This is a genomic window from Pandoraea sp. 64-18 (assembly GCF_001899225.1).
Taxonomy (GTDB): Bacteria; Pseudomonadota; Gammaproteobacteria; order Burkholderiales; family Burkholderiaceae; genus Pandoraea; species Pandoraea cepalis.
Genome location: NZ_MKVU01000020.1, coordinates 245,568 through 427,219, shown reverse-complemented (window position 1 = coordinate 427,219; position 181,652 = coordinate 245,568). Strand labels below are relative to the sequence as shown.

The 181,652-nt window shown below is 64.4% G+C and carries 165 protein-coding genes, 5 tRNA genes and 2 pseudogenes; 95 read left to right on the top strand and 77 right to left on the bottom strand.

From position 1 onward, the window contains the following. The 3 genes from BGP02_RS19015 to mmsB form a co-directional block, all read left to right on the top strand. A partial coding sequence (locus tag BGP02_RS19015) for an ABC transporter substrate-binding protein (RefSeq protein WP_286798994.1) occupies window positions 1–301 on the top strand: 301 nt, incomplete at its 5' end. A gap of 179 nt (window positions 302–480) precedes the next feature. Beyond that, a complete protein-coding gene (locus BGP02_RS19010; protein ID WP_017234829.1) occupies window positions 481–1,980 on the top strand; it encodes a CoA-acylating methylmalonate-semialdehyde dehydrogenase in 1,500 nt (499 codons plus the stop codon). A 35-nt stretch (window positions 1,981–2,015) separates the two neighbouring features. After that, a complete protein-coding gene (gene mmsB / locus BGP02_RS19005) occupies window positions 2,016–2,945 on the top strand; it encodes a 3-hydroxyisobutyrate dehydrogenase (RefSeq protein WP_268566892.1) in 930 nt (309 codons plus the stop codon). A gap of 86 nt (window positions 2,946–3,031) precedes the next feature. On the opposite strand, the gene BGP02_RS19000 is transcribed toward mmsB, so the two are convergent. Next, the gene (locus BGP02_RS19000) at window positions 3,032–3,454 is read right to left on the bottom strand and encodes a hypothetical protein (RefSeq protein ID WP_268566891.1); all 423 of its coding nucleotides are present in this window, start codon (window positions 3,452–3,454) and stop codon (window positions 3,032–3,034) included. Window positions 3,455–3,642: 188 nt separating this feature from the next. Here BGP02_RS19000 and BGP02_RS18995 point away from each other — a divergent pair, with 188 nt between their 5' ends. From BGP02_RS18995 to BGP02_RS18980, 4 genes are all read left to right on the top strand, one after another. After that, entirely contained in the window at window positions 3,643–4,557 is a 915-nt protein-coding gene (locus BGP02_RS18995; protein ID WP_017234832.1) for a bestrophin family protein, read from the top strand. A gap of 55 nt (window positions 4,558–4,612) precedes the next feature. After that, window positions 4,613–4,969, top strand: coding sequence for an ArsR/SmtB family transcription factor (locus BGP02_RS18990; RefSeq protein ID WP_017234833.1), 357 nt, complete (start codon window positions 4,613–4,615; stop codon window positions 4,967–4,969). Beyond that, window positions 4,953–5,900 carry an SRPBCC family protein gene (locus BGP02_RS18985; RefSeq protein WP_017234834.1) on the top strand — a complete coding sequence of 316 codons (948 nt, stop codon included), beginning with the start codon at window positions 4,953–4,955 and terminating at the stop codon, window positions 5,898–5,900. Before BGP02_RS18990 ends, BGP02_RS18985 begins: the two co-directional genes overlap by 17 nt. A gap of 235 nt (window positions 5,901–6,135) precedes the next feature. Next, window positions 6,136–6,543 carry a DUF4148 domain-containing protein gene (locus BGP02_RS18980; RefSeq protein WP_017234835.1) on the top strand — a complete coding sequence of 136 codons (408 nt, stop codon included), beginning with the start codon at window positions 6,136–6,138 and terminating at the stop codon, window positions 6,541–6,543. A 94-nt stretch (window positions 6,544–6,637) separates the two neighbouring features. Here BGP02_RS18980 and kefC read toward each other — a convergent pair whose 3' ends face one another. Both kefC and kefF read right to left on the bottom strand, forming a co-directional pair. Then, on the bottom strand, window positions 6,638–8,557 hold the full coding sequence (gene kefC, locus BGP02_RS18975) for a glutathione-regulated potassium-efflux system protein KefC (RefSeq protein WP_017234836.1): 1,920 nt from the start codon (window positions 8,555–8,557) through the stop codon (window positions 6,638–6,640). After that, window positions 8,557–9,303 (bottom strand): glutathione-regulated potassium-efflux system oxidoreductase KefF, encoded by a 747-nt coding sequence (gene kefF, locus BGP02_RS18970; protein WP_286798990.1) that lies wholly within the window; start codon window positions 9,301–9,303, stop codon window positions 8,557–8,559. The genes kefC and kefF overlap by 1 nt, the downstream gene beginning before the upstream one ends. A 272-nt stretch (window positions 9,304–9,575) precedes the next feature. Here kefF and BGP02_RS18965 point away from each other — a divergent pair, with 272 nt between their 5' ends. Continuing rightward, the gene (locus BGP02_RS18965) at window positions 9,576–9,869 is read left to right on the top strand and encodes a hypothetical protein (RefSeq protein WP_017234838.1); all 294 of its coding nucleotides are present in this window, start codon (window positions 9,576–9,578) and stop codon (window positions 9,867–9,869) included. A gap of 57 nt (window positions 9,870–9,926) precedes the next feature. Here the strand turns inward: BGP02_RS18965 and bcaP are convergent, their stop codons facing one another. The 4 genes from bcaP to BGP02_RS18945 all read right to left on the bottom strand — a co-directional run bounded on the left by bcaP (window position 9,927) and on the right by BGP02_RS18945 (window position 15,777). Continuing rightward, window positions 9,927–11,342, bottom strand: coding sequence for a branched-chain amino acid transporter BcaP (bcaP, locus tag BGP02_RS18960; protein WP_286798989.1), 1,416 nt, complete (start codon window positions 11,340–11,342; stop codon window positions 9,927–9,929). Between the two features lie 612 nt (window positions 11,343–11,954). Then, window positions 11,955–12,725, bottom strand: coding sequence for an SH3 domain-containing protein (locus BGP02_RS18955; protein WP_286798988.1), 771 nt, complete (start codon window positions 12,723–12,725; stop codon window positions 11,955–11,957). A gap of 78 nt (window positions 12,726–12,803) precedes the next feature. Beyond that, entirely contained in the window at window positions 12,804–13,910 is a 1,107-nt protein-coding gene (locus BGP02_RS18950) for an S-(hydroxymethyl)glutathione dehydrogenase/class III alcohol dehydrogenase (protein WP_017231523.1), read from the bottom strand. 145 nt (window positions 13,911–14,055) lie between these two features. Continuing rightward, window positions 14,056–15,777: a putative bifunctional diguanylate cyclase/phosphodiesterase gene (locus tag BGP02_RS18945; RefSeq protein ID WP_286798987.1), complete on the bottom strand. Its 1,722-nt coding sequence runs from the start codon at window positions 15,775–15,777 to the stop codon at window positions 14,056–14,058. Between the two features lie 496 nt (window positions 15,778–16,273). Here BGP02_RS18945 and yfiR point away from each other — a divergent pair, with 496 nt between their 5' ends. From yfiR to BGP02_RS18925, 4 genes are all read left to right on the top strand, one after another. Then, complete coding sequence (yfiR, locus tag BGP02_RS18940) at window positions 16,274–16,828, top strand: regulatory sequestration protein YfiR (protein ID WP_268566886.1); 555 nt, start codon at window positions 16,274–16,276, stop codon at window positions 16,826–16,828. 134 nt (window positions 16,829–16,962) lie between these two features. Then, window positions 16,963–18,195, top strand: a complete 1,233-nt coding sequence (gene dgcN / locus BGP02_RS18935) for a diguanylate cyclase DgcN/YfiN (protein WP_150563706.1) — start codon at window positions 16,963–16,965, stop codon at window positions 18,193–18,195. A gap of 186 nt (window positions 18,196–18,381) precedes the next feature. Further along, a complete protein-coding gene (gene yfiB, locus BGP02_RS18930; RefSeq protein WP_232424479.1) occupies window positions 18,382–18,867 on the top strand; it encodes an outer membrane lipoprotein YfiB in 486 nt (161 codons plus the stop codon). Window positions 18,868–19,056: 189 nt separating this feature from the next. Beyond that, entirely contained in the window at window positions 19,057–20,331 is a 1,275-nt protein-coding gene (locus BGP02_RS18925; RefSeq protein WP_017231528.1) for an SGNH/GDSL hydrolase family protein, read from the top strand. 18 nt (window positions 20,332–20,349) lie between these two features. Here the strand turns inward: BGP02_RS18925 and BGP02_RS18920 are convergent, their stop codons facing one another. Continuing rightward, entirely contained in the window at window positions 20,350–21,012 is a 663-nt protein-coding gene (locus BGP02_RS18920; protein WP_017231529.1) for a 2-hydroxychromene-2-carboxylate isomerase, read from the bottom strand. Window positions 21,013–21,269: 257 nt separating this feature from the next. Between BGP02_RS18920 and BGP02_RS18915 the strand changes: the two genes are divergently transcribed. Next, on the top strand, window positions 21,270–22,322 hold the full coding sequence (locus BGP02_RS18915; protein WP_017231530.1) for a YeiH family protein: 1,053 nt from the start codon (window positions 21,270–21,272) through the stop codon (window positions 22,320–22,322). A gap of 122 nt (window positions 22,323–22,444) precedes the next feature. Further along, on the top strand, window positions 22,445–22,615 hold the full coding sequence (locus BGP02_RS18910; RefSeq protein ID WP_157211307.1) for a hypothetical protein: 171 nt from the start codon (window positions 22,445–22,447) through the stop codon (window positions 22,613–22,615). A 93-nt stretch (window positions 22,616–22,708) separates the two neighbouring features. On the opposite strand, the gene BGP02_RS18905 is transcribed toward BGP02_RS18910, so the two are convergent. The 4 genes from BGP02_RS18905 to BGP02_RS18890 form a co-directional block, all read right to left on the bottom strand. Next, window positions 22,709–23,602, bottom strand: coding sequence for a glycosyltransferase family 2 protein (locus tag BGP02_RS18905; RefSeq protein ID WP_261939758.1), 894 nt, complete (start codon window positions 23,600–23,602; stop codon window positions 22,709–22,711). A gap of 16 nt (window positions 23,603–23,618) precedes the next feature. Beyond that, the gene (locus BGP02_RS18900) at window positions 23,619–24,812 is read right to left on the bottom strand and encodes an O-antigen ligase family protein (protein ID WP_286798984.1); all 1,194 of its coding nucleotides are present in this window, start codon (window positions 24,810–24,812) and stop codon (window positions 23,619–23,621) included. A gap of 242 nt (window positions 24,813–25,054) precedes the next feature. Continuing rightward, window positions 25,055–25,402 carry a hypothetical protein gene (locus BGP02_RS18895; RefSeq protein ID WP_017231533.1) on the bottom strand — a complete coding sequence of 116 codons (348 nt, stop codon included), beginning with the start codon at window positions 25,400–25,402 and terminating at the stop codon, window positions 25,055–25,057. 62 nt (window positions 25,403–25,464) lie between these two features. Next, window positions 25,465–25,677 carry a hypothetical protein gene (locus BGP02_RS18890; RefSeq protein ID WP_017231534.1) on the bottom strand — a complete coding sequence of 71 codons (213 nt, stop codon included), beginning with the start codon at window positions 25,675–25,677 and terminating at the stop codon, window positions 25,465–25,467. A gap of 285 nt (window positions 25,678–25,962) precedes the next feature. Here BGP02_RS18890 and BGP02_RS18885 point away from each other — a divergent pair, with 285 nt between their 5' ends. The 3 genes from BGP02_RS18885 (at window position 25,963) to BGP02_RS18875 (ending at window position 29,199) form a co-directional block, all read left to right on the top strand. Beyond that, complete coding sequence (locus BGP02_RS18885; RefSeq protein WP_017231535.1) at window positions 25,963–26,916, top strand: LysR family transcriptional regulator; 954 nt, start codon at window positions 25,963–25,965, stop codon at window positions 26,914–26,916. A gap of 214 nt (window positions 26,917–27,130) precedes the next feature. Further along, window positions 27,131–27,784, top strand: a complete 654-nt coding sequence (locus tag BGP02_RS18880) for a DUF4286 family protein (protein WP_150563671.1) — start codon at window positions 27,131–27,133, stop codon at window positions 27,782–27,784. Window positions 27,785–27,849: 65 nt separating this feature from the next. Next, window positions 27,850–29,199 (top strand): MFS transporter, encoded by a 1,350-nt coding sequence (locus BGP02_RS18875; protein WP_150563672.1) that lies wholly within the window; start codon window positions 27,850–27,852, stop codon window positions 29,197–29,199. A gap of 67 nt (window positions 29,200–29,266) precedes the next feature. Here the strand turns inward: BGP02_RS18875 and BGP02_RS18870 are convergent, their stop codons facing one another. From BGP02_RS18870 to BGP02_RS18855, 4 genes are all read right to left on the bottom strand, one after another. Next, complete coding sequence (locus BGP02_RS18870; protein ID WP_286798983.1) at window positions 29,267–32,029, bottom strand: hybrid sensor histidine kinase/response regulator; 2,763 nt, start codon at window positions 32,027–32,029, stop codon at window positions 29,267–29,269. Next, window positions 32,026–32,931, bottom strand: coding sequence for a response regulator transcription factor (locus tag BGP02_RS18865; protein ID WP_286798982.1), 906 nt, complete (start codon window positions 32,929–32,931; stop codon window positions 32,026–32,028). The genes BGP02_RS18870 and BGP02_RS18865 overlap by 4 nt, the downstream gene beginning before the upstream one ends. Before the next feature lie 285 nt (window positions 32,932–33,216). After that, window positions 33,217–34,518: a UDP-N-acetylglucosamine 1-carboxyvinyltransferase gene (locus tag BGP02_RS18860; protein WP_017231540.1), complete on the bottom strand. Its 1,302-nt coding sequence runs from the start codon at window positions 34,516–34,518 to the stop codon at window positions 33,217–33,219. Between the two features lie 207 nt (window positions 34,519–34,725). Continuing rightward, a complete protein-coding gene (locus tag BGP02_RS18855) occupies window positions 34,726–35,526 on the bottom strand; it encodes a GntR family transcriptional regulator (RefSeq protein WP_261939762.1) in 801 nt (266 codons plus the stop codon). A 314-nt stretch (window positions 35,527–35,840) separates the two neighbouring features. On the opposite strand from BGP02_RS18855, the gene BGP02_RS18850 reads away from it, so the two are divergent. From BGP02_RS18850 to mdoH, 7 genes are all read left to right on the top strand, one after another. Beyond that, window positions 35,841–36,065 carry a DUF3311 domain-containing protein gene (locus BGP02_RS18850; RefSeq protein WP_017234774.1) on the top strand — a complete coding sequence of 75 codons (225 nt, stop codon included), beginning with the start codon at window positions 35,841–35,843 and terminating at the stop codon, window positions 36,063–36,065. Then, window positions 36,062–37,537, top strand: a complete 1,476-nt coding sequence (locus BGP02_RS18845; protein ID WP_017234773.1) for a sodium:solute symporter family protein — start codon at window positions 36,062–36,064, stop codon at window positions 37,535–37,537. The genes BGP02_RS18850 and BGP02_RS18845 overlap by 4 nt, the downstream gene beginning before the upstream one ends. A gap of 20 nt (window positions 37,538–37,557) precedes the next feature. Continuing rightward, complete coding sequence (locus tag BGP02_RS18840; RefSeq protein ID WP_286798981.1) at window positions 37,558–38,748, top strand: amidohydrolase family protein; 1,191 nt, start codon at window positions 37,558–37,560, stop codon at window positions 38,746–38,748. Beyond that, window positions 38,745–40,016, top strand: coding sequence for an MFS transporter (locus BGP02_RS18835; RefSeq protein ID WP_268566879.1), 1,272 nt, complete (start codon window positions 38,745–38,747; stop codon window positions 40,014–40,016). The genes BGP02_RS18840 and BGP02_RS18835 overlap by 4 nt, the downstream gene beginning before the upstream one ends. Window positions 40,017–40,200: 184 nt before the next feature. Next, complete coding sequence (locus BGP02_RS18830; protein ID WP_261939765.1) at window positions 40,201–41,250, top strand: alpha/beta hydrolase family protein; 1,050 nt, start codon at window positions 40,201–40,203, stop codon at window positions 41,248–41,250. A 325-nt stretch (window positions 41,251–41,575) separates the two neighbouring features. Then, the gene (locus BGP02_RS18825) at window positions 41,576–43,135 is read left to right on the top strand and encodes a glucan biosynthesis protein G (RefSeq protein WP_502688495.1); all 1,560 of its coding nucleotides are present in this window, start codon (window positions 41,576–41,578) and stop codon (window positions 43,133–43,135) included. Continuing rightward, on the top strand, window positions 43,132–45,774 hold the full coding sequence (mdoH, locus tag BGP02_RS18820; protein WP_286798978.1) for a glucans biosynthesis glucosyltransferase MdoH: 2,643 nt from the start codon (window positions 43,132–43,134) through the stop codon (window positions 45,772–45,774). Before BGP02_RS18825 ends, mdoH begins: the two co-directional genes overlap by 4 nt. A gap of 112 nt (window positions 45,775–45,886) precedes the next feature. On the opposite strand, the gene BGP02_RS18815 is transcribed toward mdoH, so the two are convergent. Further along, on the bottom strand, window positions 45,887–46,651 hold the full coding sequence (locus BGP02_RS18815; RefSeq protein ID WP_017232469.1) for a peptidoglycan DD-metalloendopeptidase family protein: 765 nt from the start codon (window positions 46,649–46,651) through the stop codon (window positions 45,887–45,889). A gap of 338 nt (window positions 46,652–46,989) precedes the next feature. On the opposite strand from BGP02_RS18815, the gene BGP02_RS18810 reads away from it, so the two are divergent. From BGP02_RS18810 to BGP02_RS18800, 3 genes are all read left to right on the top strand, one after another. Next, complete coding sequence (locus BGP02_RS18810) at window positions 46,990–47,193, top strand: cold-shock protein (RefSeq protein ID WP_010805153.1); 204 nt, start codon at window positions 46,990–46,992, stop codon at window positions 47,191–47,193. Window positions 47,194–47,415: 222 nt separating this feature from the next. Next, window positions 47,416–48,051, top strand: coding sequence for a LysE family translocator (locus BGP02_RS18805; protein ID WP_017232470.1), 636 nt, complete (start codon window positions 47,416–47,418; stop codon window positions 48,049–48,051). Window positions 48,052–48,320: 269 nt separating this feature from the next. After that, window positions 48,321–49,088, top strand: coding sequence for a flagellar brake protein (locus BGP02_RS18800; RefSeq protein ID WP_017232471.1), 768 nt, complete (start codon window positions 48,321–48,323; stop codon window positions 49,086–49,088). Window positions 49,089–49,166: 78 nt separating this feature from the next. Here BGP02_RS18800 and BGP02_RS18795 read toward each other — a convergent pair whose 3' ends face one another. The 7 genes from BGP02_RS18795 to BGP02_RS18765 form a co-directional block, all read right to left on the bottom strand. Then, the gene (locus BGP02_RS18795; protein ID WP_085982673.1) at window positions 49,167–50,516 is read right to left on the bottom strand and encodes a hemolysin family protein; all 1,350 of its coding nucleotides are present in this window, start codon (window positions 50,514–50,516) and stop codon (window positions 49,167–49,169) included. A gap of 144 nt (window positions 50,517–50,660) precedes the next feature. After that, window positions 50,661–51,572 carry a LysR family transcriptional regulator gene (locus BGP02_RS18790; protein WP_017232473.1) on the bottom strand — a complete coding sequence of 304 codons (912 nt, stop codon included), beginning with the start codon at window positions 51,570–51,572 and terminating at the stop codon, window positions 50,661–50,663. 124 nt (window positions 51,573–51,696) lie between these two features. Beyond that, a complete protein-coding gene (locus BGP02_RS18785) occupies window positions 51,697–52,524 on the bottom strand; it encodes a dioxygenase family protein (protein ID WP_268566877.1) in 828 nt (275 codons plus the stop codon). Window positions 52,525–52,571: 47 nt separating this feature from the next. Then, window positions 52,572–52,976 (bottom strand): DoxX family protein, encoded by a 405-nt coding sequence (locus BGP02_RS18780; protein WP_017232475.1) that lies wholly within the window; start codon window positions 52,974–52,976, stop codon window positions 52,572–52,574. A gap of 183 nt (window positions 52,977–53,159) precedes the next feature. Beyond that, entirely contained in the window at window positions 53,160–54,410 is a 1,251-nt protein-coding gene (gene glcF, locus BGP02_RS18775) for a glycolate oxidase subunit GlcF (RefSeq protein ID WP_286798974.1), read from the bottom strand. Window positions 54,411–54,418: 8 nt separating this feature from the next. Then, window positions 54,419–55,543 carry a glycolate oxidase subunit GlcE gene (gene glcE / locus BGP02_RS18770; protein WP_286798972.1) on the bottom strand — a complete coding sequence of 375 codons (1,125 nt, stop codon included), beginning with the start codon at window positions 55,541–55,543 and terminating at the stop codon, window positions 54,419–54,421. Further along, window positions 55,543–57,039: an FAD-linked oxidase C-terminal domain-containing protein gene (locus BGP02_RS18765; protein WP_150563709.1), complete on the bottom strand. Its 1,497-nt coding sequence runs from the start codon at window positions 57,037–57,039 to the stop codon at window positions 55,543–55,545. Before BGP02_RS18765 ends, glcE (BGP02_RS18770) begins: the two co-directional genes overlap by 1 nt. Window positions 57,040–57,407: 368 nt before the next feature. Here BGP02_RS18765 and BGP02_RS18760 point away from each other — a divergent pair, with 368 nt between their 5' ends. Together BGP02_RS18760 and oxlT are read left to right on the top strand one after the other, a co-directional pair. After that, complete coding sequence (locus BGP02_RS18760) at window positions 57,408–58,214, top strand: FadR/GntR family transcriptional regulator (RefSeq protein WP_017232478.1); 807 nt, start codon at window positions 57,408–57,410, stop codon at window positions 58,212–58,214. Window positions 58,215–59,209: 995 nt separating this feature from the next. Beyond that, a complete protein-coding gene (oxlT, locus tag BGP02_RS18755) occupies window positions 59,210–60,535 on the top strand; it encodes an oxalate/formate MFS antiporter (protein ID WP_150563682.1) in 1,326 nt (441 codons plus the stop codon). Window positions 60,536–60,683: 148 nt separating this feature from the next. Here the strand turns inward: oxlT and BGP02_RS18750 are convergent. The 3 genes from BGP02_RS18750 to fdxA form a co-directional block, all read right to left on the bottom strand. Further along, window positions 60,684–60,759: transfer RNA gene (locus tag BGP02_RS18750), tRNA-Asn, on the bottom strand. 86 nt (window positions 60,760–60,845) lie between these two features. Continuing rightward, window positions 60,846–60,921: transfer RNA gene (locus BGP02_RS18745), tRNA-Asn, on the bottom strand. A gap of 103 nt (window positions 60,922–61,024) precedes the next feature. After that, window positions 61,025–61,348 (bottom strand): ferredoxin FdxA, encoded by a 324-nt coding sequence (fdxA, locus tag BGP02_RS18740; protein WP_017232480.1) that lies wholly within the window; start codon window positions 61,346–61,348, stop codon window positions 61,025–61,027. Window positions 61,349–61,610: 262 nt separating this feature from the next. Here fdxA and pncB point away from each other — a divergent pair, with 262 nt between their 5' ends. The 5 genes from pncB to BGP02_RS18715 all read left to right on the top strand — a co-directional run bounded on the left by pncB (window position 61,611) and on the right by BGP02_RS18715 (window position 67,894). Beyond that, window positions 61,611–62,804, top strand: a complete 1,194-nt coding sequence (pncB, locus tag BGP02_RS18735; RefSeq protein ID WP_017232481.1) for a nicotinate phosphoribosyltransferase — start codon at window positions 61,611–61,613, stop codon at window positions 62,802–62,804. A gap of 190 nt (window positions 62,805–62,994) precedes the next feature. After that, window positions 62,995–63,657 carry a LutC/YkgG family protein gene (locus BGP02_RS18730; RefSeq protein ID WP_017232482.1) on the top strand — a complete coding sequence of 221 codons (663 nt, stop codon included), beginning with the start codon at window positions 62,995–62,997 and terminating at the stop codon, window positions 63,655–63,657. Between the two features lie 246 nt (window positions 63,658–63,903). After that, window positions 63,904–65,322, top strand: coding sequence for a sodium:proton antiporter (locus BGP02_RS18725; protein ID WP_286798971.1), 1,419 nt, complete (start codon window positions 63,904–63,906; stop codon window positions 65,320–65,322). A gap of 37 nt (window positions 65,323–65,359) precedes the next feature. Continuing rightward, on the top strand, window positions 65,360–66,352 hold the full coding sequence (locus BGP02_RS18720; RefSeq protein WP_286799096.1) for a 2-hydroxyacid dehydrogenase: 993 nt from the start codon (window positions 65,360–65,362) through the stop codon (window positions 66,350–66,352). 87 nt (window positions 66,353–66,439) lie between these two features. Then, the gene (locus tag BGP02_RS18715; RefSeq protein WP_017232485.1) at window positions 66,440–67,894 is read left to right on the top strand and encodes a DNA recombination protein RmuC; all 1,455 of its coding nucleotides are present in this window, start codon (window positions 66,440–66,442) and stop codon (window positions 67,892–67,894) included. Between the two features lie 120 nt (window positions 67,895–68,014). Here BGP02_RS18715 and BGP02_RS18710 read toward each other — a convergent pair whose 3' ends face one another. From BGP02_RS18710 to BGP02_RS18680, 7 genes are all read right to left on the bottom strand, one after another. Continuing rightward, window positions 68,015–68,521 carry a GNAT family N-acetyltransferase gene (locus BGP02_RS18710; RefSeq protein ID WP_286798970.1) on the bottom strand — a complete coding sequence of 169 codons (507 nt, stop codon included), beginning with the start codon at window positions 68,519–68,521 and terminating at the stop codon, window positions 68,015–68,017. Window positions 68,522–68,545: 24 nt separating this feature from the next. Continuing rightward, the gene (locus tag BGP02_RS18705; RefSeq protein ID WP_017232487.1) at window positions 68,546–68,830 is read right to left on the bottom strand and encodes a hypothetical protein; all 285 of its coding nucleotides are present in this window, start codon (window positions 68,828–68,830) and stop codon (window positions 68,546–68,548) included. Window positions 68,831–68,933: 103 nt separating this feature from the next. Further along, window positions 68,934–70,217 carry a molybdopterin molybdotransferase MoeA gene (gene moeA / locus BGP02_RS18700; RefSeq protein WP_286798969.1) on the bottom strand — a complete coding sequence of 428 codons (1,284 nt, stop codon included), beginning with the start codon at window positions 70,215–70,217 and terminating at the stop codon, window positions 68,934–68,936. Window positions 70,218–70,303: 86 nt separating this feature from the next. Further along, window positions 70,304–70,951, bottom strand: coding sequence for a molybdenum cofactor guanylyltransferase MobA (mobA, locus tag BGP02_RS18695; RefSeq protein ID WP_051060075.1), 648 nt, complete (start codon window positions 70,949–70,951; stop codon window positions 70,304–70,306). 40 nt (window positions 70,952–70,991) lie between these two features. Then, window positions 70,992–71,675 (bottom strand): hypothetical protein, encoded by a 684-nt coding sequence (locus BGP02_RS18690; RefSeq protein ID WP_286798968.1) that lies wholly within the window; start codon window positions 71,673–71,675, stop codon window positions 70,992–70,994. A gap of 268 nt (window positions 71,676–71,943) precedes the next feature. Next, the gene (moaA, locus tag BGP02_RS18685; RefSeq protein ID WP_017232491.1) at window positions 71,944–73,071 is read right to left on the bottom strand and encodes a GTP 3',8-cyclase MoaA; all 1,128 of its coding nucleotides are present in this window, start codon (window positions 73,069–73,071) and stop codon (window positions 71,944–71,946) included. Window positions 73,072–73,368: 297 nt separating this feature from the next. Then, window positions 73,369–76,593 (bottom strand): Rne/Rng family ribonuclease, encoded by a 3,225-nt coding sequence (locus BGP02_RS18680; protein ID WP_286798967.1) that lies wholly within the window; start codon window positions 76,591–76,593, stop codon window positions 73,369–73,371. Between the two features lie 621 nt (window positions 76,594–77,214). Here BGP02_RS18680 and BGP02_RS18675 point away from each other — a divergent pair. The 4 genes from BGP02_RS18675 to BGP02_RS18660 all read left to right on the top strand — a co-directional run bounded on the left by BGP02_RS18675 (window position 77,215) and on the right by BGP02_RS18660 (window position 80,400). Continuing rightward, the gene (locus tag BGP02_RS18675) at window positions 77,215–78,219 is read left to right on the top strand and encodes an RluA family pseudouridine synthase (RefSeq protein ID WP_026131693.1); all 1,005 of its coding nucleotides are present in this window, start codon (window positions 77,215–77,217) and stop codon (window positions 78,217–78,219) included. Then, window positions 78,206–78,868 carry an HAD family hydrolase gene (locus tag BGP02_RS18670; RefSeq protein WP_017232494.1) on the top strand — a complete coding sequence of 221 codons (663 nt, stop codon included), beginning with the start codon at window positions 78,206–78,208 and terminating at the stop codon, window positions 78,866–78,868. The genes BGP02_RS18675 and BGP02_RS18670 overlap by 14 nt, the downstream gene beginning before the upstream one ends. Next, the gene (locus BGP02_RS18665) at window positions 78,865–79,281 is read left to right on the top strand and encodes a Rieske (2Fe-2S) protein (protein ID WP_017232495.1); all 417 of its coding nucleotides are present in this window, start codon (window positions 78,865–78,867) and stop codon (window positions 79,279–79,281) included. Before BGP02_RS18670 ends, BGP02_RS18665 begins: the two co-directional genes overlap by 4 nt. A 63-nt stretch (window positions 79,282–79,344) precedes the next feature. Continuing rightward, the gene (locus BGP02_RS18660) at window positions 79,345–80,400 is read left to right on the top strand and encodes a S49 family peptidase (RefSeq protein WP_286798966.1); all 1,056 of its coding nucleotides are present in this window, start codon (window positions 79,345–79,347) and stop codon (window positions 80,398–80,400) included. 90 nt (window positions 80,401–80,490) lie between these two features. Here the strand turns inward: BGP02_RS18660 and BGP02_RS18655 are convergent, their stop codons facing one another. Beyond that, window positions 80,491–81,207, bottom strand: a complete 717-nt coding sequence (locus tag BGP02_RS18655; RefSeq protein WP_150563692.1) for an SAM-dependent methyltransferase — start codon at window positions 81,205–81,207, stop codon at window positions 80,491–80,493. Beyond that, entirely contained in the window at window positions 81,204–81,830 is a 627-nt protein-coding gene (locus tag BGP02_RS18650; RefSeq protein ID WP_026131694.1) for a Maf-like protein, read from the bottom strand. The genes BGP02_RS18655 and BGP02_RS18650 overlap by 4 nt, the downstream gene beginning before the upstream one ends. Window positions 81,831–82,009: 179 nt before the next feature. Here BGP02_RS18650 and BGP02_RS18645 point away from each other — a divergent pair, with 179 nt between their 5' ends. The 21 genes and pseudogenes from BGP02_RS18645 (at window position 82,010) to nagZ (ending at window position 101,628) form a co-directional block, all read left to right on the top strand. Next, a complete protein-coding gene (locus BGP02_RS18645) occupies window positions 82,010–82,612 on the top strand; it encodes a YceD family protein (protein WP_017232499.1) in 603 nt (200 codons plus the stop codon). A gap of 128 nt (window positions 82,613–82,740) precedes the next feature. Beyond that, window positions 82,741–82,920: a 50S ribosomal protein L32 gene (gene rpmF, locus BGP02_RS18640; protein WP_017232500.1), complete on the top strand. Its 180-nt coding sequence runs from the start codon at window positions 82,741–82,743 to the stop codon at window positions 82,918–82,920. A gap of 118 nt (window positions 82,921–83,038) precedes the next feature. Further along, complete coding sequence (gene plsX, locus BGP02_RS18635; protein WP_051060079.1) at window positions 83,039–84,091, top strand: phosphate acyltransferase PlsX; 1,053 nt, start codon at window positions 83,039–83,041, stop codon at window positions 84,089–84,091. Window positions 84,092–84,130: 39 nt separating this feature from the next. Further along, window positions 84,131–85,120 carry a beta-ketoacyl-ACP synthase III gene (locus BGP02_RS18630; RefSeq protein WP_017232502.1) on the top strand — a complete coding sequence of 330 codons (990 nt, stop codon included), beginning with the start codon at window positions 84,131–84,133 and terminating at the stop codon, window positions 85,118–85,120. Window positions 85,121–85,260: 140 nt separating this feature from the next. Next, window positions 85,261–86,190, top strand: coding sequence for an ACP S-malonyltransferase (gene fabD, locus BGP02_RS18625; RefSeq protein WP_017232503.1), 930 nt, complete (start codon window positions 85,261–85,263; stop codon window positions 86,188–86,190). Between the two features lie 24 nt (window positions 86,191–86,214). Then, window positions 86,215–86,964, top strand: a complete 750-nt coding sequence (gene fabG, locus BGP02_RS18620) for a 3-oxoacyl-ACP reductase FabG (RefSeq protein WP_017232504.1) — start codon at window positions 86,215–86,217, stop codon at window positions 86,962–86,964. 136 nt (window positions 86,965–87,100) lie between these two features. Continuing rightward, the gene (gene acpP, locus BGP02_RS18615; protein WP_017232505.1) at window positions 87,101–87,340 is read left to right on the top strand and encodes an acyl carrier protein; all 240 of its coding nucleotides are present in this window, start codon (window positions 87,101–87,103) and stop codon (window positions 87,338–87,340) included. Between the two features lie 147 nt (window positions 87,341–87,487). Beyond that, complete coding sequence (fabF, locus tag BGP02_RS18610; RefSeq protein WP_017232506.1) at window positions 87,488–88,726, top strand: beta-ketoacyl-ACP synthase II; 1,239 nt, start codon at window positions 87,488–87,490, stop codon at window positions 88,724–88,726. Between the two features lie 167 nt (window positions 88,727–88,893). After that, entirely contained in the window at window positions 88,894–89,493 is a 600-nt protein-coding gene (gene rpoE, locus BGP02_RS18605) for an RNA polymerase sigma factor RpoE (RefSeq protein ID WP_017232507.1), read from the top strand. Between the two features lie 38 nt (window positions 89,494–89,531). Then, complete coding sequence (locus BGP02_RS18600; protein ID WP_017232508.1) at window positions 89,532–90,227, top strand: sigma-E factor negative regulatory protein; 696 nt, start codon at window positions 89,532–89,534, stop codon at window positions 90,225–90,227. Beyond that, the gene (locus tag BGP02_RS18595) at window positions 90,228–91,286 is read left to right on the top strand and encodes a MucB/RseB C-terminal domain-containing protein (RefSeq protein ID WP_017232509.1); all 1,059 of its coding nucleotides are present in this window, start codon (window positions 90,228–90,230) and stop codon (window positions 91,284–91,286) included. A 130-nt stretch (window positions 91,287–91,416) separates the two neighbouring features. Then, window positions 91,417–92,904 (top strand): DegQ family serine endoprotease, encoded by a 1,488-nt coding sequence (locus tag BGP02_RS18590; RefSeq protein ID WP_017232510.1) that lies wholly within the window; start codon window positions 91,417–91,419, stop codon window positions 92,902–92,904. A gap of 12 nt (window positions 92,905–92,916) precedes the next feature. Continuing rightward, complete coding sequence (locus tag BGP02_RS18585; protein ID WP_017232511.1) at window positions 92,917–93,162, top strand: glutaredoxin family protein; 246 nt, start codon at window positions 92,917–92,919, stop codon at window positions 93,160–93,162. Window positions 93,163–93,361: 199 nt separating this feature from the next. Next, window positions 93,362–95,167, top strand: coding sequence for a translation elongation factor 4 (gene lepA / locus BGP02_RS18580; RefSeq protein WP_130026949.1), 1,806 nt, complete (start codon window positions 93,362–93,364; stop codon window positions 95,165–95,167). A gap of 18 nt (window positions 95,168–95,185) precedes the next feature. Continuing rightward, a complete protein-coding gene (gene lepB / locus BGP02_RS18575) occupies window positions 95,186–96,100 on the top strand; it encodes a signal peptidase I (RefSeq protein ID WP_017232513.1) in 915 nt (304 codons plus the stop codon). Window positions 96,101–96,377: 277 nt separating this feature from the next. Further along, window positions 96,378–97,328, top strand: a pseudogene (rnc, locus tag BGP02_RS18570) (ribonuclease III); the annotation flags it as partial. A 59-nt stretch (window positions 97,329–97,387) separates the two neighbouring features. Further along, entirely contained in the window at window positions 97,388–98,281 is an 894-nt protein-coding gene (gene era, locus BGP02_RS18565; RefSeq protein WP_017232515.1) for a GTPase Era, read from the top strand. Further along, window positions 98,268–99,281 carry a DNA repair protein RecO gene (recO, locus tag BGP02_RS18560; RefSeq protein WP_261939773.1) on the top strand — a complete coding sequence of 338 codons (1,014 nt, stop codon included), beginning with the start codon at window positions 98,268–98,270 and terminating at the stop codon, window positions 99,279–99,281. The genes era and recO overlap by 14 nt, the downstream gene beginning before the upstream one ends. Continuing rightward, a complete protein-coding gene (gene pdxJ, locus BGP02_RS18555) occupies window positions 99,278–100,039 on the top strand; it encodes a pyridoxine 5'-phosphate synthase (RefSeq protein WP_286798965.1) in 762 nt (253 codons plus the stop codon). Before recO ends, pdxJ begins: the two co-directional genes overlap by 4 nt. Window positions 100,040–100,078: 39 nt before the next feature. Next, window positions 100,079–100,597 (top strand): holo-ACP synthase, encoded by a 519-nt coding sequence (acpS, locus tag BGP02_RS18550; RefSeq protein ID WP_502688494.1) that lies wholly within the window; start codon window positions 100,079–100,081, stop codon window positions 100,595–100,597. Then, entirely contained in the window at window positions 100,594–101,628 is a 1,035-nt protein-coding gene (gene nagZ, locus BGP02_RS18545; RefSeq protein WP_261939774.1) for a beta-N-acetylhexosaminidase, read from the top strand. The genes acpS and nagZ overlap by 4 nt, the downstream gene beginning before the upstream one ends. Window positions 101,629–101,751: 123 nt before the next feature. Here the strand turns inward: nagZ and efp are convergent, their stop codons facing one another. Both efp and earP read right to left on the bottom strand, forming a co-directional pair. Continuing rightward, entirely contained in the window at window positions 101,752–102,309 is a 558-nt protein-coding gene (gene efp / locus BGP02_RS18540; RefSeq protein WP_017232520.1) for an elongation factor P, read from the bottom strand. Between the two features lie 139 nt (window positions 102,310–102,448). Beyond that, window positions 102,449–103,684, bottom strand: coding sequence for an elongation factor P maturation arginine rhamnosyltransferase EarP (gene earP / locus BGP02_RS18535; RefSeq protein ID WP_502688500.1), 1,236 nt, complete (start codon window positions 103,682–103,684; stop codon window positions 102,449–102,451). A 151-nt stretch (window positions 103,685–103,835) separates the two neighbouring features. On the opposite strand from earP, the gene uvrC reads away from it, so the two are divergent. Beyond that, the gene (uvrC, locus tag BGP02_RS18530) at window positions 103,836–106,073 is read left to right on the top strand and encodes an excinuclease ABC subunit UvrC (protein WP_502688493.1); all 2,238 of its coding nucleotides are present in this window, start codon (window positions 103,836–103,838) and stop codon (window positions 106,071–106,073) included. A 13-nt stretch (window positions 106,074–106,086) separates the two neighbouring features. Here the strand turns inward: uvrC and kch are convergent, their stop codons facing one another. Continuing rightward, window positions 106,087–107,295 carry a voltage-gated potassium channel protein gene (gene kch / locus BGP02_RS18525; RefSeq protein WP_286798962.1) on the bottom strand — a complete coding sequence of 403 codons (1,209 nt, stop codon included), beginning with the start codon at window positions 107,293–107,295 and terminating at the stop codon, window positions 106,087–106,089. 194 nt (window positions 107,296–107,489) lie between these two features. On the opposite strand from kch, the gene pgsA reads away from it, so the two are divergent. The 4 genes from pgsA (at window position 107,490) to BGP02_RS18505 (ending at window position 108,648) form a co-directional block, all read left to right on the top strand. Beyond that, a complete protein-coding gene (gene pgsA, locus BGP02_RS18520) occupies window positions 107,490–108,083 on the top strand; it encodes a CDP-diacylglycerol--glycerol-3-phosphate 3-phosphatidyltransferase (RefSeq protein WP_026131696.1) in 594 nt (197 codons plus the stop codon). A 177-nt stretch (window positions 108,084–108,260) separates the two neighbouring features. Beyond that, window positions 108,261–108,336, top strand: a tRNA-Gly gene (locus BGP02_RS18515). Window positions 108,337–108,385: 49 nt separating this feature from the next. After that, window positions 108,386–108,461 (top strand) — tRNA-Gly (locus BGP02_RS18510). A gap of 113 nt (window positions 108,462–108,574) precedes the next feature. Next, window positions 108,575–108,648: transfer RNA gene (locus BGP02_RS18505), tRNA-Cys, on the top strand. A gap of 268 nt (window positions 108,649–108,916) precedes the next feature. On the opposite strand, the gene BGP02_RS18500 is transcribed toward BGP02_RS18505, so the two are convergent. From BGP02_RS18500 to BGP02_RS18485, 4 genes are read right to left on the bottom strand one after another with little or no spacing between them, the layout of a single operon-like run. Then, window positions 108,917–109,678, bottom strand: coding sequence for an MBL fold metallo-hydrolase (locus tag BGP02_RS18500; protein ID WP_017232525.1), 762 nt, complete (start codon window positions 109,676–109,678; stop codon window positions 108,917–108,919). A 41-nt stretch (window positions 109,679–109,719) separates the two neighbouring features. Further along, a complete protein-coding gene (locus tag BGP02_RS18495) occupies window positions 109,720–110,622 on the bottom strand; it encodes an alpha/beta fold hydrolase (RefSeq protein ID WP_017232526.1) in 903 nt (300 codons plus the stop codon). A 52-nt stretch (window positions 110,623–110,674) separates the two neighbouring features. Continuing rightward, entirely contained in the window at window positions 110,675–111,370 is a 696-nt protein-coding gene (locus BGP02_RS18490; protein ID WP_286798961.1) for an alpha/beta fold hydrolase, read from the bottom strand. Window positions 111,371–111,408: 38 nt separating this feature from the next. Further along, window positions 111,409–112,068, bottom strand: a complete 660-nt coding sequence (locus BGP02_RS18485; RefSeq protein WP_261939777.1) for an HD domain-containing protein — start codon at window positions 112,066–112,068, stop codon at window positions 111,409–111,411. A gap of 273 nt (window positions 112,069–112,341) precedes the next feature. Between BGP02_RS18485 and BGP02_RS18480 the strand changes: the two genes are divergently transcribed. Next, the gene (locus tag BGP02_RS18480) at window positions 112,342–113,307 is read left to right on the top strand and encodes a GlxA family transcriptional regulator (RefSeq protein WP_286798960.1); all 966 of its coding nucleotides are present in this window, start codon (window positions 112,342–112,344) and stop codon (window positions 113,305–113,307) included. Window positions 113,308–113,403: 96 nt separating this feature from the next. On the opposite strand, the pseudogene BGP02_RS18475 reads toward BGP02_RS18480, so the two are convergent. Then, window positions 113,404–113,760: pseudogene (locus BGP02_RS18475) on the bottom strand (LysR substrate-binding domain-containing protein); the annotation flags it as partial. Between the two features lie 89 nt (window positions 113,761–113,849). Further along, window positions 113,850–115,055, bottom strand: a complete 1,206-nt coding sequence (locus tag BGP02_RS18470) for an MFS transporter (protein ID WP_017232532.1) — start codon at window positions 115,053–115,055, stop codon at window positions 113,850–113,852. 316 nt (window positions 115,056–115,371) lie between these two features. Between BGP02_RS18470 and BGP02_RS18465 the strand changes: the two genes are divergently transcribed. Both BGP02_RS18465 and BGP02_RS18460 read left to right on the top strand, forming a co-directional pair. Next, a complete protein-coding gene (locus BGP02_RS18465; protein WP_017232533.1) occupies window positions 115,372–116,640 on the top strand; it encodes a M20 family metallopeptidase in 1,269 nt (422 codons plus the stop codon). Further along, complete coding sequence (locus BGP02_RS18460; protein WP_017232534.1) at window positions 116,637–117,281, top strand: trimeric intracellular cation channel family protein; 645 nt, start codon at window positions 116,637–116,639, stop codon at window positions 117,279–117,281. The genes BGP02_RS18465 and BGP02_RS18460 overlap by 4 nt, the downstream gene beginning before the upstream one ends. A gap of 90 nt (window positions 117,282–117,371) precedes the next feature. Here the strand turns inward: BGP02_RS18460 and BGP02_RS18455 are convergent, their stop codons facing one another. The 3 genes from BGP02_RS18455 to BGP02_RS18445 form a co-directional block, all read right to left on the bottom strand. After that, complete coding sequence (locus BGP02_RS18455) at window positions 117,372–118,118, bottom strand: FadR/GntR family transcriptional regulator (protein ID WP_017232535.1); 747 nt, start codon at window positions 118,116–118,118, stop codon at window positions 117,372–117,374. A gap of 237 nt (window positions 118,119–118,355) precedes the next feature. Then, window positions 118,356–119,531: a porin gene (locus BGP02_RS18450; protein WP_039829947.1), complete on the bottom strand. Its 1,176-nt coding sequence runs from the start codon at window positions 119,529–119,531 to the stop codon at window positions 118,356–118,358. A gap of 66 nt (window positions 119,532–119,597) precedes the next feature. Continuing rightward, window positions 119,598–120,881 (bottom strand): glucarate dehydratase family protein, encoded by a 1,284-nt coding sequence (locus tag BGP02_RS18445; protein WP_017232537.1) that lies wholly within the window; start codon window positions 120,879–120,881, stop codon window positions 119,598–119,600. A 311-nt stretch (window positions 120,882–121,192) separates the two neighbouring features. On the opposite strand from BGP02_RS18445, the gene BGP02_RS18440 reads away from it, so the two are divergent. The 7 genes from BGP02_RS18440 to BGP02_RS18410 all read left to right on the top strand — a co-directional run bounded on the left by BGP02_RS18440 (window position 121,193) and on the right by BGP02_RS18410 (window position 127,645). Then, window positions 121,193–122,368, top strand: coding sequence for an ABC transporter substrate-binding protein (locus BGP02_RS18440; RefSeq protein WP_017232538.1), 1,176 nt, complete (start codon window positions 121,193–121,195; stop codon window positions 122,366–122,368). Window positions 122,369–122,389: 21 nt separating this feature from the next. Next, window positions 122,390–123,472 (top strand): ABC transporter ATP-binding protein, encoded by a 1,083-nt coding sequence (locus BGP02_RS18435; protein WP_017232539.1) that lies wholly within the window; start codon window positions 122,390–122,392, stop codon window positions 123,470–123,472. Continuing rightward, on the top strand, window positions 123,469–124,353 hold the full coding sequence (locus BGP02_RS18430) for an ABC transporter permease (RefSeq protein WP_150562559.1): 885 nt from the start codon (window positions 123,469–123,471) through the stop codon (window positions 124,351–124,353). The genes BGP02_RS18435 and BGP02_RS18430 overlap by 4 nt, the downstream gene beginning before the upstream one ends. A 110-nt stretch (window positions 124,354–124,463) precedes the next feature. Next, window positions 124,464–125,306: an ABC transporter permease gene (locus BGP02_RS18425; protein WP_232424539.1), complete on the top strand. Its 843-nt coding sequence runs from the start codon at window positions 124,464–124,466 to the stop codon at window positions 125,304–125,306. Between the two features lie 217 nt (window positions 125,307–125,523). Beyond that, a complete protein-coding gene (locus BGP02_RS18420) occupies window positions 125,524–125,916 on the top strand; it encodes a COG4315 family predicted lipoprotein (protein WP_286798957.1) in 393 nt (130 codons plus the stop codon). A gap of 176 nt (window positions 125,917–126,092) precedes the next feature. Beyond that, complete coding sequence (locus BGP02_RS18415) at window positions 126,093–126,656, top strand: RNA polymerase sigma factor (protein ID WP_017232543.1); 564 nt, start codon at window positions 126,093–126,095, stop codon at window positions 126,654–126,656. Continuing rightward, window positions 126,656–127,645: an anti-sigma factor gene (locus BGP02_RS18410; RefSeq protein ID WP_286798956.1), complete on the top strand. Its 990-nt coding sequence runs from the start codon at window positions 126,656–126,658 to the stop codon at window positions 127,643–127,645. Before BGP02_RS18415 ends, BGP02_RS18410 begins: the two co-directional genes overlap by 1 nt. Window positions 127,646–127,747: 102 nt before the next feature. Here the strand turns inward: BGP02_RS18410 and BGP02_RS18405 are convergent, their stop codons facing one another. Next, window positions 127,748–129,322 (bottom strand): aldehyde dehydrogenase (NADP(+)), encoded by a 1,575-nt coding sequence (locus tag BGP02_RS18405; protein ID WP_261939781.1) that lies wholly within the window; start codon window positions 129,320–129,322, stop codon window positions 127,748–127,750. 11 nt (window positions 129,323–129,333) lie between these two features. Next, the gene (gene kdgD, locus BGP02_RS18400) at window positions 129,334–130,245 is read right to left on the bottom strand and encodes a 5-dehydro-4-deoxyglucarate dehydratase (protein ID WP_017232956.1); all 912 of its coding nucleotides are present in this window, start codon (window positions 130,243–130,245) and stop codon (window positions 129,334–129,336) included. A 386-nt stretch (window positions 130,246–130,631) separates the two neighbouring features. Here kdgD and garD point away from each other — a divergent pair, with 386 nt between their 5' ends. Then, entirely contained in the window at window positions 130,632–132,239 is a 1,608-nt protein-coding gene (gene garD, locus BGP02_RS18395) for a galactarate dehydratase (RefSeq protein ID WP_286799093.1), read from the top strand. Between the two features lie 14 nt (window positions 132,240–132,253). On the opposite strand, the gene BGP02_RS18390 is transcribed toward garD, so the two are convergent. Next, window positions 132,254–132,730: a nitrate reductase associated protein gene (locus BGP02_RS18390; RefSeq protein WP_017232958.1), complete on the bottom strand. Its 477-nt coding sequence runs from the start codon at window positions 132,728–132,730 to the stop codon at window positions 132,254–132,256. A 579-nt stretch (window positions 132,731–133,309) separates the two neighbouring features. Between BGP02_RS18390 and BGP02_RS18385 the strand changes: the two genes are divergently transcribed. From BGP02_RS18385 to BGP02_RS18375, 3 genes are all read left to right on the top strand, one after another. Further along, window positions 133,310–133,516 carry a hypothetical protein gene (locus tag BGP02_RS18385; protein ID WP_268566863.1) on the top strand — a complete coding sequence of 69 codons (207 nt, stop codon included), beginning with the start codon at window positions 133,310–133,312 and terminating at the stop codon, window positions 133,514–133,516. After that, window positions 133,513–134,493 (top strand): hypothetical protein, encoded by a 981-nt coding sequence (locus BGP02_RS18380; protein WP_286798954.1) that lies wholly within the window; start codon window positions 133,513–133,515, stop codon window positions 134,491–134,493. The genes BGP02_RS18385 and BGP02_RS18380 overlap by 4 nt, the downstream gene beginning before the upstream one ends. Window positions 134,494–134,594: 101 nt before the next feature. Further along, on the top strand, window positions 134,595–135,488 hold the full coding sequence (locus tag BGP02_RS18375) for a DMT family transporter (RefSeq protein WP_261938019.1): 894 nt from the start codon (window positions 134,595–134,597) through the stop codon (window positions 135,486–135,488). Window positions 135,489–135,536: 48 nt separating this feature from the next. On the opposite strand, the gene BGP02_RS18370 is transcribed toward BGP02_RS18375, so the two are convergent. The 9 genes from BGP02_RS18370 to BGP02_RS18330 all read right to left on the bottom strand — a co-directional run bounded on the left by BGP02_RS18370 (window position 135,537) and on the right by BGP02_RS18330 (window position 144,304). Then, window positions 135,537–136,364, bottom strand: a complete 828-nt coding sequence (locus BGP02_RS18370) for a DUF4088 family protein (protein ID WP_017232962.1) — start codon at window positions 136,362–136,364, stop codon at window positions 135,537–135,539. Between the two features lie 432 nt (window positions 136,365–136,796). After that, window positions 136,797–137,780 carry an L-histidine N(alpha)-methyltransferase gene (gene egtD / locus BGP02_RS18365; RefSeq protein WP_017232963.1) on the bottom strand — a complete coding sequence of 328 codons (984 nt, stop codon included), beginning with the start codon at window positions 137,778–137,780 and terminating at the stop codon, window positions 136,797–136,799. Then, complete coding sequence (egtB, locus tag BGP02_RS18360; RefSeq protein WP_017232964.1) at window positions 137,780–139,003, bottom strand: ergothioneine biosynthesis protein EgtB; 1,224 nt, start codon at window positions 139,001–139,003, stop codon at window positions 137,780–137,782. Before egtB ends, egtD begins: the two co-directional genes overlap by 1 nt. An 86-nt stretch (window positions 139,004–139,089) precedes the next feature. Beyond that, window positions 139,090–139,293: a hypothetical protein gene (locus BGP02_RS18355; RefSeq protein WP_017232965.1), complete on the bottom strand. Its 204-nt coding sequence runs from the start codon at window positions 139,291–139,293 to the stop codon at window positions 139,090–139,092. A gap of 477 nt (window positions 139,294–139,770) precedes the next feature. Next, window positions 139,771–140,148 (bottom strand): DUF2274 domain-containing protein, encoded by a 378-nt coding sequence (locus BGP02_RS22445; protein WP_157211400.1) that lies wholly within the window; start codon window positions 140,146–140,148, stop codon window positions 139,771–139,773. A gap of 124 nt (window positions 140,149–140,272) precedes the next feature. Further along, window positions 140,273–141,139 carry an amidohydrolase family protein gene (locus BGP02_RS18345; protein ID WP_017232967.1) on the bottom strand — a complete coding sequence of 289 codons (867 nt, stop codon included), beginning with the start codon at window positions 141,137–141,139 and terminating at the stop codon, window positions 140,273–140,275. A gap of 107 nt (window positions 141,140–141,246) precedes the next feature. Beyond that, window positions 141,247–142,524: an MFS transporter gene (locus BGP02_RS18340; RefSeq protein WP_017232968.1), complete on the bottom strand. Its 1,278-nt coding sequence runs from the start codon at window positions 142,522–142,524 to the stop codon at window positions 141,247–141,249. A 34-nt stretch (window positions 142,525–142,558) separates the two neighbouring features. After that, window positions 142,559–143,281, bottom strand: coding sequence for a GntR family transcriptional regulator (locus BGP02_RS18335; RefSeq protein ID WP_017232969.1), 723 nt, complete (start codon window positions 143,279–143,281; stop codon window positions 142,559–142,561). 393 nt (window positions 143,282–143,674) lie between these two features. Beyond that, entirely contained in the window at window positions 143,675–144,304 is a 630-nt protein-coding gene (locus BGP02_RS18330) for a DUF2239 family protein (RefSeq protein WP_261938021.1), read from the bottom strand. A gap of 487 nt (window positions 144,305–144,791) precedes the next feature. Here BGP02_RS18330 and BGP02_RS18325 point away from each other — a divergent pair, with 487 nt between their 5' ends. Beyond that, complete coding sequence (locus BGP02_RS18325) at window positions 144,792–145,658, top strand: crotonase/enoyl-CoA hydratase family protein (RefSeq protein ID WP_286799091.1); 867 nt, start codon at window positions 144,792–144,794, stop codon at window positions 145,656–145,658. Window positions 145,659–145,698: 40 nt separating this feature from the next. Here the strand turns inward: BGP02_RS18325 and pdeR are convergent, their stop codons facing one another. Then, a complete protein-coding gene (pdeR, locus tag BGP02_RS18320; protein ID WP_017232972.1) occupies window positions 145,699–147,702 on the bottom strand; it encodes a cyclic di-GMP phosphodiesterase in 2,004 nt (667 codons plus the stop codon). A 513-nt stretch (window positions 147,703–148,215) separates the two neighbouring features. Between pdeR and katG the strand changes: the two genes are divergently transcribed. After that, a complete protein-coding gene (gene katG / locus BGP02_RS18315; protein ID WP_017232973.1) occupies window positions 148,216–150,390 on the top strand; it encodes a catalase/peroxidase HPI in 2,175 nt (724 codons plus the stop codon). Between the two features lie 48 nt (window positions 150,391–150,438). Here katG and BGP02_RS18310 read toward each other — a convergent pair whose 3' ends face one another. Together BGP02_RS18310 and BGP02_RS18305 are read right to left on the bottom strand one after the other, a co-directional pair. Further along, entirely contained in the window at window positions 150,439–151,623 is a 1,185-nt protein-coding gene (locus BGP02_RS18310; protein ID WP_017232974.1) for a chromate transporter, read from the bottom strand. Then, on the bottom strand, window positions 151,620–152,600 hold the full coding sequence (locus BGP02_RS18305) for a chromate resistance protein ChrB domain-containing protein (RefSeq protein ID WP_286798953.1): 981 nt from the start codon (window positions 152,598–152,600) through the stop codon (window positions 151,620–151,622). The genes BGP02_RS18310 and BGP02_RS18305 overlap by 4 nt, the downstream gene beginning before the upstream one ends. A 129-nt stretch (window positions 152,601–152,729) precedes the next feature. On the opposite strand from BGP02_RS18305, the gene BGP02_RS18300 reads away from it, so the two are divergent. Both BGP02_RS18300 and BGP02_RS18295 read left to right on the top strand, forming a co-directional pair. Beyond that, window positions 152,730–153,791, top strand: a complete 1,062-nt coding sequence (locus BGP02_RS18300; protein ID WP_026131770.1) for a DMT family transporter — start codon at window positions 152,730–152,732, stop codon at window positions 153,789–153,791. Window positions 153,792–153,911: 120 nt separating this feature from the next. After that, window positions 153,912–154,685 carry a hypothetical protein gene (locus tag BGP02_RS18295; protein ID WP_286799090.1) on the top strand — a complete coding sequence of 258 codons (774 nt, stop codon included), beginning with the start codon at window positions 153,912–153,914 and terminating at the stop codon, window positions 154,683–154,685. 41 nt (window positions 154,686–154,726) lie between these two features. Here BGP02_RS18295 and BGP02_RS18290 read toward each other — a convergent pair whose 3' ends face one another. Together BGP02_RS18290 and BGP02_RS18285 are read right to left on the bottom strand one after the other, a co-directional pair. Continuing rightward, the gene (locus tag BGP02_RS18290) at window positions 154,727–155,119 is read right to left on the bottom strand and encodes a hypothetical protein (RefSeq protein ID WP_286798951.1); all 393 of its coding nucleotides are present in this window, start codon (window positions 155,117–155,119) and stop codon (window positions 154,727–154,729) included. A 127-nt stretch (window positions 155,120–155,246) separates the two neighbouring features. Next, window positions 155,247–156,230, bottom strand: coding sequence for a LacI family DNA-binding transcriptional regulator (locus tag BGP02_RS18285; protein ID WP_353744118.1), 984 nt, complete (start codon window positions 156,228–156,230; stop codon window positions 155,247–155,249). Window positions 156,231–156,452: 222 nt separating this feature from the next. Between BGP02_RS18285 and BGP02_RS18280 the strand changes: the two genes are divergently transcribed. The 4 genes from BGP02_RS18280 (at window position 156,453) to BGP02_RS18265 (ending at window position 161,953) form a co-directional block, all read left to right on the top strand. Next, window positions 156,453–157,874, top strand: a complete 1,422-nt coding sequence (locus BGP02_RS18280) for an MFS transporter (RefSeq protein WP_286798948.1) — start codon at window positions 156,453–156,455, stop codon at window positions 157,872–157,874. A 102-nt stretch (window positions 157,875–157,976) separates the two neighbouring features. Then, entirely contained in the window at window positions 157,977–158,996 is a 1,020-nt protein-coding gene (locus tag BGP02_RS18275) for an SMP-30/gluconolactonase/LRE family protein (RefSeq protein ID WP_051060106.1), read from the top strand. 46 nt (window positions 158,997–159,042) lie between these two features. Beyond that, window positions 159,043–160,392: a glucarate dehydratase gene (gene gudD / locus BGP02_RS18270; RefSeq protein WP_286798946.1), complete on the top strand. Its 1,350-nt coding sequence runs from the start codon at window positions 159,043–159,045 to the stop codon at window positions 160,390–160,392. 73 nt (window positions 160,393–160,465) lie between these two features. Continuing rightward, on the top strand, window positions 160,466–161,953 hold the full coding sequence (locus BGP02_RS18265; protein WP_286798945.1) for a SulP family inorganic anion transporter: 1,488 nt from the start codon (window positions 160,466–160,468) through the stop codon (window positions 161,951–161,953). A gap of 30 nt (window positions 161,954–161,983) precedes the next feature. Here the strand turns inward: BGP02_RS18265 and BGP02_RS18260 are convergent, their stop codons facing one another. From BGP02_RS18260 to BGP02_RS18240, 5 genes are all read right to left on the bottom strand, one after another. After that, window positions 161,984–162,469 (bottom strand): c-type cytochrome, encoded by a 486-nt coding sequence (locus tag BGP02_RS18260; protein WP_353744117.1) that lies wholly within the window; start codon window positions 162,467–162,469, stop codon window positions 161,984–161,986. Window positions 162,470–162,628: 159 nt separating this feature from the next. Beyond that, window positions 162,629–163,426: a transporter substrate-binding domain-containing protein gene (locus BGP02_RS18255; protein ID WP_286798944.1), complete on the bottom strand. Its 798-nt coding sequence runs from the start codon at window positions 163,424–163,426 to the stop codon at window positions 162,629–162,631. A 43-nt stretch (window positions 163,427–163,469) separates the two neighbouring features. Further along, entirely contained in the window at window positions 163,470–164,198 is a 729-nt protein-coding gene (locus BGP02_RS18250) for an amino acid ABC transporter ATP-binding protein (protein ID WP_017232990.1), read from the bottom strand. Further along, a complete protein-coding gene (locus tag BGP02_RS18245; protein WP_017232991.1) occupies window positions 164,182–164,835 on the bottom strand; it encodes an amino acid ABC transporter permease in 654 nt (217 codons plus the stop codon). The genes BGP02_RS18250 and BGP02_RS18245 overlap by 17 nt, the downstream gene beginning before the upstream one ends. After that, on the bottom strand, window positions 164,832–165,647 hold the full coding sequence (locus BGP02_RS18240) for an amino acid ABC transporter permease (protein WP_286798943.1): 816 nt from the start codon (window positions 165,645–165,647) through the stop codon (window positions 164,832–164,834). The genes BGP02_RS18245 and BGP02_RS18240 overlap by 4 nt, the downstream gene beginning before the upstream one ends. Window positions 165,648–166,071: 424 nt before the next feature. Between BGP02_RS18240 and BGP02_RS18235 the strand changes: the two genes are divergently transcribed. From BGP02_RS18235 to ubiA, 6 genes are all read left to right on the top strand, one after another. Continuing rightward, window positions 166,072–166,533, top strand: a complete 462-nt coding sequence (locus BGP02_RS18235; RefSeq protein WP_268566857.1) for an Lrp/AsnC family transcriptional regulator — start codon at window positions 166,072–166,074, stop codon at window positions 166,531–166,533. A 189-nt stretch (window positions 166,534–166,722) separates the two neighbouring features. Continuing rightward, the gene (locus BGP02_RS18230; RefSeq protein WP_017235836.1) at window positions 166,723–167,346 is read left to right on the top strand and encodes an iron transporter; all 624 of its coding nucleotides are present in this window, start codon (window positions 166,723–166,725) and stop codon (window positions 167,344–167,346) included. Between the two features lie 100 nt (window positions 167,347–167,446). Further along, on the top strand, window positions 167,447–167,770 hold the full coding sequence (locus BGP02_RS18225) for a cupredoxin domain-containing protein (RefSeq protein WP_051060359.1): 324 nt from the start codon (window positions 167,447–167,449) through the stop codon (window positions 167,768–167,770). A gap of 58 nt (window positions 167,771–167,828) precedes the next feature. Beyond that, window positions 167,829–168,665, top strand: a complete 837-nt coding sequence (locus BGP02_RS18220) for an FTR1 family iron permease (protein ID WP_017235834.1) — start codon at window positions 167,829–167,831, stop codon at window positions 168,663–168,665. A gap of 196 nt (window positions 168,666–168,861) precedes the next feature. Next, window positions 168,862–170,205 (top strand): 4Fe-4S binding protein, encoded by a 1,344-nt coding sequence (locus BGP02_RS18215; protein ID WP_286799088.1) that lies wholly within the window; start codon window positions 168,862–168,864, stop codon window positions 170,203–170,205. A 76-nt stretch (window positions 170,206–170,281) separates the two neighbouring features. Next, window positions 170,282–171,154 carry a 4-hydroxybenzoate octaprenyltransferase gene (gene ubiA / locus BGP02_RS18210; RefSeq protein WP_017235832.1) on the top strand — a complete coding sequence of 291 codons (873 nt, stop codon included), beginning with the start codon at window positions 170,282–170,284 and terminating at the stop codon, window positions 171,152–171,154. Between the two features lie 113 nt (window positions 171,155–171,267). Here ubiA and proC read toward each other — a convergent pair whose 3' ends face one another. Both proC and BGP02_RS18200 read right to left on the bottom strand, forming a co-directional pair. Then, window positions 171,268–172,080 carry a pyrroline-5-carboxylate reductase gene (gene proC / locus BGP02_RS18205; RefSeq protein ID WP_017235831.1) on the bottom strand — a complete coding sequence of 271 codons (813 nt, stop codon included), beginning with the start codon at window positions 172,078–172,080 and terminating at the stop codon, window positions 171,268–171,270. A 91-nt stretch (window positions 172,081–172,171) separates the two neighbouring features. Beyond that, window positions 172,172–172,885: a YggS family pyridoxal phosphate-dependent enzyme gene (locus BGP02_RS18200; RefSeq protein ID WP_286798941.1), complete on the bottom strand. Its 714-nt coding sequence runs from the start codon at window positions 172,883–172,885 to the stop codon at window positions 172,172–172,174. 227 nt (window positions 172,886–173,112) lie between these two features. Between BGP02_RS18200 and BGP02_RS18195 the strand changes: the two genes are divergently transcribed. Then, a complete protein-coding gene (locus tag BGP02_RS18195) occupies window positions 173,113–173,610 on the top strand; it encodes a glutathione peroxidase (RefSeq protein ID WP_017235829.1) in 498 nt (165 codons plus the stop codon). Between the two features lie 53 nt (window positions 173,611–173,663). Here the strand turns inward: BGP02_RS18195 and BGP02_RS18190 are convergent, their stop codons facing one another. Further along, a complete protein-coding gene (locus tag BGP02_RS18190; protein ID WP_261938030.1) occupies window positions 173,664–174,155 on the bottom strand; it encodes a hypothetical protein in 492 nt (163 codons plus the stop codon). 176 nt (window positions 174,156–174,331) lie between these two features. On the opposite strand from BGP02_RS18190, the gene BGP02_RS18185 reads away from it, so the two are divergent. Then, window positions 174,332–175,870 (top strand): aminotransferase-like domain-containing protein, encoded by a 1,539-nt coding sequence (locus BGP02_RS18185; RefSeq protein WP_502688492.1) that lies wholly within the window; start codon window positions 174,332–174,334, stop codon window positions 175,868–175,870. Window positions 175,871–175,920: 50 nt separating this feature from the next. Here BGP02_RS18185 and glcE (BGP02_RS18180) read toward each other — a convergent pair whose 3' ends face one another. Genes glcE (BGP02_RS18180) through BGP02_RS18165 form a run of 4 tightly spaced genes read right to left on the bottom strand, consistent with a single transcriptional unit; the run spans window position 175,921 to window position 180,838 of the window. Next, entirely contained in the window at window positions 175,921–177,003 is a 1,083-nt protein-coding gene (gene glcE / locus BGP02_RS18180) for a glycolate oxidase subunit GlcE (RefSeq protein ID WP_150550739.1), read from the bottom strand. After that, window positions 177,003–177,872 (bottom strand): ion transporter, encoded by an 870-nt coding sequence (locus BGP02_RS18175; protein WP_017235824.1) that lies wholly within the window; start codon window positions 177,870–177,872, stop codon window positions 177,003–177,005. The genes glcE (BGP02_RS18180) and BGP02_RS18175 overlap by 1 nt, the downstream gene beginning before the upstream one ends. 1 nt (window position 177,873) lies before the next feature. Next, complete coding sequence (locus BGP02_RS18170) at window positions 177,874–179,409, bottom strand: FAD-linked oxidase C-terminal domain-containing protein (RefSeq protein WP_017235823.1); 1,536 nt, start codon at window positions 179,407–179,409, stop codon at window positions 177,874–177,876. Window positions 179,410–179,416: 7 nt separating this feature from the next. Further along, window positions 179,417–180,838 carry an FAD-binding oxidoreductase gene (locus tag BGP02_RS18165; protein ID WP_286798939.1) on the bottom strand — a complete coding sequence of 474 codons (1,422 nt, stop codon included), beginning with the start codon at window positions 180,836–180,838 and terminating at the stop codon, window positions 179,417–179,419. A gap of 333 nt (window positions 180,839–181,171) precedes the next feature. Here BGP02_RS18165 and BGP02_RS18160 point away from each other — a divergent pair. Further along, window positions 181,172–181,652 (top strand): cob(I)yrinic acid a,c-diamide adenosyltransferase (locus BGP02_RS18160; protein ID WP_286798938.1); only part of this gene is annotated, 481 nt, incomplete at its 3' end.

Below are 181,652 nucleotides of genomic sequence, written 5' to 3'. Positions count from 1 at the left end.
GTATTCGAGCGTGTTGCATTACCTGCGCGCGGTGGCGGCGTCTCAGAGCGTGGATGCCAAGGTGGTCGCGCAGAAGATGCGGGAAATGCCGATTCGCGATCCGATCATGCACAACGCCTCGATCCGTCCGGACGGGCGCGTGATCCACGACATGTACCTATTCCGCGTAAAGTCGCCGGCCGAGTCGAAAGGCCCGTGGGACTACTACACCAAGGTCGCCACGGTGCCCGCGACGGAAGCCTTCCAGCCGTTGTCGAAATCGACATGCTCGCTCGTGAAGACGAGCACGGCGGCAAAGTGAGCGACGCTTGATCGTCATGGGATCGTCGCGGCGCAGGCCTCGCTGCGATTGCCTATCTTGTAATTGCCGGCGGCGCTGCGTGGTCATTCACCGTAGCCCGCCTTCCACCGAACCCTGAAGTCATTCGCAGTCTTTTCGCCCCCGAATCCTCGCATTCGTTTCCATCAGGAGAGCATGTCATGTCCCTACCCACCATTCCGCTGCTGATCGACGGCAAGCGCGTCGAGTCGAAGTCCTCGCAGTGGCGCGACGTTGTGAACCCGGCCACGCAGGAAGTCGTCGCACGCGTGCCGTTTGCCACGACGGAGGAACTCGATGCCGCTGTGGCGTCGGCCAAGGCGGCCTACAAGGGCTGGCGCAATACGTCGCAAGCCAACCGCATGCGCGTGATGTTGCGCTTCCAGCAGTTGCTGCGCGAGCACACCGGCGAACTCGCCGAATTGATCACGCGTGAGCACGGCAAGACGCTGCCCGACGCCGAAGGCGAAGTCGGGCGCGGCCTCGAAGTCGTCGAACACGCATGCTCGATTGCCTCGCTGCAGTTGGGCGAGTACGCGCAGAACGCCGCGGGCGGCGTTGACGTCTACACGCTGATCGAGCCGCTGGGGGTGTGCGCCGGGATCACCGCGTTCAACTTCCCGGTGATGCTGCCGTGCTTCATGTTCCCGCTGGCGGTGGCCACCGGCAACACGTTCGTGCTCAAGCCGTCGGAGCAGGATCCGAGCGCGTCGCTGCGCCTGGCCGAACTCGCGCTCGAAGCCGGCCTGCCGCCGGGCGTGCTCAATGTCGTGCATGGCGGGCCGGACATCGCCAACGGCATTTGCGATCACCCGGACATCAAGGCCGTGTCGTTCATCGGTTCGACGCATGTCGGCACGCATATCTATCGTCGCGCCTCGGAGGCGGGCAAGCGTTGCCAGGCGATGATGGGCGCGAAGAACCACTGCGTGATCCTGCCCGACGCGGATCGCGAGCAGGCCATCAACCACCTGCTGGGCGCGGCGTTCGGTGCGGCGGGGCAGCGTTGCATGGCCACGTCCGTGGCGGTGCTCGTGGGCGAAGCGCGCGCGTGGGTGCCTGAGCTGGTGGCGCGTGCGCGCGCACTCAAGGTGGGTCCGGGCTCGGACCGCACGGCGGATCTCGGCCCCGTGGTGTCGAAGCAGGCGCGTGCGCGCGTCGAGAAGCTCATCGGCGCCGGCGTGGAGGAGGGCGCGAAACTGCTGCTCGACGGCCGCGGCCACACCGTCAAGGAAGCGCCCGATGGCAACTTCGTCGGTCCGACGATTTTCGACGATGTCACGGCCGACATGTCGATCTACCGCGACGAGATTTTCGGACCGGTGCTGTGCATGACGGGTGTCGATACGCTCGATGAAGCGATCGCCTTCGTCAACGCCAATCCCAACGGCAACGGCGTGGCGCTGTTCACTCAGGATGGCGGAGCGGCACGCCAGTTCCAGAACGAGATCGACGTTGGGCAGGTCGGGATCAACCTGCCGATTCCGGTGCCGGTCGCCTGGTTCAGCTTCACCGGCTCGCGTGCGTCGAAGCTGGGCGATCTGGGGCCGAACGGCAAACAGGCGATTCTGTTCTGGACGCAGACCAAGACCGTGACGGCACGCTGGCAAGCGCGCGGCACGGGCCCGGCGGGCGTGAACACGACGATCACGTTGAAGTAACGCGCACGACTCTTTCGGAGATTCGGAGACAGACGATGGCTACGGAAACGCAACAAAATGCCTGGCGTGTCGCCTTCATCGGGCTCGGCAACATGGGCGGGCCGATGGCGGCGAATCTGGTGAAGGCGGGGCACGCGGTGCGCGGCTTCGACTTGTCGGACGCGGCGCTCGCGCGACTCACGGCGGCCGGTGGCACGGCGGCCACTTCGATTGCCGACGCCGTGCGCAACGCTCAGGTGGTCATCACGATGCTGCCCGCCGGCGAACATGTGCTCGCGGCGTACGATGGCCCGGACGGTGTGCTCGCGCATGCCGCGCCGGACGCCGTGCTGATCGACAGCAGCACGGTGCCACCGGAAATTCCACGCCAGTTGGCGACGCTCGCGCGTCCGGGCACACCGTTGCTCGACGCGCCGGTGTCCGGCGGCACGGCGGGCGCGGCCGCGGGCACGCTCACGTTCATGGTGGGCGGCGATGCGGCGCTCGTCGAGCGCATGCGGCCGCTGCTCGGCAACATGGGACGGGCGATTCATCACGGCGGGCCGCTGGGCGCGGGGCAGACGCTCAAGCTGTGCAACAACATGCTGCTGGGTATTCTGATGGCGGGCACGAGTGAGGCGCTGCGTCTGGGGATCGCCAACGGACTTGACCCGAAGGTGCTTTCGGCCGTCATGCAGCAAAGCTCCGGGCGCAACTGGACGTTGGAGGTCTACAACCCGTGTCCGGGTGTGATGGAGAATGCGGCGTCGTCGCGCGGTTACACCGGCGGTTTCGCCACCGATCTGATGGCGAAAGACTTGCGTCTCGCCCACGGGGCGGCGGTGGCGGGCGACGTGGCGACCCCGCTCGGCGATCTGGCGCGGCGCATCTTCGAGGTGCATCGGGCCAACGGGCACGGCGCGCTCGACTTTTCGAGCATTTTCCAGGACCCGGTCACGCTGGCGCAGGCATTGGCCGTGAAGTGACGGTTGTCCGGCAAGGCCATTGAAACGCCCGTCGGCTTAACGGCCGACGGGCGTTGTCTTTGCGGATCACGGCAGCCGTGCCGACGTCAGCCAGCGATCATGCGATGCAGCTGATCGAGTTCCTGATTGAGGGCGCGTTGCTCGTCGCCCGACAGGCCGCCGCCGTGTTGCGCGGCCATGTCGCGGGCTTCCTGCGCAATGGCGCCAAGGCGGCGGTGCAAGTCATAGCCGCGCGGCGGCGGGTAATAGCCTTGGTTGACGTGATTGTCGATGTCGCGCGATTCATTGCCGATACGGCGGTCGATCTGCTCGCGACGTTGCACGGCGACGGTATGCGGGTCCGGCGCCACGATGACGCGCGCCGCAGGCGCTTGACGCGGCGGTTCGACCACGCAGCCCGACAGACTGCCGAGCACGCCGGCGAGTCCGGTCAGCAGCGCGATGGCCGCCAGTCCGCGTAGCTTACCGGTCCCCCCGGCGGTGTGAGGCGTGAGGTATGGGACGTTCATGATCGTTATTGAGTCCTGGTGTACGCCAAGGCGGCGTAATGCGATTTTCGCCAGCGGTCCGGGCGGCGCACAGCGATGTTGCAATCGGTTGCAACCATTTCAAACCGGCCGATATGGGCGTATCATCCCGGCGCAACGGCTCCCCCCACAGCCAGTCCTTCCGCGCTTGCGAGCGCCTCCATTCCCCCATGATCGTCCGACCCAATCTGAACTGGCTGCGCATGCTCTTTGTCGTGCGCGGCTCGATCGTTCCCAAGATTGCCCCGCAGCTCATTTTCACCACCCTCATCTCGATCGCCGTCACGTTGGCCCACGGACGCGTCTTCGAATGGAAGATTCCGCTCACGTTCGTGCCGTTCTCGCTGATCGGCATCACGCTCGCGATTTTCCTCGGCTTTCGCAATACCACGAGCTACGCCCGCTACTGGGAAGCCCGGATGCTCTGGGGCAGCGTGCTCAATGAGACGCGCGCGCTGGCCCGTCAGTCGATGACGCTGGTGTCCGATACCTCGGAATCGTCGCGCTTCGTCGCCTATCTCATCGCCTTCGTACACGGCATGCGCCATCAGTTGCGCGGCACGGACCCGCAGGCCGACTTCGAACGGCTGCTCGACAAAACGGACGTGGCCTGCCTCGCCCGCAAGCAGTTCAAGCCCATCGCGATCCTGCTCATGGCGGGCGAATGGCTCCGGGAACGCCGCTCGCGCGGGCAGATCGAAGCGCCGCTCGCGCAGGTCATGGAGATGCATCTGGATCGGCTCGGCGAAGCCATCGGCGGCTGCGAGCGCATCGCCACCACGCCGATCCCGTTCACTTACGGCGTGATCCTGCACCGCGTGACCTATCTCTACAGTCTGCTGCTGCCCTTCGGTCTGGTCGATTCGATCGGCCCGATGACGCCGGTGGTCGTGGCCTTCCTCTCGTACACCTTCTTCGCGCTCGAAGCGGTCAGTGCCGAAATCGAAGAGCCGTTCGGACTGGAGCCGAACGATCTCGCGCTCAACGCCATGTCCGAGACCATCGAGCAATCGCTGCGGGAAATCCTCCATCGCCAGCACACGGCCCGCCTGCGCCCGCGCAACGAGCATCACATTATTACCTGACGATTCTGATACTAAAGTCCTTGCTTTACTTTTCTGAGCGCCTATACTCAAGTACATGCTTGACCATGACATCACCCTCGATCTGACCTTTCAGGCGCTGGCCGACGCGTCACGCCGCGCGATGCTTGCGCGGCTGGCGCAGGGGCCGGCGTCGGTGAGCGCGCTCGCGCAGCCGCTGGCGATGTCGTTGCAGGCGGTCATGCAGCACCTGGCCGTACTTGAGAGTGCGGGGCTGGTGCGAACGGAAAAGGCCGGACGCGTGCGAACGTGCCGGATCGAACCCCAGGCGCTGAGCCTTGCCGAGCGATGGATTCATCAGCGCCGTCACGAGTGGGAGGGCCATCTCGACCGATTGGGCGAGTATCTGGCCAGCCTGCCGCCCGAAGGAGGAGTTCATGAGGACAGCCAGTGAAGCCATACCCGAAACGCAGCCGAGTCCGCTGAGCGTTGGTCGGACTTACGCAACCACGCGCGAAACCGTATTTCTCGCCTGGACCCGCACCGATGCCGTGAAGCGATGGTTTTGCCCGACCGGCTACACCGTGCCCGAAGCGAAGATCGATGCCCGCGTGGGTGGCGTTTTCGACCTGCGCATGCAATCGCCAGAAGGGGAGTCGCATTGGATTCGCGGGCGTTTCATCGAGATCGACGCTCCGGCACGTCTGGTGATCGACATGGAAGTGACCGACGCGAAGGGACAGGCGCTGTTCGGCGCGCGCACGACGGCGCAATTCACGGAAGTGGGGCAAGGCACGCGGTTGGATGTCGAGCAGCGCTACACCGTTCACGATCCCGCGTTCGCCTGGATGCCCGCTGGTGCCGGTCAGGGTTGGGCACAGACGCTCGATAAGCTGGGCCGCGAGGTCATGCGCGACGCGGAGGCGCCAACGCAACGCAGTGTGGTGCATGCGACCTTTCGCATCGAGCGTCAGTACGCCGCGTCGCCTGCGCGCGTGTACCGTGCGCTGACCGAGCGCGACGCCAAGGATCGCTGGTTCGCCAGAAGCGATGGCCTGACGTTGCTCGAGCGCTCCATGGATGTGCGCCCCGGCGGCCGCGAGGTGGCGAAAGGGCAGTGGGCAAGCGGCATGGTGTCCACGTTCGACGCGCTGTACTTCGATGTCGTGCCCGATGCGCGGCTTGTCTACACCTACGAGATGCATCTGGATACGCGCAAGATCTCCGTGTCGCTCGCGACGATCGATCTTCGTGCGCATGATGGCGGCACGCAACTCGTCATGACCGAGCAGGGCGCGTTCCTGGACGGCTACGACGACGCGGGATCGCGCGAACGCGGTACCCAGCAGTTGCTCGATGCCCTCGGCGCCTCGCTCGTCGACTGAGCCCCCACCCGCACGTTTGCCCAACGCTTACGACGCCGCTGCGCCCCGTTTCCCGGGGGCAGCGGTGTTCGTCGCAGCGCGATTGCCCCATTGTGGTGCGTCGATTCTCATCGAAAGCCGCAATAGTTCCTCGACAAATATCGCGTTTTTCATCTCGGCGGCGAGTTCTAGACTTCCTTCCATCGACGGCGCAATTGAAAACAAAGTCGTCGCAAACTAGACAGGAGTTAAGAAAATGAACCGCAAGAACATCGCAATCGCCCTTATCGCCGCCGTGGCTTCGTTCGGTGCTGTGGCCAGCAACGCTGCCGAGAACGGCAACAACTACCCCGAGATCGCCTCGCAAGGTCAGCCGCTCACGCGTGCCGCCGTGCTCGCTGATCTGGCACAAGCCCGCGCTCAAGGGCTGATCCCGAACGGTGACGCCGACTATCCGGTCTATGTCGCTTCGGCCTCGACCAAGAGCCGCGCCGACGTGAAGGCCGAACTGGCCCAGGCACGCGCGCAAGGCCTTGTGCCGCAGAACGACGTCGACTACCCGATCGTCGCCTCGCAAGGCCCGAGCGCCACGCGCGCTGGCGTGAAGCAGGAACTGGCGCGTGCCCGCGCCGCAGGTGAGCTGAACGTCAGCCAAGGCAGCTGATCGCCGGCCGGCTGTCGCCGTAACGTCAAAAGCCGTCCCGAGGGAAAATCCTCGGGACGGCTTTTTGTTCGTCCGACGAATCGAGATCGGGCGATCAGGCGCGGCGGTCTTCGGCCGCGGGCGTGTCCGGGGTTCGTGACGCCAGTGCGTCGGTGGGCGTCGGGGCAGGGGCCGCGTCAGGCGCGCGCTCGCCGTCCCAACCGAACGTGACGTGCCGCCGCGCATGACGCTGCTCGCGCTCGCGTGCCATCTGCTCTTCGAACTGGCGGCGGCCTTCCTTGGCCGCGGCGACCATTGCCTTGCGATCCTGGTAAGCGGGATACATCTCGTCGGTCAGTTGCAAATTGGCGCGCCGGAAGGCCATCGCCGCCTCTCTCGCCTCGGCCGCCGGCCAGCCCAGGGTTTCAAGCACCGACCGCGCACTGCGCAACGACGACTCGAAGACTTCCCGTTCAATGTGTTCGACGCCACGATCGCGAAGCTGGAACAGATGGCCGACGTTGCGCGCCCGCGCCACGATGGGCACGTCGGGGAAGTGTTCGCGCAACAGGTCGACGATTTCCAGGGACTGATCGACGTCGTCTACGGCGACGACCACCGCGCGGGCATGTGCCACGCCCGCGATACGCAGCAGATCGAGCCGTGTCGCGTCGCCGTAGAACACCCGGAAGCCAAACTGGCGCAGGCTCTCGATGGTGTCGGGATCGTGATCGAGCACGGTCACCGAAACGCCCTGCGGCACCAGCGTGCGGCCAACGATTTGCCCGTAGCGTCCAAAGCCGCAGATCACGACGCTGGCAGACTGCGGCTCGTCGATCTCTGCCATGCGGGGCGATCCCGTCACGCTGTAGCGCGGCAGCAGCCACTTGTCGATGCCCACGAGCAGCAGCGGCGAGACCAGCATCGAGAGCGCGACGGCGCCGATGAGGAACGACGACACCGCCGGAGGCAGCACTTGCGGTCCGGCCGACTGGAACACCACGAAGGCGAATTCACCGCCCTGTGCCAGCAGCAGCGTGAAGATCGGCCGTTCTTGATAGGGCAGTTGCATCCAGCGCGACACCCCGTAGATGGCCAGTCCTTTGAGCGCCATGAAGCCGATGACGACGGCGATCATGCGCAGCGGTTGCGCGAGCAGCACACCGAAGTCGATGCTCATGCCGACGGCAATGAAGAACAGCCCGAGCAGAAGCCCCTTGAACGGTTCGATGTCGGTTTCCAGCTCCCGCCGGTATTCGCTCTCGGCAAGCAGCACGCCGGCGAGGAACGCGCCGAGCGCCATCGACAGGCCGACCCATTGCATCAGTGTCGCGATGGCGACGACGAGCAACAGCGACGCCGCCGTGAAAATCTCCGGCGTGCGGCTGTTGGCGATCCAGCGCAGCAGCGGGCGCAACGCCAGCCGCCCGCCAAGGATGATCGCCGCAATCACGCCGACGATTTTCAGGGCTTCGAGCGCGCGCGCCGTCCCGGTCATCACGTGGCTGTCGAACGAATTGGCCAGCAAGGGCAGCAGCGCGAGGATCGGGATCGCGGCAACGTCCTGGAACAGCAGGATCGAAAAGCCCGCCTGACCGCTCGGGGTGCCGAGCAGATTGCGCTCGGCCATCACCTGCAAGGCGATCGCGGTCGACGAGAGCGCGAGGCCCAGGGCCGCGACGAGGGCGATGCGCCACGGCGCGCCGAGTGCGACGCCCGCCGCGAAGAGCAGCACCGCGCACCCGACGACCTGCGCCGAGCCCCATCCGAAGATCGGCCGTCGCAGATTCCACAGGCGTCGTGGTTCCAGTTCGAGGCCGACAAGAAAAAGCATCAGCACCACGCCGAATTCGGCGAAATGCAGCACGTCTTCGACGCGCGCGACAAGACCGAGTCCCCAGGGACCGATGGCGATCCCGGCGGCGAGATAACCGATGATCGCGCCGAGTCCCAGCGCACGCGACAGCGGTACGACAATGACCGCCGCGGCGAGGTAGATCAGGCTGGCAAGCAACCAGGCCGGTACGTGTTCCATCAGGCGGCCCTCCCTGAGCTTGCATTCGTGGTGCCGGCCACGTCGGCGACGCCGGTTGCGCAGCGCGGACGATCCGCGACCGGAATGTCCTGACACTCGGGCGCGTCTGCCATGGAAATCAGCTCGGGCCATTGCGGGTACGTGGCGAGCTTGCCGGCAAACGCGCTCACGTGGGCATCGAGTGCGGCATCGTCGCTGCGTCGCGCGCCAAAGAACACGTGCGGGGGCAGGAAGCGCATGTTGCACAGGCGCGCCATCTGCTCGTAGGGCGGCAGGAACGCCGAGAACTCGTGCTCGTTGTAGCCCTCGGGGCGATAGCTCGCCTGTGGCCCGCCGGCACTCGCCACGAGCCAGAAGTCCTTGTTCGCGAGCGCATGTCCGTCATGGCCGTACGCCCAGCCCCACGACAGCACTTCGTCGAGCCAGAGCTTCTGCAGCGGCGGCATGCTGTACCAGTAGATCGGATGGACGAGCACGACCAGGTCGGCACGCGCCACGCGCCGTTGTTCGGCCGCAATGTCGATGCTGAAGTCGGGATACGTCGAGTACAGGTCGTTGACGTCGACACCTGCGATGCTGCGAGCGGCGTCGAGCAGGCGGTGATTGACGCGAGAGTCGCGCCAGCGCGGGTGCGCCACGATGACATAGACGGCTCGCGTCGGCGCATCGTGACGGGGCGCGCCGTCGATGTCCGGGACGGCGGTGGGGAGAGGGGAAGGCGCGGGGGCAGTCATGCGGGGGAGCATACCGCATTCGTCTGGCGCCCGACATCACGTCGGGCACCGCCGGGCGTTGCCTGCGGCAGTCCATTCGAGATCGCGTCCGATACTGCTGCGTGGCGAACACAGACGCGATGTCAGGCTAAAGACTGCGGTCGCGAAGGCCGTTAAGGCAGGATAAGCGCTGCGCAGATTCTGCAGGCGGCGGCAGGCCGAACGGCATACCGCACGTCACACGACGAATAACCAGAACCCTGGCGCCGGTGGAGCATCCGTGCTCACGCCGGCGCAATACCGACATGTCGCCGCAATCCTTTCGTACTACCGTCAATCTGATCTATCACGGCCGCAACGTCGCGCTGGCGCTTTTGCTCGTCGCGCTGATGTACAACCAGACGTTCTGGATCGTCGTGAGCGTTGCTGCGGCGGCGCTTTGTACCGGTGCGTTGCGCGAAGCGGCGCGGATGCCGGAGGAAGACGATCTGCCGCCGCGTCCGCTGGTCATCCAGGTACTGCGCATCTCGGTGCCGCTGCTGCTCACCATGTTCGCGCTAGGCTACGGCGCCGTGTGGATCAATCGCAATTTCGGCTGAGCCGGGCCTGCCCGCGCGCTCGCGCCTGGGCGCGAGGGGGGACAGCAAGCGGCGCGCTTACGACTGCGCCGGAAGCGCGTCGCGCGACTTGTGCAGCAGCGCGTTGCGGCGCGCATACGTGAAATAGATCCCCAAGCCGATGACGAGCCACACCACGAAGGCGACCCATGTGGTCGCTTGCAGGTGCGCCATCAGGAACAGGCACAGACCGGCGGAGATAAGCGGCACGACCGGGGCGCCGGGCACGCGGAACGCGCGCGGCAGGTCCGGGTGCGTGCGACGCAGTACCAGCACGGCGACCGACACCAGCGCGAACGCCGACAGCGTGCCGATGTTGATCAGCTCGGCGAGCACGCCCAGCGGCACAAAGCCCGCGATGACGGCGAACACCACACCAATGATCCACGTGCCGGCGAATGGCGTTTTGTGCGTCGGATGAATGCGCGAGAGCAGCGGCGGCAGCAGGCCGTCGCGCGACATGGCATACGTAATGCGGGTCTGGCCGTAGGTCATCACCAGGATCACAGTCGTCATGCCGAGAATCGCGCCCAGATCGACGAAGCCCGCGATCCAGTTCTGACCGGCATATTGCAGCGCCAGCGACACCGGGTGGTCCACGCCCGCGAACTTCGCGAACGGCACGATGCCGGTCATGATCGCGGCGACCGCCACATACAGCAGCGTGCAGACGATGAGCGAGCCAATTATGCCGATGGGCAGATCGCGGCCCGGATTGCGGACTTCTTCCGCTGCCGACGTCACGGCGTCGAAGCCGATGAACGCGAAGAACACGAGCGCGGCGGCGTTGAACATGCCGCCGGTGCCGAACGGCATGAACGGTGTCCAGTTGGCCGGTTTGACATGCCATACGCCCACCGCGATGAACAGCAGCACGACGCCGATCTTGATCGCCACCATCAGATTGTTGATGCGGGCGGACTCACGCACGCCGTACGACAGGACCCACGTGATGAGCAGCATGATGACCACGGCGGGCAGGTTGATGAAGGTCGTGACGCCGGGCACGCTGCCGGGTGCTGCCGTGATGGCGGCGGGCAAATGCAGACCGAAGCCTGCCGCGAGCGACTGGAAGTAGCCCGACCACCCGACCGAGACGGCCGACGAGGCCAGCCCATACTCGAGCATCAGATCCCAGCCGATGATCCACGCGACGATCTCGCCGAGCGTGGCGTAGCTGTAGGTGTAGATCGATCCCGAGACGGGAATCGTCGACGCGAATTCCGCGTAGCACAGGGCCGCGAAGCCGCAAGCGGTGGCCGCGATGATGAACGAGAGCGTGAGCGCAGGGCCGGCGGTGAGGGCGCCGGTGCCTGTGAGCACGAAAATGCCGGTGCCGATGATGGCGCCGATGCCCATCAGGACCAGATCGACCGGGCCCAGCACCTTTTTGAGACTGCCGGTACGGCTCGCGACCAGCATGTTCTCGATGTTTTTGGTTCGAAAAAGACTCATGACCTGCAAAAGGTTCCTGCAACGTATGCCCCTGGCGTTCGCGTGGCGCGCCGTCGGGGAATCCACGGGAGAGGTCTCCCGCGACCTGGCTGCAAGGGCACCCCGGGCTTGTGGCCGCTCGTTCCCATGCCTGGCGGAACACCACAGGGTGGGTCGAACCTCCTCGTTGCGCTAACGTCGCCGGTGCGCACGGCACCGATCTGTCGGCCGTCGGTAGCGTGCATGGGGATGCGCGCCGGATGCGGCAAGACGATAGGCAACCACGGCGCGCGCTACGCGCACCGGGGCGGGACGAACACGATCGAGACTTACGGAGGATCCTGCCGGACTGCCGTGTGCGTGGCGACTGTCGCCGTGGCACATCGGAGAAGGGTGGGTCTGCAAGGTGGGTGCCCGTTCGACGCCGTGGCGTCGTTCGGGCGAAGGCTCGCTGTCCTGCGGTCCGGCCATCGGTGCCTGATCGGCGCCTCCGCCTGGCCGGAATTGCTCATATTTTAAGCGATTTTTCCCAAGGTGCGTACAGCGTCTGCTGAATTGGGGGCACATGGATGGAGGAGCCGTGGCGCGAGGGCCGCCGCGTCGCAGACAGGGCGACGCGCGCGGTTGGCGGGGTCAGTGGTTGGAACCGCCGGGGCCACCGCCCCCCGGACCGCCGCCGGGCGGACGTCCACCATGTCCACCGCTCTGTCCGCCTGCGCGTCCCCCGCCTCGCCCACGGTCATTGTCTGCGCGATTCCCCCCACCAGGCGGACGCGGACCCGCACTACCGCCGCCTCCCTGTGGACGCGGCCCTGGGCTGGCGCCGTGCCCCGGAGGGCGCGGCCCGGGCCCCGGGCCCGCACCGTGTCCGGGCGGGCGGTTCCCCGGTCCGGCCCCCGGTCCCGGCGGGCGCGGCCCTGCGCCGGGATAGTGGCCCCCGGGCGGACGCGGTCCGGCACCTGGATAGTAGTGCCCCGGCGGCCGCGGTCGCGGAGGCGGGCGTTGCCAGTAGCGCTGATCGTGATACCACGGCCGGCCACGATAATAGTTGCCCCAGTACGCGCCGATCGAGAACGTCACGATGGGCAGCCCGATCATCGGGCCGTAGTTGAGCACGGGCACCGGGCTGCCCTGATACGGATAGCTGAGCAGCGCCGCGTAGATCCAGCCGCGCGCGCCGGGCAGGCCGATGTCGCACCACGAGTAATCGGACAGACAGCCGTAGACCGTCACGGGCATGCCCGCGCCGGTCTGGGCGACAATCGGGTAATCGACGGCCGGACCGGCGCGCACGTTGGCCGGCGCGTTGATCACCGCCTGCCCGGACTGCGCCGACGCCGCCTCCGGCAGCGCGACCAGCATCATGGCGCCCGCGAGCACGAGCGGCAAAGTCCATGTCTTCATGTCCGTCTCCTTGTCGTGACGGCGGTGCGTCCGGCACCCGTGACGCGCGGGCGGAACAGCGCCTTCGAAACGTGTCGATCAGTACAGCACGACCGAGCGGATCGACTCGCCGCGCTTCATCAGATCGAAGCCTTCGTTGATCTGGTCCAGACGCAGCGTGTGCGTGATCAGGTCGTCGATGTTGATCTTACCCTCCATATACCAGTCGACGATTTTCGGCACGTCGGTGCGACCGCGCGCCCCGCCGAACGCCGACCCCTTCCACTCGCGGCCCGTCACCAGCTGGAACGGACGCGTGCTGATCTCCTGACCCGCGGCGGCCACGCCAATGATGAACGACTGGCCCCACCCCTTGTGGCAGCATTCGAGCGCCTGACGCATGGTCGTCACGTTGCCGATGCACTCGAACGAGTAATCGGCGCCGCCGTCGGTCAATTGCACGATCGTGTCGACGACGTTTTCGACCTCATTCGGATTGATGAAGTGCGTCATGCCGAACTTCTTGGCGAGTGCCACGCGCCCCGGGTTGATATCGACGCCAATGATCTTGTCGGCACCGACCATCTTCGCGCCCTGGATCACGTTCAGGCCAATGCCGCCGAGGCCGAACACCACGACGTTCGCCCCCGCCTCGACCTTCGCCGAATAGACCACGGCGCCCACGCCGGTCGTCACGCCGCAACCGATGTAGCAGACCTTGTCGAACGGTGCGTCCGAGCGGACCTTCGCGACGGCGATTTCCGGCACGACGATGTAGTTAGAGAACGTGGACGTGCCCATGTAATGGAAGATGGGCTTGCCGTCGAGCGAGAAGCGCGACGTGGCATCCGGCATCAGGCCGCGGCCCTGCGTGCTGCGGATCGCCTGGCACAGGTTGGTCTTGCGCGACAGGCAGAACTTGCACTGGCGGCATTCGGGCGTGTACAGCGGAATGACGTGATCGTCTTTCTTCAGGGTGGTGACGCCCGGACCAACGTCGACGACGACGCCCGCGCCCTCGTGCCCGAGAATGGCGGGGAAGATACCTTCCGGATCGGCGCCGGAGAGTGTGTAGTAGTCCGTATGGCAGATGCCGGTGGCCTTGATCTCGATCAACACCTCGCCGGCGCGCGGCCCTTCCAGATCGACTTCCTCGATGGTCAGGGGTTTGCCGGCTTCCCAGGCAATGGCGGCTTTGGTCTTCATGGCGATAATCCTCGTTGCAACGTCGTTCGGGGGAGTCCCTTCGCGACGTAACATACCGCGTTCTCAAGACGCGCGCGAGTCTTGACACGCCATGTCTGCGGAAATAGCGGGGCCGGGGGCAACAATCGCGGCTCGGCGGCGAGCGTCAGCGTCGCGCGCCGCTGCCCAGCGGTGCCACGATGTGATAAAAGCCGCCCATGTCGACCGGCCGAGCGAACCAGAATCCCTGCGCTTCGTCGCACCCCAGCTCTGTGAGCCGCTGGGCCTGCGCCTGCGTCTCCACGCCCTCGGCCGTCACGCGCAGGCCGAGCGAGTGGGCCATAGCAACAATCGCGCTCACGATGGCATGGCTGTGGGCATGCGTGAGCATGTCGCGCACGAAAGTCTGGTCGATCTTGAGGCGATTGACGGGGAAACGGGTCAGATAGGCGAGGCTGGCATACCCCGTGCCGAAGTCGTCGACGGCGATCTCGACACCCATGTCGTGCAGTGAGCGCAGACAACCGACCGCGGCGCTCGAGTCCCCGAGCAGCACGGTTTCCGTGATCTCGATCTCCAGGTGGCGAGGTTCCAGCGCATGCGCGCTCAGGGCACGCTCGACCATGCCCACGACGTCCTGCCGTGCAAACTGCTGCGCCGACACGTTGACGGAGATGCGCGGCAGATGGCCGCACCGCCGCAGCAGACGGCTCGCCTCGCGGCAGGCCGTTTGCATCACCCATTCGCCCAGCGGCAGGATCAGTCCCGAGGTTTCCGCGATCGGGATGAATTCTGCCGGCCCGATGACCCCCAGCGCCGGGTGACGCCAGCGCAGAAGCGTTTCTGCGTGGCGGATCTCGCCGTCGGACAGACTGACTTGCGGCTGGTACACGAGATGCAGTTGCGTGTGCGCCTGCTCATGCACCGCGACGCGCAACAGACTCTCGAGTTCGTTGCGCCGCCGCGTCTGCGCGTCCATCTCGCTGCTGAAGACGCGCAGTCCGCCACCGGCGGCGCTGGCGATACCCAGCGCAATGTGGGCTCGGCGCAGCAGCGTGTCGGGGGTATGGCCGTGTTCGGGATAGCTGACCAAGCCGATGCTCGCGTCGAGCGCGACGGCATTCTGGTCGACGTCGGCCCATTGGGCGAGCCGTGCCTGAATTCGAGCGGCGAACAGACGCGCGCCGTCGCCCGTTTCGTTGGTGACGATGACGAAACGGCTGCCGCCGAGGCACGCGAGGGCGTCTTCGGGGCCGCTGGCTTCGCGCAGGCGTTCGGCGGCGATGCGCAGCGCCAGCTCTGCGGTCGGTGGACCGAAGGTGCTGCGCAATTGGCGCAGGTGATCGAGTTCGACCAGCAAAACCGTCAGCCCGACCTGCTGGCGCGCGCACCGATGAATCGCCAGTTCGAGCCGTTCGTTGAGCAGCGTCTGGTTGGGCAACTGGGTGACCGGGTCGTGATGCGTGACGTACCAGAGCCGGGACGCCACCTGCACCTGTTGCGAGAGGTCGAGCACGATGCCCACCCAGCGTCGTTCGCCGGGGGCATGTTCGACGCAGGAAAGCGCCAGCCGTACGGGCAGCCAGCTGCGCACATGTGTGAGCAGATGCCATTCGTCGTCGTACGGTACCGCTTCGGTGGCCGACAGACTGGCCAGCGCTGGCAGGCGACGACGCGTCAGCTCGGACGGATCGAGCAACGACAGGAAGCTGCGCTTGCCCAGCAGGTCATCGGGGCGATGGCCCGTCAGCCGCGTGAACGCGCCGTTCATTCGCTCGAGCATGCCGTCGTCCGTGCAAACGAACATGGCATAGGGCGCACTGTCGAGCGCGGCGCGGCTCAACTCGGCTTGTACGTCGGGCACCCGACGAGGCACGGGATCGTTCATGCCCGGTCCCCCCGAAAGCCGGCCAAGCCGGACTTCAGGAACGTCATGCAATACCTCCCTGGCGTCGCGATTTTTATCTCGAAAATCGAGAGATCGGATCGCCAAATTTCTTTTGTTTTTCAAATGGTTGTGCGTACCATTCTGCCATGAGGAGCGCGCGCGCGGGCAAGGGAAAACGCGGGGGCGATGGGGGTTCCGAAAATGCGTGGGCACGCGCATGCTGTGGGCTGCGATCCGCCGCAGGCGCGCCTTGAATCGCGGCGGCCAGCGACGGCAAAACACCGCCCACGGCGGGGGCGACCGGGGGTATTTCTATGGCCCGAGCGCGATCCCTTCGGTATGATGCGGCCTGATTCACGCGGGTTTGCGCAGCACGCCGGTCAAGCCTCGCGTGACGTGCCCGCCACCACCGACATTCGGCAAAAGGAAGAGAGCGTTGCATAACGCGTGCACATCAACGAGCGGTATGACCCGGGGCCTCTGGCGAGAACGTCGGATGCCGCTTCGTCTGCGCGCGCCCCTGGCGTGTTTTCTGTGGCTCGTGTGCTGGGCCACGTTCGGCAGCGCATTTGCACAGACGCCGGAGCCCGCCGCTGCACCCAACGTGCGGGACGCCAACGTGCGACAGGTGGTGCTCGGCATCATCAGTTTCACCCGCTGGCCGACGGACCCCGCCAAGGTGCGACTGTGTGTGGTCGGCAATACCGACTACGCGCGCGATCTGCTCGCCGGGCCGTTGCCCACCCTGGGCTTGCCGGTCGAGGCGAAGCGTGTTGCGGTGACGGAGCCTGCCATTGGTTCGTTGTGCGACGCGTTGTATCTGGGTGCCGTGAGTGACACCGAGCGTCGGCAATTGCTGGCGAACCTCGCCGGTCACCCCATCCTGACGATCAGCGAGCGGAACGACTCGTGCACGCTCGGGGTCATGTTCTGCCTGAACGTCGATACGGAGCGAGTGACGTTCGACATCAACCTCGACACCGTTGCGCGGAGTGGCGTTCGTGTCCACCCCAACGTGCTCAAGCTGGCACGAAAGCCGGGGACACCATGACGACCCATCGTCCTTCATCCCCGCCCATGCCGCCCGGCGGCTCGTCGGTCGCCGGCCTGCTGCCTGCCGATGCGTCGGCCGAAGGCGAACGTGAGCTGCCGTTGGCGACATCGCATGTCGCGGCGCCCGACCCGATGCGCGGTCGCCGGCCGTCGTTGCAGGGCATGCTGCGCCGTACCCACTTGCGCCTGGCCGTGTCCGCCGTCGTGCTCGCAGCGGTCTCGCTGTCGCTGGTGGCGTGGATCGCCTTGCGCGCGTATGCCGAGAACAATCTTCTGCTGATCGGGCGCTCGCTTGCCTACACCACGGAGGCCGCGGTCGTGTTTGGCGACCGCCTGGCGGCTCAGGAAGCGATTGCGCTCATCGCGAGCGACGAGGACCTTGCTCAGGTGCGGGTGTTCGATGCGAACAATGCGCCGTTCGCGCAGTGGCGTCGTCCGGACGGCGGCGCCCTGACACAAGTCGAGCGCGTGATCGCGAACGTCGCGCTGCCCGGACCCGTGACAATGCCGATTCGTCATGACGGAAAAGTCGTCGGCACTATCGATGTGCAGGGGCAGGGGCATCAGTTCTTCCTTTTCCTGCTGAGCGGGGTGGGCGGCGTGCTCGCCTGCCTGCTGGTGACGTTCGCCGTGGCGAACGTCCTGGCCAAACGGATGCACCGCGATATCGTCAAACCGTTGCGGGCACTGGCGGAAGTGGCGCACGCGGTGCGCCGCGAGCGAGCGTTTCATCAGCGCGTGGCGGCGACGCCACTGGCCGAACTGAAGGAACTCGGCGATGACTTCAACGCACTGCTCGACGAGTTCGAGGGGTGGCAGAATCACTTGCGCGCGCAGAATGCCACGCTCGCGCACCAGGCCAATCACGATCGGCTGACGGGGCTGCCGAACCGGGCGTATTTCGAATCGCGCCTGGTGCAGGCGCTTGCCGACGCGCGCGAAATGGGCACGCACGTCGCGCTGCTCTATCTCGACAGCGATCGTTTCAAGGAAATCAACGACCAGCGAGGGCACGGTGCGGGTGACGTGGTGTTGATGACCATTGCCGAGCGTCTGCGCCAGCCGCTGCGCGAGGGCGATCTGGTGGCGCGTCTGGGCGGCGACGAGTTCGCCGTCATGCTCGTGGGCGTGCGACAGACGTCGAATGCCGTGCGTCTCGCGCAGAGTCTGCTCGTGGCGATGGAAAAACCGATTGTGCTGCCGGATGGCGGCGAAATCGTCACATCGATGAGTATCGGTGTCGCGTTGTACCCGACCCACGCCGAGGACGCCGCCGCGCTGCTGCGCACGGCGGACGCGGCCATGTATCAGGCCAAGCGTGCTGGCGTCGGCACCTGGTTTGTGGCGGGGAGTCCCAAAGGGTGAACCAACGTGAATTGCGCCATGCTGGATGAACACCATAACCATAATTGACGACCGGATGACACACTGCCATGGGGATCTGCTTTGGACTTCGCTGTTGAAACGCACGACACGCACGACTCGCATTCTGACCTTTCGCACCGCGCAATGGTGGCCCATGGCGCTCGCGCCCTCGCTCGATGGAAGGCGTTGGCTCGCAGGCTGATGGGGCTGGTGTGTCTGGTGGGATTTGCCGCCCTGGCGGGCTGCCAGACCACGCCCGTGCACGGCCTGACGGCCGAGCAGATCGCGGCGCTGAAATCTGAAGGCTTTACGCAAACCGAAGACGGTTGGGAGTTCGGCTTGTCCGACAAGGTGTTGTTCGATACCGACGAGTTTGTGATTCACGATGCGGCGCGCCAGACAGTGGCTCGCATCGGCCGCACGCTCCTGAAGGTTGGCCTGAACAGCGTGAGTGTCTATGGTTATACCGATTCAGTGGGCAGCGATACCTACAACGAGCAGCTTTCCGCCCGCCGCGCCGACGTGGTGGCCAACGTGCTGGTCGAGGCGGGCATGCAGCGTGCAGCCATTCAGACGATCGGGGCAGGCAAGCGCAATCCCGTTGCGGATAACAGCACGGCGACCGGCCGCGCCCAGAACCGGCGTGTTGCCATCGTGATCTCCACGCGCTGAGCGACGACACATCCCGTTTCGCTCTGCCAAACCTGGGGGGCCGTGGTCCCCTCGGTAGTGACGTCAACCTTTGCCAGCGACCACAATCAGGCACAATGGCGGCTGCCGCCGGGCGATTCCGGCTGAACTGCCCACGTTGTCCCGATGCTCCCGACGTTTCTGATTTCCCGGTCTTCCGCTGCCGACGGTATGCCTGCCCGCCTGCGCCGTGCGCGACCTGTTGTCCTGATCCGTGCACTGCTCGCTATCGTGGCGACGGCTGCGGCGACGACGGTCTTCGCGCAGAACGCGCGCGTCGGCGTGTGGGCGACGGCACCGCAAGCGGTGGCGCAACATCCAGCGGCGCCGTCGTTCAACCGAGCGCCGGCCGTGGGCGGGCGTACCGTGCGTCAGATCGTCTATCCAACACTCTCGGGCAGTGAAGTCCGCGTGCGTTTTTCGAACGCTTACGGCACGCAGCCGCTGGTGATCGAGCGGGCGAGCCTCGCTGTGGCACTACGCGGCGCGGCTGTCGATGCCGGTAGTCTGCGCGAGATGACGTTCGGCGCTCAGCCGACGGCGCGGATCGCACCGGGGGCCTCGCTCGAGAGCGACCCGTTGCCGTTCGCAGTTCGCGCCGGAACGCCACTGGCGGTCAGCCTGTTCACGCGCGAAGCCACCCCCCCGACGACTTGGCACAAGATTGCGCAGGAGACGGCGTTTCTGAGTGGCGCCGGTGACTTTGTCGATGCGGCACAGGCATCGGCTTATCCGAAGCGCTTCACGAATACACTTTGGCTGGCCGGCGTCAGCGTGGTGCCGGAGCGGCCCGCACAAGCGATCGTCGCCATCGGCGACTCGATCACGGACGGCATGCGCAGCACGCTGAATGCGAATCGGCGTTGGCCGGATGGGCTGGCGCGGCGGCTCGAGAATGCCGGACGGCGCGATATTGCCGTGCTCAATCTCGGCATCAGCGGCAATCGCCTGCTGCACGATTCGGCCTGCTACGGCGAGCGGCTCGTCGCTCGCTTCCGGCGCGACGCGTTGGAACAGCCCGGCGTGCGAACCGTCGTCGTGCAAATCGGCATCAACGATATCAATTTCGGTTACGTGCCGCCCCATGCGGGGCTCGACTGCGATGTGCCGCATGTGATCGTGACCGCACCCGAGATGATCGCGGGGTATCAATCGCTGATCGCCGCCGCGCGCTCGCGCCACGTTCGCATCCTCGGCACGACCATCCCGCCGGGCAAACTGCCGCCCGAGCGCGAGGCGGTGCGTGACGCCGTCAACCAATGGGTGCGAACGAGCGGAGCCTTTGACGGCGTCATCGATTTCGACGCCGCGCTGCGCGATCCCGCCCAGCCCACGCGCATGTTGCCGCGTCTCGATAGCGGCGACGGCACCCACCCCAGCGATGCGGGCTACGCCGCCATGGCCGACGCCGTGCCCCTGCCGCTGGTCCTGGGCGGGGCGAAGTAAGCGCAAGACAGCGCGTTGTCAGCCCTCACGCCTTACGCCGATCGTGATGTGTTGCAAGCGCTCGACATCGGGCGAATGCAACCACGCCGGATGAGCGAGGCAGTGGCGGAACAGCGCAGTCGCGTCGTCTCCCCAATACAGCACCCCGTCGAACGCGAACGTCGGCACGCCAAACACGCCTGCGGCCATCGCGGCGTCAGTGTTTTCGCGCAAGGCGGCCTTGACCGCCGGAGCTTCCGTCAGGGCGACGGCTTCGTCGGCGCGCAGCCCAAGGCGTTCGCTCAGATCCTGCCAGCCCTGCGGGTCGGTGACATCGCGCCCTTCGGCCCAGATGAAACGGTAGATCGTACGCACCACGTCATGGGTCGCGCCGAGCGCTATCGCCAGGCGCAGTACACGGATCGGATGAAATGGGTGTACGGGCGGCATTCGGTAGGCAATGCCGTCTTGCTCGGCGCGGAACTGCGCCATGCGGTACGTGAAGAGACGTTTGTGCGGTGTTTCTGCGGGCCCCTGCGTTTGCAGATGGGCAAGGATCGCGCCGAGCACGATCGGCTTGAGGTCGATGTCGAGCCAGCGCGGCAGCGTGTCGAACCGCTCGAATTGCAGGTACGAGAAGGGAGACGCGAAATCGAAATACCACTGTGCGCGGCGCGCGGGGGTGTTGGCAGCTTGCGACATGGGGCTCGGTCTCCGGGGTAGGGGGTCTGATCGACGCTTCTCGGGTTTCGGAGAGTGTAGCGGCTCACGGCAGGGGTTGGCTTGCGGTGTCATGCGCCAGTGCAGGCGCAAACGCGGGGGGAACAGCGCCTTCGATTCGGACGTGACGTGCGGCGGGGATAATTATCGTAATTTTAGATAATTCGTATCCGATATAACGATTTTTATTATTGAATCGACATTCGTAGACTTGTAGTCATTCCAGAAGAGAGGCTGCGATGACAACAAAAACCGATACGACTCACCCCCCCACGGCCAGCCGTCCCAACGCGCTGGTACCGGATCGTCAGAATCCGTGGGCAGGTCTGATTCTCTCGACCGTCATCGCATTTGTCGCGCTGTTGCTGGGGCGTCAGATGCCGTTGGTCGGCGGCCCCGTGTTCGGCATTTTGCTGGGCATCGTCGTTCGTAACGTGTTCTCGCCCGGTGCACGCTATGAAGCGGGTATCCGGTTCGCCTCGAAGTATGTGCTTCAGTGGTCGATCATCGCCCTCGGCTTCGGCCTGAGCCTGTCGCAGGTCGCCCATACGGGACTGGAGTCCCTGGCAGTCACGGCCGTGACGGTCACCGCCGCCGGTCTGTCGGCCTGGGCGCTGGGCCGCGCACTGGGCGTGGGCGGCAAGCTCAAGCTGCTCATCGGCATCGGCACGGCGATCTGCGGCGGATCGGCCATCGCGGCCGTCACCCCCATCATCAAGCCGGACGACCACGAAACGGCGTTCGCGATCTCGACGATCTTCCTGTTCAATATTGCGGCCGTGGTGCTGTTCCCGATGCTCGGTCACCTGTTGCATCTGTCCGATCTGGGATTTGGTATGTGGGCGGGTACGGCGATCAACGATACCTCGTCGGTGGTCGCTGCCGGTTACAGCTACAGCAAGACCGCAGGCGACTACGCGACCATCGTCAAGCTCACGCGTGCCACGCTGATCATCCCTATCTGTCTGGCGCTGGCAGCGATTGTGGCGTACCGCGCCAAGCGTGCCGGGGCCGCCAACTTCAGCCTCGCCCGCATCTTCCCGTGGTTCATTCTCGGCTTCCTGGTCGCATCGGGGGCGCGCACGGCAGGGTTTGTGCCGGCTGAACTGCAACCCTGGATTCACGATGCAGCCGAATTCCTGATCATTGTTGCCCTCACGGCCATTGGCCTGTCATCGAACCTGCGTCGCATGGCATCGACCGGCCTGCGTCCTATCCTGCTGGGGCTGGGCGTATGGGCCGCCGTGTCGGTGAGCAGTCTGGCGGTGCAGCTGGCCATGGGGCAGCTCTGACGCGCCGGCAGACGGACGTCATGCTCAAGTAGGGCGGATCCGGCGGTCGAGCCGGGTTACGTCGCCTAGAATGGAATCACGGACGGCCGCGGGTCGTCCGTGATGCCTTTCGGGAGGCCGTCATGACAACGTCTTTTGGTGAGATGTGGTACACGATCGGTGCCCTGGCCGTGATCGTGCTGCTGGCCGGGATGGTGTGGGAGTTGGGGCTGTGGTGGACACGTCACCCCAATCATCGCGCGGTGCAGCGAGTCGAGCACGCGTGGGCGAGAATTCGTCACCCTCGGCATTGATGGTCGGACATTCGGTGTTTCGGACCATTCGCGCTGGATTCACGCCATTCGGCTGACGTGCGTCGGCCGACGGGCGGGCGTTGGCTGCGCCGCTCAGTCCTGCTTCAAATGCTGCGGCACGTTGGGGTCCCAGCGTTCGAGATCTTCGAGCGGATAAGGCTTGCTGCCATGCAGCGCGCGCTTGATGCGGCTCTTGCCGCTGGGGCGGGGGACGTTAGGCAGCGCGGCACCGGCCGGCGTGCCTGCCAGATCGAGGTAGTCGCGCTTGAACTCGGCCTGCGTCATCCCCCACTTCATCAGAAACTCGCGACTGCCGCGATTCTTCACCACACGTCCGGTCGAGCGGCAGCCGAAGTGATACACGACGCTTTTGCCCACGATACGGAAGGTGCGGCAGCCGACGAGCCACAACTTCATCAGAAAGTCGTCGTCGCTGCTCATGCCCGGCCCGAATTCGATGCTGTAGCCGCCGACCAGATGCCATAGCCCGCGGCTCACCAGCGTGGGTTGCGTCGGCACGCCGTTCACGTCGCCGCGGTTCAGCGAGGCGGCGAAGGCCAGCAGGGCGGTTTCGTCAAACGTCTGCGGGGTCGTGCCGAAGTCGTGCGATACCACTTGTTTGCTGACGCCGGCGTTCGGTTCGATCATTACCGACGAGAGGTAATAGATCGGCGTGTCGAGCGTACGGGCCGCATCGATGAGCGCGGCGTCCCAGCCGGGGGTGACGAACATGTCGTCGTTCAGGAAGAGCAACTGATCGTGCGATGCCAGTGGCGCAAGCTGATTCAGCGCGAGGCAGACCCCCACGTTGCCGACGCTGTGCGTGTGACGCAAGCCCTGTTCGCGCACCCACGCCAGCGTGCCGTCGCTCCCATCGTTGACGTGCACGAGGATTTCATGCGCCTCGCCGGAATGACGGCGAACGCTATCGATGCAAAGCTTGAGGAACGGCAGGTTGTTCCAGGTCGGGATCAGGATGCTTAGCATGAGAGAGGGCGTGCGTTCAGTAGCGCTCAGTTGTGCCGATCGCCGTTTCCCCGCTTTCTGCTTTTACTGGACACGCAATGGCGGCGAATACCGCCAGCATCGTCGCGTAGAAGGCGGTCGTCACCCTGAGATTGAAGGTCTCCACGGTCAGACCGAAAACGAAGAACGCCACGGCGGTGACTAGCCCGAGCAGGCCGGTGCGGCGTGCTCGCTTGTCTCCGCGGCGAATGCAGAGGATGAAGAACCAAGCCGGTACGAAGTACACGGAAAGTATGCCGATAAGGCCGCCAATGCCATAGTCTGCAGTGTAGGCTAGGATCTGATTATGGACTTCACCACGCCCCAACTCAGCGGCGGCTGGCGTGATAATGCCTTTTTCCGCCATCGGTGCCATGGCATTGTGGAAGCCGTGCGCGCCCAATCCTGTAATGGGGTTTTGACCGATGAGGATGAGGGCCGCCTTGTATAGTTCCAGTCGAATGCCGACTGACGAATCGGGCCGCCCCTTTGCCATGTTCGACAAATCGAGCGAAATATCGGTGAACATGCGTGTGCGAACGGTTTGCGAGAGACTAACGGGCAACACAATGGCCGCACTCAGCACGATGATCGCCGCCCAGCGTGCGCTTCGATTCAGCGCTTTTCCACCGATCCACACGCACAGAATAACCATCACCGGTAGTGCAATCCAGCCACCACGCGACAGACTGGCCCACGACACATAACCTCCGGCCAAAGAGCCTGCCAATTTTACGATGGCGCCGAACACATTGTCTCGCTTAAGCCAGTTGATTGAGAGTGGCGACAACACACCCAGCAGGAGGGCAATGTCGCCGAAATGAATTGGGTTCAGGAAAGTACTTTCTGCGCGAGCCGTAAGTTCAATGACAGAATAGGACGCCATCAGGGCTGCCGCAAACGCCCCCATGGGGAGGCCGAAGGACACCCAGGCCGGCAGGTTCTCGCTGACGCGCCGCAGCGCGAACATGACCACGATTGCGATTAGAAACCGGGATGGCGAGTCAAGCGTGTTGCCGGCGACATGCCCGTGGATCAACTCGCTTAGCATCACTGCTGCGAACGGCAGGCAAAGCGCGATGCTGAAGGCAGTCAAGGCGTAATGCGGCATAACCGTCGTCGACAACTTCGGCGATGGCGTTCGCGCGTAGGCGACAAGCACGTAAAGACTGCACGCAAGCAGAAGGAACATCACGACGTTTCCCCCGCGAGGTACGACTAGCGTCGCAGCGGGAAAGAGAAGAAGCAATGCACCTAGAATCGATGTAACCGCACGCCGTCGAATGCAGGACGGCAACGTCGAAGTGAGGGGCATGGGGTACTGAGGACGGATCCGCTAAAAATTAGCGAGAAGTATGCCAGAAACAGTCCCCAACAGTCGGGTTTTGCGTCTTCCGCGTGAAATCGCGTCGCGCACGACGCTTGTCCCGCGCACTACAAATTCATCGCCCCCAGCACGCCGCACAGATGCAGCGCCACGTGAGTCCAGGCGGCTTCATCGTACGACTGGCCTTCGCGGGCCAGCCGCTGTGCCTCGTGAAAGGCGCGCCAGAGGGCGGCGGCGCTCGACGGGGTGCCGCCGGCCAACTGATATTGGCGTTGCAGGGCCTCCGCCAGCCATGGCTGCTCATGGGCACAAGCCTCGGCGTACGCCTCGACCGCGACACGGGCATAAGGGTCGCCTGCGGGATCCAGCACGACCGGCTGGCGGGGGGCCGAGCGCGGGATAGCGGACAGGATGTGGCGCTCGACGGTGCTGTGGCGGGTGGCGTGATGTTTCATCAATGAAGATCTCGTCTCGTTGACCGCGCCAAGGCCGCTGGCGCGGAATCGCTTGCGCGGACTCAGTCGCTTTCCATCTCTCGGATGAACAGCATGGCGGCATGCTTGGCCTGATCGATGCTGGTGAAGGTCCGGCCGTCCATGGGCCAAACGTCGACCAGCACCGCATAATTGCCGGGCTGATCGGCCTGCATGATGCGTATGTAATGCTGCCGGAACACGCAGCGAGCAAGTTCCACGGTCGGATGCGGTCGGTGGAAATGGGCGATGGCCATGACAGTCTCCAGAAATTCGGCCCTCCGGCCTCGACGGGCCGTTGCAAGACATCCAGCAAATCTCGTGCCAAGCCTTTCGAGACGATTAAGTGCATGATTTGTAAGGGACGCGGTGCCGCTTGCCACCGACGCCCAACGTAAAACGTTACGGAAACGAAACACGGCGGGAACGCTCGGCCGTAACAACCTTTCCCGGATGTCGCATGCCAGGCCATTTCGGGTGCCGGTTTTCTGTTCCCGCTAGAATCAGGGACTCCCGGCACTCACGACCGCCCATCACACCGCATGAACCTGCGATTTCTCGAAACCTTCGTCTGGCTCGCCAAGCTGCGTAATTTCCGTCTGACGGCTGCACGTCTGCACACCACGCAGGCGGGTGTGTCGAGCCGGATCGCGTCGCTGGAGCAGAGCTTCGGGGTGCGTCTGTTCGACCGCAGCGCCCGGGAGGTCACGCTCACGGCGGCCGGGCAGAAGGCGCTGGCGTATGCGGAGCGCATCGTCATGCTCGGGCAGGAGATGAAACGCGAGTTGACCGATCCCGACATGCCGCCGGGGGTGCTCAAGATCGGTGTGGTCGAGTCGATCGTCCATAGCTGGTTTCCGGATCTGGCCGCGCGAATTCGCCATGAATACCCGCAACTCGAGATCGAAGTCACCAGCGAGACGACCATTCGTCTTTGCAAGCAACTCGAAGCCGGTACGCTCGACCTCGCGTTGCAAACCGACGTTCTGCACGGTGCCGGTATCGAGAATTTGCCGTTGGCCGAATTTCCGATGCGCTGGGTGGCGAGCCCGAAGCTCAATCTCGAAGGCGAAACGCTCGATGTGGCCGATCTGGCGGCGTACCCGCTGGTGAGCTTTTCGCGCAACTCCGGCCCGCACAAGACCCTTGAACGCATGTTCTCGGTGGCGGCCGAGCGGCCGGTGCGCGTGAACTGCATGACCTCGGTCGCGGCCATCATCCGGCTGGTCGTGGACGGCTTCGGCGTGGCGATGCTGCCGCCAGCCATCATTCAGCGCGAACTGGGCGAGCACAGCCTGCATTTGCTGCGCGTGAACGCCCATTTCCCCAATCTCTCGTTCGTCGGGTCGTTCCGCCAGGGCGCACTGCTCGCCGAAAACGTGGCGCGCCTCGCGCAACGCACGGCCAGCGAGTTTGCCCTGAACATGGGGCCGGATATCGCCATCCCGCCCGCTGCCGCCATGACCGCCCCGGCCTGGGGCGCCATCGAATCCTGAGCCTTGCGCGCTTGGCGCTGACCGTCGCGATGCCGGGTGCGCACCTGCCCCGCGCAACCGGCGTCCGACATCAGTCATAAGAATTTGCTGTCGCGGCGAATTTGATTTCTTGTTGGACGCGTTTTCCCCCGTTTTGCACACTCGGCGAGACGGTCGACCCGCTTGTATGGCGTGTTGGCCGGCCTCCCGATTGTTGAAACCGATGGAATGCCTCATGACTGCGACTGCTCCCCGCGCCCAACTCTGCATCTGGACGAATATCGATCCGGCGTTCGACGCTGACTTCAACCGCTGGTACGACCGCGAACACATGCAGGAGCGTGTGGCCATCCCGGGCTTCCAGTTCGCTCGTCGCTTCAAGGCCCTGCACGACTGCGCGCGTCCCTACCTGGCGCTCTATTGCACGCAACACGCCGCCGTCTTCACCAGCGACCCTTACGCCCAAGCTTTCCAGCATCAGACCGAATGGTCGCTGCGCAACTTCGCGCGCATGCAGGGCACGCAGCGCCGTGTCGGCACGCTCGACGTCGAGGCGGGCGAAGGCCAGGGGGGCATGCTGGCCATGTTCGTGCTGAGCGAGGCGGTCGTCGCCCAGGCACATGCGCGGCTGGGCGCGCAGCTCGCCGAGCTCGCTCAGGGCGACGGTATTGTCCGCGCCACGCTGCAGGTCACCGTGCCGAGGCTGTCCGTCTCGCTCACCGCCAAGGACGCGCCGCTGCCACCTGCCGATGCCGTCGTAATGATCGAAGGCACGGACCAGGACGCGGTGCGCACCGCCGCGCAAACGCTCGCCGCCGCCTACGGGGTCCCGGCCGGTGAAGTCACCCGCTTTGCCATGTTGTGGCGTCTCGGCGCCAACGACGACTGACGTCCCGCCATCCTCTCGCGAGATCCGGCCGTCCGGTGGGTCCCGCAGACACTCTGGAGCCATCCATGACAACGTATTCCGATACCCGCGACGCTCGGCAAACCGACGCCGTCACCGCCTCCACCGCTGCCGCCACCGGCCATGCGAGCCCGAAAAAAGGGCGGCTCGCGACCGCCAGCATGGTAGGTACCACGCTCGAGTGGTACGACTTCACCGTCTACAACACGCTGGCGGCGCTGGTGTTCAACCATTTGTTCTTCCCGTCGGTCGACCCGCTGGTCGGCACCATTCTCGCCCTGTCGACCTATGCCGTGGGCTACGTGTCGAGGCCGCTTGGCGGCTTCGTGTTCGGCAACCTCGGCGACAAGGTCGGACGGCGCGCGGTGCTGGTGCTCACACTCGTGGTGATGGGCCTGACGACCGGCCTGATGGGCGTGCTGCCCACGTACGCGTCGATCGGTATCTGGAGTCCCGTGTTGCTCGTGGCGCTGCGCTTCGTGCAAGGCGTCGCGCTCGGCGGCGAGTGGGCGGGTGCGGTGTTGCTGTCGGTCGAGCATGGCGATCAGCGCAAGCGCGGCTTGAATGCGTCCTGGACGCAAGTCGGCCCATCGTTCGGCACGCTGATCGCGACGGGCCTCATCGCGCTCATCACGCTGTCGATTTCACCCGACGACTTCCTCGCGTGGGGTTGGCGCCTGCCGTTCCTGCTGAGCCTCGTGCTGGTCGGCTTCGGTCTGTGGGTGCGTCGCGGTGTGGAGGAAACGCCGATGTTCGAAGCGATGCAGCACTCGGCGCGTCAGGCGGACATGCCGATTGCCGAAGTCTTCCGTTCGCACTGGCGTAACCTGCTGGTGGCCGGCGGCTCGCGCATCGGCTCGGACGTCCTCTACGCGATGCTGGTCGTCTTCACGCTGACGTATGTCACGGGAACGCTGCACCTCTCGCGTCCGCTCGCGCTCACGGCCGTGCTGGCCGGCACGGCGTGCAACGCGCTGACGGTGCCCCTGTTCGGCGCACTGTCCGATAAGCTGGGTCGCCGCCCGGTGTATGGCTTCGGTGTGCTGTGCGCGGTGATCTGGGCATACGGCTTCTTCGTGCTGCTCAATACGTCCCACCCGGCACTGATCGTGCTGGCGGTGGTGATCGGATTGGTGATTCACGCGATCATGTACGGGCCGCAGGCGGCCTTCGTCACCGAGCAATTCCCGACGCGGGTGCGCTACGCCGGTTCGTCACTGGCCTATACGCTCGCGGGGATTCTCGGGGGCGGCTTCGCACCGCTCATCATCGTGACGCTGTACAAGACATACGGCACGACGATTTCGGTGTCGCTGTACGTCACGCTGGCGCTCGCCGCCACGGCCGTCGCGCTCCTGGCCGCGCGCGAGACGGCACACCAGCCGCTCAAAGACTAAGGGGACCGGCTTCCCGAGTCAGGGTCACGGCACGCCCTCGGGCGTGCCGTTTTCGTTTGGCGGGCGCCTAGTGGAACGTCGATGCCGCAGGGGCCTGGCACAGCGCAGTCAGTCCGGCCAGATCGCCACGCTGCGCGAGTTGATGGACCTGCCGCGCAAAGCCATCGAGTGTCGGTACGTGATCGCTCAGTTCGCGTGCCCATTCCATCAGGTCGGTCATGGCGCCCATCGCAATCAACTGCCGGGCCTGATGCAGATGCTCGCCTGACGGACGCGCCCAGGACGTATCGCGCATCGGGCTCGCCTCGTCCCGGTCCGCGCCGCCTTCGTGCGCATCGGTACGCGCGAGACCGAGCAGGCGCGCGAGCGCGTTGCGCAGGTCGGCGAGTTCGATGGGCTTGAGCAGGCACGCGTCGTAACCGCTGCCCTCGACCATCTGCGGCGAGGCGGAAACGGCCAGCACGGGCACGTCGGGCCAGCGGCGGCGCGTGGCATGCGCCACGGCCAGCCCGTCGGCGTTGGGCATCATGTGATCGGTGAGCACGAGGTCCGGCGCCGTCTGATGCGCATTGCCCAGCGCGGCGATGAGCGCCACGCCATCGCCGAACGTGCGCACCGTGAAGCCCAGGCTCGCGAGTTCGTCATGCAGGAATTGCCGGATCTCCGGTGAATCTTCGGCGAGCCAGACGTGGCGCCCATGACCGTCGATCGGGGGCAGCGTATGGGGCGCGCCGGTGGGCCATGGCGGCACGAGATCGGCCTCGCGCGCCACGCGCAACGGCAACGTAAACGCCACACGCGTACCGACATCGGGCGTGCTGTCGACGGTGATCGTGCCACCCATGCGTTCCACCCATTGGCGCACGATGGCAAGCCCGAGGCCCACGCCGGGCAGGCGTCGCGCCCGGTCGAGTCTCGCGAACGGTTCGAAGACGCGCGGCAGGTCGTGCTTGGCGATGCCACAGCCAGAATCCTCGACGCCGAAACAGACCTGCATGAGATCGGCGCGCGTCGCGTCCGGCGTTGCTGAAAGCGAGAGGGTGATCGTTCCGTTGGCGGTGTACTTCGCCGCGTTGTCCAACAGATTTCCGAGCACCTGACGCACGCGCTTGGCGTCGAACGCGAGCAGCGGCGGCAGCGGCGCACGCACGTCGAGCAGGAAGGCGTTACCGTGCTTGCTGGCGAGACTCATGCCCTCGTGCGCCACGCCGTCGACGAACGCATGGGTGTAGACCGGCGCGACATGCAGCGGGTCGGCCGCGCCGCCGCTCGCGTATTCGATCAGGTCGTTGATCATGGCAAGCATGTGATGCGCGCTGCGGCGGATGATGCGTCCGCGGTCGGCGTCTTCGCGCCCGCCCGACTGCACCAGGTCGGCAAAGCCGATGATGGACGTAAGCGGCGTGCGCAGATCGTGACTGATGCGTGCAAGGAAGTCGCTCTTGGCGCTGTTGGCTTCGTCCGCGGCGATCAGGGCGGCCTGCAACTCGCGCGTGCGTGCGTCGACGGCGTTGGCGAGCCGCGCCTGCTCTTCGCGACGCGTCTGCAACACTTCGCGCTGCGCTGCGCGCTGTTCGCGCACGAGTTCGCGCGAACGTCCCGCCACGAGCATGGTGAGCATGAGCAGCACGGAGATGTTCGTGCTCCACGCCATCGCGGTATTGGCCAGCCAGTCTTCCGGCAGCAGGCCGTTGATGATCGCCAGCCGCCAGAACAGCACGAGGCAACCCGGCGAAAACGACAGCAGGCACAGCCGCGCGTTGGCGAAGCCGCGTCGCCAACCGTCTGCCAGCGACGCGACCCAGATGACGTTGAAGACCATGAGCAGTTGCAGGTGCGTGAACGCCGCCGCCCGATGATCGCCAAGTGCGACCCAGACGGCCATGACGGCCATGAGCCCGATCATGACGCGATACGTCCAGCGCCAGAGCCGCACGCGGTTCAGTCCGGCGAAAATGGTCACCATGGCGCTGAAGCACGCCACGGTCAGCGTCGAGAAGAAACTCGGCGCCCGCACGACGCATTCACCCCCTTGCGGCAGGAGATAGCGATACAGGAAGCCCTGAAACGCCATGTCCTGCGCGACCTGCGTCATCGTCGTGAGCGCGAGCAGCACGAACACGGGATCGCGTCGCGCAATGCCGAGCACGAGGGCATACATCGCGACGGAAAGCATGGAGCCCACCAGCAGCATGGCGATCATCGCATTGCGCGATTCGGCCAAGCGAAAGTCGTCCGGCCGCCAGAGCTGCGGCACCATGCTCACCGACGATCGCGATTCGACGCGCACAAGGAATGTCAGATGCTCGCCCGGCGCAAGCGTGATGGGGAAGACGGAGGTCTCCGACGCGATCGGGTGCCGGTCGAGCGGGACGGTGTGACCGGCCCGCCACCGGATCTCCGGCTGACGGCTGCCGGCCGGCATCGCGTAATAGCGCACGTCTTCGAGCCGCACGATGCCGACGCTCAACCATCGCGTGAGCGGTGCCGTGCCGCGATTCTCGACACTGCCCGTCAGCCAGAACGCCGAGCGGCTGTAGCCCGGATTGAGCATGCGCGGGACGACCTGTCGCCAACCGGGCGCGGCCAGCGCCTGCGCGGCGTCGAGGCGACCGGACGGGTCTTCCAGCAAGCGCAATTGGGTGTCGAGCGCCAGCGGCGACGCCGCGTGCGCGAGATCGATGGGCGCGCTCGACGCAGGGGAGGGGGGTGCGGCCATGCTGGCACTGGCGCGCAGTACCAGGGCGACGAGGATAGCCGTCAGGGCTAGCCAGACGACGACTGTCCGGCGCAGCCCATGCGTCGGCAGGCTCAAGGGCAAGACGTTCATGGGGCCGGCGGTGCCCCCGCGGTCTCGGACAGGTGTGGGACTTGCGCGGCCTGCTCGCGAAAGCCGCTTGGCGGCATACCGAAGCGCTCGCGAAACGCGGTCGCGAAATTGGCGGCGCTCGCGAATCCGACGGCGGCCGCGATGTCCTGCACGTCGAGCGACGTCTCCGACAGCAAGCGGCGCGCTTCCTTCATGCGCTCCTCGCGCAGAAAGTCGAACACGGTCACGCCGACGCACCGTCGAAACGCCAGGTTGAGTCGGCGCGTGTTGGTGCCCACCGCGCTGGCGAGGCCGGCGAGTTCGGGCGTGGCGTCGAGACGGTCGAGCAGCAACGCGCGCGTGGCGCGAAACAACACGGCGTCGAGCGTATGCGCTTGCACGGGCAGCGGCGAGAGCTTGCTGCCGTCGCCGGCCGCGCTCGGCACTGGAACGGGCGTCGTTGCCTTCAGGTGGATCGACAGACGCAGGCGCACCTCTTCGAAATCGTAAGGCTTGGTGATGTAATCCACCGCGCCGGCCGTCAGTCCCGCCACACGTTCGCCGGGCAGGGCGGCCGCAGTCAGGAAGATCAGCGGAATGTGCCGGGTGCCGGGGTCGGCTTTGAGCAGGCGGCAGGCGCCAAGCCCGTCGCACACGGGCATGCGGATATCCATGAGAATCAGGTCGGGCTGCACGGTGCGGGCCTTGGTGTAGCCGTCGCGTCCGTCGTGCGCGATGTAGACGCGACAACCCTGCTGGCTGAGGAAGTCCATCAGCAGCATGCGGTCTTCCTGGTTGTCGTCGACGATGAGCACGCGCGCGCCCGACAACTGACGGGCATGCGGTGTGGCCGGCCATGCGTCGGCCGAAGGAAGGGCGACATGCGTGGCAAGCGGCTGTGGGGGCAGGGGGCGATCGCTCATGATGGCCGCCATTCTTTCACATTCGTCGATCGCGCTGCGCCGGGGTGGCGTGCGTGTCGGCGGGGGGTAAATAAATTTCCGTCGGGCAAACGTCATGTGCCGTCGGGCAAAGGTGCGATGATCGCCTGCGCGAGCGGCTCAGGTAAGGTCATTCGTCGGGTTCGTCGGGGCGAAGACCGGTGTGGGGCGATCGGGGGGTCGTCTACCGCCGGCGTGTCCCGTAGGGCGAGCCCGGCCCCCCCGGGGGGGCCGGCAAACGACACGAGCGCACACCCAAGGGCGGGCTTACTCCTGCGGCGTCCAGACGACGTTCGCGCCCACCGAGCACAGGTTCTCGACGAAGCGCGGATGCGCGCGCCGGATCGGATCGGCGTTCTTGATCGTCGATTGCCCGTCGATGCTGGCCGCCACCATCAGCAGCGCAATCGCCACGCGGATGATGTACGGACTCTCCACGACGGCGGGCGAGAGCGGCACGCCACCGAACGTGATCAGGCGGTGCGGATCGGACTGGAACACATGGGCGCCGAACTTCGACAACTCGGTCGACCAGCCCATCGCCCCGTCATAGACCTTGTTCCAGAACATGGCGCTGCCTTCGGCCTTCACCCCCAGCGCGATAAAGATCGGCAGCAGGTCGACCGGGAAATACGGCCAAGGCGCAGCTTCGACTTTCGTGAGGATGTTCTGCGTGAACGGCGCTTGCACCTTGAGCTTGCCCTGCGCGGTGGCTGTCGACCAGCCGTCGCGATGCTCGACTTTCACCCCGAACTTCGCGAAGGTGCGGTCGATGAGCGGGAACTGGTCCGGCGCCGTGTTCTTGACCGTGATTTCGCCGCCGGTGATGGCGCCGAGCGCCAGAAACGTCGTGATTTCATGAAAGTCTTCGGCGAAGCGGAATTCGCCGCCGCCGAAGCGCTCCACGCCTTCGATCGCGAGCTGCGACGTGCCGACGCCCTCAATGGGCACGCCCAGCATCTGCATGAAGCGGCAGAACTCCTGCACGTGCGGTTCCGACGCCGCGTTATTCAATTGCGAGCGGCCCCTGGCCGTTGCCGCGCACAGCACGAAGTTCTCCGTGGTGGTCACCGACGCGTAATCGAGCCAGTGATGGATCGCGGGGCGCGCCTCGTCCGCATGGATGAGCAGCGAGCCTTCGGTGCGCTCGACACGTCCGCCGAAATGCCGCAGCACTTCGATGTGCGGATCAATCTCGCGTACACCGAGCGTGCAGCCCTTGATGTTGTCTTCGATGCGCGCGACGCCAAAACGCGCGAGCAGCGGCGGCACGAGCATGATCGACGAGCGCATCTCTTCCGGCAGATGGTCCGTGCGCGGATCGAAGCGGGTATCGCGATGGTGGATGTCGAGCGTGCCGGCGCCGAAATCGACGTTCACCTCGCTGCCGAGCTGACGGAAGATGTCGAGGATCTTGCGAACGTCGGTGATCTCGGGCACGCCGATGAGGCGCACCGGCTGATCGGTAAGCAGCGTGGCGCACAGCACCGGGAGAACGGCGTTCTTGTTGGCGGAGGGGGTGATGCGGCCGCGTAGCGGCTGGCCGCCGTGGACTACCAGATGGGACATGGGCTTCCTTCGGGCTTCGTGCTTGAGTGTGTCAGGCGGGGGCGAAAGTAGCGTGCGGGCGCAGGCCCGTCGCGAACAGGCGCAATATACCCCCGATTCAGGGGAGTGTGCCAGGCGACCCCCATGCCCGTGGCGGGATTGCCGCGCCGCTTGACGGGCGACGGCTCGACGTGTCGTGGGGGGCGCCATCGCGGCGCCGGGGAAAGCCTATGCCCCCGTGCCCGCGAACGCCTCGGCAAAAATGGCGCGGAAGTCAGGCGTCTCCGCGGCGGCGGCGCGGGTGAGCACGCGTGCTTCGAGTTCGTCGAGGTGCGCCGTGGCGATCGCAATCGCCGCCTGCGTCTTGCCGTCACGCAACTGGCCGACGAGTTGGGCGTGCTCCGTGGGCGCGCAATGCATGAATTCCGCCGGATCGTACAGCGCCTTGTAAAGCTCCGTCTTGGCCACGAGCTGGCGCGCAAACGTATCGAGTTCGACACTCTGCGCCATGCCGATCAAGGTCAGATGAAACTCGCCCGCCAGGCGAATCGAGCGCTCGTGCGTGCCCTGCGCATGCGAACGGGCTTCCAACGCGACGTGCGCGTCGAGCGCCGCGAGCTGCGACGCACTCAATTGCCCGCAAAGGCTCGCAATCACACCGCTCTCCAGCACGCGGCGGGCGCGGTAGGTCTGCCGGATGGCGTCGAGCGACGGTTGCGGGACGAACGCGCCCCGGTTGGGTTCGAGCACCAGCTTGCCTTCGAAGCCGAGCCGGGCGAGCACCTTGCGCACGGCGCCGCGGGTGCAATCGAGCGCCTGCGCCAGGTTGCGCTCGCGCAGCGGCATGCCCGGCCGCAGCTTGCCGGAGAGCAGCGCCTGCGAAATGGCCGTGTAGACGCGCGCCTCGATCTGCTGTCCCGCGCTGCCCGACGTGCCGTCGTCGCCGGCCGCCAGGCCCGTGGCGGTCTCGGTCGCGGCTTTGGGGCGTGACGCGTCGCGCGGCGACGCCGGTGCTGCAGTGCGGCTCAAGCCTCATCTCCTGAATAGACGCGGTTCGCGTGGGTGTGGGGCGCATTGTACCCGGCCCCCTTCGCCTGTCGGCGCTGCCTCCCGGAAAACCCTCGGTTTCGGCTGTGCCGCGATGGCAACCTTGCATTTCGGCAAATCGTTGCCGATAATGGTCAACAAAAATGGTTAACCATTTGTTTGTGTGTGGTTGATAATATGGCGAATCGATCTACTGCGCCATGACACCGAACACCACCGAATTGGCCAAGCCAGCGGGGCGCCCACGGCGACGTGTGTGCGGCCGAACATTGAATTCCCTAGGGTCTGGAGACGTCATGAAACCTGTGCATTGCCTGGCCGCGCTTCCCATCGCGGCGTTTTACAGCGGCGGTTGGCTGGCCGAACATTTGGGCACCCGTTTGGCGGGGCTGCCTTTCCTGATGGCGTGGAATATCGTCTGGCTGCTGCTCACGTCGGCGGTCATGGTCGTGATGTTCCGCTTCGACGGTTCGCGCGAGTCTGCGCAGGATGCGCGCGAACACGACGGAGCGACATCATGAACGCCGCCCTGACCGTCATTGCGGCGTTCCTCGCCTTTGCGCTCTTCATCGGACTGCGCGCGCGGCGCGGTCGCACGATGAGTCTGGAGCAGTGGGCCGTGGGTGGCCGCGGCTTCGGCACGCTGCTTGTCTTCCTTCTGATGGCCGGCGAGGCGTTCTCGACCTTCACGTTCCTCGGCGCGAGCGGATGGGCGTACAGCAAGGGGCCCCCCGCCTTCTACATCCTCGCTTACGGCGCGCTCGCCTATCTGCTCGGCTACTGGATGCTGCCGGCGGCGTGGCGTCACGCAACGCGACACGGCTGCGTGTCGTTCTCCGACTTCTTCGCGACGGCCTACCGCTCGCGCGCGCTGGGTGTCGTCGTCTCGGTAGTCGCCGTGCTCGGCATGAGCGCGCTGCTGATCATTCAGTTGCGCGGACTGGGCATCATCGTGTCGGAGGCGTCGTACGGCACGGTTCCGCCGGTGGTCGCGATCTGGTGCGGCGCGATCGCGATGGTGGTGTACATCACGGTGTCGGGCATTCACGGTTCCGCGAGCATTGCGATCTACAAGGACATCCTGATTCTCGTCATTGCCGTGTTCCTCGGCGTCTATCTGCCGCTGCATTACTTCGGCGGATTCGGCGAGATGTTCGACCGCATCGAAGCGGCGCGGCCGGGCTTTTTGCAGATGCCCACAAGCGGCCTGACGCTGTCCTGGTACAACTCCACGATTCTGCTCACGTCGCTGGGTTACTACCTGTATCCGTACGTGTTCACGTCGGTGTACGCGGCCAAGACCGAGAACGCCGTGCGCAAAAACACGATCTTGATGCCGCTGTACCAGATGGTGATCGCGTTCATGTTCTTCGTGGGCTTCGCGGCCATTCTGCAAGTGCCTGGCCTGACCGGCGCGGATTCGGATCTGGCGTTGCTGCGCATCGTCAAGCAGACGTTTTCGCCGTGGTTCGTGGGCGTGATTGGCGGCGTCGGGGTATTGACCGCGCTCGTGCCCGGTTCGATGATCCTGCTCAATGCGTCGACGCTGATCGCGAAGAACATCTACCGCGACGGCTTTGCGCCGCATGCGAGCGATGCCTTCGTGGGCAAGCTCGCCAAGCGTGTGCTGCCGGTCTTCGGGCTGGTGGCGGTGGGCTTCGTGTTGCGTGGCGGGGCGACGTTCGTGGCGCTCGCGCTCTTCGCGTCGAGCCTGCTCACACAACTGTTCCCGTCGTTCGTGTCGAGCTTGTTGCCGCGTCCATTCGGCAACAAGTACGGTGCCTTCGCGGGGATCGGCGCCGGCGCTGTCGTGCTGGCGGCGGCGGTCGGGTTCGACGTCACCCTGCGCACGTTGATGCCGGGCGCATCGGATACCGTCGGATCGATCAACATGGGGCTGGTGGCGCTGGCGGTGAACGCGCTGACGTTCGTGGTCGTGAGCTTGCTCACGCGCTCGCGCAACGTGGCGGCAGGCGTCCCGCAGGGCACCTGACAGGAAGCATTGAGGAAGGCATGACAACACTGGACATTCGCAACGCGCGCGGCCTCGATGGCGCGCCGCTCGACGTACGCGTCGAGAACGGACGGATTGCGGCACTTGCGCCGTCGTTGCCCGGCGCGCCGGGCAGCGGCATCCGTCTGATCGATGCGGGCGGTGCGCTGCTGCTGCCCGGTCTCGTCGAGGCACACACGCATCTGGACAAGACCGTCTGGGGCATGCCGTGGTACGAGAACGCGTGCGGCTCGCGGCTGATCGAGCGCATCGACAATGAACGTCGGTGGCGTGCCGAGAGTGGGCATGACGCGGGGGCCGCGTCGCTCGCCCTCGCGCGAGCATTCCTCGCGGCGGGCACCACGCGGCTGCGCACTCACGTCGACATCGATACCGACGCGGGCCTGCGTCATCTCGACGGCGTACTCGCCACGCGTGAAGCGCTGGCGGACACCCTCGACATGCAGATCGTGGCGTTTCCGCAGTCGGGCGTATTGGATCGCGAGGGCACCGTTTCCTTGCTCGACGGCGCGCTCGCGCGGGGCGCGGACGTGCTCGGCTGGCTCGATCCGTGCGCCATCGATCGCGACCCGAAGGCGTCGCTCGACGCCATGTTTGCGCTGGCCGACAAACACGGTTGCCCCGTCGACATCCATCTGCACGAGCCGGGCGAGATGGGCGTGTTCTCGCTCGAACTGATGCTTGAGCGCATTGCCGCGCTTGGCATGCAAGGCAAGGTCGTGGTGTCGCATGCGTTTTGCCTGGGCGAGTTGGACGCCGCGCGCGCCGAGACGATGCTCGCGCGCCTGGCCGATGCCGGCGTCGCGCTGATCACCACCGCGCCGCCGTCGCGTATCGTGCCGCCGCTCATGGCCTGCCGGCGAGCCGGTGTGCCGCTGGCGGGCGGCAACGACGGCATTCGCGACACGTGGACGCCCTATGGCTCGCCCGACATGCTCGAGCGCGCCATGATGATCGGGCTGCGCTACAACCTGCGTCGCGACGATGAACTGGACATAGCGCTCGATTGCGTCACCGATCAGGGGGCGAGGGCCTGTGGGTTCGACGACTACGGCCTGCGCGTGGGCGCGCGCGCCGACCTGGTGCTCGTCGATGCCGTGAATGCTGCGCAGGCCATCGTCACGCGTGCGCCGCGCCGCTGGGTGGTGGCGAACGGGCATGTGGTGGTCAGCGACGGTGTGGCGGTATGACACTCTGGCTGGCCATCGTCGCGGTCGGGCTGACGCTCCGGCCGACGCTCACGTCCATCAGTCCGCTGCTGCCCCAAATCCGCGAGGCTACAGGGATGACCTATCCCGTGGCGGCGTTGCTCACGTCGCTGCCGGTGCTCGCAATGGGCGCGGGTGCCTTTGCGGCGAGCGGGCTGACGCGCCGCTGCGGTGAGCGGCGCGGGGTGCTGCTCGGACTGGCGGCGCTTGCGCTCGCCTGCGGCATGCGTTTCGTGGCCGACGATACCGCCACGATGATCGCCACGGCGCTCGCGTCGGGCATCGGCATCGCCGTCATCCAGGCGCTGCTGCCCGGCGTGGTGAAGGCAAACTACAGCGCGGCGCGCATGACGGCGATGATGGGTTTGTACTCGGCGGCGCTCATGGGCGGTGGCGGACTTGGCGCCGCAATCAGTCCGTGGGCGGCGTCCGAGGCGGGCGACTGGCGTGTCGGGCTGGGGATGTGGCTCGGCGTTGTCTGCGCGGCCGCGCTGGCCTGGTGGCGTGCGCCGCTGGTTCAGGCGGTGGCGGCACCACCGGGGGCCGTGACGTCGGCGGCGGATCTGCGTGCGGCGTGTCGGGCGGCGGGCGAGCGTGTTGCGTCGGCGACCGGCGCTGCGCCGTCGATGTTCGTGTTGCTACGCAAGCGTCGCGCCTGGACACTGGCCGTGTACTTCGGTCTCATCAACTGCACCTATACGACCATGGTCGCTTGGCTGCCCCCGTTCTATCAGCAACACGGCATGAGTGCGACGCGCAGCGGGGCATTGCTGGCCGGGCTGACGGCCTGTCAGGTCGCCGCCGCACTGACGCTGCCCTGGCTGGCGCGCCGTCACGCCGATCGCCGTCGCTGGCTCACGCTCGCGCTTGCGTCCACGCTTGGCGGACTCATCGGGCTGGCGCTCGCACCGGTCGCCGCCGCGTGGGCGTGTGTCGGCGCCATCGGTTTCGGGTTGGGGGGCACCTTCTCGCTTGGACTCGTGCTTGCGCTCGATCATCATGCGCATCCGCGTCATGCGGCGGCGCTGGCGGCGTTCATGCAGGGCGTGGGCTTTTGCATCGCGGCGCTGGCGCCGTTCGCCGCTGGCGCGGTGCTCGATCGCACGGGCAGCTTCACGCCGTCGTGGATCGGACTCATCATGCTCAACGTGGCGTTGATCGCGCTGACGTGGCGCTTCGATCCCGCGGGCTATGCGTCGGCGCTTCGCTTGTCGCGCGACACGCCCGGCGGTCACCCTCAGCGCGCATGAGGCGCGCTGAATGCGCGCTCGACGCTCACTCGAAGCGCGCGCCCGGCGTATGCGCCGCACCTCTCGCGCGTTGCGCACGCGAGACACGTATCCCTTAGGCAAAATTCCTGCGGAGTCCCTACGCAATCCGCGCTAAGATGGTTCGTCGTGTGATGTCGCAGCGGGACGTCGGCGCGAGACCGTGATGCCTGGCCGATCGGCTGGATTCGGCCGGGCGCGTGCACCGCTGGATACCAAGGGAGAACGGATGCTCGGAATGTCGCGCGGGGCCGTGGGTCGATCGTTCGGGACGATGCTCGTCGCGCTCGGTGCCTGCAGTGTCGGCGTGGCCTTGCTCGCGTCGTTTCCCTCTCTGGCTGCGGCGGCGGACACGATCGTGCCGCAGCATCCGACCCTCGACGCCGCACCGACCGCGGCGCCTGTTTCCACGCCGAAAGCTTCCTCGCCGCCGACCGGCATCGACCAGCGCGTGCCGCGCAGCGATGGGGCGTATGCCAATCTTCATGTCTTCCGGCCCTCCTTGGCCTGTCGTGGCGTGGCGGTGCTGAGTCCCGGGGCGGGCGACGACCGCGACGCGCTTTCCTGGTTGGGCCGCGCGCTCTCGCAATACGGGTGGCTGACCGTGACCATGGCTCACAAGGAAAGCGGGCACGACTCCTTGCGCGATCGGGTGCGCAGCGGTGGATTGCGCGACGGTTTGCTGGCACTCACTACGGATCCCGAAGCTTACGGCGACCGTCTCGAAGACACCGGGGCGGCGCTGCACTGGGCGCGAACGCAGTGCCGCGCGGGACCGGCCGTCTTCGCGGGGCACTCCATGGGGGCGGCCACCGTGATGATCGAGGCCGGTGCGAAGAACAAGCTCGGGCTCGACAGCAACGACCGTTTCGATGGCTACATCGCGCTCTCCCCGCAGGGGCCCGGCCCGATCTTTCCGTCGGGCGCCTGGCATGACATTCGCAAGCCCGTCCTGTTGGTGACCGGCACACGTGACGCACCACTCGATGGCAAGTGGCAGACGCGCACCGAGCCCTACGCGGATCTGCCTGCCGGTTGCCACTGGCTAGCGGTCGTCGACAGCGCCACGCATTTCAATTTCGCCGGTTTCGGCTATGGTCACGGTGACATCGAGGCCAAGGTACTGCCGCTGATCCAGCGGTTTCTCGACAACGTGCGCACGCAACGGTGTGCCGTCCCCACGCCGGCGACCGGTGTGAAATTCGAGGCGAAGTAACGCGGGTCCGTGCCCGCCCGAGGGCGAGCCGCTACCGGATGCCGTCAATCGAAGCACCGCTGCGGCATCGGCCGTGTGGGCAGGGGGAATGGGTGGGAGAGGGCGGGAAAGGCGGTGAAAGCCTTCCGTTTTGCCTATCGGTCACAAATCGTCACAAATTTGTGATGCGCCTGGAGCAGTGTCCCAGCGGACGATTGAGATAATGTGAGTGCCCGCTTCGAAGCTTTTGCGGATGTATCTTTCGTCAATCGGCAAATGAGCGGGTAAAATTGCGCGTTCGGCGCAAGCTGGCTACGGTCGGCACGCGCGTTTCACGCTATCTCCAATGCCGATGGAATTCCTGCTCAATTTCGTTTCCCGCATGATTTCCCGCCGTGCCTTGCGCCTGGCGCTCGCCGGCGTACTCAGTGGGTGCGCTCTGGTCAGCGGCGCCGCGCATGCCTTCTCGTTCGACGACGTTGCCAAGCAGGCGCGCACGCTTGCGAACAGCCGCTACAAGCCGAAGGATCCGAATCTGCCGAAGGCGCTGCAGAACCTCTCGTACGATCGCTATCGCAATATCCGCTTCAAGCCCGAAAAGGCGCTGTGGCGTGCGCAAAAGCTGCCGTTCGAGCTGATGTTTTTCCATGAGGGCTCGTACTACGACCGTCCGGTGAAGATCAACGAATTGGCCGGCAACAGTGTGCGCGAACTGCGCTACAGCCCCGACATGTTCGATTTCGGTGCGCTGAAGGTCGATCCCAAGCAGTTGCGCGGGCTCGGCTTCGCTGGGTTCCGCATCCACTTTCCCGTGAACACCCCGAAATACAAGGACGAAGTGATGGTCTTCCTCGGTGCGAGTTATTTCCGCGCGCTGGGCAAGAATCAGACCTACGGCTTGTCCGCGCGCGGGCTGGCACTCGACACCGCGCTCAATTCCGGCGAGGAGTTTCCGCGCTTCACCGAGTTCTGGATCCAGCGTCCGGCCCCTGGCGCCAAGGAGTTGACGATCTACGCGTTGCTCGATTCGCCGCGTGCGACAGGCGCCTATCGCTTTACGCTGCGTCCGGGCGTCGATACGACGGTGGACGTGAAGGCCGAACTGTTCCTGCGTGAGAACGTCACCAAGCTGGGCATTGCGCCGCTCACGAGCATGTTCTTCTTCGGCGAGAACCAGCCCGCGGCGGTGCCCGACTATCGTCCCGAAGTGCATGACTCGGATGGCCTATCCATCGAGTCGGGCACCGGCGAATGGATCTGGCGCCCGTTGGTCAATCCGAAGCGTCTGCTCGTCTCTTCCTTCGCGTTGACGAACCCGGCCGGATTTGGGCTGCAGCAGCGCGACCGTGACTTCGGCGACTACCAGGATCTGGAGGATCGCTACGAATCGCGCCCGAGCGCCTGGGTCGAGCCCAAGGGCAAGTGGGGGCCGGGCCGGGTGGAGTTGGTGCAGATCCCGACCCCCGACGAGACCAACGATAATATCGTGGCGTATTGGGTGCCGGATGCGCCGCCCAAGCCCAAGCAACCGTATTCGATCGAATACCGGCTGTCGTGGCAGAAGGACAACGACAAGCGCCCGCCGATGGCGTGGGTGTCGCAAAGCCGGCGGGGGCACGGCTACCGGGGAAAACCAGACGACAGTCAACTGTTCGCGCTCGATTTCGAAGGTCCGGCGCTCAAGAAACTGCCGGAAGATGCCAAGGTCGAAGGGAACGTATCCATCGATGGCAATGGCAAGATCCTCGAAGTGCAGACGCAGCGCAATGACGTCACGGGAGGCTATCGCGTCATGCTCCGCATGCGCCGCCTCGATGCCGAGAAACCCGTCGAAATGCGCGCTTACCTGCGCAACGGCAGTAATACCCTATCCGAAACGTGGAGCTACCTGTTACCCCCCGAATGAGCGACCGTTCCGACATTCCGGTCGACGAGTTGTACGTCGACCGGCTGCCACTGCCCGCCGAGAAGCGCCGCGCCCTGTTGGCTCAAGCCAGGCGTGACGGCGGCGATTCGCTTGACGTCCTCACACGCTTGCAGCGTTTGCTCGCCGCGCGCGCTGTGAACGGCGCGGGCGATGTGCCGCCTGATGCCGACGATGCCATGGCCGATGCCGCCAGCGCGGCGCTCGCCGAGGCCGCGGGGCAGACCGCCGCGCAGGCCGACATACCCGTTGCCACGGTCGGCGTGGCGACGGCCGCGTGGCATGCGCACAATATCGAGGAGATCGAATCCGGCAGCGACGCGGTGCTTGCCTCGCAATCGGTGCGTCTCGCGCTCACCGACGGCGGATCGCTCGCCGCCGCTGCCGGATTGAACGATGTGCGTGGCGTACAAACCTTGCGCACCGCACCGCCGGTGCGCCGCACGTCACTCATTCCGCGCGCCTGGTCACTCAATCCGCTCGCGCGACTGTGGCGCAAACTGACCGGTCGCGAAGATCCCGATCCGCTCGTGCGCGACGCCCCGGATCCCAAAGGACGATGGTCGCAAGCGGGCCGGCGCCGTCGCTGGACGCTGCTCGTGCTGATGATCGCGCAGACGGCGCTGGCCACCCATTTCATGGCGTCGGTGCTGCCGTATCACGGGGCCGATCCGCTCGAATTCTCCGTGCTCGTGCTGTTCGTGCTGCTCTTCGGCTGGGTTTCGGCCGGGTTCTGGACGGCGATCTTCGGCTTCTTCGTGCTGCTGTTCGGCGGCGAACGCCACATGATCTCGAAGATGGCCGCGGGCGATGCGCCGATCGCACCGGAGGCGCGCACCGCGCTCGTGATGCCGATATGCAACGAAGACGTCGGCCGCGTGTTCGCCGGGTTGCGTGCGACCTACGAATCGCTGGCCAAGACCGATTCGCTCGAACGCTTCGATTTCTTCATCCTGTCCGATTCGAACGAGGCCGACAATTGCACGGCCGAAGTCGACGCGTGGCAGGCGCTATGCCGTCAGGTGAACGGCTTCGGCCGTATCTTCTATCGTCGCCGTCAGCGTCGCGTGAAGCGCAAGAGCGGCAACCTCGACGACTTTTGCCGCCGCTGGGGCAGTGACTATCGCTACATGCTCGTACTCGACGCCGACAGCGTGATGAGCGGCGAATGTCTGACGAAACTGGTGCGCATGATGGAAGCGCACCCGAGCGCCGGCCTGATTCAGACCGCGCCGCTCGCCGCCGGACGCGAAACGTTTTACGCGCGCCTGCAGCAGTTCGCCGGTCGCGTGTACGGCCCGCTGTTCACGGCCGGCCTGCACTATTGGCAATTGGGCGAATCGCACTACTGGGGCCACAACGCGATCATTCGCATGGCGCCGTTCATGGCGCATTGCGCGCTTGCCCCGCTGCCGGGCAAAGGCGCCATGTCGGGCGCGATTCTCTCGCACGACTTCGTCGAGGCGGCGCTGATGCGACGCGCCGGCTGGGGCGTGTGGATTGCCTACGACCTGCCCGGCAGCTACGAGGAAATGCCGCCGAACCTGCTCGACGAACTCAAGCGCGACCGCCGCTGGTGCCAGGGCAACCTGATGAATTTCCGGCTGTTCCTGGCCGAGGGCATGCACCCGGTGCACCGCGCGGTGTTCGTCACCGGGGCGATGGCCTACGTGTCAGCGCCGTTGTGGTTCATCTTCCTGATCCTCTCGACGTGTCTGCTCGCCAAGCACACGCTGGTCGTGCCCGAATATTTCACGGCGCCGCGACAACTGTTCCCGGTCTGGCCGGAGTGGCATCCCGAGCGCGCGCTCGCATTGTTCTCGGCGACGGCCACGCTGCTCTTCCTGCCGAAGATCCTCGCCGTGGTGCTGATCTGGGTAAAGGGCGCGAAACGTTTCGGCGGGGCATTCGCGGTGACGGTTAGCATGTTCATCGAACTCGTGTTCTCGGCCGTGCTCGCCCCGGTGCGCATGCTGTTCCATACACAGTTCGTGCTGGCGGCGCTTACCGGCATTGCGATTCAATGGAAGTCGCCGCCGCGTGAAGACGCCGAGACGCACTGGGGCGAAGCGATTCGTCGCCACGGCCTGCATACCCTGATCGGGCTGGGGTGGGGGGGCATCGTCTACTGGCTCAACCCGGACTTCATTTGGTGGCTGATGCCCATAGTCGGATCGATGGCGATCTCGATTCCCGTGTCGGTGTTCTCCAGCCGGGTGTCGCTGGGGCGCGCGCTCAAGCGTGCGCGGCTGTTCCTGATTCCGGAAGAGTCATGGCCGCCCAAGGAGCTGCGCATGACGGAAAAATACACGGAGGACGCGCGCCAGCATGTCACCTTTGTCGACGCCGTCGTCGACCCGATGGCCAACGCCCTCGTGGCCGCGAGCGTGGTGCCGACCCTTGACGACGCGAAGCGCGACGCCCGGCGTGCCGGCCGTGTCGAGACCGCGTTGCTCAAGGGACCGGCGAAGCTGACGAACACGCAGAAGTGGGAGTTGCTCAACGACCCGCGCGCGCTCGCAGCACTCCATCTGCTCGTGTGGACGGACCCGCGTGCGCATCGCGATTGGCGCGACGCGCGCACCGATGGGCTGTCGCAGGGCTTTCTCGCGTCGGCCTGACCGGCAGACAGGCAGAGGCTGGCGGCAAGGAAAAAACGGCAAGGCATCGCGCCTTGCCGTTTTTTTCGATTGCGGTACTCGCCCGTCGGGAGAGACGGGCCGCAGTACTGAACTATCGCGAGGGCAGGAAGTCGCGGGGGTTGAACGGCGTGCCCTTCTGGCGCACCTCGAAGTGCAACTTGACCGTGCCATGCGAGTCGGTGTCGCCCATCTCGGCGATCTTTTGGCCCTTGCTGACCGACGCCCCTTCCTTGACCAGAATGGCGCGGTTGTGCGCGTAGGCGGTGAGGTACCCGTTTTCGTGCTGCACCATCACCAGGTTGCCGTATCCGCGCAACCCGCTGCCTGCATAAACCACCTTGCCGGCGGCTGCCGCATAGATCGGGTCGCCCGCTTTGCCGCCGATATCGACGCCCTTGTTGCTGCTGCCATTGAAGTTTGCCAGCACCGGGCCATTGGCGGGCCAGACCATCGGAATCCGGTTGGTCGCCGTGCGTGGGGCAGCGGGCGCGGGAGCCGGCTTCGGGGTCGGGCGGGCTTGCGGCGCGGGTCTGGCGGCGCCGGACGCGGCGGCCGCCGCACCGGCCGGCGGCACGACACGCAGCACCTGACCGACTTCAATCTTGTCGGGATCGGTCAGGCCGTTCCAGCGCACCAGATCGGCGGCACTGGTATTGTTGGCGCGCGCGATGCCATAGAGGGTGTCGCCGGACTGCACGCGATAGCTTCCGGCGGGCACCGGGCCATAGGTCGGTGACCCGGCGCAGGCGGCGAGCGTCAGGCAAATGGCCAGACTGAGCGCGTGCGTGCGGCAACGGGACACCCAAGCCGGTTGGCTTGGCGTACGAGCGTCAGACGGCGACGGCGAGGGGCGCATGAGGCGAGTAGACTCCATCCGTAGGCGGGTATGGGGGTTGAGTGGCGCGGGCGCGGGAAAAAACGCCCATTGTACGGGCAGCAACCCTGGCTCGAACACCCGAAGCCCGCCCAAATCTCCCGCGAGGGCGAGAAATTGTTACGAGATTTGCAGGCCTTACCCTGTTGACAAACGACGCGTCTACACGTATAAAACCAACTGCAGATTGTCAAGCCGCGAAGTTGTTGTCAGACGTAGTTTTCCTGCTTCTCGCTGGTTTCTAGTCCTTCATTTTCCCTTGATTGTCAGCGCTCACGGGGTTATTTCGACCTCAAGCTATTGTTTTATTAGGAAAAAATATGGAAACCGGTATTGTTAAGTGGTTCAACGACGCAAAGGGCTTCGGCTTCATTACCCCGGACGCCGGCGGTGAAGACCTGTTCGCTCACTTCTCGGAAGTGAAGGTTGACGGCTTCAAGTCGCTGCAAGAAAACCAACGCGTGTCGTTCGAAGTCAAGACTGGCCCGAAGGGCAAGCAAGCTGCGAACATCAAGCCCATCTAATTGGCTTGAACGCATTCCCGTGATGCCGCGCCAGCCTTAGGCGAGGCGGCGTCCCGAGATCAGCAGGCCCGATGACGAAAGTCATCGGGCCTGTTTGTTTTTTGGCGTCTTTTTCGATTCGCATGGGACGTGCACGCGGACGATGCGACTGTCGCGGTTCGACGCTACAATGCCTGATCGAATTCGCGTGAGCCCTCGCGTGAGCCCTTTTCCGAGGCAATCATGAGCTTGCAAACATGGTGGCTGTATGTCGTCACCGTTTTTTTCGTCTCGGCGACGCCGGGACCGAACATGTTGCTCGTCATGACGCATGGCGCGCGTCACGGGCTGCGTCCGTCGCTCGGCACGATGGCCGGCTGCATGACGGCACTCATCGCCATGATGTCGGTTTCCGCGGCCGGACTGGGCGCCGTGCTCCGCGCGTGGCCGATGTTGTTTGACACGCTGCGCTACGTCGGTGCGGCATATCTCGTCTATCTCGGCTACAAGAGCTGGCGCTCACCCGTGGACGCGAATGCCGCGGCGCCGTCCGACGTGCCCGCCACGGCCGTGGATTCGAGCTTCGGCAAACTCTTCAAGTCGGGCTTCCTGGTCGCGGGCAGCAACCCGAAGGCCATTCTCTTCGCCGCGGCGTTCCTGCCGCAGTTCATCGACCCAACCGCCGCCAAACTCCCGCAGTTCTCGATTCTGCTCGGCACGTTCGCGGTGATCGAGGTGAGCTGGTATCTGGTCTACGCCACCGGCGGGCTACGCATCGCGCCGTACTTGCGCGAAGCGCGTGTGCTCAAGGCATTCAATCGCATCAGCGGCGGCGTTTTCATGGGTTTCGGCGCGTTGATGGCCGCGGTACATCGCTGATCCGACGGTAGCGTGCGGCAAAGGTCCGAGGGCGCGTCCGGGGTGTGGCGCGCGACACGGGACACCGCAAGTTTGTGGGCCGGAGCCCTCAATATTCCGGCCCAGCGACCGTTAACGTTTTTGACCAGATACATGAGACGGTGCACCAGCGCCGACAGACACGCATTCGCACAGTGACGTCGTGAGGCGTCACGGGTTGCCGAGACTTTAATACGTACGGCTTGCGCCGCCCGGCGTGGTCCGTCACGGGGACAATTAGAAGATCAGGTATGGAAATGACAGAACCGCAGGTGACACCGGCGCCCACGGACAACGAAACGCAACTGCATGATTCGTATCGCATCAGCAATCCGCTGGAAATTGGCGGCGTGCTGCGCCATCTGGCGACCCGTGGCGATTTCATGACGGTGTACTTCGCGAACGGGCAGCGGCAACTCGTCACGCGCCTGCTCAAGGTCGAGCCGCAAGTGCGCGGCTTTTATTTCGACTGGGGCGGTGTGGAGGCGGAGAACCGGGCGCTGCTTGCCAACAAGCGCGCGCTGTTCGTTGGCGTGCCCGAAGGCATTCAGGTGCATTTCCCCATTGGCGATGTCGAGGAGCGCGAGTTCGAAGGGTATCCCGCCTTCTACGCCTCGTATCCGGAAACGCTCGTGCGTTTGCAGCGCCGCGATTACTTTCGCGTGAAAACGCCGATCCTTGATCCATACCCGTGCACGGTCAAATTCCCCGACGACACGCCGATGCGCCTGTCGGTGTTCGACCTGTCACTCGGTGGCGTTGGCTTGCGCACGAAGGCCGATGCGGCGGCCGAAATTCCGAAGGGCTCGATGCTCATGCACGTCGAGATCGAATTGCGCGACTACGGCACCGTCCAGGTGGACCTGGAAGTCTGTGCCATTCGCACGGTGCCGTTGGCGAAGGACGTCGAGTATCACATCGGCTGCCGCTTTATCGCGCTCTCGCGTACCGCCGAGTCGCGCCTGCAAAAGCTCATCACGCAGCTCGAACTCAATCGCAAGGCATTCGCGCGCGGCTAAGCGTTCGGTGTAATGCGATCCAACCGGCGCGTGCCTCTGCGGCGCCGGTTCGGTTCGCCGAGCGCCGCTGCGGGCGCGTCAATCGTCGCGTTGCCGGGTGACAGCGTGGGGCGGTTCGCCACGGGCTTCTCGTACCCCGTCGGGATAGATGCGTACCAGCACGATACGCGGCCCCTGCATCTTCTTCACGACAACGGAGAAGCCTTCGAAGTCGACCTTCTGGCCCTCATGCGGCAAGTAGCCCAGCACGTCCATGATCAGGCCACCCACCGATTCCGCGTGCTCGCTCGGGATCTCGATGCCCAGCGAGCGTTCCAGCGTCAGGATGGGTAAGCTGCCCCGGCCGATAAGCGTGCCATCTTCCATGTGGGTCCAGTCGTCTTCCGTCTGGCGGAATTCGTCGCGGATCTTGCCGACAAGCGCCGAGAGCAGGTTGTCGAGCGTCAGGAAACCGATAGGCTTTTGGTCCGGCCATCCCACGATCGCGAAGTGGGGTGCGCCCCGGCGAAATCGGCGGAACAGCTCACGCGCCGGCATGTCGGGTTTCACGCGCTCCACGGGCCGCGCCATACTGCCCAGATCCTCGATCGATTGACCATGATGCTCCGCGAGGAACAGATCTTTCAGGTGCACCACGCCGAGCACGGTTTCGCCATCGTTGTCGAAGAATGGGTAGCGGCTGTAGCGGTGACGATAGGCCGTATCCATGTTCTGCGCGAACGTTGCATTGCGCCGGAAGCTGGCCACTTCGCTCATCGGATGCATGAGATCGGAGACGGTCAGATCGCTGAAGTCGATGGCGTAGGCGACCACATTCCAGTCGTCGCGCGACAGTTTCTCGCTCGATGCCCCCCGGCGCATGATCAGCTTGATTTCGTCGGCCGAGTAATGGGCATCGGTGCCGTGCGACGGATCGAGACCTGTCCAACGCAGCAGGCGGTTGGCGCTGTGGTTGAGAATCCAGATCGCCGGATACATCAGCCAGTAAAAGCCATAGAGCGGGGCGGCTGTCCAGACGGAGACGATTTCCGGCATGCGCAGGGCCATCGACTTCGGCGCGAGTTCGCCCACGACAATGTGCAGGTACGAAATCGTGAAGAATGCGATGAAGAAGGCGAGCGCATGAATCAGCTCCGCCGAGTTGACCCCCAGCGCGGCGAACAGCGGCGTGAGAATGCGCGCAAACGCGGGCTCACCGATCCAGCCCAGACCGAGCGAGGCGAGGGTGATGCCGAGCTGGCACGCGGAAAGGTAGGTATCGAGCTGGCTGTGAACCTTGGCCAGGATACGGCCGCGCCAACCGCGTTGGCGGGCGATGACATGAACGCGCGTCTGGCGCAGTTTGACGAGGCCAAATTCCGCCGCCACGAAGAAGCCGTTGAGCAACACCAGCAGTATCGCAGCGACGATCAGTAAAAAGTTTTCCAAAATATATGAAATGGGACATCAGGCCCGTCAGTATAAGTGACATTCGCCCGCGGAAATCAATTGCCGTGACGTTCCGGTGTGTTGTCGGTCAATTGCGTGGGATTCAAGGGGCTTTCGCGGTGGATGTCGGCAAGACTGCGCGACTCAACGGCGGTCGATGGCCCGCCAGCCGGGCATGGCAAAGGCGTCGACGAGAAAGTCGATGAGGGCGCGGACCTTTGCGCTCAGGTACTTGCGCGAAGGATAGACGACGTAGACACCCATCTCGCCCTGCGTGTATTCGGGCAGGAATTCGACGAGCCGGCCGTCGCGCAAGGCGTCTTGCACGAGAAACGCCGGTTGCAGGATGATGCCCGCCCCGGCAACGGCGGCGGCCAGGCAGGTATCGCCGTTGTCGGCGATCAGCCGCGCGCGCGTGCGCACGGAAACCGGGCCGTCAGGGCCGTCGAAGCGCCATTCGCGCCGATGCGAGAAGTAGCTGTAGCCGACGGTCTCATGATGGGCCAGTTCGCTGGGATGCGGTGGCGTGCCATGCTGCGCGAGGTAGCCGGGCGAGGCGCACAGCACCAGCCGGGTACCCGCGAGCCGCCGATGCACCAGCGACGAATCGGGCAGGCGCGTGATCCGAATGGCCAGATCGTAGCCTTCGTCAACGATATCGACGAGACGATCGCTCAGCGTGATATCGAGCGAGACTTGCGAATGTCGCGAGAGAAACGTGGGCCAGAGCGGCGCGAGATGCAGCACACCGAAGGTGTGCGGGGCGTTGATGCGCAGCGGCCCGGCCGGCAGACCGTCCTGCTCGCCCGCCATGGCATCGGCCTCGTCGAGTTCGGTGAGGATCTGACGGCAGCGCTCGACGTAACGCTGGCCCGGCTCGGTGAGCGACAGGCGTCGCGTGGTGCGTTGGAGCAAACGCGTGCCCAGACGCGCCTCGAGATCGGCCACGTAACGCGAGATGGCCGTCTTGGAGATGCCCAACGTTGCGGCGGCCTTCACGAAGCTGCCCGACTCGACCACGGCAATGAAGCTCTCGATCTCGCGAAGTTTGTTCATGCCGGGGCGGGGCTCCTCAGGAATGCGCACCGCGATGCGCGATCAGGCCGGTGGCCGGACAGGCGACGGCGCCGACGATGCCGCGACGGACAGGCCTGTCGCGACACCCCCGGTGCCGATGTCGTTATTGTGCCAGCGCGCTCACTTCGGCGAGCGACGGGGCGGCGTTGCCGAACGCGAACGCGTCCATGCGCAGCGCGCCGTAGGTGGCGCCGGTGTCGAAGTGCGTCTGACGGGCGGCATTGTCGGCTGCGCCCAGGGCAATATAGAGCGGCAGCAGATGCTCGTCGGTCGGATGAGCGCGCTCGGCGTACGGTGCGCGGGCGCGATAGTCGAACAGGGCATCAAGGTCCATCGCCGCGAGATGCTCGGTGAACCAGGCGACGAATTCGGCCAGGTAGGGCGCGTCGGCACGGTCCTCCGACGGGGCGCGGAACACCTCGTGCAGGTTGTGGGTGAAGCTGCCCGACGCGAGGATGAGCGTGCCGTCCTGCGCGAGCGGCGCCAAGTGCTGTCCGAGCCGATATTGCTGCTCGGGACGTTCGTGCCGTTGCAGCGACAACTGGGTGACCGGGACATCCGCATCCGGGTAGAGGTAGCGCAGCGGCACCCAGGCGCCGTGATCGAGACCCCACTGGTCGTCGGTCGTCGCGGGCAGACCCGCGTCGCGCAGCATTTGCACCGTGCGCTCGGCGAGCGCGGGCGCTCCCGCGGCCGGGTACTCCAGTGCGTAAAGCTCGCGCGGGAAGCCGCCGAAATCGTGGATCGTGCGTTGTTGCGCCAGACTGCCCACGCGCAGGGCCGGCGTCGACCAATGCGGCGAAATCACGAGGATCTCGCGCGGACGCGGCACCGCACGCCCCAACGCCGTCAACAGTGGGCCGGTACGGCCCGGATCGACCGCGAGCAACGGCGAGCCGTGGGAGACGAAGAGGGTAGGAAGGGCAGACATGGCAATGACTCCAGCAAAAGAACGCTAACGAGAACCTGACGAGGCTATCAGGCGGTGCGAGCGCGGCGTACCGCGCAAGCGCCGTCCCCGAGCAGGGCCAGAACCAGCAGCGCCACCAGCCAGAACGCGGGGAATTCCCAGCCGCCGCCCTTGTTGGTGAACATCCAGCCGTTGTGGCCGTGCACCGATACGATGGTGCCGAGCATCAACGCCGCCAGCGGCAGCGCCGCCCAGCGCGCATAGAAGCCCGTGATCAGCATCAGGCCGCCGATCAGTTCCAGCGCCATCGTGACATACGCGACGAACGGCGGCAGGCCCAGCGAGCCCATGAAGCCGACGAATCCAGGCACGGTAAATACGAACACCTTGAGCGACAGATGGGCGAGGAAGAGGATACCCAGCGATACGCGCAGCAACAGTGCGGCGTAGGGGGCGGTTTTGTTGTCGATCATGACAGGCTCCGGCAAAGGAATCGAAGTAAGGGTCGGCTCAGCCATCCATGCGATGACTGACTTGGCTTCGATTTTAGGGAGTGCCATCGTTTAGATAAACGGGCATATTGGGGATTGATTGTCCCTTGTATGGGGACAATCAATCGTTGCCGCGGAGGTGAATCGGGATGATCGCGCCGGCGCTCAGGCCGACGCGATCATCCGGTCGAGCAGTTCGATCCAGTGTTGAACCGGCGCGTGATCGCGCGCGTGCTCGCCCTTGGCGGTCGCCTGCAAATGACAGATGCAGCCGACGTTGGCGGAGACGACCAGTTCGGGCTCGAGGGCGTCGAGCGCCTTCCACTTCGCGTCGCGCAGTTGATGCGACAACGTTGGCTGCGTGACCGAATAGGTGCCCGCGGAGCCACAGCAGATATGGCTGTCCTGCGGCAGCATGACGCTCACGCCAACCCCGGCGAGCACCTTCTCCACCACGCCCTTGAGTTGCTGGCCGTGTTGCAGCGTGCAGGGGGGATGGTAGGCAATCTTGCCGGTTTTGCGGCTCGGCACGCGCTGTTGCAGGGCTTCCAGGTTATCGAGCAGCACTTCCGACAAATCTCGTGCGAGTTCCGAGACGCGTTGCGCCTTGCCTGAGTATTGCGGATCGTGACGCAGCAGATGGCCGTACTCCTTGACCGTCGCGCCGCAGCCCGACGCGTTGATCACGATGGCTTGCACACCCGCTTCGATCTCGGGCCACCAGGCATCGATGTTGCGGCGCGCATCGTCGAGACCGTCGTCCTGATAGTTCAGATGCAGGCGGATCGCGCCGCAGCAACCGGCGGCCGCCGGACGCACCATTTCGATCTCGAGTGCGTCGAGCACGCGGGCGGTGGCCTTGTTGACGTTCGGCAGCATGGCGGGCTGCACGCAGCCTTCGAGCATCAGCATGCGACGGGTGTGCGTGCCCTGCGGCCAACTGCCCGAGCGCTGGCGATGCGGCACCTTCTCGCGCAGCGAGCGCGGCAGCAGTGACCGGAACTGCTGGCCCAGGCGAAGGGCAGGCGAGAACAGCGTACGATTGGGCAGCACGCGGGCGAGCGTCCAGCGCAGCGCGCGCTCGCCGGCGGGGCGACAGACCTTGGCGTCGACATGACGGCGGCCGATGTCCACGAGCCGGCCGTATTGCACCCCCGACGGGCACGTTGACTCACAACTGCGGCAAGTCAGGCACCGATCCAGGTGGCGCTGCGTTTCACGCGTCACGGGCTGGCCCTCGACCATCTGCTTGATGAGATAGATGCGCCCGCGCGGGCCGTCGAGTTCGTCGCCCAGTAATTGGTAGGTCGGGCACGTGGCGGTGCAAAAGCCACAATGCACGCATTTGCGGAGAATGGCTTCGGCTTCGTCGCCGTCTGGCGTTTGACGGAGAAAGTCTGCGAGGTTCGTTTGCATCGTCGTCTTTAGCGGTACAGCCGATGGCGGTTGAAGATGCGGCTCGGGTCGAACGTGTGCTGCAAACGCTTGCCGATAGCGTGCAGCGCGGCCGATGGCGGGGTAAATACGCCAGCCGACTTGTCGCCGTGGCGAAACAGCGTAGCATGCCCGCCCACCGCTGCGGCAATCGCGCGCACATCGGCGGCGGCGCGCGGTGTGATCCACCAGCGTTGCGCGCCCCCCCATTCGATCAGGTGCTCGTCGCCGTGGGCGAGTGGGGGCGTGGTCGAGGGCACCGACAGACGCCAAAGCGGTTGGCCGTCTCCCGTGATCGGCGCGCTCGCGAAGAACGGGTGCGTCTGCTCGCGCAGGGTCTGCCAGAACGCCTGCGCTTCGAGGGCATCGACAGATTTGCCGCCCATCGTGGCGCGCGCTGCGGCGATGGCCGCCGCGGCACCGCCAAGGCGCACGCGCAGCACGCCGTCGTGCCACGCCGAACCCATCAGGGGCAGCGGCTGAGCGGCCCAGCGGTTGAGTTGCTCGATGGCTTGTGCCTGCGGCAGTTCGAACTGCAGCGTGGCCTCGGCCACCGGGCAGGGCAATACTTTGATCGAGAGTTCGAGCAAGACGCCGAGCGTGCCGAGCGCGCCGGCGAGCACCCGGGAGATGTCGTAACCCGCGACGTTCTTCATGACCTGCCCACCGAAATGCAGCACTTGGCCCTGACCGTTCATGACGACGGCGCCGAGGACAAAGTCGCGCGGTGCGCCGACGTGCGGCCGGCGAGGGCCGGCAAGGCCGGCCGCAATGCAGCCGCCGAGCGTTGCCCCTGACCCGAAATGGGGCGGCTCGAACGGCAGAATCTGCCCGCGCGCGGCCAGCGCCGATTCGATCTCGGTCAGTGGCGTGCCCGCGCGGGCGGTGATCACCAGTTCGGCCGGATCGTACGAAACGATGCCGCGATACGCACGCATGTCGAGCGGCTCGCCCGTGGGCGTCTGGCCGTACCAGTGCTTGGTGCTGCCACCCTGGATGTCAAGCGGTGTGCCGCTGGCGGTGGCGGCGAGCACGCGCTCGCGTATCGCGGCGAGCACTTGCGCCGCCGCTTGCGTATCCACGTCGGGCAACGCGAGGGAAGGGGCTTGCGACATCAGAACCTCGGCAATTCGGGATGGGGCAACAGGCCGCCGCGCACGTGCATCTTGCCGTACTCGGCGCAGCGCGCACGTGTGGGAATGCCCTTGTCGGCGTTGAGCAGGCCGGCGGGGTCGAAGGCACGCTTCACGCCAAAGAAGGCATCGCGCTCTTCCGGCGAAAATTGCACGCACATCGCGTTGATCTTCTCGATCCCCACGCCATGCTCACCGGTCACCGTGCCCCCCAGCGCCACACAGGCTTCGAGAATGTCGCTGCCGAACGCTTCGGCGCGGTGCCACTCGTCGAGATCGTTGCCGTTGAACAGAATCAGCGGGTGCATGTTGCCGTCGCCGGCGTGAAAGACGTTGATACAGCGCAGGCCGTATTGCACTTCCATCGCTTCGATGCGCTTGAGCAGCGTGCCGATGGTCCGGCGCGGGATCGTGCCGTCCATGCAGTAATAGTCCGGCGAGAGTCGTCCGGCGGCGGGGAAGGCGTTCTTGCGTCCGGACCAGAAGCGCAGACGTTCGGCTTCCGATGTGGACACCTGGATGCGCGTGGCGCCCGACGCCCGCAGCACCGCCGAGACCCTTGCGATTTCCTCCGCGACTTCTTCGGGCGTGCCGTCCGACTCGCACAGCAGAATGGCGGCCGCGTCCAGATCGTAGCCTGCGTGAACGAACGCCTCCACTGCCTGGGTGGCTGGCTTGTCCATCATCTCCAGGCCGGCCGGGATGATGCCCGCCGCGATGATGGCGGCGACGGCGTTGCCGCCCGCCTCGACATCATCGAAGCTGGCCATGATGACTTGCTGCACCTGCGGCTTCGGCACGAGCTTCACGGTAATTTCCGTGACCACGCAGAACATTCCTTCGCTTCCGATGAACACGGACAGCAGGTCGAGTCCCGGGGCGTCGAGGGCGTGCGAGCCGAATTCCACGATCTCGCCGTCCATCGTTACGGCGCGCACACGCAGGACGTTATGCACCGTCAGGCCGTATTTCAGGCAATGCACGCCGCCGGAGTTCTCTGAGACGTTGCCGCCGATCGTGCAGGCAATCTGCGACGATGGATCCGGTGCGTAGTAAAGCCCATAAGGCGCGGCCGCTTCGGAGACGGCGAGGTTGCGCACACCGGGCTGAACGGTGGCGGTACGTGCGTAGGGATCGACTTCGATAATGCGTTTGAATCGGGCGAGCGACAGCACGATGCCGTCGGTGATCGGCATGGCGCCGCCCGACAGCCCCGTGCCGGCGCCGCGCGGCACGACGGGCACATTGTGCGCGTGGCAGGCCCGCAGGATGCGGCAAACCTGATCCTCGTCGGCAGGCAATACCACGGCAAGCGGGAGCTTGCGGTAGGCCGCCAAGCCATCGCATTCGTACGGCGTGATCTGTTCGCGGTCGGTCAGCCACTGAGCGTCGGGCACGGCGGCACGCAGTGCCGCCAGCCGGGCGGCGCGCGTGGTGTCGTCAATCGTCTCGAAGACCGGCTCGTCGTCGACGCGCATGGGCACCGGCGGCGAAGCTGACGACGACGGGACCGGGCGCGGCGGACTCAGCGGCGCGGAGGGAGGCGGGGGCAACGCATTCGATGTCATCAGGCGGGCTCTCGGACCATCGTTAACGTGGGGCGACGTTTCGCGGATTGTTGGTCTACTGGTAGACTGGTCGACCAGTTGTCGAATGATGCTATCGTAAAGGGAATGATCCGATTTCGACTACAGGGTAAACCCTTGGTATGAGGGGCATCCCTGAGCGAAGCCGGGCATCTGGCTGCGCGCCTGCCCTGAGCGAAGCGTCATCCTGTATCGTCGTGTCTGTGATTTTTCCGTCGAGAACCGAAGCCGACATGTCGTCCAACGAGTCGTCCTTGCCTATGTCTTCCTTCCCTGCCAGCGAATCTTCGGGCACCGCCGCGAGTTTTGCGCCGGTCACGCCGCCGCCGCGTCTGCGTCTGTCCGACATGGTGTACGAACAACTGGAGACGATGGTCGTCGAAGGCCGGCTCGCCCCCGGCTCGGCGCTGCCGTCCGAGCGCGATCTGGCGCAGCAGATGGGCGTGTCGCGCCCGTCCCTTCGCGAAGCGCTACTGCGACTGGAGTCGCGTGGCCTGATCGTGGGGCGCGCCGGTGGCGGGTATCTGGTCGCCAATGCCAGCCAGCCGCTGCTCGCGGAACCGTTGTCTCAATTGATGTCGCGACACAGCAAGACCGTCGACGACGTGCTGGAAATGCGCGAAGTGCTCGAAGCCAAGGCGGTCGAGCTGGCGGCCGCACGGGCAACGCCCGAGGACATCGCGCGGCTCGCACAAGCGCTGGAAGCGCTCGAAGCGGCCTATGCCGCAGGGCGCGATGGTCTGGACGGCGAGGGCGAGGCCAAGGGACAGTCGTTGCTCACCCGCGTACCCGAACTCGACGCGCATTTCCATCTGGCGCTGGCGGAAGCCACGCACAACCTTGTGCTGGTGCACCTGATGCACGCGATCTTCGAGCTGTTGCGCGGCTCGGTGGTCGACAACTACCGCGCCATCGTCGGCCATGGCGCGGATCTGGCCGAGCTGATCGAACAGCACCGTCGCATCTTCACCGCCGTGGCGTCGCACGACGCCACCGTTGCGCAACGTTCGCTGCGCGAACATCTCACCTTCATTCGCAACCACTCAGGCGACGTCGAGCCGGTCTAACGCAATTTTTCTTGCCGGCGAGTCACCTCGCCGACGGTTGGCGGACCTCCCCTAAAACATCATCGTTTTCCCTGAGCCTGCACCCGGCGGTGCGATACCGCCTGACGGGGTGTCACGCCTCGTTCCGGCGCGCAATGTCCTGCAAGGCCCCGATTTCCGTGCGTTTGCCGGTTATCGGGCGCTTACCCCGACGCCGTCCAGGCGTCCGAATCGGGGCCGACGGCAACCGGAATGTGGGCGCTCTCGGGTTGACAGTGCCCCGGTCATGGACTACTTTTGGAACCATAAAAATACTTAATTCGATATATTGAATCTTGTATATCAGATGAAGAGCGTCAAAATGGTCCCGATAAGACTCGTGAATTCCTTCGGGCAAGGGCTGAATTGACGCCGTATTTTCTGGAGACATTCGTTGGGTAAGCACGCATTTCCTTTCGGGCAGCATTCATGCGACGGTTTATCCGCACCGGCTGCCCTGTCGTATCCGCCGTTGGCGTCTGAGTTGGTGGTTCAGCGCTACGGTCTTCCTCATCTCCCTGCCGCCCGTTGTGGGCAGGCGATCCGGCGATCACGCGTCTGCGAGGCGCGCTCGCCTGAGTGATGGGACGTGGCCTGCGATGTGACTCATGGGAATCCATCGCGACCCGCTGACAGCGCAGGCCGTTTCCCACTCGAATTGATTCACCCGTCACCCTTCGGCAGCCGGCAACTTGCCGGCGCGGGCCTAAAGCCTGCGTCGCCGCGCCGAAGTGGGGGCCGGAAGCGTCCTTTGGCGCTTCCGAAAGTCAGTCAGCCGGGGCTCAAGCCCTGCGAGCGCGCCGCCAGGTAGCGTTCCGTGATCAAGCGGCCACGCATGAGCCGCATGTAGCGCCAGGAGGCGTGTCGTATGCGCGATTCCCCCACGTTGGGGCGCGAGACGGCACGCGATGACGGCGGGTACCGCACAACGAAGCGCGGGCCGGCGTCAATCGTCTGACAGGAACAGGAGGCAAGTCATGCAAGCAAATGGACAACCGGAGGAGAAGACCTCTTTTCTGGGAGGGCGCTGGTCACAACTGGTGATCGGCATCATCTGTATGGGCCTGGTGGCCAATCTGCAATATTCGTGGACGTTGTTCGTCGAGCCGATGCAGGCGAAGCATCACTGGGGTGTCGCGGCCATTCAGGTGGCGTTCTCGATCTTCATCGTGGTGGAAACCTGGCTCGTGCCGATCGAAGGCTGGCTGGTTGACCGCTTCGGGCCTCGGCCGGTGGTGGCGGGTGGCGCGATTTGCGTTGGCCTGTCGTGGATCATGTACTCGTACGCCGAAACGCTCGCCGTGCTGTACACGGCGGCCGTGATCGCGGGTATTGGCGCTGGGTGCGTGTATGGCACCTGCGTGGGTAACGCACTGAAGTGGTTCCCGGACAAGCGCGGTCTGGCCGCCGGTCTGACCGCCGCCGGGTTCGGCGCCGGTGCCGCGATCACGGTGATTCCGATTGCCAATATGATCCGCGGATCGGGTTACGAGGCAGCGTTCTTCAACTTCGGCATCGTGCAGGGCGTGGCGATCTTCATCCTCGCGTTGTTGCTCGTGAAGCCGCGTGCGCCGAAGGGCCTGACCGTGTCGCGCCGCACTCTGTCGACGAAGGTGGACTACAGCTCGGGGCAGATGATTCGTACGCCGGTGTTCTGGGTGATCTATGTTTGCTTCGTCGCCGTGGCCGCTGGCGGTCTGATGGCGACGGCGCAGATCGGCCCGATCGCGAAGGATTTCGGTATTGCATCGATGCCGATGACCCTCTTCGGTGCGACGCTGCCGCTGCTCACGATGACGCTGTCGATCGACAATCTGTGCAATGGCTTTACACGCCCGCTGTGCGGCTTCGTCTCGGACAAGATCGGACGTGAGAACGCCATGTTCATCATCTTCCTGGGTGAAGGGCTGGCGATGCTGGGCTTGATGCACTTCGGTCAGAACCCGTACATGTTCGTGTTCTTCGCCGCGATGACGTTCCTGTGCTGGGGCGAGATCTTCTCGATCTTCCCGGCGCTGTGTGCGGACACGTTCGGTAGCAAGAACGCGGCGTCGAACGCGGGTACGCTGTACACGGCCAAGGGTACGGCATCGTTGCTGGTGCCGCTGGCCTCGGTGCTCGCCGTCGGCGGTCACTGGGATCGTGTGTTTATCGCGGCGGCGATCATCAGCATCGCCGCGGCCGTGGGCGCGAAGTTCGTGCTCGCGCCGATGCGCCGACGCTGGATTGAAAGCGTGAACAGCAACGAGGTGCAGGCCTCGGCGAATCGCCCGGTCGCGATGGGGGCGCCCGCAAGCGAGTAAGCACGTTGTTCAGGAAGTCAGAGAGCGGGGCGCCGGAGACGGTGCCCCGTTTTTGTTTGCGCGCTCGGCGGGAGGGGGTGTTCGACCGATGCTGCGGGCGCCACCGAAAGCAAAAAAGCCTCGCCGATCGGCGAGGCTTTCTGCGTTTTGGCTCCTCGACCTGGGCTCGAACCAGGGACCTACGGATTAACAGTCCGGCGCTCTACCAACTGAGCTATCGAGGATCAAACTTGGGTGCCGCACGCCGCTGTCACGGCGCATCGACTAAAACAAAAGCCTCGCGTGCGCGAGGCCATCGCTTTGAAATGCTTGGCTCCCCGACCTGGGCTCGAACCAGGGACCTACGGATTAACAGTCCGGCGCTCTACCAACTGAGCTATCGGGGATCAAAAGAGAAAGAGATTATAGGGGCGGCGTTCGCACACTGTCAACACCGGGTGCGCATTTTTCTGCGCGTGGCGCGCGACGTCCGCCCAAGTCGCCCGAGGCTTAGCGCTCGAGCAAATGAAGCTTTTCGGTGACGTCCTTCCACTGATCCGCGTCGGGCAGGGACGGCTTGGTCTTGGTGATGCTCGGCCAGTTCGGGGACAGTTCCACGTTCAAGGCGATGAAGGCTTGCTGGTCGCCCGGCACGTCTTCTTCGGCATAAATGGCGTTCACCGGGCACTCGGCCACGCAGACGGCGCAATCGATGCACTCGTCCGGATCGATGGACAGGAAGTTCGGGCCTTCGCGGAAGCAGTCCACGGGGCAGACGTCCACGCAATCGGTGTATTTACATTTGATGCAGCTTTCGGTGACAACGTGCGTCATGCCAACAACTCCAGAGTAGGGCGCGAAACGGCTTCGAACGGCCGTTAAAGGCGTTATTGTAACGCAGCCAGGGGCGGCAGGTGCGAGAGCCGAAGCGCTTCGCGCGCACGCCGCGGCGTCACCCGGTGCCCGGCGCGGACGTCCTGCGTGACACCGCTTTGCGGTACGATGTCTGCTCTTCCCGCGCGCCGCGTCGTGGCTGTCTTGCCGATCGGCAGCGTGCGCTGCTTTCTGTTGCGTGTTCCTCGCGAAGTCTGTCGTCATGATCATCACGTCGCTGCTCGATACCGATCTCTACAAGTTCACGATGATGCAAGTGGTGCTGCATCATTTTCCCGCAGCGCAAGTCGAATACCGCTTCAAGTGTCGCACCGAAGGTGTGGACCTCACGCCGTATGTCGACGAGATTCGCGACGAGATCCGCCTGCTGTGCGGGCTGCGTTTTACCGAGTCCGAACTTCGTTACCTCGGTGCGATGCGCTTCATCAAGAGCGATTTCATCGACTTTCTCGACCTGTTCCATCTGAACGAGAAGTACATCACGGTGCAGCCCTCGCCAAAGGGCAACGGCGAGATCGACATCACGATTCGCGGGCCGTGGCTGCATACGATCCTCTTCGAGATCCCGGTGCTCGCCATCGTCAACGAAGTGTATTTCCGCAACACACAGCGCAAGCCCGCCTACGACGAAGGCCGTCAGCGGCTCAAGGACAAGATCGGCATGCTGGCGGGCCGCGTCGATTATCGCGACTGCAAGATCGCCGATTACGGTACGCGACGCCGCTTCTCGAAGGAGTGGCACGAGGAAGTGATTCTCACGCTGCGCGACGAACTGGGCGAACAGTTCGCGGGCACGAGCAACGTGTACTACGCGCTCAAGCTCGGGCTCACGCCGCTCGGCACGATGGCCCATGAGTACCTTCAGGCCTGTCAGGCGCTCGGGCCGCGTCTGCGCGACTCACAGATCTTCGGCTTCGAGACGTGGGCGAAGGAGTATCGCGGCGACCTAGGCATCGCGCTGTCCGACGTCTACGGTATGTCCGCCTTTCTGCGTGACTTCGATATGTATTTCTGCAAGCTGTTCGACGGTGCCCGTCATGATTCCGGCGATCCGTTCGTCTGGGGTGAGCGCCTGCTGGCGCACTACGCAGAGAATCGCGTCGACGCGCATACGAAAACCATGATCTTCTCGGACGGCCTCGATATTCCGAAGGTCCTGCAGCTTTTCGAGCGGTTCCGCGACCGTTGCAAGCTCGCCTTCGGCGTGGGAACGAACCTCACCAACGATCTGGGCTATCAGCCGTTGCAGATCGTCATCAAGATGGTGCGCTGCAACGGTCAGCCGGTGGCGAAGCTCTCGGACTCGCCGGGCAAGAATATGTGCGACGACGATGCTTATCTGGCGTATCTGCGTCAGGTATTCGAGATCGCGCCGGCGTCAGCGGCCGGCGTGTGACGTTCGATGCCTGCCGCCTGGTCCGAGCGTCGCGCCAGAGCATTCCGATAGTGCGCGAACGTGCGTCGCGCCCGCAAGGGCAGCCGTTATAATTGCGCATCGCCCGCCGAACTTGCAACGGTGGCCTTTCGAGAGACGATAAGCGACGACGTTGGCCGCACACCGGCACGTCGGCTTCACAGGACAGCCCATGGATACCTCCGACGCCCGCAATCGCATCTTTGCCCGCATCCGCAATGCTCAGCATCGTCCCGATGCCGCGCGCGCGAACGAGCAGGCGGCGGCAGAGGACTACCTGGCACGGCATCCGCAGGGACCGCGTCCGGCCATGTCGGACGATCTCGTCGCCACGTTCATCGACAAGGCGCAGGCGCTCTCGACGACGATCGCGCGCGTGCCGGGCATGAGCGACGTGCCGCCCGCGGCCGCGACGTATCTGCAGGCCAACGGCCTCACGGACCAGGCGGTGGCGTGGCCGACCTTGCGCGAACTCGATTGGGCGAATGCGGGGTGTCGCGTGGAATTCCGCAAGCCGCAGGGCGACGATCTGGTCGGCATCACCGGTTGCTTCTGCGCCATCGCTGAAACCGGCGCGTTGATGATGATGTCGGGCCCCGAGACATTTGCGTCGGCCACCCTGTTGCCCGAAACGCATATCGCGGTTGTGCCCGCGTCGCGCATCGTCGCCGGCCACGAGGACGGCTTCGCGCTCATGCGTAGCGAGCGCGGTCAACTCTCTCGAGCCACGAACTTCATTGCGGGCCCGTCGCGGACGGCCGACATCGAACAGACGCTGGTGCTGGGCGCCCACGGTCCCTACCGAGTGCATCTCATCATCGTCGACGGTGCCTGAGGCACGACGCCGTCGCATCGGCCCGCGACCGCGGGCCAACACCCAATGACTCCTTGCACCAGCGCGAATGCAAATACGCGATGGGGGGAAGGCTTTCGAGAATCGCCCGCCCGCTTCGGTATTTGATCCGCCGGGCCGTGCGGGACCTTGGTTTGAGATATTTCCCAAGGTTGCGCCATTTCGGGCACTCCTGCTTTGCGGGCGACTCGTACATCGTCGACGATCAATCAATAGGAACCAAGAACAATGCACAAGGGGATAGGGCGCGTATTGGGAGCGGCGGGGCTGACATTGGCGAGCCCCGCGGCGTTTGCTGCCGGGCCGGACGGCGCACAACTCGTCGCCTGGTGGGGCGTGCCGTTTGCCGGACTGCTGCTCTCGATCGCGATTGGGCCGCTGCTGGCGCCGGCTTTCTGGCATCACCATTTCGGCAAGATCGCGGCGTTCTGGGGCGCGGCATTCCTGGTGCCATTCGCATTGGTGTTCGGCGTGGGCGCGGCCTGGTATGGCGCTGTGCATGCCGTTGTCGCGGAGTACATACCGTTTGTCGTTCTGCTTACGGCGCTGTTCACCGCTGCCGGCGGCATCTGCGTGCATGGCAACCTGCGCGGCGGGCCGTGGCTCAACACCGGGCTGCTGACGCTGGGCACCGTGCTGGCCAGCATCATGGGCACGACGGGCGCGGCGATGCTGCTGATCCGTCCGCTTGTCCGCGCGAACGACAACCGCAAACACAACGTGCACGTCGTCGTGTTCTTCATCTTCCTTGTGGCGAACGCCGGAGGCTCGCTGACGCCGCTGGGCGATCCGCCGCTGTTCCTTGGCTTCCTGCAAGGGGTCGACTTCTTTTGGACGACCGCGCACATCTGGCCTGAGACGCTGTTCATCTGCGCGGTGCTGCTGGTGCTGTTCTTCCTGATCGATAGCTATTACTTCCGGCAGAAGAGCGAGCCTCTGATCGAGGCAATGGACCCGACGCCGCATTCCGCGCCGCTGCGACTCGAAGGCAAGCGTAACTTCGTGCTGCTTGCCGCTGCCGTGGGGCTCGTGCTGATGAGCGGGGTCTGGAAGCCGGGCGTCGAGTTCGACATCTTCGGTACACCGGTCGCGTTGCAGAACCTCGCGCGCGACGTCGGGCTGATCGTGGTGACGTTGATGTCGCTGGCGATCACGCCGCGCACGGCGCGCGAGGGAAACGATTTCAATTGGGCGCCGATGAAGGAGGTCGCCAAGCTGTTCGCCGGCATCTTCCTGACTATCATCCCCGTGGTTGCCATTCTGCGCGCGGGGGAAGCCGGCGCGCTTGGCTGGGTCATTCGTCTTGTCACGGGGCCGGGCGGTGCGCCGGACAACGTCATGTATTTCTGGGCGACGGGCCTGCTCTCGTCGTTCCTCGACAATGCGCCGACGTATCTCGTGTTCTTCAATACCGCTGGTGGCGATGCCGCAACGCTGATGACCACCGGTGCGGCAACGCTCGCGGCGATTTCGGCCGGTGCGGTGTTCATGGGCGCTAACACCTACATCGGTAACGCGCCGAACTTCATGGTGAAAGCCATCGCGGAGCAACGCGGCATTCGCATGCCGAGCTTTTTTGGCTATATGCTGTGGTCGGGCGCGATTCTGCTGCCGCTGTTCGTATTGACGACCCTGATATTCTTCTGAGCCGCGATGGTGTGACGCGGTCAACCTTTGGAGACAACTGGTGAAACCGAAGATCCTGGTAGCCCGAGCTATTTTTCCCGACGTGATCGAGCGTCTTGCGCAGTATTTCGAGGTCGAGCGCAACGACGCCGATACCGTGTATTCGAGCGACGAATTGCGCGCACGTCTGGCCGACAAGGCCGGCGCGATCACCACGGCGAGCGAGCGCATCGACGCATCGGTGCTCGCCGGTGCGCCACAGCTGCGTGTGGTGGCCAATATGGCCGTGGGTTACAACAACTTCGATATCGACGCGATGACCGCCGCCGGCGTCATGGCGACGAACACCCCCGACGTGCTCAACGAGACGACGGCCGACTTCGGCTGGGCGCTGTTGATGGCGACGGCCCGTCGCGTGACCGAGTCCGAGCGGTGGTTGCGCGAAGGGCATTGGGATAAGTGGGCCTACGATATGTTTCTCGGCGCCGACGTGCATGGCAGCACGCTGGGCATCATAGGCATGGGCCGTATCGGACAGGCGATTGCGCGCCGCGCCATCGGCTTCAACATGCGTGTTGTGTATCACAATCGGTCGCGTCTCGATGCGGCAACGGAAGCGGCATGCCAGGCAAGCTTCGTCGACAAGGACACGCTGCTGCGCACGGCGGATCACGTCATCCTCGTGCTGCCTTACTCGGCCGCAACGCATCACACGGTGGGTACCGCCGAGTTGGCCCTCATGAAGCCGACGGCAACGCTGGTCAATCTGGCGCGCGGTGGCATTGTCGATGACGCGGCGCTCGCGGCCGCCCTTGCGGGCCGGCAGATTGCCGCTGCGGGCCTCGACGTCTTCGAGGGCGAGCCGAAGGTGCATCCCGATTTGCTCAAGGTGCCGAATGTCGTGCTGACGCCGCATATCGCGAGTGCCTCGGTGGCGACGCGTCGCGGCATGGCAAGTCTGGCGGCCGACAATCTGATTGCGGCGTTGGGATTCGGGGCGGCGGCGGGCAAGCCGCCGTGCCTGCTGAACCCGGCGGCGCGCCGATCGTAGCGGCACCCTGCAGGCATCGGCAGGTATGGGCCGGCATCGGCAGCAGGATCGAAGGGCATCAACGGGAGTCGCAACGCGATGGTAGAGATGGGGTGGGTGGCGCTGGCAGCGCTGAACTTGTTGGTGATGATCGCGATTGCGGTGAAGGTCTGGCAGCGCGGCGGCGATTCGACGTTGCGCGAGACGCTCGTCGACGCGCTGGCCCATGTCCGGGATGATTTGCTTCAGGCGGCCGATCGCAGCGAGCGTGGCCTGCGCCAGGAGTTCGCGGAAACGGCGCGTGCCGCACGCGGCGAGCAAAGCGCGCAGATGGCGCAGTTCCAGCAGACGCTGGCCGCGCAGATGACGAGCGTGGCGACGGTGCAGAACAACCAGATCGACGCGTTTGCACAACAGTTGGCGAAGCTTACCGAAACGAATGCTGCCCAGCTCGACGCGGTGCGTCAGAGCCTGGTGCTAAACGGACAGCAGATGCGAGAAGAGCAGGCGTCGACGTTGCGCCGCTTCGGTGAGGCGCAGCATGAACAACTCACACAATTGGCCGAGGGCAACGAGCGGCGCCTGGCCGAAGTGCGTGCCACACTCGAACAGAAGCTCAAGGACATCGAGGTCAACAACGCGGCGAAGCTCGAAGAAATGCGCCGCACCGTCGACGAAAAGCTCCATGCCACGCTCGAGCAGCGACTCGGCGAGTCGTTCAAGCTGGTCTCGGACCGGCTGGAGCAGGTGCATCGCGGCCTGGGCGAGATGCAGACGCTCGCCGCCGGCGTGGGCGATCTCAAGCGCGTGCTGACCAATGTGAAGACGCGAGGCATCTGGGGGGAAGTGCAATTACAGGCGTTGCTTGAGCAACTGCTGACGCCCGACCAGTTCGCCAAGAACGTTGCGACCAAGCCGGGCAGTGCCGAGCGGGTGGAGTTCGCGATTGCGCTGCCGGGACAGAACGGCGACAGCAACACGCCGGTCTGGCTGCCGATCGACGCCAAATTCCCGCGTGAGGATTACGAGCGCCTGCTCGACGCGCAGGAGCGTGCCGATTTGGCGGCAGTGGAAGAGGCATCGAAGGCGTTGGAGACACGCATCCGCCTGGAAGCGAAGTCCATCGCGGACAAGTATCTCGCACCGCCGCACACGACCGACTTCGCGCTGTTGTTCCTGCCGACGGAAGGGCTTTACGCCGAAGTGCTGCGGCGTCCGGGACTCTCGGATCTGTTGCAGCGCGACTATCGCGTGACCGTGGCGGGCCCGACAACGTTGACCGCGCTGCTCAACAGCCTGCAGATGGGCTTCCGCACGCTCGCGATCGAACGCCGTTCCAGTGAGGTCTGGCAGGTGCTCGGCGCGGTGAAAACGGAGTTCACCAAGTTCGGTGATGTGCTCGCGAAGACCAAGGCGCAACTGGAGACGGTGACCCGTTCGATCGACAGGGCCGAGGTGCGCACGCGCGCGATGGCGCGTCAGCTCAAGTCGGTGGAAGCCTTGCCCGGTGAACAGGCGGTCGAACTGCTCGGTGTGGAGATGGAGGCCGACGACGAGACGTGAGCGCCCGGTAGGGCGAGTCGCGCGGAGGCGCCTGCGGACGCGGGACGTTCAAGACGCGCCTGACAGTCCCGGCATGGATGACGTTCGCAGCGTTCCCGAATTTCCCAATCCGTGGCGTGCTCAGAACGCTCGGGGTGCGGGGGATTCGCCGCGATTGGCGAACCGCTCGAGTGCTTCGCCTGTCATGCGCACCACGCGCCAGTCGGGCAGCACCGTCGCGCCTTGCGAGGTGTAGAAGTCGATCGCCGGCTGATTCCAGTCGAGCACGGTCCACTCGAAGCGTCCGCAACCTCGTTCGACGGCGATGCCGGCCAATTGACGCATGAGCGCCTGTCCTACGCCCTTGCCGCGCATCGATGGCTGTACGTAGACGTCTTCAAGGTACAGGCCGCGCCGTCCGAGGAACGTCGAGAAGTTGTGGAAGTACAGCGCGTAGCCGACCGCCTCGCCATCCCACTTCGCCATCAGGCATTCAGCTGCCGGCGCGGGCCCGAACAGTGCCTCGTGCACGCTCTGGGGCGTTGCTTCGAAAATATCCAACAACTTTTCATAGACGGCCAGTTCTCGCATCAGGCCGTAAATCGCGCCGACGTCGTCGGCCTTGGCGGTACACAGGGTCAAGGACATGGGGCAGGGAAATCCGTGTGAAGGTCAGCACTCTTCGTCGGGGATGTCGCTCAGGGCAACTTCGATGCCGCCGAAGCGCTCCGCCACCCAGTTGTAGGCATGGCAGGCGACCCAGAGCAGCACAAAACCGACGATGGCATTCAGGACCAGCGCGGAAATGAAGGCGAGACCCGGGAGTTCGCCGTAGCGGTAGAACGCTGCGAGGAAGGCCAGAAGCACCATCGGAATACTGAAAGTGAGATAGACCAGCACCAGCGCTTTGGCCGTCTGGCCAGGACTGATATACGTGATTTGCTTTTTTGTTGTCATTGACGTGTGCTTTCGGTTGGGTGCTGACATCGTCGAAGCGCCGACGCCGGCAATATATCGCAATTTCGCTGCTTCGCTTTAGGGGGGATTCGAGAGACTCGCGCTAAACCAATCCGTCGAACGCGATGACGTCGACCAATTCGCCCGCCGCGACATCGCCGCGAGCGGTGCCTAGCGTGACGAAGCAGTTCGCTTCGCTCATCGTGCGCAGAATGCCGGCGCTTTGTGCATCGGCCACCGTCACCTGCCAGCGGCCTTGCGCGTCGGCGGCGAGAATGCCGCGCAGGAATTCGGTCCGGCCGGGACGCTTGGCAATGGCCGTGGTCGTCGGCACCGGCAGGTTAGGCGTAACTTGCGGTTCGGCGCCCATCAGCGCGAACAGCCCGTCTCGAACCAGGTGGTAGAACGACGCCATCACGGCGGCCGGGTTGCCCGGCAAGCCGAAGAGCAGCGCGCGATGGCCGTCGGTCTCGAGTTCGCCGAAGGCGAACGGTCGGCCCGGGCGCATCGCCATCTTCCAGAAGACGACATTGCCCAGGCGCGTCATCATCTCACGGGTGAAATCGGCCTCGCCAACGGAGACACCCCCCGACGTGATGACGGCGTCGGCGTCGCGGCAAGCGGTGCGCAGGGTGTCCTCGATCGCTTGCGGGTCGTCGCGCACGACGCCCAGGTCGAGCACCTCGGCACCCAGACGTTGTAGCATGCCGAACAGCGTGTAGCGGTTGCTGTCGTAGAGATTGCCCGGCGCGAGTGGTTCGCCCACCGAGCGGAGTTCGTCGCCCGTCGAGAAGAACGCGACGCGAATGCGGCGGCGCACCGGCACTTCGCCAATCCCCAGTGAGGCGAGCAGGCCGAGCGCGGCCGGGCGAATCCGCTTGCCCGCATGCAGCGCCGTGTGGCCGGCGGCCAGATCCTCGCCAACGTGACGCACGTGGCGTCCGGGCGTGACGGCGTTGGCCGCAAAGGTGACGATGTCGGTATCGCCTTCGCGCCGCACCTGTTCCTGGGGGACGACGGTGTCGCAGCCGGCGGGCAGCAAGGCGCCGGTCATGATGCGCACGCATTCGCCGGGCGCGGCCACGCCGTCGAACGGATGGCCGGCGAACGAGCGGCCGGCCACGCGCAGGCGCACGTCGCCCCCGGCGGCCAGCACGCTGCCGGCGAAGGCATAGCCGTCCATGGCGGCATTCTCGAAAGCGGGAACGTCGAGCGGCGACGTGACGTCGCGACCCAGCACACGGCCCAGCGCGCTGCGCACGGCGACCTGCTCGATGGCAGACACCGGACGCGCGGTGCGCGCAATGATGGCGCGCGCCGATTCGACCGTCATATGGTTGGGGTCGTAGTCCGGCAAGCCGGCCAGGGCTTCGTCAAGTGTAGTCATGGTGTGGCGTCGTCATCCGGCAAGTCCCCGGCATGAATCCCGTCAATGCGGTGGCGACAGATCGGGCCGCGTCGGTGTCCGCAATGTCAGGGCGCGCGCGGCGTGTCGGACGTATCGGGCCTATTGGAGGTATCGGGTTGGAGGTCGTCCAGCGTGTTGACATTGTAAAACGGACGCTCGTCGCCGAAGTGAACTTGTACGGCCTTGTGGCGTGCCAGCCACGCCCTGACGCGATGTTCGCCGGCCGCGAGCGTGGCGGCAAGATCGTCGGCGAGCGTGCGATGCAAGAGGGCGAAGACCGGATGCGGCCCCTGTGGCGTGACGGCATAGGCCGCCAGAGGCGGTGCGGCGGCGTCGGCGCCAGCGGCGCTCAACGCGGCCGCCAGTCGTTCGCCAAGATCCTCGGGGAGGTAGGGTGAGTCGCACGGTGCGGTGAGGAGGTAGTCCGAGCGCGTGGCGCGCAGGCCGGCCAACATGCCGGCGAGCGGGCCAGCGAAGTCCGGCGTCGCGTCGCACACGACTGGCTCGCCGAACGCGGCATAGGCATCGTGATGTCGATTGGCGCTAATCAGCAACGTCGCGACCTGTGGCCGCATTCGTTCGAGGACGTGCTCGACCAGCGTTCGGCCGGCGAATCGTTGCAAGCCTTTGTCGCGTCCGCCCATGCGTTGGCCTCGCCCCCCTGCGAGGACCAGGCCGGTCATGGCGCTACGAAGGATCGGCGCGGTAGTCATGGCGGCAGAATTCCAGGGCGATGGGCGGGCGGCGAACCGGTCAGGACCGATTGAGCGCGATGACGCGCCCGGACGCATCGAACCAGACGGCGCCGTTGCCCAGCATCACGCCCTGATCGCGCGCGAACATCAGGCGCGGCACGGCCGCGCCGATGGTGCGCACATAACCGTCGGTGAATATCTCGTTGTAGCGCGCGAGCAGCGATTTCGGGTTCCGAAGCATCATCGTCTTGCCGCGCAACGACACGCGCAACGGATAGCGAATCGATTGCGCAACGACGTCGCGCCGGTCGTCGAGAACCCCCTTGCGGAACTGCATGGCTGCACGATTGACCGTTTCGTCGTCGTCCACGCCGGCAACGCCGTAGAGGTGATCGAGCTTACCGTTCTGAACGCCGGCGAGCGCCAGCTTGAACGGCACCGAGCGCCCATTGCGAAGATCCTTCCATTGACCGGAAATGACCTCGCAACTGGACGACACACCGCGTTGGCGGTCAACCTCGTCGTTGGCGGCGAAATCGCCGTCGAAGGTCGCTCGCGGCATGCCGCCCGCGTCGAACTCGGTCAGATGCAGACGCGACTTGTTCTCCAGCTTGCCCGTGAGGTACGTGTCGCCCAGCGATGAGGCATTGGCATAACGGCCTTCGAGCTTGCCGCCGAACGACGGACGCAGCACGAGCCGCAACGGATTGCGCTCGCCGAGCTGGCCGGTGTAGGTCATCACACGGTTTGCGACGTCGCGGCCGGCGGGGTCGCAATCGGCACGCGCCATCGCGGGCGCGAGGGCGGCCGACAACAGGGTCAGAGCGCTCAGGCTGACGGCGACGAAGCGTCGGGCCGCAAGGCGAGCGCGCGGGGGCGAGACACGCCGGGAAATCTTCAGGGAGTCTCGGACACAATGGGCGTCCGGGGCGTCAAAAATCATGAGTCGAGTGAGAGTTCGATATTACGAAAGCGTGCGGACGAGCGGACAGGCACCGTGCCCGGTCCGTTCAACCGCCGATGTAGGACATCTCCACTTTCGGAGGGGCGTTTTCGGGCAGGCCAGTCGCCGCCGTGCGCAAGGCGGAGTAACGGTCGGTGCGACCCTGCCAGATGTCGCCGATGACGGTCGAGATCTGCGCGTCGCTCGCGCCGTTGCGTAGCAGCGTGCGCAGGTCGTAACCGGCGCTCGCGAACAGGCATAGATACAACTTGCCTTCCGTAGACAGGCGTGCGCGCGAACAAGTGCCGCAAAAAGCGCGCGTGACCGATGAAATGACACCGACTTCGCCGCCACCGTCGCGATACTGCCAACGCTGGGCCGTCTCGCCGGGATAGTTCGGCTCGAGCGCCTCGAGCGGCAAGGCCTCGTTCAGCCGGGCGATGACGTCGGCCGACGGCAGCACTTCGTCCATCCGCCAGCCGTTCGACGTGCCGACGTCCATGTACTCGATGAACCGCAACATCACGCCGCTGCCGTGAAAATGCCGCGCCATGGGCACGATGTCGCCATCGTTGGTGCCGCGTTTGACGACCATGTTGACCTTGACCGGGCCCAGACCGACGCGTTGGGCTTGCGCAATGCCTTCCAGCACTGTGTCGACCGGAAAGTCGACATCGTTCATCTGCCGGAAAATCGTATCGTCGAGGCTATCCAGGCTGACCGTCACGCGCGTGAGCCCGGCATCCTTGAGCGATTGCGCCCGGCGCGCCAGCAGCGACCCGTTGGTGGTGAGCGTGATGTCGAGCGGTTTGCCCGACGGTGTGCGCAGGCGGGCGAGCATCTCGATCAGACGCTCGATGTGCTTGCGCAACAGCGGCTCGCCCCCCGTGAGGCGCAGCTTCTCCACGCCATGGTCGACGAACAGGCGCGCGGCCCGCTCGATTTCTTCGAACGACAGCAGGGAGGATTGCGGGAGGAATGCATAGTCCTTGCCGAACACGTCCTTCGGCATGCAGTAGACACAACGGAAGTTGCAACGATCCGTCACCGAGATTCGCAGGTCGTGCAGTGGCCGCGCCAGCGCATCTTCGAGATGGCCGGTGGCAGCGCGCACTTGCGCGGGCGCTTGCGGGGAATACGTCGCATAACGCGCGTCGCTACGCAGATCGGTAAGTCGGATGATCGTTTCGGTCATGGTAGGGCCTTGGCTTGCGTCTCCATTCTAACGAATTGGCCTGTTGGCCGCCGACGCCGACGAACTAAGCATCGGATATCGGTACCCAGGCATTCGCTGCGGGACGTCAAACCCGTTCTGAGCGTCACGATACGGGGCGGGCCGGGCGGGCACAAGTCGGGACAACGTGGGGTCGCAAGGCGAAAAGCGATCCCCAATGGCAAAAAAGGAGGCCGAAGCCTCCTTTTCCAACATCACGTCAGGCGGATGGTCGCCAGCGGAACGGGTGCCGCTGCCTGTGCGTCACGCTATGGCACGTTAGGCCACGTGATCCGACGAGCCGCGCGTTTCCACTTGCTCCATCGGGCCACTGCTGGCCGGCGTGGACGGACGGCGCTCGCGCGGCACATGCGGTGCCGGTGCAGCTTGCGCTGCGGCCTCCTTGGCGGCGCGGTGCTTGTCGGCGTCCGTGTGGACCCAGACCAGACCCACACTTGCGAGCGACGACTCCAGCTCGGTGCTTTCCAGCGCGGGCGCTACGGCGGCCGGGGCCGCCCGAGTCGTCGCGACTTCCGTCGCGGCAACGGTGGCTACCGCTGCGGTCGGTGCGGTCGGTGCCGGCGTTTGCACCGGCTTCGCCGTTTCGACCATCTCCACCGGCGTCGACGGTGCGGCGGGTGCCGTCGGCGCGGGGCTGACGTCTGCCGGGGTGCTGGCAATGGCTGCCGTGGCGGCGATCTCGGTCAGGGCCTCGGCCGGGACGGCAGGCTGCGCCGGGATCGGCGTGGCGGCAGGCAACGGCGCGCTGACCGGCGGGACCACCGGTGCGGCGACTTCCACTGCAGGCAGCGGTGCCACGTTGACCGGGGCGATCGGTTCGGCGATGACCGGCGACGAGACTTCCGGCAGCGCGAACGGCGCGGCTTCGGTCACGCGTGCCACGGGGACTTCCGCCGGCTCGACTTGAACCGGGGCGGGCGTCGATTCGACCTGCACCGTCGGCACATCGGCCGCCGTGACAGTCTCTGCCGCAATGACGGGCGCTGCAGCACGAGCCGGGACATCGATCGCGGTGGTGTCGACGGCTTCGTGCGTCAACACCGGGGCGTGCACACCTTCCTCGCCGGTCGATGTTGCGCCTTCGGCCTGCTCGCCTTCGCCATGGAGTTGCTGCTCATTGGCCTCACGCTCGCGACGGCCACCGCGGCGACCGCGACGACGGCTGCGGCGGCGCTCTTCACCCCCTTGCTCGCCTTCCTCGCCCGCGAGAAGCGCTGCGCCTTCGACCTGCGCCGTCAGACGATCCTGTTCGAGATCTTCCTGCTCTGCGACGAGCGGGGCGGCTTGGGCGATGCGTTGCGGCGTGGCTTGCTGGCCGTCTTCCCCTTCGGGCTGACGACGATCACGACGCTCGTTGCGGTCGCGACGATTGCCGCGTTCGCGACCTTCGCGTGGCTCGCGACCTTCCTCGGCACGCACGTCCTGAGCCGGCTGACGCGGCTGCGCTTCGTCGCGCTCACGCTTGTCACGGCCTTCCTGACGCTCGTTGCGATCACCGCGTTCGCTGCGCTCGGCACGTTCCGGACGGGCGGCGCGACCCTCACGGCCTTCGCGGCCTTCACGGCCCTCACGACCTTCACGCGCCGGTTGGCCGGCGTTGTCCTTGCCGGACTTGCTGTCGTCGCGAGCATTGCCACGACGGTTGCGGTTTTGCTGATGCGGACGTTCGTGGCGCTCGCGCGGCGGACGAACGTTAGGCTTGGCCGGTTCTTCGACCTGAACCGGTGCCGGGGCCGCAGGCTCGAGACCCAGCAGGCGCTTCACGAAGCCGATGAAGCCACCGCTGCGTGCGGGGGCTGCCGGCGCGGGTGCGGTCGCGGTGACGGGGGCAGGGCGCGGTTGCGCGGCCGGTGCCGGCTGTTCAGGCGTAATGCCCTTGACGGCGGCTTCCTGGCGCGGGCGCACGTCTTCCTTCTTCTTGCTGTAAGCCGCCGGATCCTCTTCCAGGGCACGCGCTGCCTCTTCGGCGAGGACGTAGCTGGCCCTCGGGGTATCCAGACGCGGATCGTCGAAACGCAGGCGCTCGAGCTTGTAGTGCGGCGTTTCGAGATGCTTGTTCGGGATCAGCAGCACGCCGACCTTGAAGCGTGCCTCGATCTTGTTGATTTCCTGGCGCTTTTCGTTGAGCAGGAACGCGGAGACTTCGACCGGCACCTGGCAGTGGATGGCTGCCGTGTGCTCCTTCATCGCCTCTTCCTGGATGATGCGCAGGACTTGCAGGGCCGACGATTCAGCGTCGCGGATGTGGCCGGTGCCATTGCAGCGCGGGCAGGTCACGTGCGTGCCTTCCGACAGCGACGGACGCAGACGCTGGCGCGACAGTTCCATCAAGCCGAAACGCGAGATCTTGCCCATCTGGACGCGTGCGCGATCGTGCTTGAGCGAGTCCTTCACACGTTGTTCGACTTCACGCTGGCTCTTGGCCGACTCCATGTCGATGAAGTCGATCACGATCAGGCCGCCCAGGTCGCGCAGACGCAGCTGGCGCGCCACTTCATCGGCCGCTTCCAGGTTGGTGCGAAGCGCCGTTTCCTCGATGTCGGCGCCCTTGGTGGCGCGCGCCGAGTTCACGTCGATCGACACGAGCGCTTCGGTGTGATCGATCACGATCGCGCCGCCCGAAGGCAGCGGCACTTGGCGTGCGTACGCCGTTTCGATCTGATGCTCGATCTGGAAACGCGAGAACAGCGGCACGTCGTCGCGATATTGCTTCACGCGATTGAGGTGATCGGGCATGACCACCTGCATGAAGTTACGCGCTTGCTCGGAGATTTCTTCCGTATCGATGAGGATTTCACCGATATCGGGTTGGAAATAATCGCGGATGGCGCGAATGACGAGGCTCGACTCGAGATAGATCAGCGCCGAGTCGCGCGGCAGTTCGATGTTGGTGGCGGCGCCTTCGACGGCACGCCAGAGTTGCAGCAGGTAGTTCAAGTCCCACTGCAGCTCTTCGGCCGAGCGGCCGATGCCTGCGGTGCGGGCGATGATGCTCATGCCTTCCGGCAGTTCGAGCTGACCCATCGTCTCGCGCAGTTCCTGACGATCTTCGCCCTCGATGCGGCGCGACACGCCACCGCCACGCGGGTTGTTCGGCATCAGCACGAGGTAGCGGCCGGCCAGCGAGATGAAGGTCGTGAGGGCGGCGCCCTTGTTGCCGCGCTCTTCCTTTTCGACCTGAACGATGAGTTCCTGGCCTTCGGAGAGGGCGTCCTGGATGCGCGCATTGCGCACATCGGCACCTTCGCGGAAGTACGCGCGGGCGACTTCCTTGAACGGCAGGAAGCCGTGACGGCCTTCGCCGTAGTTGACGAAGCAGGCTTCGAGGGAGGGTTCGATACGGGTAATAATACCCTTGTAGATATTGCCTTTGCGCTGTTCGCGGCCGGCCGTCTCGATATCGATATCGATGAGTTTCTGCCCATCGACAATTGCCACGCGCAGTTCTTCCTGCTGCGTGGCGTTGAACAACATGCGTTTCATGAAAACGACTCCCACCCGCCGCAGTTGCCAATGTGCAGTGCGTCGGGCACGTATCACTCGAGTTATCCAACACGCGAGGTTCGAGCCGGGAGTGGAAGAATTGCCGGGGGGTCCGGGCGATGAGGCCAACGGACGCAATGGCGCCAGCGAATACGTTATCGCGCTCACCCGGATCCGCCGAGGCACCGGAAAATTCCGGCCCGGCGCGGATCACTTCGGGCTTGCAGTCCCTACCAAGAGATACTGGACGAGAAACTTCATCAGCGTTTTCTCGGGGCGCCTGCCGACACTTTTTCTTCTTGTGACGGCGCCTCACCAAGACTCTTGCGCGAACGATACTCAGCAAAGCGATCAGCCCAGACAATCGAACCCGGGCTGACCACCAAAAAATTCTATAACCACCAACTCTATCCGCATCCCGCGCGCTGCGACCGAAGCGGCCTATGGGCCCACTTCCTGCCGACGCTGCGTGATGTGCGTGCGCTCGCTGCTCCAGGGTCACCGGACGAGCAGCCTGCCCGGGGTGCAAGTAAAATACCGTTTTGAGGTCAGCACCGACAGAGGTGGGGATTTGGCATGATTCCCGCTACCGCCACCTCTGTTGGGCAAATTATATTCATAATGAATGAGTTAGGCAAAAATCGGCAGAAAATGGTTTCGCCGGCGTCTCCGCCGCAGGTTCGACTGGTCGAAGTCGACGACGGCTCGGCCGGCCAGCGGATCGATAATTTCCTCTTGCGCGAGTGCAAAGGCGTGCCGAAAAGTCACATTTACCGCATTTTGCGTAGCGGTGAAGTGCGCGTAAACAAAGGAAGAATAGATGCTACCTATCGCCTTGTGCTTGGCGATATCATTCGTATTCCGCCGGTTCGCGTTGCGGCGCCGGCTGCCGAAGCGCCGGCCTACGTTCCCGCCGCCACCTTCCCCGTGTTGTTCGAAGACGATTACCTCATGGCGATCGACAAGCCGGCCGGGGTGGCGGTGCATGGCGGCAGCGGCGTGTCGTTTGGGGTGATCGAGCAACTGCGCCGCGCTCTGCCGCACCTGAAGTTTCTTGAACTGGTGCACCGTCTCGACCGAGAAACATCCGGGATCCTGCTGCTCGCGAAAAAGCGCTCGGCGCTGGTCGGCATGCACGAGCAGATCCGGCACAACCGGATGGACAAGCGTTACCTGGCTTGCGTCACGGGCGAATGGCGGGACCGTCAGCGTGCGGTCAAGGCCCCACTGTATAAGTATGTGACGGCAGAGGGCGAGCGTCGCGTGCGTGTACAGGAAGACGGTCAGGCATCGCACACGGTATTTCGCATGATGGAGTCGTATCCGCCCTATACGTTGCTCGAAGCGGAACTGAAAACGGGGCGGACCCATCAGATTCGCGTTCACCTGGCGCATTGCGGTACGCCGATCGTCGGTGACGACAAGTACGGCGACTTCACGCTGAACAAGACATTGGCCCGTCCCGGCGCCCGTCCCGGCATCAAGCGGATGTTTCTGCACGCGTGGCGGCTGAAGTTCAACCATCCGGTTTTAGATACGCCGATTGCGTTGGAAGCAGCGTTACCGCCAGAATGTCAGCAATTTCTGAACCAACTTCGAGGCGCTTCTGCCGATGCCAAGCCCTGAGTTCGACCTGGTCGTGTTCGACTGGGACGGGACGTTGATGGACTCGACGCCCACCATTACCCGCTGCATCCAGGCCGCCTGCCGCGATCTGGGGCTGCCCGTGCCGTCCGACGAGATCGCGAGCCACGTGATCGGCCTCGGCCTGCGCGATGCCCTGCAAATGGCCGTGCCATCCCTTGACCCCGCGCACTATCCGCGCCTGTCTGAGCGCTATCGCTTTCATTATTTGATAGGCGACAAGGAGACCGTGTTGTTCACCGGAATCCGTGAGTTGCTCGAAGCCTTGCGCGCGCGGGGGCGTTTTCTTGCCGTGGCGACGGGCAAGTCGCGTGTCGGTCTGAACCGGGCGCTCGAAGCCGCCGGGCTGATGCGGATGTTCGACGCAACGCGTTGCGCCGATGAGACATTTTCGAAACCGCATCCAGCCATGCTGCAAGAGCTGACGCGCGAACTCGGTCAGGACCTGCGTCGCACGGTCATGATCGGCGATACCACGCACGATTTGCAGATGGCGCACAGTGCAGGAACGTCCGCCGTGGCCGTGGCTTACGGCGGTGCGCATCCGCGCGAGCAACTGGTGGCGCTGGAGCCCGCGTATTGCGCCGGGAGCGTGGCCGAGCTGCGCGACTGGCTGCTGGAGCGCGTGTGAGCGAGTCCGTCGTGCCGCTGCCGATCTGCGCGGGCGCCGCGCTCGAGGATGGGGGGCGCGGCGTGCGTTTCGAGGTATGCGTGAGCGGTCGTCGTACCCCAGCGTTCGTGATTCGCTATGGCGGGCACGTCTACGCCTATCTCAATCAGTGCGCTCATGTGCCGATGGAACTCGACTGGTCTGAGGGGCAGTTCTTCGAAACGTCCGGCTTATACTTGATGTGCGCGACGCACGGCGCAACCTATGAGCCCGATACAGGGCATTGCGTTGGCGGCCCGTGTCGCGGCGGTGCGCTGCAGCCCGTGCGCGTGGAGGAGCGCTCGGCTGACCCGAACGGGGGCGATGCCGCTCACACGACCGTCGTCTGGTGGCCCGATGCGTACATCGAAGCGCCCGGACCTTCGACACACTGACGACACGACATCCCGGTTTCAATCGCAGTTTTCGCTTTTTACCCAAAGTTCTCTGGATACTTTATGGCTGACGCCCTGCCGCCTGATTCGCCCCGCACCGAACCTGGTTTTCCTCCGCCCGGTGGGCGGTCGTCGTCGGCAGCGGGGGCCGGCGCGGGCCGCGATCCGGGCGAGGTGAAGCTCTGGGAGCGCGAAATGCTGGAAAAGGTGTTGATGGCCGGCATTCGCGAGCAACGCGCGTCGCGCCGCTGGAAAATCTTCTTCCGGCTGCTGGCGCTGGCGATCGTCGCGCTTGTCATCTGGTCGATTTCCGATTTCGATGGCGGTACGGCAACGGTCGGCGCGGGCTCCGGCAAACATACCGCGCTGGTCACGCTGAGCGGCGAGATCGCGCCCGACAGTCAGGCGAGCGCCCGGAAGATCAACGCGGCGCTCGAATCGGCTTTCGACGACTCGTCGGCGGCGGGCGTGATTCTACGCATCAACAGCCCTGGCGGCAGCCCGGTTCAGGCCGGCATGATCTACGACGACATCATGCGTTTGCGGGCGAAGTACCCGAAGAAGCCGCTGTATGTCGTGGTCGAAGAGATTTGTGCCTCGGGCGGCTACTACGTTGCGGCGGCCGCCGACAAGATCTACGTCGACAAGGCGAGCATCGTCGGTTCCATCGGCGTGTTGATGGATGGCTTCGGTTTCACCGGGTTGATGGACAAGCTCGGCATCGAGCGGCGATTGCTGACGGCTGGGCGTAACAAGGGGTTCCTTGACCCGTTCTCGCCGCAGACGGATCAACAGAAGACGTATGCCCTCGACATGCTCGAGCAGGTCCATCAGCAGTTCATCGGCGCGGTGAAGAAGGGGCGTGGCAATCGACTGAAGGACGACCCGGATCTGTTCAGCGGCCTGTTCTGGACGGGCCAGCGTTCAATCGAGCTGGGTTTGTCGGACGGCCTCGGCACGGTCGATTCGGTGGCCCGCGACGTACTCAAGGCGCCGAATCTCGTCGACTACACCGTCAAGGAAAACTTGCCTGAGCGCGTGGCGCGACGTTTCGGTGCGGCCGTGGGTGCCGCGGCGATGAAGACGATGATGATGGGCGCGACCCTCTCGCTCAAGTAACGCCCACGCATCGCGGAACGCAAGCACGCAAGCGACAACGCCACGGAAGATCTCCGTGGCGTTGTCTTTTGCTGAGGCCGATAGCGGGCGTTACTGGCCCAGAAATAGGAAAATGGCGGGGCGCTTGTGCAGATCGATACGCGCCTGAGGCCATCCCTGGATCCGATGCGTGACAATCTGCTCGCCGTCCTGCGTGACGTCGACCGCGACGCACAGCAGGGTGGAGGCGTCGCAGGTCTGCAGTAGCGCATCGAGCATGGCCTTGTTGCGATAGGGCGTCTCGATGAAGATTTGCGTCTGCTTCTCCTTGCGCGAGCGTTGTTCGAGTTCGCGCAAGCGCTTCGCTCGATCGGCCGCGTCCGTCGGCAGGTAGCCGTGGAAGGCGAAACTCTGCCCGTTCAGTCCGCTGGCCATCAAGGCGAGCAGGATCGAACTCGGGCCGACGAACGGCACCACGCGCACCCCTTTCTCGTGCGCCCGTCGCACCAGCAGCGCACCCGGGTCCGCCACGGCCGGGCAGCCGGCCTCCGAGACGAGGCCGCCATCGGCACCGGCAAGCATCGGCGCGAGGAGCGCATCGATGGCCGCTGCCGGCGTGTTGACGTTCAACTCGCGAATGTCGATTTCCTGAATCGGCGTGGACACCCCGACCAATTTGAGGAATGCTCGCGTGCTCTTGGCCTGTTCGCCGACAAAATACGTCAGACCGGCCGTCACGTTGCGGACGTCTTCAGGCAGTACCGCCGGCAGGCCGCCGCGGGTGTTCGTGCCAAGCGTATTCGGGATCAGATACAGCGTGCCGCTCATGCTGGCGCTCCTGTTGCGTCGGGGCCGGGGCCTGGCAGGCGAATGCCGGTGTTCATCAACATGGTCGTGAGCGCAATCAGCGGCAAGCCGATGAGCGCGGTCGGGTCGTCATTCTCGATGGTTTCGAGCAGCATGATGCCCAGTCCTTCGGATTTGGCGGCGCCGGCGCAGTCGTAGGGTGTCTCGGCATGAAGATAGGCGGCGAGCACCTCGTCGGGCAGATTGCGGAACTTCACCCGTGTCACGACATCTTTGGCCTGACTTTCGCCGTTGCGGGCATCGTGCACGCACAGGGCGGAGTGAAACTCGACGACCTTGCCGCGCATGTCGCGCAACTGTGTCATGGCGTTCTCGAAATTGCCGGGTTTGCCGATCTGGCGGCCTTCGAACGTGGCGACCTGGTCGGCGCCGATGACGATGGCGCCCGGTCGGCGCCCAGCCACCGCCCGGGCCTTCTGACGGGCCAGGCGCAGCGAGGTATCGTGCGGCGTCTCGCCGGGGACGGGCGTTTCGTCGATGTCCGGGACGTCGACCGTAAAGGGCACGCGCAGGCGCTCGAGCAACTCACGTCGATAGCGCGATCCGGAGGCCAGGATCATGGGTGGCGGGGGATGTGCGGTCATCAGGTTTAAGTGTTTGACGAGAAACGAAAAACTATTTAGAATTCACGGCTTTTGCAATCTGGCGCTCGGTCCCGCCAGTCTGCGCGGTACGGGTCCAAACGTCCGGAAACGGTGTTGGATCAAGGCGCTGCGGGTGGCAGGGGACGTTGAAAACGCGCTCAGATGCGCCAAAGGCAAGGATGAGCGTGATGAACGAATATATCGTCGATCTGTTCGAATTCGCGCGTACCGGCCGGGTGGCGGAAGGTGACGTGCAACTTGCGGCATTGCCGCGCATGGTAACCGAAGTGCCTGCCGAAGTCTCGGCGTCGGGGCGCGCCCAGGGCGTGTTCCACTGGCGCGCCGCAGGCGTCGAGAAGCAGGTGCTGCGTGCCGACGGGAAGCCTGCGGTGGCGCAGTTCCTGACGCTGTCGGTCGAAGGCCCGATGTGGCTCGAATGCCAGCGATGCCTTACGCCGTACCAGGAGCCGCTCGATTCGGAGACGACCTTCGAGGTTGTGCGTGACGAAGCGGCCGCGGAAGCCCGGCCCCTCGATGAAGATGAGTTCGAGGCGTTGGTCGGCTCCAAACATTTCGATTTGCGCGAGCTGATCGAGGAAGAATTGCTGTTGGCTTTGCCGATCGTGCCCAAGCACGAGGTGTGTCCGACTGTGCACGAAAGCCTGGCCACGGGCGACGACGGGTTGACCGAACCTGCCCCGCCGCCCGAAGAAGAGGATAAGCCGTCTCCGTTCGCGGCGCTGGCAGCGCTCAAGCGCTCGCCGGACAAGGACGGAAAGTAACGTGCGGCCGGGTCTCCGGCGCACCAAAGTACAAGTTTGCGTTAGTCGCACAGGTCGGGCCGACAGGCCGACACCGTAGGGCGGCGCTCGAACTGTGTTAAAATTTCGCGATATTTTGAGGAGTTATCATGGCCGTTCAACAGAACAAGAAGTCGCCGTCGAAGCGCGGCATGCACCGTTCGCACGATTTCCTGACCGCGCCGGCGACTGCCGTCGAGCCGACGTCGGGTGAGACGCATATGCGTCACCACATCTCGCCGAACGGTTTCTACCGTGGTCGCAAGGTCATCAAGACCAAGAACGACTAACTCGGCCCTCCAGGCGATACGCGCCCATCATGGCGCTGTTTGATCGTCCGATGTGGCAAAAGCGGCACTCATCCTGCCGCTTTTTTTGTTACCTGTACCGCAAGCCAATCACGTCGACATGACAGTCACCCTGACGATCGATTGCATGGGCGGAGATCACGGCCCATCGGTGACGGTGCCGGCCGCGGTTCGCTTCGTGCAGTCCACCGACGATGTCGAACTTGTGCTGGTCGGACAGCAGGAGGTCATTAACGCGCAACTCGCAAAGTTGCGCGCGACGGATCACCCGCGCCTGTCCGTGGTCAACGCGACCGAAGTTGTCGCGATGGACGACTCCGTCGAGACCGCCCTGCGCAGGAAGAAAGACTCCTCGATGCGTGTGGCGCTCAACCTGGTCAAGGACGCGCGCGCGCAAGCCTGCGTATCCGCCGGCAATACCGGCGCATTGATGGCCGTCTCGCGCTATGTGCTCAAGACGCTGCCGGGCATCGAGCGGCCCGCCATCGCCACCGTGCTGCCGAACCAGAAGGGCGGTTACACCACGATGCTCGATCTCGGCGCGAACGTCGATTGCGAGCCGACCCATTTGCTGCAATTCGCCGAGATGGGTCATGCGCTCGTCGCGGCGGTCGATGGCAAAGAGCGTCCGTCGATCGGCCTGCTTAATATTGGCGAAGAAGTCATCAAGGGCAACGACGTCATCCGGCAGGCCGGCGAGCTGTTGCGCGGCTCCACGCTGAACTTCTACGGCAACGTGGAGGGCAACGATATCTATCGCGGCACGACCGACATCGTCGTGTGCGACGGTTTCGTGGGCAATGTTGCCCTCAAGACTTCCGAAGGCCTGGCACAAATGCTCGGCGACATGATCCGCGAAGAATTCACCCGTACGTGGTGGACGAAGGTGATCGCTGTCGTTGCGCTGCCGATTCTCTCCCGCTTCAAAAGCCGCGTCGATCATCGCCGTTACAACGGGGCAGCATTGCTCGGGTTGCGTGCGCTCGTGATCAAGAGCCATGGCTCCGCCGATGCCTACTCGTTTGAATGGGCCATCAAACGCGGCTATGATGCAGTTCGCAACGGCGTGCTCGACCGTTTGTCGCGCGCCATGCATGAGAATCAGACCCAGCTCCAGGACAACAAGCCGGTGGGCGCCATTCCGGCGCTCTGACGCCGGCGGCCTCGCTCCGGCGCTCTAACCGATCATAAGATGACTCAGTCCGCGATTCATTCCCGCGTCGTTGGTACCGGCAGCTACCTGCCGGCGCGCCGCGTGACCAATCAGCAGTTGGCCGACGAGCTGGCCACCCGTGGCATCGAGACGAGCGACGAGTGGATCGTTGCTCGCACCGGTATCCAGGCCCGCCATTTCGCCGCGCCCGATCAAACGAGCAGCGACATGGCGGTGGAAGCCGCCAGGCGCGCGCTCGACATGGCCGGCTTGAGCGCCAACCAGCTCGACCTCATCATCGTCGCCACGTCGACGCCGGATTTCGTGTTCCCGAGCACCGCCTGCCTCGTGCAGAACAAGCTCGGTATCGACAACGGCTGCGCGGCGTTCGACATTCAGGCGGTTTGCTCCGGCTTTGCCTACGCCATGGCGACGGCCGACAACTTCATTCGCACCGGTGCGTACCGCAACGTCCTCGTGATCGGTGCCGAGACCTTCTCGCGCATTCTCGATTTCACGGACCGCACGACCTGCGTGCTGTTCGGCGACGGTGCGGGCGCGGTCGTGTTGCAGGCGTCCAGCGAGCCGGGCATTCTGGCGAGCGCGCTGCATGCGGACGGCAGCCACGCGAACATTCTGTGCGTGCCGGGCAATGTGAGCGGCGGCGCGGTGCAGGGTGAAGCGTTCCTCTATATGGACGGCCAGGCCGTGTTCAAGCTGGCGGTGCGTGTGCTGGAAAAAGTGGCCAACGAGGCCCTTGAGAAGGCCGGTTTGGCGGCGTCGGCGATCGACTGGCTGATTCCTCATCAGGCCAACCTGCGCATCATGACGAGCACGGCCCGCAAGCTCGGACTGCCGGAAGAGAAGATGGTCGTGACCGTCGACCAACATGGCAATACGTCGGCCGCGTCGATTCCGCTGGCGCTCGACGTCGCGGTTCGTGACGGGCGCATCAAGCCGGGCCAGAACGTCATGATCGAAGGCGTGGGCGGCGGCTTTACGTGGGGCGCCGTGCTGTTCCGCATGTAAGTGGACCCGGCGCCAAGGCGCCACGCGGACCTGACGGTGGGCCTTCGGGGCGCCGCGTGGGGCGGCGCGCCCCACGCCGCCAGGTCGGTGCGCGACAGGGGGCCGCAATGTTTCTGAATCTGACTGCAAAACCAGGCGCTATGACATTCGCTTTCGTTTTCCCGGGACAAGGTTCCCAATCGGTGGGCATGCTCGATGCCTTCGCGGACAACGCGGTAGTGCGCGAGACCCTTGCCGAAGCTTCGGATGCCCTTGGGCAGGATATGGCCAAGCTGATCGCCGCCGGCCCGGCCGAAGACCTCAATCTGACGACCAACACTCAGCCGGTGATGCTCACCGCCGCCTACGCGATGTACCGCGCATGGTTGGCCGAGGGCGGTGCCAAGCCCGCGTTCGTTGCGGGCCACAGCCTCGGTGAATACACGGCGCTGGTCGCCGCGGGCGTCATCGCGTTCAAGGATGCCGTGCCGCTCGTGCGTTTTCGCGCGCAAGCGATGCAGGAGGCCGTGCCCGTCGGGCAAGGGGGCATGGCGGCCATTCTGGGGCTGGATGACGACACCGTTCGCAACGTCTGCGCCGAAGCATCGGCCGCGGGCGTCGTCGAGGCCGTCAATTTCAATGCTCCGGCACAGGTCGTGATTGCCGGCGCGAAGGCGGGCGTGGAAAAAGCCTGCGAACTGGCGAAGGCCGCCGGGGCAAAGCGCGCGCTCGTGCTGCCGGTGTCGGCGCCGTTCCACTCGTCGCTGCTCAAGCCGGCGTCGGATCGTCTGCGCGAATATCTGGCCGACGTGACGTTCAGCGCGCCGCAGATTCCGCTCGTCAACAACGTCGATGTCGCCGTCGAAACCGACGTGGCGCGCATCAAGGAGGCGTTGGTGCGTCAGGCCGCGGCGCCGGTGCGCTGGGTCGAATCGGTCAAATGGCTCGCGGCGCAGGGGGTGACCCAAGTCGTTGAATGTGGTCCGGGCAAGGTGCTGAGCGGCCTGACCAAGCGCATCGACGGCACGCTCACCGGGCTCGCGATCACCGATCCGGCGTCGCTCGGCGACGTGCGCGCGCAACTCTCGTAAGACACAGTCAAGGGTATTTCTCTCATGAGCAAGCAACTCGATAACCACGTGGCGCTGGTGACCGGCGCTTCGCGCGGCATCGGTCGTGCCATTGCCCTCGAACTCGCTCGCCAGGGGGCGACGGTTGTGGGCACCGCCACCAGCGAAGCCGGCGCGCAGGGCATTACCGCGTATTTCAGCGAGGCCGGTGTGACGGGCAAGGGCATCGTCCTGAATGTGACCGATGCCGAAGGCGTGGCTGCGGCACTCGACGACATCCTCAAGCAGTACGGCAAGCTCGACGTCCTCGTCAATAACGCCGGCATCACGCGCGATAATCTCGCCATGCGGATGAAGGACGACGAGTGGGACGACGTGATCGACACGAACCTCAAGGCGATCTTCCGTCTGTCGCGAGCGGTCATCAAGCCGATGATGAAGGCGCGCAGCGGCCGCATCATCAACGTGACGTCGGTCGTCGGCTCGGCGGGCAACCCGGGCCAGGCCAATTACGCGGCCGCCAAGGCGGGCGTTGCCGGGATGGCCCGTTCGCTGGCCGCTGAGATCGGCAGCCGAAACATCACCGTCAACTGTGTCGCCCCGGGCTTCATCGACACCGATATGACCAAGGCGCTGGGCGAAGCGCAGCACGAGGCGCTCAAGGCACGGATTCCGCTGGGCCGCCTCGGTGCGCCGGAAGACATCGCCAACGCCGTGGCGTTTCTCGCGTCGCCGCAGGCGGGTTACATCACCGGGACGACGCTGCACGTGAACGGTGGCATGTTCATGAATTAAGGGAATTTCGTCGGAATTGTGCTAATAATGCGCAATTTTGAGCGATATTGAACATTATTTGGCGCAGGCTAACTTTGCTTGGCAAACCTGTTAAAATGCGCGCACTTGTCTGAACTAACTACCCCGGAGGGTTTGAATGGATAACATTGAGCAACGCGTCAAGAAGATCGTCGCCGAACAACTTGGTGTGAACGAAGCTGACGTCAAGAACGAATCCAGCTTTGTGAACGATCTCGGCGCCGACTCGCTCGACACGGTTGAGCTGGTGATGGCACTGGAAGAAGAGTTCGAGACGGAAATCCCGGACGAGCAAGCTGAAAAGATCACCACGGTGCAGCAAGCCATCGATTACGTTCAAGGCAATTCCAAGGCCTAAGAGGCCCGCGGAGGATCGCCTGGACGGCCGGGGTGCCGACCGGTTCCCGGCGCCAGGCATGCCTGTCAGCCGCAGGGAGCACAGGGTCGAACCCTGTCGCCTCTGTGGCTTTTGTTTTGTAAGACCCAGCAGAAGAAGGGGAGTATCGTGAGTCGTCGTCGCGTCGTCATTACCGGTCTGGGCCTGATCTCGCCGGTCGGCAACACTGTTGCCGAGGGTTGGGAGAATCTGGTCGCAGGCCGTTCGGGCATCGCCAACATCACGAAGTTCGATGCGAGCGAATTCAAGGTGCAATTCGCCGGCGAAGTCAAAAACTTCGAGACCGAGAAGTATCTGTCGGCCAAAGAAGCGCGCCGCATGGATACCTTTATCCATTACGGCCTCGCCGCAGGCATTCAGGCGTTCGAAGACAGTGGCCTCGCCGTCACCGAAGCGAACGCGGAACGTATTGGCGTGCTGGTCGGTTCGGGCATTGGCGGTCTGCCGATGATCGAAGACACGCATGACGATTTGCTCAAAGGCGGCCCGCGCAAGATTTCCCCGTTCTTCGTGCCGGGCTCGATCATCAACATGATCTCGGGCCACCTGTCGATCAAGTACGGCCTGAAGGGGCCGAACCTGGCGATCGTTACCGCCTGCACGACCGGTCTTCACTGTATCGGTCAGGCCGCGCGCATGATCCAGTACGGCGACGCCGATGCGGTGCTTGCCGGTGGTGCAGAATCGACGGTGTCGCCGCTGGGGATTGGCGGTTTTGCCGCGATGACCGCGCTGTCCACGCGCAACGACGATCCGGCGACGGCCAGCCGTCCGTGGGACAAGGATCGCGACGGCTTCGTGCTGGGCGAAGGCGCCGGCGTGATGATGGTCGAAGAGTACGAGCACGCCAAGGCGCGCGGCGCGAAGATTTACGCCGAGCTGACGGGCTTCGGCATGAGCGCCGACGCGTATCACATGACGGCCCCGTGCGAAGACGGCGACGGCGCGCTGCGCGCCATGACCAACGCGCTGCGCGATGCCGGCATCAATGCCGATACCGTGAACTATGTGAATGCGCACGGCACGTCGACCCCGCTGGGCGATATCGCCGAGACGGTTGCCGTCAAGCGCCTGATGGGCGATGCCGCCAGGAACGTCGTGGTGAACTCGACCAAGTCGATGACCGGTCACCTGTTGGGTGGCGCGGGCGGCCTGGAGTCGGTGTTTACCGTGCTGGCCGTTCATCATCAGAAGTCGCCGCCGACGATCAACATCTTCAATCAGGACCCCGCTTGCGACCTGGATTACTGCGCAAACGTGGCGCGCGATCTGAAAATTGACGTCGCATTGAAGAACTCTTTCGGATTCGGCGGGACTAACGGCACGCTGGTCTTCCAGCGAGTCTAAGTTCGCGGGACGCCGCGCAGGCGTCCCGTTCCGCTGACCCACGCTCCGGTGAGTGTGCCCGGGCGTGCGGCGTAACAGACACTTCCCGCCGCGGTGGCCCGTGCTGCCGTGGAGCCATCAGGCCCGACCGGGGCCTGGCCGCCAGAGAAAATACGGATCCCAATCAGGTGAGTGAACGAGAAATCGACCAGGCGCTCGTCGAGCGCGTGCAAAAAGGCGACAAAGCCGCCTTCGAGCTGCTGGTCGCGAAATATCACCGCAAGATCATCCGCCTCGTATCGCGGCTCGTGCGCGACGCCGCCGAGGTCGAGGATGTGACGCAGGAGGCCTTTATCAAGGCCTACCGTGCCTTGCCGCAGTTTCGCGGCGAGTCGGCGTTCTATACCTGGCTGTATCGTATTGCTGTCAACACGGCAAAGAACCACCTGGCAACGCAGGGACGCCGTGCACCGACTTCGACTGAAGCGAACGCTGAAGAAGCGGAAACTTTTGCCGAGGCTGATCAACTAAGGGATATCAACACGCCTGAGTCGTTGCTGATGAGCAAGCAGATTGCTCAAACGGTCAACGCGGCGATGGAGGCTTTGCCCGATGAGCTTCGAACGGCCATTACCCTGCGGGAAATCGAGGGGTTGAGCTACGAAGAGATCGCCGAAGCCATGGGGTGCCCGATCGGAACGGTCCGTTCGCGAATTTTCCGGGCGCGTGAAGCGATTGCCAGCCGGCTCAGGCCGCTGCTGGACACGCCTGACGGCAAGCGCTGGTGAGCGCGCCGCCGGGGAAGTTATTTTCGTTAGGGGATATCATGGGATCAGCGACGGTGCAAACGCAGCGGGGGCTGCAAGCCGAGCGAATTTCCGCGTTGGTGGACGGGGAATTCGATTCGGACGAGCTGGCTGCCCTGCTGGATGAGGCTGACGCTTCCGGCCGGCCTTTGTGGGACGACTACCACCTGATTGGAGACGCCTTGCGTTCCGATGAGTTGACGTTGCCGCGATCGGAGTCGGCCTTCATGGCGGCCTTCTCGGCGCGCCTCGAAACCGAGCCTCACCTCCTCGCGCCGGCCGCACTGGCCGATGCCCAGGCAAGCGCCGCACAGGGCGCCAAGACCGCGGGCTCGCGCGTCACCCGTATCAATCCGTTCCTGCGCGTACGCCGCGTGCTGCCAACGGCGGCTGCCGCGGCGGCCGTGGCGGCGCTGTCATGGGTCGTGGTGCCGCGTCTACAGGATCACCCAGCCGGCGGCACGCAGCCGCAGGTGTTGGCTCAGGCCGCAACGCCGGCCGCCGGGGGCAGTAACCTCACGCGCGTTACGCTGTCGCAACCGTCGCAAGCCGCCGTGGCGGCCAACGGCGCGAGTGCGGGGGCGCCGAACGATCTGATCGTGCTGCGCGATGCGCGGCTTGACCAGTATCTGGCGGCACATCAGCAATATGCCCCGACGCCGATCGGCCAGGGCGTTTCCCCTTATATGCGAGCCTCGGCGCAAGCGGACGAATAAATGCAGCGCCTGAGTATCGAATCCTTGCCACGTGCGCCCATCGGGCGCACCTTCTTCCTGTTCGCCTTGCTGCTGGCGACCACGCTGCAATCGCAGGCGTGGGCCCAGGCTTCCGCGCCGACGAACGACCCGCTGATCGAGCGGCGCGAAGTCGGCGCGTGGCTCAACAAGATCCATCGCGCGGCGCAGACGCAAAACTACATCGGTACATTCGTTTATCAGCGTGGTTCGACCATGCGCTCTTCGAAGATCAGTCACTTCGCCGAGAAGGGTAACGAGTACGAAGCGCTCGAGACGCTGGACGGACGTCAGCGCCGCATTCTTCGGCAGAACGACGATGTCTACACGCTCATTCCCGAGCAGAAGACCGTGTTTCTGGAAAAGCGCGAGAGCAAGGACTCGTTCCCTGCCTTGCTCGCCACGCCCAATCGCGATGTGCTCGACTATTACGCACCGAAGCTGCTGCCGAATGAGCGCATGGCGGGCTTTGACTGCATGGTGATCGAACTCACGCCAAAGGACGAGTACCGCTTCGGCTACCGGCTGTGGGCCGATCGCAACACCGGCCTGTTGCTGCGCGCACAGACCCTCGATGCCGAAGGCCATTTGCTCGAGCAGGCGGCGTTCTCGCAGATCTCGATCGGTGTGCCGAGTGAGAAGGCGCGCATCGTGCACGCCATTCAGGCAACGCATGGCTGGCATGTCATCAAGCCGCAAATCGTACCGATGCATCTGTCCGATGCCGGCTGGAGCATCGACGTCGACAAGAAGGTGCCGGGGTTCAAGGCGGTGCGCGAAGTGCGTCGCACCATGCGATCGACGGCCGACGGCAAACCGTTGGAAGTCCAGCAGGTGGTATATTCAGACGGCATGGCCGGACTTTCGGTATTTATCGAACCGGCCACGCGAGAGCGCAAGGAAGGCCACGGCAGCGCCGGCGCGACGAATATTCTCATCAAGCGCTTTGGTGACTACTGGCTGACCTTGCTTGGCGAAGTGCCGCAGGCAACCTTGCAGCAGTTTGCTTCCAGTATCGAGTACAAACAGCCGGCGAAGTGACCGGCTGTCGGGTGGGCCGCGACCGGTGACGGTGCGGTCCGGGCAGCGAGGCACCGACAGACGCAATGCCCTGTCGGAGGGCTGGACTGCCTTCAAGCATTCCGAGACTATCGCGCAACACGATCTTCCAATGAAGAAGACCTTCCTGCTTCGTGTCATCCTTGGCGGTGCCATTGCCGCGCAATTGGCGGGGGCACCTGCTGCTTTTGCCGCCCCGGCCTCGGGGTCGGCGGCGCCACTTGTCAGCAATCTTCCCGATTTCACCCAGTTGGTCGACCGAGTCGGCCCGGCCGTCGTGAACATTCGGACGACCGAGCGCGTCAGCCGCAGTCAGAGTGGCTTGCCGCCCGGCATGGACGGCGACATGGCCGAGCTGTTCCGCCGCTTCTTCGGTGTGCCCCTGCCGCAGCAGCCGGGCCCGAAGGGCGGTACGCCCCGACGCGGCCAGCCGCAGCCGGATGAAGAGCAGAACAGCGGCGTCGGATCGGGCTTCATCGTCTCGGCCGACGGCTACATCCTGACCAACGCGCACGTGGTCGATGGCGCCGAAAGTATCTACGTCACCCTCACCGACAAACGCGAGTTCAAGGCGAAGCTGATGGGGGCGGACAAGCGCACCGACGTCGCCGTGGTCAAGGTGGACGCCAAGGACCTGCCGACCGTGCCGGTGGGCGACTCGAACAAACTGCGCGTTGGCGAATGGGTGGTGGCGATCGGTTCGCCGTTCGGTCTCGACAATACGGTAACGGCGGGCATCGTATCGGCCAAGGGCCGCGATACGGGCGATTACCTGCCGTTCATTCAGACGGACGTGGCCGTGAACCCGGGCAATTCGGGGGGGCCGCTCATCAACATGCGCGGCGAGGTGGTCGGCATCAACTCGATGATCTATAGCCAGACCGGTGGCTTCATGGGCATTTCGTTCGCGATCCCGATCGACGAAGTCATGCGCGTGGCCGACCAGCTCAAGAAGAGCGGCAAGGTCGTGCGCGGCCGGATCGGCGTGGCGATCAGCGAGGTCAGCAAGGAGGTCGCCGATTCGCTGGGGCTGCCGCGGGCGCAAGGCGCGCTGGTTCGCAGCATCGAGCCGGGGAGTCCGGCCGAGAAGGCGGGGGTGCAGCCGGGTGACATCATCATGAAGTTCGAGGGCCGGGCCGTCGATCATGCGACCGACCTGCCGCGCATGGTCGGCGAGACCAAGCCCGGTTCGAGCGCGATGCTGCAGGTGCTGCGCAAGGGCAAGAACCAGGACTTGCGCATCACCGTCGCGGAAGCCGATACCGATACGCCGAAGGCGTCCAAGGCGCAGAGCGGGAGTGCGGACACGCCCCACCCGAATGCGCTGGGCCTGGTGGTCTCCGACCTGACCGAGTCGCAGAAGAAGGACATGAAGCTGCGCGGTGGCGTGCAGGTCGAACTGGCCGAAGGTTCGGCGGGACGGGCCGGTTTGCAGCAGGGTGACATCATCCTGCGCGTGGGCGATGCAGACATCGTCAGCGCGAAGCAATTCGAGGACGTGGTCAAGGCGCTCGATCCGAAGCGCCTCGTGCCGATCCTCGTGCGGCGCGGCGATGCCACGCAATTCGTGCCGCTGCGTCCGCGCACGCCCGGCAAGTAATACCGCTGTCTCATGCATACGCCGGCGCTGACGCTCTATGGCCGCAAGTGGTGTCATCTTTGCGATGACATGCTTGCGGCGCTCGAAGCGATGCGTCCGGCGTGGAATTTCTCCGTCACCGTCATCGACGTCGACAGTGACCCGGCGCTGGAAGCGCAATACGACGAGATCGTGCCGGTGCTTGCGCTTGGCGAGCGCGAGTTGTGCCGGTATCGTTTCGACGCAGCGGCGGTCGCTGCCGCATTGCGCTCAGGTTGACGTTTCGCGCTATCCGCTCCCTGCCTCGAACGACGCCCGATCGTCCCAAGCTTCCCGCCATTTCCGATGGACTGCCGCGATACATGCGATTCCAGACGGCATCGCCACGCTTTCGGCTAAAATATCGTGTTTGCCGATTCTCTCGAAAGTCGCTGCCGAGCCGAATCCGATGGCACCGACTCTTCTCTAGCCTCGCCTCATGGACCATATCCGCAATTTTTCGATCATCGCCCACATCGACCACGGGAAATCGACCCTGGCCGATCGCATCATCCAGTTGAGCGGCGGTCTGTCCGATCGTGAAATGGAATCCCGGGTCCTCGACTCGATGGATCTCGAGCGAGAGCGTGGCATCACCATCAAGGCACAAACGGCCGCCCTGGAATACAAGGCGCGTGACGGCAAGGTGTACAACCTGAACCTCATCGATACGCCGGGCCACGTCGACTTCTCGTACGAGGTGAGCCGCTCGCTCTCCGCATGCGAGGGCGCACTGCTCGTGGTGGATGCCTCGCAGGGCGTGGAAGCGCAGACCGTGGCGAACTGCTACACGGCGATCGAGCTGGGCGTGGAAGTCGTGCCGGTGCTCAACAAGATTGACCTGCCGTCGGCCGAACCGGAGAACGCGATCCAGGAGATCGAGGACGTGATCGGTATCGAGGCAACCGACGCCGTGCGCTGCTCCGCGAAGACCGGCTTCGGCGTGGAAGAGGTGCTCGAAGCGCTCATCGCCAAGGTTCCGCCGCCCAAGGGCGATGCCGCCGCCCCGCTGCAAGCGTTGATCATCGACTCGTGGTTCGATAACTACGTGGGCGTGGTCATGCTGGTGCGCATCGTCAACGGCACGCTCAAGCCGAAGGAAAAAATTCAGTTGATGGCCACGGGCGCGACCTACCCGGTCGAGCAAGTGGGTGTCTTCACGCCGAAGTCGCAGCCGCGCCCGTCGCTGTCGGCCGGCCAGGTGGGCTTCATCATCTCGGGCATCAAGGAACTGGGCGCCGCGAAGGTCGGCGATACCGTCACGCATGCGCTGACGACCACGACCAAGCCGGCGCCCGAGGCGCTTCCGGGCTTCAAGGAAGTCAAGCCGCAGGTGTTCGCCGGCCTCTACCCGGTCGAGGCGAACCAGTACGACGCGCTGCGCGAATCGCTCGAAAAGCTCAAGCTCAACGACGCCTCGCTGCAATACGAACCTGAAGTTTCGCAGGCACTGGGATTCGGTTTCCGTTGCGGCTTCCTGGGCCTGCTGCACATGGAAATCGTGCAGGAGCGTCTGGAGCGCGAGTTCGACATGGACCTCATCACCACGGCGCCGACCGTGATCTATGAGGTGGTCGAGCGCGATGGCACGGTGACCACGGTGGAAAACCCGTCGAAGATGCCGGATCCGGGCCGTATTGAAGAAGTGCGCGAGCCGATCGTCACGGTCAACCTGTACATGCCGCAGGAGTATGTCGGCTCGGTGGTGACGCTGTGTCAGCAAAAGCGCGGCGTGCAGATCGATATGCAATACCACGGCCGTCAGGTGCGCCTCATTTACGAAATTCCGATGGCCGAGATCGTGCTCGACTTCTTCGATCGTCTGAAGTCGGTGTCGCGCGGTTACGCGTCGATGGACTACGAGTTCAAGGAGTACCGCACGTCGGACGTCGTCAAGGTCGACATGCTGATCAACGGCGACAAGATCGACGCGCTGTCGATCATCGTGCACCGTTCGGAGAGCCGCCGTCGCGGCGCGCAGGTCGCGTCGAAGATGCGCGAAATCATTCCGCGCCAGATGTACGATGTGGCGATTCAGGCGGCTATCGGCGCAAACATCATTGCCCGTGAGAACATCAAGGCTTTGCGCAAGAACGTGCTGGCCAAGTGCTATGGTGGCGACATCTCGCGCAAGAAGAAGCTGCTTGAGAAACAGAAGGAAGGTAAGAAGCGCATGAAGCAGGTGGGGAGTGTCGAGATTCCTCAGGAAGCGTTCCTTGCCATTTTGCAAGTCGAAGACAAATAACGTAGCGACAGGTCCCGCATGAATTTCGCCCTGATTCTTTTTGTCCTGGTGCTGGTGACCGGGGTGGCCTGGTTGGCCGACAAGTTGGTGTTTCAACCGGCGCGCCGCCGGGCAGCACAGGACGCCCTGGCGCAATTCGATCAACAGCAGCTTGCCACGCAGGGGTCTGGCATCCAGGGCTCCGGCTCACAGGATAGCGGCGTGATCGCAAGTGCGCGTGCGAAAGTGCGCGACGACAAGCTGCGTCAGCCCTGGTGGCTCGAGTATTCGGCGAGCTTCTTCCCCGTGATTCTCGCGGTGTTCGTGCTGCGCTCGTTCGTGGTCGAGCCGTTCAAGATTCCGTCGGGCTCCATGATTCCGACGCTGCTCGTGGGCGACTTCATCCTCGTGAACAAGTTCGACTACGGCATTCGCCTGCCGGTGGTCAACAAGAAGATCATCTCGATCGGTGAACCGAAGCGGGGCGATGTGATGGTGTTTCGCTACCCGAAAGATGAGTCGATGGACTACATCAAGCGCGTGATCGGCCTGCCGGGCGACGTGGTGGCCTACGAGAACAAGAAGCTCACGGTGAACGGCCAGCCGGTGTCGGAGACCGCCATGCCGGACTACTTCGACGAGGAGCATATCGCCTACTTCAAGCAGTTCGAAGAGACGGTGGGCGGCGTGAAGCACCGCATTCTGAACGACCCGAACGTGCCGCCATACATCCTGGGCGCCGACGACTTTCCGAACAAGCAGAACTGCCAGTACAACAGCCAGGGCGTGATCTGCAAGGTGCCGGAGGGCAACTACTTCATGATGGGCGATAACCGCGACAATAGCGCGGACAGCCGTTACTGGGGCTTCGTGCCCGAGCAAAACATCGTGGGCCGGGCCTTCTTCATCTGGATGAATTTCTCGAACCTCAAGCGCTTGGGCGGCTTCCAGTAAGCTTGCCGGTCGACGGGGAGGCCATCCCCCCCCGGGCGACGGTTTGATTAATGCGGAAATTGGCGATAAAAAGCCGATTTCCGCATTATTATTTTCAATTTTGAATTAAATGATGCGACGGGAAAGGGACACGGGGGAGATCGATGTATCGTCACCCCGGAAATGTCCGATCCCGCCCCCTCTCGCGAGTCCGAAAAGCCCGCCGCAAGGCGGTCCGGCCCGTCGTTTCTTGGCGACGACGCGCGCCGGGGCGGGAGCGTCGCGCTATACTTGCGCCATGCCTCAATCTCTGAACCCACTGGAAGAACGTCTCCAGTACCGCTTCCACGATGCGGAATTGCTTTGCCAAGCACTGACGCACCGTAGCCATAGTGCCGCCAATAATGAGCGGTTGGAGTTTCTTGGCGATTCCATCCTCAACTGTTCGGTCGCAGCGATCCTGTTCCGTCGCTACGGCAAGCTCGACGAAGGCGACCTCTCGCGTGTGCGCGCCAATCTCGTCAAGCAGCAATCCTTGTACGAAATCGCGCAGACATTGGGCGTCTCCGAATTCCTGCGCCTGGGCGAAGGCGAACTCAAGAGCGGTGGTTTCCGTCGCCCGTCGATTCTGGCCGATACCCTTGAAGCGCTGTTCGGGGCAATGTATCTCGATGGCGGGTTCGAGGCGGCGTATGCCGTGATCGAGCGGTTGTACACGCCCGTGCTTGAACATGTCGATCCGAAAACGCTCGGCAAGGACGCCAAGACGCTGCTCCAGGAATACCTGCAAGGCCACAAGATTGCGCTGCCGCAGTACACGGTGACCGCGACGCACGGCGCTGCGCACAACCAGCAGTTCGAGGTGGAGTGCACGGTGCCGAAGCTCGACATCAAGGCCGGCGGATCGGGCGCGAGCCGACGAGCGGCCGAGCAGGCGGCTGCCAAGAAGGCGCTGGAGGAAGTGCAGAAGATGCCGGCACTTGCCAAACCGAAGGCCGAAAAGAGCGCCAAGGCCGCAAAGAAGCGGGCGGCGAAGGCTGCGGCATCCGAGGCGAAAATGGCGGAGAGCGTCGGGCAGATGCGCGCTGCACCGGCCATGACGGCGCCCGTTGGCAACGGTGCCGCTCGCACGGCGACAGCGCCCGCGGAAAAAACGGCCGACAAGGCAGCCGATAAGGCCACCGACAAGTCTGCCGAAAAACCTGCGGCTGAGAAGTCGGACGCCGCCAAGCAGCCCCCGGCCGCCGCCTGAGCCCCATTCAGGGGAAGGGCGCAACGCGCCGCCCCCTTTCAAGAGAGTTTCCAAACATGAACGATAAGACGGATTTTCGCTGCGGGACCGTGGCGATCGTCGGGCGTCCGAACGTCGGCAAATCGACACTGCTCAACGCCCTCGTCGGTCAGAAGATCAGCATCACCTCGCGCAAGGCGCAGACGACGCGGCATCGCATTACCGGCATTTGCACCACGGACGATGCGCAGTACATCTTCGTCGACACGCCGGGGTTTCAGACGCGTCACGCCACTGCGCTGAACCGATCGCTCAATCGCGCCGTGACCTCCACGCTGTCCAGCGTCGATGTCGTCATGTTCGTCATCGAAGCGGGCAACTTCGGGCCGGACGACGAGAAGGTGCTCAAGCTGCTGCCCGACAACACCCCGGTGCTGCTCATCGTCAACAAGTTCGATCGCATTGCCGACAGAGCGGAAATTCTGCCGTTCCTGAAAAGGGTGGGCGACCTGCGCGACTTCCGCGAGATCGTGCCGCTGTCCGCGAAGCGTCCAGACGATACCCAGCGGTTGCTTGGGGTGTTGCGTCCGTACCTGCTCGAAGGCGAGCCGATCTATGGCGAAGACGATCTCACCGACCGAAGCGAGCGGTTCATGGCGGCCGAGATCCTGCGTGAGAAGGTGTTCCGCTGGACGGGCGACGAGCTGCCGTACACAAGCACGGTGATCATCGACAAATTCGAGCAGGAAGGGGATCTGCGCCGGGTGTTCGCAACGATTCTGGTCGATCGCGACAGCCACAAGGCGATGATCATCGGCAACAAGGGGGCGAAGCTCAAACAGATTTCCACCGATGCCCGTCTCGATATGGCGAAGCTCTTCGACGGGCCCGTGTACCTGGAAGTCTGGATCAAGGTGAAGGGTGGCTGGGCCGACAACGAGGCCGGCCTGCGGGCGTATGGCTACGAGTGAACCTGACACCTTACGTGACGAGATTGCACCGCCGGACGATGTGACGTTGGCGGCAAGCAGCGCCTCGGCTGCCGGTGCGCCGCTGACGTCGGTCCCTCGTACCTCGCACGCCGGGGCAATCGGAGCGCGGCCGGCTCGCCAGGCGCGCAGTGCGCGCGCGCGGAGTGTCGACGACGATGCGTCGGACGCATTCCAGCACGCCGAAGCCACCGCCGATACCGTCAAGCGCGAAGCGAAACGCGTGCGCCGTGCGCCATCGCCCGCCCGGGCGGCCGAGCGCGAGCAAAGCCGCGTGACCGAGCAGCCCGGCTTTGTGCTGCACAGCTATCCCTACCGCGAAACCAGCCTGATCATCGACGTGCTCACGCGCGACCACGGCCGCGTCGCGCTCGTGGCGAAGGGGGCCAAACGTCCGCACTCGGCGCTGCGTGGCGTACTCCAGACGTTTCAGCCGCTCTCGCTCGCCTGGCTTGGCAAGGCAGAGCTGCGTACGCTGACCAAGGCTGAGTGGGTTGGCGGATTGCGTCCGCTTGAAGGCGATGCGCTGCTCAGCGGCTTCTACCTGAACGAATTGCTGGTGAAGTTCTGCGCGCGCGACGATCCGCACGACAAGCTCTTCCAGCACTATCTGACCACGCTGCATCATCTCGCGCATGGTGAGCCGGCGGGTATCATCCTGCGGGCATTCGAGCGCGTGCTGCTGCGTGAGACCGGTTACGCCGTGGCGTTCGACCGCTGCACGCAGACGCGCGGCAAGGTCGCGCCCGAGCGCCGCTACGTGTTTCATCCAGACCGGGGGGTACGCCCGGCGGGCGGCGATGAACCGTCGGACTGGCCGGTCGTCATCGGGCAGACGTTGCTCGACATGGAGCAAGACGATTATTCCCGGGCGCAGACCGTGCAGCAAAGCAAGCTGCTCATGCGCTTTCTTCTCAACCACCACTTGGGCGGCGTTCCGCTCAACACGCGGCAGATCCTGCTCGACCTGCAAAAACTATGAGCCTCTTCTTCCACGGCAACCCCATCGACCTCGGGGTGAACATCGATCACGTCGCCACGGTGCGCAACGCGCGCGGCACGGCCTATCCCGACCCGGTCAGGGCGGCATTGCTGGCTGAAGCGGCGGGCGCCGATGTCATCACGCTGCACCTGCGTGAAGACCGTCGTCATATTCGCGACGACGATGTGGCGAATCTGCGCGACAAGCTGCTCACGCGGATGAACCTCGAGTGTGCCGTGACGGACGAGATGCTGGCGATCGCATGCCGCACCAAGCCGCACGACGTTTGTCTGGTGCCGGAGCGTCGTCAGGAACTGACGACCGAAGGCGGGCTGGACGTCGTCGGTCAGTACGACCGTGTGGCTGCCGCGACGCAGCAACTCGGCGAAGTGGGCAGCAGTGTGTCGCTGTTCATCGATCCGGACGAAGCGCCGATCCGCGCGGCGGCGCGCATGGGCGCGCCGGTGGTCGAGCTGCACACCGGCCGCTACGCGGAGGCGCACGACGAGGCCACGCGCGAGGCCGAGTTCGCCCGCATCGAACGCGCCGTCGCGCTCGGTCTGTCGTTGGGCCTGCGCGTCAACGCCGGACATGGCTTGCATTATGAAAATGTGCAGCCGATCGCCGCGATCGAGGGCATTTCCGAACTGAACATCGGACACGCGATCGTCGCCCACGCCCTTTTCGTGGGCTGGGAGAACGCCGTGCGCGAGATGAAGGCCATCATGGTCGCCAGCCGCATCGCGGCGCGCGGCTGAGTCACGACGCCTTTCCCCCCCCACCATCAGGCGCTGCCCATGAGCGATCCGACGATGCCGTCGCCTTCGTCCCCCGACGTGCCGCCACCAGGCGAGCGTGCCGCTGGCCCTGAGTCCGGGGGCACGGCGATTTACGGCGTAGGCACGGACATCCTCCAGATCAGCCGTGTTGTCGGCGTCATGACGCGCACCCATGGGCGGTTCGCCGAGCGCGTGCTGGGGCCCGAGGAACTCAAGGTTTATCACGCGCGTCAGAGCCGGTCCGCCGTGCGCGGACTCGCGTATCTGTGCACGCGCTTCGCGGCGAAAGAGGCCGTGTCGAAGGCCATCGGGCTGGGTATGCGGTGGCCGATGACGTGGCGTGCCGTGCAAACGCTCAATGCGCCGTCGGGCAAGCCGGTCGTGGTGGCGTCGGGGGAGTTGGTGCAGTGGCTGGCCGAGCGGCAACTGTCGATCGAGATTTCGATCACGGACGAGAAAGAGTATGCGGTCGCCTTTGCGATCGCATCACGTAAGGTAGGCAACATTCGCAATATTGCATCGGAGAAAACGCAATGACGAAGCGCAGGCCGGGCCCGGTGATGCTGGACGTCGTCGGGCTGACCCTCAGCGAAGACGACGTCCGTCGCATCGACCATCCGTTGACCGGGGGGGTGATCCTGTTCGCCCGCAACTTTGACGATCGCGCGCAACTGTGCGCGCTCACGAAGCAGATTCGCGACCTGCGCGACGACATCGTGATCGCTGTCGATCATGAGGGCGGGCGCGTGCAGCGCTTTCGTACCGACGGCTTCACGCACCTGCCGGCCATGGGCAAGCTGGGCAAGCTCTGGCACGACGACGTGTTCAAGGCGACGCGCGTGGCGACGGCCGTCGGCTATGTGCTGGCGGCCGAATTGCGCGCGTGCGATATCGACCTGAGCTTCACACCCGTGCTGGACCTGGACTACGGAACGTCGGCGGTCATCGGCGATCGTGCGTTTGACGCCGACCCGCGCGTGGTGGCCATGCTGGCCAAGAGCCTCAATCACGGCCTGCTTCTCGCCGGGATGGCGAACTGCGGCAAGCACTTCCCGGGGCATGGTTTCGTGGCGGCCGACTCGCACCACGAAATTCCGGTTGACGAGCGCTCGCTCGACGAGATCCTCAGCGTCGATGCGCAACCGTATGACTGGCTCGGCATGTCGCTGGCGGCGGTCATGCCGGCGCACGTGATTTACCCGCAGGTCGATCCGAACCCCGCCGGATTCTCGGCCAAGTGGCTCAAGGAAATCCTGCGCGGCAAGTATGCGTTCGACGGTGTGATTTTCAGCGACGACCTGTCGATGCAAGGGGCGAGCGCCGCTGGCGATGTCGTGACGGCGGCGCATGCCGCCATGGCGGCCGGCTGCGACATGGTCCTCATCTGCAACAGTCCGGAAAAGGCGGACCGATTGCTGCATGAGATGAAGTCGGTGCCCGATACCGCGTCTCAGCGCCGCATCAAGCATCTGCAGGGCCGCGGCAAGGTGCACGGCTGGGAAAAGATGCTCGCGCAGCCGGAATATCAGGCGGCGAAGCGTCTGATCGTGGAGACGTTCGGCGCGTAAGCGAGACACGCCCGCCAAGCAAAAAAGCGCTCAACCCTGACGGGAAGAGCGCTTTTCTTGTTGCCTGACGGTCGCGGATCGCGCCGCGTCGTCCGTAGACGGCGCGGGCGGCGTCGCAATCGTTTAGACGCGGCTGCGGTACTCGTCGGTACGCGTATCGATTTCGATCTTGTCGCCGGTGTTGACGAACAGCGGCACCTGGATTTCCAGCAGATCGTTGATCTTGGCGTTCTTCAGCACGCGGCCCGACGACGTATCGCCCTTGACGGCCGGTTCGGTGTATTCCACAACGCGCACGAGCGAGGTCGGCAGGTCGACCGAGATGGCCTTTTCATTGTAGAAAACGACTTCGCACTTCATGCCGTCTTCGAGGTACTTGATCGCGTCGCCCATGTTTTCGGCTTCGACTTCGTACTGGTTGTAGTCGGCGTCCATGAACACGTACATCGGGTCGGCGAAGTACGAGTAGGTCACTTCCTTCTTGTCGAGCACAACGACGTCGAACTTGTCGTCGGCCTTGTAGGCGAATTCGCCACGGCCTTCGCCCATCAACTTCTTGTACTTCATCTTGACGACGCTGGAGTTGCGGCCCGACTTGACGTATTCGGTCTTCAGCACGACATTGGGCTCACCGTCGATCATGACGACGTTACCGACGCGGAGTTCTTGAGCGGTTTTCATAAAAAACGAGATCCTGTGACGAAATAAGCGATTTGCCGCTTGTTGAGCGCTTCCATACGCCCACTCGCCGCTTGATTCCCGCGCCCGCCTGGAAACGGTCCGGTGCAGCAGGTTCAGCAGCAAAGCGTTGAAAAACCAGCTATTTTACCTGATTTTCGGTGAAGCTTGCCAACTGTCGCGCGAGGTCGGGGAGGGCCGCCTGCCTGCCTGCCCACGCCCGCGCATGGCGATTCAGTTCGGGCAGGACGGCGGCCAGTGCCGGCCAGTCGGGCGGGGTGCTGGCGTAGCCGTTCCAGAGATGCCAGAAAGTGCGCAGCGCCTCGCGTGCATCGTGTCCCAAGGCGCCGGTTGCCGGCGAGTCGGCGCTCGGATCGCTCAGATAGCGGTCGAGAAACGCGTCGAGTTTCACGTGGTGCGTGTTGTCGTCCTGCGGATAGATATGCCAGACGAGCGGCTTCGCCGCCCATTGCGCGCGCACGAACGAATCTTCTCCACGCACAAAATTGAGATCGCACGCCCACAGCAGCGCGTCGAACTCGGATTGCGCAACGAATGGCAGTCCATACGCCGTCAGTGCTCCTTGCGTTGCACAGTCGCGTGGCGCCAGTACCTCGCGGCCAAACCACGCGCCGACCGACGGTGCGATCCGACCTGGCGGGACCAGGCAGACGATGGGTGTCTCGCTGGCGGCCCATTGCGCAAGCAACCCCGGAAGCGCGGCGTTTTCATACGTGAAAAGCGATACCACCAGCGTGTCCCTCGGTGCGCCCGGGAGTCCGAGCGTGCGCTGCCACCAGGCGTCGCGAAGCGCCGGCGATGCAAGGAAGGCGTCTCTGCGCGAGAACAGCTCCCGTTCGCGCGCGAGCCCACCCGTGCGTTCCGTGAAGCCCGGGAAGAAGAACGTTTTGACGAGCCCCAGTTGCGGGTGTATCGACTTTTGCAGATGACATCCCTCGACCCAGTCTTCGGCGCTCAGGTACTCGAGGTTGATCCACACCGGCGCGTGTCCCGCCTGTTTGCGCACATGCATCGCCTGAACGCAGGCGTCGGGAATCTGGCAGGCAAACGCTTCGATGACGACATCGCCCGGCGCATTGTCGTCAGTGATCGGGCCGAAGTCGGCATCCCATCGGCGTACGTCCACGCCGTCGCAGCGTTGTCGGGCCAGGGAGGGATCGATGTCGGGACGCAGGTGACGGAAGCTCGCGAGGTCGTCGACCCATAGCCGCACCGACCAGCCATGTTCGCGCACGAGTTGCCGCGCGAGCCGCCAGCAAACGCCGATGTCGCCGAAATTGTCGACGACGGTGCAGAACAGATCGCAGCGCGGCACCAGAGGCAGGGTGGTTGCGGCGGGCGAGAACGTAGTGGGCAGGGACATTGAGAGGCGGCAACCCGGATTGGTCTAAACTTCGGATTCTAGTCCCTGCGCCTGCTGGCGACGCGTAACGATGCCATCGCACACAATTTGCGTGCCGCCGCGATCGCACGGTTTCGCCCCCGGGGACGCTCCGATGCCTGAGTTCATGACTGAAGACGCCCACGACGTCACGCCGCCGCGCAAGTCCCGCAAAGCCAAATCCACCACGGCCCCCGCGGTCGCCACGACGGCGGATGCCGCTCAGCCCCCCGCCGAGGCGTTGCCCGACAGCGCGGCGTTCGACGCCCGCACGGTGCTTGCCCAGTTGCCGAACCTGCCTGGCGTCTATCGCTACTACGACGCAGCGGGCAGCGTGCTGTACGTCGGCAAGGCTCGCAATCTGAAGAAGCGCGTGTCGAGCTACTTCAACAAGACGCAGCTTTCCCCACGCATTGCGCTCATGGTTGCGCGCATCGCGAAGCTCGAGACGACTGTCACGCGCTCGGAGACCGAAGCGCTGCTGCTTGAGAACAATCTGATCAAGGCGTTGCATCCGCGTTACAACATCCTGTTTCGCGACGACAAGTCGTATCCGTTTCTCAAGCTCACGCAGCACAAGTATCCGCGCATGGCCTACTATCGCGGCTCGGTGGATCGCCGTGGACAGTATTTCGGACCATTTCCCAGCGCTTGGGCCGTGCGCGAGAGCATTCAGATCCTGCAGAAAGTATTCCAACTGCGTACCTGCGAGGACTCCGTCTTCACGAATCGCACGCGGCCGTGCCTGCTGCATCAGATCGCGCGGTGCAGCGCGCCTTGCGTGGGCGCCATTCAGGATGAAGATTACGCACGCGATGTGAATAACGCGGCGGCGTTTCTCTCGGGGCGTCAGAGCGAAGTGCTCAGTGCGCTCGAAGCGAAGATGATGACGTACGCTCAGGCGCTCCAGTTCGAGCAGGCCGCCGTGGTGCGTAATCAGATGCAGGCGCTCTCGGGCGTGCTGCAACAGCAGTCCGTCGAGACGGCGGGGGATGTCGATGCCGATATCCTCGCCGTCGCCTATGCGGGCGGGCGCGCGTGTGTGAACCTCGCGATGGTGCGGGGTGGGCGCCATCTTGGCGACAAGGCGTATTTTCCGGCGCACGTGGAGCGCGGTGTCGAAGGCGGGATTGCCGACGAATTCGAGCCGGACGAGGCGCTCGCGCCGGACACGTCCGAGGCCAACGCGGACGATGCCGCCACACAGGCGCGCGAGATCGCCAACGACATGCCGTCGGATACCCCGTTGGCATCGCTCGAATCGCGTTTGCTCGAGGCCTTCGTCGCGCAGCACTACCTGGGCCAGTCGGTGCCGCCGGTACTGGTCGTGAGCCATGCGTTGCCGAGCGACGAGTTGCTCGCCGCGTTGTCCGAGCAAGCGGGCAGGCGCATTGCGATGGTGCGTCAGCCGCAGGGGCAACGGCGTGCCTGGCTCGACATGGCGCTGCAGGGCGCGCAGCTCGCGCTCACGCGATTGTTGACGGAGCAGGGGAGTCAGCAGGCGCGCACGCACGCGTTGGTGCAAACGATCGGACTCGACATCGACGATCCGGCGCGGTTGCGGGTGGAGTGCTTCGACATCAGCCACACGCAAGGCGAGGCGACGCAGGCGTCGTGCGTGGTGTTCCATCATCACAAGATGCAGACGAGCGAATACCGGCGCTACAACATCGCGGGTATTACGCCGGGCGACGACTATGCGGCAATGCGCCAGGTGCTCACGCGCCGCTATGGTCGTTTGATGGAGGCGGCCGCTCACGTGACCGATGCGGCCGATCCGTCCTCCGTGGCCGCCGACGTGGCGCGCGCCGAAGCCGAGACGCGCGTGCTGCCGGACGACGGGGCGGCGCTGCCGGCCGGCGAGTCTGCCGATGCAGGCGCCGCAACGGCCGCGCCCGAAGCGTCTGACGGGGAAGCGAATTTGCCGCAGCTCGTGCTGATCGACGGTGGCAAGGGGCAGGTCGAGGTGGCGCGCCAGGTGTTCGTCGAACTGGGGATCGACATCGGTCGATTGGTCGGCGTGGCGAAGGGCGAGGGCCGCAAAGTGGGGCTTGAGACGCTGATCTTTGCCGATGGACGCGCGCCGCTGGAATTGGGGCGCGAGAGTGCCGTGCTGATGCTGATCGCGCAGATTCGTGACGAGGCGCACCGGTTTGCGATCACGGGCATGCGGGCCAAGCGCGCGAAGGCGCGTCAGACGTCACGGCTTGAGGAGATCGAGGGCATCGGAGCGAAGCGCCGTCAGCGCCTGCTGATGCGGTTCGGCGGGTTGCAAGGGGTGGCGTCGGCCAGCGTGGACGAACTGGCCAGTGTCGACGGCATTTCGACAACGCTCGCCGAGCAGATCTATCGCCAACTGCACTGACGCGCGCAGCGCGTCACGTATCGCCGTGGAACAGCAGGCGCATGACGGTCTCGTTGTCGACGGTCTCGCCGGACAGCGTGCGGGCGAGCAGCTCGCCGCCGACGACGGGCGGCGCAAAAATCATGTCGGGCTGAACACGTTTGAGTTTGCTCAGGTGCTTGCTGTCGTTGACGGACGCGATGGTGCGCACCGTTGGCGCGATCTCTTTCGCGGCGAGCACGATGAAGGCGTTCTCCGAGTCGTCGGCCCGCAGGGCGAGCACGGCCTTGGCGTGTTCGATGCCGGCGTGGGTGAGCACGGTGTTGTCGCTGGCATCGCCGTGCATGACATCCGCCTCCTCGGGATACGGGTTATCGCTCCCGCTCGCGATGATGACCGTGACCGACCAGCCGCGCTTGGTGAGTTCGTGGTGCACGTTGATCGCGAGCGGCGATGCGCCGGCCACGATGAAGTGGTTCTTTCGTATCACGTGAGTGAACCTCCCCGAGAGAATTTTCTTTAGGTTGCCGCCGACGAGCGGGCCGATGACGACGGTCAGCGACGTTGCGAAGACACTGATCCCGAAGACGATGACCGAGGCGGTGAACAGGCGTGCGTCGACGCTGTGCGGCACGATGTCGCCGTAGCCGACGGTCGTCATCGTGACGATGGCGAAGTAGAACGCCGTGGCCAGGTCGGTGACGGGCGGCGCGAACTCGTGGCCGAGATACATGGTGCCGAACGTCGCGTAGACGAGCAGCGCGAACACGGCGACGAGCGTGTAGAGCGTGGCCGCCGCGAAGCTGGCGCGGTCGAATTCCCGCCAGTACCAGAGCAAAAGCGCAATGCAGGCGAGCGAGAGCGCGAACGTCAGGTCGAAGCGAAGGTTCAGGTGGAAATTGATGGCGGCGGCCAGCACGAGCATGACGAGCGTGAAGGCCCAGGCGGTGCGCGCGCGGATGACGAGTCCGCAGGCGAGCGCGATGAGCGACAGGCCGGAGAGCGCACGGGGCAGATGCGAGAAGTCGATGCGCTCGATGGCGTTCAAGCCGAAGAGCAACCGCGGCAGGTGGCTGGCTTCGATGCGCGCGAGCGCCGAGAGGTCGCCGCGCACGAAGAGATCGATGAGCAGTGAACTGGGCACGCGCAGCAGCACGGAGGCGACGAGCAGCAGGCCGTCGATCCCGACCAGTGCCGCGATGAGGATGTGGGGTGACAGCAGCGGTCGTCGTAATGTGGGCAAGGGCCAGGGCGGTTTCACGAGATCGGCGCTATTGGCGGAGGGTTGCAAGCAAGATAGGGGCACACCGACGCACATGTCAACCGCTGCGCGGCGCCTCGGCCTTGTCGCTACGGGGCAGACACGGCACAATGCGGGTCTGGTACGGCTGCCGAGGGCGCCGTGTGTCGACCGCCGTTTGCCGAACTCATGCTGCCATGCCCTTTAACGTCCCGATATTACTGACCTGGCTCCGGATCGTGCTGATCCCGCTGGTGGTCGGCGTCTATTACGTGCCGCCGACCTGGTTGTCGCCGGTCGAGATGAATTGGGTGGCCTGCGGCGTGTTTGTGCTGGCGGCGCTGACCGACTGGTTCGATGGCTTTCTCGCACGGCGCTGGAACCAGACGTCGGCGTTCGGCGCGTTCCTGGACCCGGTGGCGGACAAGCTGATGGTCGCGGCGGCGCTGCTGATGCTGTTGCAGATGGGGCGGATCAATGCGTTGGTGGCGTTGATCATCATTGGCCGCGAGATCACGATTTCGGCGTTGCGTGAGTGGATGGCGCAGATTGGCGCGTCGCGCAGCGTGGCGGTGCATCAGTTGGGCAAGGTCAAGACGGCGGCGCAGATGGTGGCGATTCCGCTGTTGCTGTTCAACGGCACGGTCGTCTGGGGGGCGTGGCACTTCGACTCACGGTTCTGGGGGACATGGTTGATCTACGTGGCGGCGATTCTCACGTTGTGGTCGATGATGTATTATCTGCGCCGCGCGTGGCCGCAGATTCGAGAGCGGGGCGCGGGCAAGATGTGAGTGCAAGTCCCTGAAGACGCGGGATTTGCGCGGTCGGAGAGAATAATCTTCACAAATTTTCGGTGCGGATGCTTGACACTGAATCACGGTTTAGACATAATCTCCTTCTCGCTGCTACGGCGCTAGCTCAGCAGCGAAGTTTTAAGAAACGGTTGGATTGGTAGTACGCATGACAATGCGGGAGTAGCTCAGTTGGTAGAGCGCAACCTTGCCAAGGTTGAGGTCGCGAGTTCGAGACTCGTCTCCCGCTCCAGTTTTCACACTGGACATTGAGTGAAGCAATCCTTGGTGTTCGGTGTCATGCGGGAGTAGCTCAGTTGGTAGAGCGCAACCTTGCCAAGGTTGAGGTCGCGAGTTCGAGACTCGTCTCCCGCTCCAAATCCAGAGGGAAGCCTGGCTTCCCTTTTTATTTGCCGAAAAGCCCGCGGCGATCGATCCGAAGGGCGCCCTCGATGGCAACACCGAGCGGTTACAATGCGGCATATCCCAATGGCGGGATGGCAGAGTGGTCATGCAGCGGCCTGCAAAGCCGTGTACGCCGGTTCGATTCCGACTCCCGCCTCCAAAATTCAAAAGCCCTGACTTGTCAGGGCTTTTTCTTTTTCCGCCGTTGATACGGCGCGTCCATGCAGATGCTGGTGCGCTGTCAAGTGCCGCTCGTTCATAGCGTTGCGCGGCTCACCCATGTCAGCATCATGGTCCGTTGAGAATTGCCGCATTAATATTCTGAGAACGATCCCAGGCATCGGAAATCGATGAAAGACATGACCGTCCCGAAACTGTTTTGCGTGAGCGCATTTTTGACGAGCACGCATTGCCGATGCTGGAACGGGCTAGTGATGCACGTGTTTGCATTGGCCAGACACGCACGGATTGCCCGCCAGCTTCGCAAGCGCTTGGGCATGGCGCAGCACCTCGCGAACCTCCAAAGGCCCACCGTGACCCATGTGGAACCGCTTGCCGCCGCTCTGCACCATCCGAATCAGTTCACGCGACACCGTGGCGGGGTCATCTTCAAACGGCGGTCGAATGGCTCGCCCCTTTCGAATCACGCCACCGATAAGGATGCCTGAGGCGATCAGGTCGCCAACCATCATGTCCTGGGACGACAACTCCACGGCAATCGAGCCGGGCGTATGGCCGCCCGTATGCCGCACGATGCCATCAACCCCGAAGTCGAGCAGGTTCACCGTGTGGCCGTTGCTCATCATGATGTCCGGGACAAAGCCGTCGTATGGTTCATGCGGAACTGGCGTCTTGAGAAACAGCTTGCCGACCCAACTCGTCGTGCAATAGGTCATCGGCTCCTTGCGGCTGTAAAAATCCGCGTCATTCTGATGCGCCAGAATGGGCGCGCCCGACAATGCGCGCACACGTGCCGCGCTGCCGGCGTGATCGGTATGCGCATGCGTGACAACGATCAACTTGATGTCGCGAAACGTCAGGCCGTGTTCGGCGAGCACCTTGCCGATCTTGAGCTCCGATCCGGGAATGCCGGTGTCAATGAGTACACAACCGGCCTCGCTGCGGATGAGATGGGCGTTGACCATACCGAAAGGCAAGATCGGAATGGTAATGATCTGGGTCTGAAACATGACGTAATCCTTGGATAGGCAAGTAGACGGTGGCATGCGGTCTATGGTGTCGTGGCGAAGTCTTCGTCATCGCTGCGATGCGGTGCGAAGCGTTGCGTGGTGCCCGCGATCATGTTGCGCTCGGCAGGAGGCGCTTCCGCAGGCTCGATCAGTGCGGGCGTTGCAGCTGCTAACGGCGTGGCAAAGTCCCGGATCAGGTCTGACAGGTCGCCCGGTGCTTCCAGGGGCGAGAGATGGCCGATGCCCGACAAAATATGCAAAGTGGCGTGCGGTATGCGCGTCATCAACTCCTGCCGCAGCACAGCAGGGGGATCGACCTGATCTTTTTCGCCTGAAATGACGAGTGTGGGAACGCGAATCAGTGCGGCTTGCGCGCTGATGTCTTCCTGGCTGGCGGCCAGCGGCCACGCCACTTTGGCTGCGGGCGCTCCGCGCAGGCTGTCCTGCACGACGGTTTCCAGATCGTCCGGCTGAAGCGGACTGGCTGCCAGCACCTGCCGGACGGTGGCCAGGATGCTTTCCCGGCTATCGTAGGCGCTGACCATGTCTTGCCTGACGGCAAGCGGCACGCGCATCGGCGATGGCGGCGATGGTGCTACCAGCACCAGTCCCGCCAATCCTGCCGGGTGGCGCGATGCCAGCAGTTGCGCGACTTTGCCACCCATCGAATGCCCGACCAAGAGGTAATGGTCGAGGCCGAGGCTTTCGATCAGCCGTTGGGCATCGTCGGCCAGCGTCGCGAGCGTATAACCACTGGATGGTTTGTCCGACTGGCCCCAGCCGCGCTGATCGAGCGCGATGGTGCGAAAAGCGGGCCTGAGGCGCTGGGTGACATGCCGCCACGTGCGCGACGACCCGCCCCAGTAATGCAGGAACACGAGCACCGGAGCGGTTATCCCGAGATCCTCGACATGTAGTTGGACGGTGTCCGAAAGGGTGTTCATGAAACGGCTCCTGAAACAGGCTGGCAGTGAGGATATTGCGGCTGTGGTGATCTCAGGCGGCGGCCTGAAGGATGAAGTCAGCGACGACAACGGGATGCGACAACATCGGCACATGGCTGGAAGCAACACGCTTGACCGTTGCATTCATGCGCGCGGCCATGCGTTCCTGATCCACGCGCAGGATGGCCTGATCGTCTTCGCCAATCAGATAGAAGGTGGGACGACTGCGCCATGCGGCCTGTGTCAGCGTGCCGCCGAGCGCCGCGCCGTTGATCGGGCCTTGCGTGGCATGGACGACTGTCTGCTCGACGGGGTCGAGGTCCTGTGCGAACAGGGTGGCGACGCCTTTGGCGGTGAGCGACAGGAACCCTTGCGCGTCGGGCCTGATTTCGTCGTTGAGCGGGGCGGCTTCGAACTGGGCGAAGAGCGAGCCGGCTGATTCGCCCGCGTCCGGCGCAAAGGCGTCGATGTACACGAGCCGTTTGACCTTGGGATCGTTGCCTGCCTGCCCGATCACCGCGCCCGCATAGCTGTGACCCACCAGAACCACATCGCCCTGCGCCAGCGCGATGGCACGGCCAACCGCCGCGACATCGGCCTCGAAACTGGTGAGCGGAAGCTGGACGGCAGTCACGGCCATGCCCTTGGCGGCCAGCAGAGGGATGATCCTGGCCCAGCTGGAGCCATCAGCCCAGGCGCCGTGAACGAGGATTACGTTAGAGATCGAGTTGGATACAGAGGCAGTCATCGCATTTCTCCTTGAATATATGGTTTGTGGGAAGAGGCTTAGCCGTGCCAGTGTGAGCAGCGGATGACGGCGCAGAAATTCCCGCGATGGAAGTGCGGCGCCTTGTCGGCGATCACATCTGCCTTGACGTTGCCGAATGTGGTGTCGGGCTTATGCTTGATGCCGTCGTAGAAGGCCTGGATGATGTCTTCCTTGAAGGCGGGGGTGCGTGGAAAGGCGGCGACCACGGCCTCACGGATGTCTGAGGGATAGCGGTCATAGGTCAGGCCCAGCACGTCCATCTCAACGCCTGCGGTGGTAAGGGCGATCACCGGATGCATGAATTCGGGTACGCCCGGCGTGGTGTGCAGCGCAATGCCGGTCCACACCTTTTCAATGTCGGCGGGGTCGAGCTTGTAGCTTTGCAGGAAGTCGCGGGCGGCGTTCGCCCCATCCACTTCGAAGCGCAGGTCGGCGCTGCTGTGCGACGGCATCAGACCGACATCGTGGAACATCGTCGCCGCGTAAAGCAGCTCCGGATTGAAGGTCAGTCCGCGTTGCTGCCCGGCGAGGGCGCCGAAGAAATAGACCCGGCTCGAATGGTTGAACAGCAGCTCGGTCTCGGTATCGCGCACAAATTCGGTGATCGCCCGGGCCAAGGCGCTGTCGGGAATGGCAATGCCATTGATGGCCGGCGTTGCATGATGATGGTGGGTCAAGATGGTTCTCCGTAGGTAGCGAACTTGGCGGGTATCGGATGAATGCGCCAGCGACGGTGCTGACGGCCATTGCCGTGGATCGAATGCGTGGTTTGGCTGGCGCCCGACTAGGACCTCGCAGCCGACCTAGTCATCATCGCGACAATCCGGTGTGGCAGCAATCGCATTGATCCGCGAAAAACCGCCAAGCGTGAGTGATAAACTGCCAGCGGCGTTTCGGGCGAATGGGAGTCCGAAAAACGGATCAATCTTGGCGCAGGGGCACGGGTACTGATGGCAAAGCGAGAAGTTGCAATCGTCATTTTCGACGGCGTTCAAGCGCTTGACGTAGCCGGCCCACTTGATGTCTTCACGGCAGCCAATGGCTTCTTGCCGGAGCAGGACCATTACCAATGCGTTCTGGTGGCAAGCAACACACAGCGCCTGCGCGGTTCCAACGGAATGTGGATGATGGCTGATCTGAGCTTCGATCAGGCAGACCGCGCTTTTGACACGGTGCTGGTGGCAGGCGGCCCGCACCTTCCCGCAAGTCCACCCGACGATGCCTTGTCGGCATGGCTGAGGCGATGGGGTGTCGCGGCCCAGCGATATGGCTCGATTTGCACGGGCGCTTTTGCGCTAGGCCATGCCGGACTGCTCGATGACCGAACCGTCACGACGCATTGGATTTGTTCGGAGCAGCTCGCAACGCAGTTCCCTGCAGCGCGGGTGGAGCATGACCGGATCTATTCTCGTGACGATCGCTTGGTGACCTCCGCCGGCGTGACGGCCGGCATTGACCTCAGCCTCTCTCTGGTGGGTGAAGATCACGGACCTGCGCTTTCTCTCGCATGCGCCAAGGCGCTCGTTGTTATCGCGCAGCGCCAGGGAGGCCAATCTCAGTTCAGCCCCCTGTTGATCTCGGCCCGTGACCCGGAAACTCCGCTGGGCAGGGTGCAAACCTACGTAATGGAACATATCCGCGAGGCGTTCCCGGTTGAGCGGCTCGCTGATATCGGCGGTGTAAGCCCGCGTAGTATTGCGCGGCTCTTCGTGAGTGAACTGAGCGTAACCCCGCATGAATTCGTGGAAGGGGTTCGCCTGGATCAAGCTCGCAAACTTCTGGAATCCACCGAGGCGGCCCTCAAGACCATCGCTTTCGACTGTGGTTTTACCAGTCCCGACCATATGCGCAGCGCGTTTCAGCGGCGACTCAACGTCACGCCTCAGCAATATCGAGGAAGCTTCAAAACCGTGTAGAAGAATTTGCCTCGGTGAAGTTGGCCCTTCGTTGTTGAACGGCTCACTCGCCGGCAGTTTCGCGCAACACTCATGCCGCCGCGCCGAGGCGCGCGACTACCTGAGCGCGTGGTGACCAAAGCGTTCAACGAGAAAATCAATGAACGCGCGTGCGCGTGCCGACTGATTCAGTTTGTTCGGGTAGTAGACGAACAAATCGGCATCCGGCGGAACGTGTTCGGGGAGTACCGCGCGCAGTCGCCCGCTCTCCACGAGATCCACCGGCCGATCCGTCACGTCCAATTGCACTTCCACGTGGGGGTGCCGCTTGGCGAATTCGGAAAGGAGCGGCGCAATCACGGTGCGCCCGAACCCCATGGGCGCGTTGACGCGCAACAGGCCTCGCGGCACTGACCGGCTCGACGATACCGCATCCTCCATCTCTCGGATCTCGGCCAGGATGCGCGTCGCATGAACTTACGTGGGGGGGCGCAAGCGACGGGCGGGCGGTGCGGACCGACCAGCATCGGCCAGCAACGTCGCTTTGCCCCCCCGCCATTGCGTCAACCGATGGAGCGACGTGCGATGACGCGTCGTGACAACAGCAGCAGCACCGTCAGCACGCAAAAAATGGCGCCTGCGTAAAACGTCGCCATGGCGCCGACCCGATCCCACAGCATGCCGGCAATGACGCTCGACCCGAGCGTGACGATGCCGCTCACCAGGTTGAAAACACCAAAGGCCGTCCCCCGCAATTGGGCCGGCGCCGTCTGGGCGACCATCGTGGCCAGCAGCCCCTGGGTCATGCCCATATGCAATCCCCAAAGGGCGACACCGACGAGCAGTACCGTCCAATGGTTGCCGTGCGCGAGCACGATGTCGGACGCGAACAACATCACAAGGCCCGCGATGAGCAATCGGGTGTGGCTCATCTGGTCGGCGAGCTTTCCGAAGGGATAGGCCGACAGCGCATAGACGGCGTTCATTGCCACCATCACCAGCGGCACCCATGCGACAGGCACGCCGCTGTCCATGGCCCGCAGCACCAGGAATGCTTCGCTGAATCGCGCCAGCGCAAATACGCCCCCCACGCCGACGACCCACCAATAGCCGCGTCCGAGGCGTTTTGCGTTCTCCCAGCGAATCGGGTTGACCCGCTTGGCCCCGCGGTCGTGAGCGGGTTCTTCAATGCCCAGCGTGAGCAGCGCCACGGCGATCACGCCGGGGATCATGGCCAGCCAGAAGGCCAGCCGAAAGTTGTCCGATCCTGCGAGCATGATGAGAACCGCCAGCAACGGTCCCAGGAACGCGCCCACCGTGTCCAGTGCCTGTCGCAAGCCGAACGCCGCGCCGCGCAGGTGGGGTGGCGTAACGTCGGCCACCAGCGCGTCGCGTGGGGCACCGCGTACGCCCTTGCCAACACGATCGAGCACGCGCGCGGTCACGACAACCCCGATCGTGGGCGCGATGGCGAACAACGGTTTGCTGATCGCACCGAGACCGTATCCCAAGACCGCAAGCCACTTGCGATTACGCAAATAATCGCTGAGCGTTCCGGAAAACACTTTCACGATTGGGGCCGTGGCTTCGGCGATCCCTTCGATCAGGCCGATCGTCGTCGCGCTCGCGCCGAGACTTGCCATCAGAAACATCGGCAGGAGGCTGTGGATGATCTCGGATGAAATGTCCATGAACAGACTGACGAAACCGAGTATCCACACGCTCCGTGGGATCTGTTGCAGTACCTTCGTTCGCGGGTTGGCTGACATCGAACATTTCCGAGGGGCGGCGGAATCGAGTGGGGGGCTGGACCTGCCTCCCACAGGGTAAACCACCTGCAGGTTAGCTGGCAGGCACGTTTTCGGCTATTACTATTGTTGGGATTGCCCTGCCGCCGGAGCGACTGCTGCTGTGCGTCGTCGCCCTGCCAGGGGGCAACCGCGGAACGACGTGTCCGAGCGTGCCGGCTGGAAAGCGCCCGAACTCTTCTCTACAATGAAAATCCGCACTCGAAGCCGAAACCGAACATCGGCTTGCGAGCCCGCCGGCTGCGCTGGCGAACGCCGGCAATCAAGGAAGGCAACCATGTCGACACTGATCGAAACGATGACGGGCGCGATCGACGGCCTACTGCCGGAACTCGAGGCGATCTACAAGGACCTTCACCAGCATCCGGAACTGTCGATGCAGGAAGTCCGCACCGCACGGATCGTGGCGGACTACGTCGAGAAGCTCGGCTATGAAGTCGCGCGCAACGTGGGCGTGACCGGAGTGGTGGCCGTGCTTCGCAACGGCGCCGGGCCGACGGTGATGCTGCGTGCCGACATGGACGCGCTGCCGATGGCCGAAGCCACCGGACTGCCCTATGCCAGCACGGTGAGCGCGAAGGATGAAGACGGCGTCGAGGTCGGTGTCGCACACTCGTGCGGTCACGATATGCACGTGACCTGGCTGATGGGCGTCGCGCGACTGATGGCCGAACATCGCGACGCCTGGCACGGCACCCTGATGGCCGTTTTCCAGCCCGGAGAAGAAGTCGCCCGCGGCGCGCGCAGCATGATGGACGATGGGATGACGCAGCGCTTTCCGAAGCCCGACGTGATTCTCGGCCAGCACGTGATGGTCGGCGCGGCGGGCACGGTGGGCTATCGAAGCGGCACGATTCTCTCCGCCGGCGACAGTCTCAAGGTCAAGCTGTTCGGCCGTGGCTCGCATGGGTCGCAGCCCCAGACGTCGATCGATCCGGTCATCATGGCGGCGTCCACGACGCTGCGCCTGCAGACGATCGTGTCGCGCGAAATTTCGCCACGCGACAGTGCGGTGTTGACCGTCGGGGCCCTGCAGGCGGGAACGAAAGAAAACATCATCCCCGACGACGCCACGCTCAAGCTCAATGTGCGCACATTCGACGAAGACGTGCGCGAGTACATGCTCGGTGCGATCCGTCGTATCTGCTGTGCGGAGTGCGCCGCCTCGAACGCCCCGCGCGATCCGGAGTTCACAACGCTGTCGAGCTACCCGCTTACGGTCAACGATGCCGCGACCCACGCGCGCCTGCTTGCCGCCTTCGAAGCCCATTTCGGCGAGCGCGTTTATGAAACGCAGCCCGCAGCGGCCAGCGAGGACTTCAGCGTGTTCGGCCGTGAATGGAAGGTGCCGTATGCCTTCTGGTTCGTCGGCGGCACCGATCCCGAGGTGTTCCGGCGCGCCGTGGCGGCGAAGCGGATCAACGAGATTCCGAGCAATCATTCGCCGAAATTCGCACCAGTGATCGAGCCAACGCTGCGCACCGGGTTGGAGGCCATGCTGTGCGCCGCCGGCGTGTGGCTCGCCCAACACGACGCAGCGGCATGAATTCCCACACGGTCTATCTCGTTCTCGACCTGATCGGTACCTTCGCCTTCGCGCTCAGCGGCGCGGTCGCGGCGCGTCAACGGCGACTCGATCTCTTCGGCATTGCGGCAGTGTCGTTCATGGTGGCTTGCGGCGGCGGTATCATCCGCGATGTCTGTATCGGCGCGATTCCGCCCACCGGACTCTCGAACTGGCGCTATCTAGCGGTGTCGTTGCTGGCATCCGTCGTGGTAATTGCCGCCTACGCGCCGGTTCGCCGGATGCACCAGCCAGTGCTCTTCTTCGACGCGATCGGGCTCGGCCTGTTTGCGGTCTCGGGCGCGCAGAAGGCACTGGCCTTCACACACAGCGCCGAACTGGCGATTCTGCTGGGGATCGTGAGCGCGGTCGGTGGCGGCGTCATGCGCGACGTGCTGCTATCGCGCGTGCCATCCATTCTGGACCGGGAAATTTATGCCTCGGCGGCGCTTGTCGGCGCGGGCGTGCAAGTCGGTTTCTTCTATGCGGGATGGACGGACTGGTGGACGCCGTGGTTTGCCACGTTTGCCTGCGTCGCGCTGCGTCTCGCGTCACTTCGTTTCGGCTGGGGGCTGCCGGTATTCGGCAAGCCGCGCGTGATCGACGGCCCCGACGGAAAGTAGTGGGGCTTCCGGCAGGCAGGACCGCGAAACACAACCGGCCGTCAAACGTCGACTGTCAAAGGCGCTGTGCTCGCGTGCCGGGCTGCGGCATTACGCTTGCGGACCGGCCGATTCCTGCGCGCGACGCAGACGCTCGCGGCTGTTGGTGAGGTGCGTGCGCATGGCCGCGCGCGCCGCTTCCGGATCGTGTCGCGCAATGGCGTTATAGATGTCTTCGTGCTCGCGATTCACGCGATTGAGATACGACACCTGGTCGTCGTCGGCGAGCTCGGCGGAATTCACGCGCGTACGTGGAATGATCGTGTTGCCGAGCTGCTCGAGAATGTCGTGGAAATAGCGGTTGCCGGTAGCGTTGGCCACTTGCAGATGGAACGCGACGTCGGCCGTCACCGCATTGCCCGTGCGTTGGCGCACGTGCATCTCGAAGTCGTCCAGCGCCTGACGCATCAGCTTGAGCTGTGTGTCGGTACGGCGATTCGCCGCCAGCCCGGCCGCTTCCGTTTCCAGCGAAATACGCAGCTCCAGGATCGCCATCACGTCGAGCATTGTGAGGATGCGGTTGGTGTCGACCTGCAATGAATTCTCGCGCGGCGCTTCGAGCACGAAGGTGCCGATGCCGTGGCGCGTTTCCACCAGTTGCGCGGCTTGCAGTCGCGAGATCGCTTCGCGGACCACGGTGCGGCTCACGCCCAGGCTTTCCATGATGGCCGACTCGGTCGGCAGCTTGTCGCCCGGGCGGAACGTCCCGCTGCGGATCTGCTCGGACAACGCGCTCACCACCTCTTCCGTGAGGCTGCGAGACTTGCGGCGAGGACGTGCGGGCAACGGGCTGGTCATGGACATGGCGTTGGTTGGAATGTTGGGTGACGACAGAACGCCCCCAGTTTACCTTATCGCCGGTCGCATACATACGACAACCGATAAGAATCGACCGCCAACGCCACCCCCTAATCGGTATCAGGCATTGGCGGCCGAAAGTACCACCTCGTGCGACTTCTCGCGACCACTCATGACTGCCTGGGCCGGCACGCGCACGGCGACAGCCCGGACAGCTTTCCTACGGACGAACCCGCGTCAGAAATCGACGCGGATCCCCAGCATGCCGACGACCTGCGAACTCGTCGCCGACGGCGTGCTGTTCTGCGAGTCGCCCACCGCCGGGCCGGCATTTATGATGCTCGCCGCGTTGGCCGAGAGCGACTTGCCGTTGGCGTGCTGCCAGGCTTCGAGCGCGTACAGGGAGGTGCGCTTCGAGAGCGAATACACTTGCGCAAGCGAGACCTGATGGTAGGTGGCGGCATCGGTGATGCCGTTCGCCTTCGAGGCCGCCGTGTAGCTGTAAGCCGCCGCCAGACGCCACTGCGGCGACACGACCCACGACGCATGCACGCCCGCGGTGTTGAAGATGGCGGTGTCATGGAAGAGCGACGCCGCGCCCGGCTTGTACTGCACGTTGCTGTAAGTCGCGCCCAGCGTCACGCTGCCGATCGTGTAAATACCGGCCACGGCGATGTGTTGCAGCACATCGGCGGTGACATAGCCCTGGTTGAGGGAGGACGTGCCCGGCGTGCCGGTCGACGCACCATTCCACGTCGCCCCGCTGCCGCCCACGTTGTTCAGGCGCAGGTAGCCGGCGGCCAGCGAGAGCGGGCCACCGTCGTAGCGCAGCGCGCCGGAGTAAGTGTTGCCCTTGCTGAACGCACCGGCCTGTCCGCCAAAGCCGTATTGCAGGCTGGCCGTCACGCCCCACATCACCGGCGACGTGTAGGTCACCGAGTTGTTGATGCGGATGGTGGTGTCGAGACCGTCGATATCGCCCGGGTGTGCGCCGGTCGCGCCCGTCACGTAGGTCGTCGGGCCGATGGTGCCGACCATCAGGTAGTACGGCGTGTACTGACGGCCGATGGTAACCGTGCCGAGCCGATCGTTCTTCAGGCCGACGAAGGCTTGACGATTGAACATCGAACCGGACGCGCCGAGTGTGCCATTGTTGAGGTCGAACCCGTTTTCCAACTGAAACAAGGCCTTGGTGCCACCGCCCAGATCCTCGGTGCCGCGCAGGCCCCAGCGACTCCCCGCCAGATTGCCGCTGCGCAGATAGGTGTTCGACTTGCCGTTCTGGTTGCTGCTGTACGTCATGGCATCGTCGACGATGCCATATAGCGTTACGCTCGACTGCGCAAACGCCGGGACGGCGCCAGCGGCGAGCCCGGCCAATACAAGCCCGGCAAACAATTTCGAATGTCTCACGACTTCTCCTTTTGTGGTGTGTTTTCTTGGACTTCGCTTGAAACGTTGTTGCATGCTCACGGGGGACTAAAAACGGGGTGCCCGGCCGCTCCAGTCGGGTTGGTATTTGCGCATCTGGATGGCGTCGTTGCGAGTGCGCACGCCGCAACGCAGAAACTGCTCGTGCAACTTGGCCAACTGGTCCTGATCGATCTCGAGACCCAGCCCAGGGGCCCGCGTCACGGCGACTGCGCCATTGCGAATGGCGATCTTGCCGCCGCGCACGACTTCCTCATCCGGCGCTTGCCACGGGTAATGCGTATCGCAGGCGTACGACAGGCGCGGCACGCTGGCGGCCAGATGCGTCATGGCCATCAAGCTGATGCCGAGGTGGGAGTTGGAATGCATCGACAGTCCGAGATCGAACGTCTCGCACATGCGCGCGAGCAGTTGGGTGTCGCGCAATCCGCCCCAGTAGTGATGGTCGGAAAGGATGATCTGCGCACCATTCAGTCGCACGTTCTCGCGGAACTGCCGCAGGTCGGTCACGACCATGTTCGTGGCGAGCGGCATGCCCGTGGCGCGATGCAGTTCCGCCATGCCTTCCAGCGTGGGCGTCGGATCTTCGTAGTACTCGAGATCGCCGGCGAGTTCGCGGCCCATTGCGATCGCAGTGGCGAGCGACCAGTTGCCATTCGGATCGATGCGCAACGGCTTGTCCGGAAAGGCGCGCTTGAGCGCCTTGATGCACTTCACCTCTTCCGACGGTTCGAGCACCCCGGCCTTGAGCTTGATGCTGCCGAAGCCGTGGGCGTCGATCATCGTGCGTGCCTGGGCAACGAGTTGTTCGGCGTTGAGCGTTTCCCCCCAAGGGTCGAGCGGATAACCGGTCGCCGGCATGTCGATGTGCTGCGCGTACTTGAAGAACAGATACGCGCTGTAAGGCACCTCGGGACGGACTGCGCCGCCGAGCAGTTCGACCAGCGGAATACCCAGATGACGCGCCTGCAGATCGAGGAAGGGCACCTCGAACGCGGCGTAGATCTTCTCGGCGTCCTTGCGCGGATCGGTGCCCGGCGCGAGTTCGTATTCCACGCGCTCACCGCGCACGCCCTGACGCACTACCGCCGCGACGCGCGCGCGCAAGCCGTTGGTGTCGAACGGATCCATGCCGATCAGGTGCGCTCGGGTGCTGTCAAGCAACGCTAGCACTGGCGCGTCGCCGTACGTTTCGCCTAGGCCCACGTGACCGTTATCGGTCTCGATCTCGATGATCGAACGCAGCGCATACGGCTCGTGAATGCCGGCCGCGTTAAGCAACGGTGGGTCGCGAAAAGCGATGGGGGTGATCGTGATGCGGCGAATTTTCACAGCGACTCATCCTCCGGCTCCAGGGGGAGCAGGGCAAGGGACGGAAACGCAAATTGCGTTTTGTGGACTACTTTTACGTCATCGTATGACTGGCCGTAATTTAGGTGACGGACGGGACGTCTCTCTATCGGTGAAATCCCTGATGTGTATCGAAAGATCCCACTAAAATCCCCGGAATTTCGACAAATAATCAATCGAATAGGAATCTCTTAGGGAAATCTCTGAGATGTTCCGACGTGTCTCCTGATTGCAAATTCACCTTTCAAGTCATATGATGACTTACGAGAAATTCAACACGAAGAGGAGACAGCATGACCTTCAGCCGCAGAGGATTCTGGCAACGCACGCTTGGCGCACTGGCATGTGCGACCGTATTGGGAAGCATCGCGAGTACCGCAACCGCTGCGCCGGTCGCGCTGAACATTGTCGACGTGGCGGGTAACCTCGCCCTCACGCAGAAGGGCTTCGAGGCCTTCCGCGACAAGTACCCGGATCTTGTTTCCAAGATCACGTTTACCAACGCGCCCGCTCCACAACTGCCGGGCAAGATCAAGGCCATGCAAGCGGCGGGTCGTTCCGACATCGACATCGTGCTCACCGGTACCGATGCGCTTGCCGCCGGTATTCAGCAAAACCTCTGGCAGCGTCTGCTGCCTGATGACAGCGCAAAGCTGCCGGGCGTACTCGACAAGTACTCGCCTAACGTGCGCGCGATGCAGGAACTCTCAAAGGGCTACGGTATTACCGTGACGTATAGCCCGGGAGGACCGCTCATTGAATACAACCCGGCCAAGGTCAGTCATCCGCCGAAGACAGCCGCCGAGCTGCTCTCGTGGTGCAAGGCCAATCCGGGAAAGCTGATTTATGCACGTCCGGCCAACTCGGGCCCGGGCCGCGCATTCCTCATGGGGTTGCCGTATCTGCTGGGCGACAAGGACCCGCACGATCCGATCAAGGGCTGGGACAAGACGTGGGCGTTCCTGAAGGAACTCGACTCGTGCATTCCCTATTACCCGGGCGGCACGTCGGCGGTGATGAAGGAACTGGGTGAGGGCAGTCGCGACATGACCGTGACCATGACGGGTTGGGACATCAACCCGCGCGCCTTGGGCATCGTGCCGGCAAGCTTCAAGGTGCAGGCCTTCGACAAGTTCACGTGGGTCAATGATGCGCATTACATCGTCGTGCCCAAGGGCGTTGCCAAAGAGAAGATGGAAGTCATTCTCAAGCTGATCAACTTCATGCTCGAGCCTGCGCAACAGGCGCTCGCCTACGACGACGGCTACTTCTACCCGGGCCCCGCCGTGAAGGATGTGCCGTTGTCCGCCGCGCCGGCGAAGAGCCAGGAAGTGATTGCGAAGTATGGCCGTGCGGAATACGCGAAGCTCATCGCCGACTTCCCGCATGCCGTGCCGCTCGATGCGACCGCAATGGTCGCCGCATTCCAGAAATGGGATGCCGAGATCGGCGCGCGCAAATCGAAGTGACCGGAGTGATCGGAGTCGTCCATGAAGCACAACTTTCAACACCTGCGCCTCGACAACGTTGCGCGCGCTTTCACCAACGCGGAAGGTCAGTCCGTGGCCGCCTTGAACGGCCTGGACCTGACCATCGAGCGCGGCGAATTCATCGCGCTGCTGGGGCCGTCGGGATGCGGTAAATCCACCGCGCTCAACTGTATTGCCGGACTGACGCCGCTGACCGGCGGCGCCATCTGGCTAGACGACGAGCGCATTGACGTGCTGCCAAGCGAGAAGCGCGGCTTCGGCATGGTCTTTCAGAACTACGCGCTGTTTCCGCACATGAGCGTGCTCGATAACGTGGGCTTCGGCCTGCGCATGCGCGGCATGCCGCGTGCGGAGATCGAGAAGCGGGCCCGTGCGGCCTTGCAACTCGTGCAGCTCGTGGGGCACGAGCGCAAGCTGCCGGGCCAGCTCTCCGGCGGGCAGCAGCAGCGCGTGGCCATCGCTCGCGCCATCGTGATCGAGCCGCCCGTCGTGCTGATGGACGAGCCGCTCTCGAACCTCGATGCGAAGTTGCGCATCGAGATGCGCGCCGAGATTCGCCGCATTCACGGCGAACTCGACCGCGCCACGATCTACGTGACGCACGATCAGGACGAAGCGCTCTCGATGGCCGATCGCATCGTGGTGATGAAGGAAGGCGTCGTGCAGCAGATCGGTGTGCCGCGCGATGTTTATTGCCGTCCGCGCAATCTGCATGTGGCGCGCTTCATGGGCTATCGCAACGTGTTCGACGTGTCGATCACGTCGGCGCAGGGCGATCGCGCCCGTGTGTCGAGCGGTGGTGCGTCGTTCGACGGCGTGCTCATGGAGTCGCCCGGCAGCGAGGGCAAGGTCAGCGTGGCGATTCGTCCCGACGATTTCGAGCGTGCACAGGCCGCCAATGACAACGCGTTCGATACGGTCGTGGAGACCGTCGAATACGGTGGCCGAGATTCGTTGTTGCGGGTGGCGTCGCCCTTTGGTCCGTTGTATGCGCGCCTGCCCGGCGACTATGCCGTGGGTGAGCGCGTGCCACTTTGCGTGCCGGTCGAGCGCACGCTCGTCTACGCCGGAGAGCGCGCATGAGTGCCGCCGCGTCCTCCCCGTCGCTCACGCCGGCCGCGCGCTTCGACGGCCGTGGCTGGCTCGTGGCCCCGGCGCTCGTGTGCCTGCTCGCGATGTTCGTGTACCCGTTCGCCTACGGCCTGTTCCTGTCCTTCCAGCCGATGGAGGGCGGCGTCTTCGCGAACTACGTGAAGTTCTTCACCGACCCGACGCTGTGGCCGACGGTGCTCATCACGCTTAAGCTCGCCGTGCCGGCCACGTTGATCAACGTCGGCGCGTCGATTCCGGCGGCGTTCGCGCTGCGCAAGAGCACGCGTGCGTCGAAGTTCGTGACGATGCTGCTCGTTGTGCCCGTCACGCTCGGCACGGTGCTGATCGCCGACGGCATGCTGACGTACTATGGACCGAACGGCTGGTTCCCGCAGGCATTGCATGCGCTGCATCTCTACAGCGACGAAGTCCGCCTGACGCACAACTATTGGGGCGTGTTGATCTCGCTGGTGATTTCCGGTTTCCCGTTCGCGTTCCTGCTGATTCTGTCGTACGTAACGGGTATCGATCCGACGCTCGCGCGTGCGGCCGGCACGCTTGGCGCCGGGCCGTGGCAACAGTTCCGGCTGATCTATTTGCCGCTGCTGGTGCCGGGATTGACGATGGCGGCGTGCCTGTCGTTCGTGCAGGCGTTCTCGGTGTTCCCGTCGGCGGTGCTGCTCGGAGTGCCGGCCGGGGCCACACGCGTGGTGTCGATCGCAGCGTATGAAGCCGCGTTCGAGAGCTACGACTACTCGCTGGCGTCGTGCGTGGCGATCGTGATGGGCTTCGTGCAGTTGCTGATCGTGGCAGGGATGCTCGGCGCGCGCCGGGCCTTCTATAGCGGTCCGACCACGGGAGGCAAGGGATGAGCGCCACCAACAAGCATTTGGCCGGAACCCTGGCCGCGCAAAACGGAGATTTCATGACCACGCCTTCGCCCGTGAGTTCGCTGGCGGCTGCCCCCACGACCCGACGCAAGATGCGCCGTGAAGGACCGGGCTCGCGTCTGTGGCGTGTGCTGGTGTGGGGCGCGATGATCTTCTTCCTCGTGAACGTGGGGTTGATGATCGCCACCGTCACGATGAACTCGCTGGCCACCCGCTGGTTCGGCACGCCGCTGCCGCAAGGCTTCACGCTGCATTGGTACGCACAGGCATGGCGCGATTTCCAGCTTGCCGATGTGCTGTGGGTCACCATGGAGGTCGTGGGTGCGGTCGTGCTGCTGTCGATCGCGCTGGGCGTGCCTGCGGCGTATGCGCTGGCGCGTGCGCAGTTCCCCGGCAAGAAGCTCGCGATGCTGGTGTTCCTGCTGCCGTTGATGGTGCCGCCGGTCACCTACGGCATTCCGATGGCGACGGTGCTCTACAAGGTCGGGCTGGGGGGCACGCTCGCGGGGGTGATTCTCGCGAACCTCGTGCCGTCGCTGCCGTTTGTGATTCTCGTGATGACGCCGTTCATCGAGCAGATCGATCCGAATCTCGAAGCCGCCGCGCGCATCTTCGGGGCCAACACGCTGAAGTATTTCCGCTACGTCTTGCTGCCGCTGCTGGTGCCGGGGATTCTCGCGGCCGGGTTGCTGGTGCTCGTACGCACCATCGGCATGTTCGAGCTGACGTTCTTCACGGCGGGTCCCGACACGCAGACGCTCGTCGTCGCGCTGTACTACGCGGTGTTCTCGACCGGCGTGCGGGCGCCGCAGTCGATCGACGCCATGGCCATGATCTATATGGCGATCACGCTGTTGTGGGTGCTCATCGCGCTGCAATTCGTGAGTCCGACGCAGCTCGTGAGCCGCGTCAAGGAAGCGCCGAAGGGCGAGTAGGTCGTTGGGAGTGCCGCCGTCGCCTTGGGAGGGTCCGGGGGATGTGCGGCACTTGCCGCTTCCGCTGCCATGGCATTGCCGTCCCCCGCTGTTCTCTCCTTCGCTCCGCGCTGCATTGCGGCGCAGCAAAAAAATCGCTGACATCGGACGGAATAAAGCGTCGCGACCGGGCGTTCTGAGAGTGTCGTCCCCGACATTTCATTCAGGAGCCAATGTCATGAACCAACGTCAATCGATGTCCTCCGTTCTCACCGCACTCGTGGCGGCCGCCGGCCTGTTCGCCGCTGCCGCTGCCCATGCCGAAGCCCCGCTCAAGGCGATGGGCGGCATGATGGTCGATAGCCAGAACCGTACCGTCTACACGTTCGACAAAGATGTGGCCGGCAGCGGCAGGAGCACCTGTAACGGCCCGTGCGCCGATGCGTGGCCGCCCGTGATGGCCGCGCCGGGAGCGAAGGCCGAGGGCGATTACACCGTCGTGACGCGCGACGACGGCACGATGCAATGGGCTTACAAGGGCAAGCCGATGTATCGCTTCTCGAAGGACACCGCCCAGGGCGACATGAAGGGCAACGGCTTCAAGGACGTGTGGCACGTGGTCAAGCCCTGAGCGGGAGCGCACGCAGATCCGACAGGGAGTCAAGGGTGTTGGCGGTCTGGCCGGCCACGCGGCGTAGTGCAAAGTCGCGGCGGCTCAGTATAATTTCGCGGCAAGCGTCGGCGGTCGTCGCCGGCGCTGCTTCGGACTGGCTTGACGCCAGGCACCCTCCGCCAGGACATTTGCCGATGACCGGTCAGGATTTGCCCAGCTTGCTCCCTGGCTTGCTGCCGCGCCTCTGGGCGTTCGCCCTGCGCATTACAGGCGATCGCCACGATGCCGAGGATCTCGTGCAACGTGCCTGCCTGCACGCGCTTGAGCGCGTGCATCAGTGGCAGCCGGGCACCTCGGCGTTGAGCTGGATGTACCGCATCGTGCACACCACGTGGATCAACGAGATCCGTGCGCGTCGTGTCCGCTCGCGCGGCAGCCTGGCCTGGGACGATGCCGACGTCGAGGCGATTCCCGATCTTCAGGCGTCCACGCCCGAAGACCTGGCCAGTTACCATCAGGTGTTCGGCGCCGTCGATCGTCTGCCCGAAGCCCAGCGGCTCGTGGTGCTGCTCGTCGCTGTCGAAGGGCTGAGCTACCAGGAGGCCGCGCTGGTGCTCGACGTGCCCATCGGTACGGTCATGAGCCGCTTGTCTCGCGCACGCCGAACCGTCGGCGACCAGTTCCGTCAATCCAGGGGGCAACCCCGCCGTGCCGACAACGTCGGCCCTGACGCCGGCGCACGTGAGGAGGATGCGTGATGAACGAAGACGATATCCGCCTGCTCGCGTACGTCGACGACACACTCCCCGCTGCCGAGCGGGCCGAGGTCGAAGCGGCCATCGGCGCGTCGCCCGAATTGGCCGACGCGGTCGAGGCGTTGCGCGCGTCGCGCCTGCCGTATCGGGAGACGTTCGCCGCACAAGTGATCCCGCCCGTGCCTGCCAGCCTGAGCGCCCATCTCGATGCATTGCTGCGCGCGCATGCGCAGCGGCAGACGCCGCAAGACGGTGCCGATGCCATGAAGCCGTTGAGCTCGGCGTCGCCCGTCGCGTCCGTATCCGTCAATGCATCCCTTGGTCCGCCCGCGGCGAACGATGCGCCCGCCGCACGCCGCGTGCGCGCGGGGTGGCTACTCGCCGCATTTGCCGCTGGCGTAGCCGTCACCGCCATCAGCTTGCCCTGGTTGCCGGGTGCGCTGAACCGCCTGGGCGCGGGGGGCGGAGGACTCATGACGGCCTCGGTAACGGCGCCGCCGAAGTCGCCGCAAGGCACGACGTGGGTGCGCGCGGCCGCCGAATACCAGCAGCTCTATGTGCGCGACACGATCGCGTCGGTACGGGTGGACGATGGCGACATCGCGCGCACCGTCAGCGATATTCGGCACGACGACAAGCTCGATATCAGCGTTCCCGACCTGCGCGCACAGGGGCTGACGTTCAAGGGCGTGCAACGCCTGCGCTGGCAGGATCGAACGCTGGTGCAGATGGTGTACCTGCCGGAGACGGGGGACCCCGTCGCCCTGTGCGTGGTGCGTGACCCGCGTCCGGATCAGGACGTGGCGGAGCAGAAGATCGACCGGATGGGCGTGGTGACGTGGCGCAAGGGACAGATCGGCTACGCGCTGATCGGTGCGCCGGGTTCGATCAATCTGAAGGCGGTGGCGAAGGGGCTGGCGCAGGGACAGGTCACGCCACTGTATGGTCTGGCGACGCCGCCGGCGCTTGCGCGAGGGGATGTGGCGTCGTAGCCGCGACCGCTGCCCTGTATCCAAGACAAAACGCCCTCGGATCGAAATCCGAAGGCGTTTGTCGTTGCGGCAATGTCGTTCGCTACGTGTTGAGCCTGCGTGTCATGCCTGCGACATCTCACCGTCGCGAAGTCGCCACAGGCCGAGCGGATTGGCTTCCTGCAGGGCTTCGGGCAACAGCGTGTCGGGCAGATCCTGATAGCAGACCGGACGCAGGAACCGATCGATGGCCGTGGCGCCCACCGACGTGAACATGGCGTTCGACGTCGCCGGGAACGGACCGCCGTGGACCATCGCATGACACACCTCGACGCCGGTCGGGAAGCCGTTGGCGAGAATGCGTCCGGCGCGACGCTCCAGACTCGGCAGCAAGCGGCGCGCCGCCTCGGTATCGCCGGCGTCGAGTTGCAGCGTCGCCGTGAGCTGTCCTTCCAGACGCTCGGTGATCGCGATCATCTCTTCGACGGTATCGCAGGCAATCACGACCGATGCCGGGCCGAAGACTTCCTCATGCAGTGCCGGCGTAGCGAGGAATTCGGCGGCGCTCGTGCGGAAGAGAGCCGCTTGGCCCTGGCATGCCCCCCCCGCCTGACCGCGCGCGAGCAGCGTCACGTTCGGTTCGTCGACCAGTCGCGTCACACCCTTGTCGTACGCCTGATGAATGCCCTGCGTCAGCATCGTGCCGGCGGCTTTCGCACCGAGCGCTTCAGTAGCCGTGCGGCAGAAGCGCTCGAGCGCGTCGCCCGCGATGCCCAGCACCATCCCCGGGTTGGTGCAGAACTGACCGACGCCCATCGTGAGCGAGTCGACGAACCCCTTGGCGATCGCTTCGCCGCGCGCGTTCAGCGCCTCAGGCAGCAAATACACCGGATTGATACTGCTCATTTCGGCATAGACCGGAATCGGTACGGCACGCGACTGCGCAATGCGCTGGAGCGCGAGGCCGCCGGTGCGCGAACCGGTAAAGCCCACGGCGGCAATCGCCGGATGCGCAACGAGCGCCTCGCCCACGGCGCGTTCGCCCACGAGCAGCGAGAACACCCCTTCCGGCAGGCCAAGTGCCTGCACCGCTGAGCGGATGGCGCGGGCCACGAGTTCCGACGTTCCCAGGTGCGCCGAATGTGCCTTGACGATCACCGGGCAACCCGCGGCAAACGCCGATGCCGTGTCGCCGCCCGCCACCGAAAACGCCAGCGGGAAGTTGCTCGCGCCGAACACGGCCACGGGACCGAGACCGATCTTGGCCAGACGCAAGTCGCTGCGCGGCAGCGGCTCGCGCGCCGGCTGCGCCGGGTCGACGGTGGCGTCGAGGAAGTGGCCGTCACGCACCACGCGGGCGAACATGCGCAGTTGGCCAACGGTGCGCCCACGCTCGCCTTGCAGGCGGGCGGCAGGCAATCCGGTCTCCGCATGCGCACGCTCGATGAGCGCGTCGCCCAGATCGAGAATGGCCTGGGCGACGGCCTCCAGGAACTCGGCACGCTTGGCGAGCGGCAACGCGCGGAACGGGTCGAACGCGGCGCGAGCCAGCGCGCAAGCGCGTTCGACGTCTTGCGCGTTGCCCGCGCCGAACGCGGGCGTCAGCGGCTCGCCGCGCGACGGGTCGAACGCTTCGAGCGTTCCCGCGCTGCCCCGCACGTCGGCGTGGCCGATCAACATCTCACCGGTAATTTGCATGCGTGGGCTCCTTAGCCTTCAACCTTCTTGATCAGCGCGTCGAGCATCTCGAGTTCGTTCGGCAGCAGGTCGGTCAGCGGCGCGCGCACCGGGCCGGCATCGCGACCGACGAGCTTCGCGCCCGCCTTGACGATACTCACGGCGTAGCCCGCGCGGCGGTTGCGGATTTCCAGGTACGGCAGGAAGAACGTGTCGAGCAAGCGGCCGATCGTGGCCTCGTCGTTCTCGCACACGGCGTGATAGAACGCCATGGCCGTCTTCGGAATGAAGTTGAAGACCGCCGACGAGTACACCGGCACGCCCAGCGCACGGTAGGCGGCGGCATAGACTTCGGCCGTCGGCAGGCCACCCAGATAGGAGAAGCGGTCGCCCATGCGGCGACGGATCTGCACCATGCGTTCGATATCGCCCACACCGTCCTTGAAGCCGATCAGGTTCGGGCACGTCTCGGCAAGACGCTCGAGTTGGTCGGCACCGAGCTTCGAATTGGCACGGTTGTAGACGATCACGCCGATGTTGACCGAACGGCAGACCTGTTCGACGTGAGCGGCGATCCCGTCCAGGCTCGCTTCGGTCAGGTAGTGGGGCATGAGCAGCACGCCCTTGGCGCCAAGACGCTCGGCTTCCTGAGCGTATTCGATAGCCAGACGCGTCGGGCCGCCGGCACCTGCCAGAATCGGCACCTTGCCTGCGCAAGTGTCGACGGCCGTCTTGATCACGGCGCTGTAATCGCGCGGGGTAAGCGAGAAGAATTCACCCGTGCCGCCCGCCGCGAAGAGCGCCGTCGCACCGAACGGCGCCAGCCACTCAAGTCGGGCCGCGTAACCACGCGCATTGAAGTCGCCGTTCGCGTCGAAGTCGGTGACGGGGAAAGACAACAAGCCGTCGGAGACGATCTGCTTGAGTTCTTGAGGTGCGGTCATGTCAAGAGTTCCTGTCGGCCACGGGGCCGGTTTCGATAAGGAAGAAAGAAGCTCAACCAGCGCGCGGCGCTGAGTTATATGTCATCGTATAACATGTGGCGAAATCGAACAAGAGGCTGTTGGAAAGAATGGCAGTGGGATTAACCCGTACAAAGCATGGAAGGGCGATTTCCCCGATTTATCCGGCAGACTTGAGGGGTACGCACAGCGCGAATCTAGATGTATGATGACACATGAGTGGCGGCATGCGCGACAACGTCGAAATTCGACGCCGTTATGCGCGCTGGCCGAGAGAGTCTCTAGCGTCGATGGCGTATCGCATGTGTGAACCCGTGCAGGCGCCGCATCTCATCGGAAAACAGGAAGGAGTGAGCAACATGGCATCAATGATGGACGCGGGGCGCACGGACGCCGCGGGCGAAGCCGGGTCTGGGACGAAGGATGTGCCGCGCTATATTCGGATGCAGCCGGACGACAATGTCGCCATCGTCGTGAACGACGGCGGTTTGCCTGCCGGTCGCCGGTTTGCCGACGGGCTAACGCTCGTGGACGCCGTGCCCCAGGGGCATAAGGTCGCGCTGAGCGATCTGGCCGAAGGCGCGCCGGTGATTCGCTACGGTGTGGTGATCGGCTATGCGGCGCGTGCGCTGCCCGCGGGCAGCTGGGTCAACGAGCGCAATCTGGTCATGCCCGAGGCGCCTTCGCTGGATCGCCTGCCGATCAGCACACGGGTGCCCGCGTCACTGCCGCCGCTCGAGGGCTTCACGTTTCAGGGCTATCGCAACGCCGACGGCTCGGTCGGTACCCGCAACATTCTGGCGATCACGACCACGGTGCAGTGCGTGGCCGGCGTGGTCGAATTTGCCGTCAAGCGGATCAAGGAGACGTTGCTGCCTCAGTATCCGAACGTCGACGACGTTGTCGGGCTGGAACACACCTACGGCTGCGGCGTGGCCATCGATGCGCCGGACGCCGACGTGCCGATCCGCACGCTGCGCAACATCTCCACGAACCCGAATTTCGGCGGCGAAGTGATGGTCGTGAGTCTCGGTTGCGAGAAGCTTCAGCCCGAGCGCCTCTTGCCGGCGGGCAGTATTCCGATCGGCAGCGCCAATGCGGATGGCAAGCCCGATACCGTCTGTCTGCAAGACGACGCGCACGTTGGCTTCCTGTCGATGATCGATTCGATCCTGGCAACGGCGCGCACGCATCTGGAGCGGCTCAATGCGCGCCAGCGCGAGACGGTGCCGGCGTCGGAGCTGGTGGTGGGCGTGCAGTGCGGCGGCAGTGACGCGTTCTCCGGGGTGACGGCGAACCCGGCGGTGGGCTTCGCCACGGATTTGCTCGTGCGCGCGGGCGCGACGGTCATGTTTTCCGAAGTCACCGAGGTGCGCGACGGGATCGATCAACTCACCTCACGCGCGGCGACCCCGGAAGTGGCCGACGCGATGATTCGCGAGATGGCCTGGTACGACGCCTATCTCGAGCGCGGCCGCGTCGACCGCAGCGCCAACACCACGCCTGGCAACAAGCGCGGCGGGTTGTCGAACATCGTGGAAAAGGCGATGGGGTCGATCGTGAAGTCCGGCACGGGGCCGATTCACGGCGTGATCGCGCCGGGGGCGAAGCTCGATCGCTCGCGCCAGCGCGGGCTGATTTACGCCGCCACGCCAGCGAGCGATTTCATCTGCGGCACGCTGCAACTCGCGGCGGGGATCAACATGCACGTCTTCACGACCGGACGCGGCACGCCTTACGGGCTGGCCGAGGTGCCCGTCGTCAAGGTGGCGACGCGCTCCGATCTGGCCCGTCGCTGGCATGACCTGATGGATGTCGACGCCGGGCGCATCGCCACGGGCGAAGCCACCATCGAAGACGTCGGCTGGCAGCTCTTTCACCTGATGCTCGCCGTGGCGAGCGGCGAGAAGACCTGGGCGGAACGCTGGGGCCTGCACAACGCGCTCGTCCTCTTCAACCCGGCGCCCGTGACCTGACCCGGAGGCGCACTTCAGAGATCGGCTGGCGTTTGCGCCAGCCCGAACTCGAGCATGGCCGGGACAAAGCAATGATTGAGCGTGTCGCGCCGCGAGAGCTTCGCGAGCACATAGCGACGGAACGGCGTGAGCGTGGCCCAGTCGCCCACCGCGGGCGGCAGCAGATCGGCCAGTTCGCATTGCTTGAGCAGTCCCGGCGGCAACGCGTTCGTATCCTGCCAGGCGGTCGGCGCAGGGTCGACGCTGCGCGCCACCGCTTGCCCGAGATACTGGCTCGCCATCTCGTCGAGACGCGCGGCAAAGTCCTCGTCGCCGGGCCTGCATGAGGCCAGCGCCTCGCGCGCCGCTTCGGGCAGGCGTTGCCAGTCGGCCAACGATAGATGTTGACCGTTGCGATCCAGATTGAAGCGAATCGCCATCGTGATGAATGTCAGGTTCTCGCAGGCTTCGATCTCGAAAACGAAGATCGGCAGACGCTGATAAAGATGCATGAGAGTCACTCCCCGGGGCGCAGCATCGAAAACAATCATGGTACTTCAAGAGGGCGCACTCTCGTGCGCTGCGCTGTGTCGCCCGCGTCGCTACGAGGAAGGCGTGCCGGCGGAACGTCGTATTCCGACATCAATCCCCTAGGTTCTTGGGAAAAGTCTTGAATTTGCGTGTTTGAGCGACGTTGTCCGCATTTGCCGTTCACGATGGCGACCGACGTCGAATCGTCGTCATCCCTCGGGGCGCGGACGGTCGTTCACGCCGCCCCCGCGGGGAGGCCGGAGGGCTATGGAGCGACGTGGTTTGCGCACTTCTAGAGCCTCCGTTCTTTTTCGTATCCCTAAGGGATTCCTATGGTAGATGTTTGGCCCGCAGGCGCCTGCGTTCATGCCCGGCATGGCATGCGCGGCTTGCGCGGCAGTCTTGCACGAGGCGCGGGCGTCCGCGCCATGCGATTTTTGAAAGGAGCCGACATGCCGTCCAATGCGCCGCCGTCACCGTTTCCTTTTCTTCCCGTCGTCCTGGAGTCGCCCGTCGGGGCGCAAGGTCGCGCGATGTCTTCGCCCGACGGGACCGCCTGCATGCCTGAGCCGGCGTCACGTCGGCTGGCGCGCGGCGCGCCGGACACGCCGCGTGGCAAAGGGCGAACCCCGCCCCGCCGTCGTTTGGGCGCCGTGCAGAACGTGCCGGGCCTGTCGCTGGGCGATGGGGGCGCGACGCTCCGCGTGGAGGTCGTCAGGCGTATCGATCCCGCGGGGGTGGCGCTGCTGGGGGCGATCGTCCGATGAGTGCCCCGATCGCGTCACCGGTCGCCACGCCTCTGCCCGCCGCGCCGGTCGCGTTGGCGGCGTACGACACGGCGGTATGGGTCATCGCGTCGCCGCATGCGCGATGGACGGTCGAGGCGCAGGCCGTCGTCGTGTCGTCGCACGAGGTGTCGTGCACGTTGCACGGCGCGCTTGCCGAAACCGCGATGTGGCTGGATCGTATGCGGCACGGTGTGCTGCTCGCCGAGGCGCCGTTGCCGGGCACCTGGCTCGCGATGCTGGTCGACGAAGCGCTGGTGCAGGTGTTGCCCGCCACGCAGGGCAGTATCGTGCCGGCGTTCGGGCGCATTTGCGACGATTGGGTGCGCGGCATTTTCGCCGCGCCATTCTGGACCCGCTTCCTGGCAGGCGAATCGAGCGACGTCCAGGTGCTGGCGTTTCTCGCGCAGCACTACCATCGCGCGGCGGGGGCGGATGTGCACAATCGCATGGCGGTCGAGCGCTGCACCGACGCGGCGCTGCGACCGATCCTGTTGCGCCAGTATCGCGAGCAGCGCGGACAGGCGACGATGCTTGCCGCCGGCCTCCTTCGCTGTGGCCCGGCGGCCCGCACCTTCCTCGACAGCGGTGCGTTCGATGCGACGCACGCGCTCATCGACTTCATCATTGGCGCGGCGGGCGACATGCCCGCCTACGTGGGGTGTTGCGCGCTCAGTCAGGCACCGGCGGCGGTGCGTGCGGCCAGCGAGATCGAGGCGCAGTTCGACGCGCTCGCGCAGCGGTATCCGTCGGCTGCCGAAGGGTTCGCGGCCGTCGGAGCGCACGCGCGGCAAGACGCGAGTGTCTGCGGCGGGACCCCGTTGCTCGCGCAGTGGGTGGAGGAGGCGGGCGAGCCCGATGCGGCGTCGCGCTTGCGCATGCTGCGCGGGGCGCACGGTGTGGCGGCGGCCTATCGGGTCATGTTCGACACGTTGCATCGTCTGGACGACGAAATCTGAGGTCGGCGCGCGGGCCATGCCCCCGAATGGGGCATGCGACTCGTATAATGGCGTCCGAACGGCGGGGGCGGTGGTGCCTGCGAGCCGTCTGCCCCCTGACCATGACAACCCAACTCGCCTACCTTGCCGCGCTCGGTGCTGCCCTTTGCTGGGCCTTCAGCGGCATGATCGCCATTACGCCCGTGCGCCGGGCCGGTTCCTTCCCGTTCAATTACGCCCGCATGCTGCTCGTCTTCGCGATGCTGCTCATCGCGGTGGCGGTGCAGCGAGGCTGGCCGTCGCTTACGCTGGAACAGTGGCTGCGACTCACGGCGTCGGGGCTGATCGGCATTCTCGTGGGCGACACGATTCTCTATACGTCGCTCGGCCGTCTCGGGCCCCGCCGCAACTCCATCGTCTTCGCGACGAACGCCCCGATGACCGCCGTGCTCGGCTATGTTTGGCTCGGCGAGGCACTGGGCTGGCGCGCGGTGATCGGGGTGGCGCTGGTCACGACGGGCGTGGCGCTCGCCGTCGCATTCGGTGGCCGGCGCGAGGATGCTCATCACTGGGAGTCCGTGCGTGGCGATGTGCGTGTGGGCGTCGCCATCGGGCTGGTGGCGGCGCTGTGTCACTCCGTGGGAACGCTCATCGCCAAACCGGTCATGGCCGCCGGCGTCGATCCGGTGAGCGCGTCGGCGGTGCGTGTGGGGGTGTCGGCGCTCGGGCTGACGATGCTCGCCGCACGGCGCGGGCGTGACCTCTTCTCGGCCTTCACGCCGGGCACGCTCGCGCTCACGGCAGCGTCGGGCTTCGTCGGCGTGGCCGTCGGCATGACGCTGCTGCTCTACGGCATGGGCCACGGCAACACCGGCGTCATTGCGACGCTCTCGGCGACCACGCCCGTCGTGGTGTTGCCGCTGATGTGGATTCGCACCCGGCAGCGTCCGGCGGCAGGCGCCTGGTGGGGGGCGTTGATCGCGAGCGCGGGCGTCGCGTTGATCTTCAACCGGTGAGCGGAGACGGACGCCAATATGGGGGGCGGCTCAGGTGCCGCCTCGCGCTCAGCGCGTGAGTGGCGGTTGCAGGGGGTCGGAATGCTGACGCGATGCGTCGGTCGTCATGCCGGACGGCGGTGCTTGCGGCGCAACGGCCGGGCGAGGCAGGTCCGGCGTCAGCAAACGCCGCAGCCAGGCCGCAAGCCGTTCGAAGACGCCTGGATCGTCGTTGAACAACTCGGGGCGCAGGACTCGCAGGTAGTCGAGAATCTGTTCGGCCTCCTGAGCACCAACCGACCCGTAGATCACCGCCAGATCGAGGAGTGCACGCAGTTCGCCGAGTCGCTCGCGCGCTTGCAGTGAGCGGGCCGTTTCCACGCTGCGCTTGGCGTCGAACACGCGCTCGCGCAGCACGGAGGCGGCGCGCCACGCGGGCGTCTGCAACGACGCTTCCAAGGCGCGGAGGTCTTGGGCAGAGCTGACGATCTGTCCCGCGAGCGATTCCACGATGCGTTCCTCGCCCTTCGCTTCGCGCACGATACCTTCGGCCCAGCGGCTCGCCTGACGCGACATGTCCTCGCGCGTCCATTCGGGGCGAGAGACGAAATAGAAGCCGTGTTGACGCGCCTGGTTCAGGATGATCGAGACGACGTCCGGGAACTGCTTGTCGAACGTGCGCTTGGCCCACGCGTAATGCCCCCCGGCGAGCAATTGTGCGACGGCGGCTTCGGTGAGCGGAACGGTGCTGTCGAGCAGGCGGGCGCGCAGGAAGTCGTCGAAGGGCGGTGGCGTGAAGTGACGGTCCACGGCGGCGGAAATGCGCACGAACGCGTCGAAGTCTTTCTTCAGATCCGCCAGCGCGATGTCGGAGAGGGTTAGCGAAATGCGGCTCATCGTGACCGACCCCAAGGCGCCGTCGCGACGACGCAAAGCCGACGCGCGAGCGAGTGCGCGTTAGCCAGTCGAGTGTCTGTGCCAGTGCCGCGAGCCGCAGGTGTTACTGCCGAAGCTCGTGCCACGTGCATCCCCATTGCGCGTGAAGTCATGTGCAGCGATACGTGTCAACGGTGCGCCGCGGTCATGGCCGCGCGCTGTGAAGATGGCCCTTGAGGGGACACAGGCGGACGTCCCGGCGTGTCGGATCCCATGGCGTTCATGGCGGCAATGCTAGCCTAATCCTGGCTAGCGATCCCCGCGTCTCCACCGTCTCCCCAGGAAATTCACATTTCGCATGGCGGACAGCAGGCGTCTGCATGCATCAACGGCATGGTGACGTCAAAACTTTAGCGATAAGGGCCGGATTTTTTGCGCGGCGTCGTGCGCGGGTCAGCTTCCCGCCGCGGGGCGCAGCAGATAGACGGCGAAGCGCGCGCGGGCATCGAGCCAGACGCGCTCGACATCCCACCCCGCGGAGCTTGCCAGGGCGCGGAACTCCGTCTGACCGTACTTGTACGAGTTCTCGGTGTGAATGGACTCGCCTGTCATGAAGTCGAAGCGATGGCCCAGCACGCTCGCGCGGAAAGGGCGCTGGGCGACGAGATGCATTTCGATCCGACTGGCGGCCGCGTTGAAGCGGGCTTCGTGACGGAAGGCGTCGAGCGGCAGGTCGCCGTCGAGTTCGCGATTGATGCGCGTGAGCACGTTCAGATTGAACTGCGCGGTGACGCCGCGCGCGTCGTCGTAGGCGGGCAGCAGCACGGCGGCGTCCTTGCAGGCATCCACGCCGACGACCATCCGGCGGCGCGGGCCGAGCATCTTGCCGACGTGGGCAAGAAAGGCGGCGGCCTGTCCGGGCGCGAAATTGCCGATCGTCGAGCCGGGAAAGAAGCCCAGGCGCGGCCCTTGGGTGGTCTGCAACTGCGGCGGCAGGCGAAACGGCCGGGTGAAGTCGGCGCGCACCGGCAACATGGGGATGCCCGGGCAGCGGCGGGCCAGCGTGGCGACGGCGTCGTCGAGGAAGTCGTCGGCGATGTCGACGGGCACATAGGCGCGCGGCGTGACCAGCGCGTCGAGCAGCAACGGCGTCTTGCGACTCGAGCCGCTGCCGAATTCGACGACGACGGCGTTCGGGCCAATGACGTCGGCAATCGCGGCGGCGCATTCGCCGAGCAGCACCGTTTCGGTGCGTGTCTGGTAATACTCGTCGAGGCCGGTAATCGATTCGAATAGTTCGCTGCCGAGCCGGTCGTAAAGCCAGATGCTGGGCAGCGACTTGGGCGTGTGGCCGAGACCGGCGAGCACGTCCGCCGCGAACGCATTTTCCGGCAGCGACGGACAAACGAACGGCGTGGCTTGGGGGGCTTGCGACATCAGCGATCCTCCGCGAGCCTCAGGCCGCAGAACTGCCAGCGCTGATGCGGGTAAAAGAAGTTGCGATACGTGGTGCGTGCATGTCCCGGCGGCGTGGCGAGCGAGCCGCCGCGCAGCACGAATTGTCCGCACATGAATTTGCCGTTGTATTCGCCGACGGCCCCCGCCGCCGGTCGGAATCCCGGATAGGCGACGTAAGGGCTGGCCGTCCATTGCCATACCGGGCCGAAGCGTTGCGCCATGGCGGGTTGCGAAGCGGGCGACACGGTTGCCGCGACCTCCCACTCGTGTTCGGTCGGCAGACGCTTGCCGGCCCATCGCGCGAAGGCGTCGGCTTCGAAATAGCTTACGTGCCGCACGGGCGCGTCGTCGTCGATCGGTTGCATGCCGGCGAGCGTCATCGACTGCCATTCGCCGTTGTGCAACTCCCAGTACAGCGGATGTCCCCACCCTTCGCGTTGCACCGTCGCCCAACCGTCGGACAACCAGAGTCCCGCCGTGCGATAGCCGCCGTCGTCGATAAACGCGCGCCACTCCCCGTTCGTCACCACGCGCGAGGCGATCGCGAAGGGGCGGAGCAAGATGTCGTGGGCAGGGGTTTCGCAGTCGAACGCAAAGGGTCCGCTCGATTCGCTCTCGTGCCCGACGCGATGCTGGCCACCGCTGTGGGCAATCCATTGCAGCGGCCCGGCGATGTCGCCGGCGCAGGCCGGTTGGCGATGCGCGGGACGCAACGGATTTTGCGCGAACAGATGCAGCAAGTCGGTGTGCATCAGCTCCTGGTGCTGTTCCTCGTGATGCAGGCCGAGGGTGACGAGTGCGTGAACGTCGGGCGGGAGATCGGCATGCAGCAGGCGCTCATGCATGGCGGCGTCGACATGGCGCCGATAGCGCAGCACGTCATCGAGCGTGGGGCGAGAGAGCAAGCCGCGTTGCGGGCGCGGATGGCGCGGACCGGCGGCCTCGTAATATGAATTGAAGAGATAGGCGAAGCGCGGATCGTAGGGGCGGTAGTGGCGGCCCGACAGGGCGCCGGACTCGCTCAGCAAGAAGGTTTCGAAGAACCATGTGGTGTGCGCGAGATGCCACTTGATGGGGCTGGCGTCGGGCATCGACTGCACGGTGGCGTCGGCGTCGGAGAGGTCTTGCGCAAAGGCGACCGAGGCGGCGCGCACGGCATCGTAGCGCGCCACGGCTTGCGACGTACAACAGGGGAGGGCCATGGGGACACGCCGTGTTGTGAAACGTGCTGCCTATTGTAGACCCGTTGCTTGCCCCTCGTGTGTCACCGGGCATCGCGTCGGCGAGGTCACGACTGCCCGTTGCCGGTGGGGCCGTGGAGTTCGTGTTCGAGACGCACGACTTCCTGCGCGACGAGTGCGATGGCGTTGCGAATTTCCATGAGCGCGGTGTAGAGCGCTTGCGCGTTCTGGGGGGATTGCAGGGCGAGGTCGCGGGCGGCGGCTTCGATGGCGTCCAACGACAGGGCGATGCGGTCGAGATTCTCCAGCATGGGGCGATCTCCGATGGCGCGCGCAGCGCGTGCGTAGCCCTATGATACCCAACTGACGTATCTCGGTGGGGATGTTAGAATGCGTGCCCTTGCCGGGGTGATGCGTTTGGTGAACACCGCGGACTCGGAATCTGTTGTGCCGAGCCTTTCCCGCCGCGGATGCGGCGCCGGAAGGCCAATGATGACAGGGATTTGCGAGCATCCGAGATGTAGCGTCATGGCTTGTCTTGGTAGCTGGGCGCCATCCAGGCGCCAGTGAAAAGCAGAAGGACAGATCACTCACGCCCGAGTGGTGAAATTGGTAGACACAAGGGACTTAGACAATTTGAGCCTTCGGGGGGAAACGCCCGAAGTGACGCCCGTCAAAGTCGGCGAAATCCCTGGATGCTTCGGCATCCGAGTCAACGCCGAGCCAAGCCCAAACTTCAAGATTGGGAAGGTGTAGAGAGCAGACGGCGGGCACCTACGGCCGCAAGGCTATGGTGAAGGCGTGCTCCAGACCACGAACAGTGCAAACGCGCTGGCGGCGAAAGTCGAAGTGGTAAGAAAATCCCTCGACCTAACGGTCGTGCCGGTTCGATTCCGGCCTCGGGCACCATCCAGAGCCGCCCCTGTTTGCGCAGGAGCGGCTTTTTCGTTCCGCGGACGGCGACTCGGCGAGCTTGACCACTTGCATCCTTCATTCCCGGCCATGAAGGCTTGCAGTCTGTGCGGAATCGGCGTCGCCGCGTCGACGGTCTCGCCATAGGTCTGCGCACGCAACGCGACATAGCGGTCGAGGTCGGCCTGGAGGTCAGCCGGGCACAGATGGGGCCGCGCCGTCAGCCGGCGCTGTCCGGCGAAGCCAGACGGCATCCGCCTGGCGTTGTATGCGCTCAGACCGGCGCCATGCCGCCGTCGACGAACAGGTCAACGACATTGACGCGAATACCGCGATCCCTCAGATCCTGCGCGCGCCGCACCAACGCATTGTGCGTGATTAGTCGAACTTAAAGAGCCGTGCCGGCGTCTCGACCAATACGACTCGTCGATCGTCATCGTCAGGAAGGAGCTCGTGGATGAGCGCGTAGGCGTTCTCGAAACGGCGGTCATGTTCGAACTGCGTGTGCGGCCAGTCGCTTCCCCAAACGAGCCGCTCCAAGCCAAACGCCGTCCTGAGCAGCGGCGTCGCGGCGCGCGCTACGGCGACGCCGGCTTCGCCAGCGCCATTGCGGTATGCGCCGGACAGCTTGACCCATACGCGGCGGGACGTCGCAAAGCCGAGCAGATCGCGGAACCCCGGATCCGCGACACCAAGCGCTGGATCCGGGCGTCCGAAATGATCGACCACGACGTTGATGCCGTGAGCGACGAGCGTCGGCACAACGCGGCGAAGCCTGCAGGCTTCGCAATGCACTTCGACTTGCCATCCGAGTGCGGCGATGCGCGGCAGCAAGGTTTGCCAGGCTTGCGTTGCCCAATTGGGATCCGGCGCGCCGAACAGGTTGAGCCGGATTCCGACGACGCCGCCACGAGCAAGGGCATCGAGATGCGCTGAATCGGCCGCGGCCTGCACCGGGGCGATCACAGCGATGCCACGCAAGCGGTGGCGTTCCTGGGCGAGCGCTGCAAGGAGATAGCGGTTGTCGGTGCCAAGGAAGCTCGGTTGCACGAGTACGCCATGGGCGATCCCGTGTGTGCCGAGCTGCGCGAGATACGCGCTCAGCAGTGCGTCGTAGTTCGGCGCGTAGCGCCGTTCGCCTGCGAGCGGAAGATCTCGCGTGAAAACGTGCGCATGCGTGTCAATTGCCAATACCGTCTGTTGGGGCGTATCGTATCCGCCGGTCGCGGCGGTCGGGGTAGGCATTGCAGGAAATTCCTTTTCAGGGCCCGGCGCAAGCGCCGGGGGTGGGGTCGTCTCGCCATCGCCAACGTGCCCGTTGGCGTGGCATTGGCAACGTTGGCGGCCGTCATTCAACGGGGGGCCGCTTCTCCGTGCTGATCGCTCAGTGACGTCATGGGCAGATGTTCGGCGAGCGCGCGCCCGCGCGTCTCCGGTAGCATCAGGACGGCCAACGCGACGATCGAGTAGGCGATTCCCGCATCGATTCCGATGGCGAAACCAAGCGAGGTTGTGGCGGCAAGGTGGCCTACCATGACCGGAAATGCGGCCGACGCCACGCGTCCGAAGTTGTAACAGAATCCGACGCCCGTGCCCCGCATGCCGCGCGGGTATAACTCGTTGAAGAGGGCCCCCATGCTCGCAGGAATGCCTGCGGCAAAAAAGCCGAGCGGGAAGCCAAGAAACAGCATCGCCGTGTTGCCGAGCGGCGCGAACAGGTAGACGACGACCGTGGCGACGCAGCATACCGAGAACAACAAGATTGTGCCGCGTCGCCCGATACGGTCGAGCAGGTGCGAGCTCGCGATGCAGCCGCAGAAGAATGCCGCGATGATGACGGCCAGAAAACCACCCGTGCTCAGGACGGACAGGTGACGCTCCGTTTTGAGATAGGTCGGTAGCCACGTCATGAGTGCGTAGTAGCCACCGTGCGCACCGACGCCGAGCAGTGCGCCGATCAGTGTCATGCGCAGCAACTGCGGCGAAAAGATGCCGACGAGCGGTGTGCTGTCGCCAGTCGCTACGGGGCGAGTGCGCGGTACCTCGGGCTCCTTGATGTGGCGGCGCACATACACGACGAGCAGCGCCGGCAGCACACCGAGGGCAAACATCGCGCGCCACGCAAGGTGTGCGGGTGCGAAGGAGAAGAGCAACGTATAAAGCAGCACGGCGGCCGCCCAGCCTACGGCCCACGCGCTCTGCACGGTCCCCATTGCCTTGCCGCGATGCTCTGGACGAATCGATTCGGCCATCAGTACCGCGCCGGCCGCCCATTCGCCGCCGAAGCCAAAACCTTGTAGCGTCTTCAGTACGATGAACTGCGGGAACGATTGGGCAAACGCGCTCGCGAACGTAAAAAACGAGAAGAACAGAATCGTGATCTGCAGCGTGCGCACACGCCCGATCCTGTCGGCGAGTGCGCCGGCAAGCCAGCCGCCGAGCGCTGACGCCACGAGCGTGGCGCCGCTTACGAATCCGGCTTGTGTCTTGTCGATCGCCCATTCGGCAATGATCGCCGGAATGACGAGGCTGAACATTTGCACGTCCAGCGCGTCGAGCGCCCAGCCGCCGAAGCACGCCCAGAACGTGCGTTTCTCTTGCGGTGATACCGTTTTGAACCAGTTGAACATGAGGGGTCTCCTTGTTGGAATGGCAGCGTCCGCTTCAGCGGATCTCCACCTGATACGTAAATTCGCTCGCCGGCCCGCGAGACCGGCGCCATTCCAGTGGCCGCCTGTCGAAGCTGTACGCGACGCGCTCAATCACGACGACAGGCGTGTGCGCATCGACGCGCAGCAGCCTCGCCTGCATCGGGTCGACGGTCTCTACCGTAAGCGTCTCGGTCGCCGATGCGATGACCTGGTTGCAGTGCGATTCGTAGACGGGATAAAGGAGGTCGCCGATATCCTCGGTCTTGAGTTGGACAAACGCCTCAAAGGGCGCGTACGGCAACCAGATCTCCTCCACGAGGATCGGCTGGTCGTCGATGAGACGCAGCCGCGACATGTGAATCACCTCGGCGTTCGGCTCGATCTGCAATGTTGTCGACACGGCCGAAGGCGCTTTCGTGATTTCGCGCGTCAGGATGCGACTGGACGGGATGCGCCGTTCGCCCTGCCGACTCTGGAAACGAAAGAAGCGAAATAGCGATCCGTCGAAACTAGCTCGCCGCACGAAGGTTCCACGGCCCTGAAAACGTTCGAGCATGCCCTCGGTCACGAGGACATCGATGGCTTTACGCACCGTTCCAATGGCAACACCGTAGGTACGCGAAAGTTCCTGTTCTGTCGGAATGGCTTCGCCAGGGCGCCACCGGCGCTGGGCAATTTGCGCCGTTAGCTCATCGCGCAGGCGCTGGTATCGGGGCAGGCGGTCGTCGGCTTGCATGGTTGATTCCGTTAGTCAACTAAACATATATATGATTAGTTGAAATGCCATTCGGCACAACCCGGGAAGACCCGTATTCTCGAAAGAGGGGGGCGGATCGTGGCGCTTTCTGCGTGCCGCCGCTTCGACGTCCCCCCGTATTCAGTAGCATCCGGCTTTAGAGTCCGGGGGTTAATCGAGCACGACCCCATCGCTGGTAGGCGTCTCATGTCGAGATCCACAGCACAGTACCCCCATCGTCTCCCGCCGTAGCCGGCCGTCGCGGCACGAAACCCGCCTCACCGTTCCTGTCATCCGGAACGTGATGAGGTCGCGTTCATGCGCAACCGGTGCGATGGCGCCGGCATTCGGATCCATGGATTTCATCCGTGCCATCTTTGCGACCAGCGTCGCTCACGGTGCGTCGCCAAAGCCGAGCGCGAACGCATGATCGCGCACATCGGCAGGCCAACCAGCGACCAGTTCTCCAAAGCGCGCGCGATCGTCCGCGAACAACGCTCGCGCCACTTCCTCGAAGCCGGGTAGATCGCCGGCCAACGCCGACATGAAGTGGTAGGCGCGCTCGTGAGAGGCGCGGCGATTGTCACGTTGGGCGTTGGCGCGACGCGCGTCTTCAACCAGCTTTCGGAGCGCAACCGATGCCCCTCCGGGCTGCTTAGCGAGCCAATCCCAATGGCGTGGCAACAGCGTGACCTCACGCGCGATGACGCCGAGCTTCGGCCGCCCCCGGCCGCGTGCTTCGCTCTGCGCCACCGTGCTGTCGGCGCCGTCGGTGTCGTCGGTGCCGTTGGGGTATGGCGCATCGGATGCCGCCAGCGCGAAGCGCGCGGTGATGTCGTCGTCAGTGCCGCGCGTGTCGATGTCGATCGAGCGCCCAGTCGCGTTGTCGAAGATCAGCACAGGCGTCTGGGGAGCCTTTTCCACGGCATGCTTTACCGCAAGCGCGACGGCAGCAAGCGAGCCGGAGGCGATGCATCGTTGACCCACGAAGGCGATGTGGGAGGGAAGCGTCGAAGGCGTCATGGTATTCAGCCAGGTTGTGAGGATTGCAATTTATACCCGGATAAAATAATCGTCAATATTATCCGGGTATAAATATGATGCTGACCGTCAAACGAATGCAGCGGTACGCGTAGGCGATGCCGACCATGAGATTCCTGCCGGCGGTTATCCAAGCGGCAGGTCGCCAGCGCACAAAGCATTGGCTTCCGCAGCATGTTGGGGGCGCTGACCGAGTCGACGTGTGTTGAGCCGGTCGCGCGGGGCGGACGTCAACGCGTGGGGAGCGCTCAATCCGACCGCCCGGCGAGTGTCCCGATTCCGACAGTAGTCCATCCGAGCCTGCGCAACGTGGGCTGACTTTTTTAGATATCGAAAATTTAAAGAATCCGCATTTCTGATAGTTGTGCGCGCGCAAGAATAGCGGTGCCGTGCGGCCACTTCGGCAACGTTTCCGAGTGGCTTGTCGCGACGGCATTCAACCGCAAACCACAGCTACACAGGAAAAAACATGCAACTCCAAAACCACCCGTCATGCAGGCCTTTCTACGAAGCCGGGGACATGTCGCAAATGGCCGCATTTTATGAGGAAGGCCGAAACATCATGTGGATGATGCTCCGTGCCGCCCCCCGCCCGTGTTTCAATCAGGGGCTTCTCACCGAGATCATGCACCTTGCCCGTACGGCGCGGGAATCCGGGCTGCGCATCGATTTTTGGGTCACGGGATCGCTGGTGCCCGAGCTTTTCAACGTTGGCGGAGATCTTAGCTTCTTTGTCGATGCGATCCGCTCCGGCAAGCGTGACATGCTGATGGCGTATGCGCGGTCGTGCATCGATTGCATCTGGGAGATGTACAACGGCTACGGCACCGGTGCGATCTCGATCGCGATGGTCGAGGGCAGCGCGCTCGGCGGCGGACTCGAGGCGGCGCTCGCGCATCACTTCGTGCTTGCGCAGAAAGGCGTGAAGCTCGGTTTTCCGGAGATCGCGTTCAATCTGTTCCCCGGCATGGGCGGATATTCGCTCGTCGCACGCCGAGCCGGCATGCGCGTGGCGGAGGAACTGATCAGTACCGGAGAGTCGCACGTGGCCGAGTGGTTCACGGAAAAGGGGCTTGTCGACCAGCTATTCGAGCCCGGCGACGCGTTCCTCGCGACACGCACGTTTATCGACGTGATCCGGCCTAAGCTGAATGGGATTCGCGCGCTGATCCGCGCGCGTCAACGCGTGCTGCCCCTGGATCGCTCGGAGCTGATGGACATTACCGAGGACTGGGTTCGGTCGACGTTTACGATCGAGACGAAGGATCTCGCCTATATGGAGCGACTGGTGATGTTGCAGAACCGCCGCGTTTCCAAGCTCCGCACGGTATCTTGAGGCACAACGGCGGTAAAGTGATGTAGCGAATCGAGAAGGCTCAGGCGATAAGCCTGAGCTTTCTTTTTTCGATGATCCAAGCCTCGAGATCGTGTGCTGGCATCGGCTTCGCGTAGAGGTAGCCTTGCGCACGTTCGATCCCGGCCTGCCGCAGGAATGCCGCCTGGGCGTCGGTCTCGACCCCTTCCGCCACCACCGAAAACCCCAGCGCCTTGGCCAACGTGAATACTGACGACACGAGCGCCTGGGCATTCGTGTCGCTGTCGACGCTGGTCACGAAACTGCGGTCGAGCTTGATCACATCGAATGGCAGGCGCGCGAGCTGCGCAAGTGACGAATAGCCGGTGCCGAAATCGTCGAGATAAATCCGTGCGCCGAGCTTTCGGAACTGCTCCATCAGACTGAGCACCCGGTCCTCGTCCTCGATGAAGCAGCTCTCGGTCAACTCGACGTCGAGCAGGCCGGGCTTCAGACCGACGCTGTCGCAGATCTCGCCGAAGTGATTTGCGACATTCAGGTCGCTCAATTGACGCGCGGACACATTGATCGAGACGCGCATGTTCAGGCCCTTCGCTTGCCACTGAACGGCCTGTTTCGCTGCCGCTTCCATCACCCAGCGTCCGAGTGATCCGATCAGGCCGAATTCCTCGGCATGGCGAATGAATTCGACAGGCCCCACCAGTCCGCGCTCCGGCGATTGCCAGCGGATCAATGCCTCGACACTTTGTATGTCGCCCGTCGCGATGTCGACGAGCGGCTGATAGTGCAATACGAACTGCTTTTCCTCGAGCGCCTTGCGAAGATTGGTATCGAGCCACATGGCCTTCGCGACCTTCTGGTTCATTTCCTGAGTGAACACCCGATACGTCCGCTTTCCGGCTTCCTTCGCAACGTACATTGCCGTATCGGCGTTGCGGATGAGGGTTTCCATGGTGTCGCCATGTTGCGGATGCAGCGTGATGCCGATCGAGCAACTGGTATAGACCTCCATCACGTCCAGGCGAACCGACGTCTCGAACCGGTCGATGATCGTCTTCGCGGTGTCTTCGAGCATGGCGAGCGTTGCGTGCTCGAACAGCACCAGGAATTCGTCGCCACCGAGACGCGCGAGCGTTGCACATTCGGGCAGGCAGTTCCTGACGATCGCGGACACTTGGGTCAGTAGACGGTCGCCGGTCACATGTCCATAGTGATCGTTGACGTGCTTGAAGTTGTCGAGATCGAGAAACAGGATGCCGACCTGCCGTGGGGTGTCATCCGGGCCGCCAGCTAGCGCGGCGCGGATCATCTCGGTGACGGCATGGCGGTTCGGCAGCCCGGTCAGCACGTCGGTATTCGCAAGCTCGGTCAGGCGCTGCTGTGCGTTGCGCTCCTCGGTGATATCGACGCCCGAGCAAATCAGGAACCGCTCGTCGAGTCCGCTGCCGCTCTGCACGAACTTATTGCGAAACTGATACAGGCGCGGGCCGTTGACCGTATTGATGAAGCGCTCGACAGCGAATGGCTTGTCGTTTTCGAAGAAACCCGTGATGTTCGTGCTCGACTTCTTGCCTTGCTCTTCGGTCATGAACAGATCGAAGGCGCTCCTGCCAATGACGTCTTCCTCGCGTTTGCCCAGTACTTCTTCGGCGAGCCGATTGAAGCGCTGCAGGATGCCGTGCCGGTTGAGGACCACGACGAGCGAATTGACTTCGGAGACGACCTGCTCGGCAAAGGCAAGACCGTGCGCGAGGTCGCGCGCGACGGAGCGAGTATCCGAGTAGGCGGAGGCGGTGCCGGCCCAGGTGGTCGCATCGAGCTTTTTGCCAACCATGTGCAGGCGAAGCGGATGGCCAAACAGGGCGATCTCGAGTTCGAAGGACGAGGTGACGCCAGTCAGGCTGCGAATCGTGGCGGCCTGCGCGGCATCGAGCGCGATGCTGATGTTCGTCAAGCCGCGAACCGCGGAAAGCTCGAGTGCGTTGCTGTCGATGCCCAGGCGCCAGTATGGGCTCTGTGTGCCGAGGTGGACTTCGAGGACTTCACTGTCGTTTTCGTCATGCATGGACGAGACCCGCCTTTAAACCGCATAAGTTAGACGGCGCTCCATGACGGATGCCCATCGACGCGCCTCGCCATACGTTGCGCCATTCGCGGCAAAGCGCGATGCGCATCTGTTCTCGCCGGCTGGCGTCCCGGCTTGCGCCGACCGGGCGGTCGCATGGGGTGCATTGAACGATTACGTGTCGGTCATCTTATCAAAAGATGACTATGGGTTTCAATGTTCATACCTAACCAGTGACGTTCGCGTGCGGTCGGTGCGCTTCCCCCCTCATCGTCGGCAATAAACGGACATTATCGAACCCGAACGCCAATCTGGTGGAAGTCGTATTTCAAACGCGCGTCAGCGAGTACTGCTTTGCTTTACCCATTGTCACGGCCCCACGTGGTGCATGACGCCTTCCCGCAGCCCCCGGAACCGCTGCCGCGCTGACCTTCGCCGAATCTGGTACTTTTTGGTATCTGCGCCCGGATGCAGATCCGATCATCTGATTTCATGCAACGTATGGAGCGAGAAATGGAAAGCAAAAGCGCGAGTGCTTCTGGCAAGTGCCCGGTGATGCATGGCAGTGCCACGTCGGCGGAGATGTCCCACATGGATTGGTGGCCCAAGGCGCTGAACCTTGACATCCTGCATCAGCACGACAGCAAGACCAACCCGATGGGGGCGTCGTTTCACTATCGGGACGCCGTCAAGACGCTCGACGTCGATGCGCTCAAAAAAGACCTCAAGGCCCTGATGACCGACAGTCAGGACTGGTGGCCGGCGGACTGGGGGCACTACGGCGGCCTGATGATCCGCATGGCCTGGCACTCTGCAGGCACCTATCGCATCGCCGACGGGCGAGGCGGCGGCGGCACGGGCAATCAGCGATTCGCGCCGCTCAACTCCTGGCCGGACAATGCCAATCTCGACAAAGCCCGTCGTCTGCTGTGGCCGATCAAGAAGCAGTACGGCAACAAGCTGAGCTGGGCGGACCTGATCATTCTCGCCGGCACGCTGGCTTACGAATCGATGGGGTTGAAGACCTTCGGCTTCGGCTTCGGACGTGAAGATATCTGGCATCCGGAAAAGGATATCTACTGGGGATCCGAAAAGGCGTGGCTCGCGCCCACCGACAACCCGAACAGCCGCTACTCCGGCGAACGTGATCTGGAAAACCCGCTGGCGGCAGTCATGATGGGGTTGATCTATGTGAACCCGGAGGGCGTCGATGGCAAGCCCGATCCGCTGAAGACCGCGCGTGACGTGCGCGAGACCTTCGCGCGCATGGCGATGAACGACGAGGAAACGGTCGCCCTGACCGCTGGGGGCCACACCGTTGGCAAGACGCATGGCAATGGCAACGCGGCCAATCTCGGCCCGGCGCCGGAAGGTGCGGATGTCGACGCGCAGGGGCTGGGCTGGATCAACGCGGTCAGCCGTGGTGTGGGGCGCGACACGGTCACCAGTGGCATCGAAGGGGCCTGGACCACGCACCCGACGACGTGGGACGGCGGCTATTTCGACATGCTTCTCGGCCATGAGTGGGCGTTGCAGAAGTCGCCCGCCGGCGCCTGGCAGTGGGAGCCGGTCGACATCAAGGAAGACGCCATGCCCGTGGATGTCGAAGATCCGTCGATCCGCCGCAAGCCGATCATGACCGACGCCGACATGGCCATGAAGATGGATCCGGCATACCGGAAAATCTCGGAACGGTTCCACCAGGATCAGGCGTATTTCTCGGAAGTCTTCGCTCGCGCATGGTTCAAGCTGACGCACCGCGACATGGGCCCGAAGTCCCGCTACCTCGGCCCGGATGTGCCGAAGGAGGACTTGATCTGGCAAGACCCGGTTCCCGCGGGCCGCAAGGATTACGACGTGGCTGCGGTGAAGGCAAAAATCGTCGCCAGCGGCCTCGGCATCGCCGATCTGGTGGCGACGGCGTGGGACAGCGCGCGCACCTTCCGAGGTTCCGACAAGCGCGGCGGCGCCAACGGCGCACGCATCCGTCTGGCACCGCAGAAGGATTGGGAAGGCAACGAGCCGGTGCGTCTGGCCAGCGTGTTGGCCGTGCTGGAGAAGATCGCGGCCGAGACGGGCGCCAGCGTGGCCGATGTGATCGTGCTGGCCGGTAACGTCGGTGTGGAGCAGGCGGCCAAGGCGGCGGGTGTTCACGTCACCGTGCCTTTTGCACCGGGGCGTGGCGATGCCACGCAAGCGCAAACCGATGTGGCGTCGTTCGACGTCCTGGAGCCTGTGGCGGATGGGTTCCGCAATTGGCTGAAGCAGGCATATGTGGTGAGCCCGGAGGAACTGCTGCTCGATCGCGCCCAGTTGATGCGGCTGACGGCGTGCGAAATGACGGCCTTGATGGGCGGCATGCGCGTACTGGGCACCAACCACGCGGGCACCCGGCATGGCGTGCTTACGAACCGCGTTGGCGCATTGACGAATGATTTCTTCGTCAATCTGACCGACATGGCGAACCTCTGGAAGCCCGCGGGCAACAATCTGTACGAAATCCGCGATCGCAAGTCCGGCGAAGTGAAATGGACGGCCACGCGTGTCGATCTGGTCTTCGGCTCGAACTCGGTGCTGCGGGCCTATGCGGAGGTCTACGCACAGGACGACAATAAAGAGAAGTTTGTGCAGGACTTCGTCGCCGCCTGGACGAAGGTCATGAACGCCGATCGGTTCGACCTGGCGTAATTCCCGATGGGGCGTCCCCCGCAGCCCGGGCACGGCTGCGGGGGGCGTTCAGACACCGTGCGAGCGGATGAGCGGATAAATCAGCACGCCAATGATCGCCGCCGCCAAGACAACCACCGGCTCCGGCAGACGTTTGAAGCGCCATAACAAGGCGATGGTCACGACCGCCATCAGCAGCGTGGGCCAGTCGACGATCGAGCGGCGTGCGATGACAAGGACCGATCCCGTGATCGCGCCTACGGCTGCTGCTGTGATGCCGTCGACGAAGGCCCGTATCGCGGGCAGCTTGCCGTACTTCTTGAAGTACGGCGCCGGCAGCACAGTAAAGAGATAGCAGGGGAGAAACGTGCCGAGCGCGGCAACGCACGCCCCCGTCAATCCAGCCACGAGATAACCGATAAAGCCGACAGTAATGACAACGGGCCCCGGTGTGATCATCGCCACCGCGACGGCGTCGACGAACTGCTTGTCGTTGAGCCAGTGGTGCTCGGTGACCACCCCGCCATATAGAAACGGCACGATGGCGAGTCCCGAGCCGAACACGAAGGCGCCGGCCTTTGTGAAGAACAGACCGAGTTGGCCAAGCAGAGGCCAATCGAGACCGCTGATTACGCCGCTTGCCGGCGGCAACTGCGCCAACGCAACTGCGTTGATGCCGCCTTTGCCCAGCCATTTGGGCGGTGCCTTAACCAGCCAGTTGATGACACCTCCCGCAATGAACAGCCACGCGATCTCCGATTCGGTGACCACCGTGACGGCAGCCAGCGTCAGGTAGATCGCGAGTAAGAGCCGGTGTCTGCCCACCGTCTTTGTGGTGAGCTTGTACGCGCTCATTGCAATGATGCCCACGACGGCCGCGCCGACGCCATAGAAAACCGCCTGCATCCAGGCAAGACCGCCAAAGTGCGCGTAAGCCCATCCGAGCAGAACGACCATCGCAAACGACGGCAGGACGAAGGCGATGCCAGCGAGCGTCGCGCCAACCACACGATAGTGGACGTAGCCAAGATAGATGCCGAGCTGCGCGGCGAGCGGGCCGGGCATCATCTGCGCCAGTGCCAAGCCCTCGCGGTAGTCCGCGTCGGTAATCCAGCCGCGCCGTTCGACAAGATCGCGATGCATGTACCCGACCAGTGCCACGGGACCGCCGAAGCCGAAGGTGCCAAGCCGCAGCATATAAAGCACCATCTGACCCAGCGTGTAGCCTGGTGCGGAGGCGGTTGTCGTGCTCATGGGCGGCTCCTGCTTTCCTTGTGCTTCGTGCTGGCGGCAAAGTGCGCGTAGAGCGCGTCGAGAACCGGCATCATCGCGTCGAGCAACTGATCATCGTCGGGCGCAGCCTCGCGCGTGCCGGCCAACACGGCTTCGAAGCCGCTGGCCTCTGGCACGGACTCGCCGCCGACATCCAGTGAATGAACCAGTTGCCCAAGGCGCAGCAGCGCCGCGTCGTGATCGAGACCGAACGTCGCGAGCAAAACCTCGAAAGTCACCCGGTCGTCGACGTGCGTGAATGCGGCGCCATCGAAATCGAAGCCGAGCGCGTCTGCGGGACACGCCTTGGGCGACTCGAGCCACACGAACCGAGCCTCGAGATCGATAAACCGACCAATCAGCCATGCGCTCGCTACCCGGTCTACCCACAGGCGACGACGTGTCGCCCAGATTCGCCGCTGATAGTCCTCGCGCTTGAGGAGGGCGATGGGCTGGTGGGCCGCGTGCGGCTCACCCGGCGACACGACCGTCTCGACATGAGAAACGAAGTCCCCCCACGCGGCTGCCGCGCGTGCGGCAGCCTCGGTGGGGAAGTAATCGATTGCGGCAACGCTCTCATAGTCCTTTTGCAGCCGCCGTTGCAACCGGGCCAGCTCGGCAGGCGACTGCGCAGACACCGCCTTGCGTGCCTCGGCGAGCGATTGGACGACGTTGTCGTAGTCGTCGGATCGGTCGAACAGCCCGCGGAAGTACGCCTCCTGCGCCGCGTCGAGGCTTGGGGTGCGCAGCAGATGCGCGGTGCCGCCGCTGTCGCTGATGGATTCGGCAAGCTCGCGCAGCATGCCTTCACGCTCGGCGTTGTAGGGCAGCAGATAAACGCCGTCCCGCAGAACGGCACAGCCCCGGGCTTTCAATGCGCGCCAGTACCGCATGCGCGCGGTGGCGTTTTCCGTCGGCAGTGACAGCACTAGCAGCGACCAGGTGGAAATTCGTTTCATGTAGATAACATTACGTAAACGTAACATATTCTACAAGTTTACTTTTCGTATGATCGGCCAGGTTTTGTCCGCCGAGCCGGCTGGGGGCCAGTACACTTCCCCCAATAGACGATGCGAGGTTTGACGACCGTGAAATTCCGATACAGCGCGGTATTCACCGCTTTGGCTGCCGCGGCGCTTTTCGGCGCCGCGACGCCGCTCGCCAAAGCGATGCTCGGCGCCGTCAGTCCATTCATGCTGGCCGGGCTGTTTTATCTGGGGAGCGGCTTGGGGCTGGGTGTCGGGATCGCGTGGCGCGCGTTGAGTGGGCGTGGGCGTCATGCCGGCAGCGACCATCGCATCCAGCGGGGCGAGCTGCCGTGGCTGATCGGCGCGATTGCGATGGGGGGTGTCGCCGGCCCGGCGTTGCTGATGCTGGGGCTGTCGAGCACCCCGGCGGCAACGAGTTCGCTGCTGTTGAACCTCGAGGGCGTGCTGACGGCCGTCATTGCCTGGGTGGTTTTCCGGGAAAACGTGGACCTCCAGGTTTTTCTCGGCATGGTGGCGATCGTCGCGGGCGGCGTGCTTCTCTCATGGCACCCTGGCGGGGTGGGTTTGCCGGTGGGCGCGCTGTTGATCGTCTGTGCGTGTATGTGCTGGGCTATCGACAACAACCTCACGCGCAAGGTCTCGGCAAACGACGCAATGGTGATTGCGTGTCTGAAAGGATTGGCGGCGGGTCCGGTAAATCTTGGCATTGCGTTCGCGGCGGGTGCTTCGCTGCCGTCGCCAGGGACAGTGGCCGCGGCCATGGCGACAGGGCTTGCCGGTTACGGAATCAGTCTCGTGCTGTTCGTGGTCGCGCTGCGCAATCTCGGAACCGCGCGTACTGGTGCTTACTTTTCGGTGGCGCCGCTGTTCGGCGTCATACTTTCTCTGATCATCTGGCCCGCATGGCCTGATCTGACTTTTTCGTTGGCTGCCGGACTCATGGCGGTCGGTATCTGGCTGCATGTGCGTGAGCGGCACGAACATGCGCATACGCACGAGCGGCTCGAGCATACGCATCGCCACCGCCATGACGAACATCATCAGCACGAACACGACTTTCCTTATGCCGGCGATGCGCCGCACACGCACGCGCACGCACATCTACCCATCACGCATTCGCATGCGCATTTTCCCGACATCCATCACCGGCATCGGCACTAGCCGGTGGGGTCGGTCCGAAGTCGGGGCAGCATGCAGCGACACCTCGGGATCGCGCCATGGATGTGGTTGAAGCAGCCGTCCGGCGCGCGGTGCATTCCGGTCCCTTTCATTACATTGACGATGCGCCGAAACGCTCCACAACCTCCCACCCCAAACCACCTCACTTCGTACTTTTGGAGTGGCGACGCCATCCGCAGCCGGGGCGTGAGCGACGTTGTGCTGTCGGGCACTGTCGACGTGCCTGAGCTCCCAACGCGCCTGCTCGCCGATTGGACGCGGGAGTTATCGCTGCGCATGACGCTGGGCGCCGGGGATGTCGATGTGATGCCGCTCGCTCGCGCGCGGGCGCGCTGGCCGAACTATTCGCAATATGTGCAGGCCGCGTCCGATTGGACGAACACGCTTGGCTTGCCCGGGTCGCTCGCGTCGAAGGATGTCGCGCTCATGGCGTGCCGTGGTGCGAGGTATCACCACGACGGAGAACAGTACGGCGGCGCGGCCTTTTGCAATTTGTTCCTGAGCGAAGACAAGGGGCAGGACGTTCATTTCCCCGGATTGGACCTTCGCATTCCTTTGACCCGGGGGACGGTGCTGATATTCGACACCTGCCAGCCGCACGGGGTGATTCAACGCGGCCGCCACGCCTTCGATGCCGACGATTTCCCCGTAGATCAGGATGGCACGCAGGTATTCCTGACCTGGGAGCTTCCGATCGAGGATCCCGATGTCGCACGCGCCCTCCACGTCGCCTTCGACGTCGACCCATCGGGCCCGACGACGGTGAATGACGAGCAAGTGCGGCGCAATGGCGGAAGGGTCGAGGTCTGCCCGCAATCAGGTCACTGGCGTCGCGCGGGCGCATCGGGTCACGCGTTGAACGACGGCGTTCGATGATGCCAACGGCGTGGGCTGCTGCGCGCCAGCACCAGCGCTGACTACAGCGGGACGTCTTCGATCAAGGCCAGTCGAAGTGCGCGAATCCGTCGATCGACGAAATAACCACCGCCTTCCGTGTAGCGCAGATACAGCCGAGCGCACGACGTGCATTCCCACACGCTGCAGCGGTTGTATGGGAAGTAGCGCGGGGCGATCGGCGCATCGTCCGCCCAGTACGTCGTCTTGCCCGGCAGGTATTCGGCAACGGTCGGTTCCGGAGTGTCTTCCGCGAGCAAGGTGCCGATCTCCCGCAATGGCGTTTCGTCGAGGGAAACCGGTTGGGATTGCCAGCCGTCGAGCGGCGTTTTCGTGCACGCACACGGACCGGGCGTCTTGGCTTGCGCGCGTCGTGCAAGATCGATCAGGGTGGCGGTGTCCAGAGGGGCGGGCATGGTGCGTATAGTCGTGTCGATGAGGCGGCAAACGCGCCATCATGCGCGCGTTCGCCTGGGTTCGGCAAGCTGTCAGCCGTTCATCATTCGGTCACGCGGGTCCCGGCGACCGTCGACGACACGACCCTCACGTGCTCTCTCGATCGATGATCGTGAACCCTGTATCGACACGCAGCGTTTCGTTGAAGCGCGGGTTCCCATCCAGTCGCTGCAGCAGGGCCTCGGCGGCAAGGCGTCCGATCATCGCCCCGTCGATGCGGACCGTCGACAAGGACGGATGGACGTGGGCGGCGGTGCTCAGATCGCCGAAACCCATCACCGCCACTTGCTGAGGAACGCCAATGCCGCGACTCGCCGCCTCGGCGAGAATGCCCTGCGCCAGCATGTCGGTGCTGCAAACAATCACGTCCGGCAATCCTTTGTCGAGCAAGCGTACAAAGCCTTCGCGCCCCGCTTGCAGTGTTGCCGGCGCGGGCAGGACTTCCAACGGCACATCGTCCATTCCGTGCGCCTTCAATGCCTCCACGATACTGATACTGCGGCGCATTCCGCGCGGATCGTCGGCTGACATCAGGGCGAACCGCCGGTACGATTTCTTCAGCAGATGGTCGACCACCGCGCGGCCGACGGCTTCGTGCGAGAAACCGACCAGCATGTCGATGGGGTCGTCGGCCAGGTCCCACACTTCCACGATCGGCACGTTCGTCTTGAGCAATCGCTCGCGTGTGACGCGGGAGTGGTCTGTGCCGGTCAGGACGATCGCATCCGGTCGACGGCCGAGCAAGGTGTGCACGAGTTGCTCTTCCCGTTCGCGACGGTAGTCCGTTAGCCCCAGCAGCGTTTCATAGCCCGACGCGGCCAGCGTCGACATCATCGTCTGCACCAGTTCCGTGAAGATCGATGTCGCAATCGTCGGCAACAGCAACGCCACGAGGTGGCTCCGGTTCGTGGCAAGCGCGCCCGCCAGCAGGTTGGGCACGTAGCCGGTCACGCGAACGGCGTCGAGCACCCGTTGCCGCGTTGCTTCGCGTACGAGTTCCGGTCGCTTCAGCGTGCGTGACACCGTCATCGCCGTAACGCCGGCAAGGCGTGCAACGTCTTCCAACGTCACGTTGTCGTTCGTCTGAGGCGGCCGACTGGCGGACGGCCTGTAGTGCTCTTCCATCGCGGCTCCCTGTGTTCATCCATTCTATCGATAAGAGAACGCGATTAGAGAGCCCAATGACATACGACGTCGTATGTATTAATCCCGGGAAAACCCGGATTTTCGGACTGTTTGCGCTAACATATGCTTCCAACACATAAGACATCACACAACATTTCGGAGACGATGATGGAAAATGGCGTAACGCGGGCAGCCTTGGCTCGGGATGAGGCGCTTGGCACGGCGGCCGCGACGGCAGGCGGCGTCGATGGCCGTTATGCGGGGCAAAGCAAGGCGCGCTACCTGGTCGTTTTCATGCTTTTCCTGATCACGACGGTCAACTACGCCGATCGCGGAACGCTCTCTATTACGGGCACGGCCATACAGCACCAACTGGGTATTTCGCCGGTCGCGATGGGCTACCTGTTCTCGTCGTTCGCATGGGCCTATGTCGCCGCGCAGATTCCCGGTGGCTGGCTGCTCGATCGCTTCGGCACCAAGCGGGTCTATGCCTGCAGTATCTTCTTTTGGTCACTGGTGACGGCGCTGCAGGGTCTGGTCGCGGGCTTGCCGGTGGCGATAGCGGTCATCACGCTGTTCGCGTTGCGCTTTCTCGTGGGGGCGGCCGAGGCGCCGGCATTCCCGGGCAATTCGCGCATGACCGCCACGTGGTTCCCGACGGCCGAGCGGGGCACGGCGTCGGCCATCTTCAATTCGTCGCAGTATTTTGCCGCCGTGCTGTTCACGCCGCTCATGGGCTGGATCACGCATGCGTACGGTTGGCAGTACGTGTTCTATGTGATGGGCGCGCTGGGCATCGTGCTCACCGGCGTCTGGCTGAAGACCATCTATGCGCCGCGCCAACATCCGCTCGCGAACGACGCGGAAGTCCGCTTCATTGCCGATCACGGTGCGATGATCGACCTCGAAGACAAACAAGTCGCCGCGCAGCGTCGCGTCGCGACGGCGGGTTCGAACGACGGAATGCAGGGGCGCAAGATTTTCAGGCAACTGCTCAAGAGCCGCATGATGCTTGGCGTGTTCATCGCGCAATACTGCATCACGACGCTCACCTATTTCTTCCTGACGTGGTTCCCGATCTACCTCGTGCAGGAGCGCCATATGTCGATCCTGAAGGCGGGCTTCGTGTCGTCGATCCCGGCGATTGCCGGCTTCCTCGGCGGCTTGCTCGGCGGCGTGGTGTCGGACCGGATGATGAAGCATGGCTTCTCGACGTCGACCGCGCGCAAGGTGCCCATCGTCGTCGGGCTGCTGCTGTCGACCTGCATGATCGCCTGCAACTATGTGGACAACCAATGGGTCGTGGTCGGCATCATGGCGGCGGCGTTCTTCGGCAAGGGCATCGGCGCGCTGGGCTGGGCCGTTGTGTCGGATACGGCGCCGAAGCAAGCAAGCGGGCTGTGCGCGGGCCTCTTCAATACGTTCGGTAACACGGCAGGTATCACGACGCCGATCGTGATCGGATATCTCGTGCAAGACACGGGTTCGTTCGCGGCGGCACTGGTCTTCGTGAGCGCCAATGCGCTGATTGCGATCGTGTGCTACCTGTTCGTCGTGGGCAAGATCGAGCGCTTCGAGCTGGCGGCGTAACGCATACCTGGCTACCGGTCCCATCGCAAGGAGATTCGATTGAATACCGCCCGCGGATTGCACGAGCAAGGTTCGCCCCTCGAGGCCGCATCGTCGAGCGCCATGGCGACGGCGGATGCCTTCGCCGGTGCGCAGCCGCTCGGCGGGTCGCCCGATGCCCATCGGGTGGCATTCCAGCCGAGCACGCGCTACCCGGACGTCGCCATCGAAATTCTCGATCCGAGCTTCGCGAAATACCGGCTCTACAGCAGCGCGGTCGAGCAGTTGGGGACCGGAATGCGCTGGGCCGAAGGCCCCGTGTACTTCCCCGCGGCACGCTACCTCGTCTTGAGCGACATTCCCAACAATCGCATGATGCGCTATGACGAAGTGACGGGGCATTGGGGTGTCTTTCGCCAGCCGTCGAATCAGAGCAACGGGAACACCCGAGACCGGCAAGGGCGACTCGTCACGTGCGAGCATCTCACGCGGCGCGTCACGCGCACGGAGCACAGCGGCAAGATCACGGTGCTCGCGAACGGCTATCAGGGCAAGCGCCTGAACTCGCCGAACGATGTCGTCTGCCAGTCGAACGGCGCCCTCTGGTTTACCGATCCGCCCTTCGGCATCGCCGGGCATTGGGAAGGCGAGAAGGCGACGCCCGAGCTGCCGCCATCGGTCTATCGTCTTTCGCCGGACGGTGAGTTGCAGGCGATGATCACCGACCTCGCCGGGCCGAACGGCCTGGCGTTCTCACCAGACGAGTCAAAGCTCTATGTGATCGATAGCCGGGCCACGCCGAGCCGCGTGCTGTGGCAATACGATGTCGGCGCAAACGGCGTCACACTGTCGAACAAGTCGAAGCTTTTCGATGCCAACGGCGCCGGGGCGCTCGACGGCTTCGCGGTCGATACGGATGGCAACCTGTGGTGCGGCTGGGGCGCTGACGGACGCGCCGGTGTCAGTTCCGCCGACCTCGACGGGGTGAAGGTCTTCAACGCGAACGGCCAGCCGATCGGTTTTATCCGATTGCCGGAACGCTGCGCGAACTTGACGTTCGGCGGCCCGAAGAACAACCGGCTGTATATGGCAAGTTCGCATTCGCTTTATTCGCTTTACGTGGAAGCCGAGGGCGCCGTCTGATCGTCACGACGCTCGCCTGTTTCCCTCAACTACTGGTACTTCGTTTATGTCCACGACTCTCACTCGCGTCAACGCCACGCCTACCGTCACCGAACTGCGCGTCATTCCCGTCGCCGGGCGCGACAGCATGCTGATGAATCTTTCGGGCGCACACGGCCCGTTCTTCACGCGCAATATCGTGATCCTGACCGACAGCGCGGGGAACACGGGGGTAGGCGAAGTGCCGGGCGGCGAGACCATTCGCAAGACGATCGACGATGCGCGTGCCTACGTCGTCGGGCAATCGGTCGGCAATCTGCAAGCGATTCTGAATCGCGTGCGGACCGCGTTCGCCGATCGCGACGCGGGCGGTCGCGGTCTGCAGACCTTCGACCTGCGCACCACGATCCACGCCGTCACGGCGCTCGAAGCGGCGCTGCTCGACCTGCTCGGCCAGCACCTTGGCGTGCCGGTCGCCGCCTTGCTCGGCGAAGGCCAGCAACGCGACGAGGTGGAGATGCTCGGCTACCTGTTCTACGTCGGCGATCGTAACAAGACCAATCTACCGTATGCCTCGGGCGCGCAAGGGCGCGACGATTGGGAGCGTCTGCGCACGGAAGTCGCACTGACGCCGGAAGCGGTCGTGCGTCTGGCGCAAGCCGCGAAGGCGCGTTATGGCTTCAACGATTTCAAGCTCAAGGGTGGCGTGCTCTCAGGCGACGCGGAAATGGAAGCGGCCACCGCGCTTGCGGAGTGCTTCCCGGAAGCACGCGTGACGCTCGACCCGAACGGCGCCTGGTCGCTTGCCGAAGCGATCCGCCTGTGCCGTGACAAGCACGACGTTCTTGCCTACGCGGAAGACCCGTGCGGCGCGGAGAATGGCTATTCTGGCCGCGAAGTGATGGCCGAGTTCCGTCGTGCGACCGGACTGCCGACCGCGACCAACATGATCGCGACCGACTGGCGTCAGATGGGCCACGCGATTCAACTGCAATCCGTCGACATTCCGCTGGCCGACCCCCATTTCTGGACGATGCAGGGCTCGGTGCGTGTTGCGCAGATGTGCAACGACTGGGGCCTCACGTGGGGCTCGCACTCGAACAATCACTTCGACGTGTCGCTGGCCATGTTCACGCACGTTGCCGCCGCCGCGCCCGGCAAGATCACCGCGATCGACACGCACTGGATCTGGCAGGACGGCCAGCGCCTCACGCGCGATCCGTTGCAGATCGTCGGTGGCAAAGTGAAAGTGCCGGAAGTGCCGGGCCTCGGCGTAGAACTCGATATGGACGAAGTCGAGAAGGCGCACGCGCTGTATCAGCAGCATGGCCTCGGTGCGCGCGACGACGGGGTCGCGATGCAGTACCTGATTCCGAACTGGACGTTCGACAACAAGCGTCCGTGCCTCGTGCGCTGAGGCACTTCGCTCGAGCATCGGTGGAAAACATCGGAGGCTGGTAAAATGCGCGTCCCATGCGGAACGTTATTTTATGAAGTCTCAAACACTTCGGGAGCAGTGGCTCCCGAATCTCCCCGGCAACGTGCTTGCCGGTCTGACCACGGCGTTCGCGCTAGTGCCCGAGTGCATCGCCTTCGCGCTGGTCGCTCAAGTCAATCCGCTCATGGGCCTCTACGGGGCCTTCATCGTCTGCGCGCTCACCGCCATCTTCGGCGGTCGTCCCGGCATGATCTCGGGGGCGGCCGGATCGATGGCGGTGGTCATCGTCGCACTGGTCATCCAGCACGGCGTGCAATATCTGCTGGCGACCGTCGTTCTGGGCGGCGTGCTCATGATGCTCTTCGGCCTGTTGCGTCTCGGCAAGCTGATTCGCATGGTGCCGCACCCGGTGATGATCGGTTTCGTGAATGGGCTCGCGATTGTCATCGCCATGGCGCAGCTGGCACATTTCAAGCGAGCCACGCCGCACGGCGACGTCTGGCTGCAAGGCACACCGCTGGCAATCATGTGCGCGCTGGTTGCGCTCACGATGCTGATCGTCTATGGGCTGCCACGCCTCACGAAGGCCGTGCCGCCCGCGCTCGTCGCCATCGTTGGCGTCGGGCTCTTCAGCCAAGGACTGCACCTGCCCACGCGTACGCTCGGCGACATGGCGCACATTGCCGGGGCACTCCCGTCGCTCCATCTGCCGCAAGTGCCTTTCGATCTGGAGACGTTGCGGGTCGTCTTCCCGTACGCATCGCTCATGGCGATGGTCGGTTTGCTGGAGACGCTGCTCACCTTCAATCTCACCGACGAGATCACGCAAACGCGCGGCCGTCCGAATCGAGAATGCCTCGCGCTTGGCGCGTCGAATGTCGTATCTGGAATGTTCGGGGGCATGGGCGGTTGCGCCATGATCGGCCAGACCATGATTAACCTGAGTTCGGGCGGACGCAGCCGCGTTTCGGGGGCGACGGCTGGCATCATGATCCTGCTGTTCGTGCTTTGCCTGTCACCGCTCATCGAGCGCATTCCGCTGGCGGCGCTCGTCGGTGTGATGTTTGTCGTCGCCCAGCAGACGTTCGCCTGGGGCTCACTTCGCGTACTCGGCAAAGTGCCTCGAAACGACGCCCTCGTGATCGTCGCGGTGACGGTCATCACCGTGTTCACGGATCTGGCCGTCGCGGTGATGTGTGGCATTGTTATCGCCGCACTCAACTTCGCCTGGCAGCATGCCCGCGACATTCGTGCCGACGTGCAAGAGAACGGCGACGACGCCCGTACCTATGTGCTTCATGGCACGCTGTTCTTTGCGTCGACCGCCAATTTCCAGGACCTGTTCCAGCCGTTGTCCGATGTCCGCCGGATCGTTGTGGATTGCCGGTCTCTGCACGTGGCGGATCACTCGGCCATCGTGGCGTTCGAGACGCTCAGGGAGCGTTATCGGACGTCGGGTCGAAACGTGCGCTTCGTCAACCTTTCGTCGCGCAATCAACGCCTGCTGGAACGAGCCGGTGTGAGCCTCGTCGAGGCCTGAGGCACGCTTGCGGGCGATGGCCGTCGCGCGTTACTTGAACGTGTGCAGGTAGGCCAGCAAGTCGGCCACCTTGCGCTCGTTTCCGATGCCCCAGAAGCGCATCTTCGTTCCCGGCACGGTTTTGCCCGGATTGGCAATGAAGGTGGCGAGTGTCTTGTCATCCCACACAATGCCGGACTGCTTCATCGCCGTTGAGTAATCGTAGTCCGGCAGGCTGCCCGCGCGGCGGTTGACGACGCGGTTGAGTTGCGGGCCGAAGCCCGACGTCGCCATGGGCCCGACCGCATGGCACGACGCACAGCGTGCCGCGAACATTGCCTTGCCGGCTTCCACGTCGCCAGCGGCCATGGCGGGCGACGCGAGCGCGCTCAGCGCGCCGAGCAGCGCGAGCGTTGGCGCAACCCGGCGTCGGCGGGCGACAAGCGGGAGTGGCGGGAATGGCGGGAATGGCGGGAGTGGCGCGAGTCGTACGACACGCGGGACAGCGAAGATCGGGAAAGCGGAGCGGGCAGTCATCGGAGGGCGTGCAGCCGGGGAACGGGTCGAAGGCAATCCGCTAACTTACCGCGTTCCCTCCGGCGCGACCAGCGATTCCCGTGCGAAGGCGGTGCGACATCGTGTCGCGGCCGTCGACGCCAGAGCATCGACGGCCATTCGCCGCAGGCGGCAGCGGTCTTACGCCGCGCCCTTGATCACGCTCTCCGGCAGATCGCGACCGTGGTACTTCTTGTAGATCGCGTTGAGCTTGCCGTTCTTCAGATTGGTCTTCACCCAATGGTTGATCCAATCCTTGAGCGCCGGCTGATTCTTGTTGAGCGCGATGCCCAGATTGAATTCCGTCTGCGCAAACTTCAGTTCGAGGTTCTTCTCCGGGGCGCGCTTTTGCATCTCGCCGAGATTCGACGGCGTGCTCGAGAAGATGTCGACCTGACCGGTCACCATCGACGTGATGAGTGTCGCGTCGTCTTCGTAGCGCACGATCTGCGCACCCTTGGCGTTCTGCGTGGTGAGCGTGTCGTTGACGGTCGCGCGCGTGAGACCGATGCGCTTGCCGTTCAGGTCGTCATAGCCCTTGATGAACATGCTCTTGGGGCCGCCGACGATGATCGAGATGACCGCGTACGGCATCGAAAAATCGATCACCTTCTCACGCTCCGGCGAGATCGCGAGATCGGCCACCACGATATCGGCGCGGTTCGACTGCAGCGTGGGGATGCGTGCGGCGTTCGTCACGGACACAATGTCGAGCTTCACCCCCAGATCCTGTGCCAGCAGCTTGGCCGTTTCGACGTCCGAGCCCACCGGTTGCAGGTTCGCGTCGGCATACGAGTACAGCGGCGTGCCCATGGCGATGGCGACGCGGATCTTGCCTGCCTTCTTGATGTCGTCGAGCTGGTCGGCGAGGGCAGCATGCGCCACGGCGCCGAGCAGAGCGGCGGCGCAAGCTTGGGTGAGGAACGTCTTGAGTTTCATGCGGGTGTCTCCTTGGAATAATGGATTGTCTTGCGTGGCCGGACTACAGGCCGTTGGCGAGGAATGCACGCAGTTCGGGCGTTTGCGGGTTGTCGAGCATGTCGCCCGGACCGACTTCCCACACCTTGCCCTGATGCATGTAGATGATCTGGTCGGCGACGCGCTTGGCGAATGCCATTTCGTGCGTGACGAGCACCATCGTCATGCCGTTCGCCGCGAGGTCTTCCATGACGCGCAGCACCTCGCCCGTAAGCTGCGGGTCGAGCGCCGACGTCACTTCGTCGAACAGCATGACCTTCGGCGACATGGCGAGCGAGCGCGCAATGGCCACGCGCTGCTGCTGGCCGCCCGAGAGTTGCTCGGGATAGCTCTCGGCCTTGTCCGACAGTCCCACCTGATCGAGCACGCGCTTGGCCACGTCTTGCGCTTCGCTGCGCGCCATGCGCTTGACGTGCCGCAGCGCGAGCATGATGTTCTCGCGCACGTTCAGGTGTGGGAACAGGTTGTAGCTCTGGAAGACGATGCCGACTTCGCGGCGCAATTGATGCAGGTCGATGTGCGGATCTTCCACGCGAATGCCGCACACTTCGATGGAGCCTTCGTCGATGGTCTCCAGACGATCGATGCAGCGCAGGGCCGTACTCTTGCCCGAGCCGCTGGCGCCGATGACCGCCACCATCTGGCCGCGTTCAACTTCGAATGACACGCCCTTGAGCACCGGGTTGTCGCCAAAGCGCTTGTGAATCTGGTTGACCTTAACGATTGCCGACATTGAGCTTGTCCTCCAGTGATGCGCTCCAGCGCGAGAGCGGGTAGCACAGCACGAAATAAAACACCCCGACCAACGAGAACACGAGGAAGGGTTGGAAAATCGAGTTGTTGATGATCTGTCCGGCGCGCGTCAGCTCCACGAAGCCGATCACCGACGCGAGCGACGTCATCTTGATGATCTGCACCAGGAAGCCGATGGTCGGTGGCAGCGACAGGCGCACCGCCTGCGGAATGATGACCAGACGCAGCGTCTGCCAGCGCGAGAGCGACAGGCACTCCGCGGCCTCCCACTGCGCCCGCGGCATCGCTTCGACGCAGCCGCGCCAGATGTCGCCCAGGTAGGCGCTGGTGTACACCATCAATGCCAGCGCGGCCGCCACGATGGCGGGTAACTCGAAGCCATACACCGACAGGCCGAAGTAGACGATGAACAGCAGGATCAGCAGCGGAATGCCCTGAATTGCCTCGATGAACACTTGCGCAGGCAAGCGCAGCCATCGGCGCGGCGAGATGCGTCCGAGCATCACGACAAAGCCGCCCGCGCTGCCGAGGACGAATGCGATGAGCGAGAGCACGAGTGTCCAGCCGATGGACTGCACCAGATAGTTGAAATAGGTCCAGGAAAAATTGCCCATCATGAGGCGCTCCGTTGCGCGGCGTTGGTACCGGATGTGCCTGAAGCGCCCGGCGTGCCGGCGTTGCCCGGGGCGTTCAGGCCGGCGGCGCGCGACGCGGCCGCCCGACGGCGTGCGGCCTGAGCGGTCTGCGCGGCGGCGCGTCGCACGATGCGGCGGCGCTTGAAGAAGTACTCGCCGGCGGCCCACGCCACGAGCTTGACCAGCAGCGAGAGGCACAGATAGAGGGCGGCCACGACGATATAGGTTTCGAGCGAGCGGAACGTGTCCGACTGCACGGTATTCGCCACGGCCGTCAGTTCCTCGGCGGAAATCTGCGACGCCATGGCCGAGGCCTGCATCATCAAAATGAACTGGGTGGTGAGCGCCGGATAGACCTTTTCGATGGACGGTTGCAGCATGACGTGCCACGCGATGCGCCATTTCGGCAGCCCCAGGCACTCGGCGGCCTCGATCTGACCGCGCGGCACCGATTCGAGCCCCGCGCGAATGATCTCCGCCGCGTACGCGCCGATGTTGATCACCATCGCAATGACCGACGCGGCGAACGTCGGCATGTGCACGCCTACGCTGGCCAGGCCGAAATACAGTAGAAAGATCTGGACGAGGAACGGTGTGTTGCGCACCGCTTCGATATAAATGCCGCACAGGCGGGAGAGCCAGCGGTGGCGGCTGCGCTTGGCAAAGGCCACGAGCGTACCGACGACGGTGCCGAGGACAACCGACATCACCGTCATCTTCAGCGTGAGCCACGCGCCATCCAGGAATACTGGCCAGTAGGGGAGCAGTGGGGCGAAATTCAACGAGAAATGCATGGCAAGCGCCTGTCTCCGGTGACGTTCGGGGCCGACGCGCCAGGCAGTCCATTGCGGTCACGGCACCCGCAATCACTGTGGTGGGTCTTTCTTGTACGTCGTCATATAAGTGATGCGATTTTGCGCATCGCGATACGGCGTTGTCAATAGCGGAGGATTGGGGGGATACCCTTGGCTTTCGCCTTGTCGGGGAAAGGGTTAAAGGGGATTCTGGCCGGTGGGGCAAGCAACCGCACGCCGCGTGAGGCGGCCTCAACGGCGGGTTGATGAGGACGGATTTTGTCTGCGTGTCATCGTATCTCTTGACGTCGGGGGGGGGGCGTCGGACGGTTGGGCAGTCGGGAAGCGCCGAGCGCGGCGGCGCGGTTCCTGGTTCTATAATCGCGCTTTGCCATTCCAACCGTGACATTCAAGGCGAAATCCGATGACGCTGTCCGCGACCGCCCTCGACGAACTCGACCGTAACCTGCTCGCCCTGCTGCGGGTCAATGCGCGCGAGAGCACGGCCAATCTGGCGCGCCGTCTCGGCGTGGCGCGCACGACCGTGGTGGCCCGCCTGGCGAGGCTAGAGCTGGCGGGCGTGATCGCCGGCTATACGGTACGACTCGGGCAGGACGCCGCCGGAGGCGGGTTGCAGGCCTGTGTCGGCATCAGCGTGCAACCGCGCTCCGGGCGCGACGTGTTGCGGCGCCTGAACAAGATGCCCGAGATTCACCTGCTGTGCACCGTCAGCGGCGAGTTCGATTACGTGGCATGGCTGCACGCGGCGTCGGCAGACCAGCTCGACGCGCTGCTCGACACCATCGGCGAGATCGACGGCGTCACGCGGACGACAACGTCGGTCGTGCTCGCCCGCAAGATCGACCGGGGGGGCGTGTTGCCCTGAGCATCGCCCAGTAATTTTTCGTAAACGTCGGCCAAGAATCGCGCCGCGCGCCCGCTGGCGCTCGCGCTGTGCTCGAATTTCCCGTTCATCCCCGTGTTGCCTTGACTTCGTGGTTTGTCTGACGAATGTGTTAGTGCTAAAATTACTGAGAATTGTTTGCATTAACTTCTTTGTCAATCTGGAGTGTGTATGCGCGTGAAATCCCTCGTGGCTGCGGCGCTGTTCGTCGGTGCAGCCACCCTGGCGAATGCCGCCGAATTTCCCATTGGTAAGCCGCTGAATGTGGCGGGCATGGAGATCAACACGGTGTATCTCCAACCGATCTCGATGGAACCGGCCGGCATGATGCGCGACGCCGCCAAGTCGGACATCCACCTCGAAGCGGATATTCATGCGATTGCCAAGAACCCGAACGGTTACGCCGAAGGCGACTGGATTCCCGGGCTGGAAATCACGTACAAGCTGCAAAAGATGAAGAGCGACGGCAAGACCCCCGAGGGCGCATCCATCGAAGGGTTGATGATGCCGATGGTCGCGAGCGATGGTCCGCACTACGGCGATAACGTCAAGCTGGCCGGTGTCGGCAAGTACAAGCTGACGATGGTCGTCAACGCACCGGGCACGCTGCAGGCGTTCGGCTGCAAGATGGGCGGCATGCCCGCCGCCGACGCCCACGCGGCGCACGGGGGCATGGGCCCGTGGTGCTTTGGCCGTCACGTCGACAAGGAAACCGGCGTGGGTCCGTGGTTCAAGCCGGTGACCAAGGAAGTGGATTTCACTTTCTCGGGAATTGGCAAGAAGGGCGGGTACTAAGTCGCCCGCATGAATTTGACTCGGCGTTGGCCTGCGGGCCGGCGCTGTTTTCGTTTGGAGCGGAAGAATGAATCAGCGCATCGCGCGCCTGCTGGCCACGATGACAGCCGTGGTGGCGACTTTGTTCGTGCTGGCGGGGCCGTCGCTCGCGCGCGCGGACGACTTGCCAACCTTCAGGCTGGAAATGAACAACGGCAAGCTCAACCCGGCGCGCATCGAGGTGCCGGCCGGCAAGCGCATCAAGATTGAAGTGCACAACACCGGCACGAACGCTGTCGAGTTCGAGAGTCTGCAACTTCGCAAGGAGAAGGTGTTGGCACCGGGTGCGCAGTCGTTCGTGGTGATCGCGCCGCTGCAGCCGGGCGAGTACAAGTTTTTCGACGATTTTCACCAGCAGGCACAAGGCGTGATCGTTGCCAAGTAAGCGGGCGGAAGTCGTTCTGGATAGTCGGTAAGACACGCATCACGAGAGGAATCAAACGATGGGTCAGGTCATGTTCATCGTCTGGCGCGAAAGCGTCGAGGCATTGCTGGTTGTCGGCATTCTCCATGCCTGGCTGGCCAACCCGGAGCACGGTGCCAAGCGCGGCCTGCCTTATCTGTGGGGCGGTGTGGCGCTCGGGATTGCGGCGGCCGTGGCGCTGGGCGCCGCTCTCGTTGGTTTTACCGAGGTGCTCTCGGGCGACGCGCAGGACTACTTCCAGACGGCCATGGTGCTGGTCGCCTGCGTGCTGATCGTGCAGATGGTCTTCTGGATGAAGCGCCACGGGCGAACGCTCAAACGCGACATGGAATCGTCGCTGCGCAAGAACCAGGATCAGGGCACCTGGTGGGGCGTGCTCGTGCTGGTGGCGCTGGCCATTGCCCGCGAAGGCAGCGAGACGACCATCTTCCTGTACGGCATCGGCTTCGGCCAGCAAGGCAGCGTGCCGCCATCGATGTGGCTCGCGGTGCTGATCGGTTTCGCCCTGGCACTCGCCACGTTCTGGCTGCTGCAACTGGGCGGAAAGATCTTCTCGTGGCGCCTGTTCTTTCGCGTGACCGAAATCATGCTGCTGTTCCTCGCCGCCGGGCTGCTGGAGTCCGGGCTCGATCGCCTGATCTCGCTCGAGCTGGTGCCGACGCTGGTCGATCAACTGTGGGATACCTCCGCACTGCTCGACGACACCAGCCCGTTCGGCAGTCTCGTCGCCACGTTGACCGGCTATCGCGCGCATCCGTCCGGCATGAATCTATTGGTGTACGGCATCTATTGGCTGTTCGTCTGGGCCTTGCTCAAGCGGGCTGATGGGCCGCTCAAGCAGGCCAGGCCCGCTTGAGCGGGCCGCAGGCATCGGGGGCGCAAATCTCGCCGGTGCACGACAACGGTCTGTTCGGACCGGTCGGTGCCAGCGTCACAAGCGCTCCGGCATTGGCAAGGTCCGCCAGCCTGACAAGGTTGTTTCCCCGACGTACGAGTTGAGCATGAGCATCGCCATACCTGTCCCGAACCGACTGGCCCGCGCAGGGCTTTGGATGCAACGCCATGGCAAGCTGATTCGTGGCGTGCAGTGGGGCATCGTGCTCGTGTACGCGTTCCTCATCGTGGTGCCGGTCATGTTGCCGCTGCCCGACGAGACGGCGCACATCCTCAATAACCTCACCGTCTTCGCGCAGTTCACTTTCTGGGGCATCTGGTGGCCGTTTGTGCTCATCAGCATGGTCTTGATGGGCCGCGTATGGTGCGGGGTGCTGTGCCCGGAAGGCACGCTCTCGGAATTCGCGAGCCGTCACGGACGCGGTCGCGCCATTCCACGCTGGATGCGCTGGGGCGGCTGGCCGTTCGTGGCCTTTGCGGGTACCACGCTCTACGGCCAGATGGTCAGCGTCTACCAATATCCGAAGGCCGTGTTGCTGGTACTCGGCGGTTCCACCATCGGCGCGATGGTGATCGGCTATTTCTACGGCCGCGACAAACGCGTGTGGTGCAAGTACCTGTGCCCGGTCAACGGCGTGTTCTCGCTGCTCGCGCGTCTGGCACCGTTCCACTTCAAGGTCAACGAAGAAGCGTGGCGTCGCTCGTATCACACCAACGGCCACAAGATCATCCCGGTCAATTGCGCGCCGCTCGTGCCGCTGCGCAACATGAAGGGCGGCGCGCAATGCCATATGTGCGGGCGCTGCGCCGGGCATCGCGACGCCATCGCGCTCACGGGCCGCTCGCCGAGCGACGAGATCGTGAAGTTCGGCGCGACGGAGAACAACAGTGTGTGGGACAGCGTGCTCGTCATGTATGGCCTGCTTGGCGTGGCCATCGGCGCCTTCCACTGGACGGTGAATCCGTGGTTCGTGGCGACCAAGACGATGCTCGCCACATGGCTCATCGACCGCGACATCATGTGGCCGTTCGCGACGAACGCGCCGTGGTTCGTCTTTACCAACTACCCCGCACAGAGCGACGTCTTCTCATGGCTCGACGGCGGCATGGTCGTCACGTACATCCTCGGCAACGGTCTGCTGCTGGGCTTGGCGTTCACGACGATCTTCGCGCTGGCGAACCGGGCGATGGGGCCGTGGCAGACCTCGCGATTCAATCACCTGGTGCAGTCGTTGATTCCGATTGCCGGGGCCGGGGTGTTCATCGGTCTGTCGGCCACGACGATCAGCCTGCTGCGCGCCGAGCATCTGCCGGTGTACTGGGCGAACGATGTGCGCGCTGCGATCCTCGCCGCGACCACGTTGTGGAGCCTGTGGCTTGGCTGGCGCGTGACCGGGCGGCATGCGCGCTCGCTGGGGCGGCGTCTGGCCGGGATGGCGGGTGTCGTGGCGGCGCTGGCGCTGGTCAACTGGCTCTGGCTGTTGATGTTCTGGATCTGGTGACGTTCGGGGCGCGTCGATTGTCGCGCCTCAGGCCGGTGGCCTACAATGGCGCCACCGGTCTTTCTGTGTAACGCTCATGTTGCTCGCTCAACGTCTCCCGCTGTATTTCCGCCTCGTTCGTCTCGATAAGCCGATCGGCACCGTGCTGCTGCTGTGGCCAACGCTTGCGGCGCTGTGGATCGCTTCGAATGGGCATCCCGACCTCTGGCTGCTCGCGATCTTTACGCTCGGCACGTTCCTGATGCGCTCGGCGGGTTGCGCCATCAACGATTACGCCGACCGCGACTTCGACAGGTACGTCAAACGCACGAAGGAGCGGCCGATCACGTCGGGACGCATTCGTGCCTGGGAAGCGGTGGCCGTGGCGGCCACGCTCGCGCTGGCGAGCTTTTTGCTGATCCTGCCGCTCAACGCGCTGACCAAGTGGCTCTCGATCCCGGCCCTGTTCGTGGCGGGCACCTATCCGTTCACCAAGCGCTTTCTGGCGATTCCGCAGGCGTATCTCGGCGTGGCCTTCGGTTTCGGCATTCCGATGGCCTTCGCCGCAGTGCAGGATCAGGTACCGGTCATCGCATGGGTGCTGCTGCTCTCGAATGTATTCTGGTCGGTCGCCTACGACACCGAATACGCAATGGTCGATCGCGACGACGACCTGAAGATCGGCATCAAGACCTCGGCGATCACGTTCGGACGCTTCGACGTATTGGCGATCATGCTCTGCTATGCAGGGGCGCTCGGCATTCAGGCGGGGGTGGGCGTGTATCTCGGCTTCGGCTGGCCGTTCTGGCTCGGCATGGCGGTGGCGGTGAGCTTCGCGATCTATCACTACTTCCTGATTCGCGCACGCGAGCGCATGCCTTGTTTTGCCGCCTTCCGTCACAACAACTGGCTCGGTGCCGCCGTGTTCGCAGGCATCGCGGGCCACTACTTGTTGGCCGCGCGGGCATAGGTTGGCGTGTCGATGGGAAGGTCGGCGCGAACGACGACCGGTGAAATGAAAAACGGACCGCATGCGGTCCGTTTTTCGTTCCGGCAGACCGGCGAATCCGTCGGCCGTTCCGCTCAGGCGTCGCCCAACTCGTCGCCAAGTTCCTTGGCGCGGGTATTGGCCGCATGCACGCCGCGCACGATTGCCGCCTTGATGGCGTCGCGCTCGAACGAGCTGAGGGCAGCAAACGTCGTGCCGCCCTTGGACGTCACACGCTCGCGCAGCACGCTCGCGGGTTCGCTCGACTGCGCCGCCAGTTGCGACGCGCCGGTAAACGTGGCGATGGCCAACTGACGTGCCTGCTCGGGCGAAAAGCCCAGCTCGTTCGCGGCTTGCTCCAGCGCTTCGATGAAATAGAACACGTATGCCGGACCGCTGCCCGAGATGGCCGTCACGGCGTCGAGCTGGCTTTCCTTCTCCACCCAGACGATCTGGCCGGCCGCACCGAGCACGGTCTCGGCGCGCTTGCGCTGGTCCGAATCCACCCCCGACAAGGCTGCCAGACCCGTGATGCCCATGCCGATCAAGGCGGGGGTGTTCGGCATGCAACGCACGATCTGATTGTGGCCGCCGAGCCAACGCGCGAGATCGGACGCGCGAATGCCCGCCGCGATGCTGATCACCAATTGACCGATCAGGTGCGGCTGGAGCGCTTGTGCGACGTCCTTGAGCACTTGCGGTTTGACGGCCAGCACGATCGTGTCGTAATCGCGCAGGCGATCGTTGGGCGCGCTGGCCGTGTCGACACCGTACTGCTTGACGAGACCGTCGCGCGTCGATTCGTTGACGTCGATCGCGAGAATGTCGCGCGGGGCCGTGCCGCGCTTGACGAGTCCGCCGATCAGGGCATTGGCCATGTTGCCGCCGCCGATGAATGCAATTCTCATAACCATCCTTTGCGTTGCGTGAGTCGTTACCGTCGTTACCTTTTGCCGCGGCGAGTCGTCAAAGCGCGCTCACCGCCAGGGCGCGCCGCGATCAGGCGCGTGAGCCATAATCGCGTGCGCCGAAAATCGCGGTGCCGATTCGCACCATTGTCGCACCCTCGGCAATCGCCGCCTCGAGATCGCCCGACATGCCCATCGACAGCGTGTCGAGCGGCAGACCGTCGGCGCGCAAGGCGTTGAACACATCGCGCACGGCCTTGAACGGTGCGCGTTGGCGGGCCGGATCGGCTTCAGGCTCGGGAATCGCCATCAGGCCGCGCAATCGTAAATTCGGCAGCGCCGCGATGGCGCGTGCCACGGCGGGCACGTCGGCAGGCGCTACGCCGCTCTTGCTGGCTTCGCCGCTGATGTTGACCTGCAGGCACACCTGCAAGGGCGGGAGGTCTGCCGGTCGCTGCGCACTCAGGCGCTCGGCGATCTTCAGGCGGTCGACCGAATGCACCCAGTCGAAGTGTTCGGCCACCGGCCGCGTCTTGTTGCTTTGCAGTGGGCCGATGAAATGCCATTCGAGCGGTTCGCCATTGACCGTCTCGCCGGACAACGCGGCGATCTTGTCGAGCGCCTCCTGCACATAGTTCTCGCCGAATGCCCGCTGGCCAGCCGCGAGCGCGTCGCGTACGGCATCGGCGCCAAAGGTCTTCGAGACGGCGAGCAAGCGCACGCTGTCCGCTGGCCGGCCGGCGGCGGTGGTGGCGTGGGCAATGCGGGAGAGCACGTCGTCGAGATTCGCGGCGATGGTCGACATGAGGCAGGGCGGAGCGTCAGTGAGGGGGTGTCTGTGGCGCGGGGGCGCGTTGCAACGGCGTTGCGGATCAACGATTATAGCCGTGCCCGCACGCGAGGTGCTACCCGGGAAAAACGAGGTGCTACCCGCGCCGGGGTTCCGGACGGGAAGGCACAACGCACGCGGCACGGCGCCGGCGCGCGGCTTGTGGCAGACTGCGCGGTGCCAACCATCACTCGGAGCCAGAGATGAGCGCGAATTCGCAGACAGTTTACGATTTTTCCGTCCAGACGCTCGCGGGCGAGACCGTCAGTCTGTCGCATTATCGCGGCAAGGTGCTGCTCATCGTCAACACGGCGAGCGAGTGCGGGTTCACGCCGCAGTACGCCGGCCTGCAAGCGCTATACGAACAGCTTGGCCCGCGCGGGTTCGAAGTCCTCGCGTTCCCGTGCAATCAGTTCGGCAAGCAGGAGCCGGGCGACGCGCAAGCCATTCGCAGCTTCTGCGATCTGCGTTTTCACGTCACGTTCCCGATGTTCGCCAAGGTCGACGTCAAAGGGCCCGACGCCGCGCCGCTCTACGCCTACCTCACGCGGGAGAAGCCCGGTGTGCTGGGCACGAAGGCAATCAAATGGAATTTCACGAAGTTCCTCGTGGATGCGACGGGGCAGGTCGTGGCGCGCTATGCTCCGACGGCGAAGCCCGAGGACATTCGCGCCGATATCGAGAAACGGCTCCCCGCTTGAGCGGCGCCGTGGCCTGACCGGGTCGCCCCGGACAGGCTATCGCGCGGATCGGTTCAGCGCCCGAAGCGCTCGAGAATCCGCTGCCATTGACGCACGATGGCCCCCCGCGACTCGGCAAGGCGACGTGTCGGGCTCGCCCCCTCGCGCAGTGCCAGCTGCGCGCCGACGTCGCTGCTCAGCGCCAGCCAGCCGGACGTCTCCACCACGTACACCTGCCCGGCACTCAGCGCGATGGCCTCTCGCCAGACACCCCCCGACAGCCAGCGCGGCGCGAGGCTGACCGCCACCTGACCTAGCTGGACATGGAATACCGTGCCACGGCTTGCATACGCATGAAACGCTTGCCCACGCGCCAGCGCGAGAGGGAACGCTCGTGTGCCGGACGTGGCGCCGTCCATGCCGGCCGGATGGGAGGGGACACGAGAAAGGGCAACGCGTTCTCCTGGTGAGCTGGCATCGCCGTGACTTCGCGCAAGACGGGCGTCAGGGCGCAGGGGAGACAGCGAAGGCAATGCGGACGGCGGCGGGAAGGGGGGCTTGGCCATGTGGGACTCCGGGGCGTTGAACGGGTAAGGACAGCCTATCGACCGCCGCGCCGCCCCGGTAGGCACACAGTTACCCGGTTTCGCCCGCAACAGAAGGGTCCCCGGCAATCTGTTACGATCAAGAATCGCTGAATCTGTATCTGTTATGGTCACGTGCGATGCACGATCATCTGCGCATGGATGCCGCCACTCTCCCTCCCCCTCTCGCTGCCGCGGACGACACATCGCTGACCTCGGACGTTCCGAGGCCCCCACCCGTGGCCGTCCCGCGGGAGCGCGTGCCCCTCTACCGCCGACTCGCGGGTCACTATCGACATGCCATCGACGTGGGTACGCTCGCGCCGGGCGACCGCATGCCGAGTGTTCGCACGTTGATGGAGCGGCATCAGGTCAGCTTGTCGACGGCGCTGCAGATGTGCCGTCATCTGGAGGCGCAGGGCCTGCTCGAGGCGCGTCCCCGCTCGGGCTACTTCGTGCGCGCACGTGCGCGGGCGAGTCTCGTACCCGTGGCCGAGCCGCGGCCGTGGATGCCCGATCTGCTGCAATATGTGGGCATCAACCAGCGTGTGTCGTCGATCCTCGCGCGAGGGCTTCAGGCGGACGTCAAAATCAATCTCGCCGTGGCCCACGGTTCGCCGTCGCTCTATCCGGTCAACGCGTTGCGCCAGGCCACGATTCGGGCCTTGCGCGATCACCCGATGCTCTATGGCACCCCGCCGCCAGGCGGTGGCGAAGCCCGTTTTCGCGCGGCGATTGCGCGGCGAGCCCTGGAAGCGCGCATGCACGTCAATCCCGAGGAGATCGTCGTCACGCATGGCTGTATCGAAGCGATCAATCTCGCGCTGCGTGCGGTGGCTGGCGCGGGCGACGTGGTTGCCGTCGAGTCGCCCACGTATTACGCGCTGTTGCAGACGCTGGAGAGTATGGGCATGCGCGCACTCGAAATTCCCACGAGTCCGCAGACCGGCATCTCACTCGAAGCGCTCGAACTGGCAAGCGAGACCTACGACAACATCAAGGCGATCATCGTCGTGCCGCATTTCCAGAATCCGCTCGGGTCGGTGATGCCCGATTCGCACAAGGCACGGCTTGTGAAGTGGGCGGCGTCGCGCGGGATTGCGATCATCGAAGACGACACCTATTCGGCGCTGGGCGACGACGGTAACGTGCCGGCCGCCGTTCGTTCCTGGGATACGACCGGCAATGTGATTCATTGCGCATCGCTGCACAAGACGCTGGCGCCGGGCATGCGGTTGGGCTGGATCGCGGGCGGCAAGTGGCAGGGGCGCGTGGAGATGTTGAAGTACGCGCAGACGCGTCCCAACGAAGCGCTCGCCCAGATCGCGATGGGCGAGTTTATCGACTCGCCGCGCTATGACCGCCATCTGCGGCATTTGCGCGCCCAGTTGCGCGAGCATCGTGCGGCGATGGCCGAAGCGATCGCGACCTACTTCCCTGCGGGCACGCGACTGACGTTGCCCGCGGGCGGATTGAGTCTGTGGGTCGAGATGCCGGGCGGTGTCAGCTCGGAGTTACTGTTCGACGCTGCACTCGCCAAGGGGATTCGCGTAGCGCCGGGTAGCCTGTTTTCCAACTCGGCACGCTACGACCACTTTCTGCGCATCAACGGCGGGCAGCCGTTCACGCGTGAGGTCGACGCGGCGGTGCGCACGCTCGCGTCCGAGATCGCGCGATTGCTCGACACGAAGCGTTGAGCGCACCGAGCGAGATTACCGGACTTGGCGCCCCCGCGGGGGCATCCTGCTCAGAACTCCGGATACATCCGTCCCGGATTGAAGATACCGGCGGGGTCGAACACCGACTTTAGATTGCGGTGAATGCGCATGACCGGTGCGGGCAGCGGCGTGAAGACGCTCACGCCAGGTTCGCCGTAGCGGAAGAGCGTGGCGTGCCCGCCGTCCTGCCGTGCCGCCGAGCGCACGATTTGCGCGTCGGCGTCGGTGATCCACCAGCGCTGTGCGCCGCCCCACTCGATGAGTTGCTTGCCCGGCAGCCGGTGCGGCTCGGCCGTCGAAGGCACCGCCAGGCGCCACAGCGCCTGCCCGGGTCCCGCGTCGGCGAAGAAGTTGTCGGTCTGCTCGCGGATGGCGTGCCAGAACTTGGCCGCATGAATGGCGTCGACCAGCTCCCCGCCCATCTTTACACGCGCGGCCTTGATCCCCGCCGACGCGCCCGCCAGACGAATCACCAGCAAGTCGTTGCGCCACGCGCTGCCGGTGATCGGCAGCGGTTGCCCGCCCCATTCGTTGAGCTTGCGCACGGCGTCGATGGCGTTCATTTCGAATTGCAGCGTCAGCTCGGCAAACGGTTGCGGCAGCACCTTGAGCGACACCTCGAGAATGAGGCCCAGCGTGCCGAGCGAACCGGCGAGCATGCGCGAGACGTCGTAACCGGCGACGTTTTTCATCACCTGCCCGCCGAAGTTCAGCACATGACCCCGACCGTCCATCAATTTGGCCCCGAGCACGAAGTCGCGCACGGCACCCACGGCACTGCGGCGCGGCCCGGCAAGCCCGGCGGCCACCGCACCGCCGAGGGTCGCGCCGTGGCCGAAATAGGGCGGCTCGAACGGCAGCAACTGATTGCGTTCTGCGAGCGCTGCTTCAATGTCGGCCAGTGGCGTGCCGCAGCGGGCGGTGATGACCAGTTCCGCCGGGTCATAGGCGACGATGCCACTGTAGTCGCGCGTGTCCAGCACGTCGCCCACGCGTTGCTGGCCGTACCACGCCTTGGTGCCGCCCCCCCGCAATTGGAGGGGCGCGCGGTGCGCCGTGGCGTGCTCGATGACGGCGCGGAAGTGCTCGAGAGTGTCGTTCGTATCGGTCATCAGCTGGGTTCTGGCGGCGGTGGCAGGTCGGATTGATAAGGCCCCAGCTCGCTGCCGCAATCCTTGCAGTAGCGGGCGTCGGGGTCGTGCCCTTCGGTGTGGCACTGATGGCAGGTGCGCGTGGTGATCGCCTTCTTGCGCATGGCCGAATGAATTTCGGCACCCATGATGCCGGTGGGAATCGCAATCACGCTGTAGCCCAGCAACATGACGAAGCCGGTGATCGCCTTGCCCAGTCCGGTGACGGGCACCACGTCGCCATAGCCAGTGGTCGTGAGCGTGACGATGGCCCAATAGATGCCGACCGGAATGCTCGTGAAGCCATGTTCCGGCCCCTCGATGATATGCATGAGCGTGCCGAAGATCACCACGATGATCGAGATGAACCCGAGAAACACGAGGATCTTGCGGCGCGCGTTGTAGAGCGCAATGCTGAGCACGCCGGCTTCGTTCACATACGCCGTGAGCTTGAGAATCCGGAACGCACGCATCAGGCGCAGCAGGCGCACGTCGATCAGGCCATGCAGCTCGGGCACCAGAATCGCCAGGTAGGTCGGCAGGATTGCGAGCAGGTCGATGATGCCGTAAAAGGACAGCGCGTAACGTAGCGGCCGGTGCGCACTGAGCAGCCGCGCGAGGTACTCGGCCGTGAAGAGCAGCGTGAAGAACCACTCGAGGATCGCCATCGGCAGCGAGGCCGTGGCTTGAACGGCCGGCACGCTCGACACGATGACCGTGAGCACCGACAGCACGATGGCGATGAGCAGCGCAATGTCGAAGAGCCGCCCTTCGCGCGTGTCGGCCTCGAAGATGATGATGTAGAGCCGCTGCCGCCAATCGTGTGGCAGCCATTCCGACAGCGCTCGCATGTCAGAACCTCGGCAGGTCGGGATGCGGTAACAGACCGCCACGCACATGCAGCTTGCCGTATTCGGCACAACGCGCGCGCGTAGGGATCCCCTTGTCGGGATTGAGCAGCCCGACCGGATCGAAGGCGCGCTTCACCCCGAAGAACGCGTCGCGCTCGTCGGGCGAGAACTGCACGCACATCGAGTTGATCTTCTCGATGCCCACGCCGTGCTCACCTGTGATCGTGCCGCCGAGTTCGACACAGGCTTCGAGAATGTCGCTGCCGAACGCCTCGGCACGGTGCCACTCGTCGAGGTCGTTGCCGTTGAAAAGAATGAGCGGATGCATATTGCCGTCTCCCGCGTGAAAGACGTTAATACAGCGCAATCCGTACTGTTGTTCCAGACCTTCGATGCGTTTGAGTAAGGTCCCAATCGCACGGCGCGGAATCGTGCCGTCCATGCAGTAATAGTCCGGCGATATGCGCCCGGCCGCGGGGAATGCGTTCTTGCGTCCCGACCAGAAGCGCAGACGCTCCTCTTCACTGCGGGAAATCTGTAGCCGTGTCGCGCCCGAGGTGCGCAGCACGTGGGAGATGCGCATGATTTCCTCGGCGACTTCTTCCGGTGTGCCATCCGATTCGCACAACAGGATGGCGGCCGCTTCGAGGTCGTAACCGGCGTGCACAAACGACTCGACGGCCTGGGTGGCCGGCTTGTCCATCATTTCCAGGCCCGCCGGGATGATGCCCGCCGCGATGATCGCGGCCACGGCGTTGCCGCCGGTCTCCACGTCGTCGAAGCTCGCCATGATGATCTGTGCCGTCTGCGCCTTGGGCACCAGCTTGACGGTGATTTCGGTGACCACGCCGAACATGCCCTCGCTGCCGATGAAGACCGACAGCAGATCGAGTCCTGGCGCATCGGGGCCAAGCGAGCCGAATTCGATGGCCTCGCCGGACATCGTGATGGCGCGCACGCGCAGCACGTTGTGCACGGTCAATCCGTACTTCAGGCAGTGCACGCCGCCGGAATTCTCCGCGATGTTGCCACCGATGGTGCAGGCGATCTGCGACGACGGATCCGGCGCGTAATACAGGCCATAAGGTGCGGCGGCTTCCGAGATCGCCAGATTGCGAACGCCGGGCTGCACCGTGGCAGTGCGCGCATAGGGATCGACTTCGACGATCTTCTTGAACTTGGCAAGCGAGAGCACCAGGCCGTCGGAGATGGGCATCGCCCCGCCGGACAGGCTGGTGCCCGCGCCGCGCGGCACGACCGGGATGCCGAGCTGATGACACGCCTGCAGAATGCGCTGCACCTGCGATTCCGACTCGGGCAGCACAACGGCGAGCGGCACACGACGATACGCGGCGAGACCGTCGCACTCGTACGGTGTGGTGTCTTCGCGTCGATGCAGAATGCAATGCGGCGGCAGGATCTGCGCGAGCGCATCGAGCAAGTGACGCTGGCGCGTGGTCAGGGCGTCGGCATTCTCGGTCGCGGCACCCGCCGGAAGCGGGCCGGATTGACCTTGCGGGGTGGCGGGGGCGTTCATGCGGCGTTCAGATCGCCGGGTGCAGCTGGAAAATCTTGCCCGGATTGAGCAGATTGTGCGGATCGAGCGAAGTCTTGATCGCCCGCATGACGTCGATCGCGCCTTCGCCATGCTCGGTCACGAGGAAGCCCATCTTGTGCAGGCCGACGCCATGTTCGCCAGTGCATGTGCCGCCCATGCGAATTGCTCGCTCGACGATGCGCTGGTTGAGTTGTTCGGCCTCCTCGATCTCTTCAGGCTTGGCCGGATCGATGAGGATAGCGACGTGGAAATTGCCATCGCCCACGTGTCCCACGATCGGGCAGGGCAAACTCGACGCCCGCAGGTCTTGCTCGGTTTCGCCCACACACTCGGCCAGACGCGAGATCGGCACACAAACGTCCGTGGTCACCGCGCGGCAGCCTGGCCGGAGTTGCAGCATTGCAAAGTACGCGCTATGCCGCGCGCTCCACAGACGGTTGCGGTCTTCCGTGCGGGTGGCCCATTCGAAACCGGTACCGCCGTTGTCCTTGGCCAGTTCCTCGACGGTTTGCGCTTGCTCCTTCACGCCCGCATCGCTGCCGTGAAATTCGAAGAACAGCGTTTGCGTCTCGGGCAGCGTCAGCTTGGAATGCTTGTTGATCGCGCGCACGGCCAGCGCATCGACGAACTCGACGCGAGCGACCGGCACACCCAACTGAATCGTCTGAATGACGCAGTTCACGGCGTCCGTCATGGTGGGGAACGCACAGATCGCGGCGGACACAGCCTCGGGCTGCGGATACAGACGCACCGTCGCCTCGGTAATGATGCCCAGCGTGCCTTCGCTGCCGACGAACAGGCGCGTCAGGTCGTAGCCGGCCGAGGACTTGCGGGCGCGCGTACCGGTGTGGATCACGCGGCCGTCAGCGAGCACGACGGTCAATGCCAGCACGTTTTCGCGCATCGTGCCGTAGCGTACGGCGTTGGTGCCCGACGCGCGCGTGGCGCACATGCCGCCAATGCTGGCGTCGGCGCCCGGGTCGATCGGGAAGAACAGGCCGGTGTCGCGCAGTGCTTCATTGAGCGCCTTGCGCGAAATGCCCGGTTGCGTGGTGACGGTCAGGTCTTCGGCGTTGATCGAGACGACCTGATTCATTTCCGAGAGGTCGAGCGACAGGCCGCCCTCGACGGCGAGCAGGTGACCTTCCAGCGACGAGCCCGCGCCGTACGGAATGATGGGGACGTTGTATTTGGCGCACAGCTTGACGATCTGCGACACCTCGTCGGTGCTGTGCGCGAAGGCGACGGCATCGGGCAGCATGGGATCGAACGGAGACTCGTCCCGGCCGTGATGTTCGCGCAGCGCCGCTTGCGTGCTCACGCGCTCGCCCAGCAGCGCTTGGAGCTCGATGAGCAGCACGTCGGGGAACGCCCGCTTGGCGGCGAACGGCAGGTGGGGATGATTCACGGCTTTCTCCTTCGGGTCTCCGGGCGGCCAGCGCCGGTCGGCGGTGGCAGGCTCCAAATCGGTGGCGGGGTCTCGGGCATGGGGTGCAACGACAATACTTCGGTGCGCACGCCCTGACGCCTTATGAGCGGGGATTTTACGCTGTGGCGGCGTTTTTCCCCACCCTTTGCGTCATATCATACGGACTTGCCGCCAATGCGCGCCATCGGAATCGCCCGAAAAGTGGCCATCCGGGGCCTGCGCGGCGCATTTCAATCGATGAAGGCAAGTGGCCCCCGCAGCCGGATTGCGTGCTGGCGGGCAAGCGATGCCGCAAGGGGTAGAGAGCAGAAGATGGGGAATCGTTTGAGCAAGATCGTCACGCGCACGGGCGACGGCGGCAAGACCGGCCTCGGGGACGGCGCGCGCGTGGACAAGTTCAGCCCGCGTATCGTCGCCATCGGCGAGATCGACGAGACCAATTCGCACCTCGGGGTGCTGCTGTGTGAAGACTTGCCGCCGGACGTGCGCGCCGTGCTTCTCGACGTTCAGCACGATCTGTTCGATCTCGGCGGAGAACTGAGCATGCCGCGTCACACGCTGATCGGCGATGCCCAGGTGGCCAGGCTCGACGGCTGGCTGGCGCATTACAACGCCGATCTGCCGCCGCTCAAGGAGTTCATCCTGCCGGGCGGCACGCGCGCGGCAGCGCTGGCGCACGTGGTCCGGACCGTTGCCCGAAGGGCGGAGCGCGCCATGGTGGCGCTGGGCGTCGAGGAGACAGTGGCCCCCGCGCCGCGTCAGTACATCAATCGCCTGTCCGACCTGATGTTCG

Excerpts from the sequence above, each read along its gene's own strand:
- mobA (WP_051060075.1), bottom strand. The coding sequence starts at position 70,951 with ATGACTACCGCGCCGATCCTTCGTAGCGCCATGACCGGCCTGGTCCTC.
- BGP02_RS18705 (WP_017232487.1), bottom strand. The coding sequence starts at position 68,830 with ATGACAACAAAAAAGCAAATCACGTATATCAGTCCTGGCCAGACGGCC.
- moaA (WP_017232491.1), bottom strand. The coding sequence starts at position 73,071 with ATGACCGAAACGATCATCCGACTTACCGATCTGCGTAGCGACGCGCGT.
- BGP02_RS18215 (WP_286799088.1), top strand. The coding sequence starts at position 168,862 with ATGCAACGCCATGGCAAGCTGATTCGTGGCGTGCAGTGGGGCATCGTG.
- BGP02_RS18985 (WP_017234834.1), top strand. The coding sequence starts at position 4,953 with ATGAGGACAGCCAGTGAAGCCATACCCGAAACGCAGCCGAGTCCGCTG.
- BGP02_RS18790 (WP_017232473.1), bottom strand. The coding sequence starts at position 51,572 with ATGAACAAACTTCGCGAGATCGAGAGCTTCATTGCCGTGGTCGAGTCG.
- BGP02_RS18870 (WP_286798983.1), bottom strand. The coding sequence starts at position 32,029 with ATGAACGTCTTGCCCTTGAGCCTGCCGACGCATGGGCTGCGCCGGACA.
- pncB (WP_017232481.1), top strand. The coding sequence starts at position 61,611 with ATGATCATCACGTCGCTGCTCGATACCGATCTCTACAAGTTCACGATG.
- fabG (WP_017232504.1), top strand. The coding sequence starts at position 86,215 with ATGAGCAAGCAACTCGATAACCACGTGGCGCTGGTGACCGGCGCTTCG.
- BGP02_RS18590 (WP_017232510.1), top strand. The coding sequence starts at position 91,417 with ATGAAGAAGACCTTCCTGCTTCGTGTCATCCTTGGCGGTGCCATTGCC.
- BGP02_RS18835 (WP_268566879.1), top strand. The coding sequence starts at position 38,745 with ATGACACTCTGGCTGGCCATCGTCGCGGTCGGGCTGACGCTCCGGCCG.
- BGP02_RS18455 (WP_017232535.1), bottom strand. The coding sequence starts at position 118,118 with ATGACCAGCCCGTTGCCCGCACGTCCTCGCCGCAAGTCTCGCAGCCTC.
- BGP02_RS18185 (WP_502688492.1), top strand. The coding sequence starts at position 174,332 with ATGGATGCCGCCACTCTCCCTCCCCCTCTCGCTGCCGCGGACGACACA.
- BGP02_RS18235 (WP_268566857.1), top strand. The coding sequence starts at position 166,072 with ATGACGCTGTCCGCGACCGCCCTCGACGAACTCGACCGTAACCTGCTC.
- BGP02_RS18645 (WP_017232499.1), top strand. The coding sequence starts at position 82,010 with ATGAGCGTGATGAACGAATATATCGTCGATCTGTTCGAATTCGCGCGT.
- BGP02_RS18240 (WP_286798943.1), bottom strand. The coding sequence starts at position 165,647 with ATGCATTTCTCGTTGAATTTCGCCCCACTGCTCCCCTACTGGCCAGTA.
- BGP02_RS18225 (WP_051060359.1), top strand. The coding sequence starts at position 167,447 with ATGACAGCCGTGGTGGCGACTTTGTTCGTGCTGGCGGGGCCGTCGCTC.
- BGP02_RS18345 (WP_017232967.1), bottom strand. The coding sequence starts at position 141,139 with ATGCCTACCCCGACCGCCGCGACCGGCGGATACGATACGCCCCAACAG.
- glcE (WP_286798972.1), bottom strand. The coding sequence starts at position 55,543 with ATGTCGCAAGCCCCTTCCCTCGCGTTGCCCGACGTGGATACGCAAGCG.
- BGP02_RS18680 (WP_286798967.1), bottom strand. The coding sequence starts at position 76,593 with ATGAAACGCATGTTGTTCAACGCCACGCAGCAGGAAGAACTGCGCGTG.
- BGP02_RS18305 (WP_286798953.1), bottom strand. The coding sequence starts at position 152,600 with ATGAAACGAATTTCCACCTGGTCGCTGCTAGTGCTGTCACTGCCGACG.
- BGP02_RS18885 (WP_017231535.1), top strand. The coding sequence starts at position 25,963 with ATGAACCTGCGATTTCTCGAAACCTTCGTCTGGCTCGCCAAGCTGCGT.
- BGP02_RS18710 (WP_286798970.1), bottom strand. The coding sequence starts at position 68,521 with ATGTCCTTGACCCTGTGTACCGCCAAGGCCGACGACGTCGGCGCGATT.
- BGP02_RS18660 (WP_286798966.1), top strand. The coding sequence starts at position 79,345 with ATGGCTGACGCCCTGCCGCCTGATTCGCCCCGCACCGAACCTGGTTTT.
- BGP02_RS18290 (WP_286798951.1), bottom strand. The coding sequence starts at position 155,119 with ATGCCCGCCCCTCTGGACACCGCCACCCTGATCGATCTTGCACGACGC.
- glcE (WP_150550739.1), bottom strand. The coding sequence starts at position 177,003 with ATGACCGATACGAACGACACTCTCGAGCACTTCCGCGCCGTCATCGAG.
- BGP02_RS19000 (WP_268566891.1), bottom strand. The coding sequence starts at position 3,454 with ATGAACGTCCCATACCTCACGCCTCACACCGCCGGGGGGACCGGTAAG.
- pdeR (WP_017232972.1), bottom strand. The coding sequence starts at position 147,702 with ATGCATGACGAAAACGACAGTGAAGTCCTCGAAGTCCACCTCGGCACA.
- BGP02_RS18595 (WP_017232509.1), top strand. The coding sequence starts at position 90,228 with ATGCAGCGCCTGAGTATCGAATCCTTGCCACGTGCGCCCATCGGGCGC.
- BGP02_RS18980 (WP_017234835.1), top strand. The coding sequence starts at position 6,136 with ATGAACCGCAAGAACATCGCAATCGCCCTTATCGCCGCCGTGGCTTCG.
- BGP02_RS18470 (WP_017232532.1), bottom strand. The coding sequence starts at position 115,055 with ATGTCAGCCAACCCGCGAACGAAGGTACTGCAACAGATCCCACGGAGC.
- BGP02_RS18920 (WP_017231529.1), bottom strand. The coding sequence starts at position 21,012 with ATGTCGCAAGCTGCCAACACCCCCGCGCGCCGCGCACAGTGGTATTTC.
- BGP02_RS18330 (WP_261938021.1), bottom strand. The coding sequence starts at position 144,304 with ATGACGCCTTCGACGCTTCCCTCCCACATCGCCTTCGTGGGTCAACGA.
- egtB (WP_017232964.1), bottom strand. The coding sequence starts at position 139,003 with ATGGCCCTCCCCTGTTGTACGTCGCAAGCCGTGGCGCGCTACGATGCC.
- uvrC (WP_502688493.1), top strand. The coding sequence starts at position 103,836 with ATGACTGAAGACGCCCACGACGTCACGCCGCCGCGCAAGTCCCGCAAA.
- BGP02_RS18780 (WP_017232475.1), bottom strand. The coding sequence starts at position 52,976 with ATGATCGACAACAAAACCGCCCCCTACGCCGCACTGTTGCTGCGCGTA.
- BGP02_RS18760 (WP_017232478.1), top strand. The coding sequence starts at position 57,408 with ATGTCTTCCTTCCCTGCCAGCGAATCTTCGGGCACCGCCGCGAGTTTT.
- glcF (WP_286798974.1), bottom strand. The coding sequence starts at position 54,410 with ATGCAAACGAACCTCGCAGACTTTCTCCGTCAAACGCCAGACGGCGAC.
- BGP02_RS18245 (WP_017232991.1), bottom strand. The coding sequence starts at position 164,835 with ATGATGGGCAATTTTTCCTGGACCTATTTCAACTATCTGGTGCAGTCC.
- BGP02_RS18460 (WP_017232534.1), top strand. The coding sequence starts at position 116,637 with ATGAATTCCCACACGGTCTATCTCGTTCTCGACCTGATCGGTACCTTC.
- yfiR (WP_268566886.1), top strand. The coding sequence starts at position 16,274 with ATGCCGCTTCGTCTGCGCGCGCCCCTGGCGTGTTTTCTGTGGCTCGTG.
- BGP02_RS18990 (WP_017234833.1), top strand. The coding sequence starts at position 4,613 with ATGCTTGACCATGACATCACCCTCGATCTGACCTTTCAGGCGCTGGCC.
- katG (WP_017232973.1), top strand. The coding sequence starts at position 148,216 with ATGGAAAGCAAAAGCGCGAGTGCTTCTGGCAAGTGCCCGGTGATGCAT.
- BGP02_RS18380 (WP_286798954.1), top strand. The coding sequence starts at position 133,513 with ATGAGTGCCCCGATCGCGTCACCGGTCGCCACGCCTCTGCCCGCCGCG.
- BGP02_RS18295 (WP_286799090.1), top strand. The coding sequence starts at position 153,912 with ATGCGCCGAAACGCTCCACAACCTCCCACCCCAAACCACCTCACTTCG.
- lepA (WP_130026949.1), top strand. The coding sequence starts at position 93,362 with ATGGACCATATCCGCAATTTTTCGATCATCGCCCACATCGACCACGGG.
- BGP02_RS18200 (WP_286798941.1), bottom strand. The coding sequence starts at position 172,885 with ATGTCGACCATCGCCGCGAATCTCGACGACGTGCTCTCCCGCATTGCC.
- nagZ (WP_261939774.1), top strand. The coding sequence starts at position 100,594 with ATGACGAAGCGCAGGCCGGGCCCGGTGATGCTGGACGTCGTCGGGCTG.
- BGP02_RS18900 (WP_286798984.1), bottom strand. The coding sequence starts at position 24,812 with ATGTTCCTTCTGCTTGCGTGCAGTCTTTACGTGCTTGTCGCCTACGCG.
- egtD (WP_017232963.1), bottom strand. The coding sequence starts at position 137,780 with ATGTCGCAAGCCCCCCAAGCCACGCCGTTCGTTTGTCCGTCGCTGCCG.
- BGP02_RS18375 (WP_261938019.1), top strand. The coding sequence starts at position 134,595 with ATGACAACCCAACTCGCCTACCTTGCCGCGCTCGGTGCTGCCCTTTGC.
- BGP02_RS18585 (WP_017232511.1), top strand. The coding sequence starts at position 92,917 with ATGCATACGCCGGCGCTGACGCTCTATGGCCGCAAGTGGTGTCATCTT.
- BGP02_RS18355 (WP_017232965.1), bottom strand. The coding sequence starts at position 139,293 with ATGCTGGAGAATCTCGACCGCATCGCCCTGTCGTTGGACGCCATCGAA.
- BGP02_RS18830 (WP_261939765.1), top strand. The coding sequence starts at position 40,201 with ATGCCTGGCCGATCGGCTGGATTCGGCCGGGCGCGTGCACCGCTGGAT.
- BGP02_RS18805 (WP_017232470.1), top strand. The coding sequence starts at position 47,416 with ATGAGCTTGCAAACATGGTGGCTGTATGTCGTCACCGTTTTTTTCGTC.
- BGP02_RS18725 (WP_286798971.1), top strand. The coding sequence starts at position 63,904 with ATGCACAAGGGGATAGGGCGCGTATTGGGAGCGGCGGGGCTGACATTG.
- acpS (WP_502688494.1), top strand. The coding sequence starts at position 100,079 with ATGAGCGATCCGACGATGCCGTCGCCTTCGTCCCCCGACGTGCCGCCA.
- BGP02_RS18675 (WP_026131693.1), top strand. The coding sequence starts at position 77,215 with ATGAATGAGTTAGGCAAAAATCGGCAGAAAATGGTTTCGCCGGCGTCT.
- BGP02_RS18825 (WP_502688495.1), top strand. The coding sequence starts at position 41,576 with ATGCCGATGGAATTCCTGCTCAATTTCGTTTCCCGCATGATTTCCCGC.
- BGP02_RS18890 (WP_017231534.1), bottom strand. The coding sequence starts at position 25,677 with ATGGCCATCGCCCATTTCCACCGACCGCATCCGACCGTGGAACTTGCT.
- bcaP (WP_286798989.1), bottom strand. The coding sequence starts at position 11,342 with ATGAGTCTTTTTCGAACCAAAAACATCGAGAACATGCTGGTCGCGAGC.
- BGP02_RS18500 (WP_017232525.1), bottom strand. The coding sequence starts at position 109,678 with ATGTTTCAGACCCAGATCATTACCATTCCGATCTTGCCTTTCGGTATG.
- BGP02_RS18170 (WP_017235823.1), bottom strand. The coding sequence starts at position 179,409 with ATGAACGCCCCCGCCACCCCGCAAGGTCAATCCGGCCCGCTTCCGGCG.
- BGP02_RS18255 (WP_286798944.1), bottom strand. The coding sequence starts at position 163,426 with ATGAAACTCAAGACGTTCCTCACCCAAGCTTGCGCCGCCGCTCTGCTC.
- gudD (WP_286798946.1), top strand. The coding sequence starts at position 159,043 with ATGTCCACGACTCTCACTCGCGTCAACGCCACGCCTACCGTCACCGAA.
- BGP02_RS18850 (WP_017234774.1), top strand. The coding sequence starts at position 35,841 with ATGAAACCTGTGCATTGCCTGGCCGCGCTTCCCATCGCGGCGTTTTAC.
- BGP02_RS18860 (WP_017231540.1), bottom strand. The coding sequence starts at position 34,518 with ATGTCCCATCTGGTAGTCCACGGCGGCCAGCCGCTACGCGGCCGCATC.
- BGP02_RS18600 (WP_017232508.1), top strand. The coding sequence starts at position 89,532 with ATGGGATCAGCGACGGTGCAAACGCAGCGGGGGCTGCAAGCCGAGCGA.
- efp (WP_017232520.1), bottom strand. The coding sequence starts at position 102,309 with ATGAAAACCGCTCAAGAACTCCGCGTCGGTAACGTCGTCATGATCGAC.
- kefC (WP_017234836.1), bottom strand. The coding sequence starts at position 8,557 with ATGGAACACGTACCGGCCTGGTTGCTTGCCAGCCTGATCTACCTCGCC.
- BGP02_RS18840 (WP_286798981.1), top strand. The coding sequence starts at position 37,558 with ATGACAACACTGGACATTCGCAACGCGCGCGGCCTCGATGGCGCGCCG.
- BGP02_RS18260 (WP_353744117.1), bottom strand. The coding sequence starts at position 162,469 with ATGACTGCCCGCTCCGCTTTCCCGATCTTCGCTGTCCCGCGTGTCGTA.
- BGP02_RS18385 (WP_268566863.1), top strand. The coding sequence starts at position 133,310 with ATGCCTGAGCCGGCGTCACGTCGGCTGGCGCGCGGCGCGCCGGACACG.
- oxlT (WP_150563682.1), top strand. The coding sequence starts at position 59,210 with ATGCAAGCAAATGGACAACCGGAGGAGAAGACCTCTTTTCTGGGAGGG.
- BGP02_RS18800 (WP_017232471.1), top strand. The coding sequence starts at position 48,321 with ATGGAAATGACAGAACCGCAGGTGACACCGGCGCCCACGGACAACGAA.
- BGP02_RS18845 (WP_017234773.1), top strand. The coding sequence starts at position 36,062 with ATGAACGCCGCCCTGACCGTCATTGCGGCGTTCCTCGCCTTTGCGCTC.
- fdxA (WP_017232480.1), bottom strand. The coding sequence starts at position 61,348 with ATGACGCACGTTGTCACCGAAAGCTGCATCAAATGTAAATACACCGAT.
- BGP02_RS18495 (WP_017232526.1), bottom strand. The coding sequence starts at position 110,622 with ATGAACACCCTTTCGGACACCGTCCAACTACATGTCGAGGATCTCGGG.
- kefF (WP_286798990.1), bottom strand. The coding sequence starts at position 9,303 with ATGCTCCCCCGCATGACTGCCCCCGCGCCTTCCCCTCTCCCCACCGCC.
- BGP02_RS18420 (WP_286798957.1), top strand. The coding sequence starts at position 125,524 with ATGAACCAACGTCAATCGATGTCCTCCGTTCTCACCGCACTCGTGGCG.
- BGP02_RS18895 (WP_017231533.1), bottom strand. The coding sequence starts at position 25,402 with ATGAAACATCACGCCACCCGCCACAGCACCGTCGAGCGCCACATCCTG.
- BGP02_RS18480 (WP_286798960.1), top strand. The coding sequence starts at position 112,342 with ATGGCAAAGCGAGAAGTTGCAATCGTCATTTTCGACGGCGTTCAAGCG.
- BGP02_RS18655 (WP_150563692.1), bottom strand. The coding sequence starts at position 81,207 with ATGAGCGGCACGCTGTATCTGATCCCGAATACGCTTGGCACGAACACC.
- BGP02_RS18965 (WP_017234838.1), top strand. The coding sequence starts at position 9,576 with ATGTCGCCGCAATCCTTTCGTACTACCGTCAATCTGATCTATCACGGC.
- BGP02_RS18405 (WP_261939781.1), bottom strand. The coding sequence starts at position 129,322 with ATGCAAATTACCGGTGAGATGTTGATCGGCCACGCCGACGTGCGGGGC.
- recO (WP_261939773.1), top strand. The coding sequence starts at position 98,268 with ATGGCTACGAGTGAACCTGACACCTTACGTGACGAGATTGCACCGCCG.
- BGP02_RS18810 (WP_010805153.1), top strand. The coding sequence starts at position 46,990 with ATGGAAACCGGTATTGTTAAGTGGTTCAACGACGCAAAGGGCTTCGGC.
- pgsA (WP_026131696.1), top strand. The coding sequence starts at position 107,490 with ATGCCCTTTAACGTCCCGATATTACTGACCTGGCTCCGGATCGTGCTG.
- BGP02_RS18335 (WP_017232969.1), bottom strand. The coding sequence starts at position 143,281 with ATGCAAGCCGACGACCGCCTGCCCCGATACCAGCGCCTGCGCGATGAG.
- mmsB (WP_268566892.1), top strand. The coding sequence starts at position 2,016 with ATGGCTACGGAAACGCAACAAAATGCCTGGCGTGTCGCCTTCATCGGG.
- BGP02_RS18250 (WP_017232990.1), bottom strand. The coding sequence starts at position 164,198 with ATGTCGGCAATCGTTAAGGTCAACCAGATTCACAAGCGCTTTGGCGAC.
- BGP02_RS18410 (WP_286798956.1), top strand. The coding sequence starts at position 126,656 with ATGAACGAAGACGATATCCGCCTGCTCGCGTACGTCGACGACACACTC.
- BGP02_RS18945 (WP_286798987.1), bottom strand. The coding sequence starts at position 15,777 with ATGAACGATCCCGTGCCTCGTCGGGTGCCCGACGTACAAGCCGAGTTG.
- BGP02_RS18490 (WP_286798961.1), bottom strand. The coding sequence starts at position 111,370 with ATGACTGCCTCTGTATCCAACTCGATCTCTAACGTAATCCTCGTTCAC.
- BGP02_RS18915 (WP_017231530.1), top strand. The coding sequence starts at position 21,270 with ATGACAACAAAAACCGATACGACTCACCCCCCCACGGCCAGCCGTCCC.
- fabD (WP_017232503.1), top strand. The coding sequence starts at position 85,261 with ATGACATTCGCTTTCGTTTTCCCGGGACAAGGTTCCCAATCGGTGGGC.
- BGP02_RS18430 (WP_150562559.1), top strand. The coding sequence starts at position 123,469 with ATGAGTGCCGCCGCGTCCTCCCCGTCGCTCACGCCGGCCGCGCGCTTC.
- BGP02_RS18340 (WP_017232968.1), bottom strand. The coding sequence starts at position 142,524 with ATGTTCAACTGGTTCAAAACGGTATCACCGCAAGAGAAACGCACGTTC.
- lepB (WP_017232513.1), top strand. The coding sequence starts at position 95,186 with ATGAATTTCGCCCTGATTCTTTTTGTCCTGGTGCTGGTGACCGGGGTG.
- BGP02_RS18425 (WP_232424539.1), top strand. The coding sequence starts at position 124,464 with ATGCGCCGTGAAGGACCGGGCTCGCGTCTGTGGCGTGTGCTGGTGTGG.
- BGP02_RS22445 (WP_157211400.1), bottom strand. The coding sequence starts at position 140,148 with ATGCCGTCTGGCTTCGCCGGACAGCGCCGGCTGACGGCGCGGCCCCAT.
- BGP02_RS18435 (WP_017232539.1), top strand. The coding sequence starts at position 122,390 with ATGAAGCACAACTTTCAACACCTGCGCCTCGACAACGTTGCGCGCGCT.
- BGP02_RS18670 (WP_017232494.1), top strand. The coding sequence starts at position 78,206 with ATGCCAAGCCCTGAGTTCGACCTGGTCGTGTTCGACTGGGACGGGACG.
- BGP02_RS18630 (WP_017232502.1), top strand. The coding sequence starts at position 84,131 with ATGACTCAGTCCGCGATTCATTCCCGCGTCGTTGGTACCGGCAGCTAC.
- BGP02_RS18465 (WP_017232533.1), top strand. The coding sequence starts at position 115,372 with ATGTCGACACTGATCGAAACGATGACGGGCGCGATCGACGGCCTACTG.
- kdgD (WP_017232956.1), bottom strand. The coding sequence starts at position 130,245 with ATGACCGCACCTCAAGAACTCAAGCAGATCGTCTCCGACGGCTTGTTG.
- proC (WP_017235831.1), bottom strand. The coding sequence starts at position 172,080 with ATGAGAATTGCATTCATCGGCGGCGGCAACATGGCCAATGCCCTGATC.
- era (WP_017232515.1), top strand. The coding sequence starts at position 97,388 with ATGAACGATAAGACGGATTTTCGCTGCGGGACCGTGGCGATCGTCGGG.
- BGP02_RS18875 (WP_150563672.1), top strand. The coding sequence starts at position 27,850 with ATGACAACGTATTCCGATACCCGCGACGCTCGGCAAACCGACGCCGTC.
- BGP02_RS18785 (WP_268566877.1), bottom strand. The coding sequence starts at position 52,524 with ATGTCTGCCCTTCCTACCCTCTTCGTCTCCCACGGCTCGCCGTTGCTC.
- plsX (WP_051060079.1), top strand. The coding sequence starts at position 83,039 with ATGACAGTCACCCTGACGATCGATTGCATGGGCGGAGATCACGGCCCA.
- BGP02_RS18230 (WP_017235836.1), top strand. The coding sequence starts at position 166,723 with ATGCGCGTGAAATCCCTCGTGGCTGCGGCGCTGTTCGTCGGTGCAGCC.
- BGP02_RS18415 (WP_017232543.1), top strand. The coding sequence starts at position 126,093 with ATGACCGGTCAGGATTTGCCCAGCTTGCTCCCTGGCTTGCTGCCGCGC.
- ubiA (WP_017235832.1), top strand. The coding sequence starts at position 170,282 with ATGTTGCTCGCTCAACGTCTCCCGCTGTATTTCCGCCTCGTTCGTCTC.
- BGP02_RS18995 (WP_017234832.1), top strand. The coding sequence starts at position 3,643 with ATGATCGTCCGACCCAATCTGAACTGGCTGCGCATGCTCTTTGTCGTG.
- BGP02_RS18925 (WP_017231528.1), top strand. The coding sequence starts at position 19,057 with ATGCCTGCCCGCCTGCGCCGTGCGCGACCTGTTGTCCTGATCCGTGCA.
- acpP (WP_017232505.1), top strand. The coding sequence starts at position 87,101 with ATGGATAACATTGAGCAACGCGTCAAGAAGATCGTCGCCGAACAACTT.
- BGP02_RS18440 (WP_017232538.1), top strand. The coding sequence starts at position 121,193 with ATGACCTTCAGCCGCAGAGGATTCTGGCAACGCACGCTTGGCGCACTG.
- BGP02_RS18275 (WP_051060106.1), top strand. The coding sequence starts at position 157,977 with ATGGCGACGGCGGATGCCTTCGCCGGTGCGCAGCCGCTCGGCGGGTCG.
- BGP02_RS18765 (WP_150563709.1), bottom strand. The coding sequence starts at position 57,039 with ATGCGCGTCGACGACGAGCCGGTCTTCGAGACGATTGACGACACCACG.
- BGP02_RS18220 (WP_017235834.1), top strand. The coding sequence starts at position 167,829 with ATGGGTCAGGTCATGTTCATCGTCTGGCGCGAAAGCGTCGAGGCATTG.
- BGP02_RS18190 (WP_261938030.1), bottom strand. The coding sequence starts at position 174,155 with ATGGCCAAGCCCCCCTTCCCGCCGCCGTCCGCATTGCCTTCGCTGTCT.
- BGP02_RS18905 (WP_261939758.1), bottom strand. The coding sequence starts at position 23,602 with ATGCTAAGCATCCTGATCCCGACCTGGAACAACCTGCCGTTCCTCAAG.
- BGP02_RS18865 (WP_286798982.1), bottom strand. The coding sequence starts at position 32,931 with ATGAGCGATCGCCCCCTGCCCCCACAGCCGCTTGCCACGCATGTCGCC.
- BGP02_RS19010 (WP_017234829.1), top strand. The coding sequence starts at position 481 with ATGTCCCTACCCACCATTCCGCTGCTGATCGACGGCAAGCGCGTCGAG.
- BGP02_RS18950 (WP_017231523.1), bottom strand. The coding sequence starts at position 13,910 with ATGAAGACCAAAGCCGCCATTGCCTGGGAAGCCGGCAAACCCCTGACC.
- BGP02_RS18195 (WP_017235829.1), top strand. The coding sequence starts at position 173,113 with ATGAGCGCGAATTCGCAGACAGTTTACGATTTTTCCGTCCAGACGCTC.
- BGP02_RS18910 (WP_157211307.1), top strand. The coding sequence starts at position 22,445 with ATGACAACGTCTTTTGGTGAGATGTGGTACACGATCGGTGCCCTGGCC.
- BGP02_RS18280 (WP_286798948.1), top strand. The coding sequence starts at position 156,453 with ATGGAAAATGGCGTAACGCGGGCAGCCTTGGCTCGGGATGAGGCGCTT.
- pdxJ (WP_286798965.1), top strand. The coding sequence starts at position 99,278 with ATGAGCCTCTTCTTCCACGGCAACCCCATCGACCTCGGGGTGAACATC.
- BGP02_RS18370 (WP_017232962.1), bottom strand. The coding sequence starts at position 136,364 with ATGAGCCGCATTTCGCTAACCCTCTCCGACATCGCGCTGGCGGATCTG.
- dgcN (WP_150563706.1), top strand. The coding sequence starts at position 16,963 with ATGCGCGGTCGCCGGCCGTCGTTGCAGGGCATGCTGCGCCGTACCCAC.
- BGP02_RS18265 (WP_286798945.1), top strand. The coding sequence starts at position 160,466 with ATGAAGTCTCAAACACTTCGGGAGCAGTGGCTCCCGAATCTCCCCGGC.
- BGP02_RS18175 (WP_017235824.1), bottom strand. The coding sequence starts at position 177,872 with ATGCGAGCGCTGTCGGAATGGCTGCCACACGATTGGCGGCAGCGGCTC.
- BGP02_RS18955 (WP_286798988.1), bottom strand. The coding sequence starts at position 12,725 with ATGAAGACATGGACTTTGCCGCTCGTGCTCGCGGGCGCCATGATGCTG.
- mdoH (WP_286798978.1), top strand. The coding sequence starts at position 43,132 with ATGAGCGACCGTTCCGACATTCCGGTCGACGAGTTGTACGTCGACCGG.
- BGP02_RS18730 (WP_017232482.1), top strand. The coding sequence starts at position 62,995 with ATGGATACCTCCGACGCCCGCAATCGCATCTTTGCCCGCATCCGCAAT.
- BGP02_RS18650 (WP_026131694.1), bottom strand. The coding sequence starts at position 81,830 with ATGACCGCACATCCCCCGCCACCCATGATCCTGGCCTCCGGATCGCGC.
- rpmF (WP_017232500.1), top strand. The coding sequence starts at position 82,741 with ATGGCCGTTCAACAGAACAAGAAGTCGCCGTCGAAGCGCGGCATGCAC.
- BGP02_RS18880 (WP_150563671.1), top strand. The coding sequence starts at position 27,131 with ATGACTGCGACTGCTCCCCGCGCCCAACTCTGCATCTGGACGAATATC.
- BGP02_RS18715 (WP_017232485.1), top strand. The coding sequence starts at position 66,440 with ATGGGGTGGGTGGCGCTGGCAGCGCTGAACTTGTTGGTGATGATCGCG.
- BGP02_RS18390 (WP_017232958.1), bottom strand. The coding sequence starts at position 132,730 with ATGCATCTTTATCAGCGTCTGCCGATCTTCGTTTTCGAGATCGAAGCC.
- garD (WP_286799093.1), top strand. The coding sequence starts at position 130,632 with ATGATGGACGCGGGGCGCACGGACGCCGCGGGCGAAGCCGGGTCTGGG.
- moeA (WP_286798969.1), bottom strand. The coding sequence starts at position 70,217 with ATGACTACACTTGACGAAGCCCTGGCCGGCTTGCCGGACTACGACCCC.
- BGP02_RS18325 (WP_286799091.1), top strand. The coding sequence starts at position 144,792 with ATGCAACTCCAAAACCACCCGTCATGCAGGCCTTTCTACGAAGCCGGG.
- BGP02_RS18310 (WP_017232974.1), bottom strand. The coding sequence starts at position 151,623 with ATGAGCACGACAACCGCCTCCGCACCAGGCTACACGCTGGGTCAGATG.
- BGP02_RS18815 (WP_017232469.1), bottom strand. The coding sequence starts at position 46,651 with ATGCGCCCCTCGCCGTCGCCGTCTGACGCTCGTACGCCAAGCCAACCG.